149 protein-coding genes, 5 tRNA genes and 4 pseudogenes (1 of these 158 only partly in view) are annotated in these 161,741 nt (G+C 46.7%); 111 read left to right on the top strand and 47 right to left on the bottom strand.

What is annotated here, in order from left to right:
* Positions 1-4: 4 nt before the first annotated feature.
* Positions 5-81: transfer RNA gene (locus tag BMX14_RS09345), tRNA-Met, on the bottom strand.
* A 201-nt stretch (positions 82-282) separates the two neighbouring features.
* Here BMX14_RS09345 and mltA point away from each other — a divergent pair.
* The 4 genes and pseudogenes from mltA to nadS all read left to right on the top strand — a co-directional run.
* A complete protein-coding gene (gene mltA / locus BMX14_RS09340) occupies positions 283-1,404 on the top strand; it encodes a murein transglycosylase A (protein ID WP_092675975.1) in 1,122 nt (373 codons plus the stop codon).
* A gap of 35 nt (positions 1,405-1,439) precedes the next feature.
* On the top strand, positions 1,440-2,237 hold the full coding sequence (gene tcdA, locus BMX14_RS09335) for a tRNA cyclic N6-threonylcarbamoyladenosine(37) synthase TcdA (RefSeq protein ID WP_092675972.1): 798 nt from the start codon (positions 1,440-1,442) through the stop codon (positions 2,235-2,237).
* 171 nt (positions 2,238-2,408) lie between these two features.
* Positions 2,409-2,693 (top strand): annotated as a pseudogene (locus tag BMX14_RS16910) (type II toxin-antitoxin system RelE/ParE family toxin).
* 1 nt (position 2,694) lies between these two features.
* Positions 2,695-2,879, top strand: a pseudogene (nadS, locus tag BMX14_RS16905) (NadS family protein); the annotation flags it as partial.
* 191 nt (positions 2,880-3,070) lie between these two features.
* Here the strand turns inward: nadS and BMX14_RS09325 are convergent.
* Positions 3,071-3,487, bottom strand: a complete 417-nt coding sequence (locus tag BMX14_RS09325; protein WP_092675969.1) for a hypothetical protein — start codon at positions 3,485-3,487, stop codon at positions 3,071-3,073.
* A gap of 204 nt (positions 3,488-3,691) precedes the next feature.
* On the opposite strand from BMX14_RS09325, the pseudogene BMX14_RS09320 reads away from it, so the two are divergent.
* Positions 3,692-4,393 (top strand): annotated as a pseudogene (locus BMX14_RS09320) (hypothetical protein).
* 641 nt (positions 4,394-5,034) lie between these two features.
* Here the strand turns inward: BMX14_RS09320 and BMX14_RS09310 are convergent.
* From BMX14_RS09310 to csdA, 3 genes are all read right to left on the bottom strand, one after another.
* On the bottom strand, positions 5,035-5,385 hold the full coding sequence (locus tag BMX14_RS09310; RefSeq protein ID WP_092675966.1) for a hypothetical protein: 351 nt from the start codon (positions 5,383-5,385) through the stop codon (positions 5,035-5,037).
* A gap of 453 nt (positions 5,386-5,838) precedes the next feature.
* Entirely contained in the window at positions 5,839-6,285 is a 447-nt protein-coding gene (csdE, locus tag BMX14_RS09305; RefSeq protein ID WP_092675963.1) for a cysteine desulfurase sulfur acceptor subunit CsdE, read from the bottom strand.
* Positions 6,286-6,295: 10 nt separating this feature from the next.
* A complete protein-coding gene (gene csdA, locus BMX14_RS09300) occupies positions 6,296-7,504 on the bottom strand; it encodes a cysteine desulfurase CsdA (RefSeq protein WP_092675960.1) in 1,209 nt (402 codons plus the stop codon).
* Between the two features lie 126 nt (positions 7,505-7,630).
* Between csdA and BMX14_RS09295 the strand changes: the two genes are divergently transcribed.
* The 4 genes from BMX14_RS09295 (at position 7,631) to rlmM (ending at position 10,726) form a co-directional block, all read left to right on the top strand.
* A complete protein-coding gene (locus BMX14_RS09295; RefSeq protein WP_092675957.1) occupies positions 7,631-7,858 on the top strand; it encodes a YgdI/YgdR family lipoprotein in 228 nt (75 codons plus the stop codon).
* 439 nt (positions 7,859-8,297) lie between these two features.
* Positions 8,298-9,203 carry a transcriptional regulator GcvA gene (locus BMX14_RS09290; RefSeq protein WP_092675954.1) on the top strand — a complete coding sequence of 302 codons (906 nt, stop codon included), beginning with the start codon at positions 8,298-8,300 and terminating at the stop codon, positions 9,201-9,203.
* A gap of 34 nt (positions 9,204-9,237) precedes the next feature.
* The gene (locus tag BMX14_RS09285) at positions 9,238-9,633 is read left to right on the top strand and encodes a DUF423 domain-containing protein (protein WP_092675951.1); all 396 of its coding nucleotides are present in this window, start codon (positions 9,238-9,240) and stop codon (positions 9,631-9,633) included.
* Positions 9,626-10,726 (top strand): 23S rRNA (cytidine(2498)-2'-O)-methyltransferase RlmM, encoded by a 1,101-nt coding sequence (rlmM, locus tag BMX14_RS09280; RefSeq protein ID WP_092675948.1) that lies wholly within the window; start codon positions 9,626-9,628, stop codon positions 10,724-10,726. Before BMX14_RS09285 ends, rlmM begins: the two co-directional genes overlap by 8 nt.
* 2 nt (positions 10,727-10,728) lie before the next feature.
* Here rlmM and xni read toward each other — a convergent pair whose 3' ends face one another.
* From xni to queF, 3 genes are all read right to left on the bottom strand, one after another.
* Positions 10,729-11,487, bottom strand: a complete 759-nt coding sequence (gene xni, locus BMX14_RS09275) for a flap endonuclease Xni (protein ID WP_092675946.1) — start codon at positions 11,485-11,487, stop codon at positions 10,729-10,731.
* Between the two features lie 48 nt (positions 11,488-11,535).
* Positions 11,536-12,900, bottom strand: a complete 1,365-nt coding sequence (ppnN, locus tag BMX14_RS09270; protein WP_092675943.1) for a nucleotide 5'-monophosphate nucleosidase PpnN — start codon at positions 12,898-12,900, stop codon at positions 11,536-11,538.
* Positions 12,901-13,017: 117 nt separating this feature from the next.
* Positions 13,018-13,863, bottom strand: a complete 846-nt coding sequence (queF, locus tag BMX14_RS09265; protein WP_092675940.1) for an NADPH-dependent 7-cyano-7-deazaguanine reductase QueF — start codon at positions 13,861-13,863, stop codon at positions 13,018-13,020.
* Positions 13,864-13,926: 63 nt separating this feature from the next.
* Here queF and syd point away from each other — a divergent pair, with 63 nt between their 5' ends.
* From syd to eno, 7 genes are all read left to right on the top strand, one after another.
* Entirely contained in the window at positions 13,927-14,472 is a 546-nt protein-coding gene (syd, locus tag BMX14_RS09260) for a SecY-interacting protein (RefSeq protein WP_092675937.1), read from the top strand.
* Positions 14,473-15,161: 689 nt separating this feature from the next.
* Entirely contained in the window at positions 15,162-15,878 is a 717-nt protein-coding gene (gene truC, locus BMX14_RS09255) for a tRNA pseudouridine(65) synthase TruC (RefSeq protein WP_092675934.1), read from the top strand.
* A 61-nt stretch (positions 15,879-15,939) separates the two neighbouring features.
* Positions 15,940-17,247, top strand: a complete 1,308-nt coding sequence (rlmD, locus tag BMX14_RS09250; RefSeq protein ID WP_092675931.1) for a 23S rRNA (uracil(1939)-C(5))-methyltransferase RlmD — start codon at positions 15,940-15,942, stop codon at positions 17,245-17,247.
* 31 nt (positions 17,248-17,278) lie between these two features.
* Positions 17,279-19,513: a GTP diphosphokinase gene (gene relA / locus BMX14_RS09245; RefSeq protein WP_092675928.1), complete on the top strand. Its 2,235-nt coding sequence runs from the start codon at positions 17,279-17,281 to the stop codon at positions 19,511-19,513.
* Between the two features lie 54 nt (positions 19,514-19,567).
* On the top strand, positions 19,568-20,356 hold the full coding sequence (gene mazG, locus BMX14_RS09240) for a nucleoside triphosphate pyrophosphohydrolase (RefSeq protein WP_092675925.1): 789 nt from the start codon (positions 19,568-19,570) through the stop codon (positions 20,354-20,356).
* Between the two features lie 174 nt (positions 20,357-20,530).
* Complete coding sequence (pyrG, locus tag BMX14_RS09235) at positions 20,531-22,168, top strand: glutamine hydrolyzing CTP synthase (protein WP_092675922.1); 1,638 nt, start codon at positions 20,531-20,533, stop codon at positions 22,166-22,168.
* An 86-nt stretch (positions 22,169-22,254) separates the two neighbouring features.
* Entirely contained in the window at positions 22,255-23,556 is a 1,302-nt protein-coding gene (gene eno / locus BMX14_RS09230) for a phosphopyruvate hydratase (RefSeq protein ID WP_092675919.1), read from the top strand.
* 45 nt (positions 23,557-23,601) lie between these two features.
* Here eno and BMX14_RS09225 read toward each other — a convergent pair whose 3' ends face one another.
* The gene (locus tag BMX14_RS09225) at positions 23,602-24,972 is read right to left on the bottom strand and encodes an aminotransferase class I/II-fold pyridoxal phosphate-dependent enzyme (RefSeq protein WP_092675915.1); all 1,371 of its coding nucleotides are present in this window, start codon (positions 24,970-24,972) and stop codon (positions 23,602-23,604) included.
* A gap of 325 nt (positions 24,973-25,297) precedes the next feature.
* Between BMX14_RS09225 and BMX14_RS09220 the strand changes: the two genes are divergently transcribed.
* The 15 genes from BMX14_RS09220 to queE all read left to right on the top strand — a co-directional run bounded on the left by BMX14_RS09220 (position 25,298) and on the right by queE (position 37,445).
* A complete protein-coding gene (locus BMX14_RS09220) occupies positions 25,298-25,540 on the top strand; it encodes a Flp family type IVb pilin (RefSeq protein WP_092675912.1) in 243 nt (80 codons plus the stop codon).
* Between the two features lie 66 nt (positions 25,541-25,606).
* Complete coding sequence (locus BMX14_RS17160; protein ID WP_092675909.1) at positions 25,607-26,026, top strand: A24 family peptidase; 420 nt, start codon at positions 25,607-25,609, stop codon at positions 26,024-26,026.
* A gap of 13 nt (positions 26,027-26,039) precedes the next feature.
* Positions 26,040-26,807, top strand: coding sequence for a CpaB family protein (locus BMX14_RS09210; protein ID WP_092675906.1), 768 nt, complete (start codon positions 26,040-26,042; stop codon positions 26,805-26,807).
* Positions 26,804-28,171: a type II and III secretion system protein family protein gene (locus tag BMX14_RS09205; RefSeq protein WP_092675903.1), complete on the top strand. Its 1,368-nt coding sequence runs from the start codon at positions 26,804-26,806 to the stop codon at positions 28,169-28,171. Before BMX14_RS09210 ends, BMX14_RS09205 begins: the two co-directional genes overlap by 4 nt.
* Complete coding sequence (locus tag BMX14_RS09200) at positions 28,171-28,617, top strand: hypothetical protein (protein ID WP_092675902.1); 447 nt, start codon at positions 28,171-28,173, stop codon at positions 28,615-28,617. The genes BMX14_RS09205 and BMX14_RS09200 overlap by 1 nt, the downstream gene beginning before the upstream one ends.
* A gap of 28 nt (positions 28,618-28,645) precedes the next feature.
* Positions 28,646-29,767: a hypothetical protein gene (locus BMX14_RS09195; RefSeq protein ID WP_092675899.1), complete on the top strand. Its 1,122-nt coding sequence runs from the start codon at positions 28,646-28,648 to the stop codon at positions 29,765-29,767.
* A 6-nt stretch (positions 29,768-29,773) separates the two neighbouring features.
* On the top strand, positions 29,774-31,048 hold the full coding sequence (locus tag BMX14_RS09190; protein WP_092675896.1) for a CpaF family protein: 1,275 nt from the start codon (positions 29,774-29,776) through the stop codon (positions 31,046-31,048).
* 1 nt (position 31,049) lies between these two features.
* Positions 31,050-31,982, top strand: coding sequence for a type II secretion system F family protein (locus tag BMX14_RS09185; RefSeq protein WP_092675893.1), 933 nt, complete (start codon positions 31,050-31,052; stop codon positions 31,980-31,982).
* A gap of 1 nt (position 31,983) precedes the next feature.
* Positions 31,984-32,829: a type II secretion system F family protein gene (locus tag BMX14_RS09180; protein WP_092675891.1), complete on the top strand. Its 846-nt coding sequence runs from the start codon at positions 31,984-31,986 to the stop codon at positions 32,827-32,829.
* A 154-nt stretch (positions 32,830-32,983) separates the two neighbouring features.
* Positions 32,984-33,562, top strand: a complete 579-nt coding sequence (locus tag BMX14_RS09175) for a tetratricopeptide repeat protein (protein WP_177173126.1) — start codon at positions 32,984-32,986, stop codon at positions 33,560-33,562.
* A 12-nt stretch (positions 33,563-33,574) separates the two neighbouring features.
* A complete protein-coding gene (locus tag BMX14_RS16900; protein WP_092675886.1) occupies positions 33,575-34,072 on the top strand; it encodes a hypothetical protein in 498 nt (165 codons plus the stop codon).
* 7 nt (positions 34,073-34,079) lie between these two features.
* Positions 34,080-34,307, top strand: coding sequence for a tight adherence pilus pseudopilin TadF (gene tadF, locus BMX14_RS09165; RefSeq protein ID WP_092675883.1), 228 nt, complete (start codon positions 34,080-34,082; stop codon positions 34,305-34,307).
* A 335-nt stretch (positions 34,308-34,642) separates the two neighbouring features.
* Entirely contained in the window at positions 34,643-35,026 is a 384-nt protein-coding gene (locus BMX14_RS09160; RefSeq protein WP_092675880.1) for a hypothetical protein, read from the top strand.
* 17 nt (positions 35,027-35,043) lie between these two features.
* Positions 35,044-36,702, top strand: a complete 1,659-nt coding sequence (locus BMX14_RS09155; protein ID WP_143056406.1) for a vWA domain-containing protein — start codon at positions 35,044-35,046, stop codon at positions 36,700-36,702.
* Positions 36,703-36,773: 71 nt separating this feature from the next.
* Positions 36,774-37,445: a 7-carboxy-7-deazaguanine synthase QueE gene (gene queE, locus BMX14_RS09150; protein ID WP_092675874.1), complete on the top strand. Its 672-nt coding sequence runs from the start codon at positions 36,774-36,776 to the stop codon at positions 37,443-37,445.
* Between the two features lie 3 nt (positions 37,446-37,448).
* Here the strand turns inward: queE and queD are convergent, their stop codons facing one another.
* The gene (queD, locus tag BMX14_RS09145) at positions 37,449-37,814 is read right to left on the bottom strand and encodes a 6-carboxytetrahydropterin synthase QueD (RefSeq protein WP_092675872.1); all 366 of its coding nucleotides are present in this window, start codon (positions 37,812-37,814) and stop codon (positions 37,449-37,451) included.
* Between the two features lie 262 nt (positions 37,815-38,076).
* Between queD and cysJ the strand changes: the two genes are divergently transcribed.
* Genes cysJ through BMX14_RS09130 form a run of 3 tightly spaced genes read left to right on the top strand, consistent with a single transcriptional unit; the run spans position 38,077 to position 42,343 of the window.
* A complete protein-coding gene (cysJ, locus tag BMX14_RS09140; protein ID WP_092675869.1) occupies positions 38,077-39,885 on the top strand; it encodes an NADPH-dependent assimilatory sulfite reductase flavoprotein subunit in 1,809 nt (602 codons plus the stop codon).
* On the top strand, positions 39,885-41,609 hold the full coding sequence (gene cysI, locus BMX14_RS09135; protein ID WP_092675866.1) for an assimilatory sulfite reductase (NADPH) hemoprotein subunit: 1,725 nt from the start codon (positions 39,885-39,887) through the stop codon (positions 41,607-41,609). The genes cysJ and cysI overlap by 1 nt, the downstream gene beginning before the upstream one ends.
* Entirely contained in the window at positions 41,609-42,343 is a 735-nt protein-coding gene (locus BMX14_RS09130) for a phosphoadenylyl-sulfate reductase (RefSeq protein WP_092675863.1), read from the top strand. The genes cysI and BMX14_RS09130 overlap by 1 nt, the downstream gene beginning before the upstream one ends.
* Here BMX14_RS09130 and BMX14_RS09125 read toward each other — a convergent pair.
* On the bottom strand, positions 42,340-43,335 hold the full coding sequence (locus tag BMX14_RS09125) for a M28 family peptidase (protein WP_092675860.1): 996 nt from the start codon (positions 43,333-43,335) through the stop codon (positions 42,340-42,342). The two genes, BMX14_RS09130 and BMX14_RS09125, sit on opposite strands and share 4 nt — an antisense overlap.
* Positions 43,336-43,553: 218 nt before the next feature.
* Here BMX14_RS09125 and cysG point away from each other — a divergent pair, with 218 nt between their 5' ends.
* The 13 genes from cysG to rpoS all read left to right on the top strand — a co-directional run bounded on the left by cysG (position 43,554) and on the right by rpoS (position 54,684).
* Positions 43,554-44,969 carry a siroheme synthase CysG gene (gene cysG, locus BMX14_RS09120; protein WP_092675857.1) on the top strand — a complete coding sequence of 472 codons (1,416 nt, stop codon included), beginning with the start codon at positions 43,554-43,556 and terminating at the stop codon, positions 44,967-44,969.
* Positions 44,970-44,977: 8 nt separating this feature from the next.
* Positions 44,978-45,886: a sulfate adenylyltransferase subunit CysD gene (gene cysD, locus BMX14_RS09115; RefSeq protein ID WP_092675854.1), complete on the top strand. Its 909-nt coding sequence runs from the start codon at positions 44,978-44,980 to the stop codon at positions 45,884-45,886.
* A 10-nt stretch (positions 45,887-45,896) separates the two neighbouring features.
* A complete protein-coding gene (gene cysN, locus BMX14_RS09110; RefSeq protein WP_092675851.1) occupies positions 45,897-47,330 on the top strand; it encodes a sulfate adenylyltransferase subunit CysN in 1,434 nt (477 codons plus the stop codon).
* Entirely contained in the window at positions 47,327-47,932 is a 606-nt protein-coding gene (gene cysC, locus BMX14_RS09105; RefSeq protein WP_092675848.1) for an adenylyl-sulfate kinase, read from the top strand. The genes cysN and cysC overlap by 4 nt, the downstream gene beginning before the upstream one ends.
* 26 nt (positions 47,933-47,958) lie before the next feature.
* Positions 47,959-48,279: a DUF3561 family protein gene (locus tag BMX14_RS09100; RefSeq protein WP_092675845.1), complete on the top strand. Its 321-nt coding sequence runs from the start codon at positions 47,959-47,961 to the stop codon at positions 48,277-48,279.
* A gap of 118 nt (positions 48,280-48,397) precedes the next feature.
* Positions 48,398-48,709, top strand: coding sequence for a cell division protein FtsB (gene ftsB, locus BMX14_RS09095; RefSeq protein ID WP_048912562.1), 312 nt, complete (start codon positions 48,398-48,400; stop codon positions 48,707-48,709).
* Positions 48,710-48,724: 15 nt separating this feature from the next.
* Positions 48,725-49,435, top strand: coding sequence for a 2-C-methyl-D-erythritol 4-phosphate cytidylyltransferase (gene ispD / locus BMX14_RS09090; protein ID WP_092675842.1), 711 nt, complete (start codon positions 48,725-48,727; stop codon positions 49,433-49,435).
* A gap of 10 nt (positions 49,436-49,445) precedes the next feature.
* Positions 49,446-49,925 (top strand): 2-C-methyl-D-erythritol 2,4-cyclodiphosphate synthase, encoded by a 480-nt coding sequence (gene ispF, locus BMX14_RS09085; RefSeq protein ID WP_092675839.1) that lies wholly within the window; start codon positions 49,446-49,448, stop codon positions 49,923-49,925.
* Positions 49,925-50,974 (top strand): tRNA pseudouridine(13) synthase TruD, encoded by a 1,050-nt coding sequence (gene truD / locus BMX14_RS09080; protein WP_092675836.1) that lies wholly within the window; start codon positions 49,925-49,927, stop codon positions 50,972-50,974. Before ispF ends, truD begins: the two co-directional genes overlap by 1 nt.
* The gene (gene surE, locus BMX14_RS09075) at positions 50,955-51,719 is read left to right on the top strand and encodes a 5'/3'-nucleotidase SurE (RefSeq protein WP_092675833.1); all 765 of its coding nucleotides are present in this window, start codon (positions 50,955-50,957) and stop codon (positions 51,717-51,719) included. Before truD ends, surE begins: the two co-directional genes overlap by 20 nt.
* On the top strand, positions 51,713-52,339 hold the full coding sequence (locus BMX14_RS09070) for a protein-L-isoaspartate(D-aspartate) O-methyltransferase (RefSeq protein ID WP_092675830.1): 627 nt from the start codon (positions 51,713-51,715) through the stop codon (positions 52,337-52,339). Before surE ends, BMX14_RS09070 begins: the two co-directional genes overlap by 7 nt.
* Positions 52,340-52,470: 131 nt before the next feature.
* Positions 52,471-53,649 (top strand): murein hydrolase activator NlpD, encoded by a 1,179-nt coding sequence (nlpD, locus tag BMX14_RS09065; protein WP_092675827.1) that lies wholly within the window; start codon positions 52,471-52,473, stop codon positions 53,647-53,649.
* Positions 53,650-54,684, top strand: a complete 1,035-nt coding sequence (rpoS, locus tag BMX14_RS09060; protein ID WP_408011868.1) for an RNA polymerase sigma factor RpoS — start codon at positions 53,650-53,652, stop codon at positions 54,682-54,684.
* Positions 54,685-54,738: 54 nt separating this feature from the next.
* Here rpoS and mutS read toward each other — a convergent pair whose 3' ends face one another.
* On the bottom strand, positions 54,739-57,300 hold the full coding sequence (gene mutS, locus BMX14_RS09055) for a DNA mismatch repair protein MutS (protein WP_092675821.1): 2,562 nt from the start codon (positions 57,298-57,300) through the stop codon (positions 54,739-54,741).
* A 441-nt stretch (positions 57,301-57,741) separates the two neighbouring features.
* Between mutS and BMX14_RS09050 the strand changes: the two are divergent.
* A pseudogene (locus tag BMX14_RS09050) lies at positions 57,742-58,068 on the top strand (TSUP family transporter); the annotation flags it as partial.
* An 81-nt stretch (positions 58,069-58,149) separates the two neighbouring features.
* Here BMX14_RS09050 and BMX14_RS09045 read toward each other — a convergent pair.
* The 7 genes from BMX14_RS09045 to tssF form a co-directional block, all read right to left on the bottom strand.
* Entirely contained in the window at positions 58,150-58,773 is a 624-nt protein-coding gene (locus tag BMX14_RS09045) for a flavin reductase family protein (protein WP_092675816.1), read from the bottom strand.
* A gap of 79 nt (positions 58,774-58,852) precedes the next feature.
* On the bottom strand, positions 58,853-59,320 hold the full coding sequence (locus BMX14_RS09040) for a DcrB-related protein (protein WP_092675813.1): 468 nt from the start codon (positions 59,318-59,320) through the stop codon (positions 58,853-58,855).
* Between the two features lie 12 nt (positions 59,321-59,332).
* A complete protein-coding gene (locus BMX14_RS09035) occupies positions 59,333-60,670 on the bottom strand; it encodes a GlcNAc-transferase family protein (RefSeq protein WP_177173125.1) in 1,338 nt (445 codons plus the stop codon).
* 7 nt (positions 60,671-60,677) lie between these two features.
* The gene (locus BMX14_RS09030) at positions 60,678-61,667 is read right to left on the bottom strand and encodes a fimbrial protein (RefSeq protein WP_092675990.1); all 990 of its coding nucleotides are present in this window, start codon (positions 61,665-61,667) and stop codon (positions 60,678-60,680) included.
* Position 61,668: 1 nt separating this feature from the next.
* Positions 61,669-62,649, bottom strand: a complete 981-nt coding sequence (locus BMX14_RS09025; protein WP_092675807.1) for a type VI secretion system protein TssA — start codon at positions 62,647-62,649, stop codon at positions 61,669-61,671.
* Positions 62,650-62,678: 29 nt separating this feature from the next.
* Positions 62,679-63,701 (bottom strand): type VI secretion system baseplate subunit TssG, encoded by a 1,023-nt coding sequence (tssG, locus tag BMX14_RS09020; RefSeq protein WP_092675804.1) that lies wholly within the window; start codon positions 63,699-63,701, stop codon positions 62,679-62,681.
* Positions 63,698-65,563: a type VI secretion system baseplate subunit TssF gene (gene tssF, locus BMX14_RS09015; RefSeq protein WP_092675802.1), complete on the bottom strand. Its 1,866-nt coding sequence runs from the start codon at positions 65,561-65,563 to the stop codon at positions 63,698-63,700. The genes tssG and tssF overlap by 4 nt, the downstream gene beginning before the upstream one ends.
* 412 nt (positions 65,564-65,975) lie before the next feature.
* Between tssF and BMX14_RS09010 the strand changes: the two genes are divergently transcribed.
* From BMX14_RS09010 to BMX14_RS08840, 35 genes are all read left to right on the top strand, one after another.
* A complete protein-coding gene (locus BMX14_RS09010; protein ID WP_177173124.1) occupies positions 65,976-66,524 on the top strand; it encodes a fimbrial protein in 549 nt (182 codons plus the stop codon).
* A gap of 61 nt (positions 66,525-66,585) precedes the next feature.
* Positions 66,586-67,350 carry a fimbrial biogenesis chaperone gene (locus tag BMX14_RS09005; protein WP_092675797.1) on the top strand — a complete coding sequence of 255 codons (765 nt, stop codon included), beginning with the start codon at positions 66,586-66,588 and terminating at the stop codon, positions 67,348-67,350.
* Positions 67,351-67,390: 40 nt separating this feature from the next.
* Entirely contained in the window at positions 67,391-70,021 is a 2,631-nt protein-coding gene (locus BMX14_RS09000) for a fimbria/pilus outer membrane usher protein (RefSeq protein WP_177173123.1), read from the top strand.
* Positions 70,018-70,593, top strand: coding sequence for a fimbrial protein (locus BMX14_RS08995; protein ID WP_092675791.1), 576 nt, complete (start codon positions 70,018-70,020; stop codon positions 70,591-70,593). The genes BMX14_RS09000 and BMX14_RS08995 overlap by 4 nt, the downstream gene beginning before the upstream one ends.
* 44 nt (positions 70,594-70,637) lie before the next feature.
* The gene (gene tssB / locus BMX14_RS08990) at positions 70,638-71,168 is read left to right on the top strand and encodes a type VI secretion system contractile sheath small subunit (protein WP_092675788.1); all 531 of its coding nucleotides are present in this window, start codon (positions 70,638-70,640) and stop codon (positions 71,166-71,168) included.
* 3 nt (positions 71,169-71,171) lie between these two features.
* Positions 71,172-72,671, top strand: a complete 1,500-nt coding sequence (gene tssC, locus BMX14_RS08985) for a type VI secretion system contractile sheath large subunit (protein ID WP_092675784.1) — start codon at positions 71,172-71,174, stop codon at positions 72,669-72,671.
* A 32-nt stretch (positions 72,672-72,703) separates the two neighbouring features.
* Positions 72,704-73,189, top strand: coding sequence for an Hcp family type VI secretion system effector (locus BMX14_RS08980; RefSeq protein WP_092675782.1), 486 nt, complete (start codon positions 72,704-72,706; stop codon positions 73,187-73,189).
* A gap of 110 nt (positions 73,190-73,299) precedes the next feature.
* Positions 73,300-73,797 carry a type VI secretion system lipoprotein TssJ gene (tssJ, locus tag BMX14_RS08975; protein WP_177173122.1) on the top strand — a complete coding sequence of 166 codons (498 nt, stop codon included), beginning with the start codon at positions 73,300-73,302 and terminating at the stop codon, positions 73,795-73,797.
* Positions 73,794-75,143 (top strand): type VI secretion system baseplate subunit TssK, encoded by a 1,350-nt coding sequence (tssK, locus tag BMX14_RS08970; protein WP_092675776.1) that lies wholly within the window; start codon positions 73,794-73,796, stop codon positions 75,141-75,143. Before tssJ ends, tssK begins: the two co-directional genes overlap by 4 nt.
* Positions 75,140-76,426 (top strand): type IVB secretion system protein IcmH/DotU, encoded by a 1,287-nt coding sequence (icmH, locus tag BMX14_RS08965; protein ID WP_092675774.1) that lies wholly within the window; start codon positions 75,140-75,142, stop codon positions 76,424-76,426. Before tssK ends, icmH begins: the two co-directional genes overlap by 4 nt.
* A 16-nt stretch (positions 76,427-76,442) precedes the next feature.
* Positions 76,443-80,186 (top strand): type VI secretion system membrane subunit TssM, encoded by a 3,744-nt coding sequence (gene tssM, locus BMX14_RS08960; RefSeq protein ID WP_092675771.1) that lies wholly within the window; start codon positions 76,443-76,445, stop codon positions 80,184-80,186.
* A 35-nt stretch (positions 80,187-80,221) separates the two neighbouring features.
* Positions 80,222-82,306, top strand: coding sequence for a type VI secretion system Vgr family protein (locus BMX14_RS08955; RefSeq protein WP_092675768.1), 2,085 nt, complete (start codon positions 80,222-80,224; stop codon positions 82,304-82,306).
* 21 nt (positions 82,307-82,327) lie between these two features.
* A complete protein-coding gene (locus tag BMX14_RS08950; RefSeq protein WP_092675766.1) occupies positions 82,328-82,591 on the top strand; it encodes a PAAR domain-containing protein in 264 nt (87 codons plus the stop codon).
* Positions 82,572-83,021, top strand: a complete 450-nt coding sequence (locus BMX14_RS08945; protein WP_092675763.1) for a hypothetical protein — start codon at positions 82,572-82,574, stop codon at positions 83,019-83,021. Before BMX14_RS08950 ends, BMX14_RS08945 begins: the two co-directional genes overlap by 20 nt.
* A complete protein-coding gene (locus BMX14_RS08940) occupies positions 83,018-83,491 on the top strand; it encodes a type VI secretion system baseplate subunit TssE (RefSeq protein WP_092675760.1) in 474 nt (157 codons plus the stop codon). Before BMX14_RS08945 ends, BMX14_RS08940 begins: the two co-directional genes overlap by 4 nt.
* Positions 83,492-83,659: 168 nt before the next feature.
* Positions 83,660-84,259 carry a helix-turn-helix transcriptional regulator gene (locus BMX14_RS08935; RefSeq protein WP_092675758.1) on the top strand — a complete coding sequence of 200 codons (600 nt, stop codon included), beginning with the start codon at positions 83,660-83,662 and terminating at the stop codon, positions 84,257-84,259.
* Between the two features lie 14 nt (positions 84,260-84,273).
* Positions 84,274-87,267, top strand: a complete 2,994-nt coding sequence (locus BMX14_RS08930; RefSeq protein ID WP_092675755.1) for an autotransporter outer membrane beta-barrel domain-containing protein — start codon at positions 84,274-84,276, stop codon at positions 87,265-87,267.
* Between the two features lie 153 nt (positions 87,268-87,420).
* A complete protein-coding gene (mltB, locus tag BMX14_RS08925; RefSeq protein ID WP_092675752.1) occupies positions 87,421-88,494 on the top strand; it encodes a lytic murein transglycosylase B in 1,074 nt (357 codons plus the stop codon).
* Between the two features lie 104 nt (positions 88,495-88,598).
* Complete coding sequence (locus BMX14_RS08920) at positions 88,599-89,105, top strand: nicotinamide-nucleotide amidohydrolase family protein (protein ID WP_092675748.1); 507 nt, start codon at positions 88,599-88,601, stop codon at positions 89,103-89,105.
* An 80-nt stretch (positions 89,106-89,185) separates the two neighbouring features.
* Entirely contained in the window at positions 89,186-90,250 is a 1,065-nt protein-coding gene (gene recA / locus BMX14_RS08915; protein WP_092675745.1) for a recombinase RecA, read from the top strand.
* Positions 90,251-90,333: 83 nt separating this feature from the next.
* Entirely contained in the window at positions 90,334-90,846 is a 513-nt protein-coding gene (locus BMX14_RS08910; protein ID WP_092675743.1) for a regulatory protein RecX, read from the top strand.
* 137 nt (positions 90,847-90,983) lie between these two features.
* Positions 90,984-93,614: an alanine--tRNA ligase gene (gene alaS / locus BMX14_RS08905; RefSeq protein ID WP_092675740.1), complete on the top strand. Its 2,631-nt coding sequence runs from the start codon at positions 90,984-90,986 to the stop codon at positions 93,612-93,614.
* 241 nt (positions 93,615-93,855) lie between these two features.
* Positions 93,856-94,041: a carbon storage regulator CsrA gene (gene csrA, locus BMX14_RS08900; protein ID WP_062812383.1), complete on the top strand. Its 186-nt coding sequence runs from the start codon at positions 93,856-93,858 to the stop codon at positions 94,039-94,041.
* Between the two features lie 245 nt (positions 94,042-94,286).
* Positions 94,287-94,379, top strand: a tRNA-Ser gene (locus BMX14_RS08895).
* A gap of 5 nt (positions 94,380-94,384) precedes the next feature.
* A tRNA-Arg gene (locus BMX14_RS08890) sits at positions 94,385-94,461 on the top strand.
* Between the two features lie 62 nt (positions 94,462-94,523).
* Positions 94,524-94,600: transfer RNA gene (locus BMX14_RS08885), tRNA-Arg, on the top strand.
* Between the two features lie 47 nt (positions 94,601-94,647).
* Positions 94,648-94,724 (top strand) — tRNA-Arg (locus BMX14_RS08880).
* Positions 94,725-94,867: 143 nt separating this feature from the next.
* A complete protein-coding gene (gene gshA / locus BMX14_RS08875; protein ID WP_092675738.1) occupies positions 94,868-96,469 on the top strand; it encodes a glutamate--cysteine ligase in 1,602 nt (533 codons plus the stop codon).
* Between the two features lie 154 nt (positions 96,470-96,623).
* On the top strand, positions 96,624-97,139 hold the full coding sequence (gene luxS, locus BMX14_RS08870) for an S-ribosylhomocysteine lyase (RefSeq protein ID WP_092675735.1): 516 nt from the start codon (positions 96,624-96,626) through the stop codon (positions 97,137-97,139).
* A gap of 197 nt (positions 97,140-97,336) precedes the next feature.
* Positions 97,337-99,517, top strand: coding sequence for an SdrD B-like domain-containing protein (locus BMX14_RS08865; protein WP_092675732.1), 2,181 nt, complete (start codon positions 97,337-97,339; stop codon positions 99,515-99,517).
* Positions 99,518-99,534: 17 nt separating this feature from the next.
* Positions 99,535-102,438 carry an Ig-like domain-containing protein gene (locus tag BMX14_RS08860; RefSeq protein WP_092675729.1) on the top strand — a complete coding sequence of 968 codons (2,904 nt, stop codon included), beginning with the start codon at positions 99,535-99,537 and terminating at the stop codon, positions 102,436-102,438.
* A gap of 48 nt (positions 102,439-102,486) precedes the next feature.
* Entirely contained in the window at positions 102,487-106,749 is a 4,263-nt protein-coding gene (locus tag BMX14_RS08855; RefSeq protein ID WP_177173121.1) for an RHS repeat-associated core domain-containing protein, read from the top strand.
* Complete coding sequence (locus BMX14_RS08850) at positions 106,746-107,117, top strand: hypothetical protein (RefSeq protein ID WP_092675723.1); 372 nt, start codon at positions 106,746-106,748, stop codon at positions 107,115-107,117. The genes BMX14_RS08855 and BMX14_RS08850 overlap by 4 nt, the downstream gene beginning before the upstream one ends.
* 67 nt (positions 107,118-107,184) lie before the next feature.
* Positions 107,185-107,556 carry a hypothetical protein gene (locus BMX14_RS08845; protein ID WP_092675719.1) on the top strand — a complete coding sequence of 124 codons (372 nt, stop codon included), beginning with the start codon at positions 107,185-107,187 and terminating at the stop codon, positions 107,554-107,556.
* Positions 107,557-107,998: 442 nt separating this feature from the next.
* Entirely contained in the window at positions 107,999-108,235 is a 237-nt protein-coding gene (locus BMX14_RS08840; RefSeq protein WP_092675715.1) for a DUF2171 domain-containing protein, read from the top strand.
* 37 nt (positions 108,236-108,272) lie between these two features.
* Here the strand turns inward: BMX14_RS08840 and BMX14_RS08835 are convergent, their stop codons facing one another.
* From BMX14_RS08835 to BMX14_RS08810, 7 genes are all read right to left on the bottom strand, one after another.
* A complete protein-coding gene (locus BMX14_RS08835; protein ID WP_092675711.1) occupies positions 108,273-110,099 on the bottom strand; it encodes a glycoside hydrolase family 15 protein in 1,827 nt (608 codons plus the stop codon).
* Between the two features lie 319 nt (positions 110,100-110,418).
* Entirely contained in the window at positions 110,419-111,321 is a 903-nt protein-coding gene (locus BMX14_RS17035; protein ID WP_268993454.1) for a family 1 glycosylhydrolase, read from the bottom strand.
* Between the two features lie 37 nt (positions 111,322-111,358).
* Positions 111,359-111,868, bottom strand: coding sequence for a family 1 glycosylhydrolase (locus BMX14_RS17030; RefSeq protein ID WP_268993453.1), 510 nt, complete (start codon positions 111,866-111,868; stop codon positions 111,359-111,361).
* Positions 111,865-113,241 carry a PTS transporter subunit EIIC gene (locus BMX14_RS08825; protein WP_092675707.1) on the bottom strand — a complete coding sequence of 459 codons (1,377 nt, stop codon included), beginning with the start codon at positions 113,239-113,241 and terminating at the stop codon, positions 111,865-111,867. Before BMX14_RS08825 ends, BMX14_RS17030 begins: the two co-directional genes overlap by 4 nt.
* Before the next feature lie 93 nt (positions 113,242-113,334).
* Positions 113,335-114,093, bottom strand: a complete 759-nt coding sequence (locus BMX14_RS08820) for a MurR/RpiR family transcriptional regulator (protein WP_092675704.1) — start codon at positions 114,091-114,093, stop codon at positions 113,335-113,337.
* A gap of 754 nt (positions 114,094-114,847) precedes the next feature.
* On the bottom strand, positions 114,848-116,125 hold the full coding sequence (locus BMX14_RS08815; RefSeq protein WP_092675702.1) for an HlyC/CorC family transporter: 1,278 nt from the start codon (positions 116,123-116,125) through the stop codon (positions 114,848-114,850).
* 11 nt (positions 116,126-116,136) lie between these two features.
* The gene (locus tag BMX14_RS08810) at positions 116,137-116,928 is read right to left on the bottom strand and encodes a cytochrome C assembly family protein (protein ID WP_092675699.1); all 792 of its coding nucleotides are present in this window, start codon (positions 116,926-116,928) and stop codon (positions 116,137-116,139) included.
* 168 nt (positions 116,929-117,096) lie between these two features.
* On the opposite strand from BMX14_RS08810, the gene ffh reads away from it, so the two are divergent.
* The 8 genes from ffh (at position 117,097) to BMX14_RS08770 (ending at position 123,765) form a co-directional block, all read left to right on the top strand.
* Positions 117,097-118,458 carry a signal recognition particle protein gene (gene ffh, locus BMX14_RS08805; RefSeq protein WP_092675696.1) on the top strand — a complete coding sequence of 454 codons (1,362 nt, stop codon included), beginning with the start codon at positions 117,097-117,099 and terminating at the stop codon, positions 118,456-118,458.
* A 142-nt stretch (positions 118,459-118,600) separates the two neighbouring features.
* Positions 118,601-118,849 carry a 30S ribosomal protein S16 gene (rpsP, locus tag BMX14_RS08800; RefSeq protein WP_048912529.1) on the top strand — a complete coding sequence of 83 codons (249 nt, stop codon included), beginning with the start codon at positions 118,601-118,603 and terminating at the stop codon, positions 118,847-118,849.
* Between the two features lie 18 nt (positions 118,850-118,867).
* Positions 118,868-119,416, top strand: coding sequence for a ribosome maturation factor RimM (gene rimM, locus BMX14_RS08795; protein ID WP_092675693.1), 549 nt, complete (start codon positions 118,868-118,870; stop codon positions 119,414-119,416).
* Between the two features lie 33 nt (positions 119,417-119,449).
* On the top strand, positions 119,450-120,211 hold the full coding sequence (trmD, locus tag BMX14_RS08790) for a tRNA (guanosine(37)-N1)-methyltransferase TrmD (RefSeq protein WP_092675690.1): 762 nt from the start codon (positions 119,450-119,452) through the stop codon (positions 120,209-120,211).
* Between the two features lie 41 nt (positions 120,212-120,252).
* Complete coding sequence (gene rplS / locus BMX14_RS08785; RefSeq protein ID WP_048912526.1) at positions 120,253-120,600, top strand: 50S ribosomal protein L19; 348 nt, start codon at positions 120,253-120,255, stop codon at positions 120,598-120,600.
* 229 nt (positions 120,601-120,829) lie between these two features.
* A complete protein-coding gene (locus tag BMX14_RS08780) occupies positions 120,830-122,113 on the top strand; it encodes a cystathionine gamma-synthase family protein (protein ID WP_092675687.1) in 1,284 nt (427 codons plus the stop codon).
* A 133-nt stretch (positions 122,114-122,246) separates the two neighbouring features.
* Positions 122,247-123,269, top strand: coding sequence for an alcohol dehydrogenase AdhP (gene adhP / locus BMX14_RS08775; RefSeq protein ID WP_092675684.1), 1,023 nt, complete (start codon positions 122,247-122,249; stop codon positions 123,267-123,269).
* Between the two features lie 64 nt (positions 123,270-123,333).
* Positions 123,334-123,765 carry an OsmC family protein gene (locus tag BMX14_RS08770; RefSeq protein WP_092675681.1) on the top strand — a complete coding sequence of 144 codons (432 nt, stop codon included), beginning with the start codon at positions 123,334-123,336 and terminating at the stop codon, positions 123,763-123,765.
* A 26-nt stretch (positions 123,766-123,791) separates the two neighbouring features.
* On the opposite strand, the gene BMX14_RS08765 is transcribed toward BMX14_RS08770, so the two are convergent.
* Both BMX14_RS08765 and BMX14_RS08760 read right to left on the bottom strand, forming a co-directional pair.
* Positions 123,792-124,046, bottom strand: coding sequence for a hypothetical protein (locus BMX14_RS08765; RefSeq protein ID WP_230527416.1), 255 nt, complete (start codon positions 124,044-124,046; stop codon positions 123,792-123,794).
* 50 nt (positions 124,047-124,096) lie between these two features.
* A complete protein-coding gene (locus BMX14_RS08760; RefSeq protein WP_092675674.1) occupies positions 124,097-124,279 on the bottom strand; it encodes a hypothetical protein in 183 nt (60 codons plus the stop codon).
* A 139-nt stretch (positions 124,280-124,418) separates the two neighbouring features.
* Between BMX14_RS08760 and BMX14_RS08755 the strand changes: the two genes are divergently transcribed.
* The 4 genes from BMX14_RS08755 (at position 124,419) to BMX14_RS08745 (ending at position 125,682) form a co-directional block, all read left to right on the top strand.
* The gene (locus BMX14_RS08755) at positions 124,419-124,616 is read left to right on the top strand and encodes a hypothetical protein (protein WP_092675671.1); all 198 of its coding nucleotides are present in this window, start codon (positions 124,419-124,421) and stop codon (positions 124,614-124,616) included.
* A 71-nt stretch (positions 124,617-124,687) separates the two neighbouring features.
* Complete coding sequence (locus BMX14_RS08750; RefSeq protein ID WP_092675987.1) at positions 124,688-124,978, top strand: I78 family peptidase inhibitor; 291 nt, start codon at positions 124,688-124,690, stop codon at positions 124,976-124,978.
* 145 nt (positions 124,979-125,123) lie between these two features.
* Complete coding sequence (locus BMX14_RS16590) at positions 125,124-125,276, top strand: hypothetical protein (RefSeq protein WP_177173120.1); 153 nt, start codon at positions 125,124-125,126, stop codon at positions 125,274-125,276.
* 103 nt (positions 125,277-125,379) lie between these two features.
* Entirely contained in the window at positions 125,380-125,682 is a 303-nt protein-coding gene (locus BMX14_RS08745; protein ID WP_048911639.1) for a PsiF family protein, read from the top strand.
* A gap of 102 nt (positions 125,683-125,784) precedes the next feature.
* Here the strand turns inward: BMX14_RS08745 and proC are convergent, their stop codons facing one another.
* Positions 125,785-126,597 carry a pyrroline-5-carboxylate reductase gene (proC, locus tag BMX14_RS08740; RefSeq protein ID WP_092675668.1) on the bottom strand — a complete coding sequence of 271 codons (813 nt, stop codon included), beginning with the start codon at positions 126,595-126,597 and terminating at the stop codon, positions 125,785-125,787.
* 90 nt (positions 126,598-126,687) lie between these two features.
* On the opposite strand from proC, the gene BMX14_RS08735 reads away from it, so the two are divergent.
* The gene (locus BMX14_RS08735; RefSeq protein ID WP_092675665.1) at positions 126,688-127,128 is read left to right on the top strand and encodes a YaiI/YqxD family protein; all 441 of its coding nucleotides are present in this window, start codon (positions 126,688-126,690) and stop codon (positions 127,126-127,128) included.
* A 15-nt stretch (positions 127,129-127,143) separates the two neighbouring features.
* Here the strand turns inward: BMX14_RS08735 and BMX14_RS08730 are convergent, their stop codons facing one another.
* A complete protein-coding gene (locus tag BMX14_RS08730; protein ID WP_092675662.1) occupies positions 127,144-127,821 on the bottom strand; it encodes a DUF2076 domain-containing protein in 678 nt (225 codons plus the stop codon).
* Between the two features lie 237 nt (positions 127,822-128,058).
* On the opposite strand from BMX14_RS08730, the gene aroL reads away from it, so the two are divergent.
* Positions 128,059-128,586 carry a shikimate kinase AroL gene (gene aroL / locus BMX14_RS08725; RefSeq protein ID WP_092675659.1) on the top strand — a complete coding sequence of 176 codons (528 nt, stop codon included), beginning with the start codon at positions 128,059-128,061 and terminating at the stop codon, positions 128,584-128,586.
* 59 nt (positions 128,587-128,645) lie between these two features.
* Positions 128,646-128,930, top strand: a complete 285-nt coding sequence (gene ppnP / locus BMX14_RS08720; protein ID WP_092675656.1) for a pyrimidine/purine nucleoside phosphorylase — start codon at positions 128,646-128,648, stop codon at positions 128,928-128,930.
* 43 nt (positions 128,931-128,973) lie between these two features.
* Here ppnP and rdgC read toward each other — a convergent pair whose 3' ends face one another.
* The 3 genes from rdgC to sbcD form a co-directional block, all read right to left on the bottom strand.
* Positions 128,974-129,885 (bottom strand): recombination-associated protein RdgC, encoded by a 912-nt coding sequence (gene rdgC / locus BMX14_RS08715; protein WP_092675654.1) that lies wholly within the window; start codon positions 129,883-129,885, stop codon positions 128,974-128,976.
* A 77-nt stretch (positions 129,886-129,962) separates the two neighbouring features.
* The gene (locus tag BMX14_RS08710; RefSeq protein ID WP_092675651.1) at positions 129,963-133,637 is read right to left on the bottom strand and encodes an AAA family ATPase; all 3,675 of its coding nucleotides are present in this window, start codon (positions 133,635-133,637) and stop codon (positions 129,963-129,965) included.
* Positions 133,638-133,640: 3 nt separating this feature from the next.
* Positions 133,641-134,861: an exonuclease subunit SbcD gene (gene sbcD / locus BMX14_RS08705; RefSeq protein WP_092675648.1), complete on the bottom strand. Its 1,221-nt coding sequence runs from the start codon at positions 134,859-134,861 to the stop codon at positions 133,641-133,643.
* A gap of 186 nt (positions 134,862-135,047) precedes the next feature.
* On the opposite strand from sbcD, the gene phoB reads away from it, so the two are divergent.
* The 4 genes from phoB (at position 135,048) to proY (ending at position 140,263) form a co-directional block, all read left to right on the top strand.
* Positions 135,048-135,737 (top strand): phosphate regulon transcriptional regulator PhoB, encoded by a 690-nt coding sequence (gene phoB / locus BMX14_RS08700; RefSeq protein WP_092675644.1) that lies wholly within the window; start codon positions 135,048-135,050, stop codon positions 135,735-135,737.
* 11 nt (positions 135,738-135,748) lie between these two features.
* The gene (gene phoR, locus BMX14_RS08695) at positions 135,749-137,044 is read left to right on the top strand and encodes a phosphate regulon sensor histidine kinase PhoR (RefSeq protein WP_092675641.1); all 1,296 of its coding nucleotides are present in this window, start codon (positions 135,749-135,751) and stop codon (positions 137,042-137,044) included.
* A gap of 464 nt (positions 137,045-137,508) precedes the next feature.
* Positions 137,509-138,831 carry a branched-chain amino acid transport system II carrier protein gene (gene brnQ, locus BMX14_RS08690; RefSeq protein ID WP_092675638.1) on the top strand — a complete coding sequence of 441 codons (1,323 nt, stop codon included), beginning with the start codon at positions 137,509-137,511 and terminating at the stop codon, positions 138,829-138,831.
* Between the two features lie 64 nt (positions 138,832-138,895).
* Positions 138,896-140,263 (top strand): proline-specific permease ProY, encoded by a 1,368-nt coding sequence (proY, locus tag BMX14_RS08685; protein ID WP_092675635.1) that lies wholly within the window; start codon positions 138,896-138,898, stop codon positions 140,261-140,263.
* A gap of 37 nt (positions 140,264-140,300) precedes the next feature.
* Here the strand turns inward: proY and lysM are convergent, their stop codons facing one another.
* Entirely contained in the window at positions 140,301-140,738 is a 438-nt protein-coding gene (gene lysM / locus BMX14_RS08680) for a peptidoglycan-binding protein LysM (protein ID WP_092675632.1), read from the bottom strand.
* A 174-nt stretch (positions 140,739-140,912) separates the two neighbouring features.
* Here lysM and nrdR point away from each other — a divergent pair, with 174 nt between their 5' ends.
* The 5 genes from nrdR (at position 140,913) to thiL (ending at position 144,505) form a co-directional block, all read left to right on the top strand.
* Positions 140,913-141,365: a transcriptional regulator NrdR gene (nrdR, locus tag BMX14_RS08675; RefSeq protein WP_092675629.1), complete on the top strand. Its 453-nt coding sequence runs from the start codon at positions 140,913-140,915 to the stop codon at positions 141,363-141,365.
* Positions 141,365-142,483 carry a bifunctional diaminohydroxyphosphoribosylaminopyrimidine deaminase/5-amino-6-(5-phosphoribosylamino)uracil reductase RibD gene (gene ribD / locus BMX14_RS08670; RefSeq protein ID WP_092675626.1) on the top strand — a complete coding sequence of 373 codons (1,119 nt, stop codon included), beginning with the start codon at positions 141,365-141,367 and terminating at the stop codon, positions 142,481-142,483. Before nrdR ends, ribD begins: the two co-directional genes overlap by 1 nt.
* A gap of 78 nt (positions 142,484-142,561) precedes the next feature.
* A complete protein-coding gene (gene ribH / locus BMX14_RS08665; protein WP_092675623.1) occupies positions 142,562-143,032 on the top strand; it encodes a 6,7-dimethyl-8-ribityllumazine synthase in 471 nt (156 codons plus the stop codon).
* A 16-nt stretch (positions 143,033-143,048) separates the two neighbouring features.
* The gene (gene nusB / locus BMX14_RS08660; RefSeq protein WP_092675620.1) at positions 143,049-143,468 is read left to right on the top strand and encodes a transcription antitermination factor NusB; all 420 of its coding nucleotides are present in this window, start codon (positions 143,049-143,051) and stop codon (positions 143,466-143,468) included.
* A gap of 62 nt (positions 143,469-143,530) precedes the next feature.
* Positions 143,531-144,505, top strand: a complete 975-nt coding sequence (thiL, locus tag BMX14_RS08655; RefSeq protein ID WP_092675617.1) for a thiamine-phosphate kinase — start codon at positions 143,531-143,533, stop codon at positions 144,503-144,505.
* Between the two features lie 46 nt (positions 144,506-144,551).
* On the opposite strand, the gene dxs is transcribed toward thiL, so the two are convergent.
* Genes dxs through xseB form a run of 3 tightly spaced genes read right to left on the bottom strand, consistent with a single transcriptional unit; the run spans position 144,552 to position 147,578 of the window.
* Positions 144,552-146,417, bottom strand: a complete 1,866-nt coding sequence (dxs, locus tag BMX14_RS08650) for a 1-deoxy-D-xylulose-5-phosphate synthase (RefSeq protein ID WP_092675614.1) — start codon at positions 146,415-146,417, stop codon at positions 144,552-144,554.
* 19 nt (positions 146,418-146,436) lie between these two features.
* Positions 146,437-147,336 carry a (2E,6E)-farnesyl diphosphate synthase gene (gene ispA, locus BMX14_RS08645; RefSeq protein ID WP_092675611.1) on the bottom strand — a complete coding sequence of 300 codons (900 nt, stop codon included), beginning with the start codon at positions 147,334-147,336 and terminating at the stop codon, positions 146,437-146,439.
* Between the two features lie 2 nt (positions 147,337-147,338).
* Positions 147,339-147,578, bottom strand: a complete 240-nt coding sequence (gene xseB / locus BMX14_RS08640; RefSeq protein ID WP_092675608.1) for an exodeoxyribonuclease VII small subunit — start codon at positions 147,576-147,578, stop codon at positions 147,339-147,341.
* A 216-nt stretch (positions 147,579-147,794) separates the two neighbouring features.
* Here xseB and thiI point away from each other — a divergent pair, with 216 nt between their 5' ends.
* Entirely contained in the window at positions 147,795-149,243 is a 1,449-nt protein-coding gene (gene thiI / locus BMX14_RS08635; RefSeq protein ID WP_092675605.1) for a tRNA uracil 4-sulfurtransferase ThiI, read from the top strand.
* Positions 149,244-149,274: 31 nt separating this feature from the next.
* Here the strand turns inward: thiI and BMX14_RS08630 are convergent, their stop codons facing one another.
* Positions 149,275-149,871, bottom strand: coding sequence for a DJ-1/PfpI family protein (locus tag BMX14_RS08630; RefSeq protein ID WP_092675602.1), 597 nt, complete (start codon positions 149,869-149,871; stop codon positions 149,275-149,277).
* A complete protein-coding gene (panE, locus tag BMX14_RS08625) occupies positions 149,828-150,745 on the bottom strand; it encodes a 2-dehydropantoate 2-reductase (protein WP_092675599.1) in 918 nt (305 codons plus the stop codon). Before panE ends, BMX14_RS08630 begins: the two co-directional genes overlap by 44 nt.
* A 99-nt stretch (positions 150,746-150,844) precedes the next feature.
* Here panE and BMX14_RS08620 point away from each other — a divergent pair, with 99 nt between their 5' ends.
* On the top strand, positions 150,845-151,336 hold the full coding sequence (locus BMX14_RS08620; RefSeq protein ID WP_092675596.1) for a YajQ family cyclic di-GMP-binding protein: 492 nt from the start codon (positions 150,845-150,847) through the stop codon (positions 151,334-151,336).
* A gap of 57 nt (positions 151,337-151,393) precedes the next feature.
* On the opposite strand, the gene BMX14_RS08615 is transcribed toward BMX14_RS08620, so the two are convergent.
* The 8 genes from BMX14_RS08615 to BMX14_RS08580 form a co-directional block, all read right to left on the bottom strand.
* Positions 151,394-152,755 carry an MFS transporter gene (locus BMX14_RS08615; protein WP_092675593.1) on the bottom strand — a complete coding sequence of 454 codons (1,362 nt, stop codon included), beginning with the start codon at positions 152,753-152,755 and terminating at the stop codon, positions 151,394-151,396.
* Positions 152,756-152,882: 127 nt separating this feature from the next.
* The gene (gene cyoE / locus BMX14_RS08610) at positions 152,883-153,773 is read right to left on the bottom strand and encodes a heme o synthase (protein ID WP_092675590.1); all 891 of its coding nucleotides are present in this window, start codon (positions 153,771-153,773) and stop codon (positions 152,883-152,885) included.
* A 14-nt stretch (positions 153,774-153,787) separates the two neighbouring features.
* On the bottom strand, positions 153,788-154,117 hold the full coding sequence (locus BMX14_RS08605) for a cytochrome o ubiquinol oxidase subunit IV (protein WP_092675588.1): 330 nt from the start codon (positions 154,115-154,117) through the stop codon (positions 153,788-153,790).
* The gene (locus BMX14_RS08600) at positions 154,117-154,725 is read right to left on the bottom strand and encodes a cytochrome o ubiquinol oxidase subunit III (RefSeq protein WP_048911690.1); all 609 of its coding nucleotides are present in this window, start codon (positions 154,723-154,725) and stop codon (positions 154,117-154,119) included. The genes BMX14_RS08605 and BMX14_RS08600 overlap by 1 nt, the downstream gene beginning before the upstream one ends.
* Positions 154,725-156,707 carry a cytochrome o ubiquinol oxidase subunit I gene (gene cyoB, locus BMX14_RS08595; protein ID WP_092675585.1) on the bottom strand — a complete coding sequence of 661 codons (1,983 nt, stop codon included), beginning with the start codon at positions 156,705-156,707 and terminating at the stop codon, positions 154,725-154,727. The genes BMX14_RS08600 and cyoB overlap by 1 nt, the downstream gene beginning before the upstream one ends.
* 2 nt (positions 156,708-156,709) lie before the next feature.
* Positions 156,710-157,636: a cytochrome o ubiquinol oxidase subunit II gene (cyoA, locus tag BMX14_RS08590; protein ID WP_092675582.1), complete on the bottom strand. Its 927-nt coding sequence runs from the start codon at positions 157,634-157,636 to the stop codon at positions 156,710-156,712.
* A 391-nt stretch (positions 157,637-158,027) separates the two neighbouring features.
* Complete coding sequence (locus BMX14_RS08585) at positions 158,028-159,500, bottom strand: AmpG family muropeptide MFS transporter (RefSeq protein WP_092675579.1); 1,473 nt, start codon at positions 159,498-159,500, stop codon at positions 158,028-158,030.
* 42 nt (positions 159,501-159,542) lie between these two features.
* Positions 159,543-160,127, bottom strand: coding sequence for a lipoprotein (locus tag BMX14_RS08580; protein WP_092675576.1), 585 nt, complete (start codon positions 160,125-160,127; stop codon positions 159,543-159,545).
* 157 nt (positions 160,128-160,284) lie between these two features.
* Here BMX14_RS08580 and bolA point away from each other — a divergent pair, with 157 nt between their 5' ends.
* Entirely contained in the window at positions 160,285-160,599 is a 315-nt protein-coding gene (bolA, locus tag BMX14_RS08575; RefSeq protein ID WP_092675573.1) for a transcriptional regulator BolA, read from the top strand.
* A gap of 278 nt (positions 160,600-160,877) precedes the next feature.
* Positions 160,878-161,741: the 5' portion of a trigger factor gene (tig, locus tag BMX14_RS08570; RefSeq protein ID WP_092675570.1), read on the top strand. It continues 435 nt past the right edge of the window; 864 of the gene's 1,299 nt are visible here — the first part of the coding sequence; the start codon lies at positions 160,878-160,880; its stop codon lies beyond the right edge, outside the window.

Raw genomic sequence — 161,741 nt, 5'->3', positions numbered from 1 at the left:
GTATTGGTTGCGGGGGCCGGATTTGAACCGACGACCTTCGGGTTATGAGCCCGACGAGCTACCAGGCTGCTCCACCCCGCGTCCGTGGAAGCGCACTATACGGATTACACCGATCTTTGCAACCCTAAATTTCGAATATCTCGAAAAAAGTCAGTTTTCGCTGCAAAATCACCCGGGTAGTCCTTTTTTTAAGCATTTTTTGCGGGGAACGCGCTTTACAGTTTTAATCTTTTAGGGGCTCTGTTATCTTCGCCAACAGACATTGAGCGATAAGAGAGACTCATGAAATTCCCACTACTGAAACTAGCTGTCACTGGCTCACTGGTCGCGATGTTACTCGCGGGGTGCTCATCGAGACCCACGGATCGAGGCCAACAATATAAAGATGGTAAAATCACTTCACAATTTGCCCTCCGTAATCAACCTAATGCTATCGGTGCACCCGTTAACGGCGGTGACTTCGTTACTCAAGTTCAGCAGGTACAAGGCGCCTCTTCGCGCATGTATCAGCGCCAGCAAAGTACCTTTAACGCCATTCAAAGTTGGTTAAACGCAGGGGGCGATACCCGCCAATTACGTAATTACGGTATTGAAGCCTGGCAGATGGAAGGGGCGGATGATTATGGTAACGTTCAGTTCACGGGCTACTACACCCCCGTCATTCACGCGCGCTACACCCGTCAAGGTGAATTCCAATATCCGATTTATCGTATGCCGCCGAAACACGGTCGCTATAAACTCCCTAGTCGCGCAGATATCTATAGTGGGGCGATCGATGCTCGTTATGTGATTGCATGGAGTAATTCCTTAATCGATAACTTTATGATGGATGTACAAGGAAGCGGCTATGTCGACTATGGTGACGGTCGTCCACTCACCTTCTTCGGCTATGGCGGTAAAAATGGCTGGGCTTACCACAGCATTGGCAAAGAGTTAATCGATCGCGGTGAAGTGAAACGCGAAGATATGTCGATGCAGGCGATCCGCGATTGGGCGGATAGCCATTCATATGCTGAAGTTCGTCAGCTGTTAGAGACCAACGACTCGTTTGTTTTCTTTAAACCTGAGCCTTTCACGCCCGTTCGTGGAGCCAGTGCGGTACCGTTGGTGGCGAAAGCTTCGGTAGCGGCTGACCGATCGTTGATCCCACCGGGTTCTGTACTGTTGGCGGAAGTGCCGCAGCTTAATGAAAAAGGCAAATTTAACGGTAAATATCAAATGCGCTTGATGGTTGCATTGGATGTGGGCGGCGCGATTAAAGGTCAACACTTCGATATCTATCAAGGTATCGGCCAAGAAGCCGCACATTTAGCGGGATTCTATAACCACTACGGAAGGGTGTGGATCCTGAAGTCTGCGCCTGGCGCGGGGGTCTTTTCGGCTAACCCGGTTTTTAGCCAATAAGCGGTATAGCGTTTTATCTTAAGAGTTGAACAACGATGACAGAAGCATGGCAGCAGCGGTTTTCCGGTATTACACGGCTATACGGTCAACACGCTGCACAATTTTTTCCTGACGCACGTTTCTGTGTGATTGGGATTGGCGGCGTCGGGTCTTGGGCTGCCGAGGCCCTTGCCCGAACGGGGATTGGTCATATCACGCTGATAGATATGGACGATGTCTGTGTGACCAATACTAATCGTCAACTGCATGCCTTAAAAGAAACAGTGGGTGAGCAGAAGATTGAGGTGATGGCGGCACGGCTACGCGAGATTAATCCGGAATGTCAGGTGACCTGCATTGACGATTTTATCAGTCCGGAAAATGTTGTGGAATATCTTAACCACTCCTTCGATTATGTGATTGATGCGATCGATGCGATCCGCCCCAAAGCCGCCTTACTGGCATTTTGCCGTCGACATAAAATCCCAGTGGTAACGGTAGGGGGAGCGGGTGGACAGATCGATCCTACGCAGATCGCGGTGGTGGATCTGGCGAAAACGATTCAAGACCCGTTGGCGGCGAAATTACGTGAACGTTTGAAGAGCGATTTTTCCATCGTGAAAAATAGCAAAGGGAAGTTAGGTATCGACTGCGTTTTCTCGACTGAAGCTTTACGCTATCCGCAAGCCGATGGATCGGTGTGTCAGGCCCGTGCCACCGCCGAAGGGCCTAAGCGCATGGATTGTGCCTCAGGCTTTGGGGCAGTGACTATGGTCACTGCATCTTTCGGCTTTGTGGCGGTATCTCATGCGTTGAAAAAGTTTATCGCCCGCAAGCTGCGCCAAGTAGTGTAGTGTGCGGTAAGATTTTAGTATGATAAAAACGAATAGAGTTTGATACTTTTTATCAGTCAGTATGAGTTCTCTGAAGAAATTTTTTCCCGGACACCAATTTTAATGAGGTGTCCGAGCAGTATTTTGTCCTTCGATAAGGAATTTCTAGAGGTATCACTCTTTAATCGGTAAATCCGATTGATTGCTACGGACGATTAGCTGAAGACGCTACAGTGTCAATTGATTGAGTCACCAGATAAAGGAGACTTAATTCAGGGAACTTATGGACTGAATTAATTCACAATGGCTACCGGTAATCAAGGGAAAAGCGGCAGGGCTAGAGTCATATACTTTTTTGCGACAAGTGAGACTATCTATCTGGTGATGGCTTATCCTAGAAGAACTAAGGATAGTCTAAGTGCGGCAGAAAAAACCGTACTGAAAAAGCGGGTTCAACAACTCAAAGGTGAGAGGTAGCATGAGTATAGTTAACGCATTGAAAGCCTCTCTCGAAGAAGCCGTAGCGATACAAATGATAAAAAATTACCGTCACGTGTAACCCGATATGATGATGCTGATGTCAAGGCTATTCGGGCGTCGCTCAATATTTCACTGGCTAAATTGGCGGAAGCGCTGGGTACTAGCCTTGATACCGTTAAAAGTGAGAACAGAAACGACGTATTGATTATCGGGTAGTAACTAAAATTAGTCATAATGGGAATCATACTAATAACATTTTATCCTAAACTTTAGGATTATATGGATATTTAAAAAATGGTTGAATCCCCCCTCCCACACTTATAAAAACATAGTTAGTTATTATTTTTATAACTGGTAGGAGAGAGGTTTATTCTTTATTTCTTCTGATTTATATAGTTGGTAAGAAATGCTTGAGCATCACCCTCTTTTGATAGTTCTTCGGAATAGACAATGTCTATATTTTGAGGGTCATTAGGGAGATATAACTCACCGCAACATCTACTGTTTATTATCATAGCCACAAATTTTTTGCCATTCACTGTTGTGGTATATCTAGTGTCTTGGTCAGTTTTTTCCACTTTCATTTTTTGGATCTTAAGGTTCCAATCGTTATCGACACCTTCTACTTGAACTAGAGCCTCATTCTCACTCTTTGGTCCAATCCTTAGAGTCCAAACCTTTACTCCTTGTTGACCATCATATGCTACTACATTACTGGCAACATCAGGTCTCCCTGCTGCATTAACAAATGTAGAAAACAAAAAAAATATTAACGCCAATGATTTTTTCATTACTGTCCTTTAATTTTTTAAAAAAGTGAAAATATAATTAAATATAAATATTTCAATTGCATTTTAATAATAAGTGTTTTTATTTATGATATCAACTTTGTTTTAGGTTTTAATAAACTTACATCTTTTTTTTCTTTATTTAGGAATTTTATTAAATTTTGGTTTTCAATCACGAATAATGAAAAAACGTAAAGGGCAATTAGCATGAGTAAAAGATCAGAAATCATTGATGGAAAATATGCGGCTTCTCAAAAAAAAGGGTTAGTTTACACCGAGGTTCTTGGGTGGGTTGATCTGGGGCATGCTCAGGGTGATGATATCAGAAACCTTCTCTCTATGATAAAAAAGGGGAAGGCATCTGGCAGGGAGTTTTATGATATTCGGTATTCGCAGGGGATGACTGGTTTATGGGGACAGTTCAGGTCAGGAAAAATGATGAGTTGGCAGATAAGGCGGGGAAGACCGGATTGGGAACAAAAAAGTATCGCGTTGGCGATGACAATAGCTAGAAAGTTTGAGGCGTTTCAAGGGGCGTTCCCCAATAATATGGTAACGGACAGCGGCTTTAGTGGTGAGGATCTTGTCTCAGACTTGCTGGGTTTTTACAGGGTTGTATCGATTAATAATCCTTTTCATTTAATCCGGCCTATTAGCAAAATTGAGGCACTTAAACGCTGGGATCACTACGGTAAAATAGGGAGTTGGAAGAATGAGACGTTCCAACCTTTGTTATTTCCAAGCCCTGAGAAAAAAAGCGAATGCTAGACCGTACTTAGGTGAGTTACCAACGTTCATGAAACAGGTTTTTCCATACAAAATTTTTCCTCTGGAAATGTCCTCCTTTCAAGAGGAATGGATAAAACGTATGTTGTTATTGGTTCAGGGAATAACAGGATGGGTCTGTGAGGAAATTCATAAACTTGCTTGCAATAACACTATTTACTTTGTGCGTGACACTATATCTTGGAGGGCCGTATCTAAAAATTGGATTTGCTAGTAGTGCTCATTATACAGATAAAGATAAAATTGAATATGAGTATTACACACCAGAAGTGCTGAAAAAATGCCTAGAATATCTAATAGTTATGAATTCACTTACACTAATGTAAGCGGTCCTCAAGCGTATGTTTTTTCTATTAATTACCATGGTGTTTCGGATGTTAATGGTTTATATGAATATTTAATATCGGAGGGGTATTTTCTTCAAAAAAACTTGTGATGTTGAGGCTGAGTGTTGGAGAAGTTATAGTAATAATGATGTTATTTCTGTCAGTAACTTTACTGATCCAAATGAAGTTTTTGTAGATGTTTACCGAAGCGATGACACAAAGTCTTTAGATAATCGTCAATGATTTACTTGAGATTTTTTGCCTCCCATCGTAATCTCTGGCTGCAAACAAAAAACTACCGCTACCAACGGTGGTTTGGTTGCCGAAGTTCAGAGCTACCAACTCTTTACTTCGAGGTAACTTGCTTATAGGGAGCGAAGTCACCAAAACTGTTCGTTAAGTGTAGCTGCATGAGAGACGTTATGGTAAATCCTTTGTTTATTTTGAATTACGTTTTTCTGATGTGTAGCTAGCTAGCTGATCACGCATGGCCTCTTTAAGCTTTGTGACAGTTATATCTCTTTGTTTAGTTATCATTTTTTTTTGTTCAATACTCAAGCCTTTCCATTGCTGTTCATCTGGACCAATGGATTCGCGGTACTGAATAAGTTTATCTGAACAGTGTCCAAAGGCCTCGTCCGAGGTTTCTTTTGAATCCTTTGAAGTATTAATATTCACATCCGCATAATGGAAAATGCATGATGTTAGGTTTTCTGCCGTAGTTTCCAAGGTTGAAGCACTTGACCCGAAGGGGATAAAGAGAATCAGACAGATACTTTTTAGTTTCATTACTTGGCCCTATAAAATTTAAATAATAGTGGTCTATATGCCTCCGTGGCCGGTATATAAAAATCACGGGGAGCTTTTTACATCATTTTGCTAAAATTCTCTGTATTTAACATAAGAGTGCTGTTGCGCACCGCCGACACGCCACTCAGCCGTAAAACCCCTTCAACCGTCCAAAAGTGACACTTTCTCTAGCTAAAACTGGGCAGAAATTGTGTTACCCATTTGTTGTCAGCTTCAGAGTTTTAGTTTGAGCCGCTTTAGCAGCTCAAAAAGCTATCTTTACCAGTACTGTCAGGGCTATTTAATGGTGCACGCTTGAAATATCACCCTTGTAAAATTAAAAAAGGTTACTGTCTGCGAATTAAGGTTGGATGTGTTGAAAATTATTAAACATTGTTTATTTTGCACTCAGCACAAGTCTTAATTTTTTACCAAGTTTAATATGACCAAACATTAAGCACGCTCTAAGGCGGCACTCGCCGCATTGTTAATCGCTTGGGCGACCGCCGTTAAGCCGCTATTGCGTGTCGCGGAGAGATGGTGGGCTAATCCTAAGTCGTTAAACACGGCTAACAGATCTTTATCGACCAGTGCTTGAGGAGAATCGCCCTCACATTGGCTGAGGATTATCGCTAATAAGCCTTTAACAATACGACTTTCGCTTTCGAACACAAAGTGGAATTGGCCCTGCTTTGTGAGCTCATGAGCGATCCACACACGGTTCTCACAGCCAAAGATCTCATTCTCTGTCGTACGAAACGCTTCCGGTAACGTTGGCATTTGACGACTCAGGCGGACTATCTCCCGGTATCGGTCTTCCCAATGAGGGCTTTTTTGTAATCGTTCTGCGATATCTTTCGCGGTGATATCTGTACCAAAAGGGTGAGCGGGAAGCTGCATAAATTCGGCCTTACTCTTCTTCAGTTAATAATTGATAGGCAAAGGTGACGGCTTTCACCAATTTCTCGACATCATCGTCAGTATTATACGCCGCGAAAGACGCACGTAAGGTGCCATGAACGCCCAACGCCTGCATCAAAGGCTGCGCACAGTGTTGGCCCACTCGTAAGGCCACATTGTGTTCGCTAATCAAGGTGAATAGGTCGGCACTGTGCAGTGATCTAAAAACGAAGGAGATAATCGGTGAAGCTGCCGCCCGAAATAGAGTAATTCCCGGCAGTGTTGCCAATTGCGCGGCTGCATGGTCGGCGAGCTTAAGGGTCCACGCTTCTGCGGCTTGCCAATCCACGGTCTGATGGAAATCGAGAGTGCTTGCCAAGCCTATTACCCCAGCGATATTCGGCGTACCCGGCTCGAAGCACCACGGGGCAGGGAGCAAACGATAACCGTTGAAGTCTACGTGGCTAATCATTTTTCCCCCCCCTTGAATGGGGCGCATCTCGTCCAAACGATCTTTGCGGGCGTAAAGTACGCCGATACCTGTTGGTCCGTACAATTTATGGCCGGAAAAAACGTAAAAATCAGCATCCCACTGCTGTACATCAGTCGCTTGATGGACAATTCCTTGCGCACCATCCACCAATACCGCAACACCAGCCTGATGGGCGAGCACAATAATGTCAGCCATCGGCGGCACATAGCCGGTCACATTCGACATTTGCGTGACGGCAACGAGGCGAGTGCGTGAGGTTAATCGTAACGCCAATTGCTCGATTTCCAGCTCACCCTCTGCGTTTACCGGCCAACGAACGATGTTGGCCCCAGTTTTTTCTGCCAGCATTAACCAGGGTAATAAATTGGCATGATGCTCTACTTCGCTGACTAGGATTTCGTCGCCGGGATGGAGCTGATGGGCTAACCATGCATCAGCGACTAAGTTAATGGACTCTGTGCTGCCCCGAGTCCAGATGATTTGATTGGCGTCGGCGGCATTAATTAATGCTGCGACTTGCTGACGACAGGCTTCGTAGCGTTCGGTCGTCTCTTTTGCCTGAGAATAATGGCTGCGATGAACCGTGCCGCCGGTTTGATAATAGGCTTGTGTCGCCTCAATCATCGCCTGTGGGCGCAGGCTCGTGGCGGCACTGTCGAGGTAACAGTTTGGTTCGTGAAGTGCTGGAAACTGCTGGCGAAACCAATCAGGAGAGAATTTTCTCATACTGTGCGTAACAACCTTTTTTTAATCCGAAACCATGGCAATTTTTCTTACATAGCCTATGGTAAGTATAAGAACTGAAAAAATCAGATCTATAATGGCTGAAGAAATTCGATATGGAGATAATAAATGAAAAAGCATCTTTTAGCTGTATTGGCTGTTTCAGGCTTAGCTTTTACTCTTGCAGGGTGTTCGAGTAATTATGTTATGCATACTAATGATGGGCAGACTATTGTCACTCAAGGTAAACCTTCTGTAGATGAAGATACCGGCCTCATTCTTTATAAAGATGGCGCAGGTGTCAAACAACAGATCAACCGTTCAGAAGTTAAAGACCTGACTGAAGTCGTTCAATAACCCCGCTTTAAGACTGGTGGCTTTCGCGACCAGTCTTCTCCCTGCATTACCCCGTTTAGCATGAATTAAATCTATCCGTTAACTACGCAAACGATTGGTATGGGCGCGAGTCGATCCGACCGTCATCCTCACCTTGTGCTGTTTTTAGGCAAAAAAAAACACCGCCTAAGCGGTGTTATAAACCATATACTATGGACAGACAGGGTGTATATCACAGGAAATAGTGGACTCGAACCTTCCAAGTCAAATGCAAACACAACATCACCACCTAAAGCGTCCTTCGATAAGCGCTTACGCTTACCGCAATATCACCTTCGGAAGTGGGCGCAACTATAGGTATTTAGTGGAAGTTACTCAATGGACAATTTATAATGCTTCACATTATAAAAACTAATGTTGTGATGGCTACCCGCTATCGACTAATGAGTCCCTATAGGATATGTCAAAACGTCTTCCTCCCCTTAATGCGCTCAAAGTGTTTGATGCTGCTGCACGACACCTCAGCTTTACGCGTGCCGCCGAAGAGTTATTTGTCACGCAAGCAGCAGTGAGTCATCAAATCAAAGCGTTAGAGGATTTTCTTGGATTAAAACTGTTTCGTCGGCGTAATCGCTCGCTGTTATTGACGGAGGAGGGGCAAAGTTATTATCTCGATATTAAAGAAATCTTCTCAGCCCTTAATGATGCGACGCGTAAATTGCAAGCGCGTAGCGCGAAAGGCGCGTTAACGGTCAGCCTACTGCCCAGTTTTGCGATCCAATGGTTGGTGCCCCGATTAACGAGCTTTAATCAACAACATCCTGGGATAGATGTGCGGATCCAAGCGGTCGATCGCGAGGAAGATAAATTGGCGGATGACGTCGACATTGCCATTTTTTATGGCAGAGGAAACTGGCCGGGCTTACGGGTTGAGAAGTTATACGCAGAATATCTATTACCCGTGTGTTCTCCTGTGTTGCTTACTGGCGAACGTCCGTTACAATCCCCCGCAGATTTAGAACATGTCACGTTACTGCATGATGCCTCGCGTCGTGACTGGCAAAGTTGGGTAAGGCAAGTCGGTTTACCACATATTAATGTGCAGCAAGGCCCTATATTTAGCCACAGTGCGATGGTGCTACAGGCCGCTATTCACGGCCAAGGCATCGCGCTAGCGAATAATGTGATGGTACAAAGCGAGCTTAGTTCGGGGCGTTTAGTGTGTCCCTTTAACGAAGTCCTCTCCAGTAAAAACGCTTTTTATCTGGTTTACCATGACAGCCAAGCAGAACTCGGTAAAATAGCCGCCTTCCGACAATGGATTATTGACACCGCTGCACGCGAGCAAGACAGTATAATAGCTTGATGCCCTGCACGATTGAGAATGACAAGGGAGGATAATGAATAGTCGAGTGATCTATATTTTTGTCGCCATTAGCGGCTTTCTGCTGGTGGCATTCGGTGCGTTTGGCGCCCATGTATTGAGCCATCTATTAGGCAGTGAACAGCTGGCATGGATCCATACTGGATTACAATATCAAGCGTGGCATACCTTGGCGATACTTGGTCTGGGATGCGCCACGCAGACCCGCCGCAATATTTGGTTCTATTGGAGTGCGGCCAGTATGGCCTTAGGCGTGGTGCTGTTTAGTGGCAGTCTATACAGCTTGGCATTGTCGCACCTACGCTTTCTAGTCTTTGTTACGCCAATGGGAGGACTTTTCTTCCTGATTGGGTGGTTGTTGATGTTAATTGGCGCACTGCGTCTGAGAAATAGGGCGAGTCGCCATGAATAAAGTATTACTGTATTGCCGACAAGGTTTTGAGAAAGAGTGTGCAGCGGAAATCACCGCAAGAGCCACTGAGCTTAACGTCTTCGGTTTCGCTCGGGTAAAAGATAACTCGGGATACGTTTTATACGAATGTTATCAGTATGAAGATGCCGATCGCTTAATCCGCGAACTCCCATTTGAAACCCTCATTTTCGCCCGTCAGATGTGTGTAGTCGGAGAGTTGCTTAAAAATTTACCGCAAGAAGATAGAATAACCCCTATTGTGGGTATGCTGACCGGCGTGGTCGAAAAAGCAGGAGAGCTGCGGGTAGAGGTACCGGATACCAACGAGGCCAAAGAGTTACTCAAATTCTGTCGTAAATTTACCGTGCCGCTTCGCGCCGCCCTCCGCCAAGAGAGCCTACTGCTAAATTACGAAAGCACTAAGCGGCCAGTTGTGCATGTTTTCTTTATTGCACCGGGGACTTGCTACGTGGGGTATTCCTACTCCAATAACAACTCTACGCTATTCATGGGGATCCCGCGTTTACGATTCCCTTCGGATGCACCCAGCCGTTCAACGTTAAAATTGGAAGAAGCCTTCCATGTATTCGTGCCGGCAGACGAGTGGGATGAGCGTTTAGCGAGTGGCATGTATGCCGTGGATTTAGGTGCCTGCCCAGGTGGTTGGACTTATCAGTTGGTGCAGCGCTCGATGATGGTCTTTGCGGTCGATAACGGTCCAATGGCCCCTTCATTGATGGACACGGGACAGGTCACGCATCTCCAAGAAGATGGTTTTCGGTTTCAACCGCCACGCAACAACATCAGCTGGTTAGTGTGCGATATGGTTGAAAAACCGATCAAGGTCGCGCATTTAATGATGCGTTGGATCGGTAATGGATGGTGCCGAGAGGCGATTTTTAACCTTAAGTTACCGATGAAAAAGCGTTACGAAGAGGTCACGCAAATTTTGTCCATGATGGAAAGTACGCTGGCTGAGCAAGGGCTTAATGTCCAAATTCGCGCCCGTCATTTGTACCATGATCGTGAGGAGATCACCGTCCATATTCGTCGTATCTGGAGTGCTTGGGCTGGACGGATAGACGAGCGCTAAAATCAAGCAGGTGTATAGCGTAACTGACGCAAGTTACCGCTGAGGGATAAATCGGTCCGTAGTTCGGCTAATTGACGGCTGATAAAGGCGCTATCTCGCCCCTGAATAAGCTTGGTTTGCCACTTAACCGGTATTTTATCCAGATGTTGATAGAGCTGTTCCAAACAGCCATATTGACTAATCAGTATTTGAGCGCTTTTTGGTCCAATCCCCGGTACGCCGGGGATTTTACTGCTCGAAATTCCACATAATCCCCAATAATCGGTGAGCTGTGCGGCCTGCACGCCATACTCTTGAGCGATAAAGGGGACATCTAGCCAGCGTTTTTGAAAGTAATCACGGATCTGAATATGGGCTGAAAGTAGCTGACAGTAACCTTTATCTGTCGAGACGAGCGTCACTTGATGGCCTGCTTGCCGTATTTTCACCGCTAAAGTCGCCGCTAGATCATCCGCCTCTTCTTCTGGTGAGGTCCAGCTAGTAATTCCTATCTCAGTAAACGCCTGTTCGATCGCGGGGAGTTGTAGGACGAGATCTTCCGGCATCGCATTACGTCCCGCTTTATAATCCGGGTAGAGTTGGTGTCGCCAACCGCTTTTACGCTGAGGATGATCGAAGACGGCGACAACGTGGGTCGGTTGGCTATGATGGAGGAGTTGTTTCGCCGCTGAAAGGCAACCTGTTAAGCAGTGGCTACCTTGTACGGCGTGGAGTCGGCGAATTAAATTCAACGCATCAATAATGAGTAAATGATAAGTCATCAGTGTGGTTCTCTCTAGGGCTGCGCAGGGTCGGCGCAGCCTTTTGAGTTAGCGGATAATTTTATAGCAAGGGACATAAGCACTACCGGGTAATTTCATCCGTTGCTGCGCAACGAAGCCCTGTAGCATTTCATCCATCCTCGCCATAATATCGCGATCACCGTTAATTAAGTAGGGGCCATGTTCCGCAATTTCGCGAATACCCACCTCTTTGACATTACCGGCTACGATACCGGAAAACATTCGGCGCAAATCGGCCGCGAGCTTCTCTACCGGTTGATCTTTGAACAGTTTGAGGCCCGTCATATTTTCATGCGAAGGGTAGAACGGATGCTGTAGCTCGCTATCGATATGTAATGACCAGTTAAAACTGTAAGCATCGCCAGTATCGCGGCGGTATTGTTTTACCGCTGGCATCGCTTCTTTCATCACGCGTGCGACTTCCGCTGCATCACCAATAATAATACGGTAATGTTGCGTTGCCGCGTCTCCAAGAGTGTGACGGATAAACTCATCAAGCATGGTGAAGTAGTCTTCGCTCTCTTTCGGGCCAGTCAGCACCAAAGGCAGCACTTGTTGCTGGTTAGCCGGGTGCATCATGATGCCTAATAGGTAAAGCAGTTCTTCGGCGGTGCCAACGCCGCCCGGGAAAATAATGATACCGTGGGCGATGCGGACAAAGGCTTCGAGCCGCTTCTCAATATCCGGCATAATAATCAGTTCATTAACCATTGGGTTAGGCGGCTCTGCTGCAATAATCGAAGGCTCAGTCATACCGATAAAGCGGCTATCGTGATAGCGTTGCTGAGCATGGCCTACCGCTGCGCCTTTCATCGGCGCTTCCATCGCCCCGGGACCGCAGCCTGTACAGACATTCAGCTCACGAAGGCCTAATTGTTTCCCCACTTCGCGACAATATTGGTATTCAATTGGATTGATAGAGTGCCCACCCCAGCACACCACCATATTGGGTAACTCACCGACATGCAATGCCCGTGCATTACGCAGCAGGGAGAACACCATATTAGTGATATACACCGAATCGGTGGGTGCGTGCTGTTTGACGCGTTTATCGGTATTCAGTTGTGCGGTCACGAAGACAATATCGCGTAACACGGCGAAGAGATTCGCTTGCAGCGAGCGGATAATTTGCCCATCGACAAAGGCGGCCTGGGGCGGGTTAATTAATTCGAGTTTAACGCCACGCTCACGGCGCAACACATTAATTTCATAATCCTTATACAGTGAAAGAATGGCGTCACTACTGTCGGTTTGACTGCCGGTATTCAAAACTGCCAATGAACAATTCCGAAACAGCTGGTAGAGATCGCTGCTCGCCGACTCTTTAAGCATGTCGACTTCAAGCTGCGAAAGAAGATCCATCGCTCCTAACGGACTAACATGGGTGATCAAGTGAGCTCCTTAGTATTTATCCAGAAAGTGGTGGTAACGACCTGCCACTTTCTGTGTGTGACTTCCAGGCTACGGCGTGACGCTTAAGGGCATCAGCCCCTTTTTAGTATAGCGTTATTATTGTCGCGCCAGGCGGCGGTTATGTGGAGTAAAGTGCTGATTAGTTCGCCATGGATTAATATCCAGACCGCCTCGTCGCGTGTAGCGGGCATAGACAGTTAAGACCTGTGGCTCACAAAGGGCCATAATATCCATGTAGATCCGTTCAACACATTGTTCATGGAACTCATTGTGCTGGCGGAAGGAGAGGAGATAGCGTAATAGGGCTTCACGATTAATTTTTTTACCCTGGTAGTGGATCATGACGGACCCCCAATCGGGTTGCTGGGTAATTAAACAGTTAGATTTTAATAAATGGCTAACTAAAGTCTCTTCAACCGACTCATCACTGGTCGATCCACGCAAATAGTCACGATTAAATTGATAGTCGTCGACGGTGATTGCCTGCTCATCGATCACTTCTCCAGCAAAATCATCAATAGGTTGCGCGGCGAAATCACTTAAGCGGCGTAAGGTGACACGGACCTCGCCCTGTGCGCACTGGCTTAGGTCACGCACCAAGGTCTGTTCGACACTTTGCCAATCGCTGAAACGCGTTTGGTTAAAACTGTTTAGATAGAGCTTGAAACTTTTGGATTCGATCAGATTCTGGCTAGAGGCAGGCAGTGCGACATCGCCAATGGCGACTTGAGGTATTCCGTTCTCGTTCAGCCAAGAGAGCTCGTAAAGCGTCCAGAAATCCTCTCCGTGGAAGGGGAGTTGGCCTTCATCAAGCTGTAAGCTATCGCGATTCAAGCTCCTAGGCACTGCTTGTAATAGGCTAGGTTGATAATCAGAAATATAAGCGGTCGATTTCCCCAACGTTAGGTCTGATAAGGTAGGATGGTTTTCGTAGTCGGCCATTGCATCTGTGCCCAAGTAAATGGATGATGGAAGAATTGTAACTGATTCAGAGTAATAAATAGAATGTTAGATGAGACCTCACAACACCTTAGCGATTTCACCCAGCGTTACTGCCAGCGTTGGGAGCAGGAGCGCCAAAGTGCTCCGCTAAACGATCAGCTTATAGGCATCGATTCCCCTTGTTTATTAGCGACCAATGAAAACGGTATCACTTGGCAACCTCAGCCTTTTACCTTACCGAAAAATTTGGATTCTGTGTCGAAAGGCGTCGATTTAGTCGTTCAACCCTCAGTCGTGGCTTTTTATACGACACAATTTGCAGCAGAAATGCCAGCATCGTTCGAGGGAATGCCGCTAACATTGTTACAGGTGTGGAACCGTGAGGATTTCACGCTACTGCAACAAAATCTAGTCGGGCATCTGGTAATGAAGCGGCGCTTAAAGCATAGCCCAACGTTGTTTATTGCGACGACTGACGACGACTCGACGATTATTGCTGTCAATAATCTCAATGGGCACGTTATTCTTGAAACTCTGGGTAAGAAACAGGATAAGGTGCTGGCACCTTCTTTGTGCGATTTTCTTCAAGTGTTACGTCCTAGGATGTGATTTTTATCGCTAGATAAGTAAATAAGATTGCTCTTATAAGTTTGACCTGCGTCACAAAAAAACACAATTAATCAAAAAATTAATTTATGAAACATATTTCGAATCAATTGGTTAAGTTTTTAACAATCAATAATTAAAGATTATTAAGAAACGTAGTGAAATAATCTGGTTGTATATCGCCATAACTTTGAGAAAATAGACGGGTCAGAAGGATGTAAATAAGTTCTAAGGATGGGCCCACGGATGGAACCGCTTTACGTTCAGTAAAGCGTGGGAATAGTTGATTAGGATGATGAGCTATTTCTAACATTAGGGAATCTTCTGCAGAAGGATAGGCTACAAAGGAAATGTAGCTGAGTTCATAGGATTATGTAGTCAGGAAGACACATCCTTCTGGATTGTCGAATCCTATGAATTAGCAGGATGCAGACAGCGGTAGGATACCGCACCAAATTAGGGAGTACCGTTTTTCGGTACTCCCTTTTTTTCGTTTATCACTCTGATCATGATATGATCTATCACTATTAATCACCTATCGGGTAAGCGTTTTAGCTTATTTCTTCCCCTACACCAAGAATATCGCCTCAAAGACTGAAATGACGGATACGATGTCATTAGAGAGTAACTTGGAAGAAAGCCTCCACTCGGGGCAGCTGAAATGAGTATCCTGCTGAGTTTTAGGGTTTTCTGTGCTTGAGATTATTTATCAAGACGAATGGATCGTTGCCGTCAATAAGCCGGCCAATATGTTGGTACACCGCAGTTGGTTGGCTCGTCACGAAACACAATTTGTTATGCAAACCTTGCGGGATCAGATTGGTCAGCATGTCTTTACCGTGCATCGGCTAGATCGACCAACCTCTGGTGTGCTGGTGTTTGGCCTGTCTAGCGAGGCTGGACGTGAGTTGTCTCAGCTTTTTGAGCAGCACAAAATGCGTAAAATTTATCATGCACTCGTTCGAGGTTGGATCGAGGGTGAAGGGGTGATCGATTATCCCTTACGAGAAGAGCATGACAAAATTGCCGATAAGTTTGCCACGGGTGAACCGGTTACACAGTCGGCGGTAACGGAATACAAAACATTAGCCCAAGTGGAGATGCCTTATCCGGTAGGACGCTATGATTGCTGTCGTTATAGCTGGGTGGAATTAATCCCCCAAACTGGGCGTAAGCATCAGCTTCGTCGGCATATGTCTCATCTACGGCATCCCATTATCGGTGATACCGCGCACGGTGATCTGAAACAGAACCGGGGTGCCGCTGAACACTTCGGCTGTCAGAGGCTTATGCTACATGCCTCGATGCTTTCTTTTATCCATCCTTTCACCCAGCAGCTCATCACCTTAGAAGCTGGAATGGATGAGACGTGGCAACAGATGTTGCAGCAGTTTGGGTGGACGGGTTGATTCATTCACTGGATTAACTCAGCACGTACAACGCTATTTTTACCTGTGGGATGCCATCGCTATGGTGCAATTTTATAAAGCAAAAAAAACAACACCCGTCCGTAAAACCTTCCAGCTCTCGGTTGATGGGCTAGATCAATTTGGGCAAGGCGTTGGCCATCACCAAGGTAAAGCGTGTTTCGTTGAAGGCTTGCTTCCGGGGGAAATCGGTAAGGTTGAGGTTATTGAGGATAAGCGCCACTACATGCGCGCCAAATTGGTCACCTTATCTCACGTTAGCCCCGAACGACGGGAACCTCGCTGCCCCATTTACTCGAAATGTGGCGGCTGCCAACAGCAGCATATTAGTGAATCTTTACAGCAAAGCTCGAAAGCCGCTGCGTTAGTGCGGTTACTTAAACCGGTGGGTGTTGAGAAAATCGATGACGTGATCAGTGCAGAGAGTTGGCATTATCGTCGTCGAACGCGGCTCAGTTTGCGCGTTGATAACACCGGCCAACTCATTATGGGATTTCGACGTAAAAAAAGTAATGAGATTGTTTCAGTCCAAGACTGTCCTATTTTAGTGCAACGGCTGAATACTTTACTCCTTCCGTTACATCGCTGTTTGTCTCAACTTGAGACGGTTTCCCATCTCGGTCATGTTGAGCTGGTGGCTGCGGACAACAGCACGGTTACGGTAGTACTCAGACATTTACGTCCCCTATCGTCGAAAGATATTAAAAACTTGGAACAGTTTTCGCATAATCATTCTGTTTCACTTTTTTTAGCGGATGGACAGCAACAAACTCTGCTGAGGGGTGAAATGCCGTGGTATGGTATTAATCAGATAAATTTATATTTCAATCCTCAGGGATTTATCCAAGTTAATGCGAAAATTAATCAACAAATGATTGATAACGCTATAAAATGGTTAGATATCAAACCGACCGATCGTATTCTTGACCTTTTTTGCGGAGTAGGAAACTTTACGCTCCCTTTAGCAAGATTCGCGAGTTCAGTCACAGGTGTTGAGGGTTTAGCAGAATTAGTTGCTAAGGCGGAGTACAATGCCCAACGAAATAACATTACCAATGCTGCCTTTTACCAACACAATTTAGAACAAGATGTCTTGCAGCAACCTTGGGCAAAACAAGGCTTCACGAAAGTCTTATTAGATCCCGCTCGCGCTGGCGCGGCAGAGGTCATGCCATATGTGTGTGCGTTACAACCGGAGTGTATTGTCTACACCTCTTGTAATCCCGCTACCTTGGCACGGGATAGCCAGATCGCCGGTCAGTTTGGATACCGGGTGGTAAAAGTGACGATGCTAGATATGTTTCCACACACTGAACATCTTGAGTCGATGGTGTTGTTTGAGCGTCGTTAAGCATTAAGTCTATAGTTATGCGGGAGAGATCATGGTTGCAGTAAGAAGCGCACACCTTAATCCGTCCGGAGAGTTTGCGGCCGAGCAATGGATTGAGAGTCTACATAATATCTCTGAGCCGACAGGTAAAACATTAACGACCTGTTGGAGTTACTGTCAGGAAAAAACCCTCGATCATCCTGCGCAGGCAATTCTGCTGAGTCGCGGTATAGAGATGGTAGAAATCTTGACGACGCTGAGCATGGATTGTGACACGTTGTGCGCCGCGCTGATTTTCCCGCTGGCCAATGCTGGCGTGCTTGATGCTGAGCAGATTAAAGACGCTTACGGTAATAGTATCCTTTTTCTGGTGAATGGCGTACTGGACATGGATGCCATTCGCCAACTCAAAGCCATTCAAAATGACTCAATGGCCTCAGAGCAGGTGGATAACATCCGCCGCATGTTGCTGGCGATGGTCGAAGACTTCCGTTGCGTGGTCATCAAGTTAGCCGAGCGTATCGCCTACTTGCGCGAAATGAAAGATGCCCCAGAAGACGAAAGAGTTCTCGCCGCTAAAGAGAGCTCTAATATCTATGCGCCTCTCGCTAACCGCTTAGGAATTGGTCAACTTAAATGGGAACTTGAAGACTACTGCTTCCGCTATCTACACCCTGAAGAGTACAAGCGAATTGCCAGCTTGCTCCATGAGCGTCGAATCGACCGCGAGATGTACATTGATAATTTCGTGACACAGATCCGCGATATGATGAGCAAGGAGGGGGTGCGTGCTGAAGTCTATGGTCGACCTAAGCATATCTATAGTATCTGGCGGAAAATGCAGAAAAAGTCACTGGCTTTCGATGAGTTATTCGATGTCAGGGCCGTACGGATAGTCGCTGAGCGCCTACAAGATTGTTATGGTGCCCTCGGTATCGTGCATACACTCTTCCGTCATTTACCGAATGAATTTGATGATTATGTGGCGAACCCTAAACCTAATGGTTATCAATCTATCCACACGGTGGTGTTAGGGCCGAAAGGCCAAACGGTTGAAGTGCAGATTCGAACTAAACAGATGCATGAAGACGCTGAATTAGGGGTGGCTGCGCACTGGAAATATAAAGAAGGCAGTACAACGCCAGTAGGAAGAGGGGCGGCGGGCCATGAGGGCCGTATTGCTTGGCTACGTAAGCTGATTGCTTGGCAAGAAGAGATGGCGGACAGTGGCGAAATGCTGGAGGAAGTCCGTAGCCAAGTGTTCGACGATAGAGTCTATGTTTATACCCCTAAGGGTGATGTTATTGATCTGCCTGCGGGGTCAACGCCACTCGATTTTGCTTACCATATTCATAGTGATATCGGTCATCGCTGTATCGGCGCGAAAATCAGTGGACGAATTGTTCCCTTCACTTACCACCTGCAAATGGGTGACCAAGTTGAAGTGATCACGCAAAAGCAACCCAACCCGAGCCGAGATTGGCTAAATCCGCATCTAGGTTACATCACGACCAGCCGCGGACGGGCAAAAGTGCATGCTTGGTTTAAAAAACAAGATCGCGATAAAAATATCCTCGCCGGCAAGCAAATCCTTGATAATGAGTTAAATCAACTGGATATCAGCTGGAAGGATGCGGAGAAATATTTGCTGCCTCGCTATAACATGACCTTTATGGAAGAGATCTTAGCGGCGATTGGTGGGGGCGATATTCGCCAAAACCAAATGGTTAACTTCCTGCAAGCGAAGGTTTATAAACCGAGTGCAGAAGAAGAGGACCAGAAAGCCTTAGAGCAGCTTACGCAGAAATCGGCCAGTAATCAGTCAGCCCGTAAAGATAGTGGCCGTATTGTGGTGGAAGGTGTAGGTAACCTGATGCATCATATTGCCCGGTGCTGCCAGCCGATACCGGGTGATGATATAACCGGGTTCATTACCCAAGGCCGCGGGATCTCAATTCACCGCGCGGACTGTGAGCAGCTAGCGGAATTGATTAACCATGCCCCAGAGAGGATTGTCGATGCGGTCTGGGGGGAGAACTACTCCAGTGGCTACACCTTGGTGGTGCGAGTCGTGGCCAATGACCGCAGTGGGTTGCTGCGAGATATTACGACGATTCTAGCCAATGAAAAGGTCAACGTGCTAGGCGTTTCAAGCCATAGCGATACGCGTAAACAACTCGCCACCATCGATATGGAAATCGAAATCTATAATCAGCAGGTATTAGGACGAGTGATTTCTCGGTTGAACCAAATTCCTGATGTCATCGATGCCAAGCGGCTTCATTAAATTTTTTGCAAACCACTCTCAGGAGTGGTTTTTTTCTTATTAAGGGGTTTTGTTATGAGTGATTCATCATTGTCGCAGTTACTGTCAGTGATGCAGCGCTTGCGTGATCCTGAGCAAGGTTGTGAGTGGGACAAGCAGCAGACGTTTGACACTATCGCCCCCTACACGTTAGAAGAGTGTTATGAGGTCTTAGATGCGATTGCCCGTCAAGACTTTAGCGATCTGCAACAAGAGCTAGGGGATCTACTTTATCAAATTGTTTTCTATGCGCAGATGGCGTCAGAGCAAGGCCGTTTCAACTTTCAGGACATTTGCCAAGCGATCACCCAAAAACTGATCCGCCGCCACCCCGATGTCTTTAGTGACGCTAACTCGACTCAGGGTTGGGAGCAGATAAAACAGCAAGAGCGGAAAGCAAAAAGCCAATACTCACTGCTCGATGATATTCCTCACGCCATGCCTGCATTACTTCGCGCAGATAAAATCCAACAACGCTGCCAGACAGTAGGCTTTGATTGGGATACGCTTGGCCCAGTAGTGGATAAGGTCAAAGAAGAGCTTGATGAGGTGATGGAAGAGGCGACAATGGTTGACCGTAATCCAGAACGCCTCGAAGAAGAATTGGGCGATTTACTTTTTGCAACGGTTAATCTTACCCGCCATTTAGGCGCGCGGGCGGAGACAGCGCTGCACAAGGCTAACGTAAAATTTGAACGGCGGTTTCGTCAAGTCGAACTCAACATCATCGAACAAGGCCTTACCCTTGACCACGCGAGTCTAGAACAGATGGAGCTAGCATGGCAACACGTCAAGCAAGATGAAAAAATGGTCAAGGATAAGTAGACGAATGATTGCTGATTGAAATCAAAAGAGAGGCGTGGCAGATTAGGTATCATCATTATAAGTTGAACAGTGAAGGCGGGTGAATGAGCAATTGTGACACCACAGAGTTTCGGGTATACTGCTTTCCCGTCCTGGTGCATCCACCGTCTTTAAACCTAAACCTTCAGGTTCTGCATGACAACTAACTATATTTTTGTGACCGGCGGGGTCGTTTCCTCTCTGGGTAAAGGCATTGCTGCAGCCTCTCTGGCAGCCATTCTCGAAGCTCGTGGTCTTAAAGTGACTATTATGAAGCTTGACCCCTATATCAACGTCGATCCTGGGACGATGAGCCCTACTCAACATGGTGAAGTATTTGTCACGGACGATGGTGCCGAAACGGATCTCGACTTGGGTCACTATGAGCGTTTTATTCGTACCCGCATGAGCCGTCGTAACAACTTTACGACTGGACGCATTTACTCTGAAGTACTGAGAAAAGAGCGTCGTGGTGATTATTTGGGTGCAACCATCCAAGTTATTCCTCATATTACTAATGCCATTAAAGAACGTATTATCGAAGGCGGCGAAGGCCACGATGTCGTATTGGTAGAAATTGGTGGTACGGTTGGGGATATCGAATCGCTGCCTTTCTTAGAAGCTATTCGTCAAATGGCGGTGGACGTAGGACGTGAGCATACGCTTTACATGCACTTGACCCTGGTGCCTTACATGGCAGCGGCTGGCGAAGTTAAAACCAAGCCAACGCAACACTCAGTCAAAGAGCTACTCTCTATCGGTATTCAGCCGGATATGCTGATCTGTCGTTCAGATCGTGCAGTGCCAGCCAATGAGCGAGCAAAAATTGCGTTATTCTGTAACGTACCAGAAAAAGCAGTTATCTCACTTAAAGATGTTGATTCAATCTATAAAATCCCAGGGATGTTGAAATCTCAAGGTTTGGACGACTACATCTGTAAGCGCTTTAACCTTACCCCACCGATCGCCGATCTCTCCGAATGGGAACAAGTCATTTACGAAGAAGCGAATCCAGGTGGTGAAGTCACTATCGGGATGGTAGGCAAGTACATAGAACTTCCCGACGCTTACAAATCGGTTATTGAAGCTTTAAAACATGCAGGCCTTAAAAACCGTGTAACAGTCAGCATCAAACTCATTGATTCGCAAGATGTTGAAACACGGGGGACAGAGGTGCTGAAAGATCTGGATGCGATCTTGATCCCTGGTGGCTTCGGTTCGCGCGGTATTGAAGGTAAAATCATGACCGCTCAATACGCTCGCGAAAATAAAATTCCTTATTTGGGCATCTGTTTAGGGATGCAAATTGCGCTGATTGAATTTGCACGCAACGTAGCCGGTATGCAAGACGCAAACTCCACAGAGTTTGATGCAAATTGCCAGTCGCCTGTTGTGGCACTGATTACTGAATGGCGCGATGAAGAAGGTAACTTAGAAGTTCGTGACGAGAAAAGCGATCTGGGCGGCACCATGCGTTTGGGTAGCCAACCTTGTCAGTTAAGCGACGACAGTATCGTTCGTAAACTCTACGGTTCAAGCACTATCGTTGAGCGTCATCGCCATCGTTACGAAGTTAACAATTTCTTATTGAAACCAATCGAACAAGCGGGCTTACGTATCGCGGGTCGCTCCGGCGACGATCAATTGGTCGAAATTATTGAAAACCCTAACCATCCTTGGTTTGTTGCGTGTCAATTCCACCCAGAATTTACCTCAACGCCACGCGATGGACACCCACTATTTTCAGGATTTGTGGGTGCCGCGGTAGATTTTCAAAAGCGGATGGATAAGTAAGCTTTTTGGTGCAGCCAGTGAACCTTTCACTGGCTGTGTGTCTTAGATTTAAGAACGTTAGCTTAACTAGTACTGAGGAACAACGCATGTCCAAAATCGTAAAAATCATCGGTCGTGAAATTATTGATTCGCGTGGCAATCCGACTGTTGAAGCAGAAGTGCATTTAGAAGGCGGTTTCGTAGGGTTAGCGGCTGCGCCATCAGGCGCGTCTACAGGTTCCCGTGAAGCACTGGAATTACGTGACGGTGATAAATCACGTTTTCTGGGCAAAGGTGTGACTAAAGCGGTTGCAGCGGTCAATGGTCCTATTGCGGACGCGTTGACAGGTAAAGATGCCAAAGACCAAGCTAACATCGATAACACCATGATCGAGTTAGATGGTACTGAAAACAAATCAAAATTCGGTGCCAATGCCATCCTAGCGGTCTCCCTTGCTGCGGCAAAAGCGGCTGCCGCGTCAAAAGGTCAACCTCTTTACGAGCACATTGCTGAGCTTAACGGTACTCCAGGCAAATTCTCTATGCCATTACCGATGATGAACATCATCAATGGTGGTGAGCACGCTGACAACAACGTCGACATTCAAGAATTCATGGTGCAACCGGTTGGCGCATCAAGCTTGAAAGAAGCAGTACGTATGGGCTCAGAGATTTTCCATCACTTAGCTAAAGTACTAAAAGCTAAAGGCATGAACACCGCAGTGGGTGACGAAGGGGGCTATGCGCCAAATCTTGGCTCTAACGCTGATGCCTTAGCGGCGATCGCTGAAGCGGTAAAAGCAGCAGGCTATGAGCTAGGTAAAGACGTTACCCTAGCGATGGACTGTGCTGCCTCTGAGTTTTATAACAAAGAGACGGGTAACTATGAGCTAAAAGGCGAAGGCAAAACCTTTACCTCTCAAGAGTTCACCCATTACTTGGAAGAGCTGACCAAGCAGTACCCAATCGTTTCAATCGAAGACGGCTTGGATGAGTCTGACTGGGACGGCTTCGCTTACCAAACGAAAGTACTGGGCGACAAAATCCAGTTAGTCGGTGATGACTTATTCGTAACCAATACCAAAATCCTTAAAGAAGGGATCGATAAAGGTATTGCTAACTCAATCCTAATCAAATTTAACCAAATTGGTTCGCTGACCGAAACGTTAGCGGCAATCAAAATGGCGAAAGATGCTGGATACACTGCCGTCATCTCTCACCGTTCAGGTGAAACGGAAGACGCAACCATTGCAGACCTAGCAGTCGGTACCGCAGCGGGACAAATCAAAACCGGCTCTATGAGCCGTTCCGACCGAGTAGCTAAGTACAACCAACTGATTCGTATTGAAGAAGCGTTGGGTGGAAAAGCAGCGTTTAATGGCCTTAAAGAAGTGAAAGGCCAAGCATAATCGTTTTAATCGCCCGATAAAGCCCTCATGATGAGGGCTTTTTTTTTACTCTATCTTAGCAAGAGCCGGTTCATAGTGTGGTAATAAAGAAGGTAATTGAACGCTCACTTTTTCCAACTCAGCCAGGGTAAAAAGGCTGAAAGGGAAAAGGAAGCAAGTGGTATCAAGGTTTGAGCCAGAGCTTAACTTGACCGGAAAAAATACTGTATTGATGAGCTCTGCAGGGAGCGTTTTTTCTATCGCTGAGAAGTAGCAAAACCCACTCTCTTCGTGATAATTCACGTTCAGCGTAGGTAATTGATCGGTACAGATGTGTTTGGCAAGTTGCGATTTAGTATAGCGTTCCTCGATCAAAGAAGTCAGATACTTCATTAAGTATGAAGAGGCAAGGAATGACTCGACGATATGAAAACTGGCTGGCGGGTAGACACTGCTTACCGCCTGATTTAGCTCAGTGAAGCGGTTAATGTACTCTTGTGGTAAAGCGAGAATAGCTACGTTATAGGTAGTGCCTAAAACCTCATAGAGTTCGGTCAGATAGATAATTTCAACTGAAGTGGGTTGAGAATAAAGCGGTAGAGAGATGTTCTTTCCAAACCCTAGCATGGCGTAGCTGTCATCCTCAATAAGTAGTGTTCTGTTTTGAGCTGCCCAGTCAAGAAGCCGGCTCTTCCGTTCATCACTCATACGCGTAGCGGTGGGGTAGTGCAAGGTGGGCATGCAAAGCAACGTCGCATCAGTGATAGCAGGAAGCGCTTCAACGCATAATCCCTGATGATCAGTAGGCACGACAATTACCTCGAATTGTAACTGTGTAAAAAGAGCGCTAACTCTTGGCGAACAAGGATCGCCGACGATAATGACTTTTTTTCTGCCACATTGTTGTAAAAAAAGGGCAATCAACGTCATGGCCTCTTGATGACCAGAACAAAGCAACAATGGAGTGTCTTCGACGACTAATCCTCGCGATAATTTGAGAAATCGTTGTAAGTACCCGGGCGAGAGGGAGGAAGAATAACGAGAAAAATTATCGTAATTACTGACCCAGCGTTTAATAAAATGAGGAGGGAACTTACAAGGGCGCTTTTGCATCAATTTCGACAGTTGCTGCTGTGAGAATTCTTCTTTAGAAACGGGGTTATCGAATGGAGATTGATCAGATTTTGATGAGCAATGCTGGGAAGCGTAAAACCCGTTCTTTACGACGCGATAGCCACTCCTTTCAAATCCTTGAATATACCCCATTGATTCTAGATGTTTATAAACGACTAATACTGTGCCACGAGAGATATTATAACGAGAACTCATACTACGAATTGAGGGGAGAAAGTCTCCTTCATTAAGTGTTCCTTGTATAATCATTGAAATAATTTTATTAATGATTTCTTCCTTAACTATTCCTTTAGCCCTTGTCATGTTATCTCCATGATAAAATTGCAATAGATTAAATCATTATTAATTACATAAAGAAATGAAAAATTCTCGATAACTAAGTGAAAACTCTTTTCACGCCTTTAATATCGGCATTTTTACTAAAATTATTAGATGAAATTATTACGATATTAACTATAAATGATAATATCTTTTAGTTTTGCTGACAATTTTTTAAAACCAAACTGTATCTTGATTAAATGGATTAATAAAGTAGCATCTGTTTTGTAAATCCTAATAAATTTACGGTGATTTATATAATATTAAGGATAGATCTCAATATCAACGCCTAATTGGATAAGGAAAGCTAATGAAAAATATTATGATGTATGGTGTAGTCTATAGCCACAACTTCATCAGTGATGGTCTGAATAAGTTCAAGCAGAAGCTGAGTAAAGAAGACGGCGTAACCGCAATTGAATATGCGGTAATCGCCGTAGCCATCAGTGGACTGCTGTTAGCCGTGTTTGGCAGTGGAGATAAATCGTTCATCACCGCAATTACTGATAAATTCAACACGTTAACTGAAAATATCAAAGATACAGTCAAGTAATAACGTATAACTTATAAAGTTATATTATTAGTAGTCGATAAAGGAGTTAACACTCCTTTATCTAAAATGTCGCAGATTATGTTATTTTTAATTACTTTATTACTGATTAGAGTATGCTATACCGATATACGGTATAGAATAATAGAAAACAAGTGCGTAGTAATTATTCTATTAGTTAATATTCTTTATTTTTTTATAATGGGGAAACTACCCTATCTATTATCCTCAGTAACTATTTTTGCAGTAGGTTTTTTTTGCATAGTCTGTAATTGTGTGGGGGCTGGTGATGTTAAATTACTCTCGGTGCTAGGTATGATGTTTCCACTTAGGGAAATTCCTGATTTTATATTTTTGGTCGCACTATCAGGCTTACCATTGATCCTCGTTGTTTATGGTTTACATCGTTTTTCAAAAGGAATTTTTTCGAAAACGTTACCATACGGTGTGGCCATAACCAGCGGGTATTTACTTAAAACATTAATGTAATTTAGGAATTAACGTGAATCAACGGCTGATTATTATCGTTTCTATCATCCTATTTTTATTGGGTATTGTAGGAATTTATTTATCTGATTCGGGAGATGATGTTTCCGCAGACGGAGCTCAACAGCAAGCGACACCACGCGTAACCTATTTTATTACTAAACGTATCATGGCGGCTGGTGAGCTGATTACGAAAGCCGACTATGAAGAGAAAACTGAAGATGTTTCTGATCCAGATCAAGTACCTGAAACGGTCGAGTCGGTTGAGGGGTATTATCTCACTGAGTCAGTGAAGCAAGGAACAACCTTGACCAAAGCACTACTGACTCAAGACAAACCTGTTCAACGCCAATCAAATGAGCTTTATCGATTTACCATCGATCTAAATAGAAAATACATCAATAACCTCTATGGTTTATTACCTGGAGCAGATGTTGATGTGTATTTAAGATTCGAATCGCCTAAGCGAGAGCACGATAATAAATCGACGATATTCAGAGGCGAATCTGTAGTAAAAATTGTTAAGTTATTCAAAAATAAGAAGTTACTTACCCCTGTAATGAAAGGTAGTCGAGCATTTTCAGAAGAAGAAAACAATTCTATTAACGCAAGTACGATTTTAGATAATAAATCAGAGGAATATACCGTAGACATAGAATTAACTCGCTCTGATCTCAAAAAGATTTATCAAATAGAAAATAAATATGAAATTATCGTCTTCCCTGCTGAATCAGTGGTATCAGGAAAAAGCGTAAGCAGCGCAATAACAAAGGGTGCTAAATGATGGTTGAATGTCGAGTAGGTTATGATAAGTATCATTCAGTAATAAAAGTCATGCTATGCATTCTCCTCATCATGCCGTTATGTGTTCATGCCGAAACAATTTACCTATCTAAAGGTGGAGCGCGAACAATAAAAAGTAACACCCCTATTGATACAGTGTTTACGACCGACTCTAACGTGGTCAATTACAATATGATTAGTGATAACGAAATCGTTATTTATGGCGTGGATAATGGTGACGGAGAGATATTGATTGTTCAAAATGATAATACGCGAAGCATTAAAGTTACAGTTGATCCGCTTATTGGCAAATTAGCTAAACAGATTGAGGATCAATTTGTCGGTTCTACCATAGGATTGAAGAAAGTGGGGGATAGCTATTTACTTACTGGAACTGCGGCTGACGAAGAAAGTCGAGATGCTATTTATCAAATTGTTGGTGAAGCGTTGGGCTTAGAACGTAGTGAAATTAAGACCAAATTCTCCAGTGACTCCAGTGATTCGGCGAAATATGAACAAGATAATATCGGTTACTTGAGCCAATACACTTATAGAAAACTGCAGAATAAGATGAATTTACCTTTTGCGAATCAAGTTAATGTGAAGATTTCAATTGTTGAATTAAATAGAAACTATAGCGATGCGTTGGGTATTGAATGGGGGCAAGCGATGGATGTGGGGAGCTTTGTCTTAAATAAATTAAAATTCGATGCGACGCAATTAACATCAGTGATTAATGCTTTAGGAAATGAGTCCGTTGCCAGGGTCCTTGCAGAACCCAACCTCTCAGTGTTGTCGGGAGAAACCGCTGACTTTTTAGTTGGGGGAGAGATACCGATTCTGACAAGTTCATCTAACGGGAGTAGTGTGAGTTATAAAGAAGTCGGTATCAAGATGTTGGTCGCCGCGAAGGTAGAGAATAGTCAGAAAGTGCGTCTCACACTCTCTCAAGAAGTCAGTAATGTAGACAGTAACAACATTAGTAAAACAAATGAGTTAGTTTTACCTTCAATCAAGTCCAGAAAATCAAGGACGACTATAGAACTCGCCGACGGTGAGAGTTTTGTTTTAGCTGGATTATTAAGTGAATCAGAAAAAGAAGTTCTAAAGAAAATTCCGTACATTGGTGATATTCCTGTGCTTGGAGCCTTCTTTCGTTCAACTTCTTCGCAACGTGAACGGACAGAATTAGTCGTCGTTGCGACCGTAAACTTGGTTCGCCCCATTTCGTCGTCGCAAGTTTCATTACCAAGTTGGCAGAGAAGTACACTGCTCGAGCGCTATCTTAACATTGGTGGTTCTAGTAACCAAACTTCCAAAAAAGCGGTCGTTGATTTTCTTGAACAAGGAGGTTTCATTTACTAATGCGAAATTATACTCGGTATGGATTATTCAGCCTCACCCTTTTTTTTGCGGCATCGCTTTCTGCCAAGGCAGGTGATTACCGCTTCAATGTGGCCGGCCGTAGCGATATAGAGCAAGAAATTACCGTTGCTAAATTACTCCCATTTTACCAGTACATGGGCGGACGGGTGGAGGTTCAGTGGGCAAATCCAGAATTGACGGTATCGGTTGAAAATTTAGTAAGACTTCTCATAAAAGAAGGTATTCGGCAGCAAGATATCGTACGTAATTACTCACAGAGTATGGCGACCAAGAATCAGAGTCGAGATTCGATTAACCTAGTACTTAAAACGCTAGCTAGCCGTAATAATTGTTCATCTTACGGGTTACGTTATTCTTTTAACACAATAGGTGAAGAAAGTTGCGCAATTAATGACAACATTGATGCAATGAAAATACGGAAATAACCTTAATTCAGTAACGCAAGGAATGACAATGTTACTCTTTTCCGATAATACCAAACAGGATGATCTCTTAGAATATTCAATATTGGTTATCACCCCCGATGCTAATAAAATGGAAAAAGTGTGTGAGCAGCTGTCGATGCGCGATGTAGGCAGTATCAAGCGTTTTGCGGGGAATGTAGAGCAATTAGATCAGTACGATGATACTGCAAACACAGATTGTATAATTTTCGATGCTTCCCATCTCGATTCGCCGGAGAGCATTATTGAGACCATAGACCTACAATTATCGAAAAATATTATAAAAATAGCCTTTAGTACTAAAGATTCATTGCTATTAGCCGACGAGTTCGAAAAAAAAGATATAAAATATTGTCATTATCCTAGTCAAATTAGCAGAATTGGTCATTTAGTTGTTAGAACATCTAAAGAAAGTACCAGTACTAATACCGCCATACGTATTACGTTGTTAGGCTGTAAGGGGGGAGTGGGTAACTCAATGCTGAGTTATCACGCTGCAGAATTCATTGCCAACAAGCGCCAATCGCCGACACTGATTGTGCAAGGTGCTTATGGTAGTCAAAACCTAGATTTGATCTCCAAGGTGGCGATCTCAAATGAAGTTACGCTCCTCCAAAAAAACCTTTCTGCTTTATACGAAGAAAGGAGTAATGCTTGGCAATTTTACAATCAAGTCTACGAAAAATATGAATGTATTATCTTTGATTTCACCGCCTATAACGCGGCGGAAGACAACATTGAGAATGTATTAACTCACACAGACTGTCTTTTATTAGTCTGTGATAGAGATATTTCTTCAGCACGAACAGCTAAAAAAATTCTCGAAGCTAATAATCACTTAATGAATAGTAACAATGGTGTTAGACGAGTTTTCGTTTGTCATAATCAACATCATGGAAAAGTCAGTGGCGAAATCAATAGCCAAGAGATTTCAAGCTTAATAGGTAAGCCTGTAGATGTGGTAATCCCTTACTTAATGAAAACGGGCGATCCTTCATTACCTATTAATTTTAGCGGAAAAAATAGTCAATACCTAGAATCTTTATGCAATCTACTCTTAGGTAAAAAAAGTGGGAAGCCTCCTAAACCTAGCTTATTTGATTCAATTAGAAAAATATCACAACGGGGATGATAAGCGATGGTTGATAAATATGATGAGATAAGTAAGCAACTTCGCGGTTTGGTACTGCCAGAATTAAATATTGACGTTATCGAAAATTTATTAAACGATCGTGTTGGACTGATCAGAGAGATATCGAGAACGGTACAGCGGATTAGTGTTGAGAAAAATCTTTATCTACCCTCTGAAAATACGCAAATTCTTGCTGCTGCAATTGCCGATGAAATCCTTGGTGTGGGTCCACTTCGTGAACTAATGGAAGATCCATCTATTAGCGACATCCTCGTTAATGGTCCAGATAAAATATTTGTTGAGCGCAGTGGGAAATTAGTCCGTACCAATAAACGCTTTATTGATAACCAACAACTTACCGAAATCGCTAAACGCCTCGTTAACCGTGTCGGTCGACGTATCGATGAGTCTCAACCTCTGGTTGATGCACGAATGAGTGATGGTAGCCGTTTGAATGTGGTAATTAACCCCATTGCTTTGGATGGGACCTCAATCTCCATCCGTAAATTTAGTAATGTATCGAGAACACTAAAAGATTTAGTGAATTGGGGCGCGATGAATGAGCAAATGGCAAATTTCCTCGCGTTGGCGGTAAGTTGCCAAGCGAACATCATTATTTCTGGCGGAACAGGCTCAGGAAAAACGACATTACTTAATGCACTCTCACGACATATTAATAGCGATGAGCGCATTATTACGTTAGAAGATGCTGCTGAATTAAAGCTGCAACAGGAGCATGTTGTACGCCTTGAAACCAAGATGGCCGGGGTCGAAAGTAGCGGCCAGGTTACGATGCGCGATCTTATGATCAATACATTACGTATGCGGCCGGATCGAATTATTGTTGGAGAGTGCCGTGGTGGAGAAACGTTTGAGATGCTGCAAGCGATGAATACCGGTCACGATGGTTCGATGACAACATTGCATGCAAACTCTCCCCGTGATGCGGTTTCCCGTCTAGAAAATATGGTAATGATGGCGGGATTAAATCTTCCTATAGACGCCATCAGAAGGAATATTAGTTCTGCCGTTAACTTACTGATTCAAGCCAACCGTTTACATGACGGTTCTCGTAAAATCACGCATATCAGTGAAATTATGGGGTTAGAGGGAGATACTATTATTTTGCAGGATATATTTTCTTTCGAGATCAGTGAGTCAATCAATGGAAAAGTGCAAGGGAAATTCGTAACACCAGGGTTGTCGATACGTTCTAATATCTACTCACGAGCGAAGATGCATTCAAAAGATATGTATTTAAAACAAATTTTTGGTCAATAAGATGAAATCCATTTCTTTTATCTTTATTATTATCTCTCTCTTATTTGTTTGTATGGTTATCCTGAGGATCAGGAAAACACGTCATATTTTTACAAGGGAAGATGACCGAAAAAAATTGCTATTCTCCTTGATCGGACAAAGTACGTCTGAACGTGACAATCAATCTCTAAAAAAGGTATTGGTACAGAAAATCAGTGAAAAAATATTTTCTATTAAGCATGTTTTTATCGCCGATAACCTTGTTGATTTGATCAAGAGAATAACAATACCGGTTTTCTTTGTACTGATTATACAAATTATAAATATTAATTTCTTTCACTTTCCAGGTTTACCGATTGTGTTAGTTCTCACACCGGTGAGCTATTTTGTATGGTACAAAATTTTGCTTAAAAAACGGAAGAAAGTTTTTGAAATCGATTTTACTGAATCAATATCCTCCATTAACGGAGCTATATCTTCTGGCCGAACCTTTCTTCAGGCTATGGATGATTATAGTAGGAACAATAATAATAATTTAGCGAAGGAATTCGGTATTATCACTAGGCGCTTGAATTTTGGTGATAGCCCTGAAGTAGTATTTCTCGATTCTTGGAAAGTCTACCCATACAAGGAATATTATTTCTTTATTGTTGCAATATTATTAAATATCAATAGTGGAGGTCGTCTACGAGAAGTATTGGGTAAGTTACAGCGCTCCTTGGCCAGTAATACGGCAATGGAGAAAAAAATGCTTACGCTCACATCGGAAATGCGTATGGCCTCTAAAATTACCGGTGCAATTCCTTTTTTATTCTTGATCCTTCTAAAATTCATAAGTGAAGAAAATTTTAATTTTATCTTCGATGATCCAAGAGGAAATGTCTTACTCTATTATTTATTAGGTAGTGTTGGCTTTGGTACTTTAGTCATCAAGTTTCTAATGAGGAAAATATAGTATGAAAGTATTCTTCTTATTGGTTTTCGCGATACCTGTTGCATATCTTATAGTCTTTATTTTAGGCAGAGTTAGACAGGCTCAAATAAAAAATAGCTTAACGCTTGTGGATGCTAAAACACAAGAGCTAAAAATTCAGGAGCATAAAGACCACCATCACACTGAAGCCGTCTTAGAGCAGAACAGTCAAACGTTAAGTTTATATCGTCGTATTGATGGCAGTTTTATTTTGAAGATTGTGCTAGCCATTATTTTGAGCGTAGTGAGTTTTATCATAAGTAAGGTAATGTCTTGGGAGTTCAGCGGTAGCGATTATATTGTCGTCGTCGTCATGAGTATGATCGTTACAATCGTTCTGCCCAGCACTTTACGGGCGATGTATGTGAGGAAGCGAGTTAAAACATTGACGGCTGAACTACCTTGGATGATTGATCTCCTTGCTGTCAGTATTCAGTGCGGAATGACACCAGAACAAGCCTTTAAATTTCTTGCCACGAAAATGTCAGGAATCAATCCCGATTTCGTCCCTTTTCTACAACGCTTGGTCAGACGGACTGAGATGAGTGGCCTGAGTAATGCCCTCTATCATTTTAGCCGTGAAATTCCTTCCACTGAAACACGACTGTTTTGTGCCATGTTGGAACAGAGTTTACAGTATGGATCATCATTATATGAACAGTTGATGGATCTTTCCCGAGAAATTCGCGAGATCCAACTTCTTACTACAGAAGAAAATATAGGGAAATTATCCGCAAAGATGAGCGTGCCATTAATCCTCTTCTTTATGTTTCCCGTGGTTATTATTGTTGCCGCACCCGGCATTATGAGGGCTATTGCTAATGGTTAACTGTTCACGCTATTCAATTATCTGTTTCACCGTCGCATGGTTAATGGTCGGATGTTCGAGTAATGATAATTTTTCTGGATCTTATAAAAATAATGTTTCGCACGCCAATGAGAGTCTTTTACTAAAAGTAAAAAACTATTCTGGGCTAATAAAAATGAAGCGTGATGAATTAAAAAAATCCAATAATTCTAAAGTGCGATATGATTTAGCTAATTATTACTATCTTTCGCAAGATTATCGTTCATCTATGTATTATTTGAAGCCACTTCTATCCTCAGGTGCTTCACCTGACATCTATTTACTGCAAGCTAAAAACCTTTCGGAACTCGGTGAGTTTAAAAAATCGCTACAATTTGTTGATATTGCATTGAACAAAGATAGAAGTAATTCTGATGGATTGAATTTGAAGGGTGTGATTCAAGCGCAGATGGGGGATCTTGACAACGCTCTGGTCTCCTTTTCACAGGCAAGGGCGGGTTACAGGCAAGAAGAAGATGTTGTCAATAATATGGCCATGATTTATATCATCCAAAAAAAATATACTGAAGCTGTGCAACTGCTGTTACCGATTTATTTACGAGGGTATAACAATAGTCAGCTTGAGCATAATTTGGTCTTTGCGTTGGCAAAAAGTGGTGACCTTCGCTATGCGAAGGATATTATAAAAAAGCGAAGCTACAGTAAGCACCCAGATCTCTTAGCCACAGACCTTTTTAATGTTCAGACCTTTTAATCGAGTACAGCGATGAAGCGTTTATTAAATAAATTTACCAATAATAGTGGTGTAATAGCCATAGAGTTTTCATTTATTTATATTATTTTTATCGGTTTTGTTTTCATTATTTTTGAAGTGTGTAAGTTTCTTTTCGTGGTCGTCGCTATGGATTACTCATTATCACAAGCGGCTAGAAATAGTGCTTATAAAGATAATCAAACCTCTAATCTCGATTACACGCAGGCTTTTAATGATTATTTCTATAAGCAAAGTGATTTCTGGGTAATGTTTATTGACCCTAAAAATATTCAAGTTGACGCAAGCTTTTGCACTAGTGTTAATGATGTTATTAATAACCGATGCTCATCGGTTTATAATAACAAAAAGAGATTAGGCCTTTACTCGGTCAGTTATCGGTATAGGCCCATTAAAATAATCAGTAATATGGCGTGGTCAGAGTCTCTTTTTTCACAGCTTGATAGTTTTCTGACCAGAAAGGTCGTTTACATGATTGAGTCATCGAGGTAGCGAATAAATGAAATTCTACTCGATCTTTACCAATAATAAAGGTAGTGTAATCGTCGAAGCAGCATTTATATTTTCATTCTTATCGATAATAACGGTAGCGATCCTTGAGTATGGTTCTTGGTTAGCGATGAAAAGCCAAGTAGAAAGGGTTAACTATTCTATTGCTTCTGTTCTTCGAGAAAGAAATGAATTATATGGAAGAAGAGAAGCTTTTTCGAATAACGATGTGAAATAAATTTACCAGTTGGTCAAAAGTTTGACCTATCATCGCTACGATGCAGAACTTTGCCTTCGTGTCGAAGCGGTCCACTTTACGCAGAATGATAAGAAAACAATAAGTTCTGTTCAAAAGTTAGATTATGGTTCGCGGCTATGTAACTCTCTATCAATACCCGAAATACGAAAGAAAATTGAATTTTCATCCTACAGTAGTCGTAATAGATGGTTGCCACTGTATCAAGTTTCTTTGATTGTCCCTACGCCTAAAGGAACGCTGAATACCCTTTTAAAAGGTGCCAATATTCTTCCTGAGTATGTCAGTGCACACACTATTCTTTTAGTGAGGTAATAATGGGTAAAGTAAGTCTATTAGGACTTATACTATTAATGCAACTCTCTGCAACGAGTTATGCGTCGATGAAGAATAACCTTGAATGTTATGTTTTTATTAATAGCTCAGTCCCTACTCAGTTGGCGTTATTTTTGGATTTTAATGAGGAGTATTACTTAAGTCCGACGTTACAAAATAAAGGAAAAGTGACATTCATTAATATTAGTAATCAACTTATTTCCAATATTTATATCATTCCTATTATTAATGATACTCAAGGAATTTGGGTAAGGAAATTTAAGCCACAGAGTTTACCAACTGTTTTTATTATCCATAATAAAAAAAATTTGCTACGAGCCATTACGACAACTGCGGAGATACGCCAATGCTTACAAGGAAAGTAACACGCGCGATACCGAGGATGAAAGATGAATATGGCGGGGTAATGATTTCATTTGCTGTGCTATTACCTCTTCTTATTGTTCTAATCGCCTTTGGAATGAACTCTCTGAAGATGTTTATCGCTAAATCTAAATTAGGTGATGTTTCTGCAGAAATAGGGTTAATGGTTTCCGCTAGTAGCTCAGTGACCCAAGGAAGTGAGCCCTCCGCAAGTATGAAAAAAATGTTAGTCAACTATGCTAAGGAGTTTTTTCCAGAGAGTACTAAATCCCCAACATTATCGGGGACTACCTCGACGGTTGGCAATGATGTTGATAAGAATGCAGCATTTATGACTTATCAACCCATTATTAAAGTCGAGTTACCGTTTCTGTTCTATCACCGTTCGTTAAGTGAAGACAAAAAGAACTTCACTGTGAGTTCATCCGCTATTACGGTGACAAAGAAAGTGTCACGACCCGTGGATATCGTTTTTGTTGTCGATTTTTCGACATCACAGCAAGGTGCTGGCATAAGATTATTGAAAGAAACTTTCAAAGAGTTAACCGAATTCATTCTTAAAAGTAATCCGGATTCAAAAGTTGCCATGGTGCCATTCAGTTCAGGTGTCGCGGTAAAATATCCTGAAACCAACCAACGTGGCGGCCCTAAAGCAGGTTGCAGCGTGTTATTCGTGCCTAAAAAAGGGTGGGACATTAACTATGCCTTCTGGGGGGATAAATTCATCGATAGTAGGTATAAGAACCTAAACCAGCAAACATACTATATGGATACTCATCGTTATAAGTATTATTCCGATAATGTGAGGCAGTCTAGGCCAGCACTCCCCCTACAAACCATCCTAGATAAATGGTGTCGAAAAAACGATAGTAAGGGGGGAGAAAAGGCAGGGCATGACACCTATTCCTGTTTTGATAATCGATTTAAGGAACAAGATATACTTGGCAATACCTTCTATGCCGATGATATTTTTTCAAAGAAATCAATGGAAATTATTACCAACGAATATGCTAGGGCGGTTCAAGTAAAACAAGCGCAACTTAATTCGTTTACCATCGAGCATATCGATGCAGTGGATTTTCCCGAAACGCTTAAAAGAATGTTTAGCGATGAGGCGATTATAACGTTTCCTATGTTGTGGACGGGAAGGGACGATGCTAAATACCGTACTTTTAGTCGAATGTGCCATAACACGGGTTGGTGGAATAGAGACGGTCAGCTTGCAGATGCTAGACTTTATTCATGGTTAATAGAGCTGACCAACGATGCCCAGGAACTTGACCAATTTCAAAATATGAAGCCACAGGGCTGGACCGCAACTTCATCAGGGTTAGTACGCTCTGTGCCAGTGATGATGAAGGGACATAACCCGCGGAAAATTTTTGTGATTATGTCTGATGGTGATGATAGTACTGGTCCTAAAAAGGTCACCGACCGCTATTTAAAAGACTATAAATTGTGCGATAAAATTAAAGAGGGTATCCTGGAAAGACCTGAAACCAACGCTCAACGGGTCGATATCTATTATGTATCTACCACTAACTCGACAGCAAGGGTAAATAAGTGGCGTGATTATTGTACGGGCGAAGGCAATGCAGCCAAGGCGGTAAACCGTAAGCAGGTGGTTGACCTGATCAAAGGTTTTCTTAGCGATGAGATCGGCAGTTTTACCCAGTAGGCATCATTGGGACATGATCAATCGGGTAACTTCTGCGATAATAGCCTTTTTCGAGCTGAAATTGAGTGTCCATGCTTTACCCAATTAATGAAATGTTCCAAACCTTGCAAGGTGAAGGATTTTACACTGGCGCACCCGCCATCTTTATTCGTCTCCAAGGATGCCCCGTTGGCTGTAGTTGGTGCGATACTAAGCACACTTGGGAAAAGTATGCTGACCAGCAGCAGCCACTTGCTGACATTGTGCATAAAATGGCGGAAAGTGAGGCGTGGGCGGATGCTAGCGTCGAACAGCTGCTGGCAGTGATTGCCGAACAAGGTTGGACGGCAAAACATATCGTGATCACCGGCGGCGAGCCTGCGCTCTATGATTTGACGTTGCTTACCGAACAATTTGAGCAGGAAGGTTTTCAGTGCCAGATCGAAACGAGCGGCACACATCCTATCCGCTGCTCGGTAGCGACTTGGGTAACGGTATCGCCAAAAGTGAATATGCGCGGTGGCTATGATGTACTGAACAGTGCTTTGCTTAGAGCGAATGAAGTGAAGCATCCGGTTGGACGTCAGCGCGATATCGACGCGCTGGATCTTCTGCTAAGCCAAGTTCCACCTTCTACTCAACGCATTATTGCCTTGCAGCCGATTAGCTGTAAGAAGGCTGCCACTGAACTGTGCATTGCGACCTGCATCGCGAGGAACTGGCGCTTTTCAATGCAGACGCATAAATATCTTAATATCGCTTAAGGATTACTCTCCGCGATAGGTACAGCCCGCGGTACAGGTTTCTTTAATCATCACTGCGCTCAGCAACGGCAGTTTGGGTTTCATTTGTTGCCAAATCCAGACTGCAAGGACCTCACTGGTCGGATTTTCCAATCCGGCGATATCATTCAGATAGTGGTGATCTAATCTTTCATAAAGAGGCTTAAAAGCCGCTTTTAATTCCGCAAAGTCCATTACCCATCCAGTGTGGGCGTCCACTTCACCGGTAATCTCTAAACGAACGAGGAAGGAATGTCCGTGCAAACGTCCACATTTGTGCCCTTCGGGAACATGCGGGAGAAAATGCGCCGCTTCGAATTGAAATTCTTTAAATAACGTCGTGACTGCCATAGCGTTGATAAAATTCCGCGATAGATGAGTGAAAAGGGGGCAGTTTAACGTAAAAGTTAACGCTTCTCACCCTTTTCGCCGTCAACCCATCATATTGTTAATCTGTCTTTAGGCTAATCAGTTTTATCGATAAGCCTTACTACTAAAACGAGTTAGTGTATTTAGTTATTTAATATACTTAAGCTGTCTTTATCAGTAATAATCGTACGGTTACTCTACACTTACTGATATTTTTGCCCTTGGCACTGGAATACGATAAGCAATGACCACTCAAGCCCCTCAGCTGCCGCTTAGTGCGGAGCAACTTGCCCGCTTACAAGACGTCACTCAAGAACTGACTTCCCATCAACTCGCGTGGATCTCTGGGTATTGCTGGGGGCGTCTTGGCGACTCCTCGGCCGTTTCGAGTAACCCAGCAGTGTCTACGCCTGCTGCGAAAGTCGAGCAACCGAGTATTACGTTGATTTCTGCTTCACAAACCGGCAATGCGCGGCGTTTAGCGGAGCAACTACGTGATGATCTACTCGGCGTGCAGCTTCAGGTTAATTTGGTCAATGCGGCGGATTATAAATTCAAGCAGATTGCGGCAGAGAAGATTGTACTGGTGGTAACCTCCACTCAAGGTGAAGGCGAAGCGCCGGAAGAAGCGGTGGCGTTTCATAAATATCTGCACTCCAAAAAAGCCCCAGCATTACCCGACGTCCGCTTTGCGGTCTTCGGTTTGGGCGATTCTTCTTATGAATTCTTCTGCCAAGCGGCGAAAGATTTTGATCAGCAATTATTCTCTCTTGGCGCAGATCGTTTATTACCGCGTGTTGACGCCGACGTAGATTATGCTCAGGCGGCTGAGCAATGGCGTTCAGACGTCGTCGCGAGCCTCCAAGCTCTGGTCCCGGCCAGTTCGCCACAGGCAGTTTCGCAGGTTGCCTCAGGCACTAGCGATACCTTAGATAGCACACCCTACACTAAAGAAGCGCCGCTCACCGCAACGCTGTCGGTCAGTCAAAAAATTACGGGTCGCGAGTCTGACCGCGATATTCGCCATATTGAGATCGATATCAGCGAATCAGGATTACGTTACCAAGCGGGCGATGCATTAGGCGTGTGGTTTAAAAACGATCCGGCATTAGTGAGTGAAGTCCTCGAGTTATTATGGATTGACGGGGCTGAAACCGTCAGCGTTGAGGGCGTCACGTTACCGATTAGTGAGGCATTACGCAGCCGTTTAGAATTAACCGTCAACAGTAGCAAAATTGTCGAGAGTTATGCCCATCACTCAGCGAACGAGACTTTGCTTGGCCTAATAAGCGATAAAAGCGCACTGCAACAGTTTGCTCAGCAATGGCCTATCGTCGAAATGATCCGTCACGCACCGACGCAGCTTACTGCTCAGCAACTCGTCGAACTCCTGCGACCGCTGACGCCGCGTCTTTACTCTATATCGTCGTCGCAAGCGGAAGTCGAAGATGAAGTCCATATTACTGTTGGTGTGGTGCGTTACGATATTGAGGGCCGTGCGCGTAGCGGAGGCGCATCTGGTTTCCTTGCTGATCAGTTACAAGAAGACGATGAGATTGAGATTTTTATCGAACATAACGATCACTTCCGTTTACCGACTGAAGGGGATACGCCGGTCATTATGATAGGCCCAGGGACCGGGATCGCTCCCTTCCGCTCTTTTATCCAACAGCGGGATAACGACGGGGCAGAAGGGCCTAACTGGTTATTCTTTGGTAACCCTCATTTCACCGAAGATTTCCTCTACCAAGTGGAATGGCAGAAGTATGTAAAACAAGGGCTTCTCACACGGATCGATCTTGCTTGGTCGCGGGATCAAGCAGAAAAAGTTTACGTCCAAGATAAACTTCGTGAACAGGGTGAGGAAGTGTGGCGCTGGATTGAACAAGGTGCCCATATCTATGTCTGTGGCGATGCTACCCGTATGGCAAAAGATGTCGAAAACACTTTATTAGAGATTATTGCTCAATATGGTGCGATGGACAGCGAGTCTGCAGACGAATATTTGAGCGATTTGCGCATTGCTCGTCGCTATCAGAGAGATGTCTACTAATGAGTACAAAATATCCTGGCCCTTTAGTCGTAGAGGGTAAATTATCCGATGCTGAGCGCCTGAAGAAAGAGAGTCATTTCTTACGCGGGACGATCAAAGAAGACCTTAATGATGGCCTGACCGGCGGCTTCAATGGCGATAACTATCTGCTGATCCGCTTTCATGGCATGTATCAACAAGATGACCGTGACATTCGTGCCGAACGAACGGAGCAGAAGCTAGAGCCACGTCACGCTATGATGCTGCGTTGCCGTTTACCTGGCGGCATTATTACGCCTCAGCAATGGTTGGCGATTGATCGTTTTGCGCAAGAGAAGACGCTATATGGCAGTATTCGTTTAACTAACCGTCAAACCTTTCAGTTCCACGGTATTTTGAAGAAGAACGTTAAGCCTGTGCATCAGATGTTGCACGAAGTCGGCCTCGATGCGTTGGCGACGGCAAACGACGTCAACCGTAACGTTCTCTGCACCTCGAATCCGGTAGAGTCTGCTCTGCACCAAGAAGCCTATGAATGGGCTAAGAAAATCTCTGAACATCTGCTCCCCCAAACCCGTGCTTACGCGGAAATTTGGTGGGATAAAGAGAAAGTGGCGACCACGGATCAAGAACCTATCCTTGGCGAAACCTATCTGCCACGGAAGTTTAAAACTACGGTGGTGATCCCACCTCATAATGATGTGGATCTCCACGCGAATGATCTGAACTTTATCGCTATCGCGGAAGAGGGCAAATTAGTCGGTTTTAACTTACTGGTGGGTGGGGGGCTATCGATTGACCACGGGAACAAAGCGACATATGCCCGTACCGCGACGGAGTTCGGTTATTTACCTCTCGAAAAAGTGTTAGACGTCGCGCAAGCCGTGGTGACGACACAGCGTGATTGGGGCAACCGGACCGATCGAAAAAATGCGAAAACCAAATATACCTTGGAGCGCGTTGGGCCAGAAGTCTTCAAAGCGGAAGTCGAGAAGCGTGCTGGGCTAACCTTTGCTCCTATCCGTCCTTACGAATTCACCACCCGGGGAGATCGTTTTGGTTGGATTAAAGGGATTGATGACCATTGGCATTTAACGTTATTTATTGAAAACGGACGTTTACTCGATTACCCAGGCCGCCCGTTGAAAAAAGGCATAGCGGAGATTGCCAAAATTCACCAAGGCGATTTTCGGCTTACCGCAAATCAGAATTTGATTGTTGCCGGGGTACCTGAAAGCCAAAAAGAGGCGATTGAAGCGTTGGCTGTCGAGCATGGTTTGATGGAGAAGGTGACGCCACAACGCGAAAACTCGATGGCTTGTGTGGCATTTCCTACCTGTCCACTCGCGATGGCTGAAGCCGAGCGCTTTCTACCCGGTTTTATCAGTGAGGTGGAAACGTTGATGACCCGCCACGGTGTGGCAGATGAAGCGATCGTGATGCGGGTGACTGGCTGTCCAAACGGTTGTGGTCGGGCGTTATTAGCCGAGGTCGGGCTGGTGGGTAAAGCGCCGGGCCGTTATAACCTTCATCTTGGCGGTAACCGCATTGGAACCCGCATCCCTGCGATGTACCGTGAAAATATTCAAGAAGCGGAAATACTCTCAATCCTCGACGAACTGATTGGCCGCTGGGCAATAGAGCGTGAACAGCATGAAGGCTTTGGTGATTACACCGTTCGTGCAGGGATTATTCGGGAAGTTATCGATCCGGCTCGTGATTTTTGGGCCGCAGTGGAGGCGTAATGGCTGAGCTCAACTTAGCAGAATTAGTCTTATTAGATAAAAGTGAACAACAAGCGGCCCTAGCGGCCGTTAATCAGCAGCTTGAAGCCTTAAGTGCTGAAGAGCGCGTGGCTTGGGCGTTGGAGCATCTTCCTGGCCAGCATGCGTTGACCAGCAGTTTCGGGATCCAGGCTGCGGTAAGCTTACATCTCGTGGCGCAACAGTCCTCTAACATTCCGGTAATTTTAACCGACACGGGCTATCTATTCCCCGAAACCTATCAGTTTATCGATAGTCTGCAACACCAATTGCAGCTCAATTTACACGTCTACCGCGCGGCGTTATCGCCTGCCTGGCAAGAAGCCCGTTACGGTAAATTGTGGGAGCAGGGGGTTGAGGGGCTCGAGCGTTATAACCAACTTAATAAAGTGGAGCCGCTGAATCAAGCCTTGAAAACGTTGCAGGTGAAAACGTGGTTTGCAGGCTTACGTCGCGAGCAATCCGAAAGCCGATCTCAGTTGCAAGTGTTGTCACTGTCGCGGGGGATCTTTAAGTTTTTACCGATCGTCGATTGGGATAATCGGCAAGTGTATCAATATCTGAAGAAACATGGCCTAAGCTACCACCCTCTGTGGGAACAAGGCTATCTCTCGGTAGGGGATACCCATACGACGCGTAAATGGGAGCCGGGAATGCGTGAAGAAGAGACGCGTTTCTTCGGGCTGAAACGCGAATGTGGGCTACACGAGGGTTAATGCTTGATCGCCGAGGCGTGCGTAGGCGTCAGTGAACCACGCAGTAGCGGCGTCAGAATAGTTACAAGCTGATAACTACGTTGCGTCAGTCGGTGCGGATAGTGGCGGTTGATGTAGGCTAAGTTATCTTTTGCCGCGTTATCACGTAACACTGATTGCGTTTCTCCGGTCGCTAAGGTAGTAAGCTTACCCGCATCCGATGACGTGACACGCAAGTAGGGGAGACCCACTTGTTCGTAAGCCGTGAGCGTCCGCGAACGGCTGCTTGCTAGCTGCGCCGTCAATAATTGAATAGCATGCTGCTGAGCGATCGCTTTGGCCTGATCCGTCGTTTGTTTGCGCACCGCCGCTGCCGTCGTATTGCCACTGAGGAAGGCGAGGTGCTTCCCGGCGACAATATTTGTCATATCCACTACCAGTAACATATTTTTACGCTGATCACCCGATAAGCTTTTCAAGTAATCACTCATCCCTTGCAGGGGCGGCTGGGTACCCCCTAACGCCACAAAACGTAAGCGATATCCATTGTGATGGTCGGCTAAGCGCTTAGCTAATTCCAACATAACGCCTAAGCTGGCAGCATTGTTATCGACCCCTTGACAGTTGAGGCCGCCGACATTGTGCAGGCGCTGCTGAGCAGTGTAAGACTGTGGCGTATCGATATGAGTCATTACCACGATTTCTTGAGGTAACTGCCCGGGACGTTCTGCCACCACCGAGGTCGCTGATAACGGACGCACGGCCCCGGGTTCATAACGGATATGTACGCGATACCCCAACTGACTAAACTGCTGTAGCAAATACTCTGCGGTCAGAAACTCTGCTGGCGTACCCGACATCCTGCCGGGGAAATACGTGGCAATGTAGCGAGTGTGTTGTTCAGCCACCTTACCAAGATTCGAGTCAGAATCGGCATGGCCTGCAAAAGGAGTGAGTAAAAAACCTAAGTATAGGGCTGCCAGGGCCGATTTATTCTTCAATAAACTTAACATTATTAATGGGTTCCACTCGGTGGCTCAGCCAAGATAATAGCATTAATCACCTCACGTAAAGTCAGCAAATTATCTGATTTACTACGGCCAAAGGCTAAAGCAAAAAAATCGCTAAGCTTATTCCATAAAGTTACTGCTCATTCCAAAACAACATTTCATCAATAGGCAATTAAGCTTATATAGTTTATTCATTGAAAGACTAACTTTACTGAGTGTGTGTGGACTACTTACCGCTATTTGCTGAATTAAAAAACCGCCCGGTTCTAGTAATAGGTGGTGGAGAAATCGCATCGCGAAAAATCGATCTTTTACTCCGCGCGAACGCTATCGTCCATATCGCCGCTCGTCAGCTCTCGGAAGAGGTTAACGCGTGGGTCAATGAGAAAAAAGTCTTATGGATCGCCACAGAGTACGATGCGGCACAAATTGATCAGGTTTTCTTTGTTATCGCCGCGACCGACGATTCAATATTAAATGAACGGGTCTATCAAGATGCCCAACGTAAGTTTAAATTGGTCAATGTCGTCGATGACCAAGCCCGTTGCAGCTTTATTTTTCCCTCAATCGTCGATCGGTCCCCGATTATTGTGGCGATCTCCTCTGCGGGTACGGCACCGGTACTTGCTCGGTCATTGCGCGAAAAGATTGAGACGTTATTGCCTGCACGGTTAGGCGATGCTGCACAGCTCGCTGGACAATGGCGCGATCGCGTTAAACAGCGTTTCCATCGGATGGCGGATCGACGCCGTTTTTGGGAGCGCCTTTTTAACGGTGAATATTTACATCAAGCTACGGCTGGCAATCTGCCTCAGGCTGAAAAAATCCTGGCAGATAGCTTGCATCAGCCTATTTCACAACGTGGTGAAATTTATCTAGTCGGCGGTGGGCCGGGAGATCCTGGTCTATTGACCCTACGAGGTCTACAAGTCATGCAGTTGGCCGATGTGGTGCTTTACGATCATCTGGTCAGCGAAGAGGTATTGGATCTTGTCCGTCGTGATGCCGAGCGTATTTGTGTGGGTAAACGGGCCGGCGCTCACTCAGTCCCGCAAGACGAAACTAACCAATTACTTGTCACCCTGGCGTTAGAAGGGAAAAAAGTCGTTCGTCTGAAAGGCGGCGACCCGTTTATTTTTGGGCGCGGGGGCGAAGAGCTTGAAGCAGCCGTTGCGGCAAACATCCCTTTCCAAGTCGTTCCCGGGATCACGGCAGCAGCAGGAGCAACCGCTTATGCGGGAATTCCGCTGACCCACCGTGACTATGCGCAAAGTGCGGTGTTTATCACCGGACACTGCCGTAAAGATGGACGGGAGCCTGACTGGGCGGCCTTAGCCTTAAGCGATCAAACCCTGGCCATTTATATGGGCACGGTGAAAGCGGCAGAAATTAGCCGTCGCCTGATCGAACACGGACGCGCCGCCGATACGCCCGTTGCGGTGATTGGGCGAGGGACTCGACAGGATCAACAGGTGTTGACCGGTCGCCTCGACCAGCTCTCGGACTTAGCGGCCAAAGCGCCTACGCCGGCATTAGTGGTGATTGGCGAGGTTGTTCACTTACATAAGCATTTAGCCTGGTTTCAGAAGTCATCCGCATCGATTACTTCCTCTTCAGCGCTTACACCCATTATTTGAGGTATCGTATGGACCCACAACGACTAACTCACCTGCGTCAGCTGGAAGCAGAGAGTATTCACATCCTACGCGAAGTGGCGGCAGAATTTTCTAATCCGGTCATGATGTACTCGATCGGTAAAGATTCTTCGGTCATGTTGCACCTAGCCCGTAAAGCTTTTTATCCTGGCAAATTACCGTTCCCCCTTTTGCATGTCGATACGGGCTGGAAGTTCAAGCAAATGTACGAATTCCGTGACCGTACCGTCAAAGAAATCGGCGCAGAGTTAATCGTCCACCGTAACCCTGAAGGGGTGGCAATGGGCATTAATCCCTTTGTGCATGGTAGTGCCAAACACACCGATATCATGAAAACCGAAGGGTTAAAGCAAGCATTAAACAAATATGGGTTTGATGCGGCTTTCGGTGGCGCTCGCCGCGATGAAGAGAAATCCCGCGCTAAAGAGCGTATTTATTCGTTCCGTGATCGTTTCCACCGTTGGGATCCGAAAAACCAACGGCCAGAGCTCTGGCACAACTATAACGGGCAGATCAACAAAGGCGAAAGTATCCGTGTGTTCCCGCTCTCTAACTGGACCGAACTCGATATCTGGCAGTATATCTTTTTAGAGAATATTGAGATCGTTCCCCTTTACTTGGCCGCGGAGCGACCGGTATTGGAACGTGATGGTATGTTAATGATGATCGATGACGACCGCATTGACTTACAGCCGGGTGAAAAAATTGAACAGCGTAAGGTCCGTTTCCGTACCCTAGGATGCTGGCCGCTGACGGGCGCGGTAGAGTCGTCCGCTGAGACGTTACCGGAAATCATTGAAGAGATGTTGGTATCCACGACCAGCGAGCGTCAAGGGCGCGTTATTGACCGGGACCAAGCCGGATCGATGGAAATGAAAAAACGCCAGGGTTACTTCTAAGGATCTGATTATGAATAATGCATTAGCACAACAAATTGCCGAACAAGGTGGCGTAGAAGCTTGGTTGACCGCTCAGCAACACAAAAGCCTATTAAGATTTTTAACGTGCGGCAGCGTCGATGATGGGAAAAGTACCCTGATTGGCCGTCTGTTACACGATACCCGTCAAATTTATGAAGACCAGCTCTCTTCGCTACACAATGACAGCAAACGCCATGGTACCCAAGGTGAGAAGCTTGATTTAGCCTTACTGGTAGATGGCTTACAAGCCGAGCGTGAGCAAGGTATCACTATTGATGTGGCTTACCGCTATTTTTCTACCGAAAAACGCAAATTCATCATCGCGGACACCCCCGGGCATGAGCAATATACGCGGAATATGGCAACGGGTGCCTCGACCTGTGATTTGGCCATCCTCCTCATCGATGCGCGTAAAGGTGTACTGGATCAAACTCGCCGCCATAGTTTTATCTCAACCTTATTGGGTATCAAACACTTGGTCGTTGCGGTAAATAAGATGGATCTGGTTGAGTATAACGAGACCACGTTTAATGAGATCGTCCAGCAATACCTCGATTTTGCAGAGCAATTACCGAAAGACCTCGATATCCGTTTCGTTCCAGTCTCTGCTCTAGAGGGTGAGAATATCGCGGCTAACAGTCAGTACATGCCATGGTACAGCGGGCCAACACTGCTTGAAATTCTTGAAACGGTGGAAGTGATAAGAGTGAGTGAAGGGCAAGCTATGCGCTTCCCTGTACAATACGTCAATCGTCCAAACCTCGATTTTCGAGGCTATGCCGGCACTGTTGCATCAGGCACGGTATCGGTTGGACAAGGCATCAAAGTCTTACCGTCCGGTGTTAGCAGCCGCGTGGCTAAGATCACTACTTTTGACGGCGACTTACCGCAGGCTTCGGCAGGCGAAGCCGTGACGCTGGTGTTGGAAACGGAAATTGATATTTCGCGCGGTGACCTGTTAGTTGACGGTGATGCACAATTAAGTCCGACCCATGCTGCAGAAGTTGATGTGGTATGGATGGCAGAGAATGCGTTACAGCCGGGACAAAGTTACCAGATTAAAGTAGCAGGTAAAACGGCACGCGCGGTGGTTGATGAAATCATTCATCAAGTCAATATTAATACCTTAGCCACCAGCGAGGCGGAGAGTCTGCCGCTAAATGCCATTGGGCGTGTCGCCTTAACCTTCGATGAGCCGTTAATGCTTGACCCTTACGCAGAAAACCCGGTTACCGGCGGCTTAATCTTTATTGATCGCCTTAGTAATGTCACCGTGGGCGCGGGCATGGTGTATCAGACACGTACGCTCGACGCGACACAATCGACCGGACAATTCAGTGCTTTCGAACTTGAACTTAATGATCTGGTCCGTAAACACTTCCCACATTGGGATGCCAAAAATTTACGAGACAGCCTTAAATGAGTCGGCAAGCTGAAAATATTGTGTGGCATGAACATGCCGTCACACCAGAAATGCGTGAAACGCTGCACCGCCACCGTGGTGCAGTGGTCTGGTTTACTGGGCTTTCGGGGTCTGGCAAGTCGACACTTTCAGGTGCCGTGGAGCAGGCGCTCCATCAGCTGGGGAGTAGCACCTTTCTGCTCGATGGCGATAATATTCGCCAAGGGTTGTGCCGAGATCTTGGGTTCAGTGATAACGACCGCAAGGAGAATATTCGTCGTATCAGTGAAGTGGCGAAGTTGATGGCTGATGCCGGGCTGATTGTCTTAACGGCTTTTATTTCGCCGCACCGTAGTGAGCGACAGTTAGCACGTGAGCTGATTGGTGAAGAAAGATTCATCGAAATATTTGTCGATACGGCCCCCGAAATCTGTGAAGCTCGCGATCCGAAAGGGCTCTATCGGAAAGCGAGAGCGGGTGAAATTAAAGACTTCACGGGGATTGGCTCCGGCTACGAAGCGCCGCTCTCACCAGAATTACGGGTCGATGGCGAACAATTGGTTACAAAACTGAGCGAGCAAATCATCAATCTGTTACGTGAGCGCGCTATTATCGCAGCTTAACCCTCCAAGGATAAGTTACGATTGCTATGCCAGAGTTGCCAGACCCCGTTATGATCCGTCCCTCATTACCTAAAGAGTGGCCCTCAACACTCGTTGCGGGGGGGTGCTTTGGCCTTTTTGCTTACTTCCTCGCAATACTTTCCCCCTTCATCGCGTTCGGGGCCAGTGTACTGTTTTTTTTCCTCTATACTTGGCCTTTCTTTTTGGCTTTATTACCCGTCGCCGTTTTTTCTGGGATGGCGATTTCGGTTTGGCAACAACAGAAGATCTTCCTAACTTTTATACTGACACTACTGCTAGTGAGTGGCAGTTTTTGGGGACTCTTTTATGCGTTTGTCGGCTGGTAAAGCCACAGTTATCTCACTGCGTAGCCTAAAAGTTGTCGGAAAACGCTGACTTGCGACAGGTTACAGTGGAGTCGGGCGCTAACTTATGGGAAGATTAGCGACTCTGTTGGGGGGAAGGATGGGAAAACTCACTTTATTGCTACTCATTTTACTGGGATGGTTACAATATTCATTGTGGCTCGGTAAAAATGGTATCCATGATTACAGTCGCGTCAGCGAGGAAGTTACGCAGCATCAAGATGCTAATGCCAAATTAAAAGCGCGTAACGACCAACTGTTCGCTGAAATTGACGATCTGAATGGTGGTTCCGAAGCCATTGAGGAACGTTCTCGAGATGAACTTGGGATGATTCGTCCTGGTGAAACCTTCTTTCGCTTAGTGCCTGAACAGAATCGTAACGCCGTAAATAATTCGGCATCAGGACAATAACAACGACGAAAATCAATGATGAAAACCGTTTCAACTACGGGAATTGTTGCTGTGGTTCCTGCTGCCGGTATTGGTAGCCGCATGCAATCATCTTGCCCAAAGCAATATCTCTCTATTGGCCCCAAAACTCTTCTTGAACACAGCATTGCGGCGCTTATTGATCATCAGGCTATAAATAGGGTCATCGTTGCGTTGCACCCTGAAGACGATCGATTTCAACAATTACCTATTGCGCGTGATCCGCGTGTCAGTACGGTGGTGGGTGGTGCAACCCGTGCAGAGTCAGTATTAGCAGGCTTGGCGGTGATTGACGCTCAGACGACATCTTGGGTGCTAGTGCATGATGCCGCTCGGCCATGTTTAGCCTCTGAGGATCTTGAGCGTTTAATCGGGTTGACTAGCCATTCTACGGTGGGAGGCTTATTAGCCACCCCTGTTAAAGACACGATGAAGCGGGCTATTGCTAGTGAACAGCGCGTGCAACACAGCGTGGAACGCGCCGATCTTTGGCATGCGTTGACCCCTCAATTATTCCCCCTATCGCTACTTAAACAGTGCTTACATCAAGCACTTGAACAAGGTAAAGAGATTACGGACGAAGCCTCCGCCTTAGAGCTAGCGGGCTATCAGCCAATATTAGTAGAAGGGCGAAGCGATAATTTAAAAGTGACTCGCCCGGAAGATCTGGCGTTAGCGGGCTTTTATCTCTCTCAAAAAAACCAATAGGAGCATTATAATGCGTATTGGCCACGGTTTCGATGTACATGCTTTTGGCGGGGAAGGTCCCCTGATAATTGGAGGGGTTCGCATTCCCTTCCCGCAAGGTTTTCTTGCCCATTCTGATGGCGATGTCGCCTTACACGCATTAACAGATGCTCTGCTCGGTGCTGTCGCGCTGGGCGATATCGGCAAACTGTTTCCCGATACCGATCCCGCTTTCAAAGGCGCGGATAGTCGCGGACTGCTGCGTGAAGCTTGGCGTAGAATTCAAGAGAAAGGTTATGCAATAGGGAATGTCGATGTGACGATTATTGCGCAAGCGCCAAAGATGTTACCGCATATTCCACAGATGCGTATTAATATTGCCGAAGACTTAGGGTGTCATATGGATGACGTCAATGTCAAAGCCACCACCACCGAAAAACTCGGGTTCACTGGCCGTGGTGAAGGGATTGCCTGCGAAGCCGTCGCGCTACTGGTAAAGGTTGGCGGATAATGGAGTCGACTCCACTGCAATGGCTATTGGGCAAGCCAACAGCGACAGGCATCATTAAACAGTCAGCGAGTGACTTCCGTGTTATTGAAGATCTTGGCTATACTGCTGATCAGCAAGGTGAACATTTATTAATTCGGCTACGTAAGACGGGGTGCAATACTCGTTTTGTGGCAGATGCCTTAGCGAAATATTTGAAAATACCGGCCCGAGAAGTCAGTTATGCGGGGATGAAAGATCGTCACGCCGTCACTGAGCAAACGTTCTGCGCGCGCCTTCCGGGTAAAGAGATGCCAAGTTTTGCACACTTTACCCTTGAAGGGGTGGAGATCTTGGACGTGGCACGTCACCAACGTAAAGTGCGTATTGGTGGTTTGGCCGGTAATACTTTTGAACTGATCGTGCGTGATGTCAGTGATAAAGCGAGTGTCGAGCAACGGTTAGCCGCGATTGCCGAACGAGGGGTCCCCAACTATTTTGGTGAACAGCGTTTTGGGCGAGACCGCCATAACTTAACGCTCGCACAACAGTGGGCAACAGGAGAGATACGGATTAAAGACCGTGCCAAGCGCAGCTTGCTACTCTCCGCAATACGTAGTGATATCTTTAACCAAGTTACCAGTGCTCGACTCGCGGCACAATCCAATCTCTCTACACTATGGGTGGGCGATTGTGTGCAGCTTACCGGGCGGGGGAGCTGGTTTGTCGTGAGCGAAGAAGAATTTAGCGAGACGCTAACGCGTGTCCAACAAGGTGAACTGCGTATAACCGCCCCATTAGTCGGTAAGGGGAACACTGTCGTGACTGGCGTAGCCGCTGAATTCGAGCAACAACAGTTGGCGACGCAACAGGCATTTATCTCGCTGTTATCAAATGAGCGTGTCGATGCAGCACGCCGCGCGATGCTCGTTTGTCCGCGAGACATGACGTGGACATGGTTAGATGGCCAGCATTTACAGCTTGACTTTTGGTTGCCAGCAGGCAGCTTTGCAACCAGTGTCGTTAGAGAACTCGTGTTACAGGGAGAAATGATTGAGGATCCTGCTGAGTAATGATGACGGTGTCTTAGCACCGGGTATTCAACGTTTGGCCCAAGCACTGCGTAGCGTAGCAGTAGACGTCCAAATTATTGCTCCCGACCGCAACCGTAGTGGGGCATCGAGTGCATTGACCCTAGATATGCCACTGCGCACTTATCATCATGACAATGGTGATATTGCCGTGCAGCACGGTACTCCGACAGATTGTGTCTATCTTGGTGTGAACTGCCTGATGACACCTGCGCCCGATATTGTTATCTCTGGGATTAATGCTGGCCCAAACCTTGGCGATGATGTGATCTATTCAGGAACGGTTGCCGCGGCCATCGAAGGCCGTCACCTTGGCTTACCGGCACTCGCGGTATCGCTAAATGGCAATACCCATTACGATACCGCTGCCGAGGTTACCTGCCAGCTTCTGAAAATACTGGCGAAACATCCGCTGCGGTTGAGTCCGGTACTAAACATAAATGTTCCTAATCTCCCTTTAGCGGAAATTAAAGGATGGAAAGTCACTCGCTGTGGTTATCGCCATCCTGCTAATAAGGTAATAACTCAGCGTGATCCGCGGGGTGAAACCCTTTATTGGATCGGGCCACAAGGTAAGCCGCATGATGCGGGTGAAGGGACAGATTTTGATGCGGTAGAACAAGGCTATGTTTCTATCACTCCCTTAGGTATTGATCTTACTGCATACCATGCAGTATCCCAATTATCAGAATGGTTAGGGAATGTCGAGGGCCCAGTCACATGCTAAGTCGGCGTGTAGAGATGTTACTTGATTACTTGCGTCAGCACGGCATTGCTGATGAGTCGATACTGCGTGCTATTTCACTGGTACCGCGTGAACAATTTGTCGATGAGGCATTTGAGCATAAGGCTTGGGACAATAACGCACTCCCTATCGGCTACGGTCAAACGATTTCGCAACCCTATATGGTTGCGAGAATGACAGAACTACTCGGCCTAACGCCTTTTTCACGAGTACTCGAAATTGGCACGGGGTCGGGTTACCAAACCGCTATATTGGCGAATTTGGTTGAGCACGTTTATTCGGTCGAGCGGATCAAAGGCTTACAGTGGGCGGCCAAACGACGACTGAAAAACCTCGATTTGCATAACGTCTCAACACGCCATGGTGATGGATGGCATGGATGGGTTTCTCGTGGCCCTTTCGATGCCATTATTGTGACTGCAGCCGCTCCTCAGATTCCGCTCGAGCTTGTGGCGCAATTAGCCGATGGGGGAGTGATGGTTCTCCCCGTCGGCGAGGAGCAACAATTTTTACAGCGAATCCAACGTATTGGCGAAGAATTCACCGACGATATGATTGAACCAGTAAGGTTTGTCCCGTTAATTCCAGGTGATCTGGCTTAACGTTTTCCTCACATCGTCTCATAGCCTGTCTTGGCGTTGCCTGCTATTATTGGACGATTATTTCATTTAAGTTGTTTACAGTCCGAACGAGGATCGTAAAACCAATAGCCGTAAGCCTTATGGGGGAATGAATGAGCAAAGGAAGCAACAGTATTAATTATCGCCAGATGGCGCTCGCCTCATTGATTGCTGCCAGCTTGGCAGGATGTAGTTCTGATAGTACCGATTCACAAGCCCCGATCACAGCTATTGGTGCGAGTGGCGGAGCGCCAGCAGGCTCCACCCAACGTGCGGTTCAGCAGTATCCGAGGACGTCGTCTACTGTCCCACGTGCGCCACGTTCAATGGCCGCACAACCCGTTCAGGCGTCTCAGCCAGTAATGCCAGTACAATCGACTCAGCCGGTTCAGTCTACTCAGCAAGTGGTCAGTAGCCAGCCAGTGAAACTGCAAAATGGCAAAATTGTTTATAACCGTAATTATGGGAATATTCCTAAGGGTAGTTATAACGGCAGCACCTACACTGTTAAGCGCGGTGATACATTATTTTATATCGCATGGATTACAGGTAACGATTTTCGTGATCTTGCACAAAAAAATAGTATTGCAGCCCCTTACAGCTTAAATGCTGGCCAAGTTCTCCAAATTGGTAACGGTGCGGGACAACCCATAACAGGGCCTAATGAAATTAGTAAAGCAGATAACATCTCTTCTAATAACAATAGCGCAAATAATGTTCAGAGAACCGTTCCCAAAGAGGTTGCACAACAGCCAATAGTTACGTATTCTGAAGATTCTGACGAACAAAGCAGCAATAATTCTGCTCAATCAAGCAGTAAATTATTACCGAGCAAAGCGGCTGTAACAGGGAGTGCTGCGGCGCCTATTGTGGCACCGGCAACCGCTCCGACCGTCAGTAGTACGACCAGCTCGACGCCAATTACGACTTGGCGTTGGCCGACAAAAGGAAACATTATTGATGGTTTCTCGGCGTCGGAAGGTGGAAATAAGGGGATCGATATTGCGGGTTCTCGTGGTCAAGCAGTGGTCTCTACAGCAGCAGGTAGAGTTGTGTATGCAGGGAACGCGTTACGCGGTTACGGTAACCTGATTATCATCAAACATAATGATGATTACCTCAGCGCCTATGCACACAACGACACGATGTTGGTTAGAGAGCAACAAGAAGTCACTGCCGGTCAAAAAATTGCCACCATGGGCAGTACAGGGACGAGTTCGGTAAGATTGCACTTTGAAATTCGTTATAAAGGAAAATCCGTCAATCCGTTGCGTTATTTACCGCAGCGATAGATGCAGGGCCTTCTGGCTCTGCCAGGACCAGGAGGCATCACAATGAGTCAGAATACGCGTAAAGTTGAAGAGTTACATGATGTTGATTATGACGATCATGAGAATGTAGCTTTCGAAGAGCAGAATGCGACCAGCGATTCTAAAGATGATTATGGAATTTCTAGCGCAGAGGAAGATCTCTTTTCGCCGAATTCATCCCAACGGGTTCTGGACGCTACTCAACTCTATCTAGGTGAAATCGGTTTCTCGCCACTGCTTACTGCAGAAGAAGAGATCTATTTTGCTCGTCGTGCGCTACGAGGCGATGTCGCTTCACGCCGTAGAATGATCGAAAGTAACCTCCGTCTGGTGGTGAAAATTTCGCGTCGCTATAACAACCGTGGCCTGCCGCTACTCGATCTGATCGAAGAAGGTAACCTTGGTTTGATTCGTGCGGTCGAGAAGTTTGACCCTGAGAAAGGTTTCCGCTTCTCTACCTATGCGACATGGTGGATCCGTCAAACAATCGAGCGGGCTATCATGAACCAGACGCGTACCATTCGTCTGCCTATCCATATCGTTAAAGAATTAAATGTGTATTTACGTACTGCACGTGAACTGACGCAAGTTCTGGACCACGAGCCAACTGCCGAAGATATTGCACAGAAATTGGATAAGCCAGTCGAGGATGTCAGTCGAATGCTTCGCCTTAATGAACGTATTGCTTCGGTGGATACGCCAATCGGTGGCGACTCGGAAACGTCATTACTGGACATGATTTCCGACGACGATGATAACTCGCCAGAGTACACCAACCAAGACAACGATATGAAGCAAAGTATCGTGAAATGGTTGTATGAACTGAATGCCAAACAGCGGGAAGTTCTCGCGCGTCGTTTCGGTCTGCTAGGCTACGAGCCAGCTACGCTTGAAGATGTCGGCCAAGAAATCGGACTTACCCGCGAACGTGTTCGTCAGATCCAAGTTGAGGGTCTACGTCGTTTACGCGAGATCTTAGAAGGTCAAGGCCTGAGCCTTGATGCACTATTCATGTAATCGACCGTTACCGATAAAAAAGCCATCGTAAGATGGCTTTTTTTTGTCTAGGATTTAGAGCAGGGTTTTAAGGCGATAGATCCATTCCAGCGCTTGGCGGGGACTAAGAGTATCGGGATCGAGTGTTTCTAACGCTTCGATCGCTGGAGACGTTTCTTCGACTAATAAGGATAGTTGGTTGGTATCCTTATTCGCCGTGGGAGTATGGGAGGGCTGTGCCTCCAGTTCACGTAATTTTTGCCGAGCGCGTTTGATGACCTCTTTCGGTACACCGGCTAGCGCCGCGACAGCCAGCCCATAACTCTTGCTGGCGGCCCCTTCACTCACTGTATGCATGAAAGCGATACTATCGCCATGCTCCCGAGCATCAAGGTGAACGTTCTCAACACCCTCAAGTTGCTCAGGCAGCGCGGTGAGTTCAAAATAGTGGGTGGCAAAGAGAGTCAATGACTGTAATCGGCTGGCAAGATTTTCCGCGCAGGCCCAGGCCAGTGATAATCCATCATAGGTTGAGGTACCTCGTCCAATCTCATCCATCAGCACCAAGCTATTTCGGGTCGCATTATTGAGGATATTGGCTGTCTCGGTCATTTCGACCATGAAGGTCGAACGCCCTGAAGCGAGATCATCGGCGGCACCCACACGGGTAAAGATGCGATCTATCGGGCCGATCTTTACGGCTTCAGCCGGGACATAGCTGCCGATCCAGCTTAGTAAAGCAATTAATGCGGTTTGCCGCATATAGGTACTTTTACCGCCCATATTAGGGCCGGTGATAATCAGCATCCGGCGTTGGGGTTGTAGCGATACGGGATTGGCAATAAAGGGTTCTTTTAGTACCTGTTCAACCACGGGATGTCGGCCCAGCGTGATCTCGATACCCGTCTGTTCGGACAATTCAGGGCAAACATAATGTAATGCTTCAGCGCGCTCGGCCAAATTGGTCAACACATCGAGTTCCGCTAGCGCTGTTGCACTCTGCTGTAAGTCGGCAAGATGTGGCAGCAATTGATCGAAGAGCTGGTCATAGAGCGCTTTTTCCAAGGCCAACGCTTTGCCTTTAGAAGTTAAAACCTTATCTTCATACTCTTTTAATTCGGGAATGATGTAACGCTCGGCATTTTTTAAGGTTTGGCGGCGTACATAGTTAATGGGGACCAAGTGACTTTGTCCACGACTGACTTGAATAAAGTAGCCGTGTACCGCGTTGTAGCCAACTTTTAGGGTATCAATCCCTAAACGGTCGCGTTCACGAATTTCCAAGCGGTCAAGATAGTCTGTCGCGCCTGCGGCTAAGGCCCGCCATTCATCCAACTCTGCATGATAGCCTTCGGCAATAACGCCACCGTCTCTCACCAAAACCGGCGGCGTCTCGACGACGGCCTGGTCGAGTAATTCACGAAGCCCAGCAAATTCTCCACTGCGTTCGGCTAATAATTTGAGAGAAGGGCCAGAAGTTTCGGTCAGCAGTGCTTGAATATCAGGAAGCTGATGAAAGGCGTGCCGCATACGCGCTAAGTCTCGAGGACGCGCTGACCGCAAAGCTAATCGCGCGAGAATACGTTCCAAGTCACCAATTTGATGGAGTAGGGGCTGTAGCGATGAGGCTAATGGCTGTAATTCGGCAATCGCCTGCTGACGGGCAGTAATGATCGCGGCATCTCGTAGGGGCGTATGCAGCCAACGTTTAAGCATCCGGCTACCCATCGGGGTAACGGTGCGGTCCAGTACTGAGGCAAGCGTGTTATCCGTACCACCGGCGAGATTTTGCGTTATTTCTAAGTTTCTGCGCGTGGCGGCATCCATGATAATGGTGTCTTGCTGGCGCTCCATAGTGACACTACGTAAATGCGGCAATGCAGTACGCTGGGTATCCTTAGCATATTGTAATAAGCAGCCTGCCGCCGGTAGTGCGAGTAAGGCTTGTTCTACCCCAAAACCTTGTAAGTCACGGGTACCAAACTGTAATGTCAGTTGTTGCCGCGCGGTGGAAAGGTCAAATTCCCAGATGGGGCGGCGGCGTAAGCCTCGGCGCTGTTCAATTAAATGAAAGGCGGCAAAACCTTCAGGATAGAGCAGTTCTGCGGGATTGGTGCGTTGTAGCTCTGCTGCAAGCGTCTCCTCACTTTCTGCTTCGGTTAACAGAAAACGCCCTGAACCAATATCCAGGGTCGCATAGCCGAAACCTTGTTTCGTTTCATAAACTGCGGCCAGCAGATTATCTTGGCGCTCATTCAGTAAGGCTTCATCACTGATCGTACCTGGCGTGACGATACGTAATACCTTGCGTTCTACGGGGCCTTTACTGAGTGCTGGGTCGCCGACTTGTTCACAAATCGCGACCGATTCCCCCATCTGTACCAGCTTGGCTAAATAGCCTTCGACTGCATGGTAGGGAACCCCAGCCATTGGAATGGGTTGCCCGGCAGAAGAACCCCGTTTGGTTAATGAGATATCCAGAAGCTGGGAGGCACGGCGTGCATCATCAAAGAATAACTCATAAAAGTCCCCCATTCGATAGAACAGCAAGATATCGGGATGTTCAGCCTTAAGGCCGAGATACTGCTGCATCATCGGGGTGTGGGCGGCTACATTTGCGTTGTCATGGGTCGGCATAACTCATATTCCATTAAGTTTAAGGTAATCAGTGATTTTTTTAATTCTTATTCAGTATCACTAAGCCTTATGAAAAATTACCCAACACATCAGTCAGCGCGGGATCAGAAACTATAGTGTTAAGCGGGTTCGGAAAAATTGTACCGAATACACCCTTACTCCACACGGCGGTTGAAAAGTATTTTATCTTAGTCACCTACAGGCTGTCGCAGATAAAATTGAGAGGCTTATCGAAAGCTGGGCTTGAAATAGTCTGCGCCCAACCGCTCATTCTATAAATCTCCCTATTAGCGCCATTCTTTCATCGGGTGATGGCTACTTTGACTTTCAGTGTTTTTACGTTATGACTTAAGGCTGAGGAAACCTAAAACGGTTAAAGAAAAATATTAAACGATATTGCTATCATCGCCATTGTTGGTGGACTGACGGGAGTGACCACGGCTGTTTGGCGTCGGCGGTAGTGTTATGACGGTCCCTCTGCTACGTAAACATGGCTTTAGCATAAAAGACTGTATTAGCCATGCTAATCCGCTCTCCCTCCCTGTGGCCTTATGTGCAACCATCACCTATACGATCAACGGCTGGGGGAAAATTCCGGTAAGCGGTTTTCTTGGCTATATAAGCCTCACTACACTGGCAATCCTGATAGTAACGGGTGGCGTAGGGATCTCTATCAGCCAGCGTAATCTACCCAAAATCGCTGATGGGTGGCATGCCCGGCTTTATGTTTTACTGTTAATTGCGGTGCTGGTCGCAATGCTAAGCTAAGTCGGTAATCGTTATACTCTTGCACTAGAGGGCTCACCCGTCATATTTAGGCGCACGGGTGAACAGTGCTCCTGCTTATCCTTATGTTGGCCGCCACAGATCTAGGCGCTGCTCCTCAGAAATACCATAATAGGCCGATGGGCCTCCCGCACGCAGTATCGGCGCTGCATCAATGGTTTGATAGATCCCCTCACTGTCCAGTAACGATGCCTCTATATGAATCATTACCACTTCGCCTAATACCAACCAACTGTCGATAGGCTGATCTTGGCTATCGCGCAGTTGGAGCAGCTGGGTTAGCCGACACTCGAAATGTACCGGGCTTTCCGCCACACGGTCGACGGCAATAAGTTTGCTTTGGACCGGCGTTAATCCGGCTAGTGCAAACTCGTCTTCGCCATGAGGCAGTGGCGCAGAGGTTTGGTTCATTGCCGGCGCTAAGGGCTGGGTCACCAGGTTCCACACAAACTCTTTTGTTTCGGCAATATTTGCCACGCTGTCTTTCCATCCGCTACTGGCGAAACCAATGATCGGTGGGTGGTAATTAAAAAGATTAAAAAAGCTATAGGGGGCTAGATTCCGTTGGCCTGCGGCATTGCGTGAGGAGATCCAGCCAATAGGCCGTGGGGCGATAATGGCATTGAGTGGGTCATGGGCTAAACCATGACCCTGTGCCGGTTGATAACTATGAGTTGCTTGCGTCATCGTCGATATTCCTCATTACTGAAGGGGCGTGACTGTCAGTATAGTGCAGACCCGGCATCGTGAGGATTATGCGCCAGCTCTACTCCCACGGAACGAAACTATTAATGATCCCTTGAAAGTGTTCGCGTTGCTCAGGTTGAGGAGCCGCCGACGCAAGCGACAGCATCACGATATTTCTTTTATAGGGGTTTAGGTGCTGATGCAGGGGTAAGTGAATAAAGGCGCAGTGCTGAGTAAAAAAACAGCCCTCATATAAGAACTTATGGGTTTGTTGAATTATTTCACATTGTGCGGGCCCCAATGTGCGGGGGGGTAACGATGTCTCAAGGGTAAAGGCGGGCACTTGGCGTTGCATTTTCTCAACTTCTTGATCGACAAAGTGCTGGAGATCTTGATTATCGTTAAGCCGTCCATGGTTGATAATAATTTGATAGGCATTATCTTGCTTATCGATAAAGTGAAGCTGATGCACACTGCGGTTGTCGAGCGGAACCGGTGTAAGAAAATACCCATCAGCAAAGGGATATTTAGATAGTTGACCATCCATAGTAATTTTTCCTTAAAGTAAACAATAGGGCCCATCTTCCTTTGACCAAGGCCATTCGATGATAATCCCCCAGCCAGACCCCTCCCACCACGAGGCAAGGCGTATCAGCGAGGGAGGACGATTAGGGGTCGACCAGCACGTAATATCAAGCCTGCCGGATCGAGCCATCACCTGAGCAGTTGAATACTGGTACTGAGCCAGGCGCGGCGTATTCAGGCCATAGAGATGAATAAAGAGCTTATCGGGTAACGTTGACCCGATTAATGACGTCACGTTGATCGGCTTTGTATGATAAATACGGTGAGCATTACGCCATGCGGCATCGTTAGGCGGGGGAGGAAAATGGCTACGACACTCTGGCGACAAACAGTCAGCGTAGCAACTGGCTAACTGAAAATTTAGGCCACATTGGTGTTCGAACTGCTGGCGTGTTCGCAGTGGGCCAAGGGTTTTATCCCCTGCTTTGAATTGAGAGAGGGTGGGTAGGCCCAATAATCTTTTCACGTGCTGTTGTGATCGAAGCTCCCGTGATATCCAGGTTCGGTCGACTTCACCCGCTTGCTGAGCGGAGAGACTCTGGTCGTTCCAAATTTTCGGGGCGTCTTGACGAGTATAGTGGTGCCAGAGAACGGGATACCCCAGGTGATAAATATCATAACCCCAGCTAAAAGCGCGCAGTGACAGCGTAATTTCTTCCCCTTCAAAGAAAATAGTCGAATCATTACCGACTTCCGTCACAAAAGCACCTTGAGTAAAAATAAACCCCGCCGCCAAAAAACTGCCTTGTACCGGATAGGTACTGGTTAATACCCGGCTCGCTAAGGTCGGCAGTCCCTCTGGATTAAAGGTATTAAAAGTGACGCGATGAGCATGTTTAGCAAAGACAATATCGCCTTCCGGTGTGGTGTGATAGCTCGGTGGATAATTACTGATTAAGGGTTTAGTACACTGTTGGCTCAAGGTAGCGAGGGTATCAATTAAGCGTCTATCCCACATTTTATCGAATAAGCTATGGGCATCAATCTGCAAAAACCACTGTTCATCCTGATAAAGTTGATCACACAGGGCGCGAGCAAAACCGACCCCTTGCGCCTTTTGATAAGGCAGTGCAATCAGTTCAACCAGTGCAGCGCTGCCCTGAAGTTGGTAAACCGGAAACCCAGCAATTGCCGAGACCGAAGCCGGTGCCCATCCCGCCTCAATAAGGCGATTGAGATCGTTATCGTCCTGCCAATAGATGGCAATATGCAATTTACTGGCATCTTCAGCTTGGGTAATCACGCTATCAAGCGTCTGCCACAACTCTTGATCACGATAACTGGCGATATTGATAAAGATGCGATGATCCATCGTTAATTTATTCAATCGTAAATTGTATTTCCGCATAGGCGGTGAATGGCCCTGCGGCGGGAGGACTGTTGAGGCCAGGTCTTAAAACTGCTTGCCAAGTAAAGTTAGCCTCGCCTAGGCTCGCAATATTGTTCAGGCTTTCGCTACGTGTGCCATCCACTAGAAGTAGATTTTTATTACTGTCATAAATCGAGATACGCAGTCGATCGTCCTGTCCTGCGGAATCTGTCACTTTAATGGATTGGTGGTCGCTGCTGAGTGTCTGGGCACTGATTGATGCTCGGGGTGAGAAGCGCTGGTAATCACTGCGGCAACTAATTTTAAAGTGTAGATCGCGATAAACCCCCTGCGCCAACCCGTTAGCATTGACCCGATTAAAGTCGATCGTTTTACTGGAGTCGAGGGTACAGCTAGGAATACTCTTCAGGGTTAAGGCCCCTAAATTTAATCGCATTGAATAGCTACTTGGCGTTGGAGTGAAGAGGTAGTTGTAGGCAATAATACCCAGTGGTAGGAGTTGCGCGTCAGCATTGGTCGAGAGCGAGAGCGTGTCGGCAACTTTATAAAATTCCAATCGATAAGCCGATCCAGGTTCGTAATCGAACGTTCCTTTCAATATGCCATTAGGGAACACCATTGTTTGTCTTTTAGGGTAACCGCCATAACCATCTCGACCATTAGTCCATAATACTTTTACCGCAATGCCAGGAATATCTGTGGCGTAGAGTTGATTAGAAATTTCCCGATTGGTGAGGTAAATAAGCTGTCGTCCATATTCAGTCCCGCGATCACAATCGTCGTAACCAATACGTGCAGTGATCGGTAAACTGTCAATACGGGCAAAAGGGCGATCGACACTGACAGGGGCATCGGCATCAATGATTAAGGTTTGAGAAGGGATAGTCAGGGTTGTGAGTGTGCCGCGGGCTAAAAAGCAGGCGGCGTAACCGGAGCTATTGAGTGTGATAAGTAAAAATAATCCGTATAACCATTTCATTTTAACATTCCTTTTCAAGAGTGAGCAGAGAGAGAAGCTCGCGAGGAAAGCGTTGACTAATTTGCGGGTAATCTAAGCCAATACTGTTTTCAGCAAACGACAAAAGGAGACTCAGTGGACTACTGGGCTCGTAATAGGCGAAGTTCTCGCGGATTTCGCGCAACTTTTCGCGTGCTTCGCTGCGATAGTGCAATGTCTCCACCCTTGACGGCTGGCCAGCAGCAGCCGTTAAAATAGGGGTGTCATTAGGGAAGGGCCCCTGAGGTTGTCGCTGATGAAAGCGGCAGAAAGTGGCTAATAGCGATGAAAGATGAGGAAAAGAGAGTGAATCAGTTCCCAAGGCGCTACTGGGTAACTGACATAATTGGTTTAGGCGTTGCTGTGCTACAAGACAAGACTCAAAAAAAGAGTGGTGATGGTGATAGAGTTGTTGTAACCGCTCTCTTTCTGTTAACGAACGTGTTTTATCAGAGAGGATCCACTGTTCAACTTCCGAGAGGGAGTAAGCCTCTTCCTCAGCGGTAATCAAGGTACACCGTCGGAGTTCAGCCACGCAGCCTTCAATCTCGTCAAGACCGGCTAAAGCGTTGTGGCGGAATTCTGGGACATGATCGCCTTCATCATAGCATTGCGGATGTACCGCTTCTGGCCATCGTTCAAGTAGCGCGATTAACAGTGCAGTTCCCTCGATAATAGAGGTTATGCCTTCTTGCGGCAAATGGGCGCGTATTAGCAATATGATCAGGCGAATATCTTTAGTTTGTTGACTCAACGTATGAAGGGTGGGGAGTAACGACGACCATTTAATCGGGGTGGGGGCTTGAACGAACTCCCCGTATTCAATAGATAAAGACGATGAGACCTGTTGCTGTAAGGCCAAAAACGCCGAGTGATAATCTAGGGGCGTGCCACAGGGGTGTTCATCATTGATAGGCTCCCAAAGCCATGGGTACTGAGCGAAAATTGGCGTTAAAGCTGACATATTCTCTTCCTTGAGTCATTGTCACGCGTTCAGTGTTCGACGCTAAGACGGGATGGATAAATCATACCTAATTGAGGGGTACCCTCTTCTTCATTGGCCAGCCACGTATCGAAGCCTAGCTGCTGGCGACTGGATAGCGCGCAGGGTAGTGGGGGGGGGACAGCCAGAATAAGCTGAATATCAGAGTGATAATTGCCTCCTGTAAGGTGTTGGATAGTTTGTGCAATACGCGCTAAACGATCTTGATCGGGATGTAAGGAAAGATATTGCTCATAAGTCAATGGGCCACACCACACCTTAAATTTATGACCGGATTGATAACTTGCCTCACCGAGGATCGCGCCATGGCCTAATAGCGGTGGGGAGGCTTTATCATCCAGACGACTTTGCTCTTCAAGGTTTAGTGTAATCCAACCGGGTTGGAACTCCTCAACTTGGAAAGGTAAATGAAACAACGCATTGAGCGTTGAAATCAGATCTTGTGGCGCGCAATTTTTACGTGCGAGATGAAAGCTTGCGGAGAGGAGCTTATGCCGTGTGAGTGGTGGGGGCGTAGTAGCGGGTATAGGCAGCCCTGATAAGCAATGAACATAATATGAAAATCGATCACACTCTGGGCGGTCCAAGGAGGCAGTATCTTGCGCGGCATACCAAGCTCGGAAAAATATCGCCATACTTCGATGATGGAAGAGGTCGATAAAATCGATCAAAGCACTATCTTGCTGTTGGGTGCGGGTTAATGCTAATTCTGAAAAATGGAGCGGCAGCGGCCCCTGCGGTCCCCAAACGCCTAAGCTAAAGAGCTTGATAGCTAATTGGTTATCTTGCCAAGTGAGTGAAGCGATCTCACTGGCCGGAAAAGCAAGGCTAACCGCTTGGCTTAATCGAAAATTCTCATCCTTCAGACTTAATGCGCCACCCGGAATCGGTTTTTGTGGATCCAGGGCTGAGAGTTGTCGCAGAGTGGCCAAGAAATTTCCCGACCAAGGGGTATTAAACGGCAGGTTTTTCAGCGCGTGGGACTTAGGATCCAGAAGGCGAGGGCGACTCATAGTAGCCCCCGTTGACCGACAAATGCCGGCCAACAATGAATGCACCCACGTTGCAATGACACGAGTTCCAGCTCGATAAAACTATTAACGGCGGTGTGTGTAGAGAGAAATAGGTCAATAACATGTCCGAATAAAAACGGACTATGGTTAGAGAACAGGCTCTCGTCTACCGTTAACGTACAGCTCACACCGCGACTGTTAAGTAATAAGTCATCGTGAGATAAGCGCCTAACAATAGGCTGGCAAGTTAAGCTCCTGACACTACGGATAATGGCGTCAGAAAAGCTATCGCCTCGATGTAAAAATAATTTTAATCTCTCGCGTAATTGTTCTGCGCGCTCAGTCGGGTGATCGGAATCAAACGGCTGATAGGCGCATTGTAAGAGATTAATCAATTTCCACGCAGAGTCAGCATAGGCAAGCGAGTTATGGCGTTGGCTAATACCGGTCACGAAGGTAGCACCAGTAGCGGGAATACTCTCCTCAAGCTGTAGGTCGAAACCCGCTTTATCAGGTTTGGGGAGCTGGCGCGGTAGATGACGATTAGAGACCAAGGCATCAATATGCAAACTGGCTAAGCGCGGAGAATAGGGGGGCTGAGATTGATCGACTAGACTTAGCCATACATCACTTTCTGTCGAGTGGCGTTCGGCAAAATCACCAATAAGCTGCGGTGTGCGTTCTAAAGAGAAGTAACGGCCCTCGTTATTTTCAGCCGCTACAGGTCCCTGATAGAGGGGATAAAACGTCGCCAACGCTTCCCCCTCACGGCTAAAGCCGCTGACCGAATTGACCAAGCAAACCTCATAGTCGGCGGGCCTGCTTCGATCGACGACAAGATGGTGTTTTAACGCGCTAGGGGAGACGTTGACTCTATCGACTTTACCGGGAAAGAGGTTAATCACGGGGACACAATGCAGACTAAAACGCTGGGCGTTGACCAGTGGGGCAAGTTCATTAGGGAAATTATCCAGCAATAGAATCACCTCGATTTGATTTTCTTGGCAGTGACGGAATGCGCAAGCGAGGCGAGAGAGTGAAAAAAAATAAAATTGAGCGCGAAAATCAAAAAAATCTTTTAGACAGCGATAGCCGTGATGGCTTTGCCAGAAGGGCTGTGCGGTGGAATAAACGCTAGGACGCGAGCGAACCAGTGGCTCAGTCTCTTGGCTAGAGAAGAGCGCGAAGTACGAGCTAGACTTCACGGCAATCCCTGAATAATGGCAGGCCAGGAGCTCAAACAAATGGGACGAGACCTGTTCATCGCCACTGAGGTAAATCGGTAGCTCATCGCAATCGGTCAGTTGTGAGAAGAGCATTCCATGCGAGAGGGACAAGGTTAGGCTGATTGCAGCTTTAGCCGTGATCGCGTTACCTGTTTTATCGATATTCGTCATCACCTCTGGGGAGACTTTTGTCAAAGCAGCGTGTTCTAAAGTAATAGGCCAAAGTGTGAGCGGACGGCATGTTCTAAATTCACAACGAGTATTATCTTTACTGATGACTTGGCTCATTAACGGCGTATCGGTATCGATGGTATAGCCAGTGGTCAACTCCCCTTGCGTAATAGAGGGATGAATTTTCACTACTGATTTGGCGGGAGTAGGCATGGTAAATTCTGGAGAGAGGCTATTGAGTAAGCGTTGAGTAAAGGGTTCAAACTCAGCATCAATTTTTAATTGTGTTCTGGCATTGAGAAAACAGAAGGAGTCGATGAGCCGCTCGATCCAAGGATCCACAATGGCGGTGCTGTGAATATTAAGGCGCTTAGCGATTTTGGGGTGCTTTAGTGCAAAATCTCCAGCGATCTCGCGCATAAACAGTAATTCCCGTCGGTAGTAGTTAAGGAACCGTTGGTCCATGAAGGCATCTCCCAAGAAAAGATGAAAAGCGATGATGAATAGAATGATTATTTTTATAACAACGTCAAAAAGCTAATTAAACCTCGGCCATTAATCAATAAATTAATAGTTATTTTTATTTAAATAGGAATTTGAATCGAGCTGTTTTCTTAAATTGTTAGTTTTATATGATAAGTTCTTTATCTTCTAAATTTATTGAATAATATCTTATACCGGTATCAGAGAAGTTGTGTTGATATTAAAGGATAAATATTGATGGCTTCTCTGGTACGGGTTAATTTCCATGGGTTACCTTTAGGAATATTAACAAATAGAACTTAGAAAGTGATGTAGGCTTGTTATTTAAAGGAGTGCTTCTTCTGGTAATTAAAAATGAAGCACAGTCAATACCTTATTCAAAGGAATGCTACACATGTCAAAATATAAAGTACTATTATGTACCGCATTATTATTTCCCCTTTCACAACTTGCTCATGCAGCAGATCCCACAAAGTTAACCGATCAACAAGGGATTATTACTTTCACTGGGGCGTTAACGGGTGAAACGTGTGAGATCGTTGGGGATAGAAACTTTAATGTCTTACTGCCAAAACTCTCGATCAGTACTCTTAAAGAGTCCGGATCTGAAGCAGGTTCTAAAGAATTTATAATATCTGTAAAAAACTGTTCTAGCACGCTGAAAAATATTGGCGTGCATTTTGAAGCGGTGGGAGGGAGTGATAAGGACTCAGTCACCGGCAACTTAAAAAACAGTTTAGCGGGTGCTACCAATGCGGCTTCTAACGTTCAAGTTCGTCTCTACCAGGAGCAAAAGCAAATACGCTTGGGGGATACCTCAACGGCGGTTGCATTAGTGAATAATGCTGCGGACATGAGGTTTGCAGGGGGCTACTACTCAACAGGACAAGCGACAGCGGGTCTGATTGAGGCTAAAGCCATCTATACCATTGCTTATCCATAATCGTCATACCTCACTGCCACGGAAGGTTATCGTGGCAGTTTTTATTTAACTGGAAATCGTTATGAGACAAGCAATAAGGATCAGCGTGAAAGGATTAGCACTTATTTTTCTTGTCACGAGTGGGTTATGGAGTCACTGTTACGCTGGAGTAACGCTAACGGGTACGCGCATAGTCTTTCTGGAAGGGCAACAAGAAAAAATTGTTAGAACTTCAAATAAAGGTGAGCGGCCCGCATTGGTACAAGTCTGGGTGGATGAAGGTCAATCTACTGTTGAGGGGACTGAGCTTGAAACGCCTTTCATGGCAATACCACCACTCTTTCGTATGGAACCCGGTAAGGGACAGAGTATTAGGGTCCGCTATCTCGGGCAAGACTTGCCAACAGATCGAGAGTCTGTGTTTTGGTTTAATCTACTCGAAATTCCCCCCGATGGTGGTGGAGAGGCGCCGAGTGAACGACTCTCCTTGGCGTTTAAAACGCGAATAAAGCTGTTTTATCGCCCGGCATCATTGACTGAAAGTAGTGCTGATCAGGGGGCTAAAATACAATGGAAACTAGGACAAAATGGCGAGTTGGTCGTTGCTAATCCGACGCCTTATTATCTCTCGTTCTATTCAGTGGGGCTCAGCGCGGGAGGCCGAACGCAAGAACTTGCCTTGTCTATGCTTAAACCTTTCTCCGAACAAAAAATAATTTTACCTTCAGCGGTACGTAACAAGATCTTTAATAAGATTAACTTTGAATTAATTAACGACTACGGCAATGGTATTCAATACCAAGGTCAATACAGAGAGGGTAAAGGGTTTACCGTCAGTAAAAAATAGCCGTTATTCATTTATCTATTATTCAGGACGATGCATAGCCATGGATGAGCTAAAGCAGAATACTGGAGCTAAAAATTTCGTAGGGATTGAGAAAAGCGATAAATTAAATCGCTTTTATTTACGAATAATTGCTCTGACTTACCCTATTGTCGGGGTGTTCGCTATCTTACCGATAGGGTGGGCAACTGATCAGACGTTACAGCCAACAGACTTATCGCTTAACCAAGCGAAAGGAATGTCCTTTGATGCAAATTTTCTGCATGGTCAAAAAGTTGACTTGGCGGCATTTGAGCATGGAAACCCTACGACGGCAGGCGATCATCGCGTTTCAATTTTTGTTAATGACAAGCCTCGTGGGCGGTTTCTTATCTCTTTCTTACCTTACAGTGATAAGCCTCAGGGCTATGCCTATCCTTGTTTTACACTCGCGACCCTTCAACAATTAGGAATAGAGGTTGAGTCGGTAGCAAGGGATAACTCCGTTGTGAACAGTTGTCGCGCACTCGATCAATGGATCCCGCAGGGCCGTTCCCACTACGAAAGTAGCGACTTTATTCTACAGCTTACGGTTGCTCAGAAGTACTTTCGGCCTCAAAAACCGGGGGAAATTAGGCCGGAGCGCTGGGAACAGGGAAGTAATATCGCGTTTATTGATTACAACGTCGATGGTTATAGTCAACGCGTGTCATCCTTGAATAAAAGCGGTACGACGCAGCAGAAAACCTTGAGCTTTGGTTCTCTGCTCGGCATCAATCTTGAAGGGTGGCGTCTGCGCTATCGACAAATAAGCCGTAAAGTACAGAATGCTTCGTGGCGCTATCATGGCCAGTCAGCCTATGCCGAACATGATATCACTCCGTTAAGAAGTCAGTTTAGAGTCGGGGACACTTGGTCTTCCGGTGAAGTCTTTGATAGCGTAACTTTTCGCGGGGCACAGCTGCGTTCAGATCACCGTATGTTGTCATCGACACTCCGTTCCTATACCCCTCATTTCTCCGGTATTGCCGAAACTAACGCTAACGTTACGCTTTGGCAACAAGGGCGATTGGTTCAACAAACTAGCGTTCCGGCTGGCCCTTTCGATATTGACTCTCCGAGTGTCGGGGGGTATGGGGGAGATTACACTATGGTGATTGACGAAGCGGATGGCCGAAAAAGGGTTTTTATCATCCCCAATTCTGCACCGCCGTTAATTCTTAATAAGTCGGTAATCAAATATGAAGTCGATATTGGGAAAATTGATCAGACAGCGATATTACGATCGCCTTACTTCATACAGGCAAACCTTTTTTATGGGTTAACGGAAAATTATACTCTTTACACCGGAACCCAAGTCGCAAATGGCTATCAAGGTATAGCCTTAGGCAACGCATTGAATACCTTTTTAGGTGGTATCGCGATAACCGGAAATATCTCGCAGGAAAAATCAACTAAACAAAAATTTAAAAGCAAAGGGGGTAGAGTCAATCTGTCGTATAGCAAATATCTGCTTGATACTCAAACCAGTATCAATGCATCAGTCGATAGAGTAGTGTCTGGAAATTATCGTACCTTAAATCAGAGTAGCTATGAGCAAGGCGGGCTAGGATATGGAATCTATCCAGCAGTAAAACAAAGGGTATCGCTTTCCATTGGTCAGCCGATCACGGAGAGTTTTAGCGTTAATCTCTCAGCATCAACCTATCATTATAAAAAACGTGCGACGTCATACCAATATAGCCTATCAATGAATAAGCAGTTTACCTCTTATAGCTTGGGGGCGGTTTTATCGAGAAGTCAATCCTATTCAGGTGTCAACGACAATACTCTCATGCTCTCGTTGAATATTCCTTTCGGTAGGGGTTCTGAAAGAAAACCCATTTTCGATTCTCTCTACAGTACTTATTCTCATGACAATGATGGGACGAATACATTACAGCATAATATCAATGGCCATTACGGAGAAGAAAATGCTTTGGTCTATGGGTTAGGGCTTAATAGCGAAAAAGTTAAGCAGGGAAAAATAAATAACGGTGTGCAAGCGAATATCGCTTATAACAGTTCCCAAGGCCAATATAGTACCTCTTTTAGCCGTAATCGAAGCCATCAGCAATATTCTTTATCAGCCAATGGCAGTGTAGTGGCGCACTCCGCGGGAGTGATAGCGGGTAGGCAGCTCGGGAATAATCCTTTTGCCATTATTTATGCGGAAGGGGCGCAGGGCGCAAAAATTAGTAATGGTCATGGCGCAACGATTAATCGCGGGGGGTATGGCATTTTACCGTCACTCACCCCTTATCAGGAAAACAGAGTCGCGGTTAATCCAGAAGGGTTACCGCTTACGGTAACCCTTGAAGAGAACGAAGCCACTGTTATTCCACGGATGGGGGCTGCGGTAAAGGTTAAGATGAAAACCCAAACGGGGAAACCGTACTTATTGAAGGTCCGAGATAGGCAGCAGAAACTTTTCGCCATGATGAGCCAGCTCTTTACTGAACGCTCCCCTCACTTAGCCTTAGTGTCGCAAGCGGGAAGAGCCTTCGTTCAAGGCTGGGACCCCGAACGTGAAGCCTTGTTTATTCGTGATAGCGTGACCAACGAAACCTGTCAGATCTCCGTCGACCAAGACTTAATCGAACAAGCTAAAAAAATAAGCGATGAAATTATCTACAAGGAGGTTAGCTGTCAATGAAGAAATTAATAAAAGGAGGATGTTGTAGTGTAGGATTTTTTTTACTATTCAACCTATCACAATCCCTTGCCGCGACCACCAGTTGTCGTGACGATTGTCATATCGATGTGTTATTCAAAGGTGAATACCTTGCCGAAACATGTCGACTTACGATTAATCAAGCTTCTTCGCAAGAAACGATCCTATTACCTGAACTATCAACGTCACAATTCACCGCCCAAGAAAATGAATTAGGAATGAAACCCTTTACTATTCAATTAACGGAGTGTCCTGAAAAGCAGTCGGTATTATTGTCGATGCATGCTGAAAACGCTTTCTATGATGCATTGACCGGTAATTTGAAAAATACCCGAGGGACAGGGATGAGCGAAAATGTCCAAGTCAGAATTAGAAAGGAAAATGGTGAGCAGTTAAAGATAAATCAGGTCAATACGGGGCAGACTTACCAATATGCTAACGGAAAAAATATTGAAACTCATCAATTTACCGCGAGCTATTATTCAGTAGCATCACTGCCCCCAACGCCGGGTAAATTAATGGTTAGAGCCACCATTAATATTAACTATCCGTAATAAAGAACAGGATGTATAGAATTATTTAACAGGGAGAGAATGAAATGAGCATTAAGGATTCGCAAAAGTTTATTGCGAGAAATCGAGCCCCACGTGTACAGATTGAATACGACGTTGAAATTTATGGTGATGACAAAAAAGTTAATCTCCCCTTTGTGATGGGAGTTATGTCTGATCTGTCAGGAAAATCTAAGGTAACTCAACAACCGTTGAAAGAGAGAAAATTTCTTTCAATTGATATGGATAACTTCGATGACCGTATGAAGGCGCTTCAGCCGAGAGTGTTATTTAATGTGGAGAATACTTTAGGCGGTGAAGGGCAATTATTAGTCGATTTAACCTTGGAAAGTTTAGCTGATTTTTCACCAGAAAATATCGCTAAAAAGGTCACCCCACTCGCCCGATTATTGGAGGCCAGAACTCAGCTGGCTAATCTGCAGACGTACATGGATGGAAAAAGTGATGCGGAAAGTTTAGTGATGCAGTTCCTCAACGACCCCGACCTATTGACTGCGCTAGCAAGTCTACCCGCTGCAGAGGATAAGGCTACCCCATCACCGTTGGCCGAGGAGTGAGGGATGAAACAGGCAAGCAGGACAACAACCGCCGTAACACAAGGTAATCAGGTCTCAGCCGAACTGCCCGCGCTGTTACAAAAGGCGTTTCGCCCACAAACCGACACTGCCCAACACGCCGTAGAATCTGCAGTGAAAACCTTAGCGCAACAAGCTTTGCAAAGCGCCATTATTCTCTCTGAAGATGCCTACAAAAATATCGCCGCGTTAATCGAAACGATAGATCGCAAAATATCGGAACAGATCAACGGTATCCTTCATCATCCTGAATTCCAGCAACTAGAGAGCGCTTGGCGCGGCTTACACTATTTGGTCACCCATACTGAAACCGATGAGCAGCTTAAATTACGCGTGCTTGATATTTCTCGCGATGAATTGAGACGTAACTTGAAACGCTATAAAGGTGCGAATTGGGACCAAAGCCCGATCTTTCGTATGATTTATGAGGAGGAGTATGGACAACTCGGTGGCGAACCCTATGGCTGCTTAGTCGGAGACTACTATTTTGATCATTCTCCAGAAGACGTGGATCTCCTCACGTCATTGGCGAAAATTGCCTCCTCTGCGCACGTTCCCTTTAATTCTGGGGCTGCCCCTTCCGTCATGCAGATGCAAAGCTGGCAAGAGTTGGCTAACCCTCGCGATCTGACCAAAATCTTTACGCAAAATTTGGAATACACGTCGTGGAATACCCTGCGGCAATCGGAAGACGCTCGCTATATTGGACTAGCGATGCCACGTTTCTTGGCGCGGCTCCCCTATGGCGCACGAACGAATCCGGTCGAGGCGTTTGCTTTCGAGGAAAATACGGCTGGGGCCGATCACAGCCACTATATTTGGGCAAATGCAGCCTACGCGATGGCCGTTAATATTAACCGCTCTTTTAAACAGTATGGGTGGTGCACGATGATCCGCGGCGTAGAGAGTGGCGGCGTCGTTGAAGGGCTTCCTTGTCACAGCTTTCCAACCGATGATGGCGGAATTGATCTAAAGTGTCCCACTGAAATCGCGATCTCGGATCGGCGCGAAGCCGAACTGGCAAAGAATGGTTTTATTCCGCTGGTACACCGGAAAAACACTGATTACGCCGCCTTTATTGGCGCTCAGTCGTTACAAAAACCTACCGAGTATTATGACGACGATGCAACCGCCAATGCGACCTTATCAGCCCGCCTTCCTTATCTTTTCGCCTGCTCGCGGTTTGCTCACTATTTGAAATGTATCGTGCGCGATAAGGTAGGTAGCTTTAAATCCCGGGAAGAGATGGAGAAATGGCTGAATGACTGGGTAATGAATTATGTTGATGGCGATCCCACTAACTCTTCTCAGCAGACTAAAGCCAAACGGCCCTTGGCCGCGGCAGAAGTACTGGTGACGGATATCGACGGTAATCCAGGTTTCTACCAAGCTAAATTCTACTTACGTCCCCACTTTCAATTGGAAGGCTTAACGGTCTCGCTACGCATGGTGGCCAAGCTGCCTTCGGTCAAAGAGAGCCTTTAATTCTCTATCATAATCATTAACAAGGAGTGTATATGTCTCAAGATATTTTTATCAAATTCGACGGTATAGAGGGAGAGTCACAAGATGCACAGCACAAAGGAGAGGTTGAGGTCTTGAGTTGGGGGTGGGGCTGTTCACAGCACTCCAATATGCATCAAGGATCAGGGGGCGGGGCAGGTAAAGCCACCGTTGATGACTTCACTTTCGAGCACTATATCGACCGAGCAAGTCCGAATCTCTTAAGTTATTGCTTGTCAGGAAAACATATCAAAAACGTCAAATTTATCATTCGTAAAGCAGGAGGGGATCCGCTGGAATATCTCACAATCAGCTTTAGTGATGTCATCATCACACGCATAACTCATGCAGGTTCGTCTCAAGAAGATGTACGAGCGAGAGAACAGGTGAGTTTCTCTTTCACGGCGGTCACTGAAGATTATGTGATGCAAAATGCAGAGGGGAGTAAATCAGGAGCAGTTACCGTCAACTATAACGTGAAGTCTAATTCACTCAACTAGTAGAGATTATAGAAAGAAATAACAGATTTCTAAGCGTATTGTGGAGTCTGTTATTTCTCTCTCTCCAAATTGAATTTTTTTATTCATAGTGATTGTGAAGGGGGATTCCTGTGCCTTTAATTTATCGATATATATTTTTCCTTATTTTTTTTCTTTCAGGTTGTACCCTTAAACCAACGAGTAGTTCGGAGGTCAAAGTCCACTTTATCGCTGGCAGCGATATTAATAAAAATAAAAAAGGGGAGCCATCACCAGTACAACTCTTTATTTATCAGGTAAATAACCAAGATAATTTTAGTGCAGAAAATCCACTGCTATTAGTGTCGTCATCGTATACGAATACTCGCCATGATTATAGCCGAATCGCCGAGATTATTCTTCAGCCCGGGCAGCACAAAACGGTATCGCTGCCGCTTAAGACCGGCAGTAATACCTTTGCTTTTATTGCCGCATTTAGGGAAATGGTAAATAACCAATGGTCGGTCGTCCATACTGTCGAGAATCCACCACATTTTATTTGGGAAAAATTATTTAAAGGTCAACCGGTTCCACAATATATCCGACTACAGGCTTCCACCGTCGCGCTTTCAGAACAAGGAATGTTATGAAGACTAATAAAGTGGTTTGGAGTGAAGGCCTCTTTTTAAGGCCGCAACTTTTTCAACAGCAAGAACGGTATTTTGAACACTATATCCATCAACGGGCATCAATATTAACGCCTTACCATTGGGGATTCTCGCAATTAACGGTTGATCGTAAAGCGCTGGACTATGGCAAGCTGGTTATTAATTCAGCGAGGGGGATTTTCCCTGATGGGATGCCTTTTGCGTTTCCAGAAGAGTGCTCGCCGCCAAAACCCCTCACCTTATTGCCTCAGCACTGTGGCCAGCAACTCTATATAGCATTATCACTGGCGGTTCCTGGGCATGATGAGACCTTATTATCTACTGCACGGGACACCTCGTTAGCACGCTTTGAAGCCAAAGAGCATCTGGTTCATGACAGTAACGCAATACATCGAGAACCTCGGCATCTGTTACTCGCTCAATTAAGTCTTCGTCTGTTACCGGAATCGGAACTGAATGACACCTGGATCGGCATCCCTTGTGCGAAGCTCAAACATATTGAATCAGACGGTCGGGCGATCATTTATGAAGAGGAGTTCATCCCGCCCGTTATCGACTGCCGGACCAGCGCGATGCTAATCAGTTGGGTCCATCATATTTCAGGACAGCTTAAGCATCGGGCTGAAGCTTTCGCGCGACCATTGACCGAGCAGGGTCATAGCGACTCACTGGCTGTAAGAATTGAAGAATACCTCTTATTACAAATCTGTAATCGTTATCAGGCAAGACTCGATTATTGGTTACAACGTCCGCTAGTTCACCCAGAGGTCTATTTTTGTGAATTGGCTAGCTTACAAGCGGAACTTGCCACCTATTTATGCCGACAACGACGTCCGCCACCCGAGGGATTTAGTTACCAACACAAAGAGTTAGTGGAGACTTTTCGTCCATTGATCGACGATATCAGCCAGCAGCTCAATCTGCTACTCAGCAAGGCCGGAGAGTGTTTTGATTTTCAGCGCCAGTCGAATGGGATTTGGGTCACTACCAATCCTGATCTACGGTTAGAGGAGTACCAAGCGATTATCGTAGCGGTGAAAGCAGCCGTCCCACAACAGCAAATTACGCAGCATTTTATTCAACAAAGTAAAGTCAGCGCGCCACGCCAAATACAAGATTTGGTACGTTCACACTTACCGGGTGTAACACTACAGTTGCTTACCGCGCCCCCTCGTCAATTGGCACATCACGCCGGTACCTACTATTTCGAATTAGTGAAGAGTGGCCGTGATTGGCAAAACATTCTTGATGAACAGGCGGTCGCCCTGCACATTGCCGGGCGCTTTACGGAATTAAGATTACGGCTATGGGGGCTGCGCGATAGATGACTAAATTAGAGACATTATCTACCACATCGCTTAATGAGCAAGGCAGTGCAGAGTATTCACTCAATACGATTGATAGCGAGCTGCAGAGCTCATCGCTACCCAAGAAACACTTTGTTGGCGAAAGTGTTGCTCAGCGATTATTACAAGCTCGCGATAATCAGCACCCGTTGTATTGCCTCGCTAAACCGTTACTTAACGTACTCAGCGATATCCCACTGCGAGTTGAACACATTGATTCGGTCGATATTTTACGATCCTGGTTAATTTATGAAGTCACGCTCTTCTCACAATTATGCGAGCAGCTCAATATCCCGTGGCGGAAGATGACTATCGCACGTTATTGCCTATGTACCGCATTAGATGAGGCTATTCACACCACCGAGTGGGGGATAAGTAGTGGGTGGTCTCAGCAAAACTTGTTGAACTATTTTGAGGAGGATAATGACGGCGGGAATAAATTTTTCCTACTTGCTGGGCGACTCGCAATGAACCCGACCGACTATAGAGATGTACTAATTTTAATGCTGCATATTCTTAACTTAGGGTTTGAGGGACGATACAGCATTCAACAAGATGGCAAACAGCAGTTAACCCAAATTCGCCAGCAGCTTTATACCTTACTGGTGCCCTACCTGGCAGGCACTGAAACAGCAGTGTCCACGGACTATCGTCCGCCAGAATGGCCTATCGAACGCAGTAAGTTTATGTCGTTACGGGGCGGTGCCTTGCTTAGCCTGATGCTGGTGGTGGCAACCTACGGGGCATACCGTTTACAACTGAATTACCGTCTCTCTCAATTAACTCACACCGCCACGCAACTATCGTATCATCTCTCGCTTGCACCGATGCAACATTCTGTCATGACCTTACCTATCCTACTCAAAACGGATATTGAACAAGGGAGATTAACCATCGAACAGGTTGCTGAGGGCTACCATGTGAAGGTGGTCGACAGCGCGATGTTCGCTTCCGGAAGTACCCAACTTTTTGCTCATCATTACTCAGTGATCGAGCGAATCGCCCAAGCGACCCAACAGCTTGGTGGGGCAGTCACATTGATTGGGCATAGTGATAGTCAACCCATTCGAACCAAGAAAAATACCTCTAATCAACAATTATCCCTGCAGCGGGCTGATGAGGTGGCACGGATATTTTATCGTTATGGCTTTACCGATAGTCAACTACAGCGAGTAGGGGCAGGAGAGCACCAACCACTCACCGCTAATCTAAATCTAGCGCAGCGTAATCAGAATAGACGCGTTGAGTTTTTCATCACTTTGTAGAAAGGGAGATTAGACAATGGAACTGTTGAAGCCCGTTTTCACCAAATTAGTCGGTCGACTCTTGGTAGCCAGCGTTGTGTTGTTATTATGTTGTATGGTCGCACTCTATGGTGATCAATGGGGGATTGGTCACTCCTATCCCTTAGTCTCGCCTTATCATCGCGGTATGCTTAGTGTGAGTATACTGCTTTGCGCGTTGACGCTGTATTATGGTCTACCGCGGTATCTCATCATGGCGTTGGTCTCGATTAACCTAGTCTGGTTACTGGGACCCTTTGTCACGCTTGGCGAGATAAAGCCACTCGACTCGATACTCCTGCGTTTCCTGATCTGCGTAGCCATCGCTATGCTCGCTTTAGGCTATTATCTTGCGGTGATTGCCGTACAGACCGATGGTGCCCTAGCGCAAAAATTTTCTTCACTGCCGTTTCTGCCACAGTACGTTCCGCCCCGATATCCACAATTAACGCGATGTTTTAAAGATTGGCGAAAAATCCTGCGTAACCTCAAGCGTCAGGTGCCATTAAGTAAACGGCTTTTTTGTCATACGTCGGCGAATGACCAGCAAGCCTGTATTGTGATGGTCGGCCCCTCACAGAGTGGCAAAACGTCTGCTTTATTGAATGCGGAACTGATATGGACGTTACCGTCGCAACAACAGGTCGCACAGCAACCTATAACCAGTACCGAACATAGCGAGCTTTGGCTGACAGACAACGCACTATGGTGCGACACACCCGGTCGTTATTTTGATCCCACACTGGCGACTCGCGAGACGGCAGATGAGTGGCATGAATTGGCGAAGCAGCTGGTTGGGATGAAAGCTGTTGCGAAAGTCGATGCGATTATCTTAGTCATAGATTGTCCGCGTTTATTGTCCTCAACCGCTCGACAACTCACTGAATATGCTGCCTTGTGCCGTGCGAATTTACGAGTGTTACAGCAACAGACGGATCGGCCATTACCGTTCTATATTTTTATCAGCCAAGTCGATCATCTGGTCGGTTTTCGGGAATATTTTCATGAACTCTCCCCGAAAGAGCGGCATCAGTTATTGGGAGAAAAGATTGAACAAGATCCCAATATGCCATTTCCTCGAATCGAAATCATCAGTCGGCAGCTCGGTTCAATGGTTGACCGGATCGAAAAACAGGTACTGGCTAAACAGCATCAGGTTGAAGACGTTTCAATTCGCAAAGGGATCGAATGTTTTCCTGAAAATATTGAAGCCTTAACCCGAGCGATAGTGTTCTTTAGTGAACAAATGAGTCCATCGCGAACCGAAGGGATCCCGAATAGTGTTCTTGCACTCCAAGGGATTTATTTAGGGTGCAGCGAGCTATGTCGTGAAAGCACTTATACCTACCCCCAATCACTGATCAGACAATGGCAGGGACAGTCTCACGGTACCGATCCCAGTGAGGTCATTGCCGATAAAGTGAGTGTGAGCGATAAAAACGGCGAGACTTTACCGCGTTCCTTTAGGCACTACTTTATAAAAACTTTCTTTCACCATCTTATTATTGACGACTATCGATTACGGCAGTCGCTGTACCAAAAGCGCTTCCTGACTCGGTTTCGTCGAGGGGCACTGTTCATTGCGATCCTGACCCTCGGCGCGATGACTGTCTACGGTATGACCATGAGTTATTACACTAATCAGCGCTATCTTGCTGACTCTCGGCAGGCGCTGACTCGGCTCGATCAGCAAGTCAGGACCACTCAACTTCCTTTCGACCTGGCGCTCAATAAGTTAAACCAATTGATGCCTACACGTCCTGTTGGCCTTGAGTCGCCCCATTTTTTATCAGGGGATTGGGGACTGACAATGCCCGGTCAATGGGCCGATGAGATTAATACGGTTTATAACCAATGGTTAATCGATCACCTACTGCCGAGGGTAGAGAAAGTTACGCTCGATGAGTTATCGACACAGTTATCGGGGGGGGATCCTCAAAGGCTTTTCACAACGCTTAACGTTTATCTAATGTTACAGGGCGAGCTAGAGAGCGATAGTGCGTTGTTGGAAACATGGTTTGCCTCTCATCCCGTGCTGTTATCGGCTGTTGAAAGTAAGGACAATCTTCCGCCATTGCTGCGTCGACTTTTTCGGCAGACAACGTGGCAAGCCTCCGTGGACTCAGCCGATTGGCCAATGATTAATGCTGCGCGTCAGATATTATTACAACAGCCTTTAACGACTTTTCTTTACCAAGATATTGTGCGGCAACTCGGGGTAGTATCCTTGCCGATTATCGACTTACCGCAATTAATCACCTCTTCTCACCCCTTACTTTTTACCTTCCAAGGTAAGGTCAATTCGTCTGCGGGCCGATATAACTTACTCGGCGTTCAATACTGGGATAACCAGGTATTCACCACTCATTTCCCATTAGCCGTGGCCCGTGTCAAAAAGATCCTTTATGGGAATAGGCATGCTAACGCCCCGGCTCAGCTGCCTATCGAGCAGCAGGGACTTTGGCAGCAAGTCACGTTATTGTATCTTAAGGAATACCGTCAATATTGGCAGGATTTTCTAAACGGGCTTCAACTTAATCTGTCAGTGACAGACCTCGGGTCAAAACAAGGGAAGCAGCGTCATCGCATAGAGTACCTGTTAAAAGATTTTACCAGCCAAGATTCTCAACTACGCCAATTATTGCGCAATGTCGCCCAGCAAACCCAATTGGCGCCGCTCCAACAAGAGGATGAACGCTCGACGCTTTCTCGTTCGGCTACCCAGGCGCAGGATTTCCAAGATAGGCAGCAGAAACGCGAAAATGTCGATCACTATTTTATCGCCTTACATCGTTTTATTGAAACGCCGACCTCTCACACGTTACTCTCATTAGACCAGTTAGAGCTGGCGTTAACCCAACTCTACATCACCATGCAGGCGACGGGCGTTACTACAGCCAGCCAGCTTAAGACCTTAGTCTCTGGTCAGGGTGAAGCTTCTGGACTCAATGCGTTTTTACTTCATCTTAATCAATTACCTCAGCCATTACCGCAGCTATTCGAAACATTACTGTCCGTCGCCCAGCAGCAGGTGACCCAACAGACTTGGGCGGTTAATGCTCAGCAGATCAATCAGGAAATTATTCGTTATTGCCGTCAGCATCTGATGGGACGCTATCCTTTTGCTACTTCTGGTGTCGAGGCCGATCCTCGTGCTGTGGCAGAAATGTTCTCGCCTCAGGGGAAGTTAACCCGCTACTTTACACAATACTTAGCCGATAAGGTGGACACCCGTCATCGACCTTGGCGTTTCGTCACGGCAGATCAGACCATTTCTCCACGGCTTCTGACACTTTTTGAACAGGGAGAAAAGATCCAACAGCAATTATTTCCGCAGTCATCCCAGCAACTGGGCTTCGAACTAACGCTTGCCGTTAAGGATCTGGCGAATGGTATCACTCAGTTGATGATCGATAACGATGATCAGCAATTTCGTTATGTTCATGGCCCGATCTTACAACAAAAAATACGTTGGCCAGCACTCAGTCAGTCCCCCAGTTTCCAGATACGGGCTGTCGCCGCGGAAGGACGCCCCTTATGGAACATTGAGGAAAATGGCTACTGGGGACTCTTCCGTTGGCTTGAACGCAGTAAAAAACAGTTTGTGTCTCGCAGTCGTCAAACGGTCATTACGTTAGGGGAGGGATCTGAACAAGCACTCCTCGCGGTAGACGGGCTTGGCACATCGGTTCCTCATCTGATCAGGCTTTTTCGACAATTTGACTGCTCGATTACGGAGTAATCGGCCATACCGCTAAACGCTACTCAAGGAAGAAAATGAATAGAATAATGACGTTAATCAATCTTGCTGAGACGACACCGCAACTGGTGATCACCCGATTATCAGGGAGTGAGGCGCTCTCCACACTGGGCCATTACTGTATACAGGCTGAGACAGTGAGCAGGGAAGAGGAGAATGACGATAACGTGGATGAAATTGAATTAAAATCCTTAATTGGTCAATCCGTAAGTCTACGTATTGCGTTAGAAGCCGAGCTCCAGCCTTCTTCGTCTGATCCACCGGTTAGGTGGATTAATGGGATTATCGAGAAAGCCCGCTATTTAGGGCATGATGCGCAGCATTCGCAATATGAGCTGATGATTAGACCTTGGTTGTTTCTACTCACGAAAACGGTCGATTTCAAAATTTATCAGCAAAAATCGGTCGTCGATATTCTGCACGATGTTCTGAAAGATTATGGCCGGCCCTATGAGATCCGTCTCGAGGAGGCCTATCCATCGCTAGATTATCAAGTGCAATACGGGGAGAGTGATTTTGACTTTCTTCAACGATTAATGGAGAAATGGGGCATCTATTGGTTTGTCGAACATGCCGAGAATAGCCATAAAATTATCATCGTTGAGAGTCCACAGGCCCATCCTCCTTTTATGCATGATGGGTATCAGACGCTTCCTTATCTCGCGCAATCCCCCGATTATCAAGCACCCTATATACATACCTTTCATTATCAAGAGGCGTTAACGACTGGTCACTGGGTCACGTCTGATTATGACTTTACTGCGTCAAGAAAAACGCTGTCGGTGACTGAACAGCAACCTCGAAAAACGCACCTCAATCGTATGGAAATCTACGACTGGCCGGGGGACTTTACCGATACTGACGTTGGCGAACGTTTGGCCAAAGTTCGAATTGAATCATTGGGGGCACAAGGTCATCGTTGTTCAGGGAGTGCTGATTTACGGGGGATGCTCTGTGGATCGCAATTCACGCTATCGAATTATCCCTTAGGGAAAGCGAATCGATCCTATTTCATCTTGAGTACTGAGCTAGAGATTATCAATAATCGCCAAAGTTCAACGGAAGTTATTTGTCAGACCCGTTGCCACTTTACCGTACAACCTCTCACTAAACGTTACCGTCATCCGCAAAATACCCCGAAACCCCGGACCTTCGGTCCCCAAACCGCTAGGGTAACAGGGCCTGCCGAGAAGGAGATTTGGACCGACCAGTTTGGTCGCGTCAAAGTGCGTTTCCAGTGGGATCGCTACGGTCATAACAGTGAAGCTGACTCATGTTGGCTACGGGTCAGCCAAGCTTGGGCGGGCAATCGCTTTGGAGGAATGTATATACCGCGAGTAGGTCATGAAGTGATTGTCGACTTTATTCAAGGCGATCCGGATCGCCCACTGATAATAGGGAGCCTGTATAACGACAAGTCTACCCCCCCTTGGGCTTTACCCAACAATGGTAGTCAGAGCGGGCTTATCAGCCGTAGCCTAGGAGGAAGTGAGGTAAATTTTAACGGTATCCGTTTTGAAGATCGGTTAGGGCAGGAGCAATACTGGGAACAAGCAGAACGAGATATGCACCGCTTAACTAAACAAAATGAAGTACAAGTGATTGGAGCGTCGCAACAGGTGGAGGTTGGGCAAAATTATAGTTCTACCGTAGCAGGCACCAGTAATTATGTCGTGGGTGCATCAGTGGGCGTCACGGTGGGCGGCGCGCATCATACTACGGTCGGTGGCTTAATGAGTATGAACGCGGGCGCAGCAATAGGGATTAACGCAGGAGGCGCGATAGGTATCGCGAGTGGAGGAGCAATGTCAATGGTCACGGGGGGCGCGATGGGATTAGCGGTTGGCGGCGCGATGGGCTTAAGTTCAGGGGGGGATTTAGTCATCTCCGCAAGTCGCATTCGCCTCATCGCCGATAGTCAAATTATCTTACAAGCGGGGCAAATTGATTTTAATCCTGGTGATGCAGGTCCACGCGGCGGAGGCGGAGGCGGGGGGATCATCGGTCTACCCGGAATTAAACCTACTGCAGGATTATTCGTCGGTAAAAGGTTATCGCCTCCAACACCGACCATCACCAGTAGCATCAATCCAGAAGTTTAACCCGTTAATAGGAGGTAACTTATGCTTATTGCCAGAGTTGGCGATATGACATCGCATGGCGGCACGGTTCTTAATGGTTTAGCGACGGTTCGCTGTTATGGGCTTCCCATCGCCTTAGCCGGGATAAGTGTCACCAGTTGCTCAACCTTACATGCTGCGAGTCCAATGATAACCGGTTCTACGGCCGTCTTTGCTACAGGTATGCCGATAGCCCGTGTGGGGGATACGACAGGATGTGGGGCTCAAGTGGTGAGTGGGGCAGCGAATGTATTTATTAGAAATTGAGTTACTGAAACAGGAGGATTTTTCTACACAGCATCAGCTGTTACTGAAAAATAGTCGGCAAGGCGATTACTATTTTGAAAAAAACAGTAAAAACAATCGCTTGCAAGAATTGGCAAAAGAGTTTTGGCTTTATCGAGAAGCTCCCTGTTCCGCTGTACACGCTAAGGCACCTGTAGCGGATTGTCATCATGAAAAGCTATTTCGACAGCAAATTCAGGAATCGGCGCAACAGCTGGTGACGACCCTAGCACAGAAGCCATTAACGATTGCGCAGATCCTACAGCAACTTGAGCGAGAACAGCCTGATTTTATCCCGCTCGGTAAGACTTCATTAGGTTCCGATATATTACGGAGTGTTGATAATCAACACTCCCTTTTGGAAGCGTGGAGGATAAAAGAGGATGCAACGTTAAAGGACTGTCGATTATGAGAAATAAACGTTGGGGAACGCCCGTGACGCTGCATAAGCTATTGGACGATACGCCGCTCCAAGAGGATACCTTTTCGTTAGACGCATCGACGATAAAACGTTTCATTACGGAAGACCTGAGTCAGCTATTAAATAGTCAACCGACTGAAATTCCTGTTCATTATCAAGGCGGGCCTCTGATTGAGGCCTCTGTACTGAATTATGGGTTAGGCGTAACTATTGGCGATGCTATTTCTTCACAGCACTATCAAAAAGTTGAGAGAGCGATTAAAACCACAATCATTCGTTTCGAACCTCGTATTGATCCCCAAACCTTAACAGTCACTGTCCTACCCATCTCGGCACGTACTCAGTCGATATCCCAATTGAGTCTTAGTATTTCGGCGCAATTACTCTCCTACCCGGAGAACCTATCACTGACGATAGCGGGTACTTACGACACCGCGACGGCAACGACTTGGTTTGAGTGATTAGCGTAAAAGGTAATAAATATAAGATTATTGTATTTAAAGCAATGAACAATAAATAAATCCTATTCTCATATAGCTTTACTTGCCCTATTCTGGTGGGTATTGGTTATTTACTGTTTATTTGGAAAGTTTTATTTAAATTACAAAAGCTGTGCTTACGGATAAAAAATGGAAGTATTAATTGTCAGGGTGGCAGGCGGAGATGCTTACTATAAATTAGGGATTAGTTCATTGATTATTAATCAATGGAAGGGAAAGAATAAAAAAGTGCGTATCGTTCCTGACGATGCGAAAACATATCATCTTAGTTTTGATTTCGACGAAGAAGTTGTCGTTATTCACGCAACCTACTTTACAGGAGCATCCCACGCATCACAGTTAACCAAATTACCTTGGGGAAATATTTATGTTCCCTTCAATTGTCGTCGAAGCACTTTGGCGCAGATCGAAGGGAAGATTTCTAGAATTTTAGCTATCCCAGATTGGAAGATACCTAATGATTTCGATTTGATTAACATCATTGCACATAATGATCTCAAACGTTATCAGCAACTCTCGCCGTCTGAGTTTATGATTATTACCTTTATAGGCCAAGGGATTGATTGTAATTTAATTTCAAAAAAAATGGATCGTTCCATTAAAACGGTCCGTACACATTATCGAAGTGCTTGCCGAAAGCTGGGTTTTGATAATCAAGCCGATTTTTTTAGGTTTGCAAAATATATTTCAAAAAATAGTCAGGGCGTTATTAACGCACTCTGCTTATAAATAAGGACGTTGTGATGAATAAAGGAACTTCATCGAATAATAAGGATAGCTGTTTCGCCAAAAAACATATTTTGTGTTGTGCACTTTTTTTAGGACCCGTTGAGGGGTTAGCAGAGACTTACGAAAACTTAGTCCTTGAAAATTCAGGTTATTGGCAAGATATTACCATAGATAATACTATAACTACTGGTGGCGCCCTATTGATTAAGAATGGTGCATCAATCAACCTGACAAATGCAGATATCACGGTTGGATTGATTAGTGGAACCGGTATCAGGACACATGTTGGTAAATTTACCGCTGAGAATTTAAAGATAAATGTTAAAGATAGCAATGGCAGAGCGTTAGGAATAAGTATCGGTCCAACCAGCCAAGTTAATCTTAATAACATGACTCTACTCAACCAGGGGAAAGGTGAAGGGATCGTCTTCAATACCGAAGAGAATACTGAATCTGGATTGAATGTTTCGAATAGTTCAATTGAAACCACCGATGGCTCAGGGATCCGCGCAATGTTTGGTGTGCTAACGCTAACGGATGTGGACATCTTAGCGCGAGGTGATTTTGGCCATGCCATCGATATGAACACCGGCACCAAAGATCTCACTATCCGCGGTGGAAAGTTGTGTACGGAAGGGGATCAAAGCTATGGGATTTGGATGATCCACGATGGCGGTAAAATGGTTGCTGAGGGGACGGAGTTTAGAACCACGGGAGTAAGATCCCATGGACTGGTCTTACAGCGTTCCTTTCCGAATATGCCATTAAGTGAAGCCATCCTCAGCTCAACCATGTTCAATATTGTGGGGGATAGAGCTTACGGTATTTATGCCGAAGGAAATCTCTTTGGGAATAGCGTGCATATCGATACTTTTGGCCGAGGAGGCCACGGTATATTTGCGGTCGGTGAGGGCGCAGTAGAGTTAAGCAATTCGAATATTTCGACGTACAACGATGCTGCTTATGGAATGGTCCTACTCAACGGAGCGAGGGTAAAGGGGGAATCCGTTCACCTTCTAACAGAAGGGGAGGCCTCTTATGGCATTTATAATGACGGTGGCTCTATTGTACTTAACGATAGCGCCATTCAGGTGACGGGTGATAAGTCTGCTGGCATCTTGGTCAGTGGCGATAGCTCAAAAAGTGATTTTTCATATAGCGAGATGAGTCAGCTAAATCCTTCTACAGTACTTAACAACACCTCCTTATACAGTAATATAGGCTATACAGGCAATGCTATTATAAGTGTTAACGGTGCCTCGGTGGTGAAATTAACTGATAGCGAAATCGATTATAAAAATGGCTACGCATTCAGTGCGCTGACCACCTCCGATGATCAACAAAAAACGTATGCTTCTGCCCTATATATTGATGCGTCTAATAGTACCATTTTGGGCAATATTATCGCCACAGATAACAACAAAATCTATGCAGACCTTAAAGGTGAGCGTGGCGTGTTAACTGGCCAAGTGACCAATATTGAGTCCTTAAACTTACAGCAAGGCCGCTGGAATATCACGGGGACTAGCCAAGTCAAATCACTTAACAATGACGGTAGTATTGTCTTCGAGCGAGGGAACACCGATCATCAATTAATCATCAATGGCGATTATAGTGGTTCGGGATCACTCAGCCTGTCAACGGTCCTTTCGGATGATAATTCCCCGACTAATAAAATGATTATTAAAGGGGATGTTTTATCGGGGAGCTCGACAGCGGTAAGCGTGGATAATTTGGGAGGAGTAGGAGCCGAAACGATCAAAGGGATCGAATTAATTTCTGTCGGAGGCACCTCTTTTGGTGAATTTACTCAGCAAGGAAGGATCGTGGCCGGTGCTTATGAGTACAATTTAGTCAAACAGGCAGAGAGCTGGTATTTGCATACTGGATTCCCCGACCCGACACCGGACCCGACACCGGACCCGACACCGGACCCGACACCGGACCCGACACCGGACCCAACACCAGACCCGACGCCAGACCCGACGCCAGACCCAACACCTGACCCAACCCCTCGCCCTGACCCGACATACCGTGTCGAAGCCGGGAGTTATCTGGCAAATGCTATTGCCGGTAATACGCTGTTTAATACGTCACTATTTGAACGCGAATCCGATCCTTTTGAGCAAGAGACCTCACGACTTAGCCAAAATACCTCTAATTTGTGGTTAAGACAGGTGGGTGGCCGTAGTAGTTGGTCTGACAGTAGTGGTCAGCTCAAGACAAAATCCAATCGCTATGTTGCTCAATTGGGGGGAGCATTATTAAATATAGAGACACCGTCAGGGGGCAGGTGGACGACCGGGGTCATGGCAGGCTATGGCCATCACAATAACTCTACCGGTTCCGACCGGGTTGGGTATCGCGCTAAAGGCAGCGTTAATGGTTATAGCACTGGCTTGTACTCAACCTGGATAAACGATAATTCCGGTAAAGGGGGATACATTGATAGCTGGTTACTCTATAACTGGTTTAATAATTCCGTTAAGGGAGAGCAGCTGAGTCCTCAATATTATCGTTCTAAGGGGGTTACCGCCAGTATCGAAACAGGATACGTCTCCGAACTATTAAGATTTAATGGCAGTCTTGGATCTGAATATCGTTGGTACTTTATGCCGTCGGCGCAACTAATCTATCAAGGTGTTAAGCACGCCGATTTTACTGAAGAGAATAATACGCGTATCAGCAACGTGGGTAAAAACACTATACAAAGTAAGTTAGGGATCAGGAGCTGGATGCGCGGTCGGCATCAACTTGACCAACAAACAGAGCGATATTTCCAGCCTTTCGTCGAACTTAACTGGATTCATAACTCCAAACCTAACGGTGTCCAAATGGATAGCACCAAAGTGGAACTTGCCGGAGCAGAAAATATGGCAGAAATGAAACTAGGACTTGAAGCCAAACTCTCCCAGCAAGGCAGTATTTGGGTGAATACAGCCGTTCAAATTGGTAGCCAGGGCTTTAATGATAATCGTCTTACATTAGGTGGTAAATGGAGCTTTTAAATTAAGATAACGTAATGGCTTAAAGGCGGAGGCAGACTGCATGGGAAATATTCAGTTAGTGCAGAAAGTTTTCGCCTTTTATATTATGCTAAGACATCAATATTCCTGCTTTCTTAGTATGAGAAAGTCGATGTAATAGCTAGTGGAGCTCGCATGCGATTTAACTATCTTATCGTACCTATCATCACTCTTCTCTGTTCCTGCAGTAGCCACTCGCACCGTGAAGATAATGAAACCGCGCCTCAAGGCGGGTTCCTCTTAAAGCCCGCAACCTTGTCCCAAAGTGACCTAACCGGGGACTTTGCGGGTAACCCAAGAGCAGAAGCATTTATCGATATGATGGTCGAAAAGCATAATTTTAACCGTCAGCAACTTATCGCATGGCTTAGCCAAACCCGCCGTTTGGACTACGTCCTTAGATTAATGGATCGTCAAGCGCCAAATTACACACCTGCACCTGGCCCTAACGGTGCGTGGATCCGCTATCGTAATAAATTTATAACCGATTCGAATGTCCAAAATGGCGTTGTTTTTTGGAATCAATACCGCGATGCACTGGCAAGAGCGGAAGCGCAATACGGTGTGCCCGCCGAAATAATTGTTGGCATTATCGGGGTTGAAACGCGCTGGGGCCGGGTCATGGGAAAAACCCGTATCATTGATGGTCTCGCAACACTCGCCTTTGATTATCCCCGTCGAGCAACCTATTTCAGTAGTGAACTCGAAACCTTTTTAGTGATGTCTCAACATGAGCAAGACAATCCACTGACGCTGCGAGGTTCTTTCGCGGGAGCGATGGGCTATGGTCAATTTATGCCATCCGCCTACAAACAATTTGCAGTAGATTTTAACGGTGATGGTCACATTAACCTGTGGGATCCCGTCGACGCTATCGGAAGTGTTGCGCATTACTTTCAACAAAGTGGCTGGAAAACAGGACAGCCGGTAGCAATCGTCGGCACGGGGCAAGCTCCTGGCTTAGAAAATGGCTACTCGACACGTTACACCGTCAACCAATTACAGAACAGCGGTTTGAGACCTCAACAACCGCTTTCCGGCTCACAGAAAGTGAGTTTGTTGCGCCTAGATATGGGGAATAGTTATCAGTACTGGTTTGGCTTACCGAATTTTTATGTGATAACACGCTACAACCACAGCACCCAGTATGCCATGGCGGTTTGGCAATTGGGTGAGTCGGTACGCGCTTCTCGGCAAAATAATCTGTAACACGAAGCAATAATTGAGTGCCGGGCAGTAAATGATCGGCTCGGTACGCCATTGTTGACGTAGAATTGTTAAGCTATTGACCTGAACAAAGTGGGCGGAAAACTATGAGCGACCAACTGGCCCAACTGAGCCAATTACTCGGGCATCATCTTAGGCAATCGCAGGCCACCCTCACCACTGCAGAATCTTGCACCGGGGGAGGGATTGCTAAAGCGATCACGGATGTTAGTGGCTGCTCCGATTATTTCGAGGGGGGGATCGTCACTTACAGCGAGCGATGTAAGCAGCGCTATTTAGGTGTATTACCTGACACCTTGCGACAGCATGGTGTGGTGAGTGAAGCCGTAGCCCAAGAGATGGCTGAAGGCGCTTGTCTTGCGTTTTCAGCTCACTATGCCATCTCGGTTACCGGCTATGCGGGGCCGGGCGGCGGTACCGAGGATAAGCCAGTGGGCACGGTCTGTTTCGGCTTTGTATCGGCTCAGGGGAGTTCAACTACCCATACCTGCCACTTCTCCGGTAGCCGTGAGACCATCCGCCAGCAGTCGGTGACCTTTGCCTTAGCGACAGCGTTAGAGACATTTTTCAAAATTAAACTTGATACTGTATGACTATACAGTATAATTAGTCCGGTAAATGCATAAGCATAAAAATCCCCTTGCTGGCGAAACCAGTACGATTAGGAGTTGAAATGGCTATTGATGAAAACAAACAAAAAGCACTTGCCGCTGCGTTAGGACAGATTGAGAAGCAGTTTGGTAAAGGCTCTATCATGCGTCTGGGTGAAGACCGGACGATGGATGTTGAAACCATTTCAACGGGATCATTATCCTTAGACATCGCGTTAGGAGCTGGCGGCCTACCAATGGGCCGTATCGTTGAGATTTACGGACCTGAATCATCAGGTAAAACAACGCTGACACTACAAGTTATCGCTGCTGCGCAACGCAAAGGAAAAACCTGCGCCTTTATCGATGCTGAGCATGCGTTAGACCCGGTTTATGCTAAGAAGTTAGGTGTTGATATCGACAACCTGCTTTGTTCCCAGCCAGATACCGGTGAGCAAGCGCTTGAAATTTGTGATGCGTTAGCCCGTTCAGGTGCGGTAGATGTCATTATTGTCGACTCCGTTGCGGCACTCACACCGAAGGCTGAAATTGAAGGCGAGATTGGTGATTCTCATATGGGCCTCGCGGCGCGTATGATGAGCCAAGCGATGCGTAAATTAGCCGGTAACTTAAAACAATCTAATACACTACTTATTTTCATCAACCAAATTCGGATGAAAATCGGTGTAATGTTTGGTAACCCTGAAACCACAACGGGGGGTAACGCATTAAAATTCTATGCCTCAGTCCGTCTTGATATCCGCCGTATCGGTGCGATCAAAGAGGGGGAAAACGTGGTGGGAAGTGAAACCCGTGTGAAAGTGGTGAAAAACAAAATTGCGGCACCTTTCCGCCAAGCAGAATTCCAAATTATGTATGGCGAGGGGATCAACTTCTACGGTGAGTTGGTTGATTTAGGCGTGAAGCATAAGTTTATTGAAAAAGCGGGCGCTTGGTATAGCTATCAAGGCGACAAAATTGGTCAAGGTAAGGCTAATGCGGGTAACTATCTGCGTGAGAATCCGCAAATGGCCGCGGAAATTGAACAAAAGCTGCGTGAAACCTTGTTGAACAATCCAAGTCATGAAGGTGAAACCTCCCCAGAGAAAGAGATGTCTGGCGAGAATGACGAGCAAGATGAATTTTAATATTGTATCGTGATGTGAGTAACGGGAGTCTGCGTATGCGGCTCCCGTTTTTCGTTATGGAGACTGAATAAAGAGGACATCATATGGAGACCAACGTCCAGAGGAAAGAAGTCACGTATGCACAATTGTTACAACGCGCGGTATGGATGCTGGGTCAACGTGACCATGGAACAGAAGAGTTACGGGAAAAATTGCGTTTAGCGGTCACGAGGAAGTCATTACGCGAAACAGCTTATCAGTATTGGGTCGCAGAGGAGACCTTGGAAAGCGTCATGCAGTGGTGTAGAGAACAAGGCTACTTAAATGACGAACGCTTTTGCCAACAATTTATTCTGCAACGAAGTCGTAGAGGCTACGGACCACAGCGGATCAGCCAAGATTTGCAACGCAAACAGATACCGTCGTCGACAGCACAGCACGCATTACGCCACACTGAGGTCGATTGGCAGCAGTGCGCCCAAGACGTTGCCGAAAAGAAAGCGGGCCGACGTTGGCCAACGACCTATCCAGAAAAAGTGAAGTTACAACGTTATCTTTACAGCAGAGGCTTTCAAAGCGAAGATATCCGTGCTGTTTTTGAAAATATTTCCTCGTGAATAAGATTGAGATTTTACTTCGCCGTGAAGAAAACTTATCTTATTGAGACTTTTAGTTCCCTATCATAGGTCGACTGTGAACATTCCAGTGACTTAGATATAACGGAACGTCTGTTAAGCAAGATACCAGGACATTTATGAGCAAGAGTACTGCAGAGATTCGCCAGACGTTTCTCGATTTTTTCCAGAGCAAAGGCCACCAAATTGTTGCTAGCAGTTCGTTAGTACCAAACAATGACCCGACGTTACTCTTTACTAACGCAGGGATGAACCAGTTCAAGGATGTGTTCCTCGGTCAAGACAAACGTGATTACTCACGTGCAACGACCTCACAGCGCTGTGTTCGTGCAGGGGGCAAACATAACGACCTCGAAAACGTTGGCTACACCGCGCGTCATCATACTTTCTTTGAAATGCTCGGTAACTTTAGTTTCGGCGATTACTTTAAACGTGAAGCGATTTCCTTTGCATGGGAACTCCTCACCAGCGCCCAATGGTTTAATTTACCTAAAGAGCGTCTATGGGTAACTGTTTATGAAACCGATGATGAAGCGTGGGATATCTGGGAAAAAGAGATTGGTATTCCCGCGGAGCGTATTATCCGTATTGGTGATAATAAGGGTAGTGCCTATGCTTCAGACAATTTCTGGCAGATGGGTGATACAGGCCCGTGTGGCCCTTGTAGCGAAATTTTCTACGATCATGGCGACCACATTTGGGGTGGCCCTCCAGGATCCGCTGAAGAAGACGGCGACCGCTATATTGAAATCTGGAATATCGTATTCATGCAGTTCAATCGCCAAGCTGATGGCACGATGCTTCCTCTGCCTAAACCTTCCGTTGATACGGGAATGGGCTTAGAGCGTATTTCTGCGGTACTGCAACACGTCAACTCTAACTATGATATCGACTTATTCCAAAAACTGATTGCTTCTGTGGCACAGGTGACTGGAACACAAGATCTGACCAATAAATCGTTACGCGTTATTGCTGACCATATCCGTTCTTGCGCATTCTTAATTGCCGATGGTGTTGTGCCTTCTAACGAAAACCGGGGTTATGTGCTACGTCGGATTATTCGTCGTGCCGTCCGCCACGGTAACATGTTGGGGGCGCAGCAGAGCTTCTTCTATAAATTAGTTCAACCACTCATCGAAGTGATGGGTAGTGCCGGCGATGAGTTACGTAAACAACAGCAACACGTTGAAAGCGTATTAAAAGCTGAAGAAGAACAATTCGCTAAAACATTAGAGCGTGGCTTAGCCCTGCTTGATGAAGAACTTGCTGCACTGCAGGGCGATACTCTGCAGGGTGAGATTGTTTTCCGTCTCTACGATACCTTCGGTTTCCCTGCCGACTTGACCGCAGATGTCTGCCGTGAGCGGAATTTGAAAATTGATGAAGCCGGTTTTGAAGCGGCAATGGAAGCGCAGCGCCAACGCGCCCGCCAAGCAAGTGGCTTCAGTGCGGATTACAATGCGCAGATCCGTGTAGAAAAAGACGCCGAATTTAAGGGGTATGACCAATTAGCTTTCCCAGCCACAGTGAGTGAAATTTTTGTGGCGGGACAATCTGTTCAAACACTGCTACCAGGACAATCGGCGGTAGTCATCCTCGATAAAACGCCATTCTACGGTGAGTCGGGTGGACAGGTCGGTGATACGGGGGTGATCTCGACAGAACAGGGTGATTTTACCGTAGAAGATACGCAAAAATATGGTAAGAGTCCGGGGCATCTAGGCCGCTTGGTCGCGGGTGAGTTACGGGTCGGACAACAGGTTAATGCCCAAGTTAATGAAGCGAGACGGGCAAAAATCCGCTTAAACCACTCCGCAACGCACCTATTACATGCCGCATTACGTCAGGTTCTTGGGCCGCATGTGGCACAGAAAGGCTCATTAGTTAACGACAAATACTTACGTTTTGATTTCTCTCATACGGAAGCCATGAGCGAACAGCAATTACGTCAAGTCACTGAGATTGTGAACCAACAAATCCGTTTAAACCTGCCGGTGACAACCGAGATTATGGATATTGAAGACGCCAAACAAAAAGGGGCCATGGCCTTATTTGGTGAAAAATATGACCAACAGGTACGCGTATTGACCATGGGTGATTTCTCGGTAGAACTCTGCGGGGGCACTCACGCACAGCGCACAGGTGATATCGGTTTATTTGTACTAGACTCTGAGTCGGGTACTGCTGCAGGTGTACGTCGTATTGAAGCCTTTACCGGTCAACGTGCACTGGATACGGTATTTGCGGCACAGGATCAGCTGACGCAAATAGCACAACTGATCAAAGCGAATAGCACTAATCTTAATGACAAGATTAAAGCGCTAGCCGAACATACTCGTGTGCTTGAAAAACAGGTTCAACAGCTTAAAGACCAGCAGGCGGCTCAGAAAAGTGCGTCGTTAGCTGATCAGGTTAGCGAGATTAATGGGGTAAAAGTACTCGTCAGTGAGCTACCTTCTATCGATCCTAAGCTGCTTCGTACCATGGTCGATGATCTGAAAAATCAATTAGGTTCAGCAATTATTGTATTAGGTACAACCAGCGAAGATAAAGTTTCACTTATTGTTGGTGTCACGAAAGACCTAACTGATCGCATCAAAGCGGGTGAACTTATTGGGCTTATTGCACCGAAAATCGGAGGCAAAGGGGGCGGTCGACCGGATATGGCGCAAGCAGGAGGGAATTTACCTGACGCGCTAACCGCTACACTCGCGGAAGTGCCTGCGATGATCTCTAATCAATTACAATAAGTTAAGTTGATTTGGCTAATGGCCCAACACACTCTGTTGGGCTCATTATAAAATCATTTAATGAATCTCTTGATAAAGTCAGGTAAGAACTGTGTATTTCGGCTAAACTATTATCAAGCATGAGTTATTACGGATTGAGTGAATTTTATTAATAAAATACTGTCCTAATTACTTAGCGTTAACGATGGATGTGCCGGGTTGTGCAGAAACCCGACTCTTTTAATCTTTCAAGGAGCAAAGAATGCTTATTCTAACTCGTCGAGTGGGTGAAACCCTCATGATCGGTGATGAGGTAACAGTGACAGTACTCGGTGTTAAAGGGAACCAAGTCAGAATCGGTGTTAATGCACCTAAAGAGGTTTCGGTGCACCGTGAAGAGATTTACCAACGTATCCAAGCTGAAAAAACTCAGGACTCTGAGTACTAATCTCTCTGCACTCACCAGGGGCAGGTTGCGAAGCGGCTGTAAAACATAATTATGTTTGCAGCCGTTTTTTTATGTATTATAAAAGAAAAACGCCGAGTAAATGCGCGAATTGCTGCGGTTTTGTGCAAACAAACAATCTTCTCGAAAAAGTGTTTGACTTATAAGTCGGGGAAAGTAATATGTGCGCCAACGCAGCAACGAACGGTTACGCAAGTTTCTCTCGGTGCTAAGTTAAGAAGTAAATTGGTGAGGTGGCCGAGAGGCTGAAGGCGCTCCCCTGCTAAGGGAGTATGCGGTCAAAAGCTGCATCGAGGGTTCGAATCCCTCCCTCACCGCCATTTACGCATCCGTAGCTCAGCTGGATAGAGTACTCGGCTACGAACCGAGCGGTCGGAGGTTCGAATCCTCCCGGATGCACCATAATGGTTGTTACACACTTCTTCGGTAAGTTTGTTACCTGTCAGTTACAAGAATTCTGTAATGCATCCGTAGCTCAGCTGGATAGAGTACTCGGCTACGAACCGAGCGGTCGGAGGTTCGAATCCTCCCGGATGCACCATTATTCGTAATGAAATAAATCACTACCCCGTTTTACCCCCATACTCTGCATCCGTAGCTCAGCTGGATAGAGTACTCGGCTACGAACCGAGCGGTCGGAGGTTCGAATCCTCCCGGATGCACCATTCGCTTTTCTTCCCTAAATCTATAATCTTTATTAAATAATTCAATTGTTCTGCGCTAAGATAGCTTTTTACTGCCATAGCATCTAAGGTTTACTCATGTCCGCGACAACTGGCTGACAATCGGCTAGAGTATTGTCAGACTAATGATTGAATTAAAAAGACTTTCACCAAGGGAGGTGTCAGTGTTACCTGACGTTACTAAAGCGTTACGCTGGCTACAACAACAGCCACAGCTCTTAACTGGGATTGGACGAGGAATCGAACGGGAATCCCTTCGTGTTCGGGCTGACGGCTCATTATCAGAACAAGGCCATCCTATAGCGCTTGGATCAGCACTGACCCACGATTGGATAATTACTGATTTTGCTGAATCATTAATGGAGTTTGTCACACCTGTCGATCGCGATATCCCCCATCTGCTGACGTTTTTACGTGACCTGCATCGCCACGTTGCGAAAAATATTGGCGACGAGAGGCTTTGGCCGTTCAGTATCCCAGGAACGATCACCGATACGGAAACTATTGCATTAGCCGAATATGGCTCCTCTAATCTCGGCAGAATGAAGCACATCTATCGTCAGGGCCTAAAACATCGCTACGGCTCCCTGATGCAGGTCATTTCAGGTATTCATTATAATTTCTCCTTACCCACCGCCTTTTGGGAAGCGAGAGCGCTTGCTGACAATGACACTCGACCTGTACAAGAGATTGCCTCGGACGGTTATTTACGCCTTATTCGTAACTACTATCGTTTTGGCTGGATTATTCCGTATCTATTTGGTGCTTCGCCGGCTGTCTGTGAAAGCTTCTTAGGTGATAATCCAGTATCGAAGACGATGGAAAGTGATGGGCAAGGGGCTCGTTGGTTCCCTTACGCAACATCGCTACGGCTTAGCGATCTGGGTTACACGAATAAATCGCAAAGCGGTCTGGAAATCTCCTTTAACTCTTTAGATGAGTACGTGGCGGGTTTAAAAAGAGCGATAGCTACCCCGTCAGACGCTTACGAGAACATGGGGTTGTTTGACGCTCAGCAGCGGCGTATTCAACTCAATACTAACGTCTTACAAATCGAGAACGAACTTTACGCGCCTATCCGTCCTAAGCGTGTTATTCGTCGTGGGGAAGCCCCTTCCGATGCATTGAAGCGCGGAGGAATCGAATATATCGAAGTGCGTTCATTGGATATCAACCCATTCTCTGCCACGGGGATCAGTGAAGAACAAGTCCGTTTTCTCGATCTGTTCCTGATCTGGTGTGCATTGATCGATTCGCCAGAGATGGATCAAGCTCAGCTAAGCTTCGTGAAAGGTAATTGGAATACCGTTATTTTAGAAGGGCGTAGACCAGGCCTTAAATTGAAAGCGGAGTGTGGACAGCAGGATTTCTCGTTGCAGGAGGCAGGGTCAGCACTGTTCGATGGATTAGTCTCAATCGCTAAGATCCTGGATCAGGGAGAGGACACCGCTTATCAGACGACGTGCCAGACCTTAGGTGGCATGATTACTGATCCTGAAAGTACCTATTCAGGTAAAATTTTAAGTGTGATTAAGCAAGAAGGGTTTATTGGCAGTGGGATAACGTTGGCAGAGAACTACCGTCAAGCATTGCGACAAGAACCTTTAGAAATCTTAAACGCCGATATTTTTGCAGAGAAAGCCGCAGAGTCGATCACCGAGCAGCAGAACATTGAAGCGAGCGATACACTCTCTTTTGAAGAATATCTTGCTTCTCGTAAGGGATAGCCGATTAGCAGGCAAGAAAAAGGCCACTTCATTGTGGCCGAATAACATCTTAGTTGTCAGGATGATGATAACAAATGCGCGTCTTTCATAAATTAAGACGTCGTAGAGTGTAAAAAGTTCATCAAATCGAAAATTTTTTTTAGCGAGGTGAAATATGCCGTTATTGGATAGCTTTACAGTAGACCACACCCGTATGGCTGCGCCTGCAGTACGTGTGGCAAAGACCATGAATACCCCACATGGCGATACCATCACCGTATTCGACCTCCGTTTCTGTATTCCTAATAAAGAAGTGATGCCTGAGCGCGGTATCCATACGCTGGAACACCTATTTGCCGGCTTTATGCGTAATCACTTGAATGGCGACGGTGTAGAGATTATCGATATTTCGCCAATGGGATGCCGGACCGGTTTCTACATGAGCCTGATTGGTACGCCAGCCGAACAACGCGTGGCCACCGCATGGAAAGCAGCGATGGAAGACGTGCTGAAAGTTCAGGACCAGAAGAAAATTCCCGAACTGAACGAGTACCAATGCGGAACTTACGAGATGCACTCCCTGAGCGAAGCGCAAGATATTGCTCGCCATATTATCTCCCATGATGTGCGCGTAAACCACAATCAAGAATTAGAACTTCCTCCTGAAACGTTGAAAGAGCTAGAAATCTAACGTCTTCTACGCCAATCAACTGTCAATAAGCCGCGATCGGAAGTTAACCGACTCGCGGTTTTTTTATAATAACGATCACAAATAGCGTAGATAACTATTATATTTGTTGTGATTAGCCTACGTAGTATGCTTTATAGACAGTAACGTGCAAGGAATGCACAGACCTTTGGTGTCACCAACACCTATGGAGCGCAAGGATGCCTACTGAACGACAATTTACCCGCCTTTATTCTCTTATTCGCCGGTTCCTTATTTACTGTGGTGTAATCGTTATTTCTTTAATGAATTCGTGCTCTGCTGCGCGAGCCACAGAAGCACAGTGCGCAGAAATAAAATTTAGCTTGAGCCAGCAGGCTACTTTCGAGCGTCAAGCGTTCGATGCAAGACTGACCTTACATAACGCTAGCCCCTTACCTCTGACCGACGTTAAGGTCGAATTACGCTTTTTAGACACGCAATTGCAGCCAGTCCAGGCTTCAATGGAAAGTGTATCGAGTCAGGCGAGTTTTTTTTACCAGTTACTTGCTCCGTCGATGGATCTATCCACGGTCACGGCTCAGCGCGCGGAGACGCTGCATTGGCAAATTATTCCGACCAGAGGGGCGGCAGTGAGCGCCACTACGCGTTACTACTTGGCGGCAAAAGTCAGCTATACCCAAGGGGAACGCCGAGAAGAGTTTGACGTCCAGCCAGTTGCCATCATGGTGAAACCGCTTCCTGAACTTACCGTCGATTACTTCCTTCCTGGCGAGGTCTATGGCGATGATCCTTTCACCGCGGAAATTGAACCACCGATCCCGTTTATGCTAGGCGTACGCGTTAAAAATAGTGGGGCGAGCCCCTCCATCGCGACAACCATCGAATCGGCGCAACCGACTATTCGTGAAAATCAACAGAATCTCCTTACGCAGTGGAAGCTCTTATCGACACAGGTGGGGGCACAACCGGCTGAACGACGTATGCAATTGAATCTTGGCAATATTGATCCTGACACTGCTCGCGTGGGGCGGTGGATTATGACTTCCCAGCTTTCAGGACGATTTGTTGATTTCACTGCGTCCATTCGCCATGGTGACGCGCTCGGGGGGGAACTGACTTCACTCATTAAACAGACTCGTCAGTGGTATTTATTACATGATGTGTTAGATACCCGTGCGGGCCGGGACGATATTCTCGATTTCTTGGTCATTGAAGGCAATGGACTTCGTTTGTTCAGTTCTGAAGGGGACGACACAGAGGTCAGCGATGTATCAATCGACACGACAAGCCAACGCAAAGATCACTACCTCAGCCTATCTCTGCCCAAAAACGCTCATTTTCGTTACGTAAAAATTGACGATCCTTGGAAAGGAAAAAAACCGTTACGCGCTGCCTATCGTGGCGACGGTTCGAGCCTCCCTTTGGCCAATGCCTGGTTATCAAAAACGCGAAATGCACAGCTGCAATGGCACTACAGCATCAATGTCTTTTTACCCCCCGGTCGCGAAGAAACCGTCATTACCGAATTTTCCGAACCTTCACAAGAGAACAGTGGACAGATTACGGGAAGAGTATTTTATGACAAGAATGGCAACGGGCTAGTGGATAAGGGAGAGCGGGGCGTCGCTAAGGTGCCGCTTACGCTGAAAGGTATCGATAGTCAGGGGCGGCGATGGTTACAAAAAGTGAAAGCCGATAGATCTGGGCGTTTCCGTTTCGATAAGGTGGCGGCAGGGACCTGGAGTGTTAACGTTGAGCCTCTTACCGGTTTTGTTGACGGTAAATCGTCACCAGGGACGGCTTCTGGACATGCTGTTGCGGGTCAGATCCGCGATATAGCCTTATCGCCGGGTGAAAAGGTTAACCAACTATTATTTGCTAAACAGGCAGCGATTCTCCCAGACACTGGTCAGGCTGATCTCGAGATCAAATGGATTTTCCCCGCCGTTATGGCGCAGAGTTATCAGCCCTGGTCAGTCATGCTGGTCGTTAATAATCTCTCACCTCAGTCAGCCAAAGACGTACGCGTTCAAGTGTCTTGGCCGATACGCAGTATCTCACACAAAAAAAATCGCAGTTGGTCGATTCAACAGGGGGAGCTAAGCGCTCATCCCAGCTATTGGCAAAAGGGCGAGTGGAATATTGGTGAAATGGCGGCTAACAGCCAAAGGGTACTGGTAATAGAGGGATTCATGCGCCTTAACGCTCGACCACAAAAGGTGAATTTTTTTGCACAGGTCGGCAGCAAAAGCCTCGACGACAATGTAGACAATAATGTGGCCCAGCAGTCGATAGTGGTCAGTGAATATCAGCAAAAAAATCCCCTTAACGTTGATTTTAACCAATGGATTGAAGATGAGTTAGCGGCGTTGGCCAGCAAGGCTACGTCTAAGCCGTAATATTCAGGACGAAAATTATGCAAAGAGCAAGAAGAACGCTGACGATCAGTGCTTACTTACATCGTTTGGCGGTAGCGTTGGTGTTATGCGGTGGAATAGCGGTATCCCCCGCTTTTTCCGCCGTGAAACTGGTCGAATTTGGTATGTATGCTGCCGTCGGGAGTATCCCGATTGGTTTTAGTTTCAATTATTACGGTAAACCGGTTGATGAAGTGGTCGTGAGCCGTTACGGAATTCTCAGTATGGAATCCGGTAATATTGCTCCGTCGTATAATAATTTTCCTCTCCCCACTAATCGTCGAGCACTGTATGTGTTCTGGGATAGCTTAAATCTTTTCAATCTTAATACAGATGGGCGTGTTCACTATGAAACCCAAGGTGTCGCCCCTAATCGTCAATTTATCGTGCAGTGGAGCAATTTCACCGCAGGACTGGCCAGACAGCCAGTAGGCGATTTTCAAATCATACTCGATGAGAGTTCAGGCAGCATTAAGTACCAATACCGTAACCAACAAGGCAGCTCAACGGTGGGTCGTAATGCAACCATTGGTATCGAAGGGCCTAACCTAAAATTTATCCAGATTGGCTACCGTGATCAGTACGCGGTGGGGGATCAGCAGGCCATTTTATTTACACCGTTACCTGACTCGCTTGATTACCGCGTCACTAAACAGGCTGACTTCTCCTTTATTGATCTCACTCTCGCGGCGCCGCCAACGGGGTATTATCTTTTACCTGAGGGTAACGAAGTGAGCGGGGAGGCGGTTGACATTGAAATCGTCACCGATGCTCCAGAGGTTCAACACATTGCCTCGGTCGATTTTTTTGTCAACGAACAGTGGCTTTCGCGACAGTTAACAACGCCATGGCGGACAACATGGCCGACGACAGCGTATGAAAAAGGCCGTTATCGGCTAAAAGCGGTGATCGCAAACCGTGATAACCGTACTACCACGATAACTAAAACGGTTTTATTGCAAAGAGAACCGCCACCGATCCAAGCTTCCCCTTATTTAGCCGAAATCATGGATATTTCACCGCCCGTTTCCTGGCAGCCCGACCAGTCGATCGTCTTGAAAGGGAAAGCATGGACGCGTGAAGGGACATTGCCTGCTAAACAGCAACCCTTACTCCTTCATCTACGTCGCGACGAGCAGATCCGCTCGTTTCATCTTAACAGCGATGCTGAGGGTAACTTCCACTATTCCTTTATGCCTAAATTCAGCGATAACGGTCAATGGCAGGCTACTGTCACGCATCCTGACGAAAAAGAGCTGCATTTTCAGCCAGAGCAATCATTCCGGGTTGAACAACTCTTATTCAGCCCGACACAGCAAGCATTGGCGGTGAGCAACAACGAACCAATGAGGATCAGTAGTGAAGCGACGACCGCTGCCTCCGTTAAAGGGTTATATTGGACGCTAAGGGCTAAGGATCAACCTAGCAAGCGGTTACCTGCCGGGGTAAGCCTGAGTAAAACGCCAGGTATAGATATTGCGGCGGGTAAACAGGCCGAGCTGACGACTGAACTAACGATTTTACCCACAGCAGGGAGTCAAGGGCAGGTTACCCTCACTGCGCTAAGTCCGTTATCCGCCGATCATTCTCGTGGCCAACTCAGCGTGAACTGGCATCGTGTACCTGATAGAGCCAAACTGGCCCTTAGTCCTCAACGACTCAATATCGGCTTAACACGGGGAACCCTACATACCGAGACTGTGCAGTTAAAAAACGAGGGGAACCGGCCTGCCGAACAATTACAGTTAAGGTTGGTAGATGATCAGGGTAAACCGGCACCTGACTGGATATTCTTCTCGTCACCCACCCTACTGGGGACTCTTGCCCAAGGGGAAAGCCTGTTATTTGAATTAACGGTAGTTCCCCCGGCGACGGTGGATGAGGGAGATTATCGATTTCGGGTAATGATAAAAGATGACCGCCAAGCAGAACTCTCCTTACCGGTGCAATTAGCGATCAGTCAGTCGGGGCAATCTCGGTTGTCCTTCCATCTTACCGATATCTATACCGCAACGAAGGATAAGACTGGGAAAGACATTGCGGGCATCAATGGGGCAACGATTGTTTTACAAAATGAAGCTGTTCTGAGTCAATTATGGACTCTGACCAGCAATGAACAGGGGGAAGCTTCCATTGAGGGGCTTGCGCCGGGAACCTACCTTTGGCGTATCAGTACCGATCAGCATCAAAGCCGTCAGGGCAGAATGGTTGTTAATCCTGGGGAAAATGTACAGTCTGTTTTTCTTGATTACCAAACGGTCACTATTCATTTTGAGGTAAAACCGACGACAATTGATGATCGTTATGAGATCGAGCTTACTACGACCTTTCAGACTGATGTGCCGGCTCCCGTCCTAGTTTTTAGTCCAGCGGCGATAAACTTAGCGGGGTTAACCCCCGGTTCAGAGAAACGGGGCACCCTTACCCTTTCGAATCATGGCCTGATACATGCCGAGAATATCGAGATGATATTGCCGGCCTCAGACCCACGCTTTACCTATCACTTTACTCAGTCGATACCGAAAACGTTACTCCCGGGTGAACAAATCTCGTTAGGTTATCGAGTCACTGCGCGACCGCCATCGGTCGTCGAAAAGGGGTGGATGCGACGAAACGAGACCGCAGCAAATGCCGGGTGTTCCGCCTACCGCGCGCCAGTGAGAGTGGGGTGGCAAAGTACTTGCGCAAGCGGTCAACGGGTTGCACAACAAAGCCAAGCACTCTTCTATGAACTCTCCGGGGCAAGCTGTAGCCAGGCTAATTTGCCGTTAGATGGGCAGGGGGGGAATGTTAATTTCCTCGACTGGCTCCCTATCGGTAGCAATATTTTGACAGCGGGTTGTGCACCTGACTGCGACACTGGATGTTGTCAACCACAAGGGAAGGTGGCTGGGGATAGGTAATCCCTGAGCTCACTCCTTACGCCCTCGGCGAATGCAAGGATGCATACAATGTTAAGAAATGTTAGAACCTCTACCCGCCACTTCACGCTGCGCGTCCTCCTCCTGCTGTGGTGCGCGATCTTTACGCCTTGGGTCAGTGCGAACAGCCCGCTTAGTCAAGGCTTCTCTTCGCGGGTGAGTGCAGAAGTCACCTTACCGAATACCGAGTACCAAGAAGCCACGGTCGACTTACGCGTTAAAATCCTCGGTGGGGAGCTAGTACTGACCCGGGCTTGGGTAAATAGTCAATGGATCATTAATCCAAGTTGGGCAACGCTCCGTTTTCAAGGGCGCGGTAGCGAGGGACGCCCATTACAGATTACCCGTGCGGGCACTCGCTATCGGGTGGATCAGCAGGCCGGACTTTATCGCGCAAGGACCTCTACACTGCGCCAGCGCGAGAAGGGATGGCAATGGCAAGACAGCCAAGGAAACTGGATTGATTACGATACTGCTGGCCGAATCACTCAGTATGGCAACAAGAATCTTATCTTGGCTAAGTTCGAGTTGGATAGCAGTGGGCGGCGGCTAGCCGTTAAGGACCACCACGGTCGGGTGATTTATCGTTTTCAGTACGATGAGCAAGAGCGCTTAGTGTCGGTCAGCGATCTCAGCGGTCGGACGGTAGGTTATCAGTGGCAAGGCAACCAGCTGTGTCGTGTTACCGATGTCGAAGGGCACCTTTGGCATTACCAATACGATGGTAATGGTCAGCTCGTCAAGCGTATCGACCCCGATGGCGGCGTAATGACGCTACAGTACGACAACAGTGCCATCGCACCCAAAACGGCGATGCTGAGTGGTCGAGAAGCTAAAGGAGAGTTAGCGCCACTCTCGTCAGTCGACTCGACCCAGCGGGGGGGATTACCGCGCGCTCATATCAATAAAGTTATCGATAAGTCTGGCGCGATCACGACGTGGCAGCGGCATGCGGTGCCTTTTAATGGCGGTTGGTGGGTTGAGAAAACGGGGCCTGATGGTGCCGTTGAGCGTCATGATTTTGACCGCGAAGGACGCTTAACCCAAGCGATGATCAACGGCCAGGTTATCACGCGTTGGGCTCGGCCGGATAACCACACACAGGAGATTACGGAGGAAGGTGGGGCGATCACTCGCCTGCGCTACGACAGCGCCCAGCGTATTCAGCAGATGATCAGCCCTGAGGGCAAACACAGTTCATTTTCCTATGATCCGAGCCACGGTCGGCTGAGTCTCTACCGGAATAGTGCAGGGATCGCTACCGAGTTTAGCTACGATGAGCGCGGTAATCTGATCACAATGACTCTGGCGGCAGGCACGCCAGAGCGCTATCGCTTTGCGTGGCAGTACGATACCTATGGTCAGCCGACCACAATAACGGAAGGAGAGGGCGACTCGATACTGCAGTCGGTCATCACCTATGATCAACAAGGTAACCCCCTCACTCTGACTCAACAAGGTCAGCGTAAATACCAGTTTGACTATAACGTTGAGGGGCAAGTAACCGCCATTACCGATCCCCTCGGTCATCATTGGCAGTATCGCTACAATGCTAGTGGGCAATTGGTGCAAGCCACCGATCCGTTACAACAAAACACCACTTACCATTACGACGCGCTGAGTCGGCTTACCGCGATCATTGACCCCCTAGGGCATCAATTAACCTATCACTGGCAGCGCTTACCGCTGGGTTATCGTCTGCAGCTGACCGACGAAACTAACAGATCTTGGCTCTACCAGTTTGACGCGCTTGAGCGGCTAGTCAAAACCACTTCGCCACAAGGCAATGAAACGACACAAGCCTTTAACCTTGATGGACGTTTGAGTCAACTCACCGAACCGAGTGGTGAGACGCATCGTCTTGAATATGGCGCGATTGGCAGTCGCGATCAAGGGCGCGTGGTTCGTTATACCAACCCAGTCAATCAAGAGCGTTATGAGTACAGCCCAGCAGGGCTACCTAGCAGTCTCAGTATGCTGCCCGGTTTGGTTCAGCGTATCCAGTACAATGCACAGGACTTACCGGCAGTCGTTGAAGATACCGCAGGCCGTAGAGAGGTTCGTGAATACAATGCTCTCGGGGCGCTGACTCGCACCATCGATCGTCTCGGTGCCGAGACCCGCTATCGTTATCAGCCAAATGGCGAGCTTGCCGCTGTCACCACACCGTTAGGACGACAGTTTACCTTCGAACAAGATGCCTTTGGCGATGCGGTGAGGGAGAGCCGGCCTTCGGGCAACCGATATCGGTATCAATACGACCTCGCCGGACAGCTTACTGCACAACAGGATGGGCTGGGTAATCGAATCGACTATCGCTACGACGCTGCGGGGCAATTGATTGAGGCGCACTACTTTGCACCATTACAGACTCAGCCAGAACAGACGATAGAGTATCGCTACGATGCTGCAGGGTACTTGACTGAAGTGACGCAACGCGGCAAGACCGAAAGCCACTTCACTTTTACCTACGATGCACGGGGGCAACTGCTGAGTGAAACCCTGCGCTATGGTAACCAACACAGCACAATACGAACTCAGTTACAGTATCGGTACACGGAAGATGGTCAGCGTCAGTCGATCACCTATCCCGATAACAGCGAGCTTGAGTTTCGTTGGCAAAACGATCGTCTGCGTGAAGTTATTCACCCCAATGGCCAGCGCGAACGCCGGGAAACCTGGCAGTGGTATCAGCCAACCACTATCCAACGCCCCGGCAGTGAACAGACGCTAAGTTTTGATGCGCTGATGCGACCGCAGACCAGTACGCTCAGTGTTAATAAACTGATTGTCGACCAACAGCGTTATCAGTACGACGATGCCGGAAATATCACTGAGCAAGTTCGTAATGGCCAGGCAACCCGCTATCAATACGATGCCGAGGATAGGTTAACCCTAACGCGCAGTGCTCTGGGTAGCGTACAACGCCTAGGTTACGATGCTGAGGGGAATCGTACCTTCACTAGCAACGCATCGGGCGCATGGCTCTATAACGACAAACAGCAGCTTGTTAAACGGGGGAGCGGCACAAGCGAAGTAGAGTATCGCTGGGGCGTGACGGGGGATCTGTTAGAAGAAACTCGCGCCCAAGCCACGACGACCTATCAATATAATGCGGCCAATCAATTAGTCACCGTCAGCCGTAATAACCACATTCTCGCTGAATATCACTATGATGCGTTTGGTCGGCGGATCGGTAAGTGGGTCGGTGGTACTCAACAATGGTTTGTCTACAGTCCAGAGGGGCTTTTAGCCCAACTTGACGGCCATGGCCAGATGCAACAGGCATGGGGCTGGGAACCCGGGACACTTTACGGCAGCAAACCGCTCTGGCAAGCCGATCTAAGTCCCGAGGCAACACTTAAAACGGCTAAGGTTGCTTGGTTAATCGCAGACAACACCGGTACGCCACTGCTTGCACTTAATGATCAGGGGCAGACGGTTTGGAAGGGAACCCGCGATCCCTTCGCCGCAGTCGTCCCCAATGCAGAAAGTCAGATCACGGTAAATTTGCGCTACGCGGGGCAATACGCCGATGCGGAAACCGGACTCTATTATAACGGCTTTCGCTATTACGACCCGCTGACCGGACGGTATTTACAGCCCGACCCCTTAGGGCTTAGCGGCGGATTAAATAGCTACGTCTATGCCCTCAACAACCCCTTAAGCTATATCGACCCCGAAGGGCAGTTCCCGCTAATCGCGCTACTCAAGCCGATGGCTTATTTCGTCGGAGGCTGGGCAGCTAGCGAGGCCATGGATTATTTATTCTCGTATCTGCCGGATAATGAGTGCAATCCGTTATTAAGCCCAAGGAATTGGGCGCAGACGATGAGTGATATCATCCCAGCTGGCGCAGTGTATAGAGGGATTAGGTCAGCGTATAAAGGGATTGGGTCAGGGTATAAAGTATGGAAGGGGCGGGGAGTAAATCCGAACCTAGGTTCTGTGCCTGCTTTAAAGCCAACTATAACGGTTAATATGAATAAACAAAGAAAACATATTCCCGGTACTAATGAGAATAAAACAGCTAACATGGGTAAAAGTGATAAAAGAAGCCTAATAAGTCCGAATCTGGATGTACAGAAGCTGGTTAATAATTATGCAGGCTCTGGTTCGCAAGTAGGGAAAATAACGAAGGGAAATCCAGGATATAAAGAAAGGATTTACGCTAATGAGGTTATTGGAAAATACTATAATACTAAAACAGAAAAATTTGAAGAAACCACCAGTTTTTTAATTCACTACTCTAAAAATGATGTTCATATCGTACCAGCGAGGCCAAAAAAATGAATGATATTGATATGATGGTAAAAAATATATTGGAAATTCGTTCAGAAATAATGTCTTATTTGACGAGTGACCTAATAGGAATTGCAACCAGGAAGATGAGGGGGATTACCTTACACTATGACAATAAAATTTTAGATATAAGGGTTATTTTTGATGCTCCCTTAACTGATGAGGAAGAGGATGAGATGATAGAAATTGATACTAATCTTACTTCAAGTGCATACCCTTATCTTTATAACAATCGAAGTGAGGTGATTTTAAATATAGAACAATGTGGGTTTGTTTTTTTTGTTATACCTTCCGATATCGACATTTCTGATAAGGAAGGGAATTTAGGGTGGTTTTTCCTAAGAAAAGAATATTTGTAATATGAAAGCATGGCTTAATGGAAACCTATCCAAAGAGAATTAGATAGTAAAAAATGAGGAGAAATCAATGTGCCATATAGATAAGGCAACACTAAATAGAATGGATTTCCATTCAATAATAACAAATAGTATCTGGGAGGATTTATTAGGGGTAGCAACAAAAAAAATGAGGGGTATCACTTCAAATTATCAAGATGAATTTTTAGAAGTTATTGTTTTTTTTGAAAGTGAGTTAACTGAGGAAGAAAATTCGGGGATGATGGAGATCAAAAAAGGTGTTACTTCTAATGTTATTCCAATTGTTTATAGTAATAAAGGTGAGCCAATTTTTACTGTGAAAGAAGTGGTACTAAATTTTATTGTTGCCCCCTCGAATATTAATATTATTGAAAGAATGGGAAATATAGGTTGGCATTATCTTAGGAAAGAGTATTTATAATGTTAAAAATTATCAATATGGTTAATAATCATTAGTTATTGATTGCAGCAATATGTATATAAGGGAGATTATATCTACTAATCAACTATTATTGATAATATAGAGGGTTGTTTACATTGAACAAATTAAAAGGGCGGTGGGTAGAAGGCAGCTATAAAAACACTCCTGCTTGCTAATAATATAGTCATGATCAGTTGTTCTGATCTTACCTTAAGAGGGTTATAGGAATGAACCTAACAATAGGGGATTATCCTTTTCACATTGTAGCCATAAATTCAAGTCGATGAACTCATCCAGTAAAACCCTCTTCCAATAGCACAAAAATATCGAAATTCTAGTTTTTATAGACACTTTTTTTTTAATTTTTTTCATTTTATCGTTGAATCTTGTACTACACTTTTTGAGTGTTTTAAATAATCCCTTCAATAACGAGGACTCTCAAATGGTAACTAAAGCTCAAATCTTAGATCATGCGGAAGTAGTTGATAAGAATGGCGACTTTGTGGGCGTTGTCGACCATTTTGAAAGTGAAGATCAAATCAAATTAGTGAAAAAAGCGCCGAATGCAGAGGGCAGCCACCACCTCATTCCACTGGCTTGGGTTACTAACGTTGACGATAACAAGGTCATCTTGTCCAAGACGCTGCAAGAAGTTGAACAAGAGTGGAAAGCAGTATAAAGACTCTTGCTACCCGCTGAGGCGGGTAGCATCCTAATTAACAACCAGACAGCGGCTGGTTGCCCAGAGCTTGTGCCGCACAGATTAATGCTAAATGACTCAATCCTTGTGGAAGATTTCCTCGCCATTCCCCGGTACGAATATCAAACATTTCATTGAAGGTCTCGACATTTCCCCTGTCACATAGGGTTTCAAGGATCGTTTCCATATTTTGCTCAGCCAACGCATTTTCATCTAAAGCGGCCAATGCTTCGACCATCCAAAACGAGCAGGCAACGAAAGTACTCTCTTCTTTCTCGACGTGGCTGTAACGATAAAGATGCGGGCCACCGTGACCAAGCTCTTCGATCATGGCATGGTAGGTTGAGAGCATGCGTGACTTATTGATGCGCGCACCATAGCGATACACCAAGGTTAGCGCTGCATCCAACTCATCATTATCGTCAGCATAAAATCGGTAAGCTTGACGGGTGTCGGACCAGCAATGCCGTTCAACCCATTGTGCAATAAGGTCACGTTCAGCCGCCCAACGGTCGCGCCAGGTCACTTCTAAATGTCCAGCATCGGCTAATTCAACTGCAGCATCCAGGGCTAGCCAGCACGCCATCTTAGAGTGGGTATAGTGCTGTAGATCCGGTAATTCCCACATACCCGAATCCTTTAATCGCCACCGATCAGCACATTGGTTGGCTAAACGACTTAAGAGTCGTGAAGTCTCTAAATCAAGAATATGGCCAGATTGGACGAAGAGTTGCCCGACAGCAAGCATATCGCCATACATACTCAGTTGACGCTGGTCGCGAGCATTATTACCTTTACGTACAGGTTGTGACTTTTTATAGCCCTGTAAATCCAAGTAGGTCTCGGCGGGGACTTCTCCGCCCTCTAACGTATAGCAGGTAAGCAGTTCTTCACCGTGGCGCATAATGGTTTTTGACAGCCAAGAGTAAGCGGCTTGGCAATCTTCGAGCGCCCCCAAATAGACGAAAGATTTAATGATTAGGCAGGCATCGCGGATCCAGGCATAGCGATAATCATAGTTTTTCTCTCCGCCTATTCCTTCGGGCAGCGAGGTCGTGGCCGCCGCCGCGAGCGCACCCGTAGGAGAAAACCAGAGAAATTTCAAAGCGAGGGCTGAACGGGTAACATGTTGTGGATAGCTTCCCTGATAACTCAAGTTTTCAACCCAATTTTGCCAAGCAAGGTGGCTGGTCTCGATACGTTTATTAATCGCGTCTACCGTCGGGACGGCTAAAGGTTCTGCTTGGGAAACTAGCAGGGCACAGAGTGATGAGGATGAAGGTTTTGTCGTCAACTGCGCGATAATGTTATTACTTTCACAGGTCTTAATCTTAACATCGCCGCTGCAGCGCAGCATTACCATCAAGTCACCAATATGGAAAACATTGCCTTGCGCGGTGGGTTCGAGCCAGGGCGAGCGAGTCTCTACCTGGGTTCCAAACCGAATAGTAAGTTGGAAGTCGACATTGCCCTCTTTCCCTTCGATTCTTCTGGCTAATTCATTCCAAGGCAGCGGGCCGGCAAGATTACTATTAATAGATTCGGTGAGTAACGCCCTGCCCGAGGCGGTGATAAACTCAGTTTCAAGAATATTACTGTCTTCGCGATAACGTCGCTTAACGCTATATTCCTCAGTCGGTGTCAAACTGAAGTGACCACCAATCTCAGTATCCAATAATCGGTCGAATAAAGCAGGCGAGTCCATATGGGGGACGCACCACCAGTCGATGCCTCCATCAGGCGCGATCAGTGCGACGGAACGCCCTTCGCCAATGGCGGCATAGTCGCCAAGACCGACAGCCCCTTGCTGGCGAACAGGTGAATGATATTGACTATTCTTCAAGAGGTTCTCCTTGTGACGCGCGAACGAGCTAAGTGAAATCTGATTTTTAATAAGTCACTTAAGCATGGCACAGAAAGTGATTTTGTCTTGAAAACAGGCAGATATTGCGGGATAAATAAAAACGCGACCGAAAGGTCGCGTTTAAAAAAAAGGCATTAACGGGTCCACAGCGTAATGTCGTTCAGCCGTTCCAACCTGCACGACAGGTTAATGGTGAGAAGAATGAATCATCGCTCACCCTTTCCGCCGTAGGACATTCGGGATCATAGGCCTGACTCTCAACGCTAGCCAGCACCGGTTTAAAAAGAGAATGTAGCCTCTATCCATCAGCAAATAGGCTCTCTCCGTTGGTGTTCACCACCTCCTGAAACCATGAGAAACTCTTTTTACGGATACGTTGACCATCGCCAGCACCCTGATCATCATAATTGACATAAACAAGGCCGTAGCGTTTTGTCATCTGGCTTGAAGAGCAACTGACGATATCAATAGGAGACCACATATAATATCCCTTGACCTCTACACCATCGGCGATGGCTTGACCTATTGCTTTGAGATGAGTTGCTAAATAATCGATTCGGCCGTCATCATCGACTTTGCCGTTAACAACGCGATCAAAATAGCCGATACCATTTTCGGTAATATAAAGCGGTTTTTGCCAGCGGTCCCAATAAAAATTAAGCACGTACCGTAATCCGCAAGGATCGATGGTCCAGCCCCATGGACTTGCCGGGAGGGAAGGGTTTCTCATGCTATTCTTGTTGACGTCGTAGGCAATGCTTGCATTGCTTAGATGAGTATTATAATAAGAGAAACTCATAAAATCGGCAGTATTTTTTAATATTTCATCATCCTCTACATCGGTAATGAGAGTTATATTATTTTCTTTAAAAAAACGCTTAATATATCCTGGGTATTTACCCCGCAGCAGAACGTCTGCGTAATAGAGTTCGTATTGGTTGCGTTGGTAAGTGGCGAAGTTATCTTCAGGCGTACTGCTTTCAGGGTAGGCGAAATCACTGTATAGCATAACGCCAATTTTTATCTCACTGTTAAGATGTTGCGCGTAACGTTTAATTTTCGCCGAAGCGATTAGCTCATGATGGATACCTTGGAACTTATCCTGAACGAGGTTATTGTCACTATCTTGAAAAATACCTAGATGATTGAAAGACTCATGCCTGATTAGATTAATCTGATTGAAGGGTATCCATAATTTCACTCTGTCTTGATAGCGGTTGAGACACGTTTTAGCAAAATTAAAAAAAAAATTCGATTAGCTTTCTATTTTTCCATCCATTATAGGAAAATGCCAGATTTAAGGGCATCTCATAATGCGACAGAGTAATGAGTGGAACCATGTCATTACGGATGATTTCATCAATCAGATTATCATAAAAGAGTAGGCCTTCTTCGCAAGCTTCACTCTCATCGCCATTGGGAAATAGACGGGGCCAACTAATCGAGGTTCTAAACGTCTTAAGCCCTGCCTCGTTAAGTAATGAAAGGTCTTGCTTATAGCTATGATAAAAATCGATACCGTTGCGTTTTGGATAAATACCTTCAGGATCCCGCAGAGCGAACAGCGCGGTTTCACGCGTCATTTCTTTATTAGACATGGCGCTGAGATCGTTATGCGGCACGAACTCATTGATATCCGCCACACTCACCCCTTTTCCACCTTCTTTCCACGCTCCTTCCGCTTGGTTCGCGGCAATAGCGCCCCCCCAAAGAAAGTCCTTTGGAAAACCTATTTTATTGCTACTCATTTTTTGTCTCCTGAAACACCAACGTTAGATTCATACCCAAAAATGATAACCAGTAATGCGCCGGTCAATAAGGTGGCAAAAAGGGCGACGGTGTAAACAAGGATGTTCTGGGCAGTAGGAATAGAGAGAAGACTTGCAAAAATCATTTCATTAAGTTTTACGCCATAAAAGCCAATAATTCCTCCCCCTACGGCACCCGATATAAACATAAAAGGAATAGTCCGCTTATTAGGAATAATAAGTCCGTATAAGATGGGTTCGGTAATCCCGCTAATCAGCGAAGGGAAGAAAGCACTGCCTGCCAATTGCCGTGTTTTACTGTCTTTTGATTTAATAAGAATACCTAAAGCAATACCCATTTGTGCAATCGCTGACATTCCGCCTATAGCATAGATCGGGTCGCCGCCATGAACTAGGTTTGTATACATTATAGGTGTTAATGTCCAATGCAGACCGAACATGACGATAACCGAATAAAAAGCACCGATGAATATTCCTGATAAAAGCCCACTTAGATTGATGACATAAAGGATACCTTTTGCCATATAGTCACCAAGAATCGCACCAAAAGGACCGAGTAAAATAAGGGTGAGAGGGACGACTATAAGGAAAGTGATTAACGGGACGAACATAAGTTGTAAAGAGTTGGGTATTCCCCTCTTCAGATATTTTTCGATAAAGGCTGCAGTAATCATGGCAAAAAATATGGGAAAAACGGTGCCGGAGTAGTCAGTCACAATAATAGGAATGCCGGCAAAGTGTAATGTTTGACCTGCCAGTTTGGTAAACTCTGGATAGAGTAATGCAGCACCAATTGCGGCGCCAACCAATTCATTCGACTTCAATTTTCTTGCGATACTAAATCCCAGTATCACGGGCAGATAATGAAAGGGGACATTAGCAATTAAATTAATGATCTTTAGCGTCTCGTTTCCGTTGAAATAGGAAAACTCGCCCAATACTGTGGTCATTGCACGCAGTAACCCCGCCGCCGCAATAATCCCAATAATTGGGAGGAAACTCCCTGATATAAAACCCAGAGTTAAACTTATCTTGCTTTCTTTACTTGTAGTCGTGTTTTCAATCTTATGTTCTTGTGAACAGCCAGCGGTATGACTTGTATCCTTATCATTGATCGCTATCTTTATTATCTGATAAACGGATTCCACTGCGGGGCCGATAATGAGCTGGCATTGCCCACTTGCAATAACGATAGAAAGTACTGAGGGTTGGGATTTAAGTTTTTCTTGATCAATCAATGAATAATCATAAAGATTAAAACGAAGGCGGGTGGCACAATGGAAATAATCCTTAATATTTCCTCTTCCACCTAACCCGTCAAGAATGGCATCTATTTCGGCTCTGCTGGACATGTTAAATCCCCGAACGGTAATGTTGGAGTATTGAAATCTAAGATAGAGGGATCTTTTAAGCAAATTATTTCATTTTCCAAATTTAGAAAATAATCAGGTTATCTCAATTATTTTTTTGGCTATGATATAAATAACACTTTCCATAAATTTATGAGAGTGGTAATTAGATGCCATTAAATCCGGGTAGCCATTAATAGGCACCCATACCTCTGGGCGACCGGATAGAACAGCAGGTATTTTTGTCGAGATAAGGAAAAAAGAGAGGTTATCAGGGATCACTGAGCACCATCGCTCTTTTTGCATCCAATCTCCGGTAAAGGTTAATACAACAACACTATCGACGACACCGAACAAGCAGTGTATTAGCTCATTATTCTGTCGATTAGCGAGATAGACTGTTCGGGTAAAGCTACTCAATACCTCTCTAAAAATATTAGAAATGTTAAACGTAAAGTCATTGGTGATGATAAGGATCTTTTTTTTATTCGCCATTGATCTAGCCATGTCTTCACATTTCTCTAAGGGGAGAAATTTATAAATATCATTAATTATTTCTCTCTCATCGCTCATTGTTGCATTAAGTTGATACTTGCTAAGGTAAGTTGCGTTATTACGTAATTCCGCGAAGCTGTCATAGCCAATTATTTTACAGAATTTCGTCACACTAGATGGCGTTGTTAAACAATACAACGCCAAGGCTTCAATGTTTACATGGGGAAAGTCCCCAATCTTCTCAATAATACCCGCGGCAATACGTGTGAAGACCGTTGCCTTGCTTGAGTGAAATAAATATTCTGACGCTCTAACATATAATGAGCTATGAAAAATAGTGGCTTCACAATTTTTTTTCACTTTAGGCTCTCCTGAGGCTTATCATCCGTTATGTCATTGACTTAGATTAGGGTTAACCGCGGTATCTTTCGAGAATAGGGGCTGTTGTTTGCGCAACACTATTACCATTTTCAGTTTGGTTGCCGGTTACCTGCATCAACATGCTTTATCGGTAAATTACCTAGCCGATTTCTTGAATTATCTTGGTCAGTGATGGCTCCCCTGGCGATGATAATCGACAGTGACTCAACGTTAAGGTGCAGACGTAATCACCCTTTGCCACGCCTCGAAACATTCACCGCAATGACAGCGAGGGGCATTGATCACCGCTCGACTTTCTAAGCGGGTATACCGCCGGTTTCGAGTGATGTAAGAGGGTCAAACAGTCGAGAGCAGAGTGGGTATAAACCGGGTAACCGTGTATGGGCTAAGTTTTATTTTACACCGACTATTCTCTCGAGACTTGAACCAGTTCTCATTTAGACACTTTTGGCGCAGTGTCGCCTGCAAGGTTGGGTTAGCGAGGGGAGACGATGTGATAACGCCGTGGGTTGGGAGAGTTAATGTCCTGTAGCAACCAAGTGGTCATAAGGGAGAGCTAAACTGATCGCCAGTTTCGGTCACAGTTTGCTGAAATCCTTAATACCTCCGGGTGAGAGGATTGTAGCCAAATAATTATCTGGAAGAGTCAAAAAGAACCACAGTTGTTCTAAAGAGAAAGGGTAAGCCAGAGTAGCGGGGACGCGGCCTAAGGCCGCGTTTAAGCAGGAAGAGATCAACTCTGTTTGAGTGGCTTATTGGGCACGACTCGTACCTGCTTGACCATATTGTCTTGCACATCGAGAATATCGATAGCGAAGTCGCCCAGTTTTACGTTGGTGTTGGTTTCTGGGATCTCTTCAAGAAACTCAAGCAGCATTCCGTTAATGGTGCGTGCGCCATCTTCCGGTAGATTCCAGTTAAAGGCTTTGTTGATTTCGCGAACATTGGCACTGCCATCGATCAGCACTGAACCGTCGTTTTGCGGCATCACTTCTTCTGCTAAAGAAGGAGACATCGAGGTGGTAAAATCACCTACGATCTCTTCCAAAATATCTTCGATAGTCACCAAGCCTTTAATATCACCATATTCATCAATGACTAGGCCTGTTTTTTTCTTATTACGCTGGAATTTTACCAACTGTTGGTTGAGTGCCGTACCTTCGGGGATAAAGTAGATTTCATCTGCAGCACGCAGCAAATTCTCTTTAGTAAATTCACGCTTATCATTCATGATACGCCAGGCCTCACGCACACGAAGCATGCCGACGCAATCCTCAAGCGTATCGCGATAAAGCACGATACGGCCATGCGGCGAGTGAGTCAGCTGGCGGATCAATGTTTTCCACTCATCGTTAACGTTAATGCCGACGATTTCGTTACGTGGGATCATAATATCGTCAACGGTCACTTTTTCGAGGTCCAGAACGGAGAGCAACATATCCTGATTGCGGCGCGACATCAGATTACGTGACTCATACACTATGGTCCGTAACTCTTCTTTACTGAGCGCTGAACTCATCGACGTTTCGGTTTTAATACCCACTAGACGCATTAAAAAACGAGTAATAGTATTCAACAACCAGACGATAGGCAGCATGATCGTCTGGATCGGGCCAAGCAACAAGCTGCTTGGGTAGGCAACCTTTTCTGGGTAGAGCGCAGCAATCGTTTTAGGTAAAACCTCTGCAAAAATTAAGACGACGAAGGTTAAGACTCCGGTAGCAATCGCGACACCGGCATTACCGTAAAGGCGCATCCCGACGATGGTCGCCAGCGAAGAGGCCAGAATATTCACTAAGTTGTTACCGATAAGTACCAAGCTTATCAATAAATCAGGGCGTTTTAGGAGTTTCTCAACACGTTTAGCGGCTCGGTTTCCCTGCTTTGCATGATGCCGCAACTTGTAGCGGTTGAGTGTCATCATGCCGGTTTCTGAACCGGCGAACCAAGCAGAAACTAAAACCATAACAACTAAAATAATTATCAACGACGTGGTCGAGACAGAGTCCACTGAAACAATCCTTAATGAGTGAGTAATTGCTGAAGTACGCGGCTACCGAAATAGGCCATCGTGAGCAGAAGGGCACCACTGCAGTTGAACCAGACGATACGGCGTCCTCGCCAACCTTTTTGGTAATGCCCCCAAAGTAAAATGAGATAGACAAACCAGGCTAAGAAAGAAAGGATAGCCTTATCCATGTTTTCTGCGCTAAAAAAATTCTGTAAGTAAAAAATACCACTGGCTAAGACTAAGGTAAGTAAGACGAATCCCACTAGGGTGATATGGAACATCTTTCGTTCTAACACCATCAGGGGTGGCATTTCATGGTTAAAAGAGAGCTTTTTATTTTTAAGCTGATAATCAATCCATACCAATTGCAGGGCATACAGTGCCGCGATGATCAGCGTGGCATAGGCGAATAGCGCTAAACCGATATGCACTAAAATACCCGGCGTCGCTTCAAGATGCGTTAAAAACGCATTCGGAACAAACGTCGCAAAAGCGAGATTAATCAGGGCAAAGGTATAGACAAAGGGAAGCAGTAGCCAGCCGCGATTACGCGAGGCAACGATGGTCATCACGGCGCATATAATAAGGCTGATTACCGAGCCGATATTGAGCAGACTAAAGTTTTGACTGCTTTCAAGGTTAAAGATCCGTTGCTCAATGGCGACACCATGACAAATGAGCGCCACAATAGCAGAAAGCATCGCCATCATCCGCCAGCCATTACTGCGAGTCAGCAGGCTAGGTATGATTAGCGCAAGACTTAGGGAATAGGCGAATAACGCCACTATCGCAAACAAAGACATAGATGATGGATTCGATTAAATATTGCCAGTAAACGTCCAGTATAACGTTACCTGCTGCCTGCGCCAAACGATCTCAGTACAATTGCAGAGATCTCTGTAACTTCATGCTATGATAGGCACAATATGTCTCACAGGCGGCTTCGCCAGCCTATATCTGAGTAGTGGATAATGTTTGATAACTTAACAGATCGATTGTCGCAAACACTGCGCAATATCAGCGGTCGCGGCAGGCTGACCGAAGAAAATATTAAAGAAACCCTGCGTGAAGTGCGCATGGCTCTGCTTGAAGCCGACGTAGCGCTTCCTGTTGTGCGCGAGTTTATCGCCCGAGTAAAAGAAAGTGCCGTTGGGCATGATGTCAACAAAAGCCTCACGCCGGGCCAAGAGTTCATCAAAATTGTACGTGATGAGTTGGTCGCGGCGATGGGCGCTGAGAATAATGCCTTAAACCTTGCGGCGCAGCCCCCTGCGGTAATCTTGATGGCCGGCCTACAAGGTGCGGGTAAAACCACCAGTGTCGGTAAGCTTGGTAAATTCCTGCGCGAAAAGCAGAAGAAAAAAGTATTAGTGGTCTCGGCCGACGTCTACCGTCCAGCGGCGATTCGCCAGCTTGAAACCTTAGCCGAGCAAGTCAATATCGATTTCTTCCCCTCTGACGTCAGTCAGAAACCTGTTGATATCGTTAATCAGGCACTGAAAGAAGCTAAGTTAAAATTTTATGATGTGTTAATCGTCGATACCGCGGGTCGTTTGCACGTCGACGAAGCGATGATGGACGAAATTAAAGATGTCCACGCGGCGCTAAATCCGGTCGAAACACTGTTTGTGGTCGATGCCATGACGGGGCAAGATGCGGCGAATACAGCGAAAGCCTTTAACGAAGCGCTGCCACTAACGGGTGTGGTGTTGACCAAGGTCGACGGTGATGCGCGGGGGGGTGCAGCGCTGTCAATTCGTCATATCACCGGTAAACCCATTAAATTTATGGGTGTGGGGGAAAAGACCGAGGCTTTAGACCCATTCTATCCAGAGCGAATTGCTTCGCGCATCTTAGGTATGGGCGACATGCTCTCCCTTATCGAAGATATCGAGAGCAAAGTTGACCATAAAGAAGCCGAGAAACTGGCGAAAAAGCTTAAAAGTGGCGATGGCTTCGACTTAGACGACTTCCTGCAGCAGTTAAAGCAGATGCGTAATATGGGCGGACTCACGAGTCTGATGGGCAAATTGCCGGGTATGGGTCAGTTGCCAGACAACATGAAGTCGCAAATGGACGATAAAGTATTAGTCCGCATGGAAGCTATCATCAATTCCATGACGCGTCAGGAACGAGCTAAGCCTGAGATTATCAAAGGATCTCGCAAACGTCGTATCGCGACAGGCTGTGGATTACAAGTTCAAGATGTGAATCGTCTGCTTAAGCAATTCGATGATATGCAGCGGATGATGAAGAAAATGAAGAAGGGTGGCATGGCCAAGATGATGCGTGGCATGAAAGGTATGATGCCACCTGGATTCCCTGGGCGTTAAGCCCAAAACGAAAAGACTCGAGCGATTTTACATTATCGGTTGCTTTTTACGCCAAAATAAGTAAAATTTTCGGGCTTTTATATTGCACCTGGGCCCCGTTCCTCGATGGGGCCCAGTTGTTTTATTAACTCAAGAGGATGTTATGGTAACAATTCGTTTAGCACGTCACGGCGCAAAAAAGCGTCCGTTCTACCAAGTGGTTGTCACTGATAGCCGCAATGCACGTAACGGTCGTTTTATCGAGCGTGTTGGTTTCTTCAACCCGGTTGCTTCTGGCCAGGCTGAAGGTCTGCGTCTAGATTTAGATCGCATTGAACACTGGGTTGGTCAGGGTGCAACTCTGTCTGATCGTGTGAATGCACTGGTCAAAGAAGCAAAAAAAGCAGCTTAATCTGTCACGGTGGTGAGCATGACCAAAACTAACTCCGCACAGCCTCCTGCTAACCCACTGGTTTTGGGAAAGTTGGGTGCGCCCTACGGGATTCGCGGTTGGCTCAAAGTGTTTTCCTCCACCGAAAATGCTGAAAGTATTTTTGACTATCAACCTTGGTTTATTCAACACGCCGGTAAATGGCAGTTGGTTGAACTCGAGAGTTGGCGTCATCACAATCAGGATCTGATCATCAAGGTCAAAGGTATTGATGATCGTGATGCAGCAGCCCAATTGACGAATGCCGAGATATCGGTTAACGCTGCTGATTTGCCTGCGTTGGATAACGATGATTACTACTGGAAAGACCTAATGGGTTGCAAGGTGGTTAACCTCCAAGGCTACGAGATGGGGAAAGTCATTGATTTGATGGAAACCGGATCGAACGATGTTTTAGTCGTTAAGGCAAACCTGAAAGATGCTTTTGGTGCGAAGGAGCGGTTAATTCCGTTTCTTGATGAACAGGTTATCAGAAAAGTCGATCTCGACACTTCAACGATTGAAGTCGATTGGGATCCTGGTTTTTGATCTCCGGATATCACGGTAACTGAGCGACGAAATATGTGGATTGGTGTTATCACCCTGTTTCCTGAAATGTTTCGAGCGATTACCGAGTACGGGGTAACTGGCCGAGCGGTCAAAAATGGCCTGCTAAACATTCAATGCTGGAGTCCTCGTGATTTCACGCATGACAAGCACCGCACCGTGGACGACCGTCCTTATGGTGGGGGACCTGGAATGTTAATGATGGTTCAACCCTTACGGGATGCCATTCATGCAGCACGCGCCGCAGCGGGTGATAATGCGAAAGTGATTTATCTCTCGCCTCAAGGCCGCAAACTCGATCAACAAGGGGTTTGCGAATTAGCGACACAGCACAAATTAATTTTCGTCTGTGGCCGTTATGAAGGGATTGATGAACGAGTAATCAATGCCGAAATTGATGAAGAATGGTCAATTGGCGATTACGTGTTAAGTGGCGGAGAGTTACCGGCCATGACGATGATTGACTCAGTCTCCAGGTTTATCCCTGGGGTATTGGGAAAGCAAGCGTCGGCAGAGGAAGATTCGTTTTCCGAAGGTTTACTCGACTGCCCACATTATACCCGGCCTGAGGTGTTAGAAGGCGAAGAGGTCCCAGCAGTTCTGCTGTCGGGGAATCACGCCGAGATAAAGCGCTGGCGCATGAAGCAGTCGCTAGGACGTACTTGGTTAAGAAGACCTGAACTTCTGGAAAACCTGGCTCTGACTGAAGAGCAAGTAAAATTGTTGAATAGGTTCCGCGAGGAATATCAACAACAACATGATGATGAGGAAGTCTAACTTCCCTTAATATCAGTTTACCCAGGATAAGAGATACAATTATGAGCAACATTATTAAACAAATTGAACAAGAGCAGATGAAACAGGACGTACCTTCCTTCCGTCCAGGTGACAACGTGGAAGTGAAAGTATGGGTCGTTGAAGGTTCTAAAAAACGTCTGCAGGCATTCGAGGGCGTGGTTATCGCTATCCGTAACCGCGGTCTGCACTCTGCATTCACTGTTCGTAAGATTTCAAACGGCGAAGGTGTTGAGCGTGTTTTCCAAACTCACTCACCTGTCATTGACAGCATTACTGTCAAACGTCGTGGTGCTGTACGTCAAGCTAAACTGTACTACCTGCGTGAGCGTACTGGTAAGTCAGCTCGTATCAAAGAGCGTCTTAACTAAGGTCTCGCTAACGCGACATCGAAAAGTTAATAATGAACAAGGGGTTGGCCAATGGCCAGCCCCTTTTTTTGGTGGACAATCCCCCACTTCTACCAAACCATCCACTGGGTTATTATGATTTTTTAGCATAATCTTCGCACTAAAGATGATTAAGCAAAATTGAAAACTTTCGTTACACTCTCTCCTCCGGTTAACGCCTCTACGTAGTTACACCCATTAAGGAGATATCATGAGCGATCGTAAAACACTCAACACCGCACAGGGCGAGCACGTCCTGCATCCACAAACGTTGATGACCAGCTATGGTTATGATCCCATGTTATCGGAGGGTGCGGTTAAACCGCCCATATTTTTAACCTCAACGTTTATCTTTCGTACCGCTGAGGAAGGGAAAGAATTCTTCAACGTTACCAGTGGCCGAACGCCTGCACCAGCGGGACAAAAAGAAGGCTTGGTCTATTCACGTTTTAATCATCCTAATAGCGAAATTGTCGAGGATCGTTTAGCGCTGTATGAAGGGGCTGATCGATGTGTGCTGTTCTCCTCAGGGATGTCTGCGATAACGACTGTCTTGATGGCGCTTTGTCAGCCAGGGGATACCATCTTGAAATCTCAACCTTTATACGGCGGTACCGAAACGCTGTTTAATAAGACATTAGCCCGTTTTGGGATCAACGCATATCCTCTGCAGGATGCAAGCGATGCCTCTGCATTGCGACAGGATGCCAGTGACGCGAGAAAGCAGGGGCCAATCACTGCCATTTTTGTCGAAACACCCGCTAATCCCACTAACTCTATGGCGGATATTCGCTTGCTTGCACAGCTGGCGGATGAGCTTGAGGGACAACAAGGGGTCAGGCCCGTTGTCGTCTGCGATAACACCCTGTTAGGGCCTATTTTCCAAAAGCCTTTGGCACTAGGTGCCGATATTAGCGTCTATTCGTTGACTAAGTATGTTGGCGGGCATTCGGATCTGGTGGCAGGCGCGGCAATGGGAAGTCAAAAAACGATCGCTCAAATTAAACAGATGCGCAGCGCCATTGGCACCCAATTAGACCCCCATACCAGTTGGATGCTGGGTCGCTCATTAGAAACATTACAGTTGCGTATGGAGAAAGCGGCGGACAACGCGAAGCACGTCGCTCGCTATCTTCAACAACACCCGAAAATATCAGCAGTCACCTATCCTCCTCTTTTTACGCCGGGAAGCCAATTGAGCGCGCTTTACGCTAAACAGTGTACAGGCGGTGGTTCTACCTTTTCGTTTGAGGTGGGGCGTAATGAGGCCGAGGCTTTCCGTTTTCTGAATGCATTAAAAATATTTAAATTAGCAGTGAGTTTAGGCGGCACAGAGTCTTTAATTAGCCATCCAGCATCGACCACCCACTCGGGCGTTGCCAGAGAAGTACGAGAGAAATTTTCCATCTTTGAAACCACCATTCGTGTCTCGATAGGTATCGAATATGCTGATGATCTGATCGCCGATTTAGGGCAAGCACTGGAGACTTTATAAAGTTTGCGGCGAGTCTAAAAGAGTAGAAATTCTTAAGTATCTACTCGTTAATATTTGATCGTAATCAATTTACTCTCGGGGTAAAGGCGTAGAGTGGGGAGGATTGTTAATCACCTTCCCGGAGAGGTACGAGATGAAAGCCGCTATAGTCACTCAAGATCATCGAGTAAGTGTTGAAGAGAAACACCTTAGACCCTTAGAGTATGGCGAGGCGTTACTCACGATGGAATGCTGTGGTGTTTGCCATACTGATCTACACGTTAAGAATGGCGATTTTGGCGATAAAACGGGGGTGGTCCTCGGTCATGAAGGTATCGGCATTGTTAGCCAGCTTGGGCCTGGGGTTACCGCCTTAAAGCTTGGCGATCGGGCCAGTGTTGCATGGTTCTATCAAGGATGTGGGCACTGTGAATATTGCAATACGGGAAGAGAAACCCTGTGTCGTTCGGTAAAAAATGCCGGTTACAGCGTCGATGGTGGGATGGCTGAGCAATGTATCGTGCAGGCTGACTATGCGGTAAAGGTCCCTGACGGCTTAGCGTCTGCCGCCGCTAGCAGTATCTCCTGTGCCGGGGTAACGACCTATAAAGGGCTAAAAGTCAGTGACATCCGGCCTGGTGAATGGGTGGTGATTTACGGTTTAGGCGGCTTAGGGAATCTAGCCTTGCAGTACGCCAAAAATGTCTTTAATGCCAGAGTCATTGCTGTGGATATTAATGAGCAACAGTTGGCCTTAGCCTCCTCACTGGGCGCGGAATTAGTCATAAACTCTCGTGACCAGGATGCGGCCGCGATTATCCAAGAGAAATGTGGCGGTGCTCATGCCGCGCTGGTGACGGCCGTGGCAAAGTCGGCCTTTCAATCGGCGGTATTTAGCGTTAGGGCGGGTGCTAAAGTGGTCGCAATTGGCTTACCACCCGAATCGATGGCGCTGGATATCCCCCGTTTAGTCCTTGATGGGATACACGTTGTCGGCTCCCTTGTGGGAACGCGTACCGATTTGGCGGAAGCCTTTCAGTTTGCGGCAGAAGGTAAAGTTACCCCAAAAGTCACTTTGCGTCCGATTGAAGCGATCAACTCGATATTTGACGAGATGCACGCTGGAAAAATCTCAGGCCGAGTGGTGATCGACTTTAAAAATAGTGCAATAACCTAGGCGAGGTTGAAGAATTGCTAATCACTTCTATACTGAGTGAAACATACTTTGTATAGGAGTGGTTATGACGATTCTAAAAAGTGGTTCAGCACATTGGGAAGGCTCAATCAAAGAAGGTAAGGGTACAGTAAGCACTGAAAGTGGTGCATTAACTGAACAGCCTTATGGATTCAATACCCGCTTTGAAGGCAAAACAGGGACTAACCCGGAAGAATTACTGGGCGGTGCACATGCTGCATGCTTCTCTATGGCGCTGTCCCTGATGCTCGGTAACGCAGGGCATACCCCGAAAAGTATTGATACCACTGCGACGGTGTCGCTAGATAAAGCGGGCGAAGGCTTCAAAATTACTCAAGTCGCGCTGAAAAGCAAAGTGGATCTACCGGGTATTGATGAACAAGAGTTCGACAAAATCATCACTCAAGCTAAAGAGGGGTGCCCAGTATCACAACTGTTCGATGCTGAAATTACTCTCGACTACACGCTTAACGCGTAACCTGTTTGTGGCGCTCAGGCGCCACACTACTCTTCCCGCCCTTGCAACTTAATTTCTCGCAAACGCGCTACCGTCGCTGTAGTTGACACTGCCCTCTTGGGTCTTTTCACGACCTTACTGGGATCGGCGGCAATATAGTCTAACGTTGGTGAGCAATAGAAGGGCAGCCAACCGCCATAACTACTCTCCCACTCCCAATGAACCGGGCAGGGCCATAATAACCCCTCTTCGAGCAAATAATAGACCCAGTGGCCAGTGGGTCGGCGTGGGCGGCGAATCATAGCTTTCACGTCAGTAGTTTCCGAGGAGTGGGACGGATCGTCGAGCCTGATCAATCGGGATGATCCCGATGCACCTCACCACATAGCAATACAACATTAGGTCTTACCTTATGAACACGCGCTTCCATTTGTTGACACATTGCCAGAGTGGGATAAATAGTCTCTGTCACGGGTAAGGCATCGCAAGCATCATTTCCACAAGCACTCACCAGTAATACAAATCCTATTAGCATACCTAACTCCTGTGTGGGTTTAGCGAAGGCGCATTGTGCTTAAATGAGATAATCTGATTTTCACGGTCACTATTCTGCCAGAAAAGCGTCAACTGAGTTACACTATCCTTGCCATTACGTTTAAGAAAAAAGGTTTATTATGTCGGAATTACCTTCACGTCCCCTCGACAATGAAAATATCGCTCATCCGGACCAGCATCCCAAACAAGCTGCGCTGCAGTTGGTGGTCGAACTGGTACGAGCAGGTAAGTTAAGTCCCCTGCAAGGCGATGCCAGTAACATGTTGTCGATTTATGAACAGTTCAAAAAGCACTTTGAACAAGATTGTAATAAGTGACCGCTTAGTCGGGAGTATAAGGATACCTTACCACTTGGCTCCCGAGTGAGATGACGTTCTATGAGGCCTTTATGAAACGTTTCACGCTCCTTTCTTCTCTTGCACTCTGTATGCTCCTGACCGCTTGCAGCCATTCTGATCAGGCCGCTCATCCGCGCTATCTGCCGGACGATGATATGTGTGGTGCCTCTCAATTTCAGAACTATGTCGGAAAGCCGCTAAGGGCGGTTGATGATTTACAACTCGAGCAGCCTGTCAGGGCGATACCTGCCTATGCATCGGTCTCTATGGACTTTATCCTGCGTCGGATTAACTTCTTAGCCAATGATAAGGGAATGATTACTCGGGTGTATTGCGGTTAATCAGTTAAGAGTGCAAGCATTGCATCAGCCAAGTGTTGGGGTTGAGTAAAGCAAGGTTATTAAGTATTAACCTCAATCAGTTGCAGATTTTTCTGGTTCGTTCTCGAGATAACATTCACTCTCTGAGAAAAAGAAGGATGTGCAGATGAAAACATTAATTAAAATTGTATCGGTGCTGGCACTCACCGCAAGCTTAAGTGGCTGCATTTTACCGCCTTGGGGTGGCCCTGGTGGCGGCGGCGGCGGTGGCGGTGGCGGACCAGGTGGTCCTCACTATGGTTTTAGTCAATCACGTTAATTAACAAATAGTTTCTTCGAACCTTCATAAAAGCAGTGTATTCTGATAAATAATTCTACAGAGTATCTGTGAATTACATTATTGACTCATAAGGAGAAGTAGAATGAAACAGATGTTAATGACGCTTGCCTTAGCAACGACTTTAGTCGCAGGTTATGCTTCAGCAGCTGAAAAAACCGCTCAGCAACAAAAGATGACGGTATGTAATCAGCAGGCGAGCTCACAAAGCTTAAAAGGCGATAGCCGTAAGAGCTTTATGAGTAATTGTTTGAAAAAAGACAGTAAAGCCTCAGGCCTGACGGCTCAGCAGCAGAAAATGAAGACCTGTAATGCTACCGCGAAAGATAAGAAGTTAGCGGGTACAGAGCGTAAGTCATTCATGAGTAGCTGTCTGAAAAAATCTTAAAAGCTAATCACCCAATACCGTCTATACCGTATTGGGTGATTCTTTCTATCAATACTTGCCTAAGGTGCGATTCAACGCCCTTAACCTCACACTGTTCCTACGCTATTTCTTGCTTAGCGCATCTGATTTAGCAATACAGGCCTGCATTGCTTGCATAATCGATGAGCGAAAGCCGGTCTCTTCCAGCATTGCTACGGCTTCAATAGTGGTACCGCCTGGCGAGCAGACATTATCTTTTAACTCCCCAGGGTGTTTACCGCTCTCTAACACCATTTCAGCAGAACCTTTCACCGCCTGCGCGGCGAATTGGTAAGCTTTCGCGCGAGGCATGCCTGCCAACACCGCCGCATCGGCCATCGCTTCAATCAATATATAAATGTATGCTGGGGCTGAACCACTGACACCGACCACCGCATGGATCAACGATTCGCTGACCACTTCAGCTTTACCGAACTGACTAAACAGTGTCACCACCGTTTCAGTTTCTTGCTCAGTCACCGTACTGTTAGGGGTGATTGAGCTCATTCCTTCACCCACTAGGCAAGGAGTATTCGGCATAACACGGATAATTTTTTGCTCTTTCGGAAGCGCAGAGGCTAAGGATTCCAACGTCACCCCTGCCGCGACGGAGACTATCACCGTCTCTTTTCGCAGATGACTGGAAAGCTTATCGAGCGTCTCCAATAAGGCATTAGGTTTCACTGCGGCAATCAGGTAGTCTGCTTTTTCGGCCAGTTGATTAGCGCTATCCATCGCGGTCACGCCGAATTGGTCGTGCAGATCACTATTCGTTTTGGGTTTACGGTCAAAGACGAGAATATGTTCAGCGGGTAGGGACTTACTCTTGATCAAACCGCTAATCATCGCGCTGGCCATATTGCCACACCCTAAGAAGCCTATCTTTACGTTTTTCATATCGCTGTTAAACCTTATCTATGACAAATCCATGAGAAGTTATTACTATACACAATTATCTTTCACCATAAGTATAGAGGCAGAATAAACATGATATGGGTCGATGCCGATGCCTGTCCGGTGGTCATTAAGGAAGTGCTCTACCGCGCAGCGGAAAGAACCCAAACTGTGGTGACCTTCGTCGCTAATCAGTCTTTACGAGTCCCCTCGTCTGAATATCTCCGCACGCTACGGGTGGCGGCGGGGTTTGATGTGGCGGATAACGAAATTGTAAAGCGTGTGGGTCCGGGGGAGCTGGTGATTACCAGTGATATTCCTCTCGCAGCAGAAGTGTTGGAAAAAGGGGGAGAGGCGCTAAATCCGCGTGGGGAACGTTATTCTCGTGAGACAATTAAACAACGCTTAGTAATGCGTGACTTTATGGAAACGCTGCGTTCCAGCGGGATACCCTCTGGCGGGCCCGCAGCGTTGAGTCAAAAAGATCGTCAGCTATTTGCTAACGAGCTTGATAAGTGGTTTCGGGCAGGTTAAGCCTGAGTCGTGGTTTTATAAGAAGCTATCGTCGTCGTCACCAAAGCTGCTATCACCAAAGAAACTACTGTTGTCATCATTCTGCGGTGACTCCCAGCCATTAGTAAAGTCACTGGAATCGGCTTGCTGATTAAAGGTGTCTAGGTTGGAATCGTAATTCGGTTGTTCGAGCGGTGGCTCATTAATAATATTGACGATCTCTTCAGGTTGAGAATGGTGGAACATGCTCGTCAGCATATCTGCCATCACCACCCCTCCGGCAACACCCACCGCCGTTTGTAAAGCTCCGCCCAAGAAGCCGGTGCCACGCGCTGCAGGTTGCTGTGGCGCATTATTGTAACCTTGCTGTGGGGCGGCATTTTGCGTATTGCCACCCCAACCGCTATTTTGTTGAGGCGCGCTTTGTGGACGGCTGTTCCCGCCGCCGAATAGCCCGGAAAGGAAGCCACCGCTGTTTTGTTTCGGCTGCTCAGCGGCCTGACGTTCAAGCTGCGCCACGCGGTCATTCAGTTTCTTTAACGCGGCCTCTTGGATAATAATGGCTTGTGCCATGTAATACGGCGCGTCCGGTTGGGACTGTAAATGCTGTTTAATACGCTGTTCTGCGCCGCTATCACGTGCGCTGGATTGCGTTTCTGCCTGTTGCAGGCGACCAAACAGGTCATCAATGAGTTTTTGCTCTTCAGTTTGCATCAGAAACCTCTTTTTTGTTAACAGCAACAAGATAACTAGGCACTCCTGCAATAGGCCGGAACGCTCTGCTTAGCTGATGATATGGGGATAGTTAAGCCAAAGGGAAGGGCTTAGCCGTAAATAAATGTGTTTTCTTACCTTTAGCGGGATAGCCGTCAACCCGTAATACAGTTATGATGCCTACAGATCACTTACTATGGAGACGTCCGCCTGGCGGCGGTAGAGGATGTTCTGATTATGTCATTTCCGGTATACCTCATCGGTGCCCGAGGCTGTGGTAAAACGACGGTGGGGAAGTTACTCGCTTGTCAACTCAGCTATTATTTTTGCGATACAGACCAACAACTGCAACAACAACTAGAACAAAGCATAGCAGATTACGTCGCGCAGCACGGTTGGGGTAATTTTCGCCAACAAGAACATCAGGCCCTGCTCACTGTTAGCTCAGACAGTACCGTCGTTGCAACGGGGGGAGGCATTATTCTTCGCGACGACAATCGTCAGCATATGCGTGAAGCGGGTACGGTAATCTGGTTAAGTGTGGACCCTCATGTACTGGTTAATCGGCTCACTGCTGATCCTGAAATCGGCCAACGTCCAACCTTAACGGGTAAACCGATAACCGAAGAAATTTTTGATGTGCTCCAAAAACGTCTTCCTCTTTATCAGCAGGCGGCTCATCATACTATCGATGCCAATCAACCGCCGGAAAAAATAGTGATAGATATTTTAACGGTATTAAGCCGCGATTCGTTGACGGCATAATGTCACGCGCTCTCTGAAGGTCATTCGTCACTCACCTTTATTTCTAAAAAGGAAATAGTATGCTTAAAGCGAACGAGTATTTTGAAGGTAAAGTAAGATCGATTGGATTTGCAAATAGCCTAGCGGGCGAAGCCAGCGTAGGGGTAATGGAAACCGGTGAATATACGTTCAGTACGGCAAAAGCTGAGGAGATGACGGTGATCAGTGGTGCGCTAAAAGTATTATTACCGGGTGAGACGGAGTGGCAATGGTTTGAAGCGGGCACGGCCTTTAATGTCCCGGAACATAGCGAATTTCACCTACAGGTAGCAGAGCCTTCGGCTTACCTTTGCCGCTATCTGTAAGGAAAAAACAGGCTGCCGACCTACGGCAGCCTGTTTCAAACAGCTAGTGCTCGGCCTCACCCCCTAGACTCTCGGTGAGTGAATCGATAAACGCCGCTAATTCACCGGTCATCAGCACGAAATCGGCATCGAAACGTAAATCGGCTTCTTCGCGGCTAATATCATCATTTTGCTCACGCAACGTATCGCTAAACTTGATGCGTTTGATCGACACATCATCATTGAGTAAGCACTGCACGCGCTCTTGCCAATCAATGCCCAGTTTGGTGACACGTTTACCCGACTCAATATGGTGGGCGATCTCATCACAGACTAACTCTTGTTTCTTACAGCGGATCACGCCGCCTTCTTCCAAGGTCGCTTTTAATTCGGCCTCGTCTAGCAGTGTAAAGCCAGCGCTTGGCGTGCCAGAGCGAACCCACTCAGTGAGGGTGATTTCCACAGGGGTTTGCAAGGTAAGCGGTACCACCGGTAACGAACCTAGACTTTTACGTAACAACGCCAAGACATCTTCGGCTTTTTTAGCGCTGCCGCTATCCACGATAATGCGTTGATGTTGAACATCGATCCAAATCCAGGTCTGACTGTAGCGGCTAAAGGCACGAGGCAGCAGACTATGAATCACTTCATCTTTTAAGGAATCTTTTTCCGTCTTCTTTAAGCGACGCTGTTGCTCAGTTTCTAGTTTTAGCACTTTGGCCTCGAGGGCCTGTTTAATCACGGTGGCCGGCAGCATTTTCTCTTCTTTGCGTGCGCAAAGCAGAAGTTGCCCTTGGCTGGCATGAACTAAGGTTTTCCCTTGCGGGCCGAGGGGGGAAACCCAGCCCATAGCGAGTTTATCTTGGCTTCCGCAAGGCGTGAACTGGCTGGACGCTAATTGCGTCTCAATCTCTTCAGCAACTAGAGGGATCTCTCGGGTTAATCGGTAGACCATCATATTTTTAAACCACAACATTTACTTTCCTCTGTTTGCTTTTGGCTGCGCGTATCATACTGAATTTACCTGAGGGTTTCAGCCACTATAGCACGCGATTACTGGCTGATTGCCAAAGAAGAAAAGCCTAAGCCATTCACCTTTTTCACTTTAATCTGTACGGGAATACGTTCTTTCATCGCCTCAACATGGCTGATCACGCCGATCATTTTCCCCGAGGCATTAAGGCTATCCAGCGCATCCAGTGCGGTATCCAAGGTGGCGGAGTCAAGCGTACCAAAGCCTTCATCCAGGAACAGGGAATCGATATGGTTCTTTTCACTCATCAAGTCAGATAGCGCTAAGGCAAGCGCAAGGCTGACCAAGAAGCTCTCCCCCCCAGAAAGCGTTTTGGTATCACGGCACTCGTCTGCTTGCCATTGATCAACCACTTGTAGTTCGAGTAAGTCACGCTCCGTTCGCTGTAAGCGATAGCGGCCGTGTAAGCGTTCGAGTTGCTGGTTCGCGAGCCACACGAGGTGCTCAAGCGTTAGGCCTTGAGCGAAGCGACGGAATTTATCACCGCTGGCCGATCCAATCAGCTCGTTAAGGTGATCCCAGGTGGCGAGATGCGCTTGGCGTTCGGAGATCATCGCCACTAGACACGACTGTTGCTGAGTCAATTTATCGTCTGATTGGAGCTGCTGAGTCACCTCACCTTGCTGAACTAATACCCGTTGGTAACGTTCCTGTTGTTGCTGGCGTCGCGCGGCAAGCACCTCTCCAGTCTCTTGCGCGAGGGGGGGAGGGGCTTGGCTATGCTGTCGCATTGCTTGTTCGGCCTGCTGAAGTCGAGTTTCAGCGCGATCAATCTGCTGTTCAGCCTGTTCAACTTTATACTGATAGTCGTTAACGACGGACTCCGGCAAAATAGCCTCAAGAAATTGCTGCTGATCGCTGAAGCGCGACGCCTGTAACGCTTGCGCGAAATGTTGCTCAGTCTGCTGGCGCTGCGTTACGAGACTATCGAGGTACGTGGTGAGCTGCCGCATCTCACCACTCATTTGTTGTTGTTGATCTTTACTCTGCTGCCAACGTTGCCGGTGCTGCTGTTCATCGAGGCGATGTTGCGCGGCACGCGCCTCAAGTGCTTGCCGTAACGCGTTTACTGATTGTTCACCCACCAATGTCTGGCGCTCTGCTCGGCATTGCTGATGAGCAGATTGACACCTAAGCAGCTGTTGCTGACGTTGGTTGATTTCCGCTGCACGCTGGGTCTGTTCACGCTGTAGGGAGGCCAGTCGCTCAGTCAGCGTATGATGGGTCGTTTCACACGTAAGTCGCTCTTTCTGCCGTTCTTGGTACTCTCGCCAAATTTGTTGGTACTCGGTCAAGGTCTCGGTCAGTTGCGCTATCGTCAGTGGCGGTAATTGGTGTCGTGCTAAGTGTTGTAATAGGCTATCCAGAGCCTGTTGAAAAGCATCGTAAGCCGTCTGGGCTTGCTGAGTCATGGCATTGAGTTGTTGCTGCTCTGACTGAGATTGCTGATCCGTTAAGGCTGCAGCTTGTTGTTGCTGTTGAAGATCTTGTTGATGTTGATGGAGCGCTTTCTCGAGTTGGTAGTGTTCGGCGTGACGACGTTGCTGCAGCTGGAGAGCCTGTTGATAGCGCTGCTGATAATCCTGCTGCTGGGCATAAGCCTGTTCCAGACCCACACGGTCATCAAGCGTCAGGCTAACGCCATGTTGTCCGGTCTCCTGTTGCCACGCAGCGTGCAGCGTGGCAATACGCTGTTCCACTTGCGCGAGTATTTCTCGTTGCTGCTGTACCTCACGCTGACTGTTGTGGCAGTCAGCCTCTAAACGGGTGACCGCTTGTTTTAGACCATCGACCGCTGCTCGTTGCTGATCACGGGCAGAAAAGTGAGTCGTTGAGACCAAAGACGCGGCGCTTTCCTGATGGCCAGGGTGAGAGGGTGATCCACATACCGCACAAGGCTCCCCTTCCTGCAAACTTTCGCGCAGTCGTTGCAAATCTGCGACCTGCTGCTCTAAAACACAGAGTTTCTCTAACGCATTGAGTTGTGCGGTCTCAGACTCGAGCTGTTGGCAATGTCGGTTATGCTGCTGCTGTAACGTGATCAGCTGCTGTTCGCTACGGGTAAGCGCTTGTTGCGCCTGCTGAGCAGCTGCCGTCTGTGTTTGCCACTGATCGGAATAGCGTAATAATTGTTGATAGCAGGGGATTAACTGCCCCTGCTGTTGATACCAGTGCGTTAAGGCTTCAAGAGCCGTCGCTTCCTCTTGGGCCGCCGGATGTTGTTGCAAAGCCATTAAGGCGGATTCACTCTGTACGACGAGTTGTTGCGATGCCTCAATCCGCTGCTGTTGACGAGCGCGCTCTAGACTCAGGGAGTGCAGTTGGCTTTTGCGCTGTTCAAGCTGTTTGACCATGGCTTGATGAGCGTTCATTTCCCGTAGAAGATGCTCGGCAGTGTGCTGCCAGCCACCCAGTTCAGGTCCCCAATCACTGAGTGTAGGATAGCGGTTTTGCCACTCCTCTATTGCACGAATACGTTGCTGCTGGCTTTCCGCTTGTTGCGTTAACGCGCTGAGTTGTTGGGCCGACTCATGATAGGTCTGTTGCAAGGGACGTTGTTGTTGTTCAAGTTCCTGCTGTTGCTGAGTTAACTGTTTGATCCGCTCATCAAGAGGAATGATCTGTTCTACCAGTAATTGCTGTTGCTGCTGCTGGTGGTGTTGAAATTGCTGGTCCGCTTGCACTGTGCTTTGCCAAGCTTGATAGCGGATCTGTAACTGCTGCTCGGCTTGGTCAACCTGTTGTTGTAACGTCGATTGTTGAGTGCGCGTCGCCGCTAAGGCCTGGGTCGACTGCTCCAAGGCTTGCCAGAAGGGTAACAGTTGTGCCGCCGGTTGATAGGCAGCAAGTTGCTCACGCAGGGGGGCGAGTGTGTCTGCCTGCTGCTGAGTCGTGACTAGCGCCTGCTGGCTCTGGGTAACCTGTTGTTGAAGCTGCTGCTGAGTCTGCTGCCAATGTAACGCATTGTGTAACTGTTCGATGTGTTGATGCAGGGCATCGCGTTCTCGCGCCAAGTCATCACGGCGTTGAGATAAGGCTTCACGCTGTGTATCGTCGAGGAGGGTGACCCCAGAGAGTTTGGCCTGCAACTGGTCTAGCTCAATCTTGTACTGTTTATGCTGCTCGTAAACCTGCTGTGACAGGCGACCATAGATGTCGGTACCCGTAAGCTCTTCCAGTAATTCGGCCCGTTCCGCCACTGGGGCGTTGAGGAATGCGGCGAATTGCCCTTGTGACAGCATCATTGAACGAGTGAATCGTTGGAAATTCAGGCCAGAAAGTGTTTCGAGGGTTTTCAGTTTATCTGAAACCTTATCCGCGAAAATTTTATTATCGGCATAGCGAGCGAGCTCGACTTTTGGGGGCTGTAACTTACCACGATGATCGTTTCTGGCTCGATTTTGGCTCCAGAAGGCTCGCCAAGCTTCCCCTTTGATTTCGAATTCAACCTCTGCTAAACAGTCGCTGGTTCCTCGGGTCATTAGCTGATTCTGCGTTGGCGAGATAGCGCCTAAACGCGGCGTCTGATGATAAAGCGCGAGGCATATTGCATCCAATAGCGTGGTTTTTCCTGCCCCGGTTTCTCCAGTGATCGCGAACAAGCCATTATCGCTAAAAGGGGGTAACCGAAAGTCGATAAACCATTCCCCGCGAAGAGAATTTAAATTCTTAAGCCGTAACGTTAATATTTTCATGGTTTACCCCTGCGCCTCATCCAACTGCGCAGAGACTTCTCGAAACCGTTGCAGTAGGATCTGATACTGGTCATCATCCAGTGGCTCTTGGGCTAATCGTCGCCGAAAAACCTCTTCAGGCGTCAATTCGCTTAAGGTCTCTTTAACTTTCGTGGAGAGGGCGAGGGGAGACTGAATTCGTTTACGTCGCAGTAACAGAATTTCTACGGCAAGGCCCGCTGTCATTTTTTCCACTCGTTGTTGTAAATCGCTGAGATATTCCTCGTGGTGGATCTCAATATCCAACCAGATTTTCTGTCCATTAGTCGGCGGCTCGAGGGCTGCAAGCTGATCCGCGAGTTCGTTTAATGTCCCTTTGAGTCCACGCATAGGTTGAAAACACGGAATATCCACCGTTTGCCATTGCAGTGGCTCGCCTGTCGTCAGGGTGATAAGCGTGATGCTCTTTGACGAACCTAGCTCGTCAAAACTCAATGGGATTGGTGAACCGGAGTAGCGAATCGGTTTATCACCACTGACATTTTGTGGCCGATGGATGTGCCCCAGCGCGATATAATCAGCCGGTGGAAAGGCACTTGCAGGAAAGGCCTCTAAAGAACCGATATAAATGTCGCGGACAGAATCACTCTTCGACACGCCAAGTGCGGTAAGATGGCCGGTTACGATAATCGGTCGTTCATCGAACTGATGTTGCTGCGAGTAGTCACGCGCTTGCTGAAAAATATCATGATAATAACCAGTGATCGCGTGTAACAGGTCTTGTTGTTTCTCTCTTCCCGAAAGACCGGCCTGGCTAAGCTGAATATCCCGAGGGCGTAGATAAGGAATTGCGCAGAGTATTGCCGCAACATTACCTTGCCTATCGGTTAACGGAAAGATCGGGGAGTCAGCCTGCTCAGTCGGGCCAGTAATAATATGGGTATTAAGGCAGGCAACCAGTTCTCTCGATTCATTCAGCGTTGCCACCGAATCATGATTACCCGCTAAAAGGTAAAGCTGACAGCCGGTTTCTTGCAGCGACACAATAAATTGATTTAATAGCTCCCGGGCGTAACTCGCCGGGGTGGCGGTATCAAAAATATCACCGGCCACAATGATGGCCTCGACCCCTTGGTCGATGACCAACGCCTTTAACCACTGAAAAAAAGCCTGATGTTCTGCGGCACGACTTCGAGCATAAAAAAACTGGCCCAAATGCCAATCTGAGGTATGAACTATTTTCATCAGGCTTCACTTCTAGAGTTATAAAGTTAGGAGTATAGCCTTTACCGATAAGGCAAAAAACACCTCGACGCAAACTTGCAATCGGTAAGGGAAGATGATTAGTTACTAACGTTATTCATAAATCTGTAATAAAAGTGACAGATAATGGCGACCATGCCTAAGTAAGTGGTTAATTTTGGAGATAAAATGGCCAAGCGGATCTTAGTAGTAGAAGATGAAGCGCCCATTCGTGAAATGATTTGTTTTGTATTAGAACAGAATGGTTATGACGTAATCGAAGCAGAAGACTACGATCGTGCTCTCCGACAATTAATTGAGCCTTGGCCAGATTTGATCTTACTCGATTGGATGCTGCCCGGCGGCAGTGGTATTCAGTATATTCGGCATTTAAAGAAAGAGGCCTTCACTCGCGATATTCCGGTGCTGATGTTGACCGCGAAAGGGGAGGAGGAAGATCGGGTTCGGGGGCTTGATGCCGGGGCCGATGATTACATGCTTAAGCCTTTTTCACCGAAAGAGTTGATTGCAAGGATTAAAGCGATCCTAAGGCGGATCTCACCGATGCCAGAAGATGAAGTCATTGATATCCAAGGTCTTGTCCTCGATCCAAGTTCTCACCGAGTGATGGCGGGTGAAGTACCGATCGATATGGGGCCGACTGAATACCGCTTACTACACTTTTTTATGTCACATCCCGAAAAAGTCTATACTCGCGAACATCTACTGAATCAGGTCTGGGGCACTAACGTTTACGTGGAAGATCGCACGGTAGACGTTCATATTCGACGCTTACGTAAAGCATTGGAAATCTCGGGTTATGAAAAAATGATTCAGACCGTTCGTGGCGCAGGTTACCGTTTTTCGGTACGTTATTAGGGGGCGATGCGGTGCTTGATAAATTATCGCTCAAAACACTGTTACTTGAACTGTGTCTTGTCCTTATTGTCGCCTCGGTCATCGGATTTTTTTTTCACCAACCGGCCATTGCCATCATTCTTGGGCTGTTAGTACTGATAGGCTGGCACTTCAAGCAGCTCCTGCGTCTCTCTCATTGGCTCTGGATTGACCGGAGCATGACCCCTCCCTCAGGACGTGGCAGTTGGGAGCCGCTCTTTTATGGCTTACTCCTGATGCAACAGCGCAACAAGCGCAGACGTAGTGAGTTACGCTCGTTAATCCAACGGTTTCGTAGTGGGGCAGAGTCGCTTCCCGATGCGCTAGTTTTGGTAACTGAAGACGGTAATATCTTCTGGTGTAACGGCTTAGCGCAACATTTGCTTGGGCTGCGTTGGCCCGAAGACAATGGCCAAAATATTCAGAACCTCCTGCGTTATCCCGAATTCTCGCGTTATCTGCAGCAACGCCAATTTACTCAGCCTCTCGTGCAAGGACTGAATAATGGCCAGCAGATGGAATTTCGGGTGATGCCTTACAGCGATCAACAATGGTTGATCGTCGGTAGGGATGTCAGCCAAATACATCAGCTCGAAAATATGCGCCGTAATTTCTTTGCTAACGTGAGTCATGAGCTGCGTACACCCCTTACCGTACTGCAAGGCTATCTGGAGATGTTGGAAGGCGGAGATATGCCACCGGCGAGTCAGCAAAAGGCGCTAGCATCGATGCAATCTCAAACTCAGCGTATGGCAGAACTGGTCAAACAGCTTCTCACGCTTTCGAAAATTGAAGCGACCCCAGCCTATGAGATGCGTCAACATATCGATGTCCCTCGACTTCTGGAACAGGTTTATCATGACGCGACGGCATTAAGCGACGGGCGGCATCAGGTGGTCTGCGAGGTTGATCAAACCTTAGCGGTGCGCGGGAATGAGGAGCAATTACGCAGCGCGCTCTCCAACCTAGTGTTTAATGCTATCAATCACACGCCGAGTGGGACGAGGATCACCATCAGCTGGCAGAGAATAGGCAATGGCGCAGAATTTACAGTGAGCGATAATGGACCGGGAATAGCCCCAGAACACTTATCGCGACTTACTGAACGCTTCTATCGGGTAGATGGCGCACGCTCCCGCCATTCCGGAGGCAGCGGTTTAGGATTAGCGATTGTTAAACATGCCCTGAGTCATCACGGGAGTAAGTTACGGATTGAGAGCCAGCCTTATCATCAGACGGTCTTCAGCTTTCAGTTAGGCAAGGCCTATATCCTGTCTGAAGAGCAATAGTCTGGACCGCTAAACCGATAGGGGACGGATTTACGGAGCGTTTGACCTGCTACCTATCTGTGCCCACTGGCTAATAGTTTGCCTGCGACGACTCAATGTCGCTGTCGTTGGATATCAGTCAGTGACTCGTCGACCAGCGTGAAAGACGACAGTAGCAAGGGTTCGTATTTAGGCCACTGCGTCAGTCTGAACAAAAAATGCTCATATCATTTTCTAAATGTTTCACTCTATACTTAGCATAATTACTGCTTAAATCCTCTTTTTTAGAATATCCTCCTGCATTGCGCTTGCTCTGTTGCCTTTGTTTGTTATAAAAGATTTACTTATGAGCTTGACGGAGCTTGACGGAGCTTGTGGCTCAACGCCATCCCACTTTTTATTCCCTCTGGCCCAGGCATTTAGAAGGGGAAGTGATCGTCAATGAACTATAACTTTTATAAACGACAGGGCGACATAGAGTATTTATGATGAAACGTTTAACAACTAGGGACATTTTTGCGCTGGGGTTTATGACTTTCGCGCTATTTGTCGGTGCGGGTAACATTATTTTCCCACCGATGGTCGGTATTCAATCCGGCGAACATGTTTGGGTTTCCGCTGTAGGTTTCTTGATTACTGCAGTAGGTCTACCCGTTGCGACCGTGATTGCGCTGGCGCGCGTCGGCGGTGGAGTGGATAGCCTTAGCACGCCAGTCGGCAAAGCGGCAGGTATTGTGTTGGCGATGGTCTGCTATTTAGCCGTGGGTCCGCTCTTCGCGACTCCGCGTACCGCAACGGTCTCTTTTGACGTCGGGATTGGTCCATTAGTAGGTGAAAACTCCCAGGCACTGGCCATCTACAGTGCAATCTACTTCTGCTTAGTCATCGTGATCTCGCTGTTCCCAGGAAAGCTTCTTGATACTGTCGGTCATTTCCTTGCACCGGTTAAAATTGTTGCGCTAGCGATTCTGGGTATTGCCGCCTTGATGTGGCCTGCTGGAAATAATCTACCGGCGACAGAGGTCTATCAGCATGCGGCCTTTTCAAATGGCTTCGTGAATGGTTACCTGACCATGGACACCTTAGGGGCGTTGGTATTTGGTATCGTTATCGTCAATGCTGCACGTTCACGTGGTATCGAAAATCCACAATTACTGACGCGCTATACCGTGTTTGCAGGATTAATCGCCGGAGTGGGGCTGACACTGGTCTACCTGTCTCTGTTCAAGTTGGGGTCAGACAGCGGCAGTTTAATTAGCCAATCGGCTAACGGTGCGGCGATTCTACACGCTTATGTGCAACACACATTTGGAGCGGGTGGTAGCTTATTCTTGGGCGTGCTGATCTTTATCGCCTGTATGGTTACCGCTATCGGCCTGACCTGTGCCTGTGCCGAGTTCTTCGCTCAATACATCCCATTGTCTTATAAGACGTTGGTGGTAATCCTGGGCGTATTTGCGATGATTATTTCAAATCTGGGCTTAACACATCTGATCGCGATTTCAGTGCCAGTACTTACCGCTATTTACCCGCCGTGTATCGTTTTGGTACTGCTAAGCTTTACCCTTAATTGGTGGCAAGAAGCGGGGCGTATCATCAAACCTGCGATGGCGGTCAGCTTAGTGTTCGGGATTATCGATGGATTAAAGGCCAGTGATTTCAGTTCAGTGGTGCCGGCAAGCTTGCAACATTTGCCTCTCTCTGAACAGAATTTATCGTGGTTACCCCCAGTGTTAGTCGTTATTATTGTGGCGGCTATCATTGATAGAATGAAGGGCAAGGCTGTCAGCGTGAAAACCACGCAGTAAACAGTGTTGAAGTGAACAACCACGGGCTAAGGCTCGTGGTTTTTATTTGTGGGATCGGAAAATTATGCAACCAAAAAATACCCTAAAGCGGGGATTGAGTACTCGGCATATCCGTTTTATGGCTTTAGGTTCGGCGATAGGGACGGGCTTATTTTATGGGTCGGCTGATGCGATTCGTATGGCTGGGCCAAGTGTACTGTTAGCCTATATTATCGGCGGCTTAGTGGCCTATATTATTATGCGTGCCCTCGGCGAAATGTCGGTGAATAACCCTTCAGCCAGTTCGTTTTCGCGTTATGCAAATGATTACTTAGGGCCTTGGGCGGGGTATTTGACCGGCTGGACTTACTGTTTTGAAATATTGATCGTCGGTATTGCTGATGTGACGGCTTTCGGCGTCTACATGGGGGTCTGGTTCCCGGAGGTGCCTCACTGGATTTGGGTACTGAGCGTCGTGTTTATCATTGGCGCGATTAACTTGATGAGCGTGAAAACCTTCGGTGAAGTCGAGTTCTGGTTCTCCTTTTTTAAAATTGCCACAATCACTCTAATGATTATCGCTGGCTTTGGGATGATTATTTGGGGCATTGGTAATGGTGGACAGCCTACAGGTATCTCTAACCTGTGGACCCATGGCGGATTTTTTGCTCATGGCCTAGTCGGTATGTTGCTCTCGCTGCAAATGGTGATGTTCGCTTATGGTGGTATTGAGATTATTGGGATTACCGCAGGTGAAGCCGAAAATCCTGAAAAATCGATCCCGAAAGCGATCAATTCCGTTCCTTGGCGTATTTTGGTGTTCTATGTCGCGACGCTGTTCGTGATTATGGCGATTTATCCTTGGAACCAAGTTGGTACGCAAGGTAGCCCGTTTGTGCTTACCTTCCAGCATTTAGGGATTGCCGCGGCAGCGTCTATTCTTAATTTTGTCGTGATTACTGCCTCACTCTCTGCGATCAACAGCGATATTTTTGGGGTGGGTCGTATGCTGTACGGATTGGCTGAGCAGGGACAAGCGCCCGCGATTTTCCGTAAGGTTTCCTCTCGCGGTGCCCCGGCAGTAACGGTCGTGGTGATGATGGTGGCATTATTGATTGCAGTACTACTGAACTATTTGATGCCCGAAAAAGTCTTCTTAGTTATCGCCTCACTCGCGACCTTTGCGACGGTATGGGTATGGATTATGATCCTGCTTTCGCAAATTGCGTCACGGATTAAAATGGGAAAAGAAGCGGCAAAATCGCTTAAGTTTGCTCTACCCGGCGGTGTGGTATTGTCGAGTATCGCGGTAATCTTCCTAGTCTTTATTATTGCTTTGATAGGCTATTTCCCCGATACACGTTTGTCTTTGTATGCGGGGGCGATATGGGTAGTCGTGTTGATGTTAGGCTATCCACTGACTCGCCGTAACGGAAAGTCAGCGAAGCTTTAGGAGAAATTCGCTGCCGAGATGTCGGCAGCGAATTGCCTTAGGCAGGAATACGCAGAGACTGACCTGGGTAGATCTTATCTGGATGCGATAGCATCGGTTTATTCGCTTCAAAGATTTTGTTGTATTGGTTAGCGTCACCGTAGACTTGCTTGGCAATACCACTTAGCGTGTCACCGGACTTAACGGTGTAGAACTTGCTTTCAGTCGTTGCGTCAGTCGCTTTAACGTTATCTTCAACATTACTAATCCCAGCAACGTTACCGATAGCCACCAAAATTTTCTCTTTCAACTCTTGGCTGATTCCATCGCCACTAACAGTTGCTTTATCACCCTCGACATTCACTTGTACTTTGTCTGCGCCAGGGATCCCCAGTTTTTTGAGGTGGTCCTGAATTTTGGTCGCCGCGTCATCATGTGAGGAGACCGAGTTCCAAATTTTTTCACCTGCTTCTTTAACAAAATCAAATAAGCCCATTACAAACTCCTGTTTAGGTCGTGAAAAGATCAAGTATTTCATCGTAAAGCATAGACTATTTCTTCCACAATGCGAGATATCTGGCTGTAGCGAATAAATTTAGCGCCAGACGTTTCTGTCATCTGGGGTTCGCGCTACACTAGTTGACCCTACTGCCTCAGTATTGGAGCCACTATGTATTGCCCTTTTTGTAACGCTGTTGATACCAAAGTCATTGATTCTCGTTTAGTCAGTGAAGGGTCGTCAGTGCGTCGCCGTAGGCAGTGTTTACTCTGTAGTGAACGGTTTACCACCTTCGAAATAGCCGAACTGGTCATGCCACGTGTCATTAAAAGCGATGAAGTGAGAGAGCCTTTTGATGAAGAAAAAATGATGCGTGGACTGATGAAAGCGCTAGAGAAACGCCCCGTCAGTGCCGATGCCTTGGATAATGCCGTGCACCGAATCAAAGCGAGATTACGCGCGACCGGAGAACGTGAGCTGCCGAGCAAGGTAGTGGGGAATTACGTTATGGACGAGTTGAAATTATTGGATAAAGTCGCCTATATCCGCTTTGCTTCAGTCTACCGTAGTTTCGAAGATGTTCGCGAGTTCGGCGAGGAAATCGCTAAGCTAGGGAGTGAGTAATGTCAGATAAAGAGTTTATGCAACAGGCTTTACAACTCGCCGCACGAGGACGTTTCACCACTAGCCCTAATCCGAATGTCGGATGCGTTATCGTTAACGTCGGTGAAGTGGTGGGCCAAGGCTGGCATAAAAAAGCGGGCGAGGGGCATGCGGAAGTTAATGCGCTGCGTGAGGCGGGTGATAAAGCACGAGGTGCGACGGCGTATGTCACCCTCGAACCTTGCAGTCATCATGGCCGGACTCCACCCTGTTGTGAGGCGCTTATCGCGGCAGGGATCTCTCGGGTTGTGGTGGCAATGCAAGATCCTAACCCTCAGGTAGCGGGGAGAGGCTTACATCGTCTACACCAAGCCGGGATAGAAGTGGAATTTGGCTTGTTAGCGGCAGAGGCGGAAGCATTAAACCGAGGCTTTCTAAAGCGGATGCGCACGGGCTTCCCTTGGGTACAACTAAAAATGGCTGCCTCACTCGATGGCCGCACCGCCATGGCGAATGGCCAGAGTCAGTGGATTACCTCGCCAGCAGCACGCCACGATGTACAACTGTTGCGTGCCCAAGCCTCAGCCATACTCACTACCAGTCAAACTGTCCTCGCCGATAATCCTAGTATGAATGTACGTTGGGCGGAGTTAACGCCTGAGGTCCAAGCGGTAATCGGTGGAGAAGATCTGCTACGCCAACCGATTCGTGTGGTGCTGGATCGCCACCGTCATGTTAACGACGATCAGACACTGTTTACGACGACTGAGGCGCAGACATGGCGAGTGGTGACCCAGCCCGCGGAGGACTCCTCTCGCTGGACGAAAACGTTAGTGGTTCCCGAGCACCAAGATAATATCGATTTAGTCGCATTGATGATGGTTCTAGGTAAACAGGACATTAACAGTGTGTGGGTGGAAGCCGGTGCCACGTTGGCAGGCCAGCTATTACAAGCCGGTGTCGTGGATGAGTTAATCCTGTATATGGCACCGACCTTAATGGGAACGGATGCACGTGGGCTTTGTGTGCTACCCGGTCTTGAGCACCTTGCTCAAGCCTTACGATTTGAGATACAAGATATTCAACAAATTGGCTCGGATATCCGTATTATTTTACAGCCAATCTCAGTGTCTGCGTAAAAGCCTAAGCAGTTCGTTAAACATTATGCTAGAATTCGCGCCCTGTTGGGCGTCTAACTCTTAACCTGAAGGATATTTATGAAAATTATCGAAGCGCCGGTTGCTACGCCAGAAGCAAATATTGCGATTGTTATCGCTCGTTTCAACAACTTCATTAACGATAGCTTGCTTCAAGGTGCGGTCGATGCGTTAAAACGTATTGGTCAGGTCAAAGACGAAAACATTACCGTGGTGTGGGTACCGGGTGCTTATGAACTGCCACTCGCTGCACGGGCCTTAACACAGACTAAAAAATATGACGCAGTCATTGCGCTAGGCACCGTAATTCGTGGCGGTACTGCACACTTTGAGTTTGTGGCAGGAGAAGCCAGTTCAGGTATTGCGAATGTTGCGATGAATAGCGACATCCCAGTTTCCTTTGGTGTATTGACGACCGAAAATATCGAGCAGGCTATTGAGCGTGCTGGAACTAAAGCGGGTAATAAAGGGGCAGAAGCTGCTCTGACCGCACTCGAAATGATTAACGTATTAAAAGCGATTAACGCCTGATTCTGAGGGGATTTTTGTGAAACCTGCTGCTCGCCGCCGCGCCCGAGAGTGTGCTCTTCAAGCACTTTACTCTTGGCAATTATCGAAAAACGACATTGCTGATGTTGAATATCAGTTCCTTGCTGAAAACGACGTCAAAGACGTTGATGTGCTGTACTTTCGGGAGATCCTGACAGGCGTAGCGAACAACAGTGATTATCTTGATAAGCTGATGCAACCGCACCTGAGCCGTCGCCTTGATGAGCTGGGTGAGGTTGAAAAAGCTGCTTTACGCATCTCACTTTATGAATTAAGTAAGCGTGATGACGTTCCTTACAAAGTTGCGATTAACGAAGGGATCGAACTGGCCAAAACATTCGGCGCAGAAGATAGCCATAAGTTTGTCAACGGTGTATTGGACAAGGTTGCTCCACAAATTAGACCTCGCCGTAAATAATGCTATGAGGCCGGATATTCCGGCCTTTTTTTATGGCTCAGCAAGACAAAAAGGTAAGCATGATGGCTGGCGGAGAATTTGAGATTATTAGTCGTTATTTTAATCGTAAAACGACTTATAGACGAGATGTAGAAACAGGGATTGGTGATGACTGCGCATTATTGAATCTTGCTCCCAATCAGACATTAGCCATTAGTGTTGATACATTAGTGGAAGGTACACATTTTTATCACGATATTGCTCCGGATGACCTTGCCTATAAGGCATTAGCTGTCAACTTGAGTGATTTGGCTGCAATGGGCGCAGACCCTGCTTGGTTAACGTTAGCCATTAGCCTGCCAAAGATCGACCACCCATGGCTTCAAGCCTTCAGTGATGCCCTATTCGAACAACTCGATTATTATCATATGCAATTGATTGGGGGGGACACCACGCGCGGTCCACTGTCCATGACATTAGGGATCCATGGGCTGGTGCCTGCAGGTAAAGCGTTGAAACGAAGCGGCGCGCAGCATGGTGATTGGATTTTTGTCACGGGGACACTAGGCGATAGCGCGGCGGGACTTGCCCTGTTACAAGATAAATTATCGACGGCAACCGTTGAGCAGCGAGATTATCTACTGAAACGGCACTTACGCCCGACGCCGCGTATTTTAGCAGGCCAAGCGCTGCGCGATTTAGCGTCTTCCGCGATTGATGTATCGGACGGGTTGCTTTCCGATCTCGGCCATATTCTGCAAGCCAGCGGTGTTGGCGCGAAGATTGAACAAGATCATCTGCCGTTATCGGCGACGCTCCAAGCAGTGGTTTCACGGGAAGAGGCGATTGATTTCGCCCTAAACGGTGGAGAAGACTATGAACTCTGCTTTACTGTCCCCGAGGTGAATCGTGAGGCGATACTCGTCGCGCTCGAGAATCTAGGCGTAGAAGGGCGGTGCATTGGCCAGATTTTACCGGCATCCGAGGGTATTACCTTATTTGATGAAGGTAAGAAATTACCCTATCAACCAAAGGGCTTTGACCACTTTACCGCATAAAAAAACCCCCGATTATCGGGGGTTACTTCAGGTATGGCGTTTTTTTCTATGCAGACCACTGCTGGTAGCTGTTGAGTATTCCCTGACTGTCTAAGCCAAGTGATGTTCTGACTTCTTCCTGCGTACCCTGAGCGATAAATTCATCGGGTAATCCCAGGTTGAGGACGGGACGCATCAGTCGATGAGCCATTAGCAGTTCATTTACACCACTCCCAGCACCGCCTTTAATCGCCCCTTCTTCTAGCGTAATAAAAGATTTATGGGTTTTTGCGAGCGCAAGCACCAGCTCTTCATCGAGAGGCTTCACAAAGCGCATATCGACTAACGTTGCGCCTAATTGCTCAGCCGCGAGTGTCGCTTCTTCAAGTAGTGTACCGAAGTTTAAGATAGCCACCTCAGCCCCTTCCCGTACAACACACCCTTTACCAATCGGTAGAGCCGTCAATGGACGCTCTGGCAGACCGATACCGTTACCACGCGGATAGCGCACGGCACTAGGGCCTTGGCGATAGTGGTAACCCGTGTAGAGCATTTGACGACACTCGTCCTCATTGCTCGGTGTCATGATAATTAAGTCCGGCACGCAGCGTAAGAACGCAATATCAAACGCGCCTTGGTGGGTTTGTCCATCTGCTCCCACAATACCGCCGCGATCGATTGCGAATAACACCGGCAACTTCTGAATCGCCACATCATGGATCAGCTGATCGTAGGCACGCTGTAAAAATGTCGAGTAGATGGCAACCACCGGACGATAACCGCCAATCGCTAATCCTGCCGCGAAGGTGACAGCATGTTGTTCGGCAATAGCGACATCGAAGTATTGCTGCGGGTACTCACGCGAGAAACGCACCATCCCGGAGCCTTCACGCATCGCCGGAGTGACCGCCATCAGTTTAGGATCTTGCGCCGCCACTTCACACAACCAGTCGCCAAACACCTTCGAATAGGTTGGGGCAATACTGGGTTTACTGGCAGGTAACACACCACTTGCGGGATCGAATTTCGGCACAGCATGCCAGCTTATCGGGTCTTTTTCAGCCGGGGCGTATCCTTTACCTTTCTGCGTAATGATATGCAGAAATTGAGGGCCTTTTAGCTGACGCATATTCCATAACGTACTGACGAGCGTCAGGACGTCGTGTCCATCCACTGGGCCGATATAGTTAAAGCCTAACTCTTCGAATAAGGTTCCAGGGGACACCATACCTTTAAGATGCTCTTCCGTGCGTTTAAGGAGCTCTTTAATCGGCGGGAAGTTATCGAAGGCGCGTTTACCGCTCTCGCGCAGTTTAGAATAGGTTTTACCCGAGAGAAGTTGGGCGACGCGATTATTCAATGCCCCAACATTTTCGGAGATAGACATGTCATTATCATTAAGGATAACTAACATATCGGGTTTAATATCACCGGCATGGTTCATCGCTTCGAATGCCATTCCTGCGGTGATTGCGCCATCGCCGATGATACAGGCTACTTTACGGTCTTTTTGTTCTTTCTGCGCGGCAACCGCCAAACCTAAACCTGCGCTAATAGAGGTTGATGAGTGTCCGACACTTAATACATCATGTTCACTTTCCGCACGCCACGGAAACGGGTGAAGCCCATCTTTCTGACGAATGGTACCGATTCGATCACGGCGACCTGTCAAAATTTTATGAGGGTAGGCTTGATGGCCGACATCCCAAATTAAGTGATCGAAAGGTGTATCATAGACATAGTGCAATGCGACGGTAAGTTCAACGACACCAAGGCCAGAGGCAAAGTGCCCACTCGATTGACTCACGCTATTGAGCAAATACGCGCGCAATTCTTCGCAAAGCTGTGGCAACTTCTCTTTAGGAAGTTGGCGTAATTGCTGAACGGTCTCAGCCAAGGCCAGAGTGGGATAAAGGGTATTGTCAAAACTCATCAGAGACTCATCATAAAATTTATTTATTACGCTCAACGATATAACTCGCTAACGCCTGTAATTGCTGGGTATTGAAGCCATGCTGTTCAAGCTGTGCCAGCGCGTTGATGGCTTCTTGGTAAAGCTCTTGGGCTTTAGTACGCGCTTGGGCAAGCCCTAATAATCCAGGGTAGGTGCTTTTACCGTGGGCGACATCCATCCCTTGTTGTTTACCCGTGACTTGGCTATCGCCGGTAACATCTAAAATATCGTCTTGCACTTGGAAGGCAAGCCCAATTGCTTCAGCATAACGGTCAAGTATCGGTAAGTATTGGCGGCTCTTTTCACCGGCACTTAAGGCCCCTAAGCGAATAGCGGCGCGAATTAATGCCCCGGTTTTATGACGGTGGATAGTTTCCAAGGCTGCCACATCCAACGTTTTACCTTCTGCCTGTAAGTCTAAAGCTTGACCCAGTACCATGCCGGCTGCGCCGCTTGCGCGGGCTAATTCGCTTACCATTGCAAGCCGCGTCTTATCCGAAACGTCTTGCATAGGATTGTCACTTAAAATCGAAAACGCCTGCGTCAGTAATCCATCGCCCGCTAGAATTGCGGTATCTTCACCAAAAGCAATATGGCAGGTTGGCTGTCCACGGCGAAGGCTATCATCGTCCATAGCAGGTAAGTCGTCATGAATAAGAGAATAAGCATGAACATACTCGATTGCTGACGCTGGCACATCCAACACTTTTGGGTCGATACCGAACATCTCTCCGGTCGCGTAGACCAGAAAAGGACGCATTCTTTTACCCCCTAATAATACGCCATGATGCATGGCTTTATATAAGGGAATAGACTGAAAAGTAAGATTCTCTAAACATTCTTCGAGCACGCGATCAATACGGGTACGGTAATGCGTTAAGCTAGTGGAGAGATCCATGATCACTTTTCCGGTGCGAACGTTGATAATTCAGCATGCTCGTCTTGAGCGAGGAGAATTTGTACCCGTTGCTCGGCTTGCTGTAGTTGCTGTTGACCTTGGCGTGCAAGGATCACCCCTTTTTCGAATTCGTTGAGGGCATCCTCTAGCGGCAGTTGACCGCTTTCTAAGCGTTGTACAATGGCTTCCAACTCAGAAAGGGATTGTTCAAAGCTTTTCGTCGACGCAGGTTTTTTAGGCATATACAGTACCGGCTTGGTGAGTGAGCGATAATTAAGATATATGTTAGCTGACTAGAGGGTTTTCGCAAAATACTCTGTAGCGCACGACTAAAACAAGCTATGACACCCTAATGGTGATATACTACGCGCGCTTAATTCAGAGGGTAACCCTGAAAACTATTTTAACATATAAACGGTTAATTATTAACGTTTATTCCCACGTAAGTTAGTGCCATTATGAAGTTTATCGTAAAATTATTTCCAGAAATAACGATCAAAAGCCAATCTGTACGGCTGCGCTTTATCAAAATTTTATCCAGTAATATACGAAACGTGCTGAAAAGCGTTGATGAAGATATTGCGGTAGTTCGTCTGTGGGACCACATTACCGTTCGCACGCGAAAACCCGAACGCAGCTTAGCGGTGGCAGAAGCACTGACTCGGATCCCGGGCATCCATCATGTGCTCGCGGTTGAAGATCGTAGCTTTACCAGCTTGCATGATATTTTTGAGCAAACCTTGGCCATGTACCAGACGCAACTTGAGGGTAAAACCTTCTGTGTGCGTGCCAAACGCCGTGGTAAACACGAGTTCACCTCACATGAGGTAGAACGTTATGTTGGCGGTGGGTTGAACCAACATATAGAGTCAGCCTCCGTCAAACTGCAAAATCCGGATATGACGGTACATTTAGAGATCGATCAAGATCGCTTATTGCTGATCACTCACCGTTATGAAGGACTCGGTGGTTTTCCAATAGGGACGCAAGAAGATGTTATCTCGTTGATCTCCGGCGGTTTTGACTCAGGAGTCTCGAGTTATATGCTGATGCGCCGTGGCAGCCGGGTTCACTATTGCTTCTTTAATCTTGGCGGTGCTGCTCACGAAATTGGTGTACGTCAAGTTGCGCACTATCTTTGGAATACCTTTGGTCGTTCCCACCGTGTGCGATTCATCACGATCGATTTCGAGCCAGTTGTCGGTGAGATTTTAGAGAAAGTTGATGATGGGCAGATGGGCGTTGTACTGAAGCGAATGATGGTTCGTGCGGCCTCGCATATTGCGGAGCGTTATGGCGTTCAAGCGTTGGTGACCGGTGAAGCCCTTGGCCAAGTGTCCAGCCAAACCCTAACTAATCTTCGTCTTATCGACAACGTCTCGGATACCCTTATCCTGCGTCCCCTTATCTCGCATGATAAAGAACACATCATCAAAGTAGCTCGTCAAATCGGGACCGAAGACTTTGCGAAGACCATGCCTGAATATTGCGGAGTGATCTCTAAGAGCCCTACCGTGAAAGCGGTTAAAGCTAAGATCGAAGAAGAAGAGAATAATTTTGATTTTAGTATTTTGGATCGGGTCGTTTCTGAGGCGCGTAATATCGATATTCGTGAAATTGCCGTCGAGACCACGGCAGAAGTAGCAGAAGTTGAGTCTGTCAGTGAATTAACGGCTCAGGATTCGATTCTGGATATTCGTTCAATCGATGAACAAGATGATCACCCACTGGAGCTCAGTGGCGTGGAAATCAAATCGATACCTTTCTATAAGCTGAGCACTCAATTTGGGGAGTTGGACCGTTCGCGCACGTGGCTACTTTACTGCCAACGGGGTGTAATGAGCCGATTACAAGCCTTATACCTGCATGAGCAAGGATTCACGAACGTTAAAGTGTACCGTCCATAATGACAAAGGCCTCGATAATGAGGCCTTTTTTTTACTCTTGATAATTGTAAATCCCGATGGGGAGGGCGAGATCATGGGTAATGGCATGAGCATCTTCCTTTCCCTTCAACAGTTCGATGATTTTCAGCGACATATCGGTTGCGCACAACGGTCCTTGGCCGCTCAGTAGGTGATAGCGTGGATCGACCACAACACGCCGCTCCTGCCATTGCGTATGCTGTAGTAAAGCGCTCTGTTGCGGCAGGCAGGTTACATTTGCCCCCCGATAACGGTCGACCTTATCAATTAATCCCGGTACGACATGACTCATGGCCGCCACGTAACCTTGGCTTGCCGTGAATTGAGCGATGGATTCAATGACTAAGTCGCTTCCGGCGTAGGTTTCACAACTTTCCTTTCCCCCAATCAAGAGAAGTAAGTCATGGGCTGTATCGACAGCTTGGCAAAGGGGGACGTCGGCCTGAAATGTCAGTCCCTCTGCGCTGCGAAGGGTGAGAGCGCTGTCACCCTCGACACTCGCTACGGTAATATGTATACCGGCGCGCGGCAGTAGACTTAAAAACGTGGTGATCTCAATGGCATCATTACCATGAGCGAGGCAGAGTAGTACTGAGGGCGTCGCCGACATATTCGGATTCCTTTTGTTTAATCCATTGATAAAGCGCCGAATGCTGAGGCAACGTTAACCCATAGCAGCGCGCCCGTTTAAGGAGATAACCATTGATATAGTCGATTTCAGTTAAGCGCTTTGCGTGGATATCTTGTCGCATAGAGCTACTATTTTCGGCGGTGAGGCCAATAACATTGACGACCAGTTCGTATAACTGATGCGCATCGGTAGGGATCCCTTCACGGTTCATCACGGTGGCAAGTTCGTCACAAAGCGCCCTGACTTCGTCGAGAACCTCCTTTAGCTCACCATTATGACAGTCATATTTTACCGTTAAAGGATTAATGACCGCATTAACGGCTAATTTTTTCCATCCAGAGATTTTAATCTGGTCATACCAAGCCACATCGGGCAGGGCCTGATGAAGCATATCAGCGATATGGCTTACCGATTGTGCCGCTGCATTCAACGGTCCGAGCTGAGTGAATCCCCACGCTTTATGCAGTGTTGCGGCTGAGGTGCGATAGGCGGCTTGCGTGGTCACTGCGTGGCACAAGGGCTGAGTAACGGTAGGCAGATCATCGATTACCCCTAGTCCGTTGTGCATTAAGACAATGGGGCAATCTGCAGGAAGCAGAGGCAAAATCAGTGTTAGTCCTGATTGGAGTTGTTGGGCTTTTAATGTCACCAGTAATAACTCACACTGCTGTAGAAGGCGACCATCGTTAGCGGTGAACCTATGATGATAAGACTCCTGTTCAGGGGTGAAGACCTGTATGTGGAGCTGTGACTGTGGCACCCTAAGCCAGCCTTGCACGGTGTGGCCTGCTCTGGACAGAGCGGATAACCATATCTGACCTAAGGCGCCACAGCCTAATACTGTAATTCTCATAAAATTCCCTCGCAATCCATCGCCATTTTTTGCTGAACAGTTGTGTCGTTATTACAGATCGGTATTATGCATGTCAACGATTTAAGAGGAGAAGAAAATATGCCATCTTTCGATATAGTTTCAGAAGTTGAAATGCCAGAAGTGAAAAATGCTGTAGAAAATGCGAACCGCGAGCTTTCAACGCGTTTCGATTTTCGTAATGTGACGGCGGAAGTGACACTGAATGAAAAGAATGAAGTGATCACCGTGAGTAGCGAGTCTGATTTCCAAGTACGTCAAATTGTCGACATTCTGCGTGAAAAAATGTTGAAACGGGGAATTGAAGGGGCCGTGCTCGATGTACCAGAAGAAATCACCCATAGTGGTAAGAGCTGGAGCCTGGACATTAAGATGAAGAAAGGGATTGAATCCGACATTGCCAAGAAAATTGTTAAAGTCATCAAGGATGCCAAACTGAAAGTTCAAACCCAAATTCAGGGAGAATCTTTGCGAGTGATCGGTAAATCTCGTGATGATTTACAATCCGCGATGGCAACGGTGAAAGCGGCTAATTTGGGACAACCGTTCCAATTTAAAAACTTCCGCGATTAAGGTTAACTGCCACTTACCTGAGATAATTTTCAGGTAAGTGGTCGAGAAGGGAGGGGGCTAGTTCGCCGAAACCAGCGCTTCGATGGCTTCACGATTGGTCGTTTTACTATCAATTTTGATGTAAGCCGCGCGCTCTTCCGGAATAATTAACACGTTACTCACACCCGGTGCTTGACGTAAACGCTGCTCAAGTAATTCAGCATTATCAGTGTGAGGGATCACTACGCGAAGGCTACTCACGTAAGGCGGCTCTTGCATGGTTAAACTGACCAGTAACCACAGGATCGCAATCCCCGCTCCTAGCAAAAAGACGGCTTGAGCATCTACATGTTGGAAAACCCATCCCCCCATACTGCCGCCGATAGCAACACCGAGAAATTGACTGGTGGAGTAGATCCCCATTGCCGTCCCTTTATAGCCAGCAGGAGATTCTTTGCTAATCAGTGAAGGTAAGATTGCTTCCATCAAATTGAATGCAAAGAAGAAGAGTTGAACGCCAACCACCAGTGTCCAGAAATGGGCACCTGCCTGCCATAAGACCAGCTCAGCCACCAGTAATAGCGCGACGCAGCTCACAAAGACCAGCTTCATCTTACGCTTAACTTCGGCAATGATAATAAAAGGCACTACGCCAACGAAAGCGATCAGCATGGTAACAAGATAGACTTTCCAATGTTCGGCGGCAGGGAAACCTGCTTGTTCAAACTCGCCTGGCAGTGCGACAAAACTCGACATCAATAAAATATGCAGGAATAAAATACCCGCATTGAGCTTAAGTAATTTTGGATTGGCTAACACATCACGAAAGCTGCCTTTTACCATACCCGATTCGCGGTTAAGAACATGCTCAGAAGTAGAGGGGACAATCAGTAAGGTGATAATGATCCCGAGTGCTGCCAACACGGCAATCATCCAGAACAGGGCGTGTAAGCCGAGGTGATGCGTCACTATTGGTCCTACCACCATCGCAATGGCGAAGGTCACCCCAAAACTGACGCCAATGAAGGCCATCGCTTTAGTACGATTCTGCTCGCGCGTCAGATCAGATAATAGTGCCATGACTGCCGCGGCAATCGCGCCAGAACCTTGTAAGGCTCGACCTAAAATAATTCCCCAAATCGAGGTGGTGGTTGCCGCCACGATACTGCCCAATACAAATACCAGTAATCCGCCGACAATCAGCGGCTTGCGTCCAACGCGGTCGGAAAGTAAGCCAAAGGGGATCTGAAAGATTGCTTGTGCGAGACCGTAAATACCGATGGCTAACCCAATCAGCCCCTCGGTGGCACCCTGTAAAGCCATGCCATAAGTCGTCAGTACAGGCAGGACCATAAACATGCCGAGCATGCGTAAAGAAAATACCGTTCCCAATCCCCAGGTTGCTCGCAACTCGAGTGGGGTCATTTTATTATCGTTCATTACAACCTCAAATTTAATTCTGTTTAGAGTCTAAGGAGTTGTGTAGGTTGGGTAAATGAATAGATCTTAAGCTTACGTAACAAAAAGAAAAGGCGCGAAATTCGCGCCTTAAAAGCAAAGAGTGGGGTTAGCGCACGTAGGTCAGTAGATCAGGAGAGCCTGGCCCCATAAAGTCGACAGACATCATCACGCTAAGCGCGGTAATGGCGACAATAGAGAAGACAAACAGCTTACGAGCCCAAACACGGTCGTCATTTTCTGATTTATAACCCGATAACGCCATCCCTAACCACCACAGGCTGACCGCCGCCGCGACCACTAAATATTTATAGCCTGCATAGCCCCCTAACGAGAGCATTAATGTCGCGACCATAAACGCGATGATATACAGCGTAATATGGTTTTTGGCGACGGAGATACCTTTTACCACAGGTAGCACCGGAATATTTGCCGCTTGATAATCTTTAAAGCGGAAGATCGCAATGGCATAAGAGTGAGGCATTTGCCATAGGCTAAAAATAGCTAATAAAATCAATGCGCCAGCATCGAAATTACCCGTGACGGCGCAGTAGCCAATCACGGGAGGCGCGGCGCCAGACAAGCTTCCAATCAACGTTCCGTAAACGGAATTACGTTTCATATAGAGGCTGTAGACACCGACATAAACCACGAAACCCATTACCGCTAGCCACATAGCTAACGGATTAGCACCAAAGTAAAGTACCGCAAAACCAGCAATACCTAACAAGGTGGCGTACGCCAAGCTCACTTTTGTTGAAATGAGCCCCTTCACCAGAACTCGGTTTTTCGTTCTTTCCATCTTGTGGTCAATATCGCGGTCAATCACGTTGTTATAAACACAACCTGATGCGACGACGAGCGAGACCCCAATCAGTGAGACGAAAAATAAGCGGAAGTCGATGCTGCCTTTAGAGGCGAGCAAAAAACCCCCGATCACAGAAATTAAATTTCCGAAAATAATTCCTGGTTTTGTCACTTGTAGGTATTGCTTAATCATTACGGTTAACTCAGTTAGTGGGGCATCATGTTGTAGTTAAGGTTCCACATGATCCACAGCGAGCCTACCACAACAATCAAGATGATGATTGCTGAGAAGACAATGGCTACTAGATTCCAGCCGCCCTCTGACTTGCTGTCGAGGTGGAGGAAATAGACCAGATGGACAATAACCTGAACTACGGCACAGATCACCACTACCGCCAGGGTAGTGGAGTGTGCAGAACTTCCATCCATTACCATCCAGAAAGGAATTCCTGTCAGGATGATAGAGAGGATGAAGCCAATCATGTACGACTTCACGCTACCATGCGATGCGCCATGTTCGGTTGCTGAGTGACTCATTACATGACCCCCATCAGATAGACAATGGTAAACACACAGATCCACACCACATCTAAGAAGTGCCAGAACAAGCTTAGGCACATGATACGAGTGCGGTTAGTCGCGGTCAGACCACGTGTTGCGATCTGGAACATCAGGACCAGCATCCAAATCAGACCACAGGTTACGTGAAGTCCGTGGGTACCGACTAAGGTAAAGAATGCAGACAGGAAGCCACTACGCTGAGGACCGAAGCCTTCAGAGATCAGGTGATGGAACTCATTGATTTCCATCCCGATGAATCCTAGACCACATAGGAAAGTTAAGACTAACCAAGCATTAACTGTTCCTTTATTACCTTTGTTCATGGCAATAACTGCCATGCCGTAAGTAATAGAACTTAGGAGAAGTAGGGCGGTTTCACCAAGAACATAAGGGAGTTCAAAGATGTCGCGTCCTGCAGGACCTCCTGCGGTGCTATTCATCATTACTGCATAGGTTGCAAACAAGGTTGCAAAGATAATGCAGTCACTCATCAGGTAGATCCAGAAGCCGAAAATCTTATTGGCTCCTGCATCGTGATGCCCATGCTCTCCATGGGCGTCGTGGTGTTTAGATAGAGAAGACATTATTTCACACCTGCTTTGCTAAGTTCTTCAAAGTGTTTGTTCTCAATCTGTTCGATCTCTTCAACGGTAACGTAGTAATCCACGTCTTCGTCAAAGCTCTTGATGATCCAGCTCGCCAAGATTCCAACAAAAGAGACAACCGCCAACCACCAGATGTACCAGATCATTGCGAAACCAAAGATAGTTGCGAAGGCAGCGATAACCACTGCAGCACCACTATTTTTAGGCATATGAATCTCTTCATAATGCGCAGGTTTCTTGTAGGCTTCACCTTTTTGCTTCATTTCCCAGAAAGAATCACGCTCATTGATTTCTGGAATTACCGCAAAGTTGTAGAACGGAGGAGGAGAAGAGGTTGCCCACTCAAGAGAACGACCGCCCCATGGATCTCCAGTCAGGTCACGATTCAGTTCACGGTCACGGATAGAGACGTAGAACATGATCAGCTGGCAAAGAATACCCAGTGCAATCAGACCCGCACCACAGGCTGCAACAACCAGCAGTGGGTGGAACTGTGGATCAATGTCTTGACTTAAGCGACGGGTCATCCCCATGAAGCCTAATGCGTACAGCGGCATGAAGGCAACGAAGAAGCCGATGATCCAGAACCAGAAAGAGCGTTTGCCCCATTTCTCGTCAAGCTTGAAGCCAAAGGCTTTCGGGAACCAGTAGGTGACACCTGCCATACAACCGAAGACTACACCACCGATAATAACGTTATGGAAGTGAGCAATCAGGAATAGGCTGTTGTGTAAGACGAAGTCAGCACCAGGAACCGCTAACAGAACACCTGTCATACCGCCCACCGAGAAGGTGACGATAAAGCCGATGGTCCACAGCATAGGCGCAGTCATTTCGATACGACCTTGGTACAGCGTAAACAACCAGTTGAAGATCTTAACCCCTGTTGGGATTGCGATAATCATTGTCATGATACCGAAGAAGGCATTGACGTTGGCACCCGATCCCATAGTGAAGAAGTGGTGTAACCAAACGATAAATGACAGGACGGTAATCGCAACCGTTGCCCACACCATTGAGGTGTAACCAAACATGCGTTTTTTAGCGAAAGTCGCAGTAACTTCAGAGAAGACACCGAACACAGGAAGAACAAGGATATAAACTTCTGGATGTCCCCAAACCCAAATCAGGTTGACGTACATCATCATGTTACCGCCCATTTCATTAGTAAAGAAATGGAAGCCAAGGTAACGATCCAAGGTCAGCAGTGCTAAGGTCACAGTCAATACTGGGAACGCTGCAATAATCAGGACGTTAGTACACAGCGCGGTCCAGGTGAAAATTGGCATTTTGAACATGGTCATGCCTGGGGCACGCATTTTCAAAATTGTGACGAAGAAGTTAATCCCGGTCAGCGTTGTACCAATACCTGATAGCTGTAAACTCCAAATCCAGTAGTCAACCCCTACGCCTGGATTGTATTCAGCACCCGACAGAGGAGGGTAGGCCAGCCAACCGGTTTGCGCGAACTCGCCTACACCCAGTGACAGGTTTACCAAAATGACACCGATTGCCGTGAACCAGAAGCTTAAGTTGTTTAGGAATGGGAAAGCAACATCACGTGCACCGATTTGCAGCGGTACAGCAATGTTCATCAGACCCACAACGAAAGGCATCGCTACGAAGAAAATCATGATCACGCCATGCGCGGTGAAGATTTGGTCGTAGTGGTGCGGCGGAAGGAAGCCCGCTTCACCGGCTGAGGCAAGAACCTGTTGGCTCCGCATCATGATGGCGTCGGCAAAACCACGAAGCAACATCACGAAAGCCATGATGCAGTACATGATACCGAGTTTTTTGTGGTCAATAGAGGTAAACCACTCTGTCCACAGATACTTCCACTTACCGTAGTAAGTGATGGCGGCAACGAGTGCCAGACCAATAAGGATAATAGCGGCGATGGTCACCATGACGATTGGTACGTCTAGTGGAACCGCCGCTAATGTTAATTTTCCTAACATGATTATTCCTCTGCTCCGGCTGAAGCGGTGTGATTCATGTCCATACCAGCGTGAGCAGGCATGTTCATTTTTCCGTGGCTAGACATAAACTTGTCGACAACTTGTGTAAACAGTTCAGGATTAGCATTTGAGAAATATTCCACTGGATTGTTTTCGCTCGGTGCAGCCACCTTCTCAAACTGATCCATGGTAGTCAGTGTATTAGGTGCAGCCTTGACCTTGTCTACCCACTGCTGGAATTCAGCATTCGTGTTGGTGGCAATGGCTTTAAACTTCATACCAGAGAATCCACGACCACTATAGTTAGACGAGATACCATCAAAAGTGCCTGCTTCGTTCGCAATCAGGTTCAATTGCGTTCTCATTCCAGCCATCGCATAGATTTGGCTACCCAGGGTAGGGATAAAGAACGAGTTCATCACAGAGTTTGATGTGATATTGAAATGCACCGGAGTGTTAGCTGGGAAAGCGATCTCATTAACTGTTGCAATACCTTGCTCAGGGTAAATAAACAGCCATTTCCAGTCTAAAGCAACGACATCAATTTCGACAGGTTTTACATCAGAAACGATTGGCTTGCTTGGTTCTAGAGAGTGAGTACTTTTCCAAGTTAGCACGCTTAAGAAGACAATAATAAGGATAGGAACTGTCCAAACTACTGCTTCCACTTTATTAGAGTGTGACCAGTTGGGTGAGTATTTAGCATTTGTATTCGATGCCCGATACTTCCAGGCGAACGCAATTGCCATGAAGACTGCTGGAATGACGACAATCAACATCAAGCCGAAGGCTGTCAGTATTAGTGAACGTTGCTCCAGTGCAATCTGACCTTTAGGATTTAAAAGTGCACTATCACAACCACTCATGAGCAGAGTGGCTGAAATTAATGACAAAATCCCCAAACTATTTTTGTATTTCTTGAGTCTCATTTAACGACCTCAATGACAAAGGGCTGTATTGTCGTTTAAGTGTATCTGTATTTTACGGTAAGGTTGGAGTAGTGTAAACCTGCTTGAGGTTCTGTCAGTATAGTGTAGATGGTTATTTGAGACATTTAACAAATTTTATTCACGGAATGAAATTATCAACCGCATCAATTAGTTGCCCTTAATATAACAAAAGCCTATTGAAAGACTCTCCACCTCTTTGGTAGAGCTATAACCACGAAGTTAGTGCATCATTTTTTTAACATAAAAGACTCTATTTTGTATCATTTGTTCACATTCTATTATTCTTGCCATGACCGGTCTGGTACAGAATAGCAAATTAATAATTAGTTCGATAAATTGAATTTTTCCCCATAATAAAAAAAATAGCATTTTATGCTGCTTTTTCCCTCGAAAGGATATCTAGCGTCACCCCCACTACGGTGGCGATTACAGCCACAATTACCCCAAAGCGAAGCAGTGGCTCTGTTAGGGATAACTCCGGCAAATTGCACAGATAAGTGATTAACATCGTGATTAGCCCCAGCGTGGCTAATAGCGCGCCCAGTAGAAACCCCTTGGTCGTCAGTGAATAGGCGACGGCGTAATGACACCGAGGCGTAAAGTGAGGGGTGTCGGCTAACTTGAGGAGAGACGTTTTTGCAGCACGTAGCAGCAGAAGACCTGGCAATGAGGCCAGTACCGTAAAGGCATAAAAACCAGACCAGTGCCAAGACTCAACCAACCAGCCAGCAATTGGCCCGACATAGACGCGGCCCATCGCACTGAGTGCGGAAAGCAGGGCGAATTGTGTGGCAGAAAAACGGCGATTACACAGAGACATCAATAATGCGACGGCGGCTGCAGTACCCATTCCCCCGCATAAATTCTCGATGAAAACAGCGCTGCCCATCGACCATAAATGGCTTGGGATCACCGTCAGAAGCCAATAGGCTAAATTGCTGAGGGCTTGCGCAATCCCGAAAATCATCAAGGCCTTATACAAGCTCCACTTTCTCATCAATGCACCGCCATATAAGGCACCAATGATGGTGGCGACTAGCCCTAGGGATTTATTGACCAGCCCAACATCCCCCGCGCTAAATCCGAGGCCTCTAATTAGGAAAGAGGTACTGAGAGCGCCCGCGAAGGCATCGCCCAATTTATAGAAGATGATGAGCGTGATCATCAGCCAGGTATTGTTACGCGTGAAAAAATCTTTCAGCGGGTCGACGACTGCATGACGCAATGACAAAGGCGCAGCGATCGTTTGTTCAGGTTCCTTGGCAAGTAGCGTTCCGAGCAGGCCAAGTGACATCAGACCAGCCATCAAAAAATAGACGTTATGCCAACCGATATAACGGTCGGCAAGCCAAAGTGCAATCCCACCCGAAACTAACATTGCAAGGCGATAACCGAGCACCGTTAGGGCGGCCCCGTTACCACGTTCTTGAGCAGAGAGAACATCGGTTTTCCATGCATCAAACACAATATCTTGTGACGCTGAACAAAACGCGACCGCCACAGCGAGTAGTGCCAGTAACAGCAAACCAGAATTCGGGTTAACGGTTGCCATCATGGCAATCAGCACAATCAGTAGAAGTTGGCATGCCGCTAACCATCCGCGTCGCCGACCGGTGAAAGGGAGCGAGTAACGGTCCATCATCGGGGCCCAGAGGAATTTAAAAACGTAGGCTTGGCCGACCATCGAAAAGAAACCGATAGTTTTCAGATCGATATTCTCTACTGTCATCCACGCTTGCAGGGTGCCTGAGGTGAGCGCTAAAGGAAGGCCTGAAGAAAATCCGAGCAATAACAGGACCAGCGTCGTGCGAGAGAATGTGATGAATCGTAAGGGTGAGGTCATGATGAATGGCTGTATTCAGGAAACATACAGCCAGTGTATCAGTTAGTGAGCGTTTTGTTTAATAAACTCGTGAATCGAGGTGTCATCCGCCATATCGCTAATCACATCGGTTAATGCACTGTTTACAGCCGAAGTAATTTTGGCGTTAGTGGCGCTGAACGGGCCTTGAATACTGCTACTTTGGCGATAGGTTTTCACCTGTTTATTGCCATTTTTCGCGGTAGCGATGATGGAGACATCAGCTTGGGTAGTAATGCTGTAACGCACATTTCCCTGTGTCACATCGGCATAAAGTTTGTTAACAATGATCTGTAAATCGACTGCCCCTGATGGACCGACCATATACCCGCGTGCCGTCATCTGCTTTTCTAATACTTCTTGTAAAAGAAAACGCAGATCGCGTGAAGGTGTCAAAGTGACGAGTTGGCCGTCTCGGTTCACTTTTGCCAGTGCTTGGTCAGTACGCTGATCGGCACCATTAATACTGATAGTGACTCCCATCAAGCTAGGATCTTGCTGAGGTAGACGAATTTGGGGAGTTACATCAATGGTGTTGCTTGGTGCTGCGCAACCCGCCAATAAAAATAAGGCCAGTAACGGGAAACCAAACTTTTTCAAAAGAGCCATGAATTTGCCACTCGATAGTTCATTAAGGAATTAAACCGCTTGTGCGGAACCGTCACTAAAATAGCACGTTTTTTTTTCGCAAAAGTAGTATGTAACAAGAAATAAACGCTACAATTTGTTTAAGGTCATTGGATGCCTTAACAGCGAGGGACTTATTATGATACGTCAGACGATCGAAGAAAAATTATTTCAGGCTTTTTCACCTTCTCACCTCGATGTGCAGAATGAGAGCTATCGCCATAATGTGCCAGCCGGTGCGGAAAGTCATTTTAAAGTGATCATCGTGTCAGAACAATTCACCGATCAGCGCTTTTTGGCGCGTCATCGCGCTATCTACAGCATTTTGGGTGCTGAACTCGCTGGAGGCGTTCATGCCTTAGCCCTACACACTTACACGCCGAAAGAGTGGGCTGGATTACAAGACACCGTATTATCCTCACCTGACTGCCGGGGCGCTGGACTGATTGCTTAAAAAGAAGACAGTTTGATCATTTACATTCTGATTTGTCTCAAAATGTGCCCATAATTAATAAAATTTTCGCAGAATCTCCCCTCGAAACCCTGCCAATTCTCGACTCATATCGTTGATGCCGCTATAATGCGGCGTCTATTTTTCCAGAATGTCTTCGTGACGCTTCTGGTGACAGGGATGTTGTTCTAACCGTATCAACATATTCTGTTGTCGAACAGTAAGTCATCTTGCTGTTCTCCATGAAGCCAATCGAGCACGTGATTTTTTGAGGTAACAAGATGCAAGTTTCAGTTGAAACAACTCAGGGCCTAGGCCGTCGCATTACCATGACTATCCCTGCCGACAGTATTGAAGGTGCGGTGAAGAAAGAACTGGTTGATATCGCTAAAAAAGCGCGTATTGATGGTTTCCGTAAAGGCAAAGTGCCAATGACCATCATTGAAAAGCGTTACGGTGCTTCTGCTCGTCAGGATGTTCTGGGCGAACTAATGTCTCGTCATTTTATTGACGCGATCATTAAAGAGAAGATCAATCCAGCGGGCGCACCAAACTATGTTCCAGGTGAATATAAGCTAGGTGAAGATTTCACTTACTCAGTTGAATTCGAAGTCTACCCAGAAGTTGAATTAAAAGGGTTAGATAACATCGAAATTGAGAAGCCTGTCGTTGATGTCAACGATGAAGATGTCGATGCAATGTTAGACACTCTGCGTAAGCAACAAGCAGATTGGAAAGAAACAGATAAAGCCGCTACCGCTGAAGATCGCGTAACCATCGATTTCTCTGGTTCTATTGACGGTGAAGAGTTTGAAGGGGGTAAATCTTCTGACTTCGTTCTGGCGATGGGCCAAGGTCGAATGATCCCAGGCTTCGAAGAAGGCGTAGTGGGTCACAAAGCAGGCGAAGAATTTACTATTGATGTTAAATTCCCTGAAGAGTACCACGCTGAAACCCTGAAAGGGAAAGACGCTAAGTTTGATATCGTTCTGAAGAAAGTTGAAGAGCGCGAGCTACCAGAATTAACTGAAGAGTTCATTCAACGTTTCGGCGTTGCAGACGGTTCTGTTGATGGCCTGCGTGCTGAAATCAGCAAAAACATGCAACGTGAACTGAAAGGGGCTGTACGTAACCGTATTAAGACC

It is taken from the genome of Rosenbergiella nectarea (genome assembly GCF_900111105.1).
GTDB lineage: Bacteria > Pseudomonadota > Gammaproteobacteria > Enterobacterales > Enterobacteriaceae > Rosenbergiella > Rosenbergiella nectarea.
This window is presented reverse-complemented; position numbering and strand designations above follow the sequence as displayed.

Coding starts and splice junctions, on each gene's coding strand:
- mltA (WP_092675975.1), top strand. CDS start 283: ATGAAATTCCCACTACTGAAACTAGCTGTCACTGGCTCACTGGTCGCG.
- tcdA (WP_092675972.1), top strand. CDS start 1,440: ATGACAGAAGCATGGCAGCAGCGGTTTTCCGGTATTACACGGCTATAC.
- BMX14_RS09325 (WP_092675969.1), bottom strand. CDS start 3,487: ATGAAAAAATCATTGGCGTTAATATTTTTTTTGTTTTCTACATTTGTT.
- BMX14_RS09310 (WP_092675966.1), bottom strand. CDS start 5,385: ATGAAACTAAAAAGTATCTGTCTGATTCTCTTTATCCCCTTCGGGTCA.
- csdE (WP_092675963.1), bottom strand. CDS start 6,285: ATGCAGCTTCCCGCTCACCCTTTTGGTACAGATATCACCGCGAAAGAT.
- csdA (WP_092675960.1), bottom strand. CDS start 7,504: ATGAGAAAATTCTCTCCTGATTGGTTTCGCCAGCAGTTTCCAGCACTT.
- BMX14_RS09295 (WP_092675957.1), top strand. CDS start 7,631: ATGAAAAAGCATCTTTTAGCTGTATTGGCTGTTTCAGGCTTAGCTTTT.
- BMX14_RS09290 (WP_092675954.1), top strand. CDS start 8,298: ATGTCAAAACGTCTTCCTCCCCTTAATGCGCTCAAAGTGTTTGATGCT.
- BMX14_RS09285 (WP_092675951.1), top strand. CDS start 9,238: ATGAATAGTCGAGTGATCTATATTTTTGTCGCCATTAGCGGCTTTCTG.
- rlmM (WP_092675948.1), top strand. CDS start 9,626: ATGAATAAAGTATTACTGTATTGCCGACAAGGTTTTGAGAAAGAGTGT.
- xni (WP_092675946.1), bottom strand. CDS start 11,487: ATGACTTATCATTTACTCATTATTGATGCGTTGAATTTAATTCGCCGA.
- queF (WP_092675940.1), bottom strand. CDS start 13,863: ATGGCCGACTACGAAAACCATCCTACCTTATCAGACCTAACGTTGGGG.
- syd (WP_092675937.1), top strand. CDS start 13,927: ATGTTAGATGAGACCTCACAACACCTTAGCGATTTCACCCAGCGTTAC.
- rlmD (WP_092675931.1), top strand. CDS start 15,940: ATGGTGCAATTTTATAAAGCAAAAAAAACAACACCCGTCCGTAAAACC.
- relA (WP_092675928.1), top strand. CDS start 17,279: ATGGTTGCAGTAAGAAGCGCACACCTTAATCCGTCCGGAGAGTTTGCG.
- mazG (WP_092675925.1), top strand. CDS start 19,568: ATGAGTGATTCATCATTGTCGCAGTTACTGTCAGTGATGCAGCGCTTG.
- pyrG (WP_092675922.1), top strand. CDS start 20,531: ATGACAACTAACTATATTTTTGTGACCGGCGGGGTCGTTTCCTCTCTG.
- eno (WP_092675919.1), top strand. CDS start 22,255: ATGTCCAAAATCGTAAAAATCATCGGTCGTGAAATTATTGATTCGCGT.
- BMX14_RS09225 (WP_092675915.1), bottom strand. CDS start 24,972: ATGACAAGGGCTAAAGGAATAGTTAAGGAAGAAATCATTAATAAAATT.
- BMX14_RS09220 (WP_092675912.1), top strand. CDS start 25,298: ATGAAAAATATTATGATGTATGGTGTAGTCTATAGCCACAACTTCATC.
- BMX14_RS17160 (WP_092675909.1), top strand. CDS start 25,607: ATGTCGCAGATTATGTTATTTTTAATTACTTTATTACTGATTAGAGTA.
- BMX14_RS09205 (WP_092675903.1), top strand. CDS start 26,804: ATGATGGTTGAATGTCGAGTAGGTTATGATAAGTATCATTCAGTAATA.
- BMX14_RS09200 (WP_092675902.1), top strand. CDS start 28,171: ATGCGAAATTATACTCGGTATGGATTATTCAGCCTCACCCTTTTTTTT.
- BMX14_RS09195 (WP_092675899.1), top strand. CDS start 28,646: ATGTTACTCTTTTCCGATAATACCAAACAGGATGATCTCTTAGAATAT.
- BMX14_RS09190 (WP_092675896.1), top strand. CDS start 29,774: ATGGTTGATAAATATGATGAGATAAGTAAGCAACTTCGCGGTTTGGTA.
- BMX14_RS09185 (WP_092675893.1), top strand. CDS start 31,050: ATGAAATCCATTTCTTTTATCTTTATTATTATCTCTCTCTTATTTGTT.
- BMX14_RS09180 (WP_092675891.1), top strand. CDS start 31,984: ATGAAAGTATTCTTCTTATTGGTTTTCGCGATACCTGTTGCATATCTT.
- BMX14_RS09175 (WP_177173126.1), top strand. CDS start 32,984: ATGAAGCGTGATGAATTAAAAAAATCCAATAATTCTAAAGTGCGATAT.
- BMX14_RS16900 (WP_092675886.1), top strand. CDS start 33,575: ATGAAGCGTTTATTAAATAAATTTACCAATAATAGTGGTGTAATAGCC.
- tadF (WP_092675883.1), top strand. CDS start 34,080: ATGAAATTCTACTCGATCTTTACCAATAATAAAGGTAGTGTAATCGTC.
- BMX14_RS09160 (WP_092675880.1), top strand. CDS start 34,643: ATGGGTAAAGTAAGTCTATTAGGACTTATACTATTAATGCAACTCTCT.
- BMX14_RS09155 (WP_143056406.1), top strand. CDS start 35,044: ATGAAAGATGAATATGGCGGGGTAATGATTTCATTTGCTGTGCTATTA.
- queE (WP_092675874.1), top strand. CDS start 36,774: ATGCTTTACCCAATTAATGAAATGTTCCAAACCTTGCAAGGTGAAGGA.
- queD (WP_092675872.1), bottom strand. CDS start 37,814: ATGGCAGTCACGACGTTATTTAAAGAATTTCAATTCGAAGCGGCGCAT.
- cysJ (WP_092675869.1), top strand. CDS start 38,077: ATGACCACTCAAGCCCCTCAGCTGCCGCTTAGTGCGGAGCAACTTGCC.
- cysI (WP_092675866.1), top strand. CDS start 39,885: ATGAGTACAAAATATCCTGGCCCTTTAGTCGTAGAGGGTAAATTATCC.
- BMX14_RS09130 (WP_092675863.1), top strand. CDS start 41,609: ATGGCTGAGCTCAACTTAGCAGAATTAGTCTTATTAGATAAAAGTGAA.
- BMX14_RS09125 (WP_092675860.1), bottom strand. CDS start 43,335: ATGTTAAGTTTATTGAAGAATAAATCGGCCCTGGCAGCCCTATACTTA.
- cysD (WP_092675854.1), top strand. CDS start 44,978: ATGGACCCACAACGACTAACTCACCTGCGTCAGCTGGAAGCAGAGAGT.
- cysN (WP_092675851.1), top strand. CDS start 45,897: ATGAATAATGCATTAGCACAACAAATTGCCGAACAAGGTGGCGTAGAA.
- cysC (WP_092675848.1), top strand. CDS start 47,327: ATGAGTCGGCAAGCTGAAAATATTGTGTGGCATGAACATGCCGTCACA.
- BMX14_RS09100 (WP_092675845.1), top strand. CDS start 47,959: ATGCCAGAGTTGCCAGACCCCGTTATGATCCGTCCCTCATTACCTAAA.
- ftsB (WP_048912562.1), top strand. CDS start 48,398: ATGGGAAAACTCACTTTATTGCTACTCATTTTACTGGGATGGTTACAA.
- ispD (WP_092675842.1), top strand. CDS start 48,725: ATGATGAAAACCGTTTCAACTACGGGAATTGTTGCTGTGGTTCCTGCT.
- ispF (WP_092675839.1), top strand. CDS start 49,446: ATGCGTATTGGCCACGGTTTCGATGTACATGCTTTTGGCGGGGAAGGT.
- truD (WP_092675836.1), top strand. CDS start 49,925: ATGGAGTCGACTCCACTGCAATGGCTATTGGGCAAGCCAACAGCGACA.
- BMX14_RS09070 (WP_092675830.1), top strand. CDS start 51,713: ATGCTAAGTCGGCGTGTAGAGATGTTACTTGATTACTTGCGTCAGCAC.
- nlpD (WP_092675827.1), top strand. CDS start 52,471: ATGAGCAAAGGAAGCAACAGTATTAATTATCGCCAGATGGCGCTCGCC.
- rpoS (WP_408011868.1), top strand. CDS start 53,650: ATGCAGGGCCTTCTGGCTCTGCCAGGACCAGGAGGCATCACAATGAGT.
- mutS (WP_092675821.1), bottom strand. CDS start 57,300: ATGCCGACCCATGACAACGCAAATGTAGCCGCCCACACCCCGATGATG.
- BMX14_RS09045 (WP_092675816.1), bottom strand. CDS start 58,773: ATGACGCAAGCAACTCATAGTTATCAACCGGCACAGGGTCATGGTTTA.
- BMX14_RS09040 (WP_092675813.1), bottom strand. CDS start 59,320: ATGGATGGTCAACTATCTAAATATCCCTTTGCTGATGGGTATTTTCTT.
- BMX14_RS09035 (WP_177173125.1), bottom strand. CDS start 60,670: ATGGATCATCGCATCTTTATCAATATCGCCAGTTATCGTGATCAAGAG.
- BMX14_RS09030 (WP_092675990.1), bottom strand. CDS start 61,667: ATGAAATGGTTATACGGATTATTTTTACTTATCACACTCAATAGCTCC.
- BMX14_RS09025 (WP_092675807.1), bottom strand. CDS start 62,649: ATGTCAGCTTTAACGCCAATTTTCGCTCAGTACCCATGGCTTTGGGAG.
- tssG (WP_092675804.1), bottom strand. CDS start 63,701: ATGAGTCGCCCTCGCCTTCTGGATCCTAAGTCCCACGCGCTGAAAAAC.
- tssF (WP_092675802.1), bottom strand. CDS start 65,563: ATGGACCAACGGTTCCTTAACTACTACCGACGGGAATTACTGTTTATG.
- BMX14_RS09010 (WP_177173124.1), top strand. CDS start 65,976: ATGTCAAAATATAAAGTACTATTATGTACCGCATTATTATTTCCCCTT.
- BMX14_RS09005 (WP_092675797.1), top strand. CDS start 66,586: ATGAGACAAGCAATAAGGATCAGCGTGAAAGGATTAGCACTTATTTTT.
- BMX14_RS09000 (WP_177173123.1), top strand. CDS start 67,391: ATGGATGAGCTAAAGCAGAATACTGGAGCTAAAAATTTCGTAGGGATT.
- BMX14_RS08995 (WP_092675791.1), top strand. CDS start 70,018: ATGAAGAAATTAATAAAAGGAGGATGTTGTAGTGTAGGATTTTTTTTA.
- tssB (WP_092675788.1), top strand. CDS start 70,638: ATGAGCATTAAGGATTCGCAAAAGTTTATTGCGAGAAATCGAGCCCCA.
- tssC (WP_092675784.1), top strand. CDS start 71,172: ATGAAACAGGCAAGCAGGACAACAACCGCCGTAACACAAGGTAATCAG.
- BMX14_RS08980 (WP_092675782.1), top strand. CDS start 72,704: ATGTCTCAAGATATTTTTATCAAATTCGACGGTATAGAGGGAGAGTCA.
- tssK (WP_092675776.1), top strand. CDS start 73,794: ATGAAGACTAATAAAGTGGTTTGGAGTGAAGGCCTCTTTTTAAGGCCG.
- icmH (WP_092675774.1), top strand. CDS start 75,140: ATGACTAAATTAGAGACATTATCTACCACATCGCTTAATGAGCAAGGC.
- tssM (WP_092675771.1), top strand. CDS start 76,443: ATGGAACTGTTGAAGCCCGTTTTCACCAAATTAGTCGGTCGACTCTTG.
- BMX14_RS08955 (WP_092675768.1), top strand. CDS start 80,222: ATGAATAGAATAATGACGTTAATCAATCTTGCTGAGACGACACCGCAA.
- BMX14_RS08950 (WP_092675766.1), top strand. CDS start 82,328: ATGCTTATTGCCAGAGTTGGCGATATGACATCGCATGGCGGCACGGTT.
- BMX14_RS08945 (WP_092675763.1), top strand. CDS start 82,572: ATGTATTTATTAGAAATTGAGTTACTGAAACAGGAGGATTTTTCTACA.
- BMX14_RS08940 (WP_092675760.1), top strand. CDS start 83,018: ATGAGAAATAAACGTTGGGGAACGCCCGTGACGCTGCATAAGCTATTG.
- BMX14_RS08935 (WP_092675758.1), top strand. CDS start 83,660: ATGGAAGTATTAATTGTCAGGGTGGCAGGCGGAGATGCTTACTATAAA.
- BMX14_RS08930 (WP_092675755.1), top strand. CDS start 84,274: ATGAATAAAGGAACTTCATCGAATAATAAGGATAGCTGTTTCGCCAAA.
- mltB (WP_092675752.1), top strand. CDS start 87,421: ATGCGATTTAACTATCTTATCGTACCTATCATCACTCTTCTCTGTTCC.
- BMX14_RS08920 (WP_092675748.1), top strand. CDS start 88,599: ATGAGCGACCAACTGGCCCAACTGAGCCAATTACTCGGGCATCATCTT.
- recA (WP_092675745.1), top strand. CDS start 89,186: ATGGCTATTGATGAAAACAAACAAAAAGCACTTGCCGCTGCGTTAGGA.
- BMX14_RS08910 (WP_092675743.1), top strand. CDS start 90,334: ATGGAGACCAACGTCCAGAGGAAAGAAGTCACGTATGCACAATTGTTA.
- alaS (WP_092675740.1), top strand. CDS start 90,984: ATGAGCAAGAGTACTGCAGAGATTCGCCAGACGTTTCTCGATTTTTTC.
- csrA (WP_062812383.1), top strand. CDS start 93,856: ATGCTTATTCTAACTCGTCGAGTGGGTGAAACCCTCATGATCGGTGAT.
- gshA (WP_092675738.1), top strand. CDS start 94,868: ATGATTGAATTAAAAAGACTTTCACCAAGGGAGGTGTCAGTGTTACCT.
- luxS (WP_092675735.1), top strand. CDS start 96,624: ATGCCGTTATTGGATAGCTTTACAGTAGACCACACCCGTATGGCTGCG.
- BMX14_RS08865 (WP_092675732.1), top strand. CDS start 97,337: ATGCCTACTGAACGACAATTTACCCGCCTTTATTCTCTTATTCGCCGG.
- BMX14_RS08860 (WP_092675729.1), top strand. CDS start 99,535: ATGCAAAGAGCAAGAAGAACGCTGACGATCAGTGCTTACTTACATCGT.
- BMX14_RS08855 (WP_177173121.1), top strand. CDS start 102,487: ATGTTAAGAAATGTTAGAACCTCTACCCGCCACTTCACGCTGCGCGTC.
- BMX14_RS08850 (WP_092675723.1), top strand. CDS start 106,746: ATGAATGATATTGATATGATGGTAAAAAATATATTGGAAATTCGTTCA.
- BMX14_RS08845 (WP_092675719.1), top strand. CDS start 107,185: ATGTGCCATATAGATAAGGCAACACTAAATAGAATGGATTTCCATTCA.
- BMX14_RS08840 (WP_092675715.1), top strand. CDS start 107,999: ATGGTAACTAAAGCTCAAATCTTAGATCATGCGGAAGTAGTTGATAAG.
- BMX14_RS17030 (WP_268993453.1), bottom strand. CDS start 111,868: ATGAGTAGCAATAAAATAGGTTTTCCAAAGGACTTTCTTTGGGGGGGC.
- BMX14_RS08825 (WP_092675707.1), bottom strand. CDS start 113,241: ATGTCCAGCAGAGCCGAAATAGATGCCATTCTTGACGGGTTAGGTGGA.
- BMX14_RS08810 (WP_092675699.1), bottom strand. CDS start 116,928: ATGTCTTTGTTTGCGATAGTGGCGTTATTCGCCTATTCCCTAAGTCTT.
- ffh (WP_092675696.1), top strand. CDS start 117,097: ATGTTTGATAACTTAACAGATCGATTGTCGCAAACACTGCGCAATATC.
- rpsP (WP_048912529.1), top strand. CDS start 118,601: ATGGTAACAATTCGTTTAGCACGTCACGGCGCAAAAAAGCGTCCGTTC.
- rimM (WP_092675693.1), top strand. CDS start 118,868: ATGACCAAAACTAACTCCGCACAGCCTCCTGCTAACCCACTGGTTTTG.
- trmD (WP_092675690.1), top strand. CDS start 119,450: ATGTGGATTGGTGTTATCACCCTGTTTCCTGAAATGTTTCGAGCGATT.
- rplS (WP_048912526.1), top strand. CDS start 120,253: ATGAGCAACATTATTAAACAAATTGAACAAGAGCAGATGAAACAGGAC.
- BMX14_RS08780 (WP_092675687.1), top strand. CDS start 120,830: ATGAGCGATCGTAAAACACTCAACACCGCACAGGGCGAGCACGTCCTG.
- adhP (WP_092675684.1), top strand. CDS start 122,247: ATGAAAGCCGCTATAGTCACTCAAGATCATCGAGTAAGTGTTGAAGAG.
- BMX14_RS08770 (WP_092675681.1), top strand. CDS start 123,334: ATGACGATTCTAAAAAGTGGTTCAGCACATTGGGAAGGCTCAATCAAA.
- BMX14_RS08765 (WP_230527416.1), bottom strand. CDS start 124,046: ATGATTCGCCGCCCACGCCGACCCACTGGCCACTGGGTCTATTATTTG.
- BMX14_RS08760 (WP_092675674.1), bottom strand. CDS start 124,279: ATGCTAATAGGATTTGTATTACTGGTGAGTGCTTGTGGAAATGATGCT.
- BMX14_RS08755 (WP_092675671.1), top strand. CDS start 124,419: ATGTCGGAATTACCTTCACGTCCCCTCGACAATGAAAATATCGCTCAT.
- BMX14_RS08750 (WP_092675987.1), top strand. CDS start 124,688: ATGAAACGTTTCACGCTCCTTTCTTCTCTTGCACTCTGTATGCTCCTG.
- BMX14_RS16590 (WP_177173120.1), top strand. CDS start 125,124: ATGAAAACATTAATTAAAATTGTATCGGTGCTGGCACTCACCGCAAGC.
- BMX14_RS08745 (WP_048911639.1), top strand. CDS start 125,380: ATGAAACAGATGTTAATGACGCTTGCCTTAGCAACGACTTTAGTCGCA.
- proC (WP_092675668.1), bottom strand. CDS start 126,597: ATGAAAAACGTAAAGATAGGCTTCTTAGGGTGTGGCAATATGGCCAGC.
- BMX14_RS08735 (WP_092675665.1), top strand. CDS start 126,688: ATGATATGGGTCGATGCCGATGCCTGTCCGGTGGTCATTAAGGAAGTG.
- BMX14_RS08730 (WP_092675662.1), bottom strand. CDS start 127,821: ATGCAAACTGAAGAGCAAAAACTCATTGATGACCTGTTTGGTCGCCTG.
- aroL (WP_092675659.1), top strand. CDS start 128,059: ATGTCATTTCCGGTATACCTCATCGGTGCCCGAGGCTGTGGTAAAACG.
- ppnP (WP_092675656.1), top strand. CDS start 128,646: ATGCTTAAAGCGAACGAGTATTTTGAAGGTAAAGTAAGATCGATTGGA.
- rdgC (WP_092675654.1), bottom strand. CDS start 129,885: ATGTTGTGGTTTAAAAATATGATGGTCTACCGATTAACCCGAGAGATC.
- BMX14_RS08710 (WP_092675651.1), bottom strand. CDS start 133,637: ATGAAAATATTAACGTTACGGCTTAAGAATTTAAATTCTCTTCGCGGG.
- sbcD (WP_092675648.1), bottom strand. CDS start 134,861: ATGAAAATAGTTCATACCTCAGATTGGCATTTGGGCCAGTTTTTTTAT.
- phoB (WP_092675644.1), top strand. CDS start 135,048: ATGGCCAAGCGGATCTTAGTAGTAGAAGATGAAGCGCCCATTCGTGAA.
- brnQ (WP_092675638.1), top strand. CDS start 137,509: ATGATGAAACGTTTAACAACTAGGGACATTTTTGCGCTGGGGTTTATG.
- proY (WP_092675635.1), top strand. CDS start 138,896: ATGCAACCAAAAAATACCCTAAAGCGGGGATTGAGTACTCGGCATATC.
- lysM (WP_092675632.1), bottom strand. CDS start 140,738: ATGGGCTTATTTGATTTTGTTAAAGAAGCAGGTGAAAAAATTTGGAAC.
- nrdR (WP_092675629.1), top strand. CDS start 140,913: ATGTATTGCCCTTTTTGTAACGCTGTTGATACCAAAGTCATTGATTCT.
- ribD (WP_092675626.1), top strand. CDS start 141,365: ATGTCAGATAAAGAGTTTATGCAACAGGCTTTACAACTCGCCGCACGA.
- ribH (WP_092675623.1), top strand. CDS start 142,562: ATGAAAATTATCGAAGCGCCGGTTGCTACGCCAGAAGCAAATATTGCG.
- thiL (WP_092675617.1), top strand. CDS start 143,531: ATGGCTGGCGGAGAATTTGAGATTATTAGTCGTTATTTTAATCGTAAA.
- dxs (WP_092675614.1), bottom strand. CDS start 146,417: ATGAGTTTTGACAATACCCTTTATCCCACTCTGGCCTTGGCTGAGACC.
- ispA (WP_092675611.1), bottom strand. CDS start 147,336: ATGGATCTCTCCACTAGCTTAACGCATTACCGTACCCGTATTGATCGC.
- xseB (WP_092675608.1), bottom strand. CDS start 147,578: ATGCCTAAAAAACCTGCGTCGACGAAAAGCTTTGAACAATCCCTTTCT.
- thiI (WP_092675605.1), top strand. CDS start 147,795: ATGAAGTTTATCGTAAAATTATTTCCAGAAATAACGATCAAAAGCCAA.
- BMX14_RS08630 (WP_092675602.1), bottom strand. CDS start 149,871: ATGTCGGCGACGCCCTCAGTACTACTCTGCCTCGCTCATGGTAATGAT.
- panE (WP_092675599.1), bottom strand. CDS start 150,745: ATGAGAATTACAGTATTAGGCTGTGGCGCCTTAGGTCAGATATGGTTA.
- BMX14_RS08620 (WP_092675596.1), top strand. CDS start 150,845: ATGCCATCTTTCGATATAGTTTCAGAAGTTGAAATGCCAGAAGTGAAA.
- BMX14_RS08615 (WP_092675593.1), bottom strand. CDS start 152,755: ATGAACGATAATAAAATGACCCCACTCGAGTTGCGAGCAACCTGGGGA.
- cyoE (WP_092675590.1), bottom strand. CDS start 153,773: ATGATTAAGCAATACCTACAAGTGACAAAACCAGGAATTATTTTCGGA.
- BMX14_RS08605 (WP_092675588.1), bottom strand. CDS start 154,117: ATGAGTCACTCAGCAACCGAACATGGCGCATCGCATGGTAGCGTGAAG.
- BMX14_RS08600 (WP_048911690.1), bottom strand. CDS start 154,725: ATGTCTTCTCTATCTAAACACCACGACGCCCATGGAGAGCATGGGCAT.
- cyoB (WP_092675585.1), bottom strand. CDS start 156,707: ATGTTAGGAAAATTAACATTAGCGGCGGTTCCACTAGACGTACCAATC.
- cyoA (WP_092675582.1), bottom strand. CDS start 157,636: ATGAGACTCAAGAAATACAAAAATAGTTTGGGGATTTTGTCATTAATT.
- BMX14_RS08585 (WP_092675579.1), bottom strand. CDS start 159,500: ATGACCTCACCCTTACGATTCATCACATTCTCTCGCACGACGCTGGTC.
- BMX14_RS08580 (WP_092675576.1), bottom strand. CDS start 160,127: ATGGCTCTTTTGAAAAAGTTTGGTTTCCCGTTACTGGCCTTATTTTTA.
- bolA (WP_092675573.1), top strand. CDS start 160,285: ATGATACGTCAGACGATCGAAGAAAAATTATTTCAGGCTTTTTCACCT.